This window comes from Devosia sp. A369, assembly GCF_054489345.1.
The window spans coordinates 1-211,439 of sequence record NZ_JBTMWV010000007.1; the positions used below are offsets into that span (position 1 = coordinate 1).

Annotated in this window: 197 protein-coding genes and 3 pseudogenes; 73 read left to right on the top strand and 127 right to left on the bottom strand. The window is 63.2% G+C overall.

Annotation, left to right across the window (positions count from 1 at the left end):
• From tnpB to ACX3OZ_RS10710, 13 genes and pseudogenes are all read right to left on the bottom strand, one after another.
• A partial coding sequence (tnpB, locus tag ACX3OZ_RS10650) for an IS66 family insertion sequence element accessory protein TnpB (RefSeq protein ID WP_459104488.1) occupies positions 1-184 on the bottom strand: 184 nt, incomplete at its 3' end.
• Positions 181-522: a transposase gene (locus ACX3OZ_RS10655; protein WP_459104489.1), complete on the bottom strand. Its 342-nt coding sequence runs from the start codon at positions 520-522 to the stop codon at positions 181-183. The genes tnpB and ACX3OZ_RS10655, both read right to left, overlap by 4 nt.
• An 898-nt stretch (positions 523-1,420) precedes the next feature.
• Positions 1,421-2,176 (bottom strand): SDR family NAD(P)-dependent oxidoreductase, encoded by a 756-nt coding sequence (locus tag ACX3OZ_RS10660; RefSeq protein WP_459094708.1) that lies wholly within the window; start codon positions 2,174-2,176, stop codon positions 1,421-1,423.
• A 35-nt stretch (positions 2,177-2,211) separates the two neighbouring features.
• The gene (locus ACX3OZ_RS10665) at positions 2,212-3,021 is read right to left on the bottom strand and encodes an amidohydrolase family protein (protein ID WP_459104490.1); all 810 of its coding nucleotides are present in this window, start codon (positions 3,019-3,021) and stop codon (positions 2,212-2,214) included.
• A 13-nt stretch (positions 3,022-3,034) separates the two neighbouring features.
• A complete protein-coding gene (locus ACX3OZ_RS10670) occupies positions 3,035-4,924 on the bottom strand; it encodes a bifunctional sugar phosphate isomerase/epimerase/4-hydroxyphenylpyruvate dioxygenase family protein (RefSeq protein WP_459104491.1) in 1,890 nt (629 codons plus the stop codon).
• 3 nt (positions 4,925-4,927) lie between these two features.
• Positions 4,928-5,761: an SDR family NAD(P)-dependent oxidoreductase gene (locus tag ACX3OZ_RS10675; RefSeq protein WP_459104492.1), complete on the bottom strand. Its 834-nt coding sequence runs from the start codon at positions 5,759-5,761 to the stop codon at positions 4,928-4,930.
• Between the two features lie 15 nt (positions 5,762-5,776).
• A complete protein-coding gene (locus ACX3OZ_RS10680) occupies positions 5,777-6,763 on the bottom strand; it encodes a C-terminal binding protein (RefSeq protein ID WP_459104493.1) in 987 nt (328 codons plus the stop codon).
• Between the two features lie 7 nt (positions 6,764-6,770).
• Entirely contained in the window at positions 6,771-7,631 is an 861-nt protein-coding gene (locus ACX3OZ_RS10685) for an isocitrate lyase/PEP mutase family protein (RefSeq protein WP_459094713.1), read from the bottom strand.
• Positions 7,632-7,710: 79 nt separating this feature from the next.
• Entirely contained in the window at positions 7,711-8,394 is a 684-nt protein-coding gene (locus ACX3OZ_RS10690) for a GntR family transcriptional regulator (RefSeq protein ID WP_459104494.1), read from the bottom strand.
• Positions 8,391-9,893: a tripartite tricarboxylate transporter permease gene (locus ACX3OZ_RS10695; RefSeq protein WP_459104495.1), complete on the bottom strand. Its 1,503-nt coding sequence runs from the start codon at positions 9,891-9,893 to the stop codon at positions 8,391-8,393. Before ACX3OZ_RS10695 ends, ACX3OZ_RS10690 begins: the two co-directional genes overlap by 4 nt.
• Positions 9,894-9,902: 9 nt before the next feature.
• The gene (locus tag ACX3OZ_RS10700) at positions 9,903-10,361 is read right to left on the bottom strand and encodes a tripartite tricarboxylate transporter TctB family protein (protein WP_459104496.1); all 459 of its coding nucleotides are present in this window, start codon (positions 10,359-10,361) and stop codon (positions 9,903-9,905) included.
• A 53-nt stretch (positions 10,362-10,414) separates the two neighbouring features.
• The gene (locus ACX3OZ_RS10705; protein ID WP_459104497.1) at positions 10,415-11,401 is read right to left on the bottom strand and encodes a Bug family tripartite tricarboxylate transporter substrate binding protein; all 987 of its coding nucleotides are present in this window, start codon (positions 11,399-11,401) and stop codon (positions 10,415-10,417) included.
• Between the two features lie 678 nt (positions 11,402-12,079).
• Positions 12,080-12,270 (bottom strand): annotated as a pseudogene (locus tag ACX3OZ_RS10710) (IS21 family transposase); the annotation flags it as partial.
• Between the two features lie 69 nt (positions 12,271-12,339).
• Here ACX3OZ_RS10710 and ACX3OZ_RS10715 point away from each other — a divergent pair.
• Entirely contained in the window at positions 12,340-12,639 is a 300-nt protein-coding gene (locus ACX3OZ_RS10715) for a LysR substrate-binding domain-containing protein (protein ID WP_459104498.1), read from the top strand.
• A 293-nt stretch (positions 12,640-12,932) separates the two neighbouring features.
• Here ACX3OZ_RS10715 and ACX3OZ_RS10720 read toward each other — a convergent pair whose 3' ends face one another.
• The 11 genes and pseudogenes from ACX3OZ_RS10720 to uraH form a co-directional block, all read right to left on the bottom strand.
• The gene (locus tag ACX3OZ_RS10720; protein WP_459095974.1) at positions 12,933-15,092 is read right to left on the bottom strand and encodes a malate synthase G; all 2,160 of its coding nucleotides are present in this window, start codon (positions 15,090-15,092) and stop codon (positions 12,933-12,935) included.
• 134 nt (positions 15,093-15,226) lie between these two features.
• Positions 15,227-16,522, bottom strand: a complete 1,296-nt coding sequence (gene guaD / locus ACX3OZ_RS10725) for a guanine deaminase (RefSeq protein ID WP_459104499.1) — start codon at positions 16,520-16,522, stop codon at positions 15,227-15,229.
• Between the two features lie 313 nt (positions 16,523-16,835).
• A pseudogene (locus ACX3OZ_RS10730) lies at positions 16,836-17,745 on the bottom strand (urate hydroxylase PuuD); the annotation flags it as partial.
• Positions 17,746-17,989: 244 nt separating this feature from the next.
• The gene (locus ACX3OZ_RS10735; protein ID WP_459095972.1) at positions 17,990-19,072 is read right to left on the bottom strand and encodes a BMP family ABC transporter substrate-binding protein; all 1,083 of its coding nucleotides are present in this window, start codon (positions 19,070-19,072) and stop codon (positions 17,990-17,992) included.
• Positions 19,073-19,097: 25 nt separating this feature from the next.
• Positions 19,098-20,018 carry an ABC transporter permease gene (locus ACX3OZ_RS10740; RefSeq protein ID WP_459096105.1) on the bottom strand — a complete coding sequence of 307 codons (921 nt, stop codon included), beginning with the start codon at positions 20,016-20,018 and terminating at the stop codon, positions 19,098-19,100.
• A 2-nt stretch (positions 20,019-20,020) separates the two neighbouring features.
• Positions 20,021-21,103 carry an ABC transporter permease gene (locus ACX3OZ_RS10745; protein WP_459095971.1) on the bottom strand — a complete coding sequence of 361 codons (1,083 nt, stop codon included), beginning with the start codon at positions 21,101-21,103 and terminating at the stop codon, positions 20,021-20,023.
• Positions 21,087-22,619: an ABC transporter ATP-binding protein gene (locus ACX3OZ_RS10750; RefSeq protein WP_459095970.1), complete on the bottom strand. Its 1,533-nt coding sequence runs from the start codon at positions 22,617-22,619 to the stop codon at positions 21,087-21,089. The genes ACX3OZ_RS10745 and ACX3OZ_RS10750 overlap by 17 nt, the downstream gene beginning before the upstream one ends.
• Before the next feature lies 1 nt (position 22,620).
• Positions 22,621-23,484, bottom strand: a complete 864-nt coding sequence (gene xdhC / locus ACX3OZ_RS10755) for a xanthine dehydrogenase accessory protein XdhC (protein WP_459104500.1) — start codon at positions 23,482-23,484, stop codon at positions 22,621-22,623.
• Positions 23,485-23,524: 40 nt separating this feature from the next.
• Positions 23,525-25,855 (bottom strand): xanthine dehydrogenase molybdopterin binding subunit, encoded by a 2,331-nt coding sequence (gene xdhB, locus ACX3OZ_RS10760; protein WP_459104501.1) that lies wholly within the window; start codon positions 25,853-25,855, stop codon positions 23,525-23,527.
• Positions 25,855-27,321, bottom strand: a complete 1,467-nt coding sequence (gene xdhA, locus ACX3OZ_RS10765) for a xanthine dehydrogenase small subunit (protein ID WP_459104502.1) — start codon at positions 27,319-27,321, stop codon at positions 25,855-25,857. The genes xdhB and xdhA overlap by 1 nt, the downstream gene beginning before the upstream one ends.
• 3 nt (positions 27,322-27,324) lie before the next feature.
• Positions 27,325-27,681 carry a hydroxyisourate hydrolase gene (uraH, locus tag ACX3OZ_RS10770; protein WP_459095966.1) on the bottom strand — a complete coding sequence of 119 codons (357 nt, stop codon included), beginning with the start codon at positions 27,679-27,681 and terminating at the stop codon, positions 27,325-27,327.
• A gap of 152 nt (positions 27,682-27,833) precedes the next feature.
• Here uraH and puuE point away from each other — a divergent pair, with 152 nt between their 5' ends.
• Positions 27,834-29,249: an allantoinase PuuE gene (gene puuE, locus ACX3OZ_RS10775; RefSeq protein WP_459104503.1), complete on the top strand. Its 1,416-nt coding sequence runs from the start codon at positions 27,834-27,836 to the stop codon at positions 29,247-29,249.
• A 6-nt stretch (positions 29,250-29,255) separates the two neighbouring features.
• Here puuE and ACX3OZ_RS10780 read toward each other — a convergent pair whose 3' ends face one another.
• Both ACX3OZ_RS10780 and ACX3OZ_RS10785 read right to left on the bottom strand, forming a co-directional pair.
• A complete protein-coding gene (locus tag ACX3OZ_RS10780; RefSeq protein WP_459095964.1) occupies positions 29,256-29,402 on the bottom strand; it encodes a hypothetical protein in 147 nt (48 codons plus the stop codon).
• A gap of 75 nt (positions 29,403-29,477) precedes the next feature.
• Positions 29,478-29,930, bottom strand: a complete 453-nt coding sequence (locus ACX3OZ_RS10785; RefSeq protein WP_459095963.1) for an SRPBCC family protein — start codon at positions 29,928-29,930, stop codon at positions 29,478-29,480.
• Between the two features lie 49 nt (positions 29,931-29,979).
• Between ACX3OZ_RS10785 and ACX3OZ_RS10790 the strand changes: the two genes are divergently transcribed.
• The 8 genes from ACX3OZ_RS10790 (at position 29,980) to ACX3OZ_RS10825 (ending at position 36,581) form a co-directional block, all read left to right on the top strand.
• Positions 29,980-30,315 (top strand): ArsR/SmtB family transcription factor, encoded by a 336-nt coding sequence (locus tag ACX3OZ_RS10790; protein WP_459095962.1) that lies wholly within the window; start codon positions 29,980-29,982, stop codon positions 30,313-30,315.
• Positions 30,316-30,366: 51 nt separating this feature from the next.
• Complete coding sequence (locus tag ACX3OZ_RS10795; protein WP_459104504.1) at positions 30,367-31,050, top strand: glutathione S-transferase family protein; 684 nt, start codon at positions 30,367-30,369, stop codon at positions 31,048-31,050.
• Between the two features lie 36 nt (positions 31,051-31,086).
• On the top strand, positions 31,087-31,908 hold the full coding sequence (locus tag ACX3OZ_RS10800) for a bifunctional allantoicase/(S)-ureidoglycine aminohydrolase (protein WP_459104505.1): 822 nt from the start codon (positions 31,087-31,089) through the stop codon (positions 31,906-31,908).
• 2 nt (positions 31,909-31,910) lie between these two features.
• Positions 31,911-32,411, top strand: a complete 501-nt coding sequence (locus ACX3OZ_RS10805) for an ureidoglycolate lyase (RefSeq protein WP_459095959.1) — start codon at positions 31,911-31,913, stop codon at positions 32,409-32,411.
• Between the two features lie 78 nt (positions 32,412-32,489).
• A complete protein-coding gene (locus ACX3OZ_RS10810; RefSeq protein ID WP_459095958.1) occupies positions 32,490-33,266 on the top strand; it encodes an META domain-containing protein in 777 nt (258 codons plus the stop codon).
• A 57-nt stretch (positions 33,267-33,323) separates the two neighbouring features.
• The gene (locus ACX3OZ_RS10815; RefSeq protein WP_459104506.1) at positions 33,324-33,947 is read left to right on the top strand and encodes a nucleoside deaminase; all 624 of its coding nucleotides are present in this window, start codon (positions 33,324-33,326) and stop codon (positions 33,945-33,947) included.
• Positions 33,948-34,346: 399 nt separating this feature from the next.
• Positions 34,347-35,141 (top strand): trehalose-phosphatase, encoded by a 795-nt coding sequence (gene otsB / locus ACX3OZ_RS10820; protein ID WP_459095956.1) that lies wholly within the window; start codon positions 34,347-34,349, stop codon positions 35,139-35,141.
• A 24-nt stretch (positions 35,142-35,165) separates the two neighbouring features.
• Positions 35,166-36,581, top strand: a complete 1,416-nt coding sequence (locus ACX3OZ_RS10825; protein ID WP_459095955.1) for an alpha,alpha-trehalose-phosphate synthase (UDP-forming) — start codon at positions 35,166-35,168, stop codon at positions 36,579-36,581.
• Positions 36,582-36,604: 23 nt separating this feature from the next.
• Here the strand turns inward: ACX3OZ_RS10825 and ACX3OZ_RS10830 are convergent, their stop codons facing one another.
• The 7 genes from ACX3OZ_RS10830 to ACX3OZ_RS10860 all read right to left on the bottom strand — a co-directional run bounded on the left by ACX3OZ_RS10830 (position 36,605) and on the right by ACX3OZ_RS10860 (position 42,978).
• Positions 36,605-37,483, bottom strand: coding sequence for a 2-dehydropantoate 2-reductase (locus ACX3OZ_RS10830; RefSeq protein ID WP_459104507.1), 879 nt, complete (start codon positions 37,481-37,483; stop codon positions 36,605-36,607).
• Positions 37,484-37,546: 63 nt separating this feature from the next.
• Positions 37,547-39,082 carry a DEAD/DEAH box helicase gene (locus ACX3OZ_RS10835; RefSeq protein ID WP_459095953.1) on the bottom strand — a complete coding sequence of 512 codons (1,536 nt, stop codon included), beginning with the start codon at positions 39,080-39,082 and terminating at the stop codon, positions 37,547-37,549.
• Between the two features lie 341 nt (positions 39,083-39,423).
• On the bottom strand, positions 39,424-40,212 hold the full coding sequence (locus tag ACX3OZ_RS10840) for a molybdopterin-dependent oxidoreductase (protein ID WP_459095952.1): 789 nt from the start codon (positions 40,210-40,212) through the stop codon (positions 39,424-39,426).
• A complete protein-coding gene (locus ACX3OZ_RS10845; protein WP_459095951.1) occupies positions 40,209-41,075 on the bottom strand; it encodes a cytochrome b/b6 domain-containing protein in 867 nt (288 codons plus the stop codon). Before ACX3OZ_RS10845 ends, ACX3OZ_RS10840 begins: the two co-directional genes overlap by 4 nt.
• Before the next feature lie 107 nt (positions 41,076-41,182).
• On the bottom strand, positions 41,183-41,830 hold the full coding sequence (locus ACX3OZ_RS10850) for a ThuA domain-containing protein (protein ID WP_459095950.1): 648 nt from the start codon (positions 41,828-41,830) through the stop codon (positions 41,183-41,185).
• A gap of 66 nt (positions 41,831-41,896) precedes the next feature.
• Complete coding sequence (locus ACX3OZ_RS10855) at positions 41,897-42,523, bottom strand: class I SAM-dependent methyltransferase (protein ID WP_459095949.1); 627 nt, start codon at positions 42,521-42,523, stop codon at positions 41,897-41,899.
• Positions 42,520-42,978, bottom strand: a complete 459-nt coding sequence (locus ACX3OZ_RS10860; RefSeq protein ID WP_459095948.1) for a GtrA family protein — start codon at positions 42,976-42,978, stop codon at positions 42,520-42,522. Before ACX3OZ_RS10860 ends, ACX3OZ_RS10855 begins: the two co-directional genes overlap by 4 nt.
• 330 nt (positions 42,979-43,308) lie before the next feature.
• On the opposite strand from ACX3OZ_RS10860, the gene ACX3OZ_RS10865 reads away from it, so the two are divergent.
• Entirely contained in the window at positions 43,309-44,916 is a 1,608-nt protein-coding gene (locus tag ACX3OZ_RS10865) for a bifunctional metallophosphatase/5'-nucleotidase (protein ID WP_459095947.1), read from the top strand.
• 71 nt (positions 44,917-44,987) lie between these two features.
• On the opposite strand, the gene ACX3OZ_RS10870 is transcribed toward ACX3OZ_RS10865, so the two are convergent.
• The 8 genes from ACX3OZ_RS10870 to ACX3OZ_RS10905 all read right to left on the bottom strand — a co-directional run bounded on the left by ACX3OZ_RS10870 (position 44,988) and on the right by ACX3OZ_RS10905 (position 51,943).
• Positions 44,988-45,239, bottom strand: a complete 252-nt coding sequence (locus ACX3OZ_RS10870) for a GlsB/YeaQ/YmgE family stress response membrane protein (RefSeq protein ID WP_459095946.1) — start codon at positions 45,237-45,239, stop codon at positions 44,988-44,990.
• Positions 45,240-45,334: 95 nt separating this feature from the next.
• A complete protein-coding gene (locus ACX3OZ_RS10875; RefSeq protein ID WP_459104508.1) occupies positions 45,335-45,586 on the bottom strand; it encodes a GlsB/YeaQ/YmgE family stress response membrane protein in 252 nt (83 codons plus the stop codon).
• Between the two features lie 133 nt (positions 45,587-45,719).
• Positions 45,720-46,763: a Gfo/Idh/MocA family protein gene (locus ACX3OZ_RS10880; RefSeq protein ID WP_459095944.1), complete on the bottom strand. Its 1,044-nt coding sequence runs from the start codon at positions 46,761-46,763 to the stop codon at positions 45,720-45,722.
• Between the two features lie 82 nt (positions 46,764-46,845).
• A complete protein-coding gene (locus ACX3OZ_RS10885) occupies positions 46,846-47,628 on the bottom strand; it encodes a ThuA domain-containing protein (protein ID WP_459095943.1) in 783 nt (260 codons plus the stop codon).
• A gap of 111 nt (positions 47,629-47,739) precedes the next feature.
• Positions 47,740-48,747 carry an ABC transporter ATP-binding protein gene (locus tag ACX3OZ_RS10890; RefSeq protein ID WP_459104509.1) on the bottom strand — a complete coding sequence of 336 codons (1,008 nt, stop codon included), beginning with the start codon at positions 48,745-48,747 and terminating at the stop codon, positions 47,740-47,742.
• A gap of 11 nt (positions 48,748-48,758) precedes the next feature.
• Positions 48,759-49,604 (bottom strand): carbohydrate ABC transporter permease, encoded by an 846-nt coding sequence (locus ACX3OZ_RS10895; RefSeq protein WP_459095941.1) that lies wholly within the window; start codon positions 49,602-49,604, stop codon positions 48,759-48,761.
• Complete coding sequence (locus ACX3OZ_RS10900; protein ID WP_459095940.1) at positions 49,604-50,584, bottom strand: carbohydrate ABC transporter permease; 981 nt, start codon at positions 50,582-50,584, stop codon at positions 49,604-49,606. Before ACX3OZ_RS10900 ends, ACX3OZ_RS10895 begins: the two co-directional genes overlap by 1 nt.
• Positions 50,585-50,674: 90 nt before the next feature.
• The gene (locus tag ACX3OZ_RS10905) at positions 50,675-51,943 is read right to left on the bottom strand and encodes an ABC transporter substrate-binding protein (protein ID WP_459095939.1); all 1,269 of its coding nucleotides are present in this window, start codon (positions 51,941-51,943) and stop codon (positions 50,675-50,677) included.
• A 496-nt stretch (positions 51,944-52,439) separates the two neighbouring features.
• Between ACX3OZ_RS10905 and ACX3OZ_RS10910 the strand changes: the two genes are divergently transcribed.
• Positions 52,440-53,456, top strand: a complete 1,017-nt coding sequence (locus ACX3OZ_RS10910; RefSeq protein ID WP_459095938.1) for a LacI family DNA-binding transcriptional regulator — start codon at positions 52,440-52,442, stop codon at positions 53,454-53,456.
• An 80-nt stretch (positions 53,457-53,536) separates the two neighbouring features.
• Here the strand turns inward: ACX3OZ_RS10910 and ACX3OZ_RS10915 are convergent, their stop codons facing one another.
• The 4 genes from ACX3OZ_RS10915 to ACX3OZ_RS10930 all read right to left on the bottom strand — a co-directional run bounded on the left by ACX3OZ_RS10915 (position 53,537) and on the right by ACX3OZ_RS10930 (position 58,594).
• Positions 53,537-54,628: a DUF1513 domain-containing protein gene (locus ACX3OZ_RS10915; RefSeq protein ID WP_459095937.1), complete on the bottom strand. Its 1,092-nt coding sequence runs from the start codon at positions 54,626-54,628 to the stop codon at positions 53,537-53,539.
• A gap of 1 nt (position 54,629) precedes the next feature.
• Entirely contained in the window at positions 54,630-55,700 is a 1,071-nt protein-coding gene (locus ACX3OZ_RS10920; RefSeq protein WP_459095936.1) for an imelysin family protein, read from the bottom strand.
• On the bottom strand, positions 55,700-57,166 hold the full coding sequence (locus ACX3OZ_RS10925; RefSeq protein ID WP_459095935.1) for a di-heme oxidoreductase family protein: 1,467 nt from the start codon (positions 57,164-57,166) through the stop codon (positions 55,700-55,702). Before ACX3OZ_RS10925 ends, ACX3OZ_RS10920 begins: the two co-directional genes overlap by 1 nt.
• Before the next feature lie 165 nt (positions 57,167-57,331).
• Positions 57,332-58,594: an imelysin family protein gene (locus tag ACX3OZ_RS10930; protein ID WP_459095934.1), complete on the bottom strand. Its 1,263-nt coding sequence runs from the start codon at positions 58,592-58,594 to the stop codon at positions 57,332-57,334.
• Between the two features lie 545 nt (positions 58,595-59,139).
• Between ACX3OZ_RS10930 and ACX3OZ_RS10935 the strand changes: the two genes are divergently transcribed.
• The 5 genes from ACX3OZ_RS10935 to sseA all read left to right on the top strand — a co-directional run bounded on the left by ACX3OZ_RS10935 (position 59,140) and on the right by sseA (position 63,993).
• Positions 59,140-60,213, top strand: a complete 1,074-nt coding sequence (locus ACX3OZ_RS10935) for an ABC transporter substrate-binding protein (RefSeq protein ID WP_459096104.1) — start codon at positions 59,140-59,142, stop codon at positions 60,211-60,213.
• Between the two features lie 218 nt (positions 60,214-60,431).
• The gene (locus ACX3OZ_RS10940) at positions 60,432-61,301 is read left to right on the top strand and encodes an ABC transporter permease (RefSeq protein WP_459104510.1); all 870 of its coding nucleotides are present in this window, start codon (positions 60,432-60,434) and stop codon (positions 61,299-61,301) included.
• On the top strand, positions 61,298-62,089 hold the full coding sequence (locus tag ACX3OZ_RS10945; RefSeq protein ID WP_459095932.1) for an ABC transporter permease: 792 nt from the start codon (positions 61,298-61,300) through the stop codon (positions 62,087-62,089). The genes ACX3OZ_RS10940 and ACX3OZ_RS10945 overlap by 4 nt, the downstream gene beginning before the upstream one ends.
• 3 nt (positions 62,090-62,092) lie before the next feature.
• On the top strand, positions 62,093-63,157 hold the full coding sequence (locus ACX3OZ_RS10950) for an ABC transporter ATP-binding protein (RefSeq protein ID WP_459095931.1): 1,065 nt from the start codon (positions 62,093-62,095) through the stop codon (positions 63,155-63,157).
• Positions 63,158-63,159: 2 nt separating this feature from the next.
• Positions 63,160-63,993, top strand: coding sequence for a 3-mercaptopyruvate sulfurtransferase (gene sseA, locus ACX3OZ_RS10955; RefSeq protein ID WP_459095930.1), 834 nt, complete (start codon positions 63,160-63,162; stop codon positions 63,991-63,993).
• Between the two features lie 250 nt (positions 63,994-64,243).
• On the opposite strand, the gene mmsB is transcribed toward sseA, so the two are convergent.
• The 3 genes from mmsB to chvE all read right to left on the bottom strand — a co-directional run bounded on the left by mmsB (position 64,244) and on the right by chvE (position 68,238).
• Entirely contained in the window at positions 64,244-65,524 is a 1,281-nt protein-coding gene (mmsB, locus tag ACX3OZ_RS10960; protein WP_459095929.1) for a multiple monosaccharide ABC transporter permease, read from the bottom strand.
• Entirely contained in the window at positions 65,521-67,053 is a 1,533-nt protein-coding gene (mmsA, locus tag ACX3OZ_RS10965) for a multiple monosaccharide ABC transporter ATP-binding protein (protein WP_459095928.1), read from the bottom strand. Before mmsA ends, mmsB begins: the two co-directional genes overlap by 4 nt.
• 108 nt (positions 67,054-67,161) lie before the next feature.
• The gene (chvE, locus tag ACX3OZ_RS10970) at positions 67,162-68,238 is read right to left on the bottom strand and encodes a multiple monosaccharide ABC transporter substrate-binding protein (protein ID WP_459095927.1); all 1,077 of its coding nucleotides are present in this window, start codon (positions 68,236-68,238) and stop codon (positions 67,162-67,164) included.
• A 446-nt stretch (positions 68,239-68,684) separates the two neighbouring features.
• On the opposite strand from chvE, the gene ACX3OZ_RS10975 reads away from it, so the two are divergent.
• The 12 genes from ACX3OZ_RS10975 to ACX3OZ_RS11030 all read left to right on the top strand — a co-directional run bounded on the left by ACX3OZ_RS10975 (position 68,685) and on the right by ACX3OZ_RS11030 (position 79,670).
• Positions 68,685-69,458: a FadR/GntR family transcriptional regulator gene (locus tag ACX3OZ_RS10975; RefSeq protein WP_459104511.1), complete on the top strand. Its 774-nt coding sequence runs from the start codon at positions 68,685-68,687 to the stop codon at positions 69,456-69,458.
• Between the two features lie 68 nt (positions 69,459-69,526).
• Positions 69,527-70,486: a sugar-binding transcriptional regulator gene (locus ACX3OZ_RS10980; protein ID WP_459095925.1), complete on the top strand. Its 960-nt coding sequence runs from the start codon at positions 69,527-69,529 to the stop codon at positions 70,484-70,486.
• Positions 70,487-70,643: 157 nt separating this feature from the next.
• Complete coding sequence (locus ACX3OZ_RS10985) at positions 70,644-71,951, top strand: ABC transporter substrate-binding protein (protein WP_459095924.1); 1,308 nt, start codon at positions 70,644-70,646, stop codon at positions 71,949-71,951.
• A gap of 260 nt (positions 71,952-72,211) precedes the next feature.
• Entirely contained in the window at positions 72,212-73,084 is an 873-nt protein-coding gene (locus ACX3OZ_RS10990) for a carbohydrate ABC transporter permease (RefSeq protein WP_459095923.1), read from the top strand.
• A 9-nt stretch (positions 73,085-73,093) separates the two neighbouring features.
• On the top strand, positions 73,094-73,924 hold the full coding sequence (locus tag ACX3OZ_RS10995) for a carbohydrate ABC transporter permease (RefSeq protein WP_459095922.1): 831 nt from the start codon (positions 73,094-73,096) through the stop codon (positions 73,922-73,924).
• A 12-nt stretch (positions 73,925-73,936) separates the two neighbouring features.
• Complete coding sequence (locus ACX3OZ_RS11000) at positions 73,937-74,941, top strand: ABC transporter ATP-binding protein (protein WP_459095921.1); 1,005 nt, start codon at positions 73,937-73,939, stop codon at positions 74,939-74,941.
• 30 nt (positions 74,942-74,971) lie between these two features.
• A complete protein-coding gene (locus ACX3OZ_RS11005) occupies positions 74,972-76,447 on the top strand; it encodes a mannitol dehydrogenase family protein (protein WP_459104512.1) in 1,476 nt (491 codons plus the stop codon).
• A gap of 273 nt (positions 76,448-76,720) precedes the next feature.
• Positions 76,721-78,307, top strand: a complete 1,587-nt coding sequence (locus ACX3OZ_RS11010) for an FGGY-family carbohydrate kinase (RefSeq protein WP_459104513.1) — start codon at positions 76,721-76,723, stop codon at positions 78,305-78,307.
• Positions 78,308-78,424: 117 nt separating this feature from the next.
• Positions 78,425-78,589 carry a hypothetical protein gene (locus tag ACX3OZ_RS11015; RefSeq protein WP_459095918.1) on the top strand — a complete coding sequence of 55 codons (165 nt, stop codon included), beginning with the start codon at positions 78,425-78,427 and terminating at the stop codon, positions 78,587-78,589.
• Between the two features lie 42 nt (positions 78,590-78,631).
• A complete protein-coding gene (locus ACX3OZ_RS11020; protein ID WP_459095917.1) occupies positions 78,632-78,790 on the top strand; it encodes a DUF3309 family protein in 159 nt (52 codons plus the stop codon).
• 83 nt (positions 78,791-78,873) lie between these two features.
• On the top strand, positions 78,874-79,227 hold the full coding sequence (locus tag ACX3OZ_RS11025; RefSeq protein ID WP_459095916.1) for a DUF883 family protein: 354 nt from the start codon (positions 78,874-78,876) through the stop codon (positions 79,225-79,227).
• Positions 79,228-79,232: 5 nt separating this feature from the next.
• A complete protein-coding gene (locus ACX3OZ_RS11030) occupies positions 79,233-79,670 on the top strand; it encodes a hypothetical protein (protein WP_459095915.1) in 438 nt (145 codons plus the stop codon).
• Positions 79,671-79,697: 27 nt separating this feature from the next.
• On the opposite strand, the gene ACX3OZ_RS11035 is transcribed toward ACX3OZ_RS11030, so the two are convergent.
• The 5 genes from ACX3OZ_RS11035 to ACX3OZ_RS11055 all read right to left on the bottom strand — a co-directional run bounded on the left by ACX3OZ_RS11035 (position 79,698) and on the right by ACX3OZ_RS11055 (position 84,635).
• On the bottom strand, positions 79,698-81,176 hold the full coding sequence (locus ACX3OZ_RS11035) for a sensor histidine kinase (RefSeq protein ID WP_459095914.1): 1,479 nt from the start codon (positions 81,174-81,176) through the stop codon (positions 79,698-79,700).
• A gap of 133 nt (positions 81,177-81,309) precedes the next feature.
• On the bottom strand, positions 81,310-82,227 hold the full coding sequence (locus ACX3OZ_RS11040; RefSeq protein WP_459095913.1) for a diacylglycerol/lipid kinase family protein: 918 nt from the start codon (positions 82,225-82,227) through the stop codon (positions 81,310-81,312).
• A gap of 19 nt (positions 82,228-82,246) precedes the next feature.
• Entirely contained in the window at positions 82,247-83,665 is a 1,419-nt protein-coding gene (locus ACX3OZ_RS11045; protein ID WP_459095912.1) for a sensor histidine kinase, read from the bottom strand.
• 186 nt (positions 83,666-83,851) lie between these two features.
• On the bottom strand, positions 83,852-84,406 hold the full coding sequence (locus tag ACX3OZ_RS11050; RefSeq protein WP_459095911.1) for an RNA polymerase sigma factor: 555 nt from the start codon (positions 84,404-84,406) through the stop codon (positions 83,852-83,854).
• Between the two features lie 4 nt (positions 84,407-84,410).
• Positions 84,411-84,635 (bottom strand): NepR family anti-sigma factor, encoded by a 225-nt coding sequence (locus ACX3OZ_RS11055; RefSeq protein ID WP_459095910.1) that lies wholly within the window; start codon positions 84,633-84,635, stop codon positions 84,411-84,413.
• A 171-nt stretch (positions 84,636-84,806) separates the two neighbouring features.
• On the opposite strand from ACX3OZ_RS11055, the gene ACX3OZ_RS11060 reads away from it, so the two are divergent.
• Together ACX3OZ_RS11060 and ACX3OZ_RS11065 are read left to right on the top strand one after the other, a co-directional pair.
• A complete protein-coding gene (locus tag ACX3OZ_RS11060) occupies positions 84,807-85,601 on the top strand; it encodes a response regulator (RefSeq protein WP_459095909.1) in 795 nt (264 codons plus the stop codon).
• Between the two features lie 165 nt (positions 85,602-85,766).
• Positions 85,767-86,743: pseudogene (locus tag ACX3OZ_RS11065) on the top strand (sensor histidine kinase).
• Here the strand turns inward: ACX3OZ_RS11065 and ACX3OZ_RS11070 are convergent.
• Positions 86,728-87,528, bottom strand: coding sequence for a YdcF family protein (locus ACX3OZ_RS11070; RefSeq protein ID WP_459095907.1), 801 nt, complete (start codon positions 87,526-87,528; stop codon positions 86,728-86,730). The pseudogene ACX3OZ_RS11065 and the gene ACX3OZ_RS11070 sit on opposite strands and share 16 nt — an antisense overlap.
• A 166-nt stretch (positions 87,529-87,694) precedes the next feature.
• Between ACX3OZ_RS11070 and ACX3OZ_RS11075 the strand changes: the two genes are divergently transcribed.
• The 6 genes from ACX3OZ_RS11075 to ACX3OZ_RS11100 all read left to right on the top strand — a co-directional run bounded on the left by ACX3OZ_RS11075 (position 87,695) and on the right by ACX3OZ_RS11100 (position 92,492).
• Positions 87,695-88,495, top strand: coding sequence for an ABC transporter ATP-binding protein (locus tag ACX3OZ_RS11075; RefSeq protein WP_459104514.1), 801 nt, complete (start codon positions 87,695-87,697; stop codon positions 88,493-88,495).
• Between the two features lie 72 nt (positions 88,496-88,567).
• The gene (locus tag ACX3OZ_RS11080; RefSeq protein ID WP_459095906.1) at positions 88,568-89,320 is read left to right on the top strand and encodes a transporter substrate-binding domain-containing protein; all 753 of its coding nucleotides are present in this window, start codon (positions 88,568-88,570) and stop codon (positions 89,318-89,320) included.
• A gap of 179 nt (positions 89,321-89,499) precedes the next feature.
• Positions 89,500-90,312 (top strand): ABC transporter permease subunit, encoded by an 813-nt coding sequence (locus ACX3OZ_RS11085; RefSeq protein ID WP_459095905.1) that lies wholly within the window; start codon positions 89,500-89,502, stop codon positions 90,310-90,312.
• A complete protein-coding gene (locus ACX3OZ_RS11090) occupies positions 90,309-91,043 on the top strand; it encodes an ABC transporter permease (protein ID WP_459095904.1) in 735 nt (244 codons plus the stop codon). Before ACX3OZ_RS11085 ends, ACX3OZ_RS11090 begins: the two co-directional genes overlap by 4 nt.
• A gap of 9 nt (positions 91,044-91,052) precedes the next feature.
• The gene (locus tag ACX3OZ_RS11095) at positions 91,053-91,340 is read left to right on the top strand and encodes an MTH1187 family thiamine-binding protein (RefSeq protein ID WP_459095903.1); all 288 of its coding nucleotides are present in this window, start codon (positions 91,053-91,055) and stop codon (positions 91,338-91,340) included.
• A 9-nt stretch (positions 91,341-91,349) separates the two neighbouring features.
• Positions 91,350-92,492 (top strand): succinylglutamate desuccinylase/aspartoacylase family protein, encoded by a 1,143-nt coding sequence (locus ACX3OZ_RS11100; protein WP_459095902.1) that lies wholly within the window; start codon positions 91,350-91,352, stop codon positions 92,490-92,492.
• Between the two features lie 5 nt (positions 92,493-92,497).
• Here ACX3OZ_RS11100 and ACX3OZ_RS11105 read toward each other — a convergent pair whose 3' ends face one another.
• Positions 92,498-94,897, bottom strand: coding sequence for a putative bifunctional diguanylate cyclase/phosphodiesterase (locus ACX3OZ_RS11105; protein ID WP_459095901.1), 2,400 nt, complete (start codon positions 94,895-94,897; stop codon positions 92,498-92,500).
• 208 nt (positions 94,898-95,105) lie between these two features.
• Here ACX3OZ_RS11105 and ACX3OZ_RS11110 point away from each other — a divergent pair, with 208 nt between their 5' ends.
• Together ACX3OZ_RS11110 and ACX3OZ_RS11115 are read left to right on the top strand one after the other, a co-directional pair.
• Complete coding sequence (locus tag ACX3OZ_RS11110) at positions 95,106-96,452, top strand: aminotransferase class I/II-fold pyridoxal phosphate-dependent enzyme (RefSeq protein ID WP_459095900.1); 1,347 nt, start codon at positions 95,106-95,108, stop codon at positions 96,450-96,452.
• 10 nt (positions 96,453-96,462) lie between these two features.
• Positions 96,463-96,852 (top strand): response regulator, encoded by a 390-nt coding sequence (locus ACX3OZ_RS11115; protein ID WP_459095899.1) that lies wholly within the window; start codon positions 96,463-96,465, stop codon positions 96,850-96,852.
• A 5-nt stretch (positions 96,853-96,857) separates the two neighbouring features.
• On the opposite strand, the gene ACX3OZ_RS11120 is transcribed toward ACX3OZ_RS11115, so the two are convergent.
• From ACX3OZ_RS11120 to ACX3OZ_RS11135, 4 genes are all read right to left on the bottom strand, one after another.
• Complete coding sequence (locus tag ACX3OZ_RS11120) at positions 96,858-97,253, bottom strand: response regulator (protein WP_459095898.1); 396 nt, start codon at positions 97,251-97,253, stop codon at positions 96,858-96,860.
• A 13-nt stretch (positions 97,254-97,266) separates the two neighbouring features.
• Positions 97,267-99,162, bottom strand: a complete 1,896-nt coding sequence (locus ACX3OZ_RS11125; RefSeq protein WP_459104515.1) for an ATP-binding response regulator — start codon at positions 99,160-99,162, stop codon at positions 97,267-97,269.
• A 208-nt stretch (positions 99,163-99,370) separates the two neighbouring features.
• Positions 99,371-100,588, bottom strand: coding sequence for a mannonate dehydratase (gene uxuA / locus ACX3OZ_RS11130; RefSeq protein WP_459095896.1), 1,218 nt, complete (start codon positions 100,586-100,588; stop codon positions 99,371-99,373).
• Between the two features lie 105 nt (positions 100,589-100,693).
• Positions 100,694-101,308, bottom strand: coding sequence for a trimeric intracellular cation channel family protein (locus ACX3OZ_RS11135; RefSeq protein WP_459095895.1), 615 nt, complete (start codon positions 101,306-101,308; stop codon positions 100,694-100,696).
• A gap of 78 nt (positions 101,309-101,386) precedes the next feature.
• On the opposite strand from ACX3OZ_RS11135, the gene ACX3OZ_RS11140 reads away from it, so the two are divergent.
• Entirely contained in the window at positions 101,387-102,025 is a 639-nt protein-coding gene (locus ACX3OZ_RS11140) for a hypothetical protein (RefSeq protein WP_459095894.1), read from the top strand.
• On the opposite strand, the gene ACX3OZ_RS11145 is transcribed toward ACX3OZ_RS11140, so the two are convergent.
• The 25 genes from ACX3OZ_RS11145 to epmA all read right to left on the bottom strand — a co-directional run bounded on the left by ACX3OZ_RS11145 (position 101,997) and on the right by epmA (position 135,363).
• Positions 101,997-102,332 carry a cupin domain-containing protein gene (locus ACX3OZ_RS11145; protein WP_459095893.1) on the bottom strand — a complete coding sequence of 112 codons (336 nt, stop codon included), beginning with the start codon at positions 102,330-102,332 and terminating at the stop codon, positions 101,997-101,999. The genes ACX3OZ_RS11140 and ACX3OZ_RS11145 overlap by 29 nt on opposite strands.
• Positions 102,333-102,336: 4 nt before the next feature.
• Positions 102,337-103,101 carry a 2-dehydro-3-deoxy-D-gluconate 5-dehydrogenase KduD gene (gene kduD, locus ACX3OZ_RS11150; protein ID WP_459095892.1) on the bottom strand — a complete coding sequence of 255 codons (765 nt, stop codon included), beginning with the start codon at positions 103,099-103,101 and terminating at the stop codon, positions 102,337-102,339.
• A complete protein-coding gene (gene kduI, locus ACX3OZ_RS11155) occupies positions 103,098-103,928 on the bottom strand; it encodes a 5-dehydro-4-deoxy-D-glucuronate isomerase (protein ID WP_459095891.1) in 831 nt (276 codons plus the stop codon). The genes kduD and kduI overlap by 4 nt, the downstream gene beginning before the upstream one ends.
• Positions 103,929-103,942: 14 nt before the next feature.
• The gene (locus tag ACX3OZ_RS11160) at positions 103,943-104,683 is read right to left on the bottom strand and encodes a FadR/GntR family transcriptional regulator (protein ID WP_459095890.1); all 741 of its coding nucleotides are present in this window, start codon (positions 104,681-104,683) and stop codon (positions 103,943-103,945) included.
• Positions 104,684-104,685: 2 nt separating this feature from the next.
• Positions 104,686-105,969 (bottom strand): TRAP transporter large permease, encoded by a 1,284-nt coding sequence (locus tag ACX3OZ_RS11165; protein WP_459095889.1) that lies wholly within the window; start codon positions 105,967-105,969, stop codon positions 104,686-104,688.
• A gap of 5 nt (positions 105,970-105,974) precedes the next feature.
• Positions 105,975-106,502 carry a TRAP transporter small permease gene (locus tag ACX3OZ_RS11170; RefSeq protein ID WP_459095888.1) on the bottom strand — a complete coding sequence of 176 codons (528 nt, stop codon included), beginning with the start codon at positions 106,500-106,502 and terminating at the stop codon, positions 105,975-105,977.
• Positions 106,503-106,563: 61 nt separating this feature from the next.
• Positions 106,564-107,541, bottom strand: coding sequence for a TRAP transporter substrate-binding protein (locus tag ACX3OZ_RS11175; protein ID WP_459095887.1), 978 nt, complete (start codon positions 107,539-107,541; stop codon positions 106,564-106,566).
• 282 nt (positions 107,542-107,823) lie between these two features.
• Positions 107,824-109,233, bottom strand: a complete 1,410-nt coding sequence (lpdA, locus tag ACX3OZ_RS11180; RefSeq protein WP_459095886.1) for a dihydrolipoyl dehydrogenase — start codon at positions 109,231-109,233, stop codon at positions 107,824-107,826.
• Positions 109,234-109,414: 181 nt separating this feature from the next.
• On the bottom strand, positions 109,415-109,861 hold the full coding sequence (locus ACX3OZ_RS11185) for a hypothetical protein (RefSeq protein WP_459095885.1): 447 nt from the start codon (positions 109,859-109,861) through the stop codon (positions 109,415-109,417).
• Positions 109,862-110,022: 161 nt separating this feature from the next.
• On the bottom strand, positions 110,023-111,288 hold the full coding sequence (gene odhB / locus ACX3OZ_RS11190; protein ID WP_459104516.1) for a 2-oxoglutarate dehydrogenase complex dihydrolipoyllysine-residue succinyltransferase: 1,266 nt from the start codon (positions 111,286-111,288) through the stop codon (positions 110,023-110,025).
• 12 nt (positions 111,289-111,300) lie between these two features.
• Positions 111,301-114,303: a 2-oxoglutarate dehydrogenase E1 component gene (locus ACX3OZ_RS11195; RefSeq protein WP_459095883.1), complete on the bottom strand. Its 3,003-nt coding sequence runs from the start codon at positions 114,301-114,303 to the stop codon at positions 111,301-111,303.
• Between the two features lie 200 nt (positions 114,304-114,503).
• The gene (sucD, locus tag ACX3OZ_RS11200) at positions 114,504-115,409 is read right to left on the bottom strand and encodes a succinate--CoA ligase subunit alpha (protein ID WP_459095882.1); all 906 of its coding nucleotides are present in this window, start codon (positions 115,407-115,409) and stop codon (positions 114,504-114,506) included.
• Between the two features lie 24 nt (positions 115,410-115,433).
• Positions 115,434-116,633: an ADP-forming succinate--CoA ligase subunit beta gene (sucC, locus tag ACX3OZ_RS11205; protein ID WP_459095881.1), complete on the bottom strand. Its 1,200-nt coding sequence runs from the start codon at positions 116,631-116,633 to the stop codon at positions 115,434-115,436.
• A 113-nt stretch (positions 116,634-116,746) separates the two neighbouring features.
• The gene (gene mdh / locus ACX3OZ_RS11210) at positions 116,747-117,709 is read right to left on the bottom strand and encodes a malate dehydrogenase (protein ID WP_459095880.1); all 963 of its coding nucleotides are present in this window, start codon (positions 117,707-117,709) and stop codon (positions 116,747-116,749) included.
• A gap of 251 nt (positions 117,710-117,960) precedes the next feature.
• Positions 117,961-119,109 carry a cell division protein ZapE gene (gene zapE, locus ACX3OZ_RS11215; protein ID WP_459095879.1) on the bottom strand — a complete coding sequence of 383 codons (1,149 nt, stop codon included), beginning with the start codon at positions 119,107-119,109 and terminating at the stop codon, positions 117,961-117,963.
• 159 nt (positions 119,110-119,268) lie between these two features.
• The gene (locus tag ACX3OZ_RS11220) at positions 119,269-119,877 is read right to left on the bottom strand and encodes an AprI/Inh family metalloprotease inhibitor (RefSeq protein ID WP_459095878.1); all 609 of its coding nucleotides are present in this window, start codon (positions 119,875-119,877) and stop codon (positions 119,269-119,271) included.
• Between the two features lie 115 nt (positions 119,878-119,992).
• A complete protein-coding gene (locus ACX3OZ_RS11225) occupies positions 119,993-120,226 on the bottom strand; it encodes a hypothetical protein (protein ID WP_459095877.1) in 234 nt (77 codons plus the stop codon).
• Between the two features lie 147 nt (positions 120,227-120,373).
• Entirely contained in the window at positions 120,374-124,720 is a 4,347-nt protein-coding gene (locus ACX3OZ_RS11230; RefSeq protein ID WP_459095876.1) for a translocation/assembly module TamB domain-containing protein, read from the bottom strand.
• On the bottom strand, positions 124,720-126,600 hold the full coding sequence (locus ACX3OZ_RS11235) for an autotransporter assembly complex protein TamA (RefSeq protein WP_459104517.1): 1,881 nt from the start codon (positions 126,598-126,600) through the stop codon (positions 124,720-124,722). Before ACX3OZ_RS11235 ends, ACX3OZ_RS11230 begins: the two co-directional genes overlap by 1 nt.
• Positions 126,601-127,221: 621 nt before the next feature.
• The gene (locus tag ACX3OZ_RS11240) at positions 127,222-129,171 is read right to left on the bottom strand and encodes a MacB family efflux pump subunit (protein WP_459104518.1); all 1,950 of its coding nucleotides are present in this window, start codon (positions 129,169-129,171) and stop codon (positions 127,222-127,224) included.
• Between the two features lie 2 nt (positions 129,172-129,173).
• Positions 129,174-130,370 carry an efflux RND transporter periplasmic adaptor subunit gene (locus tag ACX3OZ_RS11245; RefSeq protein ID WP_459104519.1) on the bottom strand — a complete coding sequence of 399 codons (1,197 nt, stop codon included), beginning with the start codon at positions 130,368-130,370 and terminating at the stop codon, positions 129,174-129,176.
• A 97-nt stretch (positions 130,371-130,467) separates the two neighbouring features.
• On the bottom strand, positions 130,468-131,502 hold the full coding sequence (locus ACX3OZ_RS11250; RefSeq protein ID WP_459095872.1) for an Ldh family oxidoreductase: 1,035 nt from the start codon (positions 131,500-131,502) through the stop codon (positions 130,468-130,470).
• A 12-nt stretch (positions 131,503-131,514) separates the two neighbouring features.
• Positions 131,515-132,822, bottom strand: coding sequence for a hemolysin family protein (locus tag ACX3OZ_RS11255; RefSeq protein ID WP_459095871.1), 1,308 nt, complete (start codon positions 132,820-132,822; stop codon positions 131,515-131,517).
• A 367-nt stretch (positions 132,823-133,189) separates the two neighbouring features.
• Positions 133,190-134,224 carry a lysine-2,3-aminomutase-like protein gene (locus ACX3OZ_RS11260; protein WP_459095870.1) on the bottom strand — a complete coding sequence of 345 codons (1,035 nt, stop codon included), beginning with the start codon at positions 134,222-134,224 and terminating at the stop codon, positions 133,190-133,192.
• Positions 134,225-134,304: 80 nt separating this feature from the next.
• Positions 134,305-135,363: an EF-P lysine aminoacylase EpmA gene (gene epmA / locus ACX3OZ_RS11265; protein ID WP_459104520.1), complete on the bottom strand. Its 1,059-nt coding sequence runs from the start codon at positions 135,361-135,363 to the stop codon at positions 134,305-134,307.
• Between the two features lie 127 nt (positions 135,364-135,490).
• On the opposite strand from epmA, the gene efp reads away from it, so the two are divergent.
• Positions 135,491-136,060, top strand: a complete 570-nt coding sequence (efp, locus tag ACX3OZ_RS11270) for an elongation factor P (protein WP_459095868.1) — start codon at positions 135,491-135,493, stop codon at positions 136,058-136,060.
• A gap of 45 nt (positions 136,061-136,105) precedes the next feature.
• Here efp and ACX3OZ_RS11275 read toward each other — a convergent pair whose 3' ends face one another.
• Positions 136,106-136,330, bottom strand: a complete 225-nt coding sequence (locus tag ACX3OZ_RS11275; RefSeq protein ID WP_459095867.1) for a DUF2934 domain-containing protein — start codon at positions 136,328-136,330, stop codon at positions 136,106-136,108.
• Positions 136,331-136,543: 213 nt separating this feature from the next.
• On the opposite strand from ACX3OZ_RS11275, the gene ACX3OZ_RS11280 reads away from it, so the two are divergent.
• A complete protein-coding gene (locus ACX3OZ_RS11280) occupies positions 136,544-137,254 on the top strand; it encodes a class I SAM-dependent methyltransferase (RefSeq protein ID WP_459095866.1) in 711 nt (236 codons plus the stop codon).
• A 3-nt stretch (positions 137,255-137,257) separates the two neighbouring features.
• Here ACX3OZ_RS11280 and ACX3OZ_RS11285 read toward each other — a convergent pair whose 3' ends face one another.
• From ACX3OZ_RS11285 to ACX3OZ_RS11330, 10 genes are all read right to left on the bottom strand, one after another.
• A complete protein-coding gene (locus ACX3OZ_RS11285) occupies positions 137,258-137,908 on the bottom strand; it encodes a ThuA domain-containing protein (RefSeq protein WP_459095865.1) in 651 nt (216 codons plus the stop codon).
• Positions 137,909-137,917: 9 nt separating this feature from the next.
• On the bottom strand, positions 137,918-139,549 hold the full coding sequence (locus ACX3OZ_RS11290) for an acyltransferase (protein WP_459095864.1): 1,632 nt from the start codon (positions 139,547-139,549) through the stop codon (positions 137,918-137,920).
• Between the two features lie 201 nt (positions 139,550-139,750).
• A complete protein-coding gene (locus ACX3OZ_RS11295) occupies positions 139,751-140,761 on the bottom strand; it encodes a hydroxyacid dehydrogenase (RefSeq protein ID WP_459104521.1) in 1,011 nt (336 codons plus the stop codon).
• Entirely contained in the window at positions 140,758-142,629 is a 1,872-nt protein-coding gene (locus ACX3OZ_RS11300; RefSeq protein WP_459104522.1) for a DUF2264 domain-containing protein, read from the bottom strand. Before ACX3OZ_RS11300 ends, ACX3OZ_RS11295 begins: the two co-directional genes overlap by 4 nt.
• Positions 142,630-143,688 carry an ABC transporter ATP-binding protein gene (locus ACX3OZ_RS11305; RefSeq protein ID WP_459104523.1) on the bottom strand — a complete coding sequence of 353 codons (1,059 nt, stop codon included), beginning with the start codon at positions 143,686-143,688 and terminating at the stop codon, positions 142,630-142,632. It abuts the gene before it with no gap.
• The gene (locus tag ACX3OZ_RS11310) at positions 143,685-144,722 is read right to left on the bottom strand and encodes an ABC transporter ATP-binding protein (RefSeq protein ID WP_459104550.1); all 1,038 of its coding nucleotides are present in this window, start codon (positions 144,720-144,722) and stop codon (positions 143,685-143,687) included. The genes ACX3OZ_RS11305 and ACX3OZ_RS11310 overlap by 4 nt, the downstream gene beginning before the upstream one ends.
• Positions 144,697-145,821: an ABC transporter permease gene (locus ACX3OZ_RS11315; RefSeq protein ID WP_459104551.1), complete on the bottom strand. Its 1,125-nt coding sequence runs from the start codon at positions 145,819-145,821 to the stop codon at positions 144,697-144,699. The genes ACX3OZ_RS11310 and ACX3OZ_RS11315 overlap by 26 nt, the downstream gene beginning before the upstream one ends.
• Before the next feature lie 19 nt (positions 145,822-145,840).
• A complete protein-coding gene (locus ACX3OZ_RS11320; protein ID WP_459104524.1) occupies positions 145,841-146,833 on the bottom strand; it encodes an ABC transporter permease in 993 nt (330 codons plus the stop codon).
• A gap of 160 nt (positions 146,834-146,993) precedes the next feature.
• Positions 146,994-148,922 carry an ABC transporter substrate-binding protein gene (locus tag ACX3OZ_RS11325; protein ID WP_459104525.1) on the bottom strand — a complete coding sequence of 643 codons (1,929 nt, stop codon included), beginning with the start codon at positions 148,920-148,922 and terminating at the stop codon, positions 146,994-146,996.
• Between the two features lie 237 nt (positions 148,923-149,159).
• Entirely contained in the window at positions 149,160-150,164 is a 1,005-nt protein-coding gene (locus tag ACX3OZ_RS11330) for a LacI family DNA-binding transcriptional regulator (RefSeq protein ID WP_459095858.1), read from the bottom strand.
• A 306-nt stretch (positions 150,165-150,470) separates the two neighbouring features.
• Between ACX3OZ_RS11330 and ACX3OZ_RS11335 the strand changes: the two genes are divergently transcribed.
• Both ACX3OZ_RS11335 and ACX3OZ_RS11340 read left to right on the top strand, forming a co-directional pair.
• Positions 150,471-152,021 (top strand): flavin monoamine oxidase family protein, encoded by a 1,551-nt coding sequence (locus ACX3OZ_RS11335; protein WP_459095857.1) that lies wholly within the window; start codon positions 150,471-150,473, stop codon positions 152,019-152,021.
• Between the two features lie 3 nt (positions 152,022-152,024).
• Complete coding sequence (locus tag ACX3OZ_RS11340; protein ID WP_459104526.1) at positions 152,025-152,441, top strand: c-type cytochrome; 417 nt, start codon at positions 152,025-152,027, stop codon at positions 152,439-152,441.
• A 41-nt stretch (positions 152,442-152,482) separates the two neighbouring features.
• Here ACX3OZ_RS11340 and ACX3OZ_RS11345 read toward each other — a convergent pair whose 3' ends face one another.
• From ACX3OZ_RS11345 to ACX3OZ_RS11370, 6 genes are all read right to left on the bottom strand, one after another.
• On the bottom strand, positions 152,483-153,403 hold the full coding sequence (locus ACX3OZ_RS11345) for a flagellar motor protein MotB (protein WP_459095855.1): 921 nt from the start codon (positions 153,401-153,403) through the stop codon (positions 152,483-152,485).
• A 21-nt stretch (positions 153,404-153,424) separates the two neighbouring features.
• Complete coding sequence (gene motA / locus ACX3OZ_RS11350; protein WP_459095854.1) at positions 153,425-154,288, bottom strand: flagellar motor stator protein MotA; 864 nt, start codon at positions 154,286-154,288, stop codon at positions 153,425-153,427.
• Between the two features lie 234 nt (positions 154,289-154,522).
• A complete protein-coding gene (locus ACX3OZ_RS11355; RefSeq protein ID WP_459095853.1) occupies positions 154,523-154,705 on the bottom strand; it encodes a hypothetical protein in 183 nt (60 codons plus the stop codon).
• 141 nt (positions 154,706-154,846) lie between these two features.
• Entirely contained in the window at positions 154,847-156,712 is a 1,866-nt protein-coding gene (locus ACX3OZ_RS11360) for an ABC transporter ATP-binding protein (RefSeq protein WP_459095852.1), read from the bottom strand.
• A 97-nt stretch (positions 156,713-156,809) separates the two neighbouring features.
• On the bottom strand, positions 156,810-157,124 hold the full coding sequence (locus ACX3OZ_RS11365; RefSeq protein ID WP_459095851.1) for a hypothetical protein: 315 nt from the start codon (positions 157,122-157,124) through the stop codon (positions 156,810-156,812).
• 17 nt (positions 157,125-157,141) lie between these two features.
• The gene (locus tag ACX3OZ_RS11370; RefSeq protein ID WP_459104527.1) at positions 157,142-157,819 is read right to left on the bottom strand and encodes a helix-turn-helix domain-containing protein; all 678 of its coding nucleotides are present in this window, start codon (positions 157,817-157,819) and stop codon (positions 157,142-157,144) included.
• A gap of 128 nt (positions 157,820-157,947) precedes the next feature.
• Here ACX3OZ_RS11370 and ACX3OZ_RS11375 point away from each other — a divergent pair, with 128 nt between their 5' ends.
• Positions 157,948-158,655: a response regulator gene (locus ACX3OZ_RS11375; protein WP_459095849.1), complete on the top strand. Its 708-nt coding sequence runs from the start codon at positions 157,948-157,950 to the stop codon at positions 158,653-158,655.
• Positions 158,656-158,658: 3 nt separating this feature from the next.
• Here ACX3OZ_RS11375 and ACX3OZ_RS11380 read toward each other — a convergent pair whose 3' ends face one another.
• Positions 158,659-160,206, bottom strand: coding sequence for a PAS domain S-box protein (locus ACX3OZ_RS11380; protein ID WP_459104528.1), 1,548 nt, complete (start codon positions 160,204-160,206; stop codon positions 158,659-158,661).
• Between the two features lie 177 nt (positions 160,207-160,383).
• Here ACX3OZ_RS11380 and ACX3OZ_RS11385 point away from each other — a divergent pair, with 177 nt between their 5' ends.
• The 9 genes from ACX3OZ_RS11385 (at position 160,384) to ccoS (ending at position 168,567) form a co-directional block, all read left to right on the top strand.
• Positions 160,384-161,595 carry an NnrS family protein gene (locus ACX3OZ_RS11385; RefSeq protein ID WP_459095847.1) on the top strand — a complete coding sequence of 404 codons (1,212 nt, stop codon included), beginning with the start codon at positions 160,384-160,386 and terminating at the stop codon, positions 161,593-161,595.
• Between the two features lie 125 nt (positions 161,596-161,720).
• Entirely contained in the window at positions 161,721-163,364 is a 1,644-nt protein-coding gene (ccoN, locus tag ACX3OZ_RS11390; RefSeq protein WP_459095846.1) for a cytochrome-c oxidase, cbb3-type subunit I, read from the top strand.
• A 5-nt stretch (positions 163,365-163,369) separates the two neighbouring features.
• Positions 163,370-164,101, top strand: coding sequence for a cytochrome-c oxidase, cbb3-type subunit II (gene ccoO / locus ACX3OZ_RS11395; protein ID WP_459095845.1), 732 nt, complete (start codon positions 163,370-163,372; stop codon positions 164,099-164,101).
• Positions 164,102-164,278 (top strand): cbb3-type cytochrome c oxidase subunit 3, encoded by a 177-nt coding sequence (locus ACX3OZ_RS11400; protein ID WP_459095844.1) that lies wholly within the window; start codon positions 164,102-164,104, stop codon positions 164,276-164,278.
• Positions 164,266-165,144, top strand: coding sequence for a cytochrome-c oxidase, cbb3-type subunit III (gene ccoP / locus ACX3OZ_RS11405; RefSeq protein ID WP_459095843.1), 879 nt, complete (start codon positions 164,266-164,268; stop codon positions 165,142-165,144). The genes ACX3OZ_RS11400 and ccoP overlap by 13 nt, the downstream gene beginning before the upstream one ends.
• Positions 165,141-165,353, top strand: coding sequence for a hypothetical protein (locus ACX3OZ_RS11410; RefSeq protein WP_459095842.1), 213 nt, complete (start codon positions 165,141-165,143; stop codon positions 165,351-165,353). The genes ccoP and ACX3OZ_RS11410 overlap by 4 nt, the downstream gene beginning before the upstream one ends.
• Before the next feature lie 23 nt (positions 165,354-165,376).
• Entirely contained in the window at positions 165,377-166,174 is a 798-nt protein-coding gene (locus tag ACX3OZ_RS11415) for a DUF2189 domain-containing protein (RefSeq protein ID WP_459104529.1), read from the top strand.
• Between the two features lie 3 nt (positions 166,175-166,177).
• Positions 166,178-168,406 carry a cation-translocating P-type ATPase gene (locus ACX3OZ_RS11420; RefSeq protein WP_459104530.1) on the top strand — a complete coding sequence of 743 codons (2,229 nt, stop codon included), beginning with the start codon at positions 166,178-166,180 and terminating at the stop codon, positions 168,404-168,406.
• A 2-nt stretch (positions 168,407-168,408) separates the two neighbouring features.
• Complete coding sequence (gene ccoS / locus ACX3OZ_RS11425) at positions 168,409-168,567, top strand: cbb3-type cytochrome oxidase assembly protein CcoS (RefSeq protein ID WP_459104531.1); 159 nt, start codon at positions 168,409-168,411, stop codon at positions 168,565-168,567.
• On the opposite strand, the gene ACX3OZ_RS11430 is transcribed toward ccoS, so the two are convergent.
• A complete protein-coding gene (locus tag ACX3OZ_RS11430) occupies positions 168,564-169,019 on the bottom strand; it encodes a globin family protein (protein WP_459104532.1) in 456 nt (151 codons plus the stop codon). The two genes, ccoS and ACX3OZ_RS11430, sit on opposite strands and share 4 nt — an antisense overlap.
• A gap of 171 nt (positions 169,020-169,190) precedes the next feature.
• Here ACX3OZ_RS11430 and ACX3OZ_RS11435 point away from each other — a divergent pair, with 171 nt between their 5' ends.
• Both ACX3OZ_RS11435 and ACX3OZ_RS11440 read left to right on the top strand, forming a co-directional pair.
• Positions 169,191-169,877, top strand: a complete 687-nt coding sequence (locus ACX3OZ_RS11435; RefSeq protein ID WP_459104533.1) for an NnrU family protein — start codon at positions 169,191-169,193, stop codon at positions 169,875-169,877.
• A complete protein-coding gene (locus tag ACX3OZ_RS11440; protein ID WP_459104534.1) occupies positions 169,874-170,245 on the top strand; it encodes a YbaN family protein in 372 nt (123 codons plus the stop codon). The genes ACX3OZ_RS11435 and ACX3OZ_RS11440 overlap by 4 nt, the downstream gene beginning before the upstream one ends.
• Here the strand turns inward: ACX3OZ_RS11440 and ACX3OZ_RS11445 are convergent.
• The 9 genes from ACX3OZ_RS11445 to ACX3OZ_RS11485 all read right to left on the bottom strand — a co-directional run bounded on the left by ACX3OZ_RS11445 (position 170,242) and on the right by ACX3OZ_RS11485 (position 179,476).
• Positions 170,242-170,775, bottom strand: coding sequence for a hypothetical protein (locus tag ACX3OZ_RS11445; protein WP_459104535.1), 534 nt, complete (start codon positions 170,773-170,775; stop codon positions 170,242-170,244). The genes ACX3OZ_RS11440 and ACX3OZ_RS11445 overlap by 4 nt on opposite strands.
• A 120-nt stretch (positions 170,776-170,895) precedes the next feature.
• The gene (rnk, locus tag ACX3OZ_RS11450) at positions 170,896-171,309 is read right to left on the bottom strand and encodes a nucleoside diphosphate kinase regulator (protein WP_459104536.1); all 414 of its coding nucleotides are present in this window, start codon (positions 171,307-171,309) and stop codon (positions 170,896-170,898) included.
• A gap of 303 nt (positions 171,310-171,612) precedes the next feature.
• Entirely contained in the window at positions 171,613-172,314 is a 702-nt protein-coding gene (locus ACX3OZ_RS11455) for an RNA polymerase sigma factor (protein WP_459095833.1), read from the bottom strand.
• Positions 172,315-172,329: 15 nt separating this feature from the next.
• Entirely contained in the window at positions 172,330-172,857 is a 528-nt protein-coding gene (locus tag ACX3OZ_RS11460) for a plastocyanin/azurin family copper-binding protein (protein WP_459104537.1), read from the bottom strand.
• Entirely contained in the window at positions 172,858-173,250 is a 393-nt protein-coding gene (locus ACX3OZ_RS11465) for a DUF5602 domain-containing protein (protein WP_459104552.1), read from the bottom strand.
• A 405-nt stretch (positions 173,251-173,655) separates the two neighbouring features.
• Positions 173,656-174,927: an O-acetylhomoserine aminocarboxypropyltransferase/cysteine synthase family protein gene (locus tag ACX3OZ_RS11470; protein ID WP_459095831.1), complete on the bottom strand. Its 1,272-nt coding sequence runs from the start codon at positions 174,925-174,927 to the stop codon at positions 173,656-173,658.
• 184 nt (positions 174,928-175,111) lie between these two features.
• The gene (locus tag ACX3OZ_RS11475) at positions 175,112-175,978 is read right to left on the bottom strand and encodes a sulfurtransferase (RefSeq protein ID WP_459104538.1); all 867 of its coding nucleotides are present in this window, start codon (positions 175,976-175,978) and stop codon (positions 175,112-175,114) included.
• Positions 175,971-177,668, bottom strand: a complete 1,698-nt coding sequence (gene cysI, locus ACX3OZ_RS11480; protein WP_459104539.1) for an assimilatory sulfite reductase (NADPH) hemoprotein subunit — start codon at positions 177,666-177,668, stop codon at positions 175,971-175,973. The genes ACX3OZ_RS11475 and cysI overlap by 8 nt, the downstream gene beginning before the upstream one ends.
• Positions 177,668-179,476, bottom strand: a complete 1,809-nt coding sequence (locus ACX3OZ_RS11485; protein WP_459095828.1) for an assimilatory sulfite reductase (NADPH) flavoprotein subunit — start codon at positions 179,474-179,476, stop codon at positions 177,668-177,670. Before ACX3OZ_RS11485 ends, cysI begins: the two co-directional genes overlap by 1 nt.
• Positions 179,477-179,627: 151 nt before the next feature.
• On the opposite strand from ACX3OZ_RS11485, the gene ACX3OZ_RS11490 reads away from it, so the two are divergent.
• Positions 179,628-180,473 carry a LysR family transcriptional regulator gene (locus ACX3OZ_RS11490; RefSeq protein WP_459095827.1) on the top strand — a complete coding sequence of 282 codons (846 nt, stop codon included), beginning with the start codon at positions 179,628-179,630 and terminating at the stop codon, positions 180,471-180,473.
• 103 nt (positions 180,474-180,576) lie between these two features.
• Here ACX3OZ_RS11490 and ACX3OZ_RS11495 read toward each other — a convergent pair whose 3' ends face one another.
• The 5 genes from ACX3OZ_RS11495 to ACX3OZ_RS11515 all read right to left on the bottom strand — a co-directional run bounded on the left by ACX3OZ_RS11495 (position 180,577) and on the right by ACX3OZ_RS11515 (position 185,333).
• Entirely contained in the window at positions 180,577-182,016 is a 1,440-nt protein-coding gene (locus ACX3OZ_RS11495; protein ID WP_459095826.1) for an NAD(P)H-dependent flavin oxidoreductase, read from the bottom strand.
• The gene (locus ACX3OZ_RS11500) at positions 182,013-182,375 is read right to left on the bottom strand and encodes a DUF488 domain-containing protein (RefSeq protein ID WP_459095825.1); all 363 of its coding nucleotides are present in this window, start codon (positions 182,373-182,375) and stop codon (positions 182,013-182,015) included. The genes ACX3OZ_RS11495 and ACX3OZ_RS11500 overlap by 4 nt, the downstream gene beginning before the upstream one ends.
• A gap of 1 nt (position 182,376) precedes the next feature.
• Positions 182,377-183,000: a Tim44/TimA family putative adaptor protein gene (locus ACX3OZ_RS11505; protein WP_459095824.1), complete on the bottom strand. Its 624-nt coding sequence runs from the start codon at positions 182,998-183,000 to the stop codon at positions 182,377-182,379.
• A 26-nt stretch (positions 183,001-183,026) separates the two neighbouring features.
• A complete protein-coding gene (gene ctaD, locus ACX3OZ_RS11510; RefSeq protein ID WP_459095823.1) occupies positions 183,027-184,619 on the bottom strand; it encodes a cytochrome c oxidase subunit I in 1,593 nt (530 codons plus the stop codon).
• Between the two features lie 132 nt (positions 184,620-184,751).
• Positions 184,752-185,333: a helix-turn-helix transcriptional regulator gene (locus ACX3OZ_RS11515; RefSeq protein WP_459095822.1), complete on the bottom strand. Its 582-nt coding sequence runs from the start codon at positions 185,331-185,333 to the stop codon at positions 184,752-184,754.
• A 75-nt stretch (positions 185,334-185,408) separates the two neighbouring features.
• On the opposite strand from ACX3OZ_RS11515, the gene ACX3OZ_RS11520 reads away from it, so the two are divergent.
• From ACX3OZ_RS11520 to ACX3OZ_RS11530, 3 genes are read left to right on the top strand one after another with little or no spacing between them, the layout of a single operon-like run.
• Positions 185,409-186,122, top strand: a complete 714-nt coding sequence (locus ACX3OZ_RS11520; RefSeq protein ID WP_459095821.1) for a CoA transferase subunit A — start codon at positions 185,409-185,411, stop codon at positions 186,120-186,122.
• On the top strand, positions 186,122-186,769 hold the full coding sequence (locus ACX3OZ_RS11525) for a 3-oxoacid CoA-transferase subunit B (protein ID WP_459095820.1): 648 nt from the start codon (positions 186,122-186,124) through the stop codon (positions 186,767-186,769). The genes ACX3OZ_RS11520 and ACX3OZ_RS11525 overlap by 1 nt, the downstream gene beginning before the upstream one ends.
• Positions 186,766-187,941, top strand: coding sequence for an acetyl-CoA C-acetyltransferase (locus ACX3OZ_RS11530; RefSeq protein ID WP_459104540.1), 1,176 nt, complete (start codon positions 186,766-186,768; stop codon positions 187,939-187,941). The genes ACX3OZ_RS11525 and ACX3OZ_RS11530 overlap by 4 nt, the downstream gene beginning before the upstream one ends.
• 55 nt (positions 187,942-187,996) lie before the next feature.
• Here the strand turns inward: ACX3OZ_RS11530 and ACX3OZ_RS11535 are convergent, their stop codons facing one another.
• Positions 187,997-189,448 carry an aspartate ammonia-lyase gene (locus ACX3OZ_RS11535; RefSeq protein WP_459095818.1) on the bottom strand — a complete coding sequence of 484 codons (1,452 nt, stop codon included), beginning with the start codon at positions 189,446-189,448 and terminating at the stop codon, positions 187,997-187,999.
• Positions 189,449-189,711: 263 nt separating this feature from the next.
• Entirely contained in the window at positions 189,712-190,530 is an 819-nt protein-coding gene (locus tag ACX3OZ_RS11540; RefSeq protein ID WP_459095817.1) for an IclR family transcriptional regulator, read from the bottom strand.
• A 152-nt stretch (positions 190,531-190,682) separates the two neighbouring features.
• Here ACX3OZ_RS11540 and ACX3OZ_RS11545 point away from each other — a divergent pair, with 152 nt between their 5' ends.
• From ACX3OZ_RS11545 to ACX3OZ_RS11555, 3 genes are read left to right on the top strand one after another with little or no spacing between them, the layout of a single operon-like run.
• A complete protein-coding gene (locus tag ACX3OZ_RS11545; protein WP_459104541.1) occupies positions 190,683-192,848 on the top strand; it encodes a malate synthase G in 2,166 nt (721 codons plus the stop codon).
• A gap of 20 nt (positions 192,849-192,868) precedes the next feature.
• The gene (locus ACX3OZ_RS11550) at positions 192,869-193,294 is read left to right on the top strand and encodes a GlcG/HbpS family heme-binding protein (RefSeq protein WP_459095815.1); all 426 of its coding nucleotides are present in this window, start codon (positions 192,869-192,871) and stop codon (positions 193,292-193,294) included.
• Positions 193,295-193,330: 36 nt separating this feature from the next.
• The gene (locus ACX3OZ_RS11555) at positions 193,331-195,598 is read left to right on the top strand and encodes an NADP-dependent malic enzyme (protein ID WP_459104542.1); all 2,268 of its coding nucleotides are present in this window, start codon (positions 193,331-193,333) and stop codon (positions 195,596-195,598) included.
• Positions 195,599-195,674: 76 nt separating this feature from the next.
• Here the strand turns inward: ACX3OZ_RS11555 and ACX3OZ_RS11560 are convergent, their stop codons facing one another.
• Together ACX3OZ_RS11560 and ACX3OZ_RS11565 are read right to left on the bottom strand one after the other, a co-directional pair.
• Complete coding sequence (locus tag ACX3OZ_RS11560; RefSeq protein WP_459104543.1) at positions 195,675-196,397, bottom strand: FadR/GntR family transcriptional regulator; 723 nt, start codon at positions 196,395-196,397, stop codon at positions 195,675-195,677.
• Positions 196,398-196,408: 11 nt separating this feature from the next.
• The gene (locus tag ACX3OZ_RS11565; RefSeq protein WP_459104544.1) at positions 196,409-197,056 is read right to left on the bottom strand and encodes an RraA family protein; all 648 of its coding nucleotides are present in this window, start codon (positions 197,054-197,056) and stop codon (positions 196,409-196,411) included.
• A gap of 317 nt (positions 197,057-197,373) precedes the next feature.
• Between ACX3OZ_RS11565 and ACX3OZ_RS11570 the strand changes: the two genes are divergently transcribed.
• From ACX3OZ_RS11570 to ACX3OZ_RS11610, 9 genes are all read left to right on the top strand, one after another.
• Positions 197,374-198,084, top strand: coding sequence for a FadR/GntR family transcriptional regulator (locus tag ACX3OZ_RS11570; protein ID WP_459095811.1), 711 nt, complete (start codon positions 197,374-197,376; stop codon positions 198,082-198,084).
• Positions 198,081-199,094: a zinc-binding alcohol dehydrogenase family protein gene (locus ACX3OZ_RS11575; protein WP_459104545.1), complete on the top strand. Its 1,014-nt coding sequence runs from the start codon at positions 198,081-198,083 to the stop codon at positions 199,092-199,094. The genes ACX3OZ_RS11570 and ACX3OZ_RS11575 overlap by 4 nt, the downstream gene beginning before the upstream one ends.
• A 9-nt stretch (positions 199,095-199,103) precedes the next feature.
• Positions 199,104-199,877, top strand: coding sequence for an SDR family NAD(P)-dependent oxidoreductase (locus ACX3OZ_RS11580; RefSeq protein WP_459104546.1), 774 nt, complete (start codon positions 199,104-199,106; stop codon positions 199,875-199,877).
• 43 nt (positions 199,878-199,920) lie between these two features.
• Positions 199,921-200,895, top strand: a complete 975-nt coding sequence (locus ACX3OZ_RS11585) for a C4-dicarboxylate TRAP transporter substrate-binding protein (RefSeq protein ID WP_459104547.1) — start codon at positions 199,921-199,923, stop codon at positions 200,893-200,895.
• Positions 200,896-200,982: 87 nt separating this feature from the next.
• A complete protein-coding gene (locus ACX3OZ_RS11590) occupies positions 200,983-201,453 on the top strand; it encodes a TRAP transporter small permease (RefSeq protein ID WP_459095807.1) in 471 nt (156 codons plus the stop codon).
• Positions 201,450-202,730, top strand: coding sequence for a TRAP transporter large permease (locus ACX3OZ_RS11595; RefSeq protein WP_459095806.1), 1,281 nt, complete (start codon positions 201,450-201,452; stop codon positions 202,728-202,730). The genes ACX3OZ_RS11590 and ACX3OZ_RS11595 overlap by 4 nt, the downstream gene beginning before the upstream one ends.
• Before the next feature lie 21 nt (positions 202,731-202,751).
• The gene (locus ACX3OZ_RS11600; RefSeq protein WP_459095805.1) at positions 202,752-203,441 is read left to right on the top strand and encodes an RraA family protein; all 690 of its coding nucleotides are present in this window, start codon (positions 202,752-202,754) and stop codon (positions 203,439-203,441) included.
• A 9-nt stretch (positions 203,442-203,450) separates the two neighbouring features.
• On the top strand, positions 203,451-203,759 hold the full coding sequence (locus ACX3OZ_RS11605; protein WP_459095804.1) for a UxaA family hydrolase: 309 nt from the start codon (positions 203,451-203,453) through the stop codon (positions 203,757-203,759).
• Positions 203,756-204,955 (top strand): UxaA family hydrolase, encoded by a 1,200-nt coding sequence (locus tag ACX3OZ_RS11610; RefSeq protein ID WP_459095803.1) that lies wholly within the window; start codon positions 203,756-203,758, stop codon positions 204,953-204,955. The genes ACX3OZ_RS11605 and ACX3OZ_RS11610 overlap by 4 nt, the downstream gene beginning before the upstream one ends.
• A gap of 45 nt (positions 204,956-205,000) precedes the next feature.
• Here ACX3OZ_RS11610 and ACX3OZ_RS11615 read toward each other — a convergent pair whose 3' ends face one another.
• The 6 genes from ACX3OZ_RS11615 to ACX3OZ_RS11640 all read right to left on the bottom strand — a co-directional run bounded on the left by ACX3OZ_RS11615 (position 205,001) and on the right by ACX3OZ_RS11640 (position 210,950).
• Positions 205,001-206,143 carry an extracellular solute-binding protein gene (locus ACX3OZ_RS11615; RefSeq protein WP_459095802.1) on the bottom strand — a complete coding sequence of 381 codons (1,143 nt, stop codon included), beginning with the start codon at positions 206,141-206,143 and terminating at the stop codon, positions 205,001-205,003.
• Positions 206,144-206,157: 14 nt separating this feature from the next.
• A complete protein-coding gene (locus ACX3OZ_RS11620; RefSeq protein WP_459096099.1) occupies positions 206,158-207,243 on the bottom strand; it encodes a carbohydrate ABC transporter substrate-binding protein in 1,086 nt (361 codons plus the stop codon).
• A gap of 102 nt (positions 207,244-207,345) precedes the next feature.
• Entirely contained in the window at positions 207,346-208,134 is a 789-nt protein-coding gene (locus tag ACX3OZ_RS11625) for an IclR family transcriptional regulator (protein WP_459104548.1), read from the bottom strand.
• Positions 208,135-208,146: 12 nt separating this feature from the next.
• Complete coding sequence (locus ACX3OZ_RS11630) at positions 208,147-209,418, bottom strand: TRAP transporter large permease (protein ID WP_459095800.1); 1,272 nt, start codon at positions 209,416-209,418, stop codon at positions 208,147-208,149.
• A 2-nt stretch (positions 209,419-209,420) separates the two neighbouring features.
• Positions 209,421-209,909: a TRAP transporter small permease gene (locus ACX3OZ_RS11635; RefSeq protein WP_459095799.1), complete on the bottom strand. Its 489-nt coding sequence runs from the start codon at positions 209,907-209,909 to the stop codon at positions 209,421-209,423.
• A 57-nt stretch (positions 209,910-209,966) separates the two neighbouring features.
• Positions 209,967-210,950 carry a TRAP transporter substrate-binding protein gene (locus ACX3OZ_RS11640; RefSeq protein ID WP_459095798.1) on the bottom strand — a complete coding sequence of 328 codons (984 nt, stop codon included), beginning with the start codon at positions 210,948-210,950 and terminating at the stop codon, positions 209,967-209,969.
• A gap of 115 nt (positions 210,951-211,065) precedes the next feature.
• Here ACX3OZ_RS11640 and ACX3OZ_RS11645 point away from each other — a divergent pair, with 115 nt between their 5' ends.
• Entirely contained in the window at positions 211,066-211,401 is a 336-nt protein-coding gene (locus ACX3OZ_RS11645; RefSeq protein WP_459104549.1) for an SDR family NAD(P)-dependent oxidoreductase, read from the top strand.
• The last annotated feature ends 38 nt before the right edge of the window (positions 211,402-211,439 follow it).

Genomic DNA, 211,439 nt, shown 5'->3' on the forward strand with positions numbered 1-211,439 from the left:
ACAGCCCGGTGCCATCCCACCACACGATCTTGATGCGATCCGCCCGTTTCGCGCGGAACACGTACAGCGAGCCGTTGAACGGATCGGCCCCCGCATCCCGAACCAGGCCGACCAGCCCGTCAGGCCCCCTCCTGAAGTCCACCGGCTGGCTGGCCAGGAACACCTTCACACCCGAGGGGATCATGCCGACCGAAGGGTTCGGATCACGCGGCGCAGATGCTCTTCGCTCACCTCATGCCCGACGCGCAGCGTGGCACCTGCGATGGCCACCTCGATCACGCCGCCCACAGCCTCGCCATCTCCGGTAGGCGCTTCACGCCGCCCAACCTGGCCATTGGCAATGGCTTTGCGGCGCCAGCCGAACACTTGAGAGGGCGCCATCCCATAGCGGCGCGCAATTGCCGACACGTTGGCATCCGGGGCAAGCGTTTCTTCCACGATCCGGGTCTTGGTCTCGTCCGGCCACCGCCGCCGCCCAACCGCAGGGCTGTGCTCCAATCGATCCGGCACAACCTCGAGCAACTGGAAACTTCTATCACTGGGCATAGGCGCAGACATAGGAACTCACATCGTCAGCAAAAGCTGCGGTGCCTATACCCCCCTGGGTAAGCCAATGTCAGACGGGATCGGCTTCGCGCTTACGATTGAACCGCTTCTACCGAAGAACAGCCCGGAGCGGGGGCGGGTGGATGATTGCAGGGTGACCAGCGTGCTTTGTCAACGGCGGAGCAAAAGTCGGCCATTGTGGCGGCGTAAAACCGGCCAGTGCTGGTGGTGAACGGATAGGTTAGCCGTTATGCGCCGATTTCGCCGGTGTCGGGGTCGTTGATCTCGGTGGCCTGGTTTTTCTCCGCCGCGGTTTCGGCGTCGGTGCGGTGCCGGCGGGCGGCGGATTGCTTAAGCCGGTAGACCGATCGATAGTGGTTACGCTGCTAATACGACCCTGCTCATTGGCTCGATTCGCAACGCCAGTCCTCTAGATGGGTGGTCAAACCGCCGGAATCGAACGGTTTTGAACCTGATGGTGAGCAAAATCACTCTCAGTGCGTGAGGTGTGGTGGCCCTAAAGTACTGGTACTTACTGGTATCCACTGGGACCTTGTGGGATCTCCACCAAAGCGGGGCAAGTCCAGGAAGTTACTTCCCCGGACTCCCGGAGCCGCGGCGGCTGGCCGAGAAGGCCTGAAGGCGGGATCCAAGAGGCGGCGAGGCCGGCACTCAAGTACGGCTTACGAGACAATTTGTATAGCTCGGATCATGTTGTGGCTGACGGGAAGCGAACCAGCACTTGGCAGATGCACGTTCAGCGCGGCAGGAGCATTTTTTGGTCGTGCGCTCGCTTCCTCAGACGGGGCTGCACGCCGTGCCGAACCAGTTAGGGAGCATCCCGCGGGGTTACCTGGCAGGTTTTCATCGCTTGCTAGGGCAAGTACATACCGCCGTTCACGTGCAAGATTTGGCCTGTCATATAACTGGCGGCAGAGGAGGCGAGAAAAAGCACTGGCCCGACGCAGTCATCAGGCGTGCCGAGGCGGCCCAACGGAATGGTGGCCTGCATTGCGTGCATGCGCTCTGGAGGAGTCGCGGCGTGAAAGGCTGTTTGTACTACGCCGGGAGAGATGGCATTGACGCGAATGTTGAGGCGCGCCAGGTCACGTGCCATGTGACGAGTCAGGTTGTGCACATAGGCCTTAGCGCTGCCATAGTGGCCCGAACCGCTGCCGCCGCCATCGACACCGGCGATCGAGCCGACATTGATGATGGAACCGCCGCCACGCTTGTCCATATGTGAAACGGCCGCCTGCGATGCAGCAATCACCGGGCGGACATTGAGATCGAGCGCTTCCTCATAGAGTGCGTCATCGAGGTCAAGAAACGGCATGCGACGGATCATGGCTCCAGCGTTGTTAAATAGGATGTCCAGTCCACCCAGGAGCTCAGCTGCCTGGTGAACGACCTTGGCCGGCACGCCGCGCTCGGAGATATCACCTTGAATCAGAAAGGCCTTTCCGCCACTGGCGATGATGGCGTCGGCGGCGGCCTGAGCAGCCGCTTCGCCGCGATTGTAGTGGAGCGCAACATGGGCGCCCTGCGCCGCAAAGGCCGTTGCCACGGCAGCGCCGATCCCACCGCTGGCGCCCATGACAAGAGCGAGCTTGCCGTCAAAATTCATCATGATTGGTTGTCCTCGATAGGTTGGGTGCGCCGGGCTCAAAAGCCGAACAGACGCTGTGGGTTGTCGGTCAAAATCTTGTTACGCTGGCCGGAGTTGGTCGTTGCGGTCCCGAGCCAGTGCAGGCCATGCTGGGGGCTTGGGGTCGGCGACACGTTGAGGTGTGGCCAGTTGCTCGACCAGAGGCACCGGTTGGGCGCCTGGGCGACGAGGCGGCGCGCCAGAAACGGCGGCTCGGCGCATTCCTCTGGCGTATTGGGTGCGGTGAGCGACACCCAGAAGTTGTCGCGTTCCACGAGCTCGAGCAGGGTGGCGATTTCGGGGCCATCAGGGTCGAGCGTTGCTGGGAAGGTGGTGGGATAGACATCCATCAGTACCTCGACCGGCAAAGAAGCCAGAAGCGGCGCATAGTCGACGATCTGACGACCATCCATCTGCACCTTGAGGTGCCAGCCGAGACTGGCAACGCGTTCGGCGACAGGAAGCATGTCATCCCAGCCCAGCACGCCAGCAAACATCATGAAGCGAACACCCCGCGCGCCGCGCCGGTGCATATCGGTGAGGGACTGCTCGTCGATATCTGCGGGAATGACGACGGTGCCGCGTCCGCTACCCCCCAGGGCATCAAGGCTGGCCAGCAGCAAACTATTGTCAAAGCCATAGCCGCTAGCCTGGGAGATCATGACGCGCGCTAGACCCAGTTCGACCTGTAGGGCGCGATAGGCGGGGAGCGGAGCATCGGGCAGCGTACCGGTGAAGCCGGGGCGAGGTGCCCAACCGGGTTCAAAGACATGGATGGCGCTATCGCAGGCGCCTGGGGGCAAGGCGAGCAGGGTGGTTATGGGCATAGGGTCTCTGGTTCTAACGACGCGGTAAATCGGCTTGCCGGATGAACTGGTGCTGGGCGGCGATGCGAAAGATGGCGTTGGGTGCGCCATAGCCCTGATAGAGGCGGCGTTCTACGATCTCGAAGAAGAAGGCGCCGCCGATCAACGGGCTATAGAGCTGGAGATAGCTGCCCTTGTCATCCTCGTCGTAGAGGATTTGGTATTGACGCAGCGCCGCCACGAAATCTGGTGCGAGCCCGAAACGGGCTTCCACATCGTCGTAGTAGTTGGGGGAGATGGTGAGCGGGGTAAAGCCATTGCTGGCCATGGCTGCTGCGGTGGCAAAGATATCGTTGGTGCTGAAGGCTAGATGCTGGATACCCGCGCCAAAGCTCTCGGAGACGAAATAGCCGGCAAGCGTCGAGCGGTTTTCCGCCCCATTCATGGTGATGCGCAGGCTGCGCGCGTCATTCTCGATGACCTGGCTGCGCACCAGCCCGGCGGGGTCGATAATATCGACGGGCGGCGTTTTGTGTGCGTCAAGAATTGAGGTGTAGAAGAGCTGCCAGGCGGCCAGCTCGTCATAAGGCATGGACTGGGCGACGTGGTCGATGCCGACCATGCCAGCGGCCCTGGCCGCAGGATCGGGCGCAACGGTGGCGAACTCCCGCTGCCAGAGCTCGGCCTGCTCACCCTTGCCGTCAAAGAAATACACCAGCCCGCCGCCGACACCGCGCACCGCAGGCAGGCCGATATTGCCGTGCCCCGCCGGCTGAAAGAAGGGCTCGGCGCCCATGACTTTGGCCCGGACAACGGCTGCGTCCGCGCTATCGACCTTGAGGCCTAGGGCGTAGGCCGAAAGGCCGCGGCTCAAAAATGTCGTACGGGCGAAGCCCGCGCGATCGGTATTGACCACGATGTTGATGCCGCCCTGGCAATAGTGGGCGACCTGCTTGCTGCGATGTTGGCCGGCATGCTGGAAACCCATGGCCTTGAGCAGGACCGTCAGCTGGGCGGAAGCCGCTTCATCGGCGGTGAATTCGACGAACTCGACCTTTTCTACGGCAACCGGCGGCGGCATGGCCGTAACGCGCATCGCCGAGGTTGGTTCGGCGCGCTTGACCACATCCATCAGGTTCATCAGCGAGCGCTGGCCGTCGACGGCAATGGTCTTGTTATTGGCGGCGCGGTACTGATCGTTGAAGATCTCGAGCGAGATCACCCCATCATAGCCGGTGGCCGCGACCGCCCGCATGAAGTCGACCACTGGCAGGTCGCCCTCGCCAGGCATGTTGCGGTAGTGGCGACTCCAATAAAGCAGGTCCATGTCGAATTTGGGCGCATCGGCCAGCTGCACGATGAAGATCTTGTCGGCAGGAATGGAGCGGATCGAATTGACATCAATGCCGCGCGACAGCGTGTGAAAGCTGTCGAGGATGATCCCAATATTTGGGTGGTTGGCTCGGCGCACCACTTCCCAGGCATCGCGATGATCGTTGATATGGCGGCCCCAGGCCAGGGCCTCATAACCGACGCGCAAATTGCGCCGGGCGGCGCGCTCACCCAGTTCGGCGAAATCCGCGGCGATCCGGTCGATACCGCCAAGGGCGACAGGAGAGGTACTGGAGCAAACCAGCATCAGCTCGGCGCCCAGCTCTTCCATCACATCGAACTTGCGTTCGGCGCGATCCAGTGCGCGGCTGCGATAGGGTTCGGGCATGCCCTCGAAATCGCGGAATGGCTGGAACAGGGTGAGTTCGAGTCCAGCATCGCGCACCATCTGGCCCACCTCGCGCGGCGAGGCATCGAACACCAGAAAGTCGTTCTCGAATATCTCGACACCATCGAATCCGGCGCGGGCAATGGCGTCGAGTTTGGTGGCCATATCGCCGCTAATTGACACGGTCGCGATTGACGTTCTCATCTGTCAGACCTGTGGGCCGGTCGCGGAAAAGGGAACAATCGGACCGACGTCTTCCCCGGGATTGCCGTTGATCGAATAGCCCCCATCGACGGCCCAATCAGCGCCGGTGACAAAACCCGAGCCGGGCTCGGCGAGGAAGCGGATGACCCGGGCGATTTCATGAGCCTCGGCCCAACGGCCGACTGCCGATCGGCCGGCAAACATGGCGTAATCGAGCGTGCCGAGCCGGATTTTCTCGCGCAGCACCTCGGTGAGTACATAGCCGGGCGACACCGAATTGACGGTGATGCCGCTACGTGCATTCTCCATGGCGAGGCCCCGCGTCAGGCCAGCAATAGCGGCCTTGGCGGTGGAATAGGCGGTGCGGCGGGCCAGGCCGACATGGCCGATGACCGAAGAGAGATTGATGATCCGGCCGAACCCTTGCTCGCGCATATCCGGAATGCACGCGGCCGACACGATGGCCGGGCCGCTGACATGGACCGACAGCATGCGATCGAAATCGTTTTGCGGCAGGGTGTGGTGATCGGCTGACACGCGCTGCATGATGCCGGCATTGTTGACGAGGATGGTGATCCTGCCCAGCGCCGCAACGGCCTGGTCGCGGGCGGCGCTGACCGAGGTCTCGCTGGTCACGTCCATGGCGACACCCATGGCGCGGACGCCATAGGTGGTGATGAGATGCTCGACTAGAGCATCGGGGCTCAACAGGTCTGCCAGCACAATGTCGGCCCCATGTGCCGCCATCTCTTCGGCCGTTGCCCGGCCAATACCGCCAGATGCTCCGGTAATGAGCGCAATCTGATTGCAGAGAGTGCCTTGTGCTGGTTGGGTCACCTGTCTGTGCTCCGCTTACTTCAGGTCGCTGATGCTGTCGCGGACAGCGGGATTGGCGAGATAGGTCGGGAACCGGCCCTGGAGCACGTCGACGACGTTCTGCGCGGTCTTGGTGCGGATCTCGAGCTCGGAATCCTCGGAATACCAAGCGGCGTGCGAGGACATGATCACGTTGTCCATGGTCTTGAACGGGTGGTCAGCCCGAATAGGCTCCTGCTCGAACACATCAAGGCCGGCGCCGCCGATCTTGCCGGCCTGGAGCGCGGCGATCAGCGCCGGCTCGTCGATCACCGGGCCGCGCGCAGTGTTGATGACGATGGTCGATGGCTTCATCAGCTCGAAATGGCGGGTGGTCAGCAGGTGCTGGGTTTGGGGCAGCAGCGGCACGTGGACCGACACGAAGTCGGAGCGGGCGCAGAGCGTGTCGAGGTCGACCAGATCAACGCCCATCTCGCGGGCCTTGTCCTTGTTGGCGTAGGGGTCGAACGCGATGACCTGAACGCCGAAGCCCGCCATCTTGGCAGCAACGCGCTGGGCGATATTGCCAAAGCTGACGAGGCCAAGGGTGCGGCCGCGCACGCGGTAGAGCGGCTTGACCAGCGTATAGTCCCAGACACCCTTCTTGACGGCATCGTTGAACTTGGTGATGCCCCGCGCTAGCGATAGCAGCAGCGCGATGGCGTGGTCGGACACTTCTTCGAGCGAACCATCGGGCACGTTTCCGATGCAGATGCCGCGCGCCGTAGCGGCGGCCACGTCGATGGTATTGAGGCCGATGCCGTAACGCGAGATGACACGGCACTTGTCGAGCGAGGCGATCACGCGCGGGGTCAGCTGGGCATACTGGTTGAGCAGGCCGTCAGCATCGGCGCAGGCCGCGATCAGTTCGTCCTCGGTTCTGGCCTGGTGTGGTGTCAGCGTGAAGCCGGCCTTGGCCATGACCGCGATCTCGGGCGCGAGATTGGAAAATTCGCTGTCGGTAACAACAATCTTGAAAGTCATCGAAAAATCAGGCTCCGAAACGGTCGTCGAGGGACTTGTGGAAGTCGAGGCCCACGATCTCGCTGAACTCGGCATAGCTGTGCTGGCTGCCGACCTTGGCAGGCGTGCCCTCAGCCTTGAGGCTGCTGAGGGCCTGGGCGACGGCGTGCGTGGCGGTGAACAGGGCGGTAACGGCGTAGAATACGACCGAGAAGCCCATTTCTTGCAGGTCTGCGGCGGTCAGCGCCGTGGTCTCGTTGCCATCCACGATCGAGACGACCTTGGGGCCCTTGACCGCCTTTGCGACGGCTTCGACTTCGGCGATCTTCTTGATGCCGTCCACGAACACCAGATCGACACCGGCGTCCTGATACATGTGGGCGCGGCGGATGGCTTCTTCGGCACCTACGGCGGGCATGGCGTCAGTGCGGCCAATAATCACCAGATCATCATTGCCGCGCGCCTCGATGGCAGCCTTGAGGCGCAGCACGTTCTCGTCGGCGTCCATCAGCTTGACGCCGGCCATCTGACCGCAGCGCTTGGGGGCGACCTGATCTTCCAAATGGATCGCGGCGACGCCGGCCTGGATATATTCGCGCACCGTACGGTGGATATTGGAGGGTCCGCCATAGCCGGTATCGGCGTCGGCAATGATCGGGATGTCGACGGCGCGCACCATGTTGCGGGCGTGCTCAGTCATTTCCGTCTGCGAGAGCAGGCCGATATCGGGCATGCCCAGACGGCTGGCGGTGGCGCCGAACCCGGTCATGTAGATAGCATCAAAGCCGGCCCGCTCAACGAGCTTGGCGGTGATGGAATCGGGGGCGCCGGGGGCCATGATGATCTGCGGTCGGGCCAGCAGGTTCTTCAGCTTTTGTGCTTGGTTCATCTTTGGTATCCTTGGGGTACAGGCGTGACAAGGGGAGCACGCGTCAGTCGCGCGCAATCATCTATTTGAATTTTCTAGGTTATTTCTGTGATGTGGGGCTCGTTGCCTCCAAGGCGCTCACATAAATTGCACCGGTGCGGTCCACGTGCAGATCCATCACTTCGCGGAAACCCTTCACATCGCCCTGTTCGACCAGATCGACGAACTGGTTGTGTTCGGCAAAGGAAATCTCGCGCAGGGATTCAATGGGGCGGGTCAGATGGTGGCGCAGTGCCGCGATCTGTCCGGCAACCAAAGCGTAGGCATCGGCGATGAAGGGATTACCCGAGAAATCGACGAAGGCCTGATGGAAGTTGGTGTCCAACTTGCCATACAGGATGGCGTCATCGTTCTCGCGCGCCTGGCCCATGGCGGCAACAGTCGTGCGGAGGCTCGCGACAAGACTGGCCTTATTGCGCTGGATGGCGAGTTCCATCGCGTTGACCTCGGTCAATTTGCGAAATTCGCACATCAGCACAACGTCTTCGACGGTCGGAATGAAGACCTGGCTCCCGCGCTTGGGCTGAACCGTGACCAGCCCCTGCATCTGCAGGATTACCAGGGCGTCTCGGACGGGGGTGCGGCTAACGCCGAAACTCTCCGCCAGCTTCTCCTCTGCTATGCTCTCACCCAGTCCGATCTCGCCATCGATGATGGCGCTGCGCAGGCGCACGGCAACCATCTCGGCGAGTGAGCGCGGCTGCTCAAGCTTCATGTCCTTCATGCTGCTGCCTCCTTGCGGCGGGCCTTCTTGTACAGCTTGAAGAGCACAGGGGTGAACCACAGCGCCAAAGTCAAAACACCAAGGCCGGCGGCAATCGGACGCTCGAAGAAAGGAGCGAGGGAGTTGTCGCCCTTGATCAGGGAGGTAATCATGTTGCGCTCGACCAGCGTCCCCATGACCAGGCCGAGTACGGCCGGGGCGACGGGTATCTCGTTTTCTTCCATCAGGTAGGCGAGCACGCCGACGACCAGCATGACGATAATCGAGGTGACCGACAGGTCGATGGCAAACGAGCCGACGATGGCAAAGCCCAAGATCAATGGCGCGAGGGCCGTCTTGGAGATCTTGAGGACTGGAGCGGCCACGATGATCGCGAGGATCCCGAGGGGCACCATCATCAGATTGGCGAGCATGAACACCATGAAAATGGCATTCACTTCGACGGCGTTGTTGATGAACACCATCGGGCCGGGATTGAGCCCTTTGACATAGAGCACGCCGATAACGATGGCGGTGATCGAGTCGCCGGGAATGCCGAAGACCATGGCCGGCACATAGGCACCGCTGAGAGCCGAGTTATTGGCAGCCCCGGAATCGACCAGGCCTTCTTCATAGCCGGTGCCGAATTTTTCCGGGTTCTTGGAGAATTTCTTGGAGACCGCGTAGGTGATCCACGCGGCAATGTCAGACCCGGCGCCCGGCAGGATGCCGATCAGCGTGCCGAGCACAGATCCGCGGGCGAGATTGCCTTTGAACTTCCACAGCGTCGAGCCCAGGCCCTGAAACAGCTCGGACACTTTGCTGATCGACTTTGCCTGCTCGACATTATCGCGATGGACGAGCGCCCGAATGACTTCGGGTATGGCGAAAAAGCCAATCAGCGCGGGCACGAACGAGATGCCGCTGAGCAGCGATTCCTGGCCATAGGTGAAGCGCGGATAGCCCGAGCTGCCGTCGAGGCCGACCGATGCGATCAGCAGGCCCACACAGAGCGACATGACGCTTTTGACGATGGAGCCGGTGCCCAGCATGATGGCGGCGCTCAACCCGAGCAGGGCCAGCCAGAAATATTCGAACGAGGTGAAATTCAGCGAGACTTCTGCCAGCTGGGGCGCCGCAATCATCAGCACCAGCGTGCCGAATACGCCGCCAATTGCCGAGGTGATCACGCAGAGGCCAAGCCCGAGGCCGGCTTTGCCCTTCTGGGACATTTTGTAGAGATCATCGACATAGGCCGCAGACGCGGCCGTACCCGGAATGCGGATCAGCGCGGTGGGAATGTCGGATGCGAAAATGGCCATGGCCGACATGGTCACGATGGCGCCGATGGCGGGAACGGGATCCATGTAGAAGGTGACAGGCACCAGCATGGCGGTGGCCATGGTTGCCGAAAGGCCGGGAACAGCGCCGATGAACAGGCCGAACAGCGCGCAAACCAGCATGACCGTCAGGTTGAACGGGTCAAAGACCAGCGGCAGGGCGTTGATAATGTTTTCCATGCCGCTCTCCTAGAACAAGGGGCCAGTGGGGAGCGGGACCAGCAGCAGCTTGGCCATGGCGTAATAAACGACACCGACAAAGCCGAGCGAAACCGCGATCCACACCGGCGAACGATAGCCCTGCACCCAGTAGAGTGCGAGCAGGATGACCGAGGCGCCGATGATGAAGCCGATCTGCTCGAAAAAGATCGCCAGCAGCAGCGAACCGAAGATCGCAATAGCCGCGGCGATGGTGCGCAAGGGGTGGCGCCAGCCTTCGTCGAACTGAACCAGGCGGCCGACGCCGGCCATGACACCCTTGCCGCTGATGATCAGCCCTCCAACGATGAACATTCCGCCGAAAACCATCGGAAAGGTACCCGGTCCGATGGCCTGTCCGGGCATGCCCGGGAAACTCGCAGCCTGCCAGACCGTTGCAATGCCAAGCGCGATAAAAACCAGCCCCAGAAGGCCATCATGAATACGCATCGTATCCCTCCCGTTTGGACGCGGAGGCCGCCAGGGGCGGCCTCCGCCAAGACTTACTTCGCCAGGCCAACGGCCTTGAGGGTCGTGCCCATCTGGGCATCGGACTGCGCCATGAAGGCTTCGAAGTCAGCGCCGGCAGTCCAGCGCATGTCATAGCCGCGGGCCGCCATGAAATCGGTATATTCGGTCTGCTGCAGCACCTTGCCGATGGCGGCCTGAAGCTTTTCGACGATTGCCGCGTCCACGCCTGCCGGGGCGACGATGCCGCGCCAAGACCCCAGCGCGAAATCAACGCCGGTCGCTTCGGTGAAGGTCGGCACGTCTGGAGCATCGACGCTGCGCTCGACGCCGAAGATAGCGATCGGCCTGATGCGGCCGGCATCCATTAGGGCCTGACCTTCGGGGAGCGACGCGGTGACGAAGTGCACGCCGCCGGCTGCCAGATCCTGCAGGCCTGGCGCTGCGCCTTCCGACGGCACCCAGGCAACGCGGGTCACCGGGATTTCCAGCGCGTTGAGCATGCCGGCGACAGCTAGGTGGTTGACGCCGCCCTGGGCGGAGCCGGAAGCCTTGAGCTCGCGATCCCCGCTGGACTTGATGGCTTCGACTAGTGCGTTGGTGTCGGCATAGGGACCATCGACGCGCACGAAGATAGCGGCCGGATCGGCATTGTAGAGCCCGATCGGGGTGAAGTTCTGATAGGTGATTTCGGTCAGGCCCTGATAGTGCATGCCGCCGATTTCGAGCGTCGCGATGCCGAGGGTGTAACCATCAGCCTTTGCATTGGCGATGGCCGAGTGGCCAACCACGCCCGAACCGCCGGTGCGGTTTTCTACGGGAACGGGGACGCCTAGTTCCTTTTCCAGCAGGGTCGCGATGATGCGGGCCGTGGCGTCCGTTCCGCCGCCTGCGCCCCACGGTACGATCATGGTTACCGGCTTGGTAGGAAAATCCTGCGCCAAGACAGCAAACGACGATGAGAAAATGGCGGCTGCAGCGAGCCCGGCTACAAATGTGCGACGCTTCGAGAACAGGGTCATGTATTCCTCCCGGAAATATTTTTCCGCGATTGCTTCGTTCGCAATCACGCTTGCATTCAGGATACTGCATACATAAACAAGAAATGTCAACGCAGGTATGCGCTGCACGCATCGCAGCGAGGTGACTGGGCGTCGAGCTTAAACTGGTGGTGCTGACGGGCGCCAACCGGGTGTTCCCGTCAGCACCCATGGCCGCCAGTTCTGGGCGGCCCTAGTTGGGCGCAAACGTGACATCTCGCCCATCCTGTCAATCGGCGCCGGATAAGGCCCCTCATCGGCGCCGAAAAGGCTCAAAGCCGCCCGACACGTTCTGGCCCCCATCCGGTTATCCCCGGCACTCACCCAGCCCGTTGCGGCCGACGAGGTTGCCGAGACGCTCGGCCCAGATCACCATGCGCCCGCCTGTCAATGGCATCATCGAACTGGCGGGGCCGGAGCCTTTCTGACTGAGCGATATTGTGGGTCGCGTTCTGGCGGTCAACCGCCCCGACCGCCGCGTCGCCGCCGCGCGACCGGGATTCGACGCGGTGATGCAGATCGCATCGAGCGGCACGGATTTTCAAGCGCCCTGGATCGCGTGGCGCTGCCTGGGTTGTCCCGAGGCCGATTATGGCGCTCGACGCACCGGCCAGCGAGCGCTGGCTGGTGGGCGCCTTCGTCGCCTTCTTGGACGGTTGGCTCAAGGATCGCGTCCAGCTTCGGCCGCGCCACCGGCTTGCTCCGCGATTGCCCCCGGGGGCAGCGAGAACCGTCACATCCTCAGCACACTATCCTGGGCTCAGCCCAAATACCCGAGCCACTTTCCGCCGGCTGCGTCCTTCAGCGAACACAAACCGCCGAACCGCTGCATAAACCTCCACTGCAAACATCTCCGACGGGCCCCGCAAAGAAGACGGTCTAGCCACTGGAGGGCTTTTGCGCCGCCCGCATCAGCACAAATGCCGAGGCTCCGTGGCCTAACTTCTCACCGCCCTGCACGCCCGCGACTTCTGTGCAGCAATTTCGACCTTCTGCATGCGGCCGCGTTGGACGGCGTCGGCGTAGCGATGTTGCCGGACTACATCGTGCGACGATCCCTTGCCAGCGGGAGCCTGCTCCATATTCTGCCTGATTGGAGCTCACAGCCTGGCACGATACAGGCGGTTTTTTCCTCGCGAAAAGGCTTAGTGCCGGCTGTTCGCGCGCTCATTGACTACCTCGCCATAGAGGTTCCCAGGAAAGTCGCCAGTGAGGCGTAATTTCGGATCGTCGCGCGCGACCTGCCAGAACTCGTATTGCGCACCGATACGACGCCGGCGGGCGTCACGACCGATCACATCGGTTTCTACGTCCACTGGCTTGCAATGTGCGTATCTCTGTATATCCCCGCTCTTCTGCTGCGCTGCACCCCGCCATGAAGCCCTTCCATGCCCGATGCATCCTTCACTTGTGCATAACAAGGTGCAGTGTTATGACTTTCTATAGCAGCGTAACCCATTGATATTGCTACGGTGAACGACTGAGTTTCTCCCTCAAGGGGAGAAGGGAAGAATTACTTGCTGTCGCGCGCCTTCACCTTGCGGCGGGCGGCGTGCAGCAGTGGCTCGGTGTAGCCGCTGGGCTGGTCGGCGCCGTGCAGGGCCAGATCGAGGGCGGCCTGGAAGGCGACGGACTGGAAGTTTTCGGCCATAGGGCGGTAGAGCGGATCGCCTTCGTTCTGGGTGTCGACCACGGCGGCCATGCGTTCGAAAGTGGCGGTGACCTCGTCGCGGCTGACGAGGCCATGACGCAGCCAGTTGGCGACGGCCTGCGAGGAAATGCGGCAGGTGGCGCGGTCTTCCATCAACCCGACATCGTTGATGTCGGGCACCTTGGAACAGCCGACGCCCTGCTGCACCCAGCGCACCACATAGCCGAGAATGCCCTGGGCGTTGTTTTCCAGCTCGCGGGTGATCTCGTCGCGGCTGAGCGCGAAGGGCGCCTGCACCGGCATGGAGAATAGCTCGCTGAGCGGCGGCACGGCCTGATTGTGGCGGCGCTGCTGGGCTTCGAACACGTCGATCTGGTGGTAATGCAGTGCATGCAGCGTGGCAGCGGTGGGCGACGGCACCCAGGCGGTGTTGGCGCCGGCATTGGGGTGGCCGGACTTGGCTTCCATCATCGCCGCCATATCGTCGGGACGGGCCCACATGCCCTTGCCGATCTGCGCCTTGCCGGACAGGCCGCAAGCCAGCCCGATCAGCACGTTGCGATCTTCATACGAGGCCAGCCAGCGCTCGGACTTGATCTCGTCCTTGCGCAGCACTGGGCCGGCTTCCATCGAGGTATGGATTTCGTCGCCGGTGCGGTCGAGGAAGCCGGTATTGATGAAGAAGACGCGGGCGCGGGCTTCGTAAATCGCAGCCTTGAGGTTGGCCGAGGTGCGGCGCTCCTCATCCATGATGCCGATCTTGACGGTGTTGGGGGCCAACCCCAGCATGGCTTCCACCGAGGCGAAAATAGCGCAGGCGAAGGCGACTTCTTCGGGGCCGTGCATCTTGGGCTTGACGATATAGACCGCGCCGGTGGTGCTGTTGACCTTGTCCTGCATGGCGCAGAGCACGGTGACGGCGGCGTCCATCAGGCCTTCGCCGATCGGCTTGCCGTTGAACAGCACAGCATCAGTCGTCATCAGATGGCCGACATTGCGCACCAGCAGCAGGCTGCGGCCCTTGAGGGTCAGCGGCGCGCCATTGATGTCCTTATAGGTCCGGTCGGCATTGAGCTTGCGGGTGACCGAACGGCCGCCCTTGTCAAAAGTGTCTTCCAGCGTGCCATTCATCAGGCCGAGCCAGTTGCGATAGACGCCGACCTTGTCTTCGGCATCGACGGCGGCGACGGAATCTTCGCAGTCCTGAATGGTGGTCAGGGCGGCTTCAACGATGATGTCGCTCAGGCCCGCCTTGTGCGAACCACCAATGACGCTGCCGGGCTCGATGACGAGGATGACATGGATGCCATGATGGACCAGCACCAGCTCGCCCTTGGCCTCGGTGCCGCCATAGCCAACAAAGGCGGCCGGATCGCGCAGGCCGGTACGGCCCGCCGTGGTATCCACCTCAAGGCGGCGCGTCTCGCCATCCTTGACCACGTGGTAGCCGGTGACGTCGCGGTGGCTGCCGGCGGCGAGCGGGAAGGTTTCGTCGAGGAAGCTGGCGGCCTTGTCGACCACGGCGGCGCCACGGGCGGCGTTATAACCCTTGCCCGGCGCCAGATCGCCATCGCGAGCGATGACATCGGTGCCGTAAAGCGCGTCATAGAGGCTGCCCCAGCGCGCATTGGCGGCGTTGAGGGCGTAGCGGGCATTAGAGACCGGGACGACCAGCTGCGGACCGCAGAGCGTGGTGATTTCGGGATCGAGGCCGGTGGTCTCGATGGAGAAATCGGCCGGCTCGGGAACGAGATAGCCGATATCCTTGAGGAAGAACTCATAGCCCTGCGGGTTATTGCCGACCGGGCCATATTTGCGGTGCCAGTCGTCGATCTTGCCCTGGATGTCGTCGCGCTTGGCGAGCAGACGCGCATTGGTCGGCGCGTGCTCGGCCACCAAGGCGGCAAAGCCGGTCCAGAACTGGTCTGCCGTTACCGACAGCCCGGCGAGCGCTTCTTTCTCAACAAAATCGACCAGCAGGGGATGAACCGAAAGGTCGGATTTCGTCAGATAGGCGCTCATTTTTGTTCCTTTTCAATTCTGGTCCGAACGCAATGTGGCCCCTCGCCCGCCGAGCGGGAGGTGCCGGATCACATTCGCAGCGGAGGCAGGGCCAACAGCAAAACTGGGGGCAGCCTAGGCCAAGCGCAAGTCGGTCACAACCCGCCCAAAGTCGACTTCACCCTTGCGCCAGCCACATAGACTTCAGCGATCGAACGATCGTCACCCAACGTCTGTAGCAGGAACAGTTCTTCAGCCAGGCCCGTCACAGTTGCGTGGCGCAAGGCCATGGCTGGGGTGGCGGCGGCGTCGAGCACCACCAGGTCGGCGGCATTGCCCGGCGCGATGGCGCCGATGGTGCCCTCGAGTGAGAGGGCGCGGGCATTGCCCAGGGTCGCCATGTAGAAGGAGGCGAAGGGATTGAGGCGCTGGCCGCGCAATTGCAGCACCTTGTAGCCCTCATCCAGCGTGCGCAGCATGGAATAGCTGGTGCCGCCGCCGATATCGGTGGCGATGCCGATGCGCACCCCGGCCTGGCGCAACCGCTCGCGGTCGAACAGGCCGGAACCGAGAAACAGGTTGGAGGTGGGGCAGAACACCGCGACCGCACCGGTTTCGGCCAGCACTTTGGTTTCGCGGTGATTGAGATGGATGGAGTGCCCGAGCAGGGTCTTGCGGCCGAGCAGGCCGTAATCCTCATAGATGCCGGTGTAATCCGGCGAGTCCGGATAGAGCTCCATCGAATAGGTGATTTCGTCGGCGTTTTCGCTGAGATGGGTCTGCACGTAGCAATAGGGATGCTCGGCGACCAGCGCGCGCGAGGCGTCGAGCTGTTCCGGGGTGGAGGTGATGGCGAAGCGCGGCGAGATGGCGTAGAGGCCCCTGCCCCTGCCATGCCAGCGTTCGATCAGCATTTTGGTGTCGTCGTAACCGGACTGGGCAGTGTCGCAGAGCGCTTCGGGCGCGTTGCGATCCATCATCACCTTGCCGCCGATCATCAGCATGTTGCGCTTTTCCGCCTCGGCGAAATAGGCATCGACCGATTGCGGGGCGCTGGAGCAATAGGCGGCGGCGGTGGTGGTGCCGTGGCGGATCAGCTCATCATAAAACGCGGTGGCGATGGCGGCGGCATGGCCCTGCTCGCTGAATTTCTGTTCGGCGATGAAGGTGTAGGTATTGAGCCATTCCAGCAGCGAGCCGGCATAGGAGGCGATGATCTGGCTCTGCACATAATGCAGATGGGTATCGATGAAGCCGGGCAGGATCAGATGCGGGCGGTGGTCGATCACTTCGGCCGACGCATCAAGGACGAAGTCCCCGACGGCGATGATCTTGCCGTCTTCGATGGTGATGGCACCGTCTTCGAGATAGCGGTAGCTGGCCGCATCATCGATCGCCTGCGGCTCGCTGATAAAGCTCAGCACCCGGCCGCGCAGAATGGTCCGGCTCATTGTCCCGATCCTTCGCGGAACCACTCGACCAGCAAAGTGCGCTCGGCAGTGGTCATCTCGCTGACATTGCCCGGCGGCATGGCATGGGCGTAGCCGGCCTGCATGACGATATCGCGGGCATGATTGGCGATGGCGATGTCATTGTCGAGAATGACGTTTTTGGGAGCCTCATAGAGACCCTCCCATGCGGGCTCGGCAGTGTGGCACATGGCGCAGCGAGTCTGCACGGTCAGGCTGGCCTGGGCAAAATTGCTTGCACTGAGAAAGGGTTCGGCCGCACGCGACGCCACCTCCTCTCCAGCCGAGCCGGCCAGTTTGGGGCCGGAGGACAGCCAGGCGATGACGATGAACAGGATGACCGCGACCGCCCAGGTCCAGTGCGGATTGCCCTTGCGGGCGTGGCGGGTGTTGAAATAGTGCCGGATCACCACGCCGACGAGGAAGATCAGCGAGGCGATGATCCAGTTCCACTGCGTCGCGAAAGCCAGCGGATAGTGGCTCGACAGCATGAAGAAAATGACCGGCAGCGTCAGGTAGTTGTTATGCAGGCTGCGCTGCTTGGCGATCTTGCCATATTTGGCGTCGGGCACCCGGCCGGCCTTCAGATCGCCGACGACGATCTTCTGGTTGGGGATGATGATCATGATCACATTGGCCGCCATGATGGTGGCGGTGAAGGCCCCCATATGCAGCATCGCGGCGCGGCCGGTGAACAGCTGGGTATAGCCCCAGCTCATCGCCACCAGAATGGCGAACAGCACCAGCATCAGCCCGGTGGTGGACTGACCGATGGGCGATTTGCACAGCGTGTCATACAGCACCCAGCCGAGCACGATGGAGCCCATCGACAGCCCGATGGCCTGCCACTGGGGAATATCGAGCACGTTGCGGTCGATGAGATAGAGATCGGCGCCGACATAATAGATCAGCGCCATCAGCATGAAGCCGGAAATCCAGGTCCAGTAGCTTTCCCATTTGAACCAGGTCAGGTGCTCGGGCAGGAACTCGGGCGCCACCAGATATTTCTGGATGTGATAAAACCCGCCGCCATGCACCTGCCACTCTTCGCCATGCGCCAGTGGCGGCAGACTGGGCGTCTTGCGCAGGCCAAGGTCGAGCGCGATGAAATAGAACGACGAGCCGATCCAGGCGATAGCGGTGATGACATGCAGCCAGCGCACGGCAAACATCGCCCATTCGTAGAAGATCGCATAATCGGGCATCGCTCAGTTCCTTTCTTCCCCTCGCACGCAAAGAGGCCTGTGGCATAATTCAGCATTGGCTTGATGAGACATGACCACCCACGATGTCACCCCGGCCCTGAGCCGGGGCCCATCTCGAGATCACGCCGGTGAAACCATCTCAGGATGGGTCCCGGCTCAAGGCCGGGATGACATCGAGTTTTTGGATGCCGAAAAGATGCAGAGGCGGGCCTTGGCCCGCCTCTGACAATAATTGACGCTACGCTTAGGCGTTGACGCCTTCGACGTACCAGTCCATCGCCCACAGGCCGGCGTCATCGACGACGGCGCCAGCGGGGACGCGCTCGGCGCCGGTGTTGTCAACGATCGGGCCGGTGAACGGGTTGATCGAGCCATCAGCAATGCCGTTCTTGACCGCATCGGCAGCCGCAACGACGTCGGCGGGGATCTTCTCGTTATAGGGCCCAATCACCACTTCGCCGCCGGCAATGCCCGGCCAGCTGTCGCCGGAGACCCAGGTACCGGCAACCACGTCATTGACGACCTGGATGTAATGCGGTGCCCAGACGTCGATGATGGCGCTGAGGTGTGACTTGGGCGCAAAGGCGCTCATGTCGGCGCCCTGGCCGAAGCCACCCACAATGCCACGCTCTTCGGCAACCTGCAGGGCCGCCGGACCGTCGGTGTGCTGGACGATGATGTCAGCACCCTGATCGATCAGCGCACGGGCCGCGTCAGCTTCCTTGGCCGGATCGTGCCAGCTCGAGAGCATGACGACATTGACCTTGATCTCCGGGTTGATCTTGCGAGCCGCCAGGGTGAAGGCATTGATGCCCATCACCACTTCGGGGATCGGGAACGAACCGATATAACCGATGGTGTTGGTCTTGGAGAGGTGACCTGCCAGCGTGCCCATGACGGCGCGGCCTTCATGGAAGCGGGCGTTGTAGGTCGCCACGTTGTCGGCGCGCTGATAGCCGGTGGCGTGCTCGAAGATCACGTCGGGGAATTCGCGGGCGACCTTGATCACATAGTCGCCGAAGCCGAAGCTGGTGGCGAAAATGATCTTGTTGCCCTGCTGGGCCAGTTCACGCAGCACGCGTTCGCAGTCCGGGCCTTCCGGCACGCTTTCCACGAAGGTGATTTCGATCTTGTCGCCGAATTCGGCCTCCAGCGCCTTGGCGCCGGTCCAGTGACCGAAGGTCCAGCCATTGTCGTCCTTGGGACCGACATTGACGAAGCCGATCTTGAGCGGGCCGTCCTGGCCGAGAGCGACACCGCCGAGCAGCGGCAGAGCCAGGCTGGCGCCGCCGATCTTGAGCACGGAACGACGAGTGAAGATTGCCATGCGTAGTTTCTCCTTCTGACGTCTTCTAGTTGGTTGGTAGAAAGGGTTTGCCGAGACAAGCCGGGGCCGCCGAATGACCCGAACGGCGCAGCGAAATCAACACCAGAACAGCGATTGTCGCCAGATAAGGCAGCGCCGCCCAGAATTCGGAGGGAATGCCGCCGGTGCTGCCCGAGGCCTTGGTGTACAGCTCGATGGTCATCACCAGCCCGAACAGATACGCCCCGCCCAGCAGGCGGAATGGCCGCCAGGCGGCGAACACCACCAGCGCCAGCGCGATCCAGCCGCGCCCCGCCGTCAGCTTTTCCGCCCATTGCGGGGTGAGCAGCAGCGGAAAGCAGCTGCCGCCAATGCCGGCCATCGCGCCACCAAAGGCCACGGCGGCGTAGCGCACGCCAATCACCGAATAGCCGATGGAATGGGCCGACAGATCATTCTCGCCGACGGCGCGCAGGATCAGCCCGGCGCGGGTCTTTTTGAGGAACCACCAGACGGCGAACACCAAAAACAGCGACAAATACACCAGCGGACTATGGCCGAAGACCAGACGCCAGAACGGGTGGGTTGCCAGCTCGGTTGGAAACACCGAGCGGAAAATCTCGATGGGCCGGCCGGTATAGGCCTGGCCGAACAGCGCCGAAAAGCCGGTGCCGAAAATGGTCAGCGCCAGCCCGGTCGCCACCTGATTGGCCGACAGCGACAAAGTGAGAAAGGCAAAGATCATCGAGGCGGCGGCACTGGCGGCAGCGGCCAGCAGAATGCCCAGCCACGGATTGCCGGTGGTATAGGTGACGGCAAAAGCGACGACCGCGCCGATCAGCATCATGCCTTCGACGCCCAGATTGAGCACGCCGCTTTTTTCCACCACCAGCTCGCCCAGAGCGGCGATCAGGATCGGAGTCGAGGCGCCGACCAGCGTGATGATGATGGGAACGAGCAGATCCATATTCATGGTGTGACCTCCACGGCGCGTTTGCCCACCACACGCACCCGGTAGCGGACCAGCAAGTCACTCGCCAACAGGAAGAACAGCATCATCGACTGGAAAATGCCCACGGCTGCCGCCGGCAGCTGAATGGTGGTCTGCGCCACCTCGCCGCCCACCACGACAATCGCCATGGCCAGCCCGGCAAAGATGATGCCGATGGGATGCAGCCGCCCGAGAAAGGCAACGATGATGGCGGTGAAGCCGTAATTGGTCGGGAAGGACGGCACCATGCGCCCGAACGGCCCGGCCGCTTCGAGCACGCCGGCCAGCCCCGCCAATGCGCCACTGGTCAGCAGCGCCAGCCAGATGGTGCGATTGACCGAAAAGCCGCCATAGCGCGCCGCATTGGGCGCGGCGCCCACCACTTTGACCTGATAGCCGAACACCGACCGGCTCATGACGAACCAGGCGATGATCGCCACCACCACCGCAATCGGAACGCCCAGATGCACGATGGTGCGCGGAATGATATGCGGCAGCAGCTGATCGGCGGTGAACATGCGGGTCTGCGGGAAGCCGAAGCCCATCGGGTCTTTCCACGGCCCGATCACCAGATAATTGAGCAGCTGGATCGCCACATAGGTGAGCATCAGGCTGGTGAGAATTTCATTGACCTGCAGCCGCGTGCGCAACAGCGCCGGCAACAGCGCCCAGCTCATGCCGCCAATCATGCCGGCGCCGATCATCAGCGGCAAAATCCACGGCCCGGAGAAGTCGCGCGTCAGCAGCGCGACGCCGGTACCGGCCAGCCCGCCCAGAATATACTGCCCCTCGGCGCCGATATTCCACACATTGGCGCGATAGCCGATGGCCAGGCCGACCGCGATGATGATCAGCGGCGCGGACTTGACCGCCAGATCCTGCCATTTCAGCGGATTGAGAATGGGGGTGACGAAAATCTCGCGCACGGCGCGAATGCCGTCATAGCCGATCATCGAAAAAATGATGGCGCCGACCAGGGCCGTGGCCAGCACGGCTCCAATCGGGGTCAGATAGAGCATGGCCCTGCTGGGCTCAGCCCGTTTCTCAAGCCGGAACTGCATCGCTCACCTCTTCTGCCCCGTGAACGCCGCCCATCAGCAGCCCGATTTCTTCCACTGTACATTCGCCGGTCGGCCGGGCTGGGCTGAGCCGACCCATATTGATCACCGCCAGCGTATCGCTCAGCACCCGCAACTCGTCGAGGTCCTGGCTGATAACGACAATGGCCGAGCCCGCCGCCGCCAGATCGACCAGCGCCTGATGGATCGCCGCTGCCGCGCCGGCATCGACGCCCCAGGTCGGCTGGCTGACCACCAGCACGCTGGGCTTTTGCAGGATTTCGCGGCCCATGATGTATTTCTGCAGATTCCCGCCCGACAGCGAGCCAGCGGTCGAGCCCGGGCCCAGCGCCTTGACGGCGAAATCGGCGATCACCTTGCCGGTATAGCTATTGGCAGCGCCGGAATTGATCAGGCCCATCACCACCATGCCGAGCCGGTTGCGCGCCGTCAGCACCGAATTATCGGCGAGGGTAAAATCGCCCACTGCGGCGTGGCCATTGCGCTCTTCGGGCACGGCACAGAGGCCGCGCTTGCGGCGGCCGGTGGTGTCGAGCAGGCCGAGTGCATGCCCGTCAATGCTCAGCGCATCCTTGTGGCCGCCAGCGACTTCGCCGCTGAGCGCGTCGAGCAGCGCATTCTGGCCATTGCCGGCGACGCCGGCGATGCCGAAGATTTCCCCGGCCCGCACGGAAAAGCTCACATCATTGACCGGCACATCGAAATGGCCGCTTTTGGGGGTCGACAGATGCGACACCACCAGCTTGGGCCCGCCCATCACCCGGCCTTCGGCGCGCACGATGTCCTTGAGGCCCTTGCCGATCATTTTCTCGGCCATCGAGCGGCTGGTTTCCACCTTCGGATCGCAGGTGTCGACCAGCTTGCCGCCGCGCAAAATGGTGGCGGTGTCGCACAAGGCTTTGATTTCATAGAGCTTGTGGGAAATGTAGAGAATCGAACAGCCCTGCGCCGCCAATTGGCTCAGCACGGTGAACAATTGCTCGACTTCCTGCGGCGTGAGCACCGAAGTCGGCTCATCCATGATCAGCAGCTTGGGATCAAGCAGCAACGCCCGGACGATTTCGATGCGCTGGCGCTCGCCCACCGACAGGGTGGCGACGGTGCGATGCGGATCGAGCAGCAACCCGTATTTGCGCATCACCTCGCGGATGCGCGCCTCCAGTTCCCGCGACGGAATCTTGGCGTCCATGCCCAGCGCGATGTTTTCCAGCACGGTGAGCGCCTCGAACAGGCTGAAATGCTGGAACACCATGCCGATGCCCAGCTTGCGGGCGGCCTTGGGGTTGGTCATCACCACGGGCTGGCCATCCCAGCGGATTTCACCGCTATCGGGCTGCATGATGCCGTAGATCATTTTGACCAAAGTGGATTTGCCGGCGCCGTTTTCGCCCAGCAGCGCGTGGATCTCGCCCGGTCTGACGGCAAAGGAGACGTCGTCATTGGCGAGCACGCCGGGGAAGCTTTTGGTAATACCGGTCAATTCGAGCCGAAAGGGCATACTAGCGTCCAATCACCGTCCCCAGTTGGTTGGAGGCACGTGCCCGCACGCTGTCGGCTTCCCGGTGCCCAATGTGAACCATAATCTCAGCGGCTGCCAGTACCGCAATGACTTCGGGCCTCTTATCCCCAAGGCCCTGCTGGCCGATGGGTAAAATGAGGCGGCTGAGAGCTTTGGCGTCGCCCCCTTCGGTTTTGAACCAGCTGGCGAACCTGGCGCGTTTGGTCCGGCTGCCGACCATGCCGACATAAGGACTGTCGGTGCGGGCCAACGCCTCTTGGGCGATGAGAAAATCTAGCGCATGGTCATGGGTGACGATGACGTAGCTGCTGCCGACGGGGGCGGAGCGCACCACGGCCTCGGGCATGGCGACGGCGTGGCCGGCAATTTCGGGCGGCAGCAGCGCAAGTTCCTCGCGCCGCGTGTCGATGACGTCCAATTGCACCGGCAGCTGCGCCAGCATGCGCGCCAGCGCCCGCCCGACATGGCCAGCACCGAAGACGAATACATGCGGCAGCGCGGAATCCTCGGCGATCACCTGCTCCGCCAGCATTTCGCGGCGTTCGGCGTCGACATAATACAGGCTGACATCGACGCGGCCGCCGCAGCATTGGCCGATTTCGGGGCCGAGCGGCACATCCATCACCTCGGTGGCGCGACCGGAAATGATCAGCCGGCGGGCATGTTCGATAACCATATATTCCAGCGCGCCGCCACCAATGGTGCCGAACAGGGTGGTGGGGCCGACCAGCATGAAGGTGCCCTGGGCGCGCGGGCTGGAACCACGCACGGAGGTCAGTTCGCAAACGATAGCGTCAGGCGTCGCAGCAAAAAAGCGGGCGAGGTCGGCGCTGCGGGAGGTCATGGAGGCGTTCCACCGCCCGAGATTGCTACACGCAGCGTGCTCATCCCCGTGCCTCACGCTTCAATCGCTCGCAGCCCATCAGCACGCGTTCGGGGGTGACCGGCGTATCGAGGCGGGGGGCGATGGTGTAATCGGCGACGCTGGCCACGGCCATCGACAGTGCTTCCACCACGCACATCGCCAGCATCAGCGGCGGCTCGCCCACGGCCTTGGAGCGACCGATGGTCGGCTCCTTGTTGACCGACCATTCGGCCAGCTTGACGTTGAAGATCGGCGGCACGTCGGAGGCGAGCGGGATTTTGTAGGTCGACGGCGCCTTGGTACGCAGCTGGCCCTTGGCGTCCCACACCAGCTCTTCGGTTGTGAGCCACCCCATGCCCTGGATAAAGCCGCCTTCGATCTGGCCGATATCGATGGCCGGATTAAGCGAGCGGCCCACGTCGTGCAGGATATCGACGCGATCGACGGTATATTCGCCGGTCAGCGTGTCGATGGTGACTTCGCTGGCGGCAGCGCCATAGGCGAAATAATAGAAGGGATGGCCGCGCCCGGTGGCGCGATCCCAATGGATTTTCGGGGTTTCGTAGAAGCCGGCGGCAGAGAGCTGCACCCGGTTGAGATAGGCCGAGGCCACCAGTTCGGCGAAGGGCTCGAATTTGGCGCCGGCCTGCACCCCGCCCTGCACCCAGCTGACATCGGCTTCGCTGACGTCATGCAGCTTGGCCGCATGCTTGACCAGCCGCTCCTTGATCTGTCTTGCGCCATCCCAGGCGGCCATGCCGTTGAGATCGGAGCCCGAGGAGGCGGCAGTGGCCGAGGTGTTGGGCACCTTGCCGGTAGTGGTCGCCATGATCTTGACGCTGTCGAGCCCGACGCCAAAGGCATCGGCCACCACCTGCGCCACCTTGATATGCAGCCCCTGCCCCATCTCGGTGCCGCCATGGCTGAGATGAATGGAGCCATCCTTATAGACATGCACCAGCGCGCCGGCCTGATTGTACCAAGTGGCGGTGAAGGAGATGCCGAATTTGACCGGGGTCAGCGCGATGCCCTTTTTGAGGACCGGGCTGCCTGCGTTATAGTTCAGGACCGCGGCGCGACGGGCCTGATAATCGGACGAGGTTTCCAGCTCATCGACAATGCGGTGGACGATATTGTCTTCCACCGTCTGGTGGTAGGGCGTCACATTGTCGGTGTCGGTGCCGTAGAAATTGGCCTTGCGAATGTCGAGCGGGTCCTTGCCCAGCGCATAGGCGATGTCTTCGATCCAGCGCTCGGCCGCCAGCATGCCCTGCGGGCCGCCAAAGCCACGAAACGCAGTGTTGGAGACGGTGTTGGTGTAAAGCGGCTCGCTGCGCACCCGCACCGCCGGATACCAATAGGCATTGTCGGCGTGGAACAGCGCGCGGTCGGTGACCGGGCCGGACAGGTCCGCATTAACGCCGGCGCGCGCGCCATAAACGGCGTCGACGGCGTGGATCTTGCCGCTATCGTCATAGCCGACATCGTAATCGACCACGAAATCGTGGCGCTTGCCGGTGGCGGTCATGTCGTCGTCGCGGTCGGGACGAATCTTGCAGGCGCGATTCCATTTCTTGGCAGCCAAGGCGGCGACCACGGCGAACAGATTGCCCTGGCTTTCCTTGCCACCGAAACCACCGCCCATGCGGCGGATATTGACCGTAACCGCGTGGTGGCGAATGCCGAGCACGGCGGCGACCATCAACTGCACCTCGCTGGGATGCTGGGTCGAGGAATAAAGGGTGACATCCTCATCCTCGCCCGGCACGGCCATGGAAATCTGGCCTTCGAGATAGAAATGGTCCTGACCGCCGATTTCGATGGAGCCCTTGACCCGGCGCGGCGCGCCAGCCAGCCCGGCAGCAACGTCGCCGCGCTCTAGCTTCAGCGGGTCGGTGACCAGCTTGCCGCCCGCTGCCTGCGCTGCGCGCACGTCGAGGGCAAAGGGCAATTCCTTATATTCGACCTTGACCAGATGAGCCGCGCGCCGCGCCTGATCGCGGGTTTCGGCGACCACCGCAAACAGCGGCTGGCCCCAGAAATGCACCTTGTCGACCGGAAACACCGGCTCGTCATGCTTATGACTGGAGCTGATCTCGTTTTCGCCGGGAATATCGTCGGCGGTGAGCACGCCGATGACGCCGGGCGCGGCTTTCACCGCGCTGTAGTCGATGGAGACGATCTCGGCATGGGCGCTGGTGGAGAGCGCCAGATAGGCATGCATGGTGCCAGCCGGCTCGATGATGTCGTCGATATATTCGGCAGTGCCGGTGGCATGCTTGGGGCCGCTATCGTGGCGGCTGGAGCTGTGCAGCGGCGTCACCGGAATCGCGATTTCGAGCTTGTTCATCACGCCACCTCCCGCTTGAGCCGCTGGCCCTGGCCAGTGGTTTCGAGGAAAAACCGCTTGAGCAGGTTTTGGCCGCTCAGCAGGCGATACTCGGCGCTGGCGCGCATGTCCGAGATCGGCTGATAGTCCTCAGCGAATAACGGGGTGACCGCCTCGATGGTTTCCAGAGTCCACGGCTTGCCGACCAAAGCCGCCTCGACCGCCTTGGCCCGTTTGGGCGTGGCGGCCATGCCGCCAAAGGCGATGCGCGCCATGCCGACCACGCCAACATCGTTGACGAAGACGCGGAATGCCCCGCACAGCGCCGAAATATCTTCCTCGCGACGCTTGGAAATCTTGTAGACGGCGAATTTCTCGCCCGCGGGCAGCAGCGGCAGCGTGACGCTTTCAACGAACTCGCCCGGCTGGCGATCCTGCTTGCCATAGGCGATGAAGTAATCTTCGAGCTTGATCTCGCGGCGATGGCTCCCCTTGCGCAAATGCAGCTTGGCGCCGAGCACGATGAAGGGCGGCGGCGTATCGCCGATCGGCGAGCCATTGGCGATATTGCCGCCGATGGTGCCCATATTGCGGATTTGCTCACCGGCAATGCGGTTCCACAATTCGCTCATCTCGGGGAAAGCCGCGGCAATGACCGGCAGCGCCTCGGAATAGCTCACCCCGGCATAAAACCGGATTTCGCTGGCATTCTCGGCGATGCGCTTCAATTCCTGCAGGTGATTGATGAAAATCACCGGGCCGATGGCGCGCATGAATTTGGTGACCCACAGCCCGACATCGGTCGAGCCGTTGACGATGGTAGCGGTCGGGTTGGCTTCGTAGATGGCGGCGAAATCATCGAGATTGGCCGGCACGATAATGCGGTCGGCATCGTCGCCCAACTCGACCCGCGACCCGTCATGGATCGCCTTGATCTTGCCCTTGAGCGCAATGCGCTCGGCCAGCAGCGGATCGCCCTGCGGCTGGCCATAGCTGGAGATCGCCTGCGCCGCGCGGATGATCGGCGCATAGCCGGTGCAACGGCAGAGATTGCCCTGTAGCGCGTGTTCGATGGCGCTCTGGCTCGGGTCTGGATTGCGCATCCACAGCCCATAAAGGCTCATGACGAAGCCGGGCGTGCAGAAGCCGCATTGGCTGCCATGGAAATCGGCAATCGCCTGCTGCACCGGGTGCAACTGGCCATCCTTGCCGCGCAGATGCTCGATGGTGACCACGTGGCTACCATGCAGGCTACCAACGAAGCGGATGCAGGCGGTGACCGAGTCATAAATGATATCGTCGTCATGCAGGCGCCCGACCAGCACGGTGCAGGCCCCGCAATCGCCCTCGGCGCAGCCTTCCTTGGAGCCGCGCAAACGGCGCTCCAGCCGCAGCCAATCGAGCAAAGTGGTATCCGGCTTCACATCAGTAAGGCTGACTTCCTCGTCATTGAGGATGAAGCGGATCACATGGGATATTTCAGTCATGTCCTAACTCCCCCGATAGGTGGAATAGGCAAACGGGCTTACCAGCAACGGCACATGATAATGCCTGTCTTCCGAGATGGTGAAGCGAACTGGCACCACATCAAGAAATGGTGTTTCCAGTTCAACGCCCAGCCGCTCGAAATATTGCCCCACATGGAAATGGATTTCAAACTCGCCATGCTGGAACTGCTCGCCATCCAGCAGCGGCTGATCCACCCGACCATCTTCATTGGTATAGCTGTCGGTGATGTGATGGGTGTGGTCCCCATGCACATAAAGCAATTCAATCCGCATGCCCCGCGCCGGCTTGCCGTGCGTCGTATCCAGTACATGCGTGGTGAGGCGTCCACTTCCCGCCATGAATTGCTCCCTTTCGTCTTCCCCTGAGCATGAGACTATCGCATCGGCACCGTTGCGCAATGCTCATTTTTTACCAACTGGTCCATTTTTGTGCATCTTGTTCCGCACCAGCAGACACGTAATATCGCACTACCACCAATCGAGGCAGATCAATGCGCTATCCCCGCGACATGCACGGCTACGGCCCTACGCCACCACACGCCAATTGGCCCGGGGGCGCCCATGTGGCGGTGCAATTCGTGCTGAATTACGAGGAAGGCGGGGAAAATTGCGTGTTGCATGGCGATGCCGCCTCGGAAGCCTTTCTCGCCGACGTGGTGGGGGCCACGCCTTGGCCGGGGCTGCGCCATTGGAATATCGAATCGATGTATGAATATGGCGCGCGCGCCGGCTTCTGGCGGCTGCACAAGCTGTTCACCGAAGCCGATTTGCCGCTCACCATTTATGGCGTCGCCACCGCCTTGATGCGCGCCCCGGCCCAGCTTGCCGCCATGCAGGACGCCGGCTGGGAAATCGCCAGCCACGGCTATAAATGGGTCGAGCACAAGGACATGCCGGCCGAGCAGGAGCGGGAACAGATCGCCGAAGCGGTGCGGCTGCACACCATCGCCACCGGCGAACGTCCGCGCGGCTGGTACACCGGGCGCTGCTCGCTCAACACCGTCGATCTTGTGTCCGAAGAAGGCGGCTTTGCCTATGTCTCGGACACCTATGACGACGACTTGCCCTATTGGCGCGTGCATCAGAACCGCCCGCAGCTGATCATCCCCTATACGCTGAGCGCCAACGACATGCGCTTCGTCACCGCCTCGGGCTTTGCCAATGGCGAGGAATATTTCCAGTTCCTCAAGGACAGTTTTGACTGCCTCTATGCCGAGGGCGAGGCCGGATCGCCCAAGATGATGTCGATCGGGCTGCATTGTCGGCTGGTCGGCCAGCCGGGCCGCTATCAGGGGCTGAAGAAATTCATCGACTACATCAAGAGCTTCGACAAGGTCTGGCTGCCGACGCGGCTGGCCATCGCCGAGCATTGGGCGCGCGAGCATCCCTATGTCGCGCCGGAGGTGGTGCCGTCCCAGCTCGACCAGACGGATTTTGTCGCTCGCTATGGCTCGATCTTCGAGCACTCGCCCTGGATCGCCGAACGCGCCTGGGCGGGGGAATTGGGGCCAGCCAATGATACGGCGGTGGGCCTGCAATTTGCACTGCGCACCCAGTTCCGGCTGGCGACGCCTGAAGAACGCCTCGCCGTGCTGCGTGCCCACCCCGATCTCGCCGGCAAACTCGCCGCCGCCAAGCGCCTGACCGAAGCCTCCACCGCCGAACAGGCCTCGGCCGGGCTCGATGCGCTGACCGATGCCGAGCGCGAGCGCTTCACCATCCTCAACGCCGCCTATGTCGATAAATTCGGTTTCCCCTTCATCATCGCCGTGCGCGACAACACCAAGGCCAGCATTCTCGTGGCCTTCGAGACGCGCATCGACAATGATGCGGCGACGGAGTTTGCCACGGCGTGCCGGCAAGTGGAGCGGATCGCGATGCTAAGGCTGGAGGGGTTGCTGGGGTAGCGGACCCTACCCGTTCAGCTCATCGGGGGCAATGTGGCTGGCGGGTTCGTCCTGCAGCAAGTTGAGCACCAGCGCCAGTAGGCTGAGCCACGGCAAATGATGCTGCAGCCAGGAATGGGGCACGACGCCGAGTTGGGCAGGATGCTGGTTCATTCCCTCAGCATCCGCCCAATGTTTGAAGATTTGGTAACCCTAACGGGCGGTTAGGCATGCTGGGCGTGCCACGCCCTACTTATAAAACCCCTCGCGCAGATTGATGCTGTGCTCGAGATAGACCTTGAGCGCGCACAGCATGCCGGTCCAGCCCTGGCAATTGCCGAAGGCCGCCTTGAGGCCCGGCTCGCCTTCGCGCCAGCCTTTTTCGGTGATCGACACCAGCGTGCGGCCATCCTCGAGCGCCTCGAAACTCATGATCACGTCGGTATCGTAATCCGGCCCGCCATCGGGCGCCGCCTGCCAGTGCAGCACGATTTCCTTATTGGCCACGACGCGCTCGACGCGCACCGGAAAAGCGCCGGGGAAATCGGCAAAATCCCAGGTCACCACTGCTCCGGTTTCCAGCCGGCCCACCGCGCCGCCGGTGGTGAAATAGCCGGACAGCTTGGCCGGGTCAGCCACGGCCTCGAACACTTCGTGCACCGGCTTGGCGATGCGCCCGCTCACTGTGAAATCATATGCCATGGGATACTCCTTGCTTGACCGAAGTCAACATATGTTATAAAAACATAACATGTCAATCGAAGACGAAAATGATCTGATTTTCAAGGCCTTGGGCCACCGCACCCGGCGGCAGATCTGCGACGTGCTGAAAAGCGAGCCCCACACCACCGGCCAGCTCTGCGAGCTGCTGCCCGAGCTGGACCGCTGCACGGTGATGCAGCATTTGCGGGTGCTGGAAGAGGCTGGGCTGGTGATTGCCGAGCGCCGTGGCCGCGAGCGCTGGAACCATCTCGACGCCCTGCCGATCCAGGCCATTCATGAGCGCTGGATCGGCCCTTATGCCGCCTATGCCAGCAGCATGCTGAACCGCCTCAAGCGCGAGCTGGAAGTCCCCGCTGACGCCTGACTTGCCGCGCGCCTGCCAAGGGTTTATCGCCAGATAAACGGAGGCTCGCTTATGTTCACGCTCTATGTCGCCAACAAGAATTATTCGTCCTGGTCGCTGCGCCCCTGGGTGCTGCTGCGGGAATTGGGGATTGGCTTCACCGAGCAGTTGCGCCCGTTCAATGACGGCCCGGCACTGGCCTTTGGTGACGTCTCGCCCAGCGGCCGCTTCCCGTGCCTGGTCGATGGCGACATCGTGGTCTGGGATTCCCTCGCCATCGCCGAATATGTCGCCGAGAGCCATCCCCAGGTTTGGCCCGCCGACAAGGCGGCACGCGCCTTTGCCCGCTCGGCCGCAGCCGAAATGCATTCCAGCTTTGGCCAGTTGCGCGACATCTGCAGCATGAATATCGGCATACGTGTTGAGTTGGCCGAGATCTCCCCGGGCCTTGCCGCCGACATTGCCCGGCTCGATGCGCTGTGGTGCGACGGGCTGAGCCGTTTCGGCGGTCCCTTCCTCGCCGGCAACAAATTCACCGCCGTTGACGCCTTCTACACCGCCGTCGCCTTCCGCGTGCAGACCTATGGCCTACAATTGAGCGCCCCGGCGGCCGCCTATGCACAGCGCCTGCTCGAACTGCCCTCGATGCGCGACTGGTACGCCGCGTCACTGAGCGAAACCTGGCGCAAGGCAGTCTATGAAGACGCAGCCCTTGCCGTCGGCCGCATCGTCGCCGATGATCGCCACACTGCCTAAGGTCGCGCCACCGCCGCGCCAGCTACAGGAATACTGATGTCCACCACGACCTACGCCACCCCGCCCGGTGGCATGCCCACGCAGGCCGCTTTGCACACCGGCCGCGCCGTGTTCACCGAGGCCTATGCCCTCATTCCTCATGGCGTGATGCGCGATATCGTCACCAGCCACCTGCCCCATTGGGAGCAGGCCCGGCTCTGGGTTATCGCACGCCCGCTCTCGGGTTTTGCCGAGACGTTTTCGCAATATATCGTCGAAGTGCTGCCCGGTGGCGGCAGCGCCCAGCCCGAGCCCAATACCGAAGCTGAGGGCATAATCTTCGTGGTCGAGGGCGAACTCAGCCTCACCATCGAAGGCGCGGCGCACCAACTGACCGAGGGCGGCTATGCCTTCCTGCCGCCCGGCTGCAACTGGACCCTGTTCAACCGCAGCGCCGCCCCGGCCCGTTTCCATTGGGTGCGCAAGCGCTATGAGCGCGTCACCGGCATCGATATGCCCACCGCCTTCGTCGCCAATGAACAGGCCAAGCCGATCCGCTGGATGGTCGACACCAAGGAACGCTGGGGCACCACGCGCTTTGTCGAACCCACCGATCTGCGCCACGACATGCATGTCAATATCGTCACGCTCGAACCCGGCGCGGTCATTCCCTTCGAGGAAACCCACGTCATGGAGCACGGGCTTTACGTGCTCGAAGGCAAGGCGGTCTATCGGCTCAATCGCGATTGGGTCGAAGTGGAAGCCGGCGATTTCATGTGGCTGCGCGCCTTCTGCCCGCAGGCTTGCTACGCAGGCCCGAGCCGCTTCCGCTATCTGCTCTACAAGGACGTCAACCGCCACGCCAAGTTGCCGTTCTAGCCATGAGCAACACCATCATCCATGTCGAGAAGCTGACCGCCGAGGCCTTTGCTCCCTTCGGGCAGGTCATCGAGACCGAGGGCGCGCAGCATTATCCGATCAATAACGGCATGACCGAGCGCTATCACGATCTGGCGCGGGTCGAGCTGGGCGGGGTGCATCCCCGCCCGCTGATCTCGGTGTTTCGCGGCCAGCCCTACAGCCTGCCGCTGGCGCTCAAGCTGGTCGAGCGCCACCCGCTGGGCAGCCAGGCGTTTTATCCGCTGGCCGCCGCATCCTGGCTGGTTGTCGTCGCTGAAGACGAGAGCGGCCGGCCGGTGCGGCTGCGGGCTTTCCTGCCCGAGCCGGGCCAGGGGGTGAACATCGCCATGAACACCTGGCATGGCGTCCTCACCCCGCTCGACGAGCCTGCCGATTTCCTGGTGGTGGACCGCGGCGGCGATGGCATCAACCTCGAAGAGCATCATTTTGACATGCCGTGGACTATTGTCCGAGCTGATTGATTCACCCCAAGCTGCACCTCCCCTCGAAACCGTCGCACTGCTGCGCTAGTTTGTCGGGGACGCGACAAGGAGATCACCATGTTTTTCAAAACAGCGGTCCGCGCTGCCATTGCCTTGATCGCCTTGCTGATGCTCGCCCTCCCCGGCTTCGCCAATGACCTCACCTTTACCGGCGATGTCAGCTATCGCGAGCGTATCGCCCTGCCGCCGGATGCAAGGCTGACCATCATGCTGGTGGCCCTGCCCGCCGGCACGCCGATTGTCGGGGCCGAAGGCGCCATTGCCGGTTCGGTGCCGCTGCAGTTCACCCTCAACGTGCGCAGTACGGTGATCAAGCCGGGCGGCGATTATGGCCTGCTCGCTGAAATCAGCAGTGCCGGGCGCACCCTGTTCCGCAATGCCGAGCCGGTCCCGGTCGATGCTGCCGCGCCAATGCCGGTGCGGATCGTCGTCACCGCCGTCCCCGCCTCGCCCCATGAAGCCCCGGAGGCCGCCTTGCCCCCCGTCGAACCACCCAATCCCCTGCTCGATATGGTCTGGACGGTCACCAGCATTGGCGGCGATCCGGTGCTGGGCGGCAGCAAGCTCACCTTCTCCGTCGCCGCCGATCTGCGGGCCGGTGGCAATGGCGGCTGCAACAATTACTTCACTGAAGCCAGTTTTGAGACTGACTCGCCGCTTGCCTTCGGTCCTATTGCCGGCACCCGCATGGCTTGCGAACCGACGGTCATGGCGCAGGAGGCCCGCTTCTTTGCCGCGCTCGGCGCCACCGCCGGCTACCTGCTGGAGGGCGACACGCTCAAGCTGGTCGATGCCGCCGGCGTACCGCTGCTCGGACTGATCCGCGCACCCTGAGCCTTCCCATTCGGACCATCCATGGCTAGGCTTGGGCCTCTCTTATCTGGGGCCGACATGGATACCGCCGATCTCATCTCCCGCCTGCTCGACGTCATCGAACACGAAATCGCGCCGGTCACGCGCAGTGGCGTGGCCCGCGGCAACAAGCTGTTCGGCGCCGCCATCCTGCGCAAATCCGATCTGTCGGTGGTGGTTGCCGAAACCAATAATGAAATCGAGAACCCGCTCTGGCATGGCGAAATGCACGCCATCAAGCGCTTTTTCGAAATCCCCGCCGACCAGCGCCCCGATCCGAAAGACTGCATCTTCGTCGCCACCCACGAGCCCTGCTCGCTCTGCCTGTCGGGCATCACCTGGTCGGGTTTCGACAATTTCTATTATCTGTTCAGCCATCAGGACAGCGCCGACAACTTTGCCATTCCCTACGACATCCAGATTCTGAAGGGCGTCTATGCCGTTCCCGACCCGGATCGCAGCGAAGCCAGCCCGGATCGCCCGCTCTACAATCGCAGCAATGCCTATTGGACCAGCCACAACATCGCCCAGATGATTGCCGGGCTCGACCGCGGCCACAAGGAATTGCTGCTGGCGCGCTTCGATGACCTCAACGGCCTCTATGCTGATCTCTCGGCCATCTACCAGGCCGACAAGGGCAACAAGGGCATCCCGCTGGCCTAGCCTCGGGCTTGACCTGAGGGCCCGCCCCCAATCGCAAACGCCCTCGGGTCAGGCCCGAGGGTGACGATCTGGGGGAGTGGAATTTCCGTGACTGAGTAAATCAGTCCTGCACCAGCACCGGCACGATCTCACTGCGCGGCACTTCGGCAAACGAAGCGGCAAAGGTGAGAAAGCTCAGGGCAATGGCAAACAGCGCGGTGAGAAGCAGCTGGGACATTCGGAATGATCCGGACATGGATGAAGCTGTCTCTCGTATAAAATCGCGGGGTTGAACGGCGCAGCAATGCCGCGTTTAGCTGCCATTCACAATCACGACTGCCGCATGCCTGCCATGCGAGCGAACCAAACCCCCGCCCCGCGCGTTCTTCCTCCAGAGATTTTCCGTGGAAGGGCCGAGCGATGTCGCAGATTGATGCAATTCCCCCGCAAGCCGTGCCCCAATTGGCCATTTTCACCGATTTCGACGGGACCCTGGTCGAGCTGGCCGAAACCCCTGACAGTATCGAGGTCCCGGCCTCGCTGGCGCCGCAGCTGGAGCGCGCGGCGCGCGAACTGGACAGCGCCTTCGCCGTGCTGACCGGGCGCGAAATCGCCGATATCGACAAATATCTGGCGCCGCTGCATCTGCCGATTGCCGGCGCGCATGGCACCCAGCGCCGTCGTGCCGATGGCTTCATTGAGGCCGTCGATCCGGCCAGCGCTTTGGCCGCCGAAGAAATCGCCCATATGCTGGCGCCACTCCTCGAATCTCACCCGACGCTGCTGCTGGAAACCAAGGAGGGCGCGGTCGCCCTGCATTTCCGGCAAGCGCCCGAACTCGAAACCACCGTGCGCATCGCCATGGAAGAGGCCATCCACAGCGTCACCGATTTCACCCTGGTGCCCGGCAAGATGGTGCTTGAGGCAAGATCGCGCGGCGTCAGCAAGGGTCAGGCGCTACGCGCCTTCATGCGCGAAGCACCGTTTCTCGGCCGCACCCCGATCTTTATCGGCGACGACACCAGCGACGAAGACGCCTTCATTGCTGCGCAGGAACTGGGTGGCGTCGGCATCAAGCTGGGCGAAGGCCAGACGGCGGCCCGCATGCGCATTGCCAATGTGGCTTCGGTGCATGCCCTGATCCAGGGGCTTGGCGACATCGCCGCGCGCGACCGCGAAGCCGGCCTGCTCCATGACGCCGGCCTGCCCCATTAAGACAAGACCGCCGAGGGGCGCCACATGAGCCGATTGATCGTTGTTTCAAACCGCACCCCGGGCAAGGGGCCGGCGGCAGGCGGCCTTGCTGTCGCCTTGCGCAAGACACTGTCCGAACGCGCGGGCTTCTGGTTCGGCTGGTCCGGCAAGCTGGTCGACACGCCTGGTGATGCTGCACGCTTCGAGGATATCGACGGCCTGTCGGTGGCGCAGATCGATCTCAACCGCGCCGACCACGACGCCTATTATGCCGGATTTTCCAACTCGATCCTGTGGCCCAGCTTCCACCTGCGGCTCGATCTCGCCACCATCGAGGGGCATTGGTATGAGGGCTATCGCCGCGTCAACCAGCAGTTCGCCCGCGCCCTGCTGCCCCTGCTGAAGCCCGACGATGTGATCTGGGTGCATGATTACCACCTGATCCCGCTCGCCAGCGAATTACGCCGGCTCGGCGCCCGCAATCGCATCGGCTTTTACCTGCATATCCCGTTTCCGTCTCCCGATGCGCTCTACGCCATTCCGCACAATCAGGAACTGATGCGCGACCTCTCGCGATACGATCTGGTCGGCCTGCAGGCCAATCGGGACGTCGCCGCCTTCACCGAATTCGCCGAGCATCAATCGCCGTCGAGCCTGTCTGGCAGCCCACTCAGATCGGTGGATTTCAGCCGCACCGAGATCGCCGCTTTCCCCATCGGCTCCGATCCGGATGCTTTCGCGCGCCTCTCCGTCAGCGCCGCCGCGACCAAGATGGTCAAGCGCATGGAGCGCGCGCTTTACGGTCAAAAACTGATCCTGGGCGTCGACCGGCTCGACTATTCCAAAGGCTTGCCGCAGCGTGTGGAAGCCTATGAAAAGCTTCTCACGCGCGAGGCGCGGTTTCGCCGTCAGGTCCATCTGCTGCAGGTGGCGCCGCCCTCACGCGACACGATCAAGGAATATCAGGATACCAGCGACACGCTCGATGCGATCTGCGGCCGGGTGATGGGACGTTTCGCCGAGCCTGACTGGCAGCCCCTGACCTATGTCAAGCGCGCCTATGGCCAGCCCAGCCTCGCCGGTCTCTACCGGCTATCTCGCGTGGCTCTGGTGACGCCACTGCGCGATGGGATGAACCTGGTGGCCCATGAATTCATCGGCTCGCAAAACCCCGAAGACCCCGGTGTGCTGGTGCTATCCCGCTTTGCCGGCGCTGCCGAAATCTTCGAGGACGCTATCCAGGTCAATCCGTTCGATACCGATGAGACCGCCGAGGCTCTGCGCATGGCGCTGGACATGCCGCTCGACGAACGCCGTGCCCGCTGGACCACCCTGATGGCCGCCGCCCGCAAGCACAATGTGGACGACTGGTCGATCAGCTTTCTCGAACGCCTCGCCCCCGCCTCCACTGCCAAGGATGGCACCGCGCGCGATATCCTGTATCTCGCGTCGGTGGCCTGATCCCCTTCTGTGCTAGTTGCTGGTCACCCACGGCGTTCCCGACGCGGCCAATAGCGCGACGAACAGGGCATTGAGCGGGGTGGCGATGCCGTGTTTCTGGCCCAGCCGCACGATGACGCATTGCGCGTATCCAGCTCCAGCGGTCGGCCGGCCAGCCGGTCGGCATACATTGAGTTGCTGGCGCCTTCCCGCGCCTTGCGCGCGCCGTCCACCACCGCCTCGATCACCGCTGGATCGATCACCGCGCCCTCGGCCCGCGCCACGGCGGCGCATTCCTCGACCAGGCCCCGCACCATGGTCTCGATCTCGGGTGACCATACCGGCCCGGTCGAGCGCATGGTCAGCGTCGTCACCGCCCCGGCGCAGTTGAGGCATAATTTGCCCCAGGCCCGCGAGGTCCAGTCCGGCACGGTCGACACATCGATCTTGCTGCCGGCGAACAGCGCCACGAAATCATCCCCGTCGGCGCCCTCAGGCACCACGATCCAGCCGAGCTTCAGTTGCACCATATGGCCGGGTCCCGGCCGCAGCGCCGGAATATCCACTATCGCCGGCACGATGGCACGCCCCGGCAGGAGTTCGGCAAAGCGCGCCACATGCTCGACGCCATTCTGCAGCACCGCCACGCGTGTGCCTGTACCGACCAGCCGGTCGAGCCACTTCGCGGTGGAAGCCACATCATAGGCCTTGGTGACCACCAGCACCCAATCCACCGGCTGCGCCAGGCTGGGATCGGTGATGACCTCCGGCGTTGCTGTCAGCACCCCCACCGGCGTCTCGACGCGCAGCGAGGCGAAGGGCGTGCGGGCGCAGACGGTGATGTCGTGGTCGGGGTTTTGCGCCAGCCAGGCGGCAAAGGTGCCGCCCAAGGCGCCCGGCCCGATAATCGCGATGGATGCCATATCGTGTCCCCCCAACGAAAAAGGGCGGCCACCGGGCCGCCCTTTGCAGTCTATTGCTCTTGCTTAGGCCACGCGACCGCGCGAGCGATCGGCATTGGAACGGCCATTGGTCTTGAGCGAATCTTTCTGCGCCTTGCCCCAGCGCTGCTTCTTCTCGCCGGCAGGCTTGGCGCCAGCTGGCTTGGCCGCGATCGGCTTGCCGGTTTCCATGTCGCGACGCACACCACGCGCGGGCTGGGTGCCCTCGGGACGGGTGCGCGGGGTATCGGACGGCTGGTGATGCGGCTGGCTCTTGTTGTTGCCCTCTTTGCTGAATTCAGCAAAGGGACGACGCTCGGCCGGCGAGCGGCGATCCGCCTGCGGCTGGCGCGGGTTCTTGGCCGTGCGCGGGCCCGGCTGACGACCACCGGATGGCTTCTTGTAAGCCGAGCGGGGCGCTTCCACCACGCCGGTGTCATTGGCCAGATGCAGGTCGCCGGTATAGGGCAAGGTGCGACGGATCAGGCGTTCCACGTCGCGCAGCTTGCCGCGCTCGGTGCCATCGCACAGAGTGATGGCGAAACCCGAAGCGCCGTTACGACCGGTGCGGCCGATGCGGTGAACATAGTTCTCCGGATCATCGGGCAGCTCGTAATTGACCACATGGGTGATGCCGGGCACGTCAATGCCGCGCGCTGCGATATCGGTGGCGACCAGGATGCGGACATTGCCGCTGGAGAAGCCCTTGAGGGCCGCCTGGCGGGCATTCTGGCTCTTATTGCCATGGATGGCGGCAGCCTTGTGGCCGTCGATTTCCAGATTCTTGGCGACGCGGTCGGCGCCATGCTTGGTGCGCGCGAAAATGATCACGCGATCCATCTTCTCTTCGTCGCTGGTCAGCAGCTCGTTGAGCACGCCGCGCTTGGCCTTGGCGCCGGAGAGAATGACGCGCTGGTCGATCTTGACCACGGTGGAACCGGCAACCGACGCATCGACGCGCACCGGATCCTGCAGCAGGGTCTTGGCGAGATCGGCGACTTCGGGGGCCATGGTGGCCGAGAACATCATGGTGTGGCGCTTGATGCCGATAGCCTTGACCACGGCACGCACCGGGGCAATGAAGCCCATGTCGAGCATCCGGTCGGCTTCGTCGAGCACCAGCCAACGGGTTTCGTTGAGCTTGATCTTGCCGTCGTCCATCAAATCCTTGAGGCGACCCGGAGTGGCGACAACGATGTCGACGCCGCGCTCGAGGCGCTTGACCTGATGGTAGCGCGATACGCCGCCCAGCAGCAGCACGGTATCCAGCTTCATCTTGGAGCCGGCATATTTGCGGATGCTCTCGTCGATCTGCACCGCCAGTTCACGCGTCGGCACCAGAATGAGGGCGCGCGTGGTCAGCGGCCGCGGACGGCCGGTCAGGGTCAGCAGGCCAGCCAGGATCGGCAGGCCGAAAGCGGCGGTCTTGCCCGAACCGGTCTGGGCAATGCCCATCACGTCCTTGCCTTCCAGCAGCTTGGGGATGGCCAGGGATTGAATTTTGGTGGGCTCGGTGAAGCCGTGGGCCGTCAGGCTGTCGGTCAGAACGGCGGGCAGGCCGAGGGAAATAAAGTCGTTCAACTGAACAAATCTTTCTGCGCCGATGCGGCGCTGCGAGCGCGCAGGACAATCCAGCGCACATATCGCCAGACGCAAAGCGTCGGCGGGTCAACAGATGCAATCGGGCGATAAATTTGGGATATCGCGCGGGTGCTGGCTCGAACCCGGACAAAAGAGTTTCCGGGCTGACTTCGCCGCTCACCGCAGGGGATAAGAAGATGAAGTCCGTCGCTATGAATGGGTGCGGGCATACAAGCCCGGCTGCGACGATGCTGGTCATATGGAGCAAACCTGCCGAAATGGCAAGGAGAATCGGGTTCGTGCCGCGCATGGCGGGGTTGTCCTGACCGCTCGGTCGAGCCTCAAATCCCGCCATACCAGTCGTAGCCATTGTCTTCCCAATAGCCGCCCTTGCCCTGACCGAAGGGGGACAGATCATCGACCAGCTCGATGGTGTGCAGATATTTCGGCTGCTTGTAGCCCAGCGCCCGTTCGATGCGCAGGCGGATCGGCGCGCCATTGGCCACCGGCAGCACCTGATCGTTCAGCCCATAGCTGAGGATGGTTTGCGGGTGGTAGGCGTCGATCAGGTCGCTGCTCTCATAGTAGAGAATATCGCCGCTCAGCGTGCGCTGGATATTGTCGAAGCAGTGATAGACGCAGAAGCGCGCCTCCGGCTTCACCCCCGCCTCATCCAACAGCGGGCCAAGCGCCGTGCCGGTCCATTTGGCAATACAGCTCCAACCCTCGACGCAATCATGCCGGGTAATCTGGCTGCGCGCCGGCATGTTGCGCAGCTGATCGAGCGAAAAGCTCACTTCGCGCTCCACCATGCCCTTGATGGTCAGCTTGTAACTGGCGAAGTCCTGCATCTGCAGGAACAGATATTCCGGCGTGCTGGGCGCTACCGAGCCATTCGGTTTCATGCCCTGGCGGATTTCGCTGGCGGCGTATTCGCGCGCCAGCGTCTGCTCGCCGATCAACGCCCGCTGCGCCTTGTAGGTCAGCACATTGGCCTGCTCGAGCATCTGGCGCACGCTGTTGTCGCGCTGTCCGAGGAAATCGAACTGATCGCAACCGGCCAGCGCCAGCCCCGACCCGGCCAGCACGGAACTGCGCAGGAAATTGCGGCGCGTGATCAACCCGCTCATGGTCTGTCTCCCTTGCCATCCGGCGTGCCGGGGCTGGTGCGATACCAGCCGGTCAGCATCGAGCGCAGCTCGTTGAGCGGCCCGGCCGCCAGCACCATGATCAGGTGAATGATGAAAAATGCCACCAGCAGCAGCATGACGGTGAAATGGATGGTCCGCGCCGTCTGCCGCCCGCCGAACAGATCGAGCATGAATGGCGCGGCGCTATTGAGCCCCGGGCTCATGGTCAGGCCGGTGGCGATGATCAGCGGGAACAGGATGAAGAACACGGTGAAATAGCTGAGTTTCTGCAGCGGCCCATAGCTGCGCCGATGCTTGAAGCGCAGCCGCGCATGGTCGGCCACATCGCCCGGCAGGCCCTTGAGGTCAGCCGGCATCGGCACGATGTCGCGCCGCATATGCCCATTGATGAAGCTGGCGAGAAACCACACGAACAGGGTGGCGACCAACACCCAGCCGAAGAAGAAATGCACCACCCGTCCGGTGCCCAGATCGCGATAGGACGGGATCGTCACCGCGCCCGGAAAAGCGGTGAACACCGGCCGCTCGGCGCTGCCGCTCATCCCCAATACGCCGGTGGTATCAAACGAGCGCCCGAAAACAGTCGTCCGCCCGCGCGGGCCTTCGGGGGTATTGATCGCATCGATCTGCAGAATGGCGTTGTTGAACTCGAAGCCCGATTGCTGGCCGATATAGAGCGCCGGATGGGCATTGAAAATCTGCAGCCCGGTCAGCAGCAGGAAGAACAGGCACAGCGCCCACACCCAATGGGTCACCCGCGTCCAGATCGACTGGCGATAGATCAGCGGGCCTTTGCTGGTCGGCAATGCAACAGGTTGCCCGCTCTGCGAAATCACACTCATGCGCCCCTCCGGCATCTACTCCATCAGATACGGTCCGGCGTGGCGACAAGTTTCCAATCAAGACTTGGAGAGAGGCAACCCCGCGCGGGGTCAGGGTTGCGAAAACCCTATTCCTCCCGAGCGGCCCAGTTCATGCCGCGGCGCATGATCGTCGCCATCTCGCGGTTTTCGAATTCCTTGGCCTGATGGCCCAGCGTCGAATGGAACACCCTGCCCTTGCCGTGGTGGCGCTTCCACACCACCGGCATTTTCACGCCTTCGATCCAGGGCGCGTGTTCGCCGCTGAAGGTGGTCGTCGCCAGCACCTTATTGGAGGGGTCGACATGCATGTAATATTGCTCGGAGGTGTAGGGGAACGCCTTGATCCCCGCCATCACCGGATCGAGCGGATCGGCCACGTCGACTGTGTAGTCGATAATGTTGCCGGGATGGGCCACCCACTGGCCGCCCACCATGAATTGATAATCCACCGAATCGCGGAAAGCGTCGCTCATGCCGCCGTGATGGCCGGCCAGCCCCACCCCGTTCTGCACGGCCTTGGTGAGGTTCTCTACCTCTTCCTTGGCAATCTTGCTCATGGTGAAGATGGGAATGATCAGGGACAGGTCGTGAATGGCCGGATCAGCGAAAGCACTGGTTTCCGTGGCCATACGCACCGAAAATCCATCCTCATGCAGCCATCGGCGATAGATGGCGGCGCATTCCTCAGGGTCGTGCCCGGACCAGCCGCCATAGACGATCAATGCACTCTTCATGCTGCTATTCCCCGCAAATCAACGGCGCGGAGAATACCCGACTGGTTCAGTATTGAAACCCCAGCATCACGCAGCGCTGGATTCCAGCCGCGTCACGAAGTGCAGTTTGCGCTCAAACAGCCAGTTGAGCGGCGCGCCATAAAGGCCCAATTCGTCGCGCCAATTGCTTTTGGTGAGCTGCGCCGCCCTGAAGGCCGCGTCCCATTGGGCGCTATCGAGATAGTTGTAGGGCAGCCGCACATCATGGCCGCGATTGCCCACCCAATCCATCAGCCGCAGCGTCGGGCCGGCCAGCAGCCCCTCGCGCAGATGATCCTTGACCACCACACCCACAGCCGCAACGCGCGCCGCTTCGGCAAGCACCGCCGCCGGGTCGTCGGTGTGATGCAGCACGTCGACAATGGTCACATAGTCAAAACTACCAGTGGCGAAGGGCAGCGTCGCCCCGTCATAAACCGTGACCGGAATATGGCTGTGCTTGCGCTCCATGACATCGACGCCCTCGACCGCCAGATCGGGGCGCAGCCTCATCAGGCCGAGCGCCACCTGCCCATCGCCGCAGCCCAGATCGAGCACCCGCCCGCCGGTCGGTATCGCGGCGGCCAGCGCCTGCGCCAGCACCTGGACACGGCGGCCGAAAATAACCTTGTCATGCACCTGATTGAGCAAATTCTTGGCACTATTGGCGATCATGCCAGAGCTTCCTCCAGCCGGGGCTGCGCAAACGCCCAGCGGCGCAACACCACATAATTGACGCTAACGGTCATCCCCACCACCAGGGTTGCGGCCACTATGGTGGGCAGTCCCAACAGCTCGTGGAAAATAAACGCAAACAGCGCGGTCAGCACCAGGGCCATGGCCTGCACCGCAACATAGCGCGGCAGCGCCTGCCGGTGGGACGCCTGCGTACTGAACGAAAACCGCCGGTGCAGCAGATAGACCGGCACCACGAACCCGCCATAGCAGAGCGTATTGACCACCCAATTGGGCAGGCCGCTATCGAGCCAGATCAGCAGCGTCGACAGCAGCACGAAGGCGATGGCGCTGGTCGCGCCGATGGCGAGAAACGCCACCGGGTCACTGGCGCCCGGCGGGTCCGGTCGCCGGCGGGGCATTTCGCGCATCAGGCTTTGCAGAGCAGCGCTCATGGCCGGTGGTCATCCTTATCGTCAGCTGGGCGGGATTTGCCAGATAGCCTAGCGCACCCGCCTTTCCCGCTGGTTTACTCACCGCGCCTCGCCGCATTGTTTTGCGCCATGGTCAACAGTTGTTGAACCCCCATCACAGCATGGTGCGCATGAGCATTGGAGATGTGTGGAGGAAATTGACCAAAAGGTCCACTTTTCACCGTCATCAAAGACTGGTTAACTCATGTTTCGCCGTGGCCGGGATGACAGGTCTATTGGGCAAACGCCAATTGGGGGACACCCACCGGCTGCGGGGACTGGACTGCCGTCAAGCAATCAAAGGATACAGGGATGAAAAGACTACTTCTCGGCGCTACGGCGCTCACCCTCTGCGCTGGTTTTTCCACCGCAGCCCAAGCTGACTTCACGCTCAACATCCTGCACATCAACGACTTCCATTCCCGCTTCGATCCCATCACCAGCTCGGATTCCAACTGCGATATCGAGACTGACGCCAAGGGCGAATGCTTTGGCGGCATTGCCCGCCTCAAGACCATCATCGACGATACCCGCACCAAGCATGCCGACGGCAATTCGCTGCTGCTCTCGGCCGGCGACAATTTCCAGGGCTCGCTCTATTACACCACCTATAAATCCAAGGTGGTCTCGGACTTCTTCAACCAGATGGGCTTTGACGTGGTCGCCACCGGCAACCACGAATTCGACGACGGTCCCGAAGAATTCATGAAGTTCATCGACACCGCCGAATTCCCCATCATCGGCGGCAATTTCGACGTCACCCGCGACCCCAACCTCGCCGGCAAGATCAAGGGCTCCATCGTTGTCGAGGTCGGCGGCGAAAAGATCGGCATCATCGGCGCCACCACCGAAGACACCCCCGACATTGCCGCGCCGGGCGACAATGTCGAATTCACCGATGTCATCCAGTATGTCCGCGGCGCCTCCGAAGCGCTCGATGCGGCAGGCGTCAACAAGATCATCCTGCTCAGCCATATCGGCTACACCATCGACATGCAGGTGGCCGCTGCGCTGCCACTGGTCGACGTGATCGTTGGTGGCCACAGCCACACCCTGCTGTCCAACACCGCAGAAGGTGCGGCCGGCCCCTACCCCACCATGGTGAAAAACCCCGATGGGGTAGAAGTGCCGGTGGTCCAGGCCAATCAATATGGCAAATATCTCGGCGATATCGCCATCACCTGGGATGACAATGGCGTTGTCACCAAGGCCGAAGGCGAACCCTATCTGATCGACGCCTCGGTCAAGGCCGACGAGGCCTTCAAGACCGAACTGGCGACGCTGCTCGGGCCAATCGAAGAGATGACCAGCACCGTCATCGGCACTGCCACCGACAAGCTCGAAGGCTCGCGCGAAATCTGCCGCGCCATGGAATGCTCGATGGGCAATCTGCTCGCCGACGCCATTCTTGATCGCGTGGCGTCTCAGGGGGCCAGCATCGCCTTCCAGAATGGCGGCGGCATCCGCGCCTCCATCGATGCCGGCGAAGTCACTGTCGGCGACGTGCTGACCGTGCTGCCCTTCTCCAATACCCTGGCCACCGTGCAGATCAGCGGTGCCGATGTCATCGAAGCGCTCGAAAACGGCGTCAGCGATGTCGAGAACGGCGCCGGGCGCTTCGCCCAGGTCGCGGGCCTGAAATACAGCTTCAACCTGGCCGAACCGGCCGGTAGCCGCGTCAGCGACGTGCTGGTCAAGGGCGAAGGCGACAGCTGGGTGCCGATTGACGAAGACGCCACCTACACCATCGTCACCAACAACTATGTGCGTGGCGGCGGTGACGGTTATGGCACCTTTGCTGAAGGCGCCGCGCCCTACGACTTCGGCCCGCCGCTGGAAGAAGTGGTGGCTGACTACATCGCCAAGCAGGGTGGCACCTACACCGCCTATACCGATGGCCGCATCACCGAGATCAAGTAATTCTTGGTTGTTGACCAGACAAAAAGAAGGGCGCCCGCGGGGCGCCCTTTGAATTTGGTTCTTGCTGTGGATCAGGCGCGCTTGGCGACCATGCCCCAAACCACCAGGATAATCACCGCGCCGACAATGGCACCGATGAAGCCTGCGCCTTCGCCGGCCTGATACCAGCCAATGGCCTGTCCCAGCCAGCTGGCCAGAACGGCGCCAACGATACCCAGCACTGCCGTCAGGATGAAGCCGCTCGGGCCCCGGTCACCGGGAACCAGAAAGCGGGCAACCAGCCCGGCTACGAAACCAATGATGATAGTCCAGATAATACCCATTCGACGCTCCATCCGTTAGGACTTGATCAATTCCTGGCGGATGGTTTGGTTGCGTCTGCACTATAAAAATCGGCAATACTGTCGTTTGGCTCTGATCAGGCCCGGCGCACCAACTGGTTCCAGGCCAGCAGGATGATGATCGCCCCGACAATGGCGCCGATGAAATTGGCCCCGTCAGTTGGCCCGTACCAGCCGATGGCCTGCCCCAGCCACGTCGCCAGCACCGAGCCGACAATGCCCAGCACCGTGGTCAAAATGAAGCCGCCCGGCTTCTTGTCGCCGGGGGTCAGCCACTTGGCGATCACGCCCGCCACAAACCCCACAATGACAGCACAGATGATACCCATAAGAACGCTCCCGAATTGCACAGTCCGATAAATTGGCGATATCGGCGCCGGTTACAAGGGCGGATGATTACATGGCCGCCCAACAAAAAAGGGCCCGCGTCGCCGCGAGCCCTCATGGTTTTCTTCCCGATCCTCAGACCCGGTGTTCGGTCCGGTCGCGATCGGTCACCGTCGCCAGATCCAGCACCTTCTGGATATTGGTGGCATGGCGGAAGCTCGGCTCGCTGTTCTGGCCGGCCCGCACCGCGTCGACGAAGCGCATGTAGTTGGTCGGAACGGCATCGACCTCGACCTCGGTCCAGGTGCCAGTTTCGATATCAGGCCCCAGGCAGGTAACGAGCTTGGACCAATCATGGCGGTGCTGCACTTCCACCGACCCCAGTTCGCCATAGACGCGCAGGCGCAATTCGTTGAAATGCCCGGTGGCCCAGCGCGTGGCGTGGATCACCCCCAGCGCCCCGTTTTCCAGCTGCGCCGTCATGGCAAAGCTGTCATTGGCGTCGAGGTCATATTCCCCGATCCGGTTATTCTCGGCCTTCTCGAAGGTTTCCAGCCGGCAGAACACACGCGAGAAATCGCTGCCCGCGCCATAGGTGGCAAAGTCGAGAATATGCACGCCGATATCGCCGAGCACGCCGTTGGAGCCGTGCTTCTTGCTCAGGCGCCACAGCCACTGGCTCTCGGTGCGCCAATCGCCCCAGGCCTTGCTGACCAGCCAGCTCTGCAGATAGCTCGCCTCGAAATGCTTGACCTTGCCGATGGCGCCCGACTGAACGATTTCGCGCATTTTCTGCAGCTGGCTGACATTGCGATAGGTCAGATTGACCATGTTGATCAGCCCGCTGGCCTCGGCCAGTTCGGTCATTTCCATGGCCTTGGCGTGGTCGGTCGCCAGCGGCTTTTCACAGAACACATGCTTGCCGGCCCGCAGCGCCGCCATGGTGGTCGGATGGTGCACGCTATCGGGCGTTACGTTGGCGATGGCGTCGAACTCGCCCCAGGCCAAAGCCGCATCGAGCGAGCCGAAGCCGCGCTCGATATTATGGGTGGCGCAAAACGCCTCCACCCGCGCCGGATCGACGTCGACGCCGCCGGCCAGGGTTACCCCCTCGATGGCGGCAAAATGCTTGGCATGCTGATTGGCCATGCCGCCGGTTCCCAGAATGAGGATCCGCATATTCTTTAATCCCTAAGCGGCGTCCTTGACGGCCCGCATTGTTACAACGCTCTCGGTGACCCTGTGGGTGTGGCGGCCGATGCTACCGGAAGCCTTCCTCGCGCCCGTGATGCAGCTTGGGGCCGCGCTCGACGAGCGGTTCGATAGACTCATCCACCGGGGTATTGGGCGCATCGAGCAGCTGCGGGAACTGGTTGGAATTATAGGCCCAGTTGACCGCATTGCGCAGCACCAGCCCGACCGTATCATCGTGATAGGTCGGATAGGTTTCGTGGCCGGGGCGGAAGTAGAAAATATTGCCGGCGCCACGGCGATAGGTCAGGCCCGAGCGGAACACTTCGCCGCCCTGGAACCAGCTCACGAACACCGTTTCCAGCGGCTCGGGCACCGAGAAGGGCTCGCCATACATCTCTTCCATTTCCAGCTCGAAATAAGCCGGCAGGCCCTTGGCGATGGGATGGCCCGGATTGGTCACCCAGAGCCGCTCGCGCTCACCGGCTTCGCGCCAGTGCAACGCGCAGGGCGAACCCATCAAGCGCTTGAAAATCTTGGAGAAGTGTCCCGAATGCAGCACGATCAGGCCCATGCCTTCCCAGACCCGCTTGGCGATGCGCTCGACGATCTCGTCGGCGACGTCACCATGCGCGGCGTGGCCCCACCAGATCAGCACATCGGTATTGGCCAGCGCCTCGACGGTGCAGCCGTGCTCGGGCTCCTGCAGCGTCGTGGTCTTGGTCACGATATTGCTGTCGCTGGCCAGCAGCGAGGCGATCTGGTTGTGCATGCCGGTGGGATAATTATCGGCAACGATCTTGTTCTTCTGCTCGTGAACATTTTCGCCCCAGATCAGGGTACGGATAGGCATGAATAGGCTCCTGCATTGACTGGCTCGGTGGGGAGGCACCGGCCATTCGTGGTTGTTTGCTTGGTTGATCGCGGTGACGGCAACAAGGCCGTCAGCGCAAATGTGATCGCCTCACAGGATCGGCTTGCCGGCCCCGTCAAAGCGGTGGATCTTGTCGGCCATCGGCGCGATATGCACCACATCGCCGCTCTTGTAGTTGTTGACGCCCTCGAGGCGCACCACCACTGGCTCCTCGGTGCCCATCTCCAGATAGACATAGGAATCGGCGCCCAGATTTTCGGTATGGATCACCGTGCCGTTCCAGGTGCCATTATCCGGCACGATGGTCAGGTGTTCGCCGCGAATGCCCACCGTATGCGCGCCAAATGGCTTGGCCTTGTCGCCGGCGATGAAGTTCATCTTGGGCGAGCCGATAAAGCCGGCCACGAACACCGAATTGGGGCTTTCATAGAGCTCCATCGGCGTGCCCACCTGCTCCACCAAGCCATCGCGCAGCACGCAGATGCGGTCGGCCAGGGTCATGGCTTCGACCTGATCATGGGTCACATAGATCATCGTTACATGGTCCATGCTCTCATGCAGCTTGGCGATCTCGATACGGGTGGCCACGCGCAAGGCGGCGTCGAGGTTGGAGAGCGGCTCGTCGAACAGGAACACCTTTGGATCGCGGGTGATGGCGCGGCCGATGGCGACGCGCTGGCGCTGCCCGCCCGAGAGCTGCTTGGGCAGGCGGCCGAGATAGTCGCCGATCTGCAGCATGTCGGCTGCCTTTTCCACGCGCTGGCGGATTTCTTCCTTGTCGTGACCCTTTTCCAGAGTCAGCCCGAAGGCCATGTTTTCGTAAACCGTCATATGCGGATAAAGCGCATAGGACTGGAACACCATGGCGATGCCGCGCTTGGACGGCGCCAGGGCATTAACCACCTTGCCGTCAAACAGCATCTCGCCCGAGGTGATATCCTCCAGCCCCGAGATCAGCCGCAGCAGGGTGGACTTGCCGCAGCCCGAGGGCCCGACAAACACCATGAACTCGCCCTTGCGGACCTCTAGGTCCACCCCCTTGATGACTTCGACGGCGCCGAAAGACTTGCGAATGTTGCGAAGCTCGATGCTTGCCATTGTTTTGCTCCTTAACCCTTCACGCCGCCGGCCGTCAGGCCACTGACAATCTTGCGCTGGAAGATCAGCACCAGCACCACCAGCGGCACGGTCACGATCACCGAAGCCGCCATGATATTGCCCCACGGAATTTCATATTGCGTGCTGCCCGAAAGCAGCGCGATGGCCACCGGCACGGTGCGGGTGTCGTTATTGGCGGTAAAGGTCAACGCGAACAGGAATTCATTCCACGCGCCGATAAACGCCAGCAGGCCAGTGGTCACCAGCGCCGGCCACATCAGCGGCATGAACACGCGGGTGATGATGACCCAGGGCGTCGCGCCGTCGACAATCGCCGCTTCCTCGATTTCCACCGGCAGGTCACGCATGAAGGTGGTCAGCACCCACACGGTGAATGGCAGGGTGAAGATGGTGTAGGAGAAAATTAGCGCCCAGGGCGTGTTGTAGATGCCGAGGAACCGGATCACCTCGAACAGCCCGGCCAGCACCGCCATTTGCGGGAACATCGACACGCCCAGAATGGTCATCAGCAGCAGCCCGCGCCCACGGAACCGCACGCGGCTGAGCGCAAAGGCTGCCGTGACTGCCAGGAACAGGGCCAGGATGACCGTCACCGAGGCGACAAAGATCGAGTTCAGCAGATTGCGCGGGAAGCTGCCCGTGCCCAGCACCTTGTAGTAATTATCGAGGCTGAACGAGGTCGGCCAATAATTGATGCGGAACAGGTCGGTGCCCGATTTGAAGCTGGTCAGGATGGCGTAGTAGAACGGGAATACGCTCACCACGACGATGACCACCACCAGCGCATAGAACAGCACCGTTTTGGTGAGTTTCCAGAGATCGAATGTCGCGCCCATCAGCGGTCTCCCCCATCAAAGCGGACTTGGCCCAGCCAGATATAAAGGATAGTCAGCAGGGCGATGATCAGGAACAGCAGCGTCGACATGGCCGAGCCATAGGCGAATTTGTCGAAGTCGAACAAATTTTCCCGCGCCAGCACGCTCATGGTCTTGGTCGCCGCGCTATTGGGCGTCAGCACATAGATCAGGTCGAAAATGCGCAGTGCATCGAGCAGGCGGAAAATGATCGCCACCATCAGCGCCGGCCGCGCCAGCGGCAGGGTGATGCGGAAGAACTGCTTGATCGGATGCACGCCGTCGATTTCGGCGGCCTCATAGATGTCCTTGGGGATCATCTGCAGGCCGGCCAGGATCAGCAGCGCCATGAAGGGGGTGGTCTTCCAGATATCGACCACCAGCACAGCGGTCATCGCCGTATCGGCCTGCGCGGTCCAGGCCACTTTCTGGCTCAGCAGGCCCAGCCGCATGCCCAGATCGTTGAGAATGCCGAACTGGTCGTTCAGCATCCAGGCCCACATCTTGGCCGACACCACGGTGGGAATGGCCCAGGGAATAAGAATGGCGGCGCGCACGAGGCCGCGCCCCCGGAATTCGGCATTGAGCACCAGCGCCACGATCATGCCCAGCACGGCCTCGAAGGACACTGACACGAAGGCAAAGCGCAGCGTGTTCCAGACGGCATTCCACCAGGCCGGATCGGCGAGCAGGCCGCGATAGCGGACCGTGCCGCTCTCCAGCGTCTGCCAGCGCAGATAATTGCCCAAGCCATACCACTCCGCGGCGTCCAGATTGCTCAGCGAGGCATCGGTGAAGGAGAAATAGATCGACCGCAGCAACGGCCATCCGGCCACCACGGCCAGGGCCAGCAACATCGGGATCAGGAACCAGCGCGCGGCGCGAGCCCGCTGCAGCATCAGTTCCGATTTGATCTTGGGGCCGGTTATCGCCGCCGGCCGGGCCAGAATATCGGTCGTCATCAGGTCCTCCTCCTGGGTTCAGTCTGTTGGGCGCAAGGCGGGCGGCAGGAAAATCTGCCGTCCGCCTTGCTTGGCTTCGCTGGGGAGGACTTACCAGGCGTCGCCCTTGAGTTCGGTCAGGTCGGCTTCGAGGCCTTCAAGGTTCTCGGCGGCCGTACCATTGCCCGACAGCGTGGAGTGGACCGCGCTCCAGAACAGCGAGGAGACCTCGTTGTACTTCACCTTGGTCGGTGCGGACGGACGCGGCACGGCGTTCTGGAAGATCGGCTTCCAGGCCGGGATGATCGGCTGGGCTGCGGCGACATCGGCGTCGTCATACAGCGCTTCGATCGTCGGCAGGTTGGACTGCATGATCGCGCGGTTCTTCTGCACATCGGCCGAGCTCAGATAGAGCGCCAGAGCGATGGCGGCTTCCGGATCAGGCGAGTACTTGGACACAGCGACGTTCCAGCCACCAAGCGTTGCGGCCGAGCGGGCTTCCGGGCCTTCACCGGCGGGCAGCGGCGCGACGTCGAACTTGCCGGCAATCGGGGAATCCGCGCCATTGCCGAGCGAATAGGCATAGGGCCAGTTGCGGTGGAACACCGAATTGCCCAGCTGCCACACGCCGCGGCTTTCTTCTTCCATATAGGCGAGGTTGCCTTCCGGCGAGATGGTGCCGATCCAGCTGGCAGCCATTTCGATGGCAGCAGCGGCCTGCGGGTTGTTGATCGAGATCGAGCCATCGGCTTCGACGATCTGCCCGCCGCCATAGGATTTGACCCATTCCAGCGCGTCGCAGGTCAGGCCTTCATAGGCGTTGCCCTGGAACACGAAGCCCCACATTTCGGGGTTACCGTCAGCGCGTTCGCCATCCATGATTTCCTGCGCCGTGGCGGTCATTTCCGCCCAGGTGGTCGGCACTGGCTTGCTGTACTTCTCCAGCAGATCCTTGCGGTAGAACAGCGCCGGAGCGTCGGTAAAGGCCGGCAGTGCGACGAGTTTTCCGTCCACGGTCTGCGACTCGATGATCGAGGGGAAGTGCTGACCCACCACGTCCTTGGCCGCATCGGTCAGGTCGAGGAACTGGTCGGCGAGCTGCGGCGCCCAGATCACGTCGGTCTGGTACACGTCGATATCGGTGTTGCCGGCGGCGAGCCACAGCTTGTACTGGCCGAACTGGTCCGAGGTCGAGGATGGCATCGGCACCACGGTCACCTTGTGACCGGTGTCAGCCTCGAACTTGTCGAGCTGGCCGCGCAGAAATTCCAGACCATTGCCCGTGTCGCCCGACACGATCGACAGTTCCGCTGCCTGGACCGAACCAGCAATCAGCGTCACGCTCGTCAGCAGGCCGATGAGCAACTTGTTGATTTTCATTAGATATCCTCCCGAATGAACCAACGATCAGGGAGACACGCCAGTTCGGCCCTGCGCGAATGCGCCGGCCTCGAACAGGTTTCTCCTCCCAAAAGCACCTGGCTCAGCGGCTGTTCCGCTTGCCTTTCCAAAGCGCTTTGAATGAAAAAGAACCAGAGTGCAGAATTTCTGTCAAGCGCCTCGTATCCGCAATTTTAACGAAACCTCGCCACATCTATAAATTCATGTGCGATTACAGAGGCTTATAAACCGCCATATCTGGACTTCGTAAACATTGGCGCCATTTTTCTTGAGGTACGCACCTCAAGAAAACCCCCTCAAATTCCGCTCTTGCAAGAAAATTTGAAATCGCTTTGAATGATCGACGAAGGAGGAGGCAGGAACCGCTGTTCAAGGCGTCCTGTGTGCCCTATGGGCTTGGCGTGACCGGGTTAGGCGAGTCTTGCACGCCCCCCATTTGCGTTGATCATGCCACGCTTGGGGCCAGTTTGCAGCCATGAGACTGAAAGATCTGGCCAACCATCTCGGCCTGTCGCAAACCACTGTCAGTCGCGCGCTCAATGGCTATCCCGAAGTCAATGAGGCGACCCGCCTGCGCGTGGCCGAAACGGCGGAGCGGCTGGGCTATCGGCCCAATGCCAGCGCCCTGCGCCTGGCCACCGGCCGCTCCGGTGCGGTGGGTCTGGTGCTGCGCGGCGCTGATGAGCTGGGGCCGCATATGAGCGAATTTCTCGCCGGCATGGGGGGCCGCATGGCCGCCGAGGAAGTCGATATTCTGGTGACGACGGTGGGCTCCTATCAGGAAGAGATGGCGGCCTATCGCCGGATTGCCGCCAGCCAGAAGGTCGACGCCATGGTGCTGCATTCGCCCACTTTGCGCGACGAGCGGGCCGAGCTGCTGATGGACCTGAAAATCCCCTTCGTGCTGCATGGCCGCACCAGTATCGGCAAGCCGGTGGCCTGGCTCGATATCGACAATACCGGCGCCGTCGAACGGGCGACCGGCCATCTGCTTGACCTGGGCCATCGCCGCATTGCCCTGCTCAACGGCGTCAAGGGCCGCACCTTTGCCGACCACCGCGAAATCGGTTATCTCGCGGCATTGTCGGCGCGTGGCGTGCCGTTTGACCCGGCGTTGATGGGCAACTCGGCCTTTACCGACGAAGTGGCATTCCGCCTGGCCCAGGCCATGTTGGAGCTGCGCCCCCGCCCCACCGCCTTCCTCGCCGGCTCGATGATGACGGCCTTGGGCGTGTTCCGCGCCATCCGCCAGGCCGGCTTGGTGCTGGGCAAGGACGTGTCGATGATCGCCCATGACGACGTGTTTTCCTACCTCAACGCCGACAATATGTACCCGTCAATGTCGACCACCCGCTCCTCGATCCGCCAGGCCGGCACCCGCATTGCCGAGCTGATCCTGCAACTGCTCGCCGGCAAGCCCGCCGCAGATATCCACGAATTATGGCCGGTCGAACTGGTGCTGCGCGAAAGCTCGGGACCCGCCCCAAGCTAGGCAGCATGCCGCAAGAAAGCGGGTGGTTTTCTGGTGGTTTTCTTGCAGCATGCTGGTGGTTTTCTGCTGCTTTTCTTGGCTCAGCCGACCCGCAACAGATGATTGTCGAACTGAAAGCCGAATTTCTGCTTTTCCCGCGCCGCGCCGGCGAGGCCGATCATCGTGCCGTCGCCACTGGTGGCGACGAAGCCGGCGGTGTCGGCGGCGAGGCCGCAGCCATTGCGCAGCGTCTCAACCAAAATCGGTCGCCGGCCCTCGGCGTCGATGGCGACCAGCAGATCCCCCTCCGGCGAGGACACCGCCACGGTCGCGCCATCGGCCGAGACGGCGACCGAGCCGACATAGTTGCGCAGGTCGGATAGGGTGCCGGGCGGCAGTTCGATCAGTTCAATTTCGCCATCCAGCGTGGCATAGCCGATCAGTTGCGGACGGTCGGCCGGCGCGCCTTTGTATTGGCAGCCGAACCAGACGCGACTGCGCGCATCGATGGCCATGTGGCGGATGGAGAGTTGGTGCAACCCGGCGTCGAGGCGCAACTGACCGACCAGTTTTCCGTCACGCCGGTCGATGAACACCACGGACGGGTCCATGGATTCGATATTCAGCTCGGCGCGGCCATAATCGGGATGGGTCTCGATGCCGCCATTGGCGACGACGAAGGTGACGCCGTCCGGCAGCAGCAGCATTTCATGCGGTCCGGTGCCATAGGTGGGGAATTCGCCGATGCGGCGGTAAGTGTCGGTGGCGTCATAAATGCCGATCACGCCCTGCGCCGCCTCGAAATCGCTCTCGGTGGCGTAGAGCAGTGTTCCATCGGGCGAAAACACGCCATGGCCGAAAAAGTGTCGGCCCTCGATGCTGGTCAGCGTCACCGGCGCTTCCCTGCCCGCCGGATCGAACACCAAAGCAAAAGTGCCCGGCTGCCGGGCGAATACCACACCGCGCCCGGCTTCCCGGCTGATGGTGATGTCATGGCCCCGGTCGGGCAGTGCGATGGTGCTGATCACACTGCCCTGCTCGCCGAGCAACACCGCGCCATAGCCGCCCGTGGCGGTCTGCACCGCGCTGGCGAACACCAATTCGCTCCGTTCCAGCGCCAGCGCCTGCCGCGGCAACAGGCTGGCGGCAAATCCCGCGCCGGCTGCCTTGAGGAATGCCCGGCGCTGCCACATCTCAGTCGCCATCCAGCGAAGAGAAGCCGACGCTGAGCCCCAAAGCCGCCGACAATTGCTCGCCGATCATGCTTTGCAGCGAACTGGTGACGATCACCAGATAGGCCAGTGCCTGCGCCTGTTTCGGATCGGCCACCGCCTGCTCGACCGGCAGGGTGATCAGGCTGATGGCGCGGCTGGCATTGCGGAATTCAAACTCGATGCTGTTGGCCAGCCCCTGCCCTTGCGGGTCCACCGCCAGAGCCACGCCCGACACCGTGAACAGGTCGTGCAGCGAGCGCAGATTGGCGCGCAGCATCGGCACGGTCAGCCCGGAGCGCCAGAACAGCGCCTGTTTCGGCTTGGCCGCAACGCCATCGCGGGCGATGAAGGGGTTGATGCGCGTATCGCGCACCGCTTCGAGCTCATGCGACAGCAGGCCGACCAGTTCCTCGGTCGCCTCGGCGGGAGTGCGGTAATCCACATTGTCGGCGCTGGGCCGCAGCAGATGGCGGGCCACGCCATCGGGCCGATACCAGGCCGTGGCCAATTCGCGCCCCAACTGAGCGACATTTTCGGCAATGGCCAGGCCAAACCGGCAGCGATAGGCCCCGTCGCTATCCTCCAGCGTCGCCGCGTCGGTGCCAAACAGCAGATATTCCAGCGCCCCCAACCCCTGCAACGCCACGCTTTTCTGGCGCAGGCTGGCGGGGTCGGTCGCCGTTTCGTCCGGCTCGGCCAACAGGGCCTGCACCTGCTTCAAGGCAATGCCGCGCCGGTCGGGCCAGAACAGCAGCCGCTCGGCCCGGTTTTCCTCGAGCAGCGGCCCCAGTCGGAACAGTTCGATCCGGCCATAGGCCAAAGCCGTCTCGCGAAACTGGCCGGTGGCGATGCTCAGCGCCTCGGCCGATGGCGCGGCACAGAGCAGGTCCAGCGAACGGACCAGCCCGCTGGCCTCGCGGGCGAAGCCGATGACATTGGGCCGAATGACGCCATCAATGGCGCCCTGCATGACCGGGTCGGGCACTGCTGCGTCCTGCGCCACAGCGGGGAGGCACAGGCAGGCAAAAATCAAGGCAAGGACAAGACGCATCACAGCGATTCCAGGAAGGCGACGAGATCGTCGCGCGTGGCCTGAGACATTTGCGCGAAGGCATCGCGCGCTGCCTGCGCCTCGCCGCCATGCCACAGAATGGCTTCGACGAGATCGCGGGCGCGGCCATCATGCAGGAAAAAATTGTGGCCCGATACCGTCTTAGTGAGCCCGATGCCCCAGAGCGGCGGCGTGCGCCATTCATAGCCATCGGCCTCGGCTTCCGGGCGGTGATCGGCCAGCCCTTCGCCCATGTCGTGCAGCAGAAAATCGGCATAGGGCCAGATCAGCTGGAAGCGCAAAGCCGGATTTTCGGCATCGCGGCTGGTGACGAATTTGGGCGTGTGACAGCTGGCGCAGCCGGCGCCATAAAACGCCGCCTTGCCGGCCAGAACTTTTGCGTCGGCCACGTCGCGCCGCTCGGGCACGCCCAGGGTCTGGGAATAGAAGGTCACCAGATCGAGCACCGGATCGGGCGCTTCCGAGACGCCCAGCCGCGCCTGTTCGCCGGTGGGCATAGCGAGGCATTCGCGCTGGTTTTGGGTGCAATCGCCATGCGGCGTATTCACCAGCGGGGTCGACATGCCGATATCGCCGGCGAAGGCCGATGCCGACTGGCTGCGCACGCTGGCCGCGCCGGCCTTCCAGCCAAAACGCCCCAGCGTCCGTTCGCCGGTTTCGGGAGCGATGACCCAATTGGCCCGGCCGGAAATGCCGTCGCCATCGGCATCGTCCGGGTCGGCCAGCGCCAGAATGTCCTCGGGCGGAATTTGCTCGACCAGCCCCAGCCCGATCATCGGCGGGGCGATACGCGGCGACAGCATCACGCCATCGGCCAGCGGGCCGTAATTGAGGTCGGCAATGCTGTAGCTGGGGGCGCGCAGCGTCACGATGGTCCCGTCGCCTAATGTTACCGGCCGGTCGGCGTAGTCGATCACCATGCGGCCTTCGGCCTTGAGGCCGGGCACGGCGAAATCCCCCAACTGGGTGCCATAGGTCGGGTCGCCCGTTCCATCGGCCACCGACAGGCGCAGGAACATCGAGACATTTTCGGCCTGCCCCTCAAATGGGGGATGGCCGCGCCCGTCCTTGAGGTGGCAGCTCTGGCAGCCGCGCGCGTTGAACAGCGGCCCCAGCCCGTCGGATGCCTGGGTGGAACTGGGCGAGCTAACCCAGATTTTGCGGAACAACGCGTTGCCGAGCTTGAACTGCTCTTCCTGCTCGAAACTCAGATTATCGAGGAAGTGGGAAAAGGCATCGGCATTGACGGCCTTGGTGGTGGTGCCCTTGCCGGCGGGTTTGCTTTCGAAATTTTCGGGGGCGGAGAAGTCGGTGGTGGGGGCGGTGACGGCTTGGACGCGGGTGAGGTCGGCTGGGGTGAGATCACCGCGCACGGCCCCGTCCTGCGCGAACGCCAGGCCGGAGGCCAGCAGAGCGATCAGGGCTAGGGTGAGCGGGGTTTTCATGATGGGATTCCAGCTTGGGCGGGGATTACCCCCACCCTACCCTCCCCGCAAGGGGGAGGGTGACATCCAGTTCGTTGCTCGTTTTTGTCACACCCACCGGCTTCACCCTCCCCCTTGCGGGGAGGGCCAGGGAGGGGGTGTTCCTCCACACGCGCCAAGCTTCGCCTATTCGAACACCGCGTCCGGGTTGCTCAGCGAGTCGCTGTCTTCGATGGTGACGGCGTCCTGCAACTCCAGCAGCGCCACGGCGCGTTCGATGCCGCGGGTCTGGGCGATCAGCCCGTCAATCGCCGCCTGCACCACGGCGTTGCCCTCGGCATTGCCCTCGCCGATCTGCTGATCATAGGCTTCGCCGCCTTCGGCGCGGGCCACCATGACCTCCATCTTGGCGATGGTGTCGTCGAGCAGCGCCTTGATCTCGCCGTCGAGCGCCGCGTCCTTGGCGGCGATCACTGCCGATAGCGACGGGCCTTCGACCATACTGCCGTCAACGCGGACATAGTGGCCGAGATAGACATTGCGCACGCCAATCGCGTCGTTGAGGTGAGAGGCGTGGGTGTTGTCGGAGAAGCAGTCATGCTCTTCCTCGGGATCATGCAGCAGCAGGCCCAGCTTCATCCGCTCGCCGGCCACTTCGCCGAACGACAGCGAGCCCATGCCGGTGAGAATGGCCGAGATGCCCAGCTCGGGCAGTGCCGCGCGGGCGGCGCCGTCGGCGGTCCAATTGCCCACCATTTCCTCGAGATCGCTGACCAGCAGGCTCGAGGCCGCCTTGAGATAGGCAGCGCGGCGATCGGCATGTTCGGCGGTGGAATAATCGGTGAAGGCGCGCGCCCCGGCGCCCGGGCCGGTGCCGTTCAAATCCTGGCCCCAGAGCAGGAATTCGATGGCGTGATAGCCGGTGGCGACATTGGATTCGACGCCGGCGGCTTCCTGCAGACTGTCCTGCAACAGCGCCGGAGTGATGGTGGACGCGTCCAGTTCGACGCCGTCGATGATGATCTTGGGATTGGCGATGACATTGGCGACATAGAGCCCGTTGCTGTCGCTCTCGCTGCCATAGCTGGCATCGACATAGTCGATCAGCCCTTCATCCAGCGGCCAGGCATTCACCCGGCCTTCCCACTCATCGACAATCGGATTGCCGAAACGGAAGGCCTCGGTCTGCTGATAGGGCACGCGGGCGGCGATCCAGGCGGTTTTGGCGGCGGCCAGCGTGGCCTCGCTCGGCGTGGCGATCAGCGCATCAATCGCCGCATCCAGCGCCTTTGCCGTGGCCAGCGCATCCTCGTAACCGGCCAGCGCGATATCGGCATAGCTGGTCAGCACATCGGCCTCGGCCGGAACCTGCGCATAGGCGGCAATCGGAGCGACCGACAGGGTCAGGGCAAAGGCAAAATTGCGCAGCAGGCGCGGAACCGAGATCATGGGCGTCTCTCCAGTGGTTTTGCAAAGCGGAGTACGCCTGTCATCTTAAAAACGCAATTGGAATTCAATAGTTTAGAAGATGTCTAAAGTAGAGAGGAGGAGGTTGCTTGGGGCTTTCTGGTTCGCACTTGGTGCCAGTTCAAAACGCGGGGTCATCCCGGCCTTGAGCCGGGACCCATCTTGAGATGGCTCTACCGGGCATGATCGGGGGATGGGCCCCGGCTCGAGGCCGGGGTGACACGGTGGGTGGGGTGACGCGTGATGCAAATTCTCCGAATTTTGACCGTCTGGACGAAACTGTCACAAACGGGCACTGTCACATTGCAACTGGGGAGGCTGCATCGATGCGGAGGATCGCGCACAAACCGTTGAGCTGACGGATGTTCGGTCCGTTGCGGACCACCGTCTTCCCGGCGTCATCGCGCTGTCATCCCACCGTTCTACTGCCCTCCCAGTTCGCCGCGACACCTGTCTCGGGCGCCGTCGAACGCATCACAGGGAGACTGAACATGTCCATCAAGAAAACTCTCGGCGCCTCGGTGTCGATGCTTGCCGTGCTTGCCGTTGCTGCCCCGGTTTTTGCCCAGAGTGATCTGGCGGCGCTCTATGACGCCGCCAAGGCCGAAGGCGAATTGACCGTGATCGCCCTGCCCCATTCCTGGTGCGGCTATGGCGGCGTCATCGACAGCTTCAAGGCCAAATATCCCGGCATCACCATCAACGAACTGAACCCCGACGCCGGCTCCGCCGACGAGCTGGAAGCCATCCGCGCCAATAAGGACAATAAGGGTCCCCAGGCGCCGGACGTGCTCGATGTCGGTCTCGCCTTCGGCCCGCAGGCCAAGGATGAGGGCCTGTTGCAGGCCTATAAGGTCTCCACCTGGGACGAAATCCCGGCCGACGCCAAGGATGCCGATGGCTTCTGGTATGGCGACTATTATGGCGTGCTGGCCTTCGGCATCAACAAGGACGTCATCACCGGCGACAATCCAGCCGATTGGGCCGATCTGCTGAAGGACGAGTTCGCCAATTCGGTTGCTCTGGCCGGCGATCCGCGCACCGCCAACAACGCCATCCTGTCGGTTTACGCCGCGGGTCTGTCGACCGGCGCCGATGACGCCACAGCCGCCCAGGCTGGCCTCGACTACTTCAAGGCGCTGAACGACAAGGGCAATTTCGTGCCGGTCGACGCCGAAGCCGCCCCGATTGCGCAGGGCACCACGCCCATCGCCATCAACTGGGACTACAATCTGCTGGCCGTCCGCGACAGCCTCAACGGCAACCCGCCGATTGATATCGTCGTGCCGTCGACCGGCGTCGTCGCCGGCGTCTATGTGCAGGCCATCTCGGCCTATGCGCCCCACCCCAATGCGGCCAAGCTCTGGATGGAATATCTCTATTCCGACGAAGGCCAGCTCGGCTGGCTGGCCGGCTATTGCCACCCGATCCGCTTCAACGCCATGACCGATGCTGGCGTGATCCCGGCTGAGCTGATGGAAAAGCTCCCCGCCGCCGATAACTACGCCAAGGCGGTGTTCCCCACCATCGAGCAGCAGAACGCCAACAAGGCCACCATCACCAGCGGCTGGGACACCACCGTCGGCGCCAGCGTGCAGTAAGGGCTAAAGCCCCTCATTGCCCGGCTCGTCCGGGCAATCCAGGCGATGCCAGGATGGACCACCGGGACAAGCCCGGTGGTGACGAAGGATGTGGGATTGGGGGCAGGGGCGGCGATATCGCGGCTCTCGCCCCCTCCTAGCCTCCCCCTTCGAGGGGGAGGTACAGCGCGGTGGGGTGGGTGGTATCCAGCTAACCCGAAAACGCCCCGGAGAACGCCATGGCAATTGCACCATCAACCCGTATCCGCATCCGCTGGGACTGGCTCGCCATTGCGCCGTTTGTCGTCTTTGCGGTGATGTTTCTGTTTCTGCCGACGCTGTCGCTGGTGGGGGCGGCGTTTACCGACCGGGCGGGCAATTTTACGTTCGACAATATCATTGGCCTCGGGGCCGATCAGATCGTGGCGGCCTATTGGATTTCGATCCGCATTTCCGGGGCCTCGGCCATTCTGGGCTCGATCATTGGCCTCGCCATCACCTTGGCCATCATTCGCGGGCGGCTGCCATCGGGGTTGCGCTCGGCGGTGATGACGTTTTCCGGCGTCGCCTCCAATTTCGCCGGCGTGCCGCTGGCTTTTGCCTTTATCGCCACGCTGGGCCGGCTGGGGCTGGTGACCATCGTGTTCAAAACCGTGTTCGGCTTTGATCTCTATCGCGCCGGGTTCAACCTGCTCAGCTTCTGGGGGCTGACGCTGACCTATCTCTATTTCCAGATTCCGCTGATGATCCTGATCATCGCCCCGGCGGTGGACGGGCTGAAGAAAGAGTGGAACGAGGCGGCGCAGATGCTGGGCGCCAGCCAGTGGCAGTTCTGGCGCTATATCGGCATGCCGATCCTATGGCCGAGTTTTCTCGGCACGCTGAGCCTGCTGTTTGCCAATGCCTTTGGCGCCATCGCCACCGCCTGGGCGTTGACCGGCTCCAACCTCAATATCGTGACTGTGCTGCTCTACAATCAGATCCGCGGCGACGCGCTGCAAAATCCCGGGCTGGGAGCGGCGCTGGCGCTGGGCATGATCGTCGTCACCTCGGTGGCCAATGTCATCTATCTGGTGATCGCCAACCGCGCCGAGAGGTGGATGAAATGAAGTCCAACCGCTTCTGGTCCTGGCTGGTGTTCGGGCTTGGCGCCGCCTATTTCATCATCCCGCTGATCGCCACCTTCGAGTTTTCGCTGCGCATGCGTCGCGGCGAATACAGCTTTGACGCCTATGCCTCGGTGTTCGCCGATCCGCGCTTTCACGCCACTTTTGGCTATTCGGTGGTGATCGGGCTGGTGACCATCGTGGTCGGCGTTTTGGTCATCGTCCCCGCCGTCTATTACGTGCGGCTGCGCATGCCGTGGCTGCGGCCTTTCGTGGAATTCGTCACCCTGCTGCCGCTGGTGATCCCGGCGCTGATCCTGGTCTATGGCTATATCCGCCTCTACAATTCCAGCTCGATCATCCCCTTTACCGGCAGCGCCATCGGCACCGATATCCTGCTGACCGGGGCCTATGTGACGCTGGCGCTGCCCTATATGTATCGCGCCGTCGATACCGGCATGCGCACCATCGATATCGGCACGCTGACCGAAGCGGCGCAGATCATGGGGGCCAATCAAATCCAAATCATCTGGCAGATCATCCTGCCCAATATTGTGGTGGCGATTCTCTCCGGGGCGTTCCTGACCTTCGCCATCGTCATCGGCGAATTCACCATTGCCAGCCTGCTCAACCGCCCGGCCTTTGGCCCCTATCTCGTCGGCATCGGCACCAACCGTGCCTATGAGCCGGCGGCACTGGCCATTATTTCCTTCATTATCACCTGGGGTGCCATGGGCATGATCAACGTGCTCGGCCGCTTCGCCCCCCGCACTTCTGCCCGGACGGATTGACCCATGGCCGCTTTTCTCGACGTCCAGAACCTCAGCAAGGCCTTCGGCCAGACCACCGTGGTCAAAGGTGTCAGCTTTGCCTTCAACAAGGGCGAGTTCATCTCCCTGCTCGGCCCCTCGGGCTGCGGCAAGACCACCATCCTGCGCATGATCGCCGGCTTTGAAAGCGTCACCGCCGGCACCATCCAGGTCGAAGGGCAGGACATCACCCATCTCAAGCCCAACCAGCGCCAGCTCGGCATGGTGTTTCAGGCCTATGCGCTGTTTCCCAACCTCAATGTCGGCGACAATATCGGCTTTGGCCTCAAAATCGCCGGCATGCCCACCGAGGAGCGTCGCGCCCGCGTCGATGAAATGCTCAAGCTGATCGGCCTGCCCGGCTATGAAAAGCGCTTTCCCTATGAGCTGAGCGGCGGCCAGCAGCAGCGTGTGGCGCTGGCCCGCGCCATCGCCCCGCGCCCGCGCATGCTGCTGCTCGATGAACCGCTCTCGGCACTCGACGCCAAAATCCGCGTCTCGCTGCGCGAGGAAATCCGCGCCATCCAGCTCGAGCTGGGCATCACCACTTTGTTCGTCACCCATGATCAGGAAGAGGCGCTGTCGATCTCGGACCGCGTGGTGGTGATGAATGAAGGCCATATCGAACAGCTCGGCGCACCGCATGAAATCTACAACCGCCCCGCCACCAGCTTCGTCGCCGGCTTTGTCGGGCAGCTCAACAATATCGCGGTGACAGTGCTCGATCCCTTGGCCAAGACCGTGTCGATCGACGGCCAGACCGTCACCGTGCAGCATTTGCCCGCCGGCGCGACCGCCAATGCCGGCACGGTGCTGACCTTGCGGCCCGAAGTGGTCACCCTGGGCGCGCGCGACGACCATGACATCACCCTTAGCGGCAGTATCGCCGATGTGACTTTTCTCGGCTCGGTCATCCGCCTGCGCGTGGCTCTGGGCCGCAATATCATCAGCCTCGACACCTTCAACGACCAGCGCACGGCGCCGCCGATGCGGGGCGAAACGGTCACCATCAGCCTCGCCAGCAAGGACCTGTTGATGCTAAACGACTAGCCATGGAAAACCCTTTCGTCACCACTGAATGGCTTGCCGCCCATCTCCACGATCCAGATGTGATCGTGCTTGATGGCAGCTGGCATATGCCCAATGCCGCCCGCAACGCCCAGGCCGAATATCTTGCCGGGCATATTCCCGGCGCGGTGTTCTTCGACATTGATGGCGTCGCCGATACCAGCACCGACCTGCCGCATATGCTGCCGGCGCCGGCTGACTTTGCCCACATGGTCGGCGCGCTCGGCATTGCCGACACCATGACCATCGTCATCTATGACGAGCTGGGGCTATTCTCGGCACCGCGCGTATGGTGGACGTTCAAGGCCATGGGCGCAGCCGACGTGCGCATTCTGGCTGGCGGTGGCCCGCAATGGCGCGCCGAGCGCCGCGCCACCGAAACCGGCCTCGTCACCCAGCCGCCGCAGGTTTTTCACACCAGCTTTGACGCCAACCGCGTCGCGGCATTCGAGACGGTGCGCGACCGCAGCATCGATCAGGCCGCCCAGATTGCCGACGCCCGCCCGGCCCCGCGCTTTCACGGCGAAGTCGCCGAGCCGCGCGCCGGCCTGCGCGGCGGCCATATTCCCAATAGCCGCAACGTGCCGGTGAATTTGCTGACCGAGAATGGCCAGATGAAGCCGCCGGCTGAACTGGCGCAATTGTTTACCGACCGGGGCCTGGAACTGGACCGGCCGATCATCACCTCGTGTGGCTCGGGCATTACCGCGTCGACGCTGGCGCTGGCGCTGCAATTGGCGGGGGCGAGGGATGTGGCGCTGTATGATGGGTCGTGGGCCGAATGGGGCGCGCGGGATGATGCTGAGGTTGAGGTTTAGGGGGCTGAGCTTACGGCTCTTGCGCTCCCCTCCCCCTTGAGGGGAGGGGCCGGGGGTGGGGGTCGTTCAGTAGCCCACAAAGCCACCCCCTCCCCAGCCCTCCCCTCAAGGGGGAGGGGGCGATGATGGCTGCTTCCGTGGCACATGAAACGCTCAAGGCCGGGATGACACCGCATTTTTTGATGAAATTCGGGATACAAAAAAGCTGCCGAGGTTTCCCCCGGCGGCTTTTGCATTTCCGGCCCGAAACTCAGGCGCGGTTTTTGTTGTAGAGGTCGAAGAACACGGCGGCGAGTAGCACCACGCCCTTGATCATCTGCTGCCAATCGATGTTGACGCCCATGATCGACATGCCGTTATTCATCACGCCCATGATGAAGGCGCCGATCACTGCGCCGGCCACCGCGCCGACACCGCCCAGCGCCGAGGCGCCGCCGATGAACACCGCGGCGATGACGTCGAGTTCGAGCCCCTGCCCGGCTTTCGGCGTCGCCGAATTGAGGCGGGCGGCATAGATCATGCCGGCCAAGGCGGCCAGTGCGCCCATGATGGCGAAGACATAAAAGGTCATCCGCTCGGTCTTGATGCCCGACAGAGCGGCGGCCTTGAGATTGCCGCCCAGGGCGTAGATGCGGCGACCAAAGGTCATGCGCTTGGTGACGAAGACGAACAGCGCGATCAGCACCGCCATCACCACCAGAACGTTGGGCAGGCCGCGATAGGAAGCGAGCATGTAGCAGAAGAACAGCACCAGCGCCGAGATCACCAGATTCTTGGCGACGAACAGGCCGAAGGGCTCGCTCTCATAGCCGCGCGCCTTGCGGCGGGCCCGGCCGCGAATGGCCATCAGCACCATGGTGACGATGCCGACCAAAGCGATGACCAGCGTCGTGGTGTGCAGCACCAGCGGCTGTACGCCTTCGCTGGCGGCGACCAGCGTGGTCGGCCCGATCAGGTCGGGGATGAAACCGGCCGACAGCAGCTGGAATTCGGCGGGGAACGGACCGACCGACTTGCCGGCCAGAATGGCCAGCGACAGGCCCTTGAAGATCAGCATGCCGGCCAGCGTCACGATGAAGGACGGGATGCGATGATAGGCGATCAGATAGCCCTGCGCCGCGCCGATGGCCGCGCCGACCACGAGACAGATGGCGCCGGCGACAATCGGATTGGCGAGAAAGGCCAACTCGGGCGGGAATTTCCAGCCCACCATCAGCATCGCCGCCAAGGCGCCGACAAAGCCACTGACCGAGCCGACCGACAGGTCGATATGGCCGGCGACGATGACCAGCAGCATGCCCAGCGCCATCACGATGATATAGCTGTTCTGCAGGATGATGTTGGTCAGGTTGACCGGCTTGAACAGCACGCCGGCGGTGAAATACTGGAAGAACAGCATGATCAGGATCAGGGCCAGCAGCAGGCCGTAATCGCGCATATTGGTCTTGAGGGCGCCCCAGACGGTAAGTTCCTGGGATGTGACCTGTTCGCCGGTCGCAACAATGCCCGGCTGGGCGGTTTCGGTGGTCATGATGCCTTCCCTTCGGCGCGCACGATGGAGCGCATGATTTTTTCCTGGCTGGCTTCGCTGGTCGGCATTTCGCCCACGATGCGGCCTTCGTTCATTACATAGAGGCGGTCGGTGATGCCGAGCAGTTCCGGCATCTCCGAAGAGATCACCAGGATGGCTTTGCCCTGCGCCGCCAGATTATTGATGATGGTGTAGATTTCATATTTGGCACCGACATCGATGCCGCGTGTCGGCTCGTCGAGGATCAGCACATCCGGATTGGCGAACAGCCACTTGCTGAGCACCACTTTCTGCTGATTGCCGCCGCTGAGATTGCCGGTGACCTGATAGACGCTCGAGGAGCGGATATTGGTCTTCTGGCGATACTCATTGGCGACGTCCATCTCATGCAGGTCGTCGATGACACCCACATTGGAGATGCCGCGCAGATTGGCGATGGTGGTGTTGTGCTTGATATGGTCGATCAGGTTGAGGCCGTAGGTCTTGCGGTCCTCGGTGGCATAGGCCAGGCCGTGGGCCACGGCCCGTTCCACCGTCGAGGTGTCGATCTTTTTGCCGTGCAGATAGACCTCGCCGGAAATGCGCTGGCCATAGGATTTGCCGAACACGCTCATGGCAAATTCGGTGCGGCCCGAGCCCATCAGCCCGGCAATGCCGACGACTTCGCCCTTGCGGATATTGACGTCGATATTGCGGATCACCTGCCGGTCGCGGTGCAACTGGTGATAGACGCTCCAGTTTTTAACCTCGAACACCACTTCGCCGATCTGCGGCGTGCGGGCCGGGTAGCGATCGTCAAGCGAACGCCCCACCATCAGGGTGATGATGCGGTCTTCGCTGATATCCTGCTTGTCGAGGGTCTCGATGCTGCGCCCGTCGCGGATCACGGTGATGCGGTCGGCGACCTTGGAGACTTCGTTCAGCTTGTGGCTGATCAGAATGGAAGTGATGCCCTGCTTGCGGAACTCCACCAGCAGTTCGAGCAGCGCCGCGCTGTCCTTCTCGGAGAGGCTGGCGGTTGGCTCGTCGAGAATGAGGAGCTTGACCTCCTTGCTGAGCGCCTTGGCGATTTCCACCAATTGCTGCTTGCCGACGCCGATATTGGTCACCAGCGTATCGGGGTCTTCGCTCAGACCCACCATACCCAGCAGCTTGCGCGCGCCGTCACGGGTTTCATCCCAGTCGATCACGCCGCCCTTGGCCTGCTCATTGCCGAGAAAGATATTCTCGGCAATCGACAGCAACGGCACCAGCGCCAGCTCCTGATGGATGATGACGATGCCCTTGTGCTCGCTATCGCGGATGGATTTGAACTGCTGTTCCTCACCCTTGTAGATGATCTGGCCGTCATAGGTGCCGGAGGGATAAACCCCGCTCAGCACCTTCATCAGGGTGGATTTTCCCGCGCCGTTTTCACCCACGATGGCGTGGATTTCGGCTTCCCTGATGCTGAGATTGACATCCGACAGCGCCTTCACGCCGGGGAAGGTCTTGGTGATGCTGCGCATCTCCAGAATGGTGTTGCTCATTCGTCGCCTTCTCGTATCCACGCGGGCGTCGCATCATAGCGCCTCGTCCCGGTGACAGGAAAGGGCTCCGCGTTACCGCGAAGCCCCGTGTTTCTGGCAAGCCGAGGCTTACTGGATGTCTTCGGCCTTGAGGTAACCCGAGTCGATGACGAGCGCCTGGTAGTTGGTGGCGTCGACTTCATAGGGGGTCAGCAGGATCGACGGCACGATCTTGACACCATTGTCATAGGTCGTGGTGTCGAGGCCTTCAGGCGTGCCGCCCGAAACCAGCGTGTCGACCAGACCAGCAGTGGTCTTGGCCAGTTCGCGGGTGTCCTTGTAAACGGTCGAGTACTGCTCGCCGGCGACGATGGCCTTCACCGAAGGCGCCTCGGCGTCCTGACCGGTGACGATCGGCCAAGCCTGATCGGCTGCGCCATAACCAACGCCGCGGAGCGACGAGATGATGCCGCGCGACAGGCCATCATAGGGAGCCAGCACGCCATCGACGCGCGAACCGTCCGAGTAGTTAGCCGACAGGATGTTGTCCATGCGGGCCTGAGCCACAGCACCGTCCCAACGCAGCGTACCGACCGTGTCCATGCCCTGCTGGCCGGACTTGATCACCACGTCGCCCGAGTCGATCAGCGGCTGGATCACGCTCATCGCGCCGTCATAGAAGAAGAACGCGTTGTTATCGTCCGGCGAGCCGCCAAACAGCTCAACGTTCCATGGCTTGGTCTCGGGGAAGCGTTCCTTGAGGCCCTTCACCAGCGAATTGGCCTGCAGCACACCGACCTGGAAGTTGTCGAAGGTGGTGTAGAGGTCAACATTGGCGGTTTCGCGGATCAGGCGGTCATAAGCGACAACCTTGATGCCGGCGTCAGCGGCCTGCTGCAGCACGGCCGACAGCGTGGTGCCGTCGATCGAACCGATGACCAGAGCCTTGACGCCCTTGGTGACCATGTTTTCGATCTGGGCGAGCTGGTTCGGGATATCGTCTTCCGCGAACTGCAGATCGACCGAATAGCCCATGCCTTCCAGCGCCGACTTCAGCTCATTGCCGTCCGAGATCCAGCGCAGCGAGGACTGCGTCGGCATGGCAATGCCGATGGCGCCCTTGTCCTGAGCATAGGCTGCAGTGGAAGCGGTCAGCGCCATGGCGCCAACGGCCAGCACAGTGGCAAGCGTCTTGATAATCTTCACGTCTCGACTCCCTTTTGTATTTTCGAGGTCAGAAGTTTTTGGATGGTCGTCAGGGGAGATACCTTGGCGCAGAGCATGCGCCGCGTCGGACTATAGATCGCGCGCGATCCTCAACCCCATGCGGACAATTAAAATACCGTACGAGCACCCCAAGGTGAGCGGCCAGTCTGTCGTGCATGAAGTCCTCCTGCATGGCGGCTGTTGCCGCCCAGGACCCTCCCAAGCCCACGGGCCGGAACCTAGGATAATCAGATACCCTTGTAAAGTCGCTTCCCACACGGGTTGAATTTTTTCGATTGTCGAATATTAACGATATTGCATGTTTCACGGCAGTTGCAGACAAAGCCCTCTCCCGCTAAATTGACTCTGTCGAACAAGACACCAGCCCCAAACGGATCGCCAAGCGATAGGGGTATGGCGAAGGTATCAGATACCTTGGAGGAATCGTGACGACTTCGGATGGGGCAATTCCCCCCGGCCAGCCTACCGCCGCCAACAGTGTGGCCGACGCTTTGGCGCGCGTTATTCTCGGCGAGATGGCGCCCGGCACCAGCCTGCCCAGCGAGGCCGACCTGGCCAGCCAATATGATGTCAGCCGGCTGACCATCCGCGAGGCGGTGAAGTTGCTGGAGGGGCGCGGCCTGCTCGCCATTGCCCGTGGCCGCAAGGCCGTGGTGCGCGAACCCGACGGCGCCGCCTTCGCTGACTTTCTAACCTCGGTGATCCGCTATGATTCCAAGGGGCTGTTCGACCTGATCGAAGTGCGCCAGTCGCTGGAGGTGCAGTCAGCGACGCTGGCGGCCAAGCGCGCCACCCGCGCCGGCATCGCCGCTATCGAAACCGGCCTGCAAGGCATGCGCGACACGGTCGGCGTGCAGGGCGAGCCGATGACGCATGACATGGAAATGGCGTTTCACACCCACGACGTCGGCTTCCACGAGGCGGTGGCGCTGGCCAGCGGCAACCGCGTGCTGGGCTTTTTGTTCGAAGCCATGGCGCAACCGCTGCGCGAAGGCTTTTTCATCAGTCGCCGCGGCCGCGAGCAGCGAGGCCACACCCTGCATGACACCATCGAGGCGCATCAGCGCATTCTCGACTGCATCAAGCAAGGCAATGGCCGGGCCGCCGGCGAGGCCATGCGCTTCCATCTCAAGGACACCGAACGCGACATCCGCGCCGCCCTGACCCAGCTCTCCCGTCGCCCCGGCGCACGCAGCTGACACATAAACGTCTTGCAGCCCGGCGCCGCATGGCCGAATAATCCGCCCGAATTTGGCGGGACGGCTTAATGGCGCAGCGCATGGACACGTCGAGCAATCGCCTGGATGACGCGGCACGCGCCGGCTGGCTGTACTATGTCGCCGGCAATACCCAGGAAGAAATTGCCAGCAAGCTGGGGATTTCGCGCCAGTCGGCGCAGCGCCTGGTGTCGCTCTCGGTCAGCGAGGGGCTGATCAAGGTGCGGCTCGATCACCCGATCGGTCGCTGCATGGATCTGGCCGCCCGGCTCAAAAGCCGTTTCGCGCTGGAGCTGGTGGAAGTGGTGCCGTCCGATCCGAGCAGCGAATCCACCACGATCGGCGTTGCCGAAGCCACCGCCGCCGAGATCGAGCGCTGGCTCAAGCGCGCTGACCCCATCGTCATGGCCATCGGCACCGGCCGCACGCTCAAAGCCGCTGTCGAGCAATTGATGCCGATGGATTGCCCGCACCACAAAGTGGTCTCGCTCACCGGCAATATCGCCCCCGATGGCTCGGCCGCCTATTACAACGTCATCTTCAACGTCGCCGATACGGTGAAGGCCCGCAGCTTTCCCATGCCGCTGCCGGTGATCGCCTCCTCGGCCCGCGAACGCGAGCTGCTGCATGCCCAGCCGATGATTCGCGAAACCCTGGCGCTGGCCGCCAAGGCCGATGTGACCTTTGTCGGCATCGGCGATATCGGCCCCGAGGCGCCGCTCTATGTCGATGGCTTCATCACCGACGCCGAACTCAAGGCCCTGCAAAAGGCTGGTGCCATTGGCGAAATCTGCGGCTGGAGCTTTGACGCCGAGGGCAAGCTGATCGAGGGACTGACCAATGAGCGCGTCGCCTCGGCCCCGATGCCGTCGCGTGAACACTCGCTGGTCGTGGCAATCGCCATGGGCAAGCGAAAATTGCCCGGCATCAAGGCCACGCTTAATCGCCGTCTGGTCAATGGTTTGATCACTGACGAACGCACCGCCCAAGGCCTACTCGACCTCTCTTAATCCACTGAAATCGCTAGAATATCGCGCTTTTCCGGGCCTGTGCTGCTGCACATGCGCCAGTCACCCGGCGCATAGCCCGCTTGACTCTGCCGCATATGTTGTGAGTATTTGCCCATTGCCGGAACAATTGCTCGTTTCGGTTTCTGGGAGGAAAATAATGAAACTGACACCCATTCTCGTGGGCGCGTTCACCCTTGCGCTGGCGGCCTCCGCCTCGGCGCAGACGCTCACCATCGCCACCGTCAACAATGACGACATGATCCGCATGCAGGCCCTGTCGCCCGCTTTCACCGAGGCGACCGGCATCGAACTCAACTGGGTCGTGCTTGAGGAAAACACCCTGCGCCAGAACGTCACCACCGACATCGCCACCAATGGCGGGCAATATGACGTGATGACCATCGGCACCTACGAAGCCCCGATCTGGGCCAAGCAGAACTGGCTGGTGCCGCTCGACGGCCTGAGCGCCGACGCCGATTATGACGTCGACGATCTGCTGCCCGCCATCCGCGATGGCCTCAGCGTCGACGGCAAGCTCTATGCCGCGCCCTTCTATGGCGAAAGCTCGATGGTGATGTATCGCAAGGACCTGATGGAAAAGGCCGGGCTGACCATGCCCGACGCCCCGACCTGGGAATTCATCGGCGAGGCCGCCCGCGCCATGACCGACCGCGCCAATGACATCAACGGCATCTGCCTGCGCGGCAAGGCCGGCTGGGGCGAGAACATGGCCTTCCTCACCGCCATGTCCAACTCCTTCGGCGCGCGCTGGTTCGACGAGAGCTGGGTGCCCCAGTTCAACACGCCCGAGTGGAAGAACACACTCGACACCTATCTGTCGCTGATGGCCGATGCCGGCCCGGCTGGCGCGTCGTCCAACGGCTTCAACGAAAACCTGACTTTGTTCCAGCAGGGCAAATGCGGCATGTGGATCGACGCCACCGTCGCCGCCGGCGCCCTGGTCGGCCCTGACTCTACCGTCGCCGACCAGGTCGGCTTCGCTCTGGCCCCGGATAACGGCCTGGGCAAGCGCGGCAACTGGCTCTGGGCCTGGTCGCTGGCCATCCCGGCCAGTTCGCAGAATGCCGCGGCCGCCGAACAGTTCATCAAATGGGCCACTGACAAAGAGTATCTGGCCACTGTCGCCGCCAAGGATGGCTGGGCCAGCGTGCCCCCGGGCACCCGCACCTCGCTCTATGAGAACCCCGAATATCAGGCCGCCGCACCCTTCGCCAAGATGACGCTGGACTCGATCAATTCGGCCAATCCGAGCGAGCCCACGGTTCAGCCGGTGCCTTATGTCGGCGTGCAATTCGTCGCCATTCCCGAGTTCGCCGGTATCGCCACCAATGTCGGCCAGCTGTTCTCGGCGGCGCTGGCCGGCCAGATGTCGGCTGACGACGCGCTGGCTCAGGCGCAGGATGCCGCCACCCGCGACATGACCCGCGCGGGCTACATCAAGTAGTCTTCTCCCTGAAGACGACGACCCGCCCGGTCAAAGGTCCCCTCTGGAGACCGGGCCGTTTTTAGACGAAGCACGCGGACTGGGCCCTGATCGCCTCTCCCCTGAGGGGAGAGGTCGGCGCGCAGCGCCGGGCGAGGGGTTCAGAGCTGGATGCGACCGCCGTGGGTCAGCACAAGCTCTGAACCCCTCACCCTAGCCCTCTCCCCTCAGGGGCGAGGGGACGACAGACCCACGCTCGGTTTCAATGACGGATCATCTTCATGGCCACCGCACAGACCCGTACCCTCTCCCGCATCATGATGGCGCCGGCCGTTATCGTGCTGCTGATCTGGATGATCGTGCCGCTGGTGATGACCCTGTGGTTCAGCTTCCAGAATTACAGCCTGATCAACCCGATGATGACCGGCTTTGCCGGCTGGGCGAATTATCTCTACGTCATCGGCGATCCCAGCTTCACCCAGACCCTGGTCAATACGCTGATCCTGGTCGGCGGCGTGCTGGCGATCACCGTTATCGGCGGTATCTTTCTCGCCATGCTGCTCGACCAGCCGATCTGGGGTCAGGGCATCCTGCGCATCATCGTCATCTCGCCCTTCTTCGTCATGCCGCCGGTGGCAGCGCTGATCTGGAAAAACGGCTTCATGCATCCCGGCTACGGCATGCTGGGGCATGTGTGGAAATTCTTCGGCCTGCAGCCGGTCGACTGGTTCAACCAGTATCCGCTGTTCTCGGTCATCGTCATCGTCGCCTGGCAATGGCTGCCCTTTGCGACGCTGATACTGCTGACCGCCTTGCAGTCGCTCTCCGAGGAGCAGCGCGAGGCCGCCGAGATGGATGGCGCCAACGCCATCAACCGCTTCTACTATATTATCCTGCCGCATATGGCCCGCTCGATCACCATTGTGATCCTGATCCAGACCATTTTCTTGCTCGGTATTTTCGCAGAAATCCGCGTCACCACCGGCGGCGGTCCCGGCTATGCCTCGACCAATCTGACCTTCCTGGTGTTCCGCACCGGCATCCTCAGTAACGACATCGGCGCCGGCTCGGCCGGTGGTGTCGTCGCCGTCATCATCGCCAACATCGTCGCCATCTTCCTGATGCGCGCGGTGGGCAAGAACCTCGACGCGTAGGAGCGAAAGATGGCCCGTAACGTCCCCGTTCAGACCCGCATCGGCTTTACCCTGCTCGCCTGGGGCATCGCCCTGCTGCTGTTCTCGCCAATCCTGTGGGTGGTGCTGACCGCCTTCAAGACCGAGGCCGAGGCCATCGCCAGCACGCCGACCTTCCTGCCGGAAAATTTCACGCTGGAAAATTTCGCCGCGGTGCAGGATCGCTCGGACTATATCAAGCACGCCACCAATTCGATCCTGGTGTCGGTCGGCTCGACCCTGTTGGGGCTGATCATCGGCATTCCCGCCGCCTGGGCCATGGCCTTTGCGCCGACCAAGCGCACCAAGGACGTGCTGATGTGGATGCTGTCCACCAAGATGATGCCGGCGGTGGGCGTGCTGATCCCGATCTATCTGATCTTCCGCGATCTGCGCCTGCTCGACACCGTGCATGGCCTGACCATCATCATGACGCTGATCAACCTGCCGATCATCATCTGGATGCTCTACACTTATTTCAAGGAAATCCCGGTCGATATCCTGGAAGCCGCACGCATGGATGGGGCCGAATTGTGGAATGAAATCGTCCACGTCCTCGTCCCCATGGCCGTCCCCGGCATCGCCTCGACGCTGCTGCTCAACGTCATCCTGGCCTGGAACGAAGCCTTCTGGACCATCACCCTGACCTCGGGCCGCGCCGGCACGCTGACCGCGTTTATCTCGTCATTCTCGTCTCCACAGGGCCTGTTCCTCGCCAAGCTGTCGGCGGCCTCGCTGCTCGCCATCGCGCCGATCCTGCTCATGGGCTGGTTCAGCCAGAAACAACTCGTCCGCGGCCTCACCTTCGGCGCTGTGAAATAAGGACTGCAACCAATGGGTTCGATCTCCCTCAAAAACGTCAACAAGTCCTTCGGCGAAATCCAGGTGATCCCGGACATCTCGCTCGAGATCAAGGATGGCGAATTCGTAGTGTTCGTCGGGCCGTCCGGCTGCGGCAAGTCCACTTTGCTGCGGCTGATCGCCGGGCTGGAAGACACCACCAGCGGCACCATATTGCTCGATGGCGAGGACATGACCAAGGCACCGCCGGCCCGCAGGGGCCTGGCCATGGTGTTCCAGTCCTATGCGCTTTATCCGCATATGAGCGTGCGCGACAACATCGCTTTCCCGCTCAAAATGGCGAAAGTGCCCAAGGAGATCATCGCGCAAAAGGTCGACTATGCCGCCCGCACGCTCAATCTCTCCTCCTATCTCGACCGCCGTCCGCGCGCCCTGTCCGGCGGCCAGCGCCAGCGCGTTGCCATTGGCCGCGCCATCGTGCGCGAACCCAAGGCGTTTCTGTTCGACGAGCCGCTGAGCAATCTCGACGCTGCTTTACGCGTCAATATGCGGCTCGAAATTACCGAGCTGCACCAGCAGCTCAAGACCACCATGGTCTATGTGACTCATGATCAGGTGGAAGCCATGACCATGGCTGACCGCATCGTGGTGCTCAATGCCGGTAAGGTGGAGCAGTTCGGCTCCCCGCTCGATCTCTATAAAAAGCCCGCCAACCGCTTCGTCGCCGGCTTCATCGGCAGCCCGCGCATGAATTTTGTCGATGGCCCCGAAGCGGCCCGGCACAATGCCCATTCCATCGGCGTGCGCCCCGAGCATTTCAAGCTCGCCACTACCGCCACGCGCGGCGCCTGGAAGGGCAAGGTCGGCGTCGCCGAACAGCTCGGCAGCGACACTTTCCTCCACGTCCACGTCGAGGGCCTCGGCCTGATGACCATCCGCACCGATGGCGACCAGACCTTCAACCATGGCGACGACGTCTATCTGACGCCCGACCCCTCCCGCATCTACCGCTTCGACGCCGACGGACTGGGACTCTAATCCGGGCCGCCGGACCAAGGACTAAACATCATGACCACCAAGCTTTCGGCTCAGGCCCTCCCCTCCCTGAGCACGGCCAGCATCCCTGCCTATCAGCGGAGCGACCTCACGGCGGGGATCGTGCATTTCGGCGTGGGTAATTTCCACCGCGCCCATCAGGCCGTCTATCTCGATGATCTGTTCGCCACCGGCGCCGACCATGACTGGGCACTGATTGGCGCCGGGGTGCGCGACGCCGACGAAGCGATGCGGCAGAAGCTCAAGGCGCAGGATTGGCTGACCACCGTGGTCGAACAGGAAGCCGATACCAGCAGCGCCCGCGTCACCGGCGCGATGATCGATTATCTGCAGCCCGGCGCGACCGAGGCCATCATCGCCACGCTGGCCGATCCCGCCATTCGCATCGTCTCGCTGACCATCACCGAGGGCGGCTATTATATCGACCCGGCCAGCCAGAAATTTGATCCGACCCATACCGATATCGCCTATGACGCGGCCCATGCTGACGCGCCGCGCACGGCGTTTGGGCTGATCCTCGCCGGCCTCATCCGCCGCCGCGACGCTGGCATCCAGCCCTTCACGGTGATGAGCTGTGACAATATTCCGGGCAATGGCCACGTCACCGAAAACGCCGTGGTCGGGCTGGCGCAATTGATCGATCCGATGCTGGCGCAGTGGGTCAAGGCCAATGTCGCCTTCCCCAATGGCATGGTGGATCGCATTACCCCGGCCACCTCGGACCGGGAGAAGACCCTGCTCGCCGAGCAGTTCGGCATTGACGACAACTGGCCGGTGTTCTGCGAGAGCTTCAAGCAATGGGTGCTGGAGGACAATTTCCCTGCCGGCCGTCCGGCGCTGGAAAGGGTCGGCGTGCAGTTCGTCGCCGATGTCGCGCCCTATGAACACATGAAAATCCGTATCCTTAATGGCGGCCACGCCACCATCGCCTATCCGGCCGGGCTGCTGGATATCCATTTCGTGCATGAGGCGATGCAGCATCCGCTGGTGGCGGCGTTCCTCGCCAAGGTGGAGCGCGACGAAATCATCCCGGTGGTGCCGCCGGTGCCCGATACCGATCTCAACGAGTATTTTGCGCTGTGTCAGCGGCGTTTTGCCAATCCGAAAATTGGCGACACCATTCGCCGGCTGGCGCTGGATGGCTCCAATCGGCAGCCCAAATTCATTATTCCCTCGGCTTTGGACCGGGTGACGGCCGGCGAGTCGGTGACCGGGCTGGCTTTGGTGTCGGCGCTGTGGTGCCGCTATTGCTATGGCACGACGGATAGCGGTGCGGTGATCGAGGCCAATGATCCGAGCTGGGCGCGGCTGACCACGCAGGCGAAATTGACGAAAGACGATCCCAAGGCGTGGCTGGCGATGGGGGATATTTATGGGGCGCTGGCTGGGGAGCCGGCGTTTGTCGCGGCGTTCAGCCATGCGCTGGAGACGTTGTGGGCCATTGGCACCAAGGCGACGCTGGAGCGGTATTTGGCTGACGGGCTTTAATGCCCTGATGTCTCAGTCGACACCCTCCCCCTTGCGGGGAGGGATCAAGGGTGGGGGGGCGGCTAGCCCGGATATCGGGGCTCCCGTCACCCCCTCCTAGCCTCCCCCTTCAAGGGGGAGGTACAGTCCGGTGGACGTCAAACACCCGCGATGTCACCGCGTTTTTGAGGGCCGCACGGGCTAAGCCCCAGCCATCGTCCTTTATCTGCCCCCGTAGCCAATTCACTCCCCGTCAGCTACCGTCGCCCCAAATCTATTAAAGGGCGCCATAGCGTGACGCAAAGCCTCCTGGTGGCAGTGGATGTGGGGACAGGGAGCGCCCGGGCCGGCGTGCTCACTGCGCATGGCGGCTTGCTCGCCCGCGCCGAGCATCCCATCGACATGAACCGCACCGACGCCAATCATGCCGAGCATGACAGCGAGCAAATCTGGCTCGCGGTCTGCACCGCTGTGCGCGAGGCGATGCGCGAAGCCGGAGCCAATCCGGCCCAGGTGGTCGGCCTCAGTTTTGATGCCACCTGCTCGCTGGTGGTGCGCGACGTAGCAGGTCAACCGGTCACCGTCTCTACCAAGGGCGAGGACAATTGGGACACCATTGTCTGGCTCGATCACCGCGCTTTGGCCGAGGCCGAGGAATGCACCGCCACCGGCCATCTGGTGCTCGACTATGCCGGCGGCGTCATGTCGCCGGAGATGGAAGCGCCCAAGCTGATGTGGCTCAAGCGGCGCATGCCCAAAAGCTGGGCCCGCGCCGGGATGATGTTCGATCTGGCCGATTTCCTGTCGTGGAAAGCCACCGGCTCGCTGGCCCGCTCGCAATCCACCCTCACCTGCAAATGGACTTTTCTGGCCCATACCGAAGGCGGCTGGCAGCCCGATTTCCTGGCCCAGATCGGCCTGTCTGATCTGCTCGACAAAGCCGCTTTGCCCGCCAATGCCAGCCCGGTGGGCAGCGATCTCGGTCCGCTGACCGCGCTGGCCGCGAGTGAACTGGGGCTCAGCACGTCCTGCCGGGTCGGCGCCGGCTTGATCGATGCCCATGCCGGCGCGCTCGGCGTGCTCGGCGCCTTTGCCCATGATGTCGGCACCATTGACCACCATCTGGCGCTGATCGCCGGCACCTCGAGCTGCGTCATGGCGCTGTCGGCCGAGGCCCGCCCCACCACAGGGGTCTGGGGCCCGTATTTCGGTGCGGTATTGCCCGGCGTCTGGCTCAATGAGGGCGGCCAATCGGCCACCGGCGCGCTGCTCGATCATTTGATCCGCTGGCATGGCGCGGGCGGCGAGCCTAGCCCGGAGATGCACCGCGCCATTGCACGCCGCATCATGGAACTGCGGCTGCGCGAGGGGCTGTCGCTGGCCGAGCGGCTGCATGTGCTGCCCGATTTCCACGGCAATCGCTCCCCGCTGGGCGATCCGTTTGCGCTCGGCGTCATCTCCGGGCTGACGCTCGACAGCGATTTCGACTCGCTGTGCCGGCTGTATTGGCGCAGCTGCGTCTCCATCGCGCTGGGGGTGCGGCATATCCTCGAAACCCTCAACACCCGCGGCTATGCCATCGACACGCTGCACATCACCGGCGGCCACACCAAGAATGCCGTGCTGATGGAGCTTTATGCCGACGCCACCGGCTGCGCCGTGGTCGAATCCTCGGCCAAGGACGCCACCCTGCTCGGCACCGCCATGGTCGCCGCCACCGCCGCCGGGCTCTATCCCAGCCTCGACGCGGCCTGTGTCGCCATGCAGCAAGGTGGTCGCGAGCGCGCGCCCGACGCCACCGCCCGCGCTCATTTCGACAAGGACTACAAGATTTTCCTCGAAATGCTGCGCCAGCGCCAGGTGATCGACGCCATGGTGTGAGGGCGCCTCCCCTCACCCCGCCTGCCCGAATCCAGCGCCACTACGGAACCAAAGCCGATCCCATCCCGTTCTTTGGGCACGCGCAACATTGCGCATTGGATCGAGGCGGAGGCCGTCATGACCAGCATGGAAATCAGAGCGCTTGAAGACGCAGGGCGCGCGACGCCGGTATGGACCGAAGGCTATGATGGGCAGACCCATTATGGCGCCGTGTTCAAGGCGCTGATCCCTGCCCTGTTCATCCTGGCTACCGCGACGATCCTGATGCTGGCGATCCTCTAGCGATAGCCGGCCAAGCGTCACAAAAACAACAGGAGAGCTACCATGGGTCTCGGTACAATTCTCATCATCGTCCTCATTCTACTGCTGATCGGCGCATTGCCCAGTTGGGGCTATTCGCGCGGTTTCGGCTACTTCCCCTCCGGCATCCTGGGTGTCGTGTTGGTCGTCATCCTCATCCTGGTGTTGATGGGCCGCATCTAGCCACCAGAGCAATTTCCGCCTGACTCTCATCCCGGCCAATAGGCAATTTTCGCCCCTGGCCCGTCAAAACAGGAACGTCAAATATGGCTACCACGTCCGATCTCGCCCCGACCCGCAAGCCCCGCAACAGCCGCGCTTCGAGCAAGGCTCGCGAGGCCCAGCTGGAAGACCAGGTCGCCCAGCTGCAGAGCGATCTGAAATCCATCGGCGCTACGCTGGCCCGGCTCAGCAATGAGAAGGTCAGCGAAGTCCGCGACGCCGCCAAGGGCGAGGCGCGCAATCTGCAGCGCCAGGGCCAGCAGGTCGTCGAAGAGGTGCAGGACCAGGCCAGCGCCATGGAAAAGCAGCTCAAGGACACCATCCGCGAAAAGCCGCTGACCGCCGTGGCCAGTGCCGTCGGCATCGGCTTCCTGCTCGCCGTGCTGATGCGGCACTAGTCGCCATGAACCTGCTCATACCGCTTGCCGGGCTGCTTGGCATTGAGGTCGAATCCATCACCGAGCGGGTTCGGAACGCCGTCATCGTCAATGCGGTGATGATCGTTCTGGGCGTGGCGGGAATTGGCTTCCTGCTGGCCGCAGGGGTGATGGCGCTGGCCGACATCGTGGGCGGCATCTACGCCGCGCTGATCTTTGCGGCCGCCTTCCTGGTGATCACCCTGGCGGTTTATCTCGGCACCCGTGTCGGCGAAAGCCGGCGCCGCCGCGAAGTGGCCACCAAGCGGCGCTCCAGCGAAACCGGCGCCTTCGTCACCACGGCGGCACTGACCGCGCTGCCGGTACTGCTAAAATCGCCCATGCTGCGGACCCTCGGCCTGCCCGCCGCCGCCATTGCCGCCTATCTGCTGCTGCGCGGCGAGCACGACCAGACCGACGACTGAGAGCGGGCCGCCATCGGGGCGGCCCGGCTAATCCTGCTCTTCCGGCAACGGCATCCAGATTTTGGCGGCAACCCCGCCCGGATGGAACTGCAGCGAGACTTCGCTGTCGAGCACCTTGGCGAGGCTCCGCTCGATCAACCGGGCGCCCAGCCCATATTCGTCCGGCTTATCCACCTCCGGGCCGCCGGTTTCGCGCCAATTGAGCGACAGTCCGCGCACCGGCGTCTGCCTGACCTCCCAATCAATATTGACCACGCCCCGATCATCCGACCAGGCGCCATGGCGATGCGCGTTGGTGGTCAGCTCATGCAGGATCAGCCCCAGCCCCAGCGCATGATCGGCCGGCAAGGTGACATCTTCGCCGCGCACCGTGGCCCGGTCGGGATGGCTGCGAAAGCCGGGTCCAAATTGGGAGGCGATCACTTCGTAAAGCTGCACCCCGGACCAGTCCCGATCCGCCAGCAGCACATGCGCATCCGAAATGGTGCGCAGCCGCCCGGAAAAGGCGTCGATGAAATCCTTGGGATTGGGGTTTTGCCGTATGGTCTGGCGCGCCACCGACTGGATCATCGCCAGCGTGTTCTTGACCCGGTGGTTCAGCTCCCGCAGCAGCACCCGGGTGTGTTCGGCGCTCTGCTTGCTGTCGGAAATATCGATGCTGACGCCCATCATCACCAGCGGCTTGCCCTCGGCATCGCGCTGATAGACCCGACCGCGCAGGGTGACCCAACGCCCCGACGCGGCGATCCGCGCCTCGGCGCCATAGTCCTCGCCCTTGCGGAAACTGGCCGTCAGACCCTCCTGCACAGCAGCCCGATCACTGACGTGGATCGCCGCCAGCACATCCTCGACCTGGGTGGCGTCGATCTCGGGCAGGCCAAACATGCGGCGGAACATGTCGTTGCAGGCGACCTCGCCGGTGCGCACATCCCACACCCAGCTGCCGACCTTGCCGGCTTCCAGCGTCAGCGCATGGCGCCATTCTTCCTTGACCAGGGCAGCGGCCATGCGGGCGCGCACCCGCGCTTCGTCCTTGAGCGCAAACAGGCTGGAGGCCAGCCCGGCCAGTCCCACCAGTTGCTCGACCAGCCCGGGATCGGGCGCGGCCTGCGGCGTCGTGCCGATGACGCAGAGCGAGCCCACCTTGTGCCCGCCGACCATCACCGGCGCGCCGGCGTAAAAGCGGATATGGGGCCAGCCGGTCACCAGCGGATTGTCCTGAAAGCGCGGGTCGGCCGCCGCATCGGGCACCACCAGCGCCTCCGCGTCGCCGGGCAGCGCAATGGCATGGGCGCAGAACGAGGTCTCGGTGAGCGCCTCGGTTATGTTGTCCACGCCAAAGCACCCGCTGAACCATTGCCGCTCCTTGTCGAGCAGCGTCACCAGGCCAATCTCAGTCTTGAAAAGATACGCTGCTGTCCGGCTTAACCGCTCGAAATCGGCGTCAGGACGCTCGTCCAGCATATCCAGCGCCGCCAACGCGTTGAGTCGCGTTGGATCAAGCACAACCTTCCGCACGTCGTCCGGAAGGTAGCCCCCCTTGTTTGTCACTTCCAGTCCTGACGCTGCTACAATTGACTAAAAACCTGCCGACCAATTTTTCCTAACGCGAATTTTTGGCTTTGGTTCCAGAAAAATTTCAAGAAATTTGATCGGTGGCGGCGGGCCTGGGCAAAATCACTTTGAGCCCGCCCGGATGCAGCTTGAGCGTCACCGAGCGGTCGAGCTTGATCAGCTCGCCATCGATCACCGCATGCGAGCTGCGCTTGCGCTTGGGGAAATGCAGCGTCACCTCCTCAACCTCGATCTCGGAAACCATCGGACTGTCGCGCCAGCTGCCCACGAACAGATCCACCGCCAGTTTGAGCAGAGCCGCGGTGGACATCGGCGCGGCCACATAGACCCCGAGCACCCCCGCATCGAGCCCATCGGCGTGAATATGGCCATCGCCCAGCGGGTTATTCGAGACGGCGATGCCGCTGACGCGCTGTTTTTCGATCCCCTCATGCGTGCGGATTTCAGCCTCGAACTGCGGCGGATTGATCGCGGCGGCGGCAATCGCCCGCAGGCTGGCCAGCATTTTGCCGATGCGGCTGCGGTAGCTCATATTGTCGCGAATCCGCACTAGCCGGGCATGAATGCCGACGCCGAACTGATGCACGAAGGCCCGGTCATTGGCGGTGGCGATATCGACCGCGCCGATCTCGCCACCCGCCAGCGCTTCGAGGGCCTCGGTCAGCACCAGCGGCACTTTGAGCGCCCGCGCGAACAGGTTCATCGTGCCCACCGGCAGCACCGCCAGCGGCATGCCGGTTTCATAGGCGATCCCGGCCGCTGTCGAGATCGTGCCATCGCCACCCCCGGCCAGCACCGCATCCACGCCCTTGGTATTTGCCGCCTGGCGCAGCGTCTTTTCTACTGCACTGCCCGCCACCACACGGCAGTCGAGCTGATGCCCATACCGCGCAAAAATCGCGACGGCGGTGGCGCAGAAGGCATCGAGATCCATCGTGCGCAAGGTCCCGCCATCGCGGTTGAGAACGGCAATGATGTGCAAGTCGGCTCTCCGGTTCGCGTCAGGTCGCGCTGGTCGCCGCAATGTTGTCGATGCCGGGCAGCGGCACGCTCACACATAGTCCGCCTTCGGCCCGTCGCTGATATTGCGGCTGACCGCCGAACTGCGTCGCCAATTGCTTGACGATGACTGAACCCAATCCACCCTCACCGGGTTCCTGATCATCGGCAATTCCGGCGCCGTCATCGACCACGCTCAGCGTCGGCACCCCGGCCTCGTCACGCTTCAGCGTCACCGTGATGGTGCCGTTTCGCCCATTGGGAAAGCCGTGCTTGATGGCGTTGGTCACCAATTCGCCGAGCAATATCCCAACGGTGGTGGCGTCCCGCGCGCCGATGACGATCGGGTCGATATGCCCGACCAGCGTGATGGCCTTGGCATCGCTGGCGGTCGCCGCGATATCTTCGAGCACCGCATCGAGAAAGTCATTGGCGCTGGCGGTTTCCAGATCGTCGCCCAGCCGCAGGCGGCGATGCGCCGAGGCGATGGCATGCACGCGCGAGCGCGCCGCCTCCAGCGCCGCCTTCACCTCACTAGAGGTGCTGCGCATCAATTGCAGGCCCAGCAGCGAGGACACCGTCGCCAGCGAATTGCCGATCCGGTGATTGGTATCCTGCAACAGCGCTTCGACCCGCTGCCGCTCGCGCTCGGCATGGGCGCGCGCCTCTTCCAGCGCCTCGGTGCGGTCCAGCACATGGGCCTCCAGCACTTCATTTTCGCTGAGCAGCAAATCCTGGCTGCGGGCCAGTGCGCTCACCTGCCGCTGCGTGCGCATGAACAGCACATAGGCCAGCAGCACCGCACCGGCCAGAGCGGCAATAATGGCGCCAACCAGCCAGCGCCGCGATTGGTCGATCTGCTGGTTACGCTCCAGCAGGGTCTGGTTTTCCTCGGCGATGAATTGTTCAAGCGTGTTGCGCACGCTGTCCAGCAGCGGCTCGCCCATGCCGGTCTCGATCAGATTGCGCGCCTCGCCGGTGCGCTGGGCTTCGACCAGTTTGATGGTCTCGGCCATTTCGGCCGTTTTGGCGACGATCTCGCTGGCGATGCTCTTCACCCGCCTTGCCTGGCGCGCATTGTCGCTGGTCATGGCGGTCAGCGACAGCAATTGCGCGTCGACGGATTCGGCCGCGCGCCGGAACGGGATGAGATAATTCTCGTCGCCGGTCAGCAGATAACCGCGCTGGCCGCTTTCGGCCTCGCTCAGGGCGATGGTGAGTTCACGCGCCTGATTGCGCACTTCATTGGTATGCAGCACATCGCCGATCTGGCGATTAATGCCCTGCACCAGCACCAGCGCCGCCACGGCCGCCAGCATGACCAGCGCCAGCGAAACCACCACGGCCAGACGCTGGGCGACACGACGTTTCAACGCCGCTCGCCGCTCTTGGCTGCTCAGTCCGCTCGCCGTATCCATCATGACTGCTATCCGCCCGACGCTAGCCGCCGCTTGCAGCTCCGACCCCAGCCTTTCCAGGTGACCCAGGCCGATGGCGGATTTGAGGCCACATCCCGCCTCATGGCAAGGGCGCTCGCGCCATTAGCATGACGCAGAACCTGTTAACGGCAGCGGCGAGCGCTCTGAGAGCACTCGCCGACACCGCGCTTAAAATGTGTGATTGGTCGTGGTCACCTGCGCAGATACCGCATCAGGACCATAATCGGCTTCGCCGCTGATCTTGAGGATATCCTGCAACCGCGTCCGGGCCCGGCTGACCCGGCTCTTCATCGTGCCGACGGCACAGGAGCAGATTTCGGCGGCCTCTTCATAGGAGAAACCGGAAGCGCCGATGAGGATCACCGCCTCGCGCTGGTCATCGGGGAGCTGCGACAGCGCCTTCTTGAAGTCCTGCAGATCCATCGAGCCATATTGCGAGGGATGCACCGACAGTCGCTCGGTAAACGCACCATCGCTGTCCTGCACTTCGCGGCCACGCTTGCGCATCTGGCTGTAGAACTCATTGCGCAGGATGGTGAACAGCCACGCCTTGATATTGGTGCCCATCTCGAAGCTGGTCTGCTTGGCCCAGGCCTTCATCACCGTGTCCTGCACCAGGTCATCGGCCTTGTCATGCTTGCCGGTCAGCGACACGGCAAACGCCCGCAGGCTCGGCAAAGTGGCAAGCATCTCGCGCTTGAACGTCGTCGGTTCAGCGGTCATGCCGTCACTCCCCGTCACGAGGGGCGGTCTTGCCATCACGAGGGGCAGCCTTGGCTTTCTGCGACTGCTCGGCATTGTCGAGCTTCTCCAGCAGGTCGAGCAATTGCTCGGGAACGCCCTCATCCTGCACAGCCCCGTAAAGTGCGCGCAGCCGTGCGCCGATATCCGTATTCGGACCCAGCCCATCATCTGCCCGCCCCGCCTGCGTCCGCATACGTTGCTGGGTCACCAGTTTGTCCTTAATCATGCAATGTTTAGACCGTCAGATATGTTGTTGAATTTTCCCACACTTGGCGAGCACAATGCGTCGTTGCAAAAAAAGTTCCTTATTGCCGGAACTTTCTTTGCGGAAGTCACGTTGTCCGATCTCGTGCCTCAAGCGTCACTGGGAGTTCACTTTATGACTTTGTCCACGCGGATTGCTCCGCATCTGCCGTATCTGCGGCGGTTTTCGCGCGCAGTTACTGGATCGCAGACCTCCGGCGATGCCTATGTCGCTGCGACGTTGGAAGCTCTCATCGCCGACATCTCGCTATTCCCCGAAGCGTCCAATGATCGGATCGCGCTCTACAAGCTGTTTTCGGCGCTGTTCTCGAACTCATCTGTGAAGGTGCCGCAGCCGACCTCCAGCTATGTCTGGGAGCAGCGCGCCGCCACCAATCTGGGCAGTCTGTCGGCCCGCCCGCGCCAGGCCTTCCTGCTGGTCGCCGTCGAAGGCTTCACCCACAGCCAGGCCGCCGAAATCCTCTCGGTTGCCGATAGCGACTTTGGCGCCCTGCTCGACGAAGCCTCGGTCGAGATTTCCCGCCAGGTGGCGACCGAAATCATGATCATCGAGGATGAGCCGCTGATCGCCATGGATATCGAGCAGTTGGTGGAGAGCCTCGGCCACAAGGTGGTGAGCGTTGCCCGCACCCACAAGGAAGCGGTCAATCTGTTCGCCCAGACCCATCCGCGCATGATCCTCGCCGATATCCAGCTCGCCGATGGCAGCTCGGGCATCGATGCGGTCAACGATATTCTCAACCATCACTCGGTGCCGGTGATCTTCATCACCGCCTTCCCCGAACGCCTGCTGACCGGCGAACGCCCCGAGCCGACCTTCCTCGTCACCAAGCCGTTCAACCCCGAAATGGTGAAGGCGCTGATCAGCCAGGCGCTGTTTTTCGATGAGGGATCGCGCGCCGCCGCGTGATCGGCTTGTGCTTGGAGAACACCATGCCCGATGCCAGCCTGGTCATTGGTTTGCTGGGAGGAGTCTGATCCAAGCGCTCTGGCTCCAGCCAAATTCTGCTCCGGCTTCGCCATCGGCGGAGCCGGCGTTGACTCTCGACCTGCCCCACTCCCCGAGTGTCTTGTGATGGCCGCTCCATCCTCAGCGCGACAGCTGCAAACCCGGTTGACCGCCTTGTCGGCCGGGCTGCGCCAGCGCGACGTGGGCATCCTGCATCTGGACGATGAGCGGCGTTTTGACCTGGTCGAGAACCCGCCGCCCAGCTGGCCGAAATATGATTTCATCGGCAAGCGCGCCGCCGAAGTGTTGCCGCCCGACATTGCCGCCGAACTGACCGCTGCCGCCGAGCGCAGCCGGGCCAGCGGTGCCGAGCAAAGCGTCAATTTCGACATGGGCACCGGCCTGCGCCGGCGCTATTTCGAGGCGCGCCTGCTGCCCGATGACAACGGCGTCACCATCATCGTCACTGACATGACCAATGAGCGCAGCCGTGACCTCGCCGTCGCCTCGCTGTTGCGCGAGGTCAGTCATCGCTCCAAGAACCTGCTGGCCATCGTGCAGTCGGTGGCGATGCAAACCGCCCATCACAGCGACGACATTCAGGATTTTCTCGACAAATTCCGGGCCGGCTGCACGCGCTGTCCAGCACCCAGGATCTGGTGACGGAAAGCGACTGGCGCGGAACCTATCTGCGCTCGCTGGTGTCCTCCCAGCTCAGCCGCGTCGGCTCGGCGGCACTGATCAATGTTAGGGTGACCGGGGCCGATCCCCTGCTCGGGCCCAACGCGTCACTGCATATCGGGTTGGCCATCCACGAGCTGGGCGCCAATGCGGTGATGCATGGCGCGCTGGCCGACGGCAAGGAAGGGCATATCTGGATCGACGCCCGCGTGGTCGAGCATGCCGACCGGCCGAGCGAACTGGTCATCGAATGGCAGGAAACCGGCATTGATACCGAGCGGATCCGGAACGAGCCCCGCTTCGGCACGCTGGTGCTGGAGCGTATCGTGCCGCTCTCGGTTGGTGGCAGCGCCGAATTTCATATCGCGCCTGACGGCGTCCACTACCGCCTCGTCGTGCCCGCCGATCAGTTCGAAAGCTGAGCCGGGAAGATCGTGTCGATCCGACCCGTCCAGTGATACACCGCCAACCCGATCCACTCTTTCATGGCGATAGTGGTGGTGTTCAGATTATGCACCGGATTGGCGACGTCAAAGCCGAAGCTCTCCTGCCCGGTGCCGCGATAGTCCGTCGGCCACGGCACGACCTCGACGCCAACGCGTCGGAACAGTCCCACCGAACGCGGCATATGGAAGGCCGAGGTCACCAGCAGGATGGTGCCGCCGCTATGGCCGAGCAAAGCTGCGGTGAGGTCGGCATTCTCGTCGGTATTGCGCGCCTGATCTTCCAGCACCAGCCGTTCCGGCGCCACACCCAGCGCCAGCAGCAACCGTTCGGCCGTCGCCGCTTCGGCCTCGCCGCCAGGCTCTAGCACACCGGCGCCGCCGGAAAATACCACCCGCGCCTGCGGGTAGCGCCGCGCCAGAATGGCCGCCTCGACCAGCCGGTCGCCGCCCTCATTGAGTTCGGCAATGCCGCGCACGGTGCTGACCCGCGCCAGGGTGGAGCCGCCCAGCACCACGATGGCATCGACCTGGGTCGGCGCCACCGCCGGCCGGACAAAGCGCGCCTCCAATGGTGCGATCAGCAGGAATCCCAAGGAGGTGAAGCCGCAGAGCACTATCAGCATCAGGCCAACCCCGCTCGCCGCCATCCCCCAGCGGCGGCGTCCGAAGCCTGCCAGCACGATCCCGGCCAGAACCAGCAGCGCAATGATGCTAAGCGGCTGAGCCGCAACCCAGAAAATCTTCGAAAGCAGGTAAAACATGGCCCCTCCGCCCGGCGCGACCGGGGCCGACAGCGGTGTGCCGCCAGCATTTCCGCTTGCTATCTCGTCCGCTTTTGCTTTTCTAGTGTCCGGTCAAGATTGCCAGCCTCAAAAAAGGCAATCGCCGGTTGGGAAGGCGCCTGTTTCGGCAGGCTTTTGGGTGAATATGGCGCAAGCTGCCGCCGCGGCCATCGCGGAAACATGGCCTGTCGTGTCGATCCGCGACCTGCACAAATCATTCGGCGCGCTCGAAGTGCTCAAGGGCATTTCCTTCTCGGCCCGCGAAGGCGAGGTGGTCTCGCTGATCGGCTCGTCCGGTTCCGGAAAATCCACCCTGCTACGCTGCATCAACATGCTCGAAGTGCCCGATAGCGGCAATGTCGCCATCGATGGCGAAGAGATCAAGCTGCGCGGCACCGGGCAGCATCGCCACATCGCCGACGAAAACCAGATCCGCCGCATCCGCTCCGAACTGGGCATGGTGTTCCAGAGCTTCAACCTGTGGGCCCATCTGACCATTCTCGAAAACGTCATGGAAGCGCCGCTGATCGTACAGCGCCGCGCTCGTGGCGAGGTCGAAGAGGAAGCGCTGGCCATGTTGGCCAAGGTCGGCATCCGCGAAAAGGCCGACGCCTATCCCAACCAGTTGTCCGGCGGCCAGCAGCAGCGCGCCGCCATTGCCCGCTCCCTCTGCATCAATCCACGCGTCATGCTGTTCGACGAGCCGACTTCGGCGCTCGATCCTGAGCTGGAAGTGGAAGTGCTGCGCGTCATCAAGGTGCTGGCCGATGAAGGCCGCACCATGATCCTGGTCACCCATGACATGGAATTCGCCCGCTCGGTCAGCGATCGGGTGATCTTCCTGCATCAGGGGCTCATCGAGGAGGAAGGCACGCCTGAAGAGGTGTTCGGCGCCACCAAATCGAGCCGCCTCAAGCAATTCCTCAACGCCGCCAACCACGCTTAGACGGCGTTGACGACAAAGCCCGGGCAACGGGCAAACCAAGAACAACAAGACGACCCAATGGAGAGAACACAGATGAAGAAGCTCATCATCGCGGCAGCGGCCATCCTGGCCCTTGGCTCCGCGGCCCAGGCGCAGGAAACCGTGCGCATCGCCACCGAGGGCGCCTATGCCCCGTGGAACTTCCTCAACGACGCCGGCGAGCCGGCCGGCTACGAAATCGACCTCGGCAACGCCATCTGCGCCCAAGCTGAGCTGACCTGCGAGTTCATCATCAACGATTGGGACTCGATCATCCCCAACCTGCTCGCCGGCAACTACGACGTGATCATGGCCGGCATGTCCATCACCGATGAGCGCCGCGAATCCATCGACTTCACCCAGAACTATTTCCCGCCCGATCCGTCGCGTTTTGCTGCGGCAGCCGGCGCTTCGCTCGATTTCGCCGCCCTGTCGGGCGTGCGCATCGGCGTGCAGAGCGGCACCATCCAGGCCGCCTATGCCGAACAGAACCTGGCCGATGGCAACACCATCGTCTCGTTCAGCACCGCCGATCAGGCCATGGCTGACCTGGCCGCCGGCAATCTCGACACCATCCTGGCCGACGGCGCCTATCTCGAGCCCGTGGTTGCGGCCTCCGGCGGTGGCCTCGAAATGGTTGGCGAGGAAATCATGATTGGTGACGGCGTTGGCCCCGGCTTCCGCAAGGACGAGGCCGAGCTCAAGGGTAAGTTTGACGACGCGCTAACCGCCCTCAAGAAGGATGGCACCGTCGACAAGCTGATCGCCCAGTGGTTCGACGGCCACGGCCCCTATTTCGCTGAGTAAACCCAACAAGTGCGGTCTTCCCTCTCCCCTGGTGGGAGAGGGTGGATCGGCCGCAGGCCGAGACGGGTGAGGGGGTTGCCTCCACAAATGGTGACGCCTCTGACATCCCTGCCCCCTCATCCGGCGCTGCGCGCCACCTTCTCCCAGCAGGGGAGAAGGAAAACCGGTGCCTACCAACCATGAGCGACGACCTCGCCTTCTGGCTGAGCTACTTCACCAACGGCAAGCATCTCACCTGGTATGCGAGCTTCCAGTTCACCATTTTTGCTGCCGTGTTCGGCGGCACGCTGGCCGTTGTCTTCGGACTGATCGGCGCGACGCTCAAGAATTCCCGCTATTTGCCGCTGCGGCTGATCGGCTCGACCTATTCCTCGATCGTGCGCGGCGTGCCCGACGTGCTGTTCTTCCTGTTCTTCCCGCTGGCCTTCGAGCAGGCGGTGGAATGGTTCATGGCCAGCCAGGCCTGCACGCCCGACATGCTGGCGGCCCAATCCGCCGCCTGGCCGCCCTGCAAGGAAGCCAACTGGTTCCTGGGGACGCCGGAATATCTCATCCTGGCCTCGGTTTCGCTCGGGCTGGTCTATGGCGCCTTTGCCACCAATGTCATTCACGGCGCACTGCGCTCGGTGCCGCATGGGCAGCTTGAAGCCGCGCGCGCCTATGGCATGAGCGCCCGCCAATTGCTGTGGCGCGTGCATATCCGCCAGATGTGGGTCTATGCCCTGCCCGGCCTGTCCAATGTGTGGATGCTGATCGTCAAGGCAACCTCGCTGCTGTCGCTGCTGCAGATCGCCGATATCGTGCTGTGGGCTGACCGGCTCGGTGCGCCCAATTTCCTGCCGGCGGTGGGAATGGTGCATGAGGACTGGCGCTGGCGCTATTATCTGGTGCTGTTCGTCTTCTATATCCTCGTCACCCTGCTGTCGGAAAAAGGCTTCGAGGCGCTGATGCGCCGGGCCGGGCGCGGCATTCTGAGCGAGGCCCGCTCATGACCCGCTTCCTTGAAGAAATCGCCCTGTTCGCGCCGGCCGTGGTGTTCAACATCTATTTCGCCGCCGCCTCGATCCCGATCGGCTTCGTCTTCGCGGTCTTTTTGGCGCTGGGCAAAGCCTCGCCCAATCCGCTGATTTCCCGACTGAGCCGCGGCTATATCTACGCCTTCCGTGGCTCGCCGCTCTTCATCCAGTTCTTCATGGTCTATTCGCTGGCGCTGTCCTTCAATGTCAGCGTGTGGAAGCCGATGGGCATGTCCTGGTTCATCCTGCACCCGCTGTTTATCGGCCCGCTGGTGCTGGTGCTCAACACTGCCGCCTATACCGCTGAAATCTTCTATGGCGCGTTGCGCGCCGTGCCCCGCGGCGAGGTCGAAGCGGCGCGGGCCTATGGCATGAGCCGGGCCCAGCAGTTCCGGCAGGTGATCTGGCCCAATCTGATCCGCCTCGCCTGGCCGGCCTATACCAATGAGGTGGTGTTCCTGTTCCACGCCACCGCCATCGTCTATTTCGCCCTGCCGGTGATCGGCCAACAGAAGGACCTGATGATCACCGCCAAGGAAATGTTCGAGCGCGACTATAATGCCTTCCTGCATTTCTCTGTCGCGGCGCTGTATTTCCTCGCTGTATCGCTGGTGGTGTTCTTCCTGTTCGGGTTGATCTATCGCCGGCTGATGCGCCACATGCCGGCCGCGCCCGGCCTGCGCTTCGCGCCCAAATGGCTGCGCTAAAGGACCAAAATGAAGATCATTGCTGACCTGTGCATCGTCCCGATGGGGGTGGGCCCATCCGTTTCCAGCTATATCCGCCAGGTGCGCGAGATCATCGACGCCTCCGGGTTGAGCTATGACATGCATGCCAACGGCACCAATATCGAAGGTGAAATGGCCGAGGTCACGGCGGTGGTGGAAGCCTGCTGCGAGCACCTGCATGCCGAAGGTGTGGCGCGCGTCTTCTGCACCATGATTTTTTCGACCCGCAACGACAAGACGCAGACCATGGCCGACAAGCTGGCCAGCATCGCCTGAGGAACCGACATGAGTTTTGAGCTGCATCGCCATGTGCTGGCGGGCGATACCCCCGGCGCTGCCACCGAACTCTATTGGTACACAATCGGCCCGGCCGATGCGCCAACCCGCGTGCATCTGCAGGCGGCGCTGCACGCCGATGAGCAGCCCGGCACCATGGCGCTGCATCATCTGCTGCCGCGCCTGCGCGACGCCGATGCCGCCGGCCAGCTCAAGGCGCAGTTCACGGTGTTTCCCTCGGTCAATCCGCTGGGTTTCGCCAACCGCTCGCTGCGCCACCATATCGGGCGTTACGACGTGCAGACCGGCGTCAACTACAACCGGCGCTGGCCCGACCTCTATCCGCAGATTGCCGAAGCCATCGCCGGCCGGCTGAGCGATGATCCGGCGACCAATATCGCCAGCATCCGCGCGGCGGTGACCGAATGGATCGACAGCCAGCGCCCCGGCTCGGCCGCCCAGCAATTGCGCCTGCTGGTGCTGCGCTCGGCGGTGGCGTCCGATATCGTGCTCGACCTGCATTGCGACGACGATAGCCTGAAACACATCTTCACCTCGCCCGAGCTGATGCCCGGCCTGCAGGACCTCGCCGACTGGATGGGCGTTGCCGCCACCCTGACCGCCGAGGACAGCGGCGGTGGCTCCTTCGATGAGGTGCTGCCCTCGCTCTATCGCAAGGCGCGGCTGGCTCATCCCGACCGTCCCATTCCCAATGGCGCCGAAACGGCGACGCTGGAATATCGCGGTCAGGCCGATAGCTTTGACGCTCTGGGCAAAGCCGATGCCGCCGGCCTGTTCGGCTTCTTTGCCGGCCGGGGCCTCATCGCGGCCGATCCGGGGCCCAAGCCGGTTCCGGCGCCGGCGCCAACGCCGTTTGAGGCCACCGAGGTGCTGCGCGTCGATGCGCCGGGCCTATTGGCCTATCGGGTGGAGCTGGGTGAGCGCGTCAGCAAGGGCCAGCCGATTGCCGACCTCATCGCCATGGATGGCCCAGAGGCCTTCATGGCCCGCCGCCCGATCCTGTCCGGCACGGATGGCTTCGTGCTGTCGCGGGTGATGGCAAAATTCGTGATGCGGGGCGGCAATGTCGCCAAGATCGTCGGCGCCGACGTGCTGCCCACGCGGGCCGGTGGCTATCTGCTGGAGGACTGAGGCCCCTACCCCACCAGCCCGGCCAGCTTCGCCTCGGCTTCGGCCTTGAGCGCCGGCGCCCGGGGGATGACATGGGTCAGCAGATAATGCGGCAGGTCGATATGGTCCAGCGGCCGGGCGAAATAGAAACCCTGCAATTGGTGACAGGCGATCTCCGAGAGGAAGTCGGCCTGCGCCTTGGTCTCGACGCCCTCGGCGGTGATCTTGAGCTTGAGGGTTTTGCCCAGTGAGGCGATCGCCTTGAGGATATCGCGCGCCACCTCGTCATCGCTGGAGGCGTCGACGAAGGAGCGGTCGATCTTGATCTTGTCGAAGGGAAATTTCAGCAGATAGCTCAGGCTGGAATAGCCGGTGCCGAAATCATCCATGGCGATGGTGACGCCGAGCGCGCGAATTTCGCCGAGCTTTTCCACCACCTCGTCGGGATTCTCCATCAGCAGGCCTTCGGTGATTTCGATCTCGAGGCGATGCGCCGCCAGCCCTGAAATCGCCAGCGCTCGCTTGACCACCACCGAGATGTCCGAACGGCGGAAATGCTTGGCTGACAGGTTCACCGCTACAGTGAGGTGTTCCGGCCAGGTCGCCGCCGCCGCGCAGGCCTGCACAATGGTCCAGTCGCCGATATCGACGATGAGGTTGGATTGTTCGGCGATGGGGATGAACTCGGCCGGCGGCACCAGCCCGCGAATCGGGTGGTTCCAGCGGATCAGCGCCTCGAAGCCGGTGGGCATTTCGTCGCTCGCCGATACCAGTGGCTGGTAATACAGCACCAGCTCGTCCTTGGTGATGGCGTCGCGCAATTCGACTTCCAGCAGCCGCCGTTCGCGCGCCTCCGAATCCATCTGGCTTTCAAAGAAGCGATAGACCGCCCGGCCATCGGCCTTGGCGCGATACAGCGCCAGATCGGCATTGCGCAGGATCTGGTCGGGCCGCGTGCCGTTCATCGGCGCCATGGCGATGCCGATGCTGACGCCGACGCTCACCTGATCATCATCGATCAGATAGGGCTGCCTGATCTCCTCGATCAGCCGCATCGCCAGCCGGCCGACACTATCCACATTGCAATCATTGGGCAGGATGATGGCGAACTCGTCGCCCCCCAGCCGCGCCGCCAGATCGGTTTCCCGCACCATCGCCTGCACGCGCTTGGCCACCATCACCAGCAGCTTGTCGCCAGCCATATGGCCACGGCTGTCATTGACCGATTTGAACTGGTCCAGATCAAGGAACATCACCGAAAACGGCGTGCCATAGCGCTCCAGCCGCGCCACGCAGCTATTGAGCTGGTCGGTGAATTTGGTGCGATTGAGCAGCCCGGTCATCGAGTCGTGATGTGCCAGCATGGTGATGCGGCGCTCGGCCAGCTTGCGCTCGGTCACATCCGAGCCAGTGCCGATATAGCCCAGATAATTGCCGCTTTCGTCAAAGGCCGGCTTGCCGGTCAGGCTCCACCAGCATTCGCGCCCATCGGCGGTCACGCGCAACTCGATATCCTGAAACGTATTTTGGGCCACCACGTCCTGCTCGAGATGCAGCACCAGCGGATCATTGGGCGGGGTGATGCAGCGCAGAAAATGCACGAAGTCAGCGCCGACCAACGCCTCTTCGCCCACGCCGGTCGCCGTGGTGAAGCCCGCCGACATGCGGTTGATGGCGCCATCCTCGTCAAAGCCCCAAATCCAGTCCGAGGTGCTTTCCTCAAATTCCCGCAGCAGCAGGCTGATGATTTCGCGCTTCTCGTCGACCAGGGTTTCCGAGGCTCGATAGGCCACGAAGGCCGCCGCGTGGTTGAGCGCCACCACCACCATGATGGTGGTAAAGCCCATCAGCAGCGCGCCATAGGCCCAGATATCGGGGCCCGATTGCAGCACCCGCACGCTGCCCAATGCCCCAATCAGCAACGGAATGCAGAACGCCGCCAGCGCCTGTGGATAATTCACCAGCGCCATCATCGAAATGCATAGAAGGCCGCCGGCGCCGATGGCCACCGCGCCGCGCAGGGTCAGGTCCTCATAGACCGGCAGCACATTGAGCACGAAACCCCAGAGCAGCCCCATCAGCAGCGCGTGGGTCACCGTGCTGGTGACCGACCGGTGCGATGCCCGCTCCGCCCGCGCCGGCCGCCGCCCGAAGGCGACGTAGATGCCGTGCAAGGCGATCAGATTGATGATGGTCAGGGCAACGAGGACCGGCCAGAAGCCCGGCGTCTGCCAGCTCAACACCAGGAACACGACGGACACCACCAGCGACGCCGCCAGCATGGCCGGGGTCATCCGGCTCACCGAACCCAATTGCTGGCGCAACAGCTTGTTGCGCACAGGCGGCGCCAACCCGTCCGCGCCGATGGCGCGATCGACGAAGCCGTTGATCAGGGATATCAGGCCCACACCGGGAATGACGCTCATCCCGCTAACATGGGGGGTGAGCACTTAATTTTACGTATGTTGTCGCCACGGGCCGGAAGCAGGTATTTTAACAATACCATTCGTTAAGCTCAAACCAAGTCACCACTGGGGTTACGCAAAATAAACCGCGTAGCTTAAGCCGTTTTTCAAGCGCCCCTTGTAGTTTTTTGTAAAGCGAGGGCAGCAACGTCCCCACTGGAGAGCGTCAATGACAGGCAAGACCAATGCGGTCCCCGAGGCTGCCCTGACGGGCAGCCTGCGTGATTTCCGGGCCCCCGAAGGGCCCGATCTGATCAACCGCGTTGCCGGCTTCTATGCCTGGCAGAATGTGCGCCGTGAGCATGATATGTGGCCCTATGCCCGCTCCACCTCCACTGCGCCCCAGGCCCGCTGCGAGGCCAGGAGCGATACTGGCGAAAGCTTCTCCGGGATCAACTTTGCCAGCCAGGATTATCTGAGCCTGTCCTCGCACCCGGCCATCAAGGAAGCCGCGATCCAGGCCATCACCGATTATGGTGTGCATAGCGCAGGCTCGGCCGCGCTGCTCGGCAACACCGCCAATTCCCTGCTGCTCGAACAGGGCCTGTCCGAATTTCTCGGCGGCCGCGAAATCGTACTCTACCCCACCGGCTGGGCCGCCGGCTACGGTTCGGTGCAGGGTTTCGTGCGCGCCAATGATCATGTGGTGATGGATATCCTGGCCCATTCGTGCCTCCAGGAAGGCGCCAAATCCGCCACCCAGAACATCCATTATCACGGCCACCTCAACCTTGACGCCCTCGCCCGCAAGCTGGAGCGCATCCGCGCCAGCGACCAGGAAAACGGCATCATGGTGGTGACCGAGAGCTTGTTCTCGATGCATTCCGACACGCCAGACTTGTTGGCGATGCGTGCACTTTGCGACCAGCATGCTGCCACTTTGCTGGTGGATTGCGCGCATGATCTGGGCTCCATCGGCGATGACGGGCTCGGCCATCTCGGCCTGCAGAATGCGATGGATGCCGCCGACATCATCATCGGCAGCTTTTCCAAGACGTTTGGCTCCAATGGCGGCTTCATCGCCGTCAAGGACAAGGCCAGTGCTGAATATCTGAAATATTACAGCGCCACCCACACCTTCTCCAACGCCCTCTCCCCGGTGCAGGCGGCCACGGTGCTCTGCGCGCTCAATATCGTGCGCTCCGAGGAAGGCCGCATGCTGCGCCGCAAGCTGATGGACAATATTCTCTATCTGCGCGCCGAAATGGCTCGTGCCGGTCTCGAAACGCTGGGCGACCCTTCGCCGATCGTGCCGGTGCGGCTGGGCCTCGAAGGCGTCGGCCGCTTTGCCAGCCGCCATCTGATGGCGATGGGTGGCATTGCCAATCTGGTCGAATATCCGGCAGTGCCGCAGGGCGGCGCGCGGTTCCGCTTCCAGGTCATGGCCTCGCATAGCAAGGACGATATCGATCAGGTGGTTGCCATCCTCGCCAAGGCGATGCGAGATGCCGATCTGGAATACCGCCTCGGCCATGAGGGCCAGCAAGCCCGCGCCGCCGCCAGCGCGGCGGCATAAAGGCGGGACGATGCGCCACGCTCCCACACTCCTTGCGGTCGACGACGATGCGGCGTCGGCCGAACTGATTGTCCGGGTGGCAGAGCGTTGCGGCTATGACGCCTTTGCCACCTCGGATTCGCGTGGTGTGATCAATCTCGTCGCCGCGTTGCGTCCCGACGTGATGAGCGTGGATATCTCCATGCCCCATGTCGACGCCATCGAACTGTTCCGCCTGCTGGCAGAGGCCAATTATGGCGGCGAGATCATCATCGTCAGCGGCCAGGATGAGCAGACGCTGCGGATGACGCAAAGCGCCGCCGAACTGATGGGGCTGCGGCTCCCCTATGTGCATCAAAAGCCGCTGGACATCGCCCGCCTGCGCGAAACGCTGACCATCCGGCTGTCCAAGGCGGGCTGAACGTCTTAGCCGTAGTTCATCGCGGCTGCGGGGGTCTTGGGCCCCAGCACGGCCTGCATCTTGCCGAGCAGGCGCGGCAGATCCACCGGCTTGGTGTCGAAGTCGATGCAGCCCGCCGCCAGCGCATTGGCGCGGTCGCTCTCAAAGGCGCTCGCCGTCAGGGCGATGATCGGCAGGGCCGCCGTTTCCGGGTCGGCGCGAATACGGCGGGTGGCCTCGCAGCCATCCATTTCTCCCAAGCCGATATCCATCAGGATGACGTCCGGCATCAGTGCCTTGGCGGCGGCGATGCCGCTGGGACCATCCTCGGCAAAGCGGATGGAAAAGCCACGCCGCTCCAGCCGGCGGCCGAGCACGTCGCGGTTGATCGGGTTGTCTTCGACGATGAGGACCAGGGCCATTTCGTGGGGCTCCCTATGATGCACTGGCGGCCTTGGCGCGCGAACCGCGCGTAGCCTTGAGCCCGGCCAGCGCCGCCTTGACCTTGCTGGTGTCGAGCGGCTTCATCACGATGCCGTCGGCCCCGGCCGCCAGCGCCTTGCTGCGCTCGGCCAGGATCGAGATCATGAAGACCGGGATGTCCGTGGTCACCGGATCGGCCTTGAGCGCCGCCAGCACATCCCAGCCATCAAAACCGGGCATCAGAATATCGAGGAAGATCGCCGCCGGCTTGACCGTGCGGGCGATCTGCAGCGCCGATTGCGGCGCATCGGTGCAGATCGGGGTGTAGTCTTCCTTGATCAGCAGGCGTTCCGCCAGTTCGAGGAAGTTGCGGTCGTCATCCACCACCAGAATGCGCGGCCGCTTGTCGTGATTGCCGGCGTGTCCGCTCATGCCGACAAAGCCGGACCGGCGCTGGCCGATCTCGGCTTCGCCTTCGGCCAGGAACGCCTCGTCCTGCAGCCGCTCCTTCTGCGACGACACGATCGGCGACTGTGCGGGCTCTGCCTGCACGCTCTGCACCGGCAGACAAATGGTGAAGCGACTGCCCTTGCCCAGTTCGCTCTCGATCTCGATCTGCCCGCCCATCAGCCGGCACAGATTCTGGCTCAGCGACAGTCCCAGCCCGGTGCCGCCATAGACGGCGGCGATTCTAGAACTGGCCTGGGTGAAATTGGCGAACAGCACCTTTTGCTGTTCCAGCGAAATGCCGATGCCGGTGTCGATCACCGCAATTTCCACCATCTCGTTGCGCCGCTGCACCGACAGGGTGATCTGTCCGTTCTGGGTGAATTTGGCGGCGTTGGACAGCAGGTTGAAAATCGCCTGACGCAGCTTGGTAGCGTCGGCGCGCATACTGCCAAGATCGGCACCGCGCGCGACGACGAAGCTATTGGTATTTTTGGCCGCCAAGGGCCGCGCCGTGGCCTCGACCTCGTCAATCAACGCGTCGATATCGAGATTTTCCAGATGCAGGGCCATTTTGCCGGCCTCGATCTTGGAGATATCCAGAATGTCATTGACCATGGCCAGCAGATGCTTGCCGGCGGCGCTGATCTTCTGCAGGTCGGCAATCTGCTCGCCGCGCCCGTCAAGTTCGGCGTCTTCGAGCAGGATTTCCGAATAGCCCAGCACTGCATTGAGCGGGGTGCGCAGCTCGTGGCTCATCTTGGCCAGGAATTCCGACTTGGCGCCATTGGCGCGCTCGGCCTCATCCTTGGCGCTGGTCAGTGCCTTGAGGGTGGATTGGTGGCGGTCGATTTCCTTGATCAGCTCGGACTGGCTGTCCACCACGCTGGAGTAATAGGCCGCCATCATGAAGACGTAGATATTGGCGCCCAGTGCCGACAGCATGCCGGGCACCGCCATGTCTTCGAGCGGGATATGCTGGGGGAAATTGCTGAACAGGTAGAAGCCATAAAGCGCGGCAATGCCCAGCGTGATCTGGCCGAAAACGAAGATACGCGCCGTCCAGGTCGAGCCCAGATACATGAAGGCCAGCAGCGGCGTCAGCACGAACCAGAGCAGGAAGGGCGAGCTGGTGCCGCCGTAATTATAGGTGCCCCACAGAATGGCGAAGGTCAGGTTCAGCACCGAGGCCATGGCCAGCGGCGTGTAAGCGCGCGGGAACAGCTTCACCAGCGCCAGAAACGGCCAGAAGCCATAGATCGACGCCGCCAAGATCGGCACATGCGGCAAGGGTTGAGGGTCGGCGAACCAGAGAAACACCGGGATCGGCGTGGCGATGATCGGCCCGAACAGATGGCTGATGATGAACATCTGCAGGCGTTTGCGCGTGTGCAAATCCCCTTTCAGGTGTTCGGGGATAAACCAGTTCATCAGCCGTTGGAACGCCGTCAGAAGTGCCACGGAGCCGCCTCGCGCAGGATATGCCGCCAGACTGTGGTCCCAACTCTTTGAAAAAGTCGTAAACTATTGTTCCGATTATGGACGTAAGCGCCGGGGGAGGCGTTTCGCCACCCAATCGGTGCCATCCTGGGGTGGCCCAACTGGACGATCCCAGGAGGGACCCCGGCCCAAGGCCGGGGTGACATCCCTGGGTGGGATGGAGCGGGCGTTAGCGGCCCAGCCCCAGTTTTGGGTGCTCCAGCGCGGTCATCACGCCGCGCAGTTCGGCCAGGCCCTTCATCCGGCCGATGGTCGGATAGCCCGGCTGCGAGCGCCGGCCCAGATCGTCGAGGATATCCTGGCCGTGGTCGGGGCGCATCGGGATGGCGTGGTCCTTGCGTCCGGCCGCGCGGCGCTTGGCCTCTTCGCGCAGGATGGCAGCGATCAACGCCACCATGTCGGTATCGCCGCCCAGATGCTCGGCCTCGTAGAACGAGCCGACAATGTCATCATTGTCGCGCTTGACGTTGCGCAGATGCAGGAAATGCACCTTGTCGCCGAGCCGCTCCATCATCCCCGGCAGATCATTGTCGGGCCGCGCGCCGAGCGAGCCGGAGCACAAGGTCATGCCATTGGCCGGGCTGTCCACCGCGTCGAGCATGTATTTATAATCCGCCTCGGTCGACATCACCCGCGGCAGGCCGAGTAGGGCGAACGGGGGATCGTCCGGGTGGCAGCAGAGGCGCAGCCCCAGATCTTCGGCGGTCGGCACTACGGCATCGAGGAAATCGACGAAATTGGCGCGCAAGCGGTCGCGGGTGATGGCGCCATATTCATCGAGATGGGCCTGCACATCTTCCAGCGACATCGACTCGGTCGAGCCGGGCAGGCCCATGGTGACATTGCGGGCCAGCTGCTTGCGCGCATTGTCATCCATCGCGGAAATGCGGCGTTCGGCCTGATCGGCGATGGCGTTGGTATAGTCCGCCGTGGCGCCCTGGCGCTTGAGCACATGAATGTCGAAGGCGGCGAAATCATTGATGTCGAAGCGCATGCAGGACGCGCCATTGGGCACGGTCCAGCGCAGATCGGTACGGGTCCAATCCAGCACCGGCATGAAATTGTAGCAGATCACTTCCATGCCGCTGGCGGCCAGATTGCGCAGCGAAACCTTGTAGGCCTCGATATGCTCGCGCCAGTCGTTCTTCTGCTTCTTGATGTCTTCGCTGACCGGCAGGCTTTCCACCACATCCCAGGTCAGCCCCGAGGCCGTGCCATCCTTGCGGGAGGCGATCTCGGTGTGGCGCTGAGCGATTTCCTCGGGCGTCCACACCTGGCCATTGGGCACATGATGCAGGGCGCTCACCACGCCGGCAGCGCCCACCTGGGTGATATCGTCGATGCTGCACTGGTCCTTGGGACCGAACCACCGCCAAGTCTGTCGCAAATCAGGCACTCCAAAAACGTCAGCGTAAAAGCGCGCTACCGCACTCTAGTATGGTAGAGCCTTGCCATAAGCCGGCCGGCCCGCAAAGCCCTATTGCCGGCCCACTCACGACAAATCCTTGTCGTAGACGAATTTGGGCATTTCCCATTTGTAGATGATGGCCAGCACGCGCAGCGGGAAGCCCACGGCCAGCGCCGCCAGCATCACCAGCTCGGGGTTCAGATTGGCGGCCAGGCCGAAATAATAGATCGCCCCGGTGACAATGGAGACGGTGGCGTAAAGCTCGGCGCGAAACACCAGCGGCACGTCATTGCACAACACGTCGCGCAGGATGCCGCCAAAAATCCCGGTGACCATGCCGGCGACCAGCACGATCAGCGGATGGGCGCCCACCTCGAGCGCGACATTGCAGCCGATGATGGTGAACACCACCAGCCCCAGCCCGTCGAGCAGCAGGAACGGCCAGCGCAGCCTGTCCACCACCCGCGCCAGCGCAATGGTCAGCAGCGCCGCGCCGCAGACCAGCAGCAGCACATAGGGGTTCTTCACCCAGAACAGCGGGTAATGGCCGAGAAAAATGTCGCGGATGGTGCCGCCGCCCAGCGCCGTGACGCAGGCCAGCAGGCACACGCCGAACCAGTCCATCTTGCGCCGCCCCGCCGCCAGCGCCGCCGTCATCGCCTCGGCGGCGACGGCGATGTAAAACATCACTTCCAGCATGCTTGTTCCTGTGCCCGCCAAAACCGGGTTGCGACCGTCCATTTATGGCATGAAACTGTCGCCTCCAGCGAGGGTCCCATGCGCCAACCTAAATCCGTCAAGGCCCTCGAAGAACTGGGCCGCGTGCAGCTCTCGGAAAACTTCTTTTTCCGCGATTTTCTCTATTCCGAAATTGCGGGGCTGCATGGCTTCGCCAATATCCCCGACGACCCCGATCTGGCCATCGCTGCCGGCAGCATGCTGTGCAAATCCCTGCTCGAACCGCTCCAGGCCCGCTTCGGCAAGATCTCCATCCGCTCGGCGTTTCGCTCGGCAGAGGTCAACCAGTTCGGCAATGCCAACAAACTCAATTGCGGGCGCAACGAAACCAATTATGCCGGCCATATCTGGGACCGCCGCGACGCCGCAGGCCGCATGGGCGCCACCGCCTGCATCGTCGTCAATCGCTTCGTGCCCTATTACCAGCGCACCGGCGACTGGGAGGCGATGGCCTGGTGGGTGCATGACCACCTGCCCTATCACGACATGGAATTCTTCCCCAAGCTGGCGGCTTTCAACCTGCAATGGCGCGAGCAACCGGTGCGCAGCATCTACAGCTTCATCCCGCCCCGGCGCGGGCGTTTGACCGCACCGGGAAAGGATAATTGGGGTGGCACGCATGAAAATGCCTATGCCGCGATGCTGGCGGCTACAGGAAATCCTGCCGCAGCGGATTGAACACGTCGATCAACCGGCCTTTTTCCAGCGCCACCACGCCATGCACCAGCCCGCTCGGCACGATGAAGCTGCCGCCGGTGCCGACAACCTGGGTCTGGCCGTCAATGGTCACCTCGAACGCGCCTTCGGCGACATAGCTGACCTGGATATGGGGGTGGCTATGCAGCGCGCCGACGGCGCCCTTGTCGAAGCAGAATTCCACCTGCATCATCTCGGGCGTGTGGATCAAAACGCGGCGGGTATTGCCCGGCGCCATGACGACGATTTCGCCCGCGTCCGGCTGCGCGAACAGCTGTTGTTCAGTCATAGTGTTACCTCGCGAGCCAGCCGCCATCCACGGGGATGACCGCGCCATGCATGTAGTTGGAAGCACGCGACAGCAGGAAGACTGCCGCGTCGCCAATGTCGGAGGGCGCGCCCCAGCGCCCGGCCGGAATACGGCCCAGGATCGAGGCCGAGCGGTCGGGATCGGCCCGCAAAGCTTCGGTATTGTTGGTCTCGATATAGCCGGGGGCGATGGAATTGACGTTGATGCCCTGCGCTGCCCACTCATTGGCCAGCAGGCGGGTGATGCCCAGCACGCCGCTTTTGGAGGCGGTGTAACTCGCCACTCGGATGCCGCCCTGAAAGCTGAGCATCGAGGAGATGTTGACGATCTTGCCGGTGCGGCCCTCGGCCAGGGCTTTCTTGCCCAGCGACTGGCAGAGAAAGAACATCGTCTTGAGGTTGATGTCCATCACGCTGTCCCAGTCGGCCTCGGTGAGGTCTACCGCGTCGGCCCGCTTGATGATGCCGGCATTATTGACCAGCCCATCGATCGGGCCATAGGCGTCCCAGGCGGCGTCAAACATCGCCTGGGCGGCACTGGCGGATCCGAGATCGGCCTGCACGGCCGTGAAGGGCGCGCCGATGGCGTCCATCATGCCCGTGGTTTGCTCCATGCTGGACCGCCCGACGCCGATCACCGTACCACCGGCCCGGCCAATGCTGAGCGCAATGCCCTGGCCGATGCCGGTATTGGCGCCGGTGACCATCACGGTTTTACCGGTCAGATTGAAGGCGCTGAGATCGGTCACAGCAACTCGTCCATGCCGATCTTTTCGGCGTCGGTATAGTCGACATTGTCGCCGGCCATGGCCCAGATGAAGGTGTAGGAGCCGGTGCCGGCGCCCGCATGGATCGACCAGGGCGGCGAGATCACCGCCTCTTCATTGCGCACGATCAGATGGCGGGTTTCGTCCGGCTCGCCCATCAGATGCAGCACGAAGGCGTCGGGCTGCAGGTCGAAATAGAGATAGGCCTCCATGCGGCGGTCATGCACATGGGCCGGCATGGTGTTCCACACCGAGCCGGGCGCAAAGCTGGTCAGCCCCACCACCAACTGGCAGGTCTTGACGCTGTCGGCGTTGACGAACTGGTAGATGGTGCGCTCGTTGGCCGTCTGCTGGCTGCCCATTTCGAGGCGCTTGGCGTCGGACTGGCGGATCAGCGTCGTCGGATGGCTGGCATGGGCCGGCGCGCTGAGCAGGTAGAACTTGGCGCCGGCGCCGGCAAAGCGCACATCCTTGGCGCCCATGCCGACATAGAGCATGTCGCGCGGGCCGACGGCGTAATCCTTGCCATCAACGGTGATGGTGCCAGCTTCGCCGATATTGGCGGCGATCAGCTCGCGCCGATCAAGGAAGTTGGCGGTGCCGGTCGGCTTGATGGTTTCGAGCACCAGCGGCTTGGCGCCCGGCACCGCGCCACCCACGGCCATGCGGTCATAATGGGTATAGGTCCAGTTGACGGCGCCATCGGCGAACAGGTCTTCGATGAGGAAATGCTCGCGCAGCTCTTCGGTGTTCATGGTGGCAGTGCTCACCGGGTCAACGGCGAAGCGAATGTCGTAATCGGTGGTCATGATTATTCCTGTAGCTATTGGCTTGAGTTCGAAGACGGCCCGCCTTCGAGAAGGCGTTGCCGATAAAGTTCCTGGCTGCGCAACAGGTGCTGGCGCATTGCTTTGCGCGCGGCTTCGCTGTCCTGTTCGGTGATTGCAGCGACGATCAACCAGTGCTCGGCCTGCACGGCCCGCTGGTACTCGCGTGTCAGGACAGTTTCAATGCGCCATGGCGACGTGACATCGCAGGGAATGGCGCGCGGCCCCAAGGCGTTGAGCACCTCGACATAGAAGGGATTGCTGGTGGCCGCAGCGATGGCATGGTGAAGGTAGAAGTCGGCCTTGCCGGTCGGCTCGTCGCGCTCCAGCAATCTGTCGAACTCATGGAACGCCTCGTGGATCGCGGCATCCTGCGAGTTGGTCCGCCGTTGCGCGGCCAGGCCAGCGCTCTCGATCTCGATACCCATGCGCACTTCGAGTACGTTAATCGCATCAGAGATGCGGTTGCCGCTGTCGATAGCCCGCAGACCGGCGCGTGCTATCACGAACACGCCCGCGCCCTGACGCGCCTCGACGATCCCATCGGCCGCCAGCGCCGCAATGGCCTCGCGCACCACCGTGCGGCTGACCCCGAATATTTTGGTCATCTGGCTTTCGGTGGGCAGCTTGCTGCCGGTGCCATAGTCACCGGCAGCAATGCGCTGGCGCATGGTGTCGATGACCAGTTCGGCCAGTTTGGGCTTGCGGCTGGGCGCGATGATCTCGTTCAGGGCCACAGCTAACCCCGGAACATGGCCGGCAGCCACAGCGACAGGGCTGGAATATAGGTCACCAGACCCAGCACGATTATGCCGGCCAGATAGAATGGCCAGATGCTCTTCATCGCTTCCATGACGGTAATTTTACCCACCGCCGCAGCGACGAACTGCACGGGCCCGAGTGGCGGTGTATTGAGCCCAATGCCGAGATTGAGGATCATGATAACGCCGAAATGCACCGGGTCCACCCCAAAGGTCTTCACCATGGGCAGGAAGATCGGTGTTGTGATGATGATCAGTGGCCCCATATCCATGAAGGTGCCGAGCAGCAGCAGCACGATATTGATCATGATCAGCACCAGCAGCGGGTCGCTGGAGATCGCCGCCATGCCGGCGGTGAGGATGGTGGCGACCTTGAGATAGGCCATCAGCCAGCCGAACGAGGCCGCCGCGCCGATGATGAACAGCACCATGGCCGTGGTCCGCACCGCGCCGAGCACCGAATGGATGAACTCGCTCCAGCTCAGCGAGCGATAGACCAGCAGCGTCACCAGCAGCGCATAGATCACGGCGATGCAGGAGCTTTCCGTGGCGGTGAAAATGCCCGAGCGCACGCCGCCGAAGATGATAGCGATCAGCATCAGGCCGGGAATCGAGACGACGAGGAAATAGCCGGCTTTGCGGAAGCCGGGGAATTTCTCGGTGGGATAGCCGCGTTTCACCGCCACCACATAGGCGGTGACGCTGAGCGCTGCGGCCAGCAACAGGCCGGGAATGATGCCGGCGGTGAACAGGTCGGCAATGGAAATATTGCCCCCGCCGGCCAGCGAATAGATGATCATATTGTGGCTGGGCGGCAGCAGCAGCGCGATCAGCGCCGCCATCGAAGTCACATTGACCGCATAGTCGGCGCCATAGCCGCGCGCCTTCATCTGCGGGATCATGATGCCGCCAACAGCGGCTGCCTCGGCCACGGCCGAGCCGGAAATGCCGCCGAACAGCGTAGAAGCGGCGATATTGACCTGCCCCAGCCCGCCCCGCACATGGCCGATCAATGAGCCGGCAAAGGCAATGATCCGCGAGGCAATACCGCCGCGCATCATCAGATCGCCGGCAAAAATGAAGAAGGGAATGGCCAGCAGGGTGAAGGCGGAGACGCCCGAATTGAGCTGCTGGAACACCACGATGGCCGGGCGGCCGAGATAGATGATAGTGGCGAAGCTGGCGATGCCGAGGCAATAGGCGATCGGCGTGCCGATGACCATCAGCACGGAGAAGACGCCAAAGAGAATCCAATATTCCATAAGTCTCAGGCCTCGGTGATCGTGGGATCGACAGGGATGTCGTCAATCGGCTCGCCGGCAGCCCGCAGCAGCAGGCGCTCCAGCGAGAACAGGCACATCAGGACGCCCGAGATCACGATGGGGAAATAGGTAAAGGCGGTGGGCAGGCCGAGCACGGGGATGCGCGTCGACCAGAAGCGAATGGCCAGCTCGCCACCGTAAAACACCATGCCGGCGGCAAAGCCGAAAACGCAGATATCGCTGATGGCGCGCAGCCAGGGCTTGGCGCCGGGCGGCAGCACATAGATCAGCACGTCGAACCCCATGTGGAAGTTCTCGCGCACGCCCACGGCAGCGCCGAGGAAAATGAACCAGGTCATGATCATGATCGAGCCGGACTCGGTCCAGGCCGGCGAGGCATTGATCACGAAGCGCATGAACACCTGATAGGCGACAATGCCGGTCATGGCGACGAGGCCGATACCGGCCAGCCACAATGCGGCGTTCGAGAGTTTTCCCAGCCCGTGGCTGATCGACAGCAGCCTGTCTCGCATGACTTATCCCTCCAGCAAGCAGAACCGGGCCGGCGCTGAGCGCCGACCCGGATAGCGTGGACTATTCAGTCGCCTGAATGCGGGCGACCAGGTCCTTGAGGGCCGGATCGGTCACGTATTTGTCGTAAACCGGACCCATGGCATCGATGAAGGGCTGCTTGTCGACTTCGTTGATCTTGGCGCCGAGCGCTTCGACCGCTGCCTTGGATTCAACTTCCTTGGCGGCCCACAGCTCGCGCTGCTTGGCCACCGATTCCTGGGCGGCTTCGCGGAACAGCGCCTGGTCTTCTGGCGTCAGGGCGTCCCAGATGATTTTGGAGATGACCAGCACTTCGGGCACCATCAGATGCTCGTCCAGCGAATAGAACTTGGCGACTTCGGCATGGCCGGCGGTGTCATAGCTGGGGTAGTTATTCTCGGCACCGTCGATAACGCCGGTCTGAATGCCCGAATAGACTTCGCCATAGGGCATCGGGGTGGCATTGCCGCCAAAAGCCGCGACCATGTCGACGAAGATATCCGACTGCATGACGCGCAGCTTCATCCCCGCCATATCGGCTGGCGTGGTGATGGGCTTGCTGCTGTTGTAGAACGAGCGGGCGCCGCCGTCGTAATAGGCCAGAGCGATCACATCCACCGCGTCGAAGGCGGCCAGGATTTCCGCGCCGATCGGACCATCGAGCACATGATGCATATGGTCGGCCGAGCGGAAAATATAGGGCAGCTGGGTGACGGTGGCCTCAGGCACCTGGGTACCAAAGGCGCCGATGGAAATGCGGTTGAGGTCGATAACGCCGAACTGGGTCTGTTCGATGGTGTCCTTTTCTTCGCCGAGCTGGGCGGAGTGGAACACTTCAACCGAATAGCGGCCATCGGTCTTGGCGCTCAGCAATTCACCGAAATGCTTGACCGCTTCGACGGTCGGATAGCCATCGGGGTGGGTATCGGACGAGCGCAGCACCGTCTGGGCGCTGGCCGTCGATACCATCAGGGATGCAGCGACGAGTACGCTCGCCGCCAGTTTAGGCAGATGCAACATTGAAGTCCTCCCAAAGGTGACATCGGTCCGGCCCGTTCTCGCGCCGTTTATGCGATGCCGTTTCGCTTCGCGGCGGATCTCCCTCCCGCCGCATCAAGCCACCTGACGCCCCATCTGGACTCCAAATATGCTTGGTGGAAAACTGGTATGGAAGGACGAAAAAGAAGTCAACATACAATAATCCGCAACTTGTATGACGACTCCGCGCGCGCGTGTGGCGCATAAACAAAAACGCCGCCGGCGGGAGCCAGCGGCGTTGAGAGTATCGGGCTGGATCAGCCGTCAGATATGGATGGCGCCATCGCCCAGCGACAGCGCGGCTTCGCGCACCGCTTCCGACAGGGTCGGATGGGCGTGGGTCGAGCGGGCCAGATCTTCGGCGGCGCCGGAAAATTCCATCAGCACCACCAGTTCGTGGATCATTTCGCCGGCATTCTTGCCGACGATATGGGCGCCCAGCACGCGGTCGGTTTCGACATCGGCGAGGATTTTGACAAAACCCTGCGTCGCCAGCATCGCCTTGGCGCGGCCATTGGCGGTGAAGGGGAATTTGCCGATCTTGTAGTCGATACCTTCGGCCTTCAGCTCGTCCTCGGTCTTGCCCACCGTGGCGATTTCCGGATTGGTGTAAACCACCGCCGGCATGACGGCGTAGTTCACATGGCCGGCTTGGCCATTGAGGATTTCGGCGACGGCAATGCCCTCATCCTCGGCCTTGTGCGCCAGCATCGGGCCGGTGATCACGTCGCCAATGGCATAGATGCCATCCACCGAGGTCTTATATTGTGCATCGACGCGGACGCGGCCGCGCTCGTCCAGCGCCACGCCGACAATGTCGAGGCCCAGCCCTTCGGTGAACGGCTTGCGGCCGATGGCGACCAGCGCCACGTCAGCGTCGAGCAGTTCCATGTCGCCGCCCTTGGCCGGTTCGACCCGGACCTTGAGCGAGCCGTCGTCCTGCTTGTCGATGCCGGCAACCTTGCTGGAGAGCTTGAACTCCATGCCCTGCTTCTGCAGCATGCGCTGGAACTGGCGGGCCACTTCGCTATCCATGCCCGGCAGGATGCGGTCGAGATATTCGACCACGGTGACCTGGCTGCCCAGCCGGGCCCAGACCGAACCCAGCTCGAGCCCGATCACGCCGGCGCCGATCACCAGCAGCCTGGCCGGCACCTTGTCCAGCGTCAGCGCGCCGGTCGAGGAGACGACGGTCTTTTCATCGATATCGATGCCCGGCAGGCCGGCCGAGACCGAGCCGGTGGCAATGACGATGTTCTTGGTTTCATATTCGCTGGCTGCGCCGGTCTGCGGCGTCACCAGCACCTTGCCGGGCGACACGATGGTGCCGATGCCGCGCAGCGTGGTGATCTTGTTCTTCTTGAACAGATAATCCACCCCGCCGACATTGGCGGCGACCGTTTCGGTCTTGTGGTTCATCATCTGCGGCAGGTTCAGCACCGGCGTCGGGATATCGATGCCCAGCGCCTTGAAGCCATGTCCGGCCTCTTCGAACAGCTCGGAAGCATGCAGCAGGGCCTTGGAGGGGATGCAGCCGACATTGAGGCAGGTGCCGCCCAGCGTTGGCCACTTCTCCACAACGGCAACCTTCATCCCAAGCTGCGCTGCCCGGATCGCCGCGACATAGCCGCCCGGACCCGAGCCGATGATGATGAGGTCGAACGCGTCTGCCATGGAAAGCCCCGAAACTGGTTAGTGTTGCTGCGCCAGTGCCACGCGCACGGCAAGCGGAATGACTGTAATGCCAGTGCTCGGAATAAACCACCAGCCATGGCAGGAAAAGCCCCGCCACCGGAAGCATATCTAATCAATCGCGCGGCAAAAGCGAAGCCGGCCAAAAGCATGAGGCGGCGTATTACTCCGAGGCGATGGCCTGGGCCTTGCCAAGCGCCGTCGGCAGCTGCTTGTCGATATCGAGCGCCCCATTGTCGATCTGCTCGAGCAGGCCCCGGCAGAACAGATTCTTGTCCGGCGCTTGATTGTAGGCACTCATGATCTGGGTGCCGCCATAGGTTTCGGCGGCCTGCTGCTGGCCCTCGGCGGCGCCGCCCAGCCGGGCGATCACCCGGTCGGCCAGATCGAGAAAGCCGATATTGCGCAGATACCAATTGTCGTTGGCGCTCTTATAGGCGGGGTCGAGCCCGGTGGTCTCGTAGCAATGGGTGGTCATGGCCGAGACGATGGCCTGCGAGCCATGAAATGCCATCAATTCGCCGATCAACTCGGCGTCGCCCGCGCCCTGTGCGGCGGCGGGGATCAGTGCGGCGAGCCAGATGACAGCGGGAAAAACCAGGGATCGCAACAGGCGCACTACTCTTTAAAAAACGCGATAACAGAGGGTGTGATGTGCGGCACGCGCGTTAACAGACTGTTAGCATCGCACTTAACCCACATCACGATCCTGCTAACAAAAAGGGGCCCGCCGTAGCGGACCCCAATTCATGTCACCGCAATGCGGCAAAACTAGAGGTCGAGCACCAGACGCTCGGGTGCTTCAAGGCTTTCCTTGACGCGCACCAGGAAGGTCACGGCTTCCTTGCCGTCGACGATCCGGTGGTCGTAGCTCAGTGCCAGATACATCATCGGACGGATGACGATCTGACCGCCGACCACTACGGGCCGCTCCTGGATCTTGTGCATGCCCAGAATACCCGACTGCGGGGCATTGAGGATCGGCGTCGACATCAGCGAGCCATAAACGCCACCATTGGAGATGGTGAAGGTGCCGCCCTGCATGTCGGCCATCGACAGCTGACCGTCGCGGGCCTTCTTGCCGAGCGCGTTGATCGACTTCTCGATATCGGCAATCGACATCTGGTCAGCATCGCGCACCACCGGCACGACGAGGCCCTTTTCGGTGCCCACAGCCACGCCGATATGGGCGTAGTTCTTGTAGATCAGGTCATCGCCATCGATCTCGGCATTGACCGAGGGGATTTCCTTGAGGGCGTGCACCACGGCCTTGGTGAAAAAGCCCATGAAGCCGAGCTTGACGCCGTGCTTCTTCTCGAACAGTTCCTTGTAGGACGCGCGCAGGTCCATCACCGGCTTCATGTCCACCTCGTTGAAGGTGGTCAGCATGGCGGCGGTGTTCTGGGCATCCTTGAGGCGGCGGGCGATGGTCAGGCGCAGGCGGGTCATGCGGACCCGCTCTTCGCGGCTCGCATCATCGGCAGCAACCGGACCACGCGGAGCCGGCGCCTTGGGGGCTTCGGCCTTGGCCACCGGAGCGGTAGCAGCAGCCGGCGCGGCGACAGGCTTGGCCAGGGTCGACAGCACGTCTTCCTTGAGCACCTGACCGCGCTTGCCCGAACCAGCGACATCGCCAGCGGCAAGGCCGCTTTCATTGATCAGCTTCTGCGCCGACGGGGCCGGCGCCATGGTGGTGGTGGCAGGCTTGACCGGCTCGGGACCGGCAGCATTGGCAGCGGGAACCTCGGCCTTGGCCGGGGTCGGCGCGGCAGCAGCCGGAGCCGCAGCAAAGACGGCACCAGCCCCACCGATGGCGCCGAGCAGCGCGCCGACATCCACCGTCTCGCCCGGCTGGACGGCGATGGCTTCGAGCACGCCGGAAGCCGGCGCAGGAACTTCGATGGTCACCTTGTCGGTTTCCAGTTCGACGATGGGCTCATCGGCGGTGACAGTGTCACCCACCTTCTTGAACCACTGACCAATCGTTGCCTCGGTGACGCTTTCGCCAAGAGTGGGGACGCGGATTTCAGTCGACATTGTTTGGTCCTTTTAGCTGCCGAGGGCTTCGTCGAGGAAGGCCTGCAGTTGGGCGAGATGGGTCCGCATCAGACCCGTGGCAGTGGAGGCCGAAGCCGGACGACCGGTATAGCGCACGCGCTGGCCGGTACGGCCCATCTGGTCGAAGACCCACTCAACATAGGGCTGAATGAAGGCCCAGGCACCCATATTCTTGGGCTCTTCCTGACACCAGATGATCTCGGCATTCTGGAAGCGGCTCAATTCGTCCAGCAGCGCCTTGGCCGGGAACGGATAGAGCTGCTCGATGCGCAGCAGATAGACATCGTTGATGCCCTTCTTCTCGCGATCTTCCAGCAGGTCGTAATAGACCTTGCCGGTGCACAGCACGACGCGACGGATCTTGTCGTCGCCCACCAGCTTGGTGGTCGTCTTGGGCACGCCCGGCGCTTCGGCATCGTCCCACAGCAGACGATGGAAGCAGGAATCCGGCCCCAGTTCGACCAGCCCCGAGGTGGCACGCTTGTGGCGCAGCAGGCTCTTGGGCGTCATCAGGATCAGCGGCTTGCGGAAGTCGCGGGTCACCTGCCGGCGCAGGATGTGGAAATAGTTGGCCGGCGTGGTGCAGTTGGCGACCTGCATATTGTCTTCGGCGCAGAGCTGCAGGAACCGCTCGGGACGCGCCGAGGAATGCTCCGGGCCCTGCCCTTCATAGCCATGCGGCAACAGCATCACGAGGCCCGACATGCGGAACCACTTGCGCTCGCCCGAGCTGATGAACTGGTCGATCACCACCTGGGCGCCGTTGACGAAGTCACCGAACTGGGCTTCCCAGATGGTCAGCGCCTTGGGCTCCGCCAGCGAGTAGCCATATTCGAACCCGAGCACCGCCTCTTCGGACAGCATCGAGTTGATGACCTCATAGCGGCTCTGGTCCGGCGCGAGGTTGTTGAGCGGGGTATAGCTCTTGTTGTCGACGAGCTGATCATTCAGCACCGAATGGCGCTGGCTGAAGGTCCCGCGTTCCACGTCCTGACCGCTGAGGCGCACCGGATGACCATCGGTCACCAGCGTGCCAAGGGCCAAGGCCTCCGCCGTCGCCCAATCAATGCCTTCGCCGGACTGGATCGCCGCCAGGCGGTTATCCATGAAGCGCTTGACCGTACGGTGGACGTTGAAGCCTTCCGGCACGCGGGTCAGCGCGGTGCCGATCGCGGTCAGACGGTCCATCTCGACCCCGGAAGTGCCGCGACGCGGCCCTTCCTGATCGGCCTGACGGAAATCCTTCCAGGCGCCATCAAGCCAGTCGGCCTTGTTCGGACGATAGTCCTGCCCGGCCTCGAACTCGCGTTCGAGCGTGGCGCGCCAATCGGCCTTGAGCTTGTCGACCTCGGCCGCCGTCAGCAGGCCTTCGCCCACCAGCTTGTCCGAATACAGCTCCAGCGTCGTCTTGTGCGAGCGGATCTTGGAGTACATCAGCGGCTGGGTGAAGCTGGGCTCGTCGCCTTCGTTGTGGCCGAAGCGGCGATAGCAGAACATGTCGATGACGACCGGCTTGCCGAACTTCTGGCGATATTCCACCGCCACCTTGGCGGCGAACACCACGGCTTCCGGGTCATCCCCGTTGACGTGGAACACCGGCGCTTCGATCATCTTGGCGACGTCGGTCGGATAGGGCGACGAACGCGAATACATCGGCGAAGTGGTGAAGCCGATCTGGTTGTTGATCACGAAGTGGATCGAACCACCCGTGCGGTGCCCTTTGAGGCCCGACAGGCCCAGGCACTCGGCGATCACGCCCTGCCCGGCAAAGGCGGCATCGCCATGGATCAGCAGTGGCAGCACCATGGAGCGGTCGGGACGACCGTCCTGGTCCATGTTGACCAGCTTGCCATCGGGCGAAATATGCTGGTCCTGTTTGGCGCGGGACTTGCCCAGCACCACCGGATCAACGATTTCGAGATGGCTCGGATTGGCGGTCAGCGACAGGTGAACCTTGTTGCCGTCGAACTCGCGGTCAGACGAGGCACCCAGGTGGTACTTCACGTCGCCCGAACCCTCGACGTCGTCGGGGTAGAAGGCGCCGCCCTTGAATTCGTGGAACAGCGCGCGGTGCGGCTTGGCCATCACCTGAGTCAGCACGTTGAGACGCCCGCGGTGAGCCATGCCCAGCACGATGTCCTTGATGCCCAGGGCACCGCCGCGCTTGATGATCTGCTCAAGCGCCGGAATGGTGGATTCGCTGCCATCAAGGCCGAAGCGCTTGGTGCCGGTATATTTGACGTCGATGAACTTCTCGAAGCCTTCGGCCTCGATCAGCTTGGACAGGATCGCCTTCTTGCCCTCGGGCGTGAAGGTGATTTCCTTGTCCGGGCCTTCGATGCGTTCCTGAATCCACTGCTTGGCCTCAGGATCGGACATGTGCATGAATTCGATGCCGACGGTGCCGCAATAGGTGCGGCGCAGGATCGCCAGCATCTCGGGAAGGGTCGCGTATTCAAGACCGAGATAGTTGTCGATGAAGATCTTGCGGCTGTAATCGGCCTCGGTGAAGCCGTAGCTGCCCGGATCGAGTTCCGGCGCCGGCTCTTCTTCCATCATCTTGAGCGGATCGAGATCGGCATGCAGATGCCCGCGCATGCGGTAGGCGCGGATCATCATGATGGCGCGGATCGAGTCGCGGGTCGCCTGCATCACGTCGGCGACGCTGGTCTTGGCGACGCCGAGCGCCTCGGCCTTTTTGGCGATGGCCTTCTCGGCCTTGACGGCAATGTCGCCCCAGTCACCATCCAGCGCGCTGATCAGCTCGCCCTTGGCGCTCTGCGGCCAGTCCGCCCGGCCCCAGCTGGGACCTTCGGCGTTCTGCTCGGCAACGCCGTCGCCGTCGCCGAGTTTGGAGAAGAAGCTCTGCCAGGTCTCATCCACGCTGGACGGATCGGTCCGGTAGCGGGCATAGAGCTGCTCGATGTAGTCGGCGTTCCCACCATAGAGGAACGAGGTCAGCAAGAACGTGTCGTTCTTTTCCTGTCGTGTCATCGCGTTTTTATGCGAGGCCCACGCCCCGCCATCCTTCTCAATGAACCGGCCTGCGGCCTGATCTCAACAGTCACAATTTTCGGGGATAGTGACTGCATATCCTTTGTATCTTGTTAAGACTTGCGGCGCCGCCACCCGGCGCCGCCGCTCATCTAATCGTGATCTGCGCAGCATCGCCGGGAGGCGAAAGCACGGCAGACTTAGCCCTTGAGCAGTTCGCTCAGGGTGCGGCCGATTCGGGCCGGCGACTTCGACATGCGGATGCCCGCAGCTTCCATCGCGGCAATCTTGTCTTCCGCCCCGCCCTTACCGCCTGAAATTACGGCGCCAGCATGACCCATGGTGCGACCCGGAGGTGCAGTGAGGCCAGCGATGAAGCCAGCCATCGGCTTGCTGCGGCCGCGCTTGGCTTCATCGATCAGGAACTGGGCGGCGTCTTCTTCAGCCGAACCACCGATTTCGCCGATCATGATGATCGACTTGGTGGCTTCGTCAGCGAGGAACATTTCCAGCATGTCGATGAATTCGGTGCCCTTGACCGGGTCGCCGCCGATACCGACAGCGGTGGTCTGGCCCAGGCCTTCATTGGTGGTCTGGAACACGGCTTCATAGGTAAGAGTGCCGGAGCGCGAAACAATGCCCACCGAACCCTTGGAGAAGATCGAGCCCGGCATGATGCCGATCTTGCATTCTTCCGGCGTCAGCACGCCCGGGCAGTTCGGGCCAAGCAGGCGCGACTTGGACTTGGCCAGCTTGGCCTTGACCCGCACCATATCGAGCACCGGAATACCTTCGGTGATGCAGACGATCAGCGGGATTTCCGCGTCGATGGCTTCTTCGATGGCAGCGGCAGCGCCCGGAGGCGGCACATAGATCACCGAAGCATTGGCGCCAGTGCGTTCCTTGCCCTCGGCTACCGAGGCAAAGATCGGCAGCTGGGTGCCATCAACGCCCGACGACCAGGACTCGCCGCCCTTCTTAGGATGGGTGCCACCGACCATCTTGGTGCCGTAATAGGCCAGTGCCTGCTCGGTATGGAAGGTGCCGGTCTTGCCGGTCAGGCCCTGAACGAGAACCTTGGTGTCTTTATTGACGAGAATCGACATTGGTTTGGTCTCTCTTGCAGGGCGTTAGGCAGCGGACTTGACGGCAGCGACGATTTTCTGCGCCGCGTCATCGAGGTCATCAGCGGAGATGACGTTGAGGCCGGACTGATTGAGGATGGCCTTGCCTTCCTTGACGTTGGTGCCTTCGAGACGCACCACCAGCGGCACCTGCAGGCCGACTTCCTTGACCGCAGCGATCACGCCTTCGGCAATGACGTCGCAGCGCATGATGCCGCCGAAGATGTTGACCAGGATGCCCTTCACCGCCGGATCGGCCGTGATGATCTTGAACGCCGCCGTCACCTTCTCCTTGGAGGCACCGCCACCAACGTCGAGAAAGTTTGCCGGCTCGGCGCCGTAGAGCTTGATGATGTCCATGGTGGACATGGCCAGACCGGCGCCATTGACCATGCAGCCGATATTGCCGTCGAGGGCGACATAGGCGAGATCATACTTCGAGGCTTCGATTTCCTTGGCGTCTTCCTCGGAGAGGTCACGCAGGGGCTTCAGCTCGTCGTGGCGGAAGGCGGCATTGTTGTCGAAGCTGACCTTGGCGTCGAGCACGCGCAGGTGACCATCGGTCAGCACGATCAGCGGGTTCACTTCCAACAGGCTCATGTCGGTTTCGGTGAACGCCTTGTAGAGGATCGGGAACAGCGTGGTGGCATCGGCCTTGGCATCGCCATCGAGCGCCAGCGCGCCAACGATGGTGGCCACATCGGCTGCGGTCACGCCGGTGTCCGGATCGATATCGACGGTGATGATCTTTTCCGGCGTGTGCTCGGCCACGGCCTCGATGTCCATGCCGCCTTCGGTGGAAACCACGAAGGAGACCCGGCCGCTCTCACGATTGACCAGCAGCGAGCAATACAGCTCGCGGGCAATGTCGGCGCCGTCTTCGATATAGAGGCGATTGACCTGCTTGCCGGCGTCGCCGGTCTGCTTGGTCACCAGCGTGTTGCCCAGCATTTCCTTGGAGAAGGCCACGACCTCGTCGATGGTCTTGGCGAGACGCACGCCGCCCTTGGAATCGGGGCCGAGCTCCTTGAACTTGCCCTTGCCGCGCCCACCGGCGTGGATCTGGCTCTTGACCACATAGAGCGGACCCGGCAGCGACTGGGCAGCCGCAGCAGCGTCGTCGGCCGAGAAGATCGCCACGCCCGCCGCAACCGGCGCGCCATACGACTTCAGCAGCTCTTTGGCCTGATGTTCATGGATGTTCATTCAAAGTCCCCTTTATGGGTGAAATTCTGCTGCCCGACTGGTAGCCCGGGCCATTCAGTCTGCCGCCCCTCCCCCTACGGGGAGGAGACGACAATCCGACGTAAAATGTGCGGTTACGCCAGCTTGGGCGCGATTTTCTTGCAGGCGTCGATCAGGCCTTCGACCGAGGCAACCGACTTGTCGAATGCCTTCTGCTCCGCCGAGTTCAGCGAAATCTCGATGACCTTCTCGGCGCCACCGGCGCCGATGACCACCGGCACGCCGACATAGGTGCCCTTCACGCCATACTGGCCATCCAGATAGGCGGCAGCGGGCAGCACGCGCTTCTTGTCCTTGAGGTAGCTCTCGGCCATGGCGATGGCCGAAGTGGCAGGAGCGTAGAAGGCCGAACCGGTCTTGAGCAGGCCGACGATCTCGGCGCCGCCATCGCGGGTGCGCTGGATGATTTCTTCGAGGCGCTCCTTGCTCATCCAGCCCATCTTGACGATGTCGGTGAGCGGGATGCCGGCGACGGTCGAGTAGCGGGCCAGCGGCACCATGGTGTCGCCATGGCCGCCCATCACGAAGGCATTGACGTCCTGAACGGACACGCCAAGCTCGTCGGCGATGAAATGGCAGAAACGCGAGCTGTCCAGCACGCCGGCCATGCCGATCACCTTGTTGGTGGGCAGGCCAGAGAACTTCTGCAGCGCCCAGACCATCGCGTCGAGCGGGTTAGTGATGCAGATGACGAAGGCGTCCTTGGCATATTTGGCAATGCCTGCGCCTACCTGCTCCATCACCTTGAGGTTGATTTCGAGCAGGTCGTCGCGGCTCATGCCCGGCTTGCGCGGCACGCCGGCGGTGACGATGACCACGTCAGCGCCCGCCAGATCTTCGTATTTGGAGGTGCCGGTGATGCGGGCGTCATAGCCCTCTACCGGAGCCGACTGGGAGATATCGAGCGCCTTGCCCTGGGGCACCCCGTCAACGATATCGAACAATACGATGTCGCCGAGGTCCTTGAGAGCGGCGAGATGGGCGAGCGTACCGCCAATCTGACCCGAGCCGATAAGAGCGATCTTCTTGCGCGCCATAAGTCTTCATCCCAGACTGCGTTGAATTGGCGCACCTCTTAGCCCCCCACGTCATGAGGGGCAAGTGAACCGTTCGTCTAAAGGGCGGATTGGGCCTTGCTGATGGGCGAAGGGGTGGTGCCGATTGGGCAAGCTTCGAGCCCTCCCAAAGGGAAAATCGCTCCAGTGGAGCGATTTTAGGCGAGAAGGCCATGCGGGCTACGCCCGAATGGCGGTCCCTTTGATGCCACAGCCGCCGCGTCGGGGTTGGGTCAGTTCACCGCGTCGCTCGGGGTGTCGCGCAGGGCTTTTTCCAGATATTCCTCGGACTGCATCTCGGTCAGCCGGGAGATTGTGCGCTGGAATTCAAAGGCGGTGCGCTGGTCGTGCCCCAGTTGTTCCAGCGGCACGGCAAAGCTGGCGCCCAGCTTGACGCCGCGATCATAGAGATTGTCGATCAGCAGGATGAAGCGCTTGGCCGCATCCGATTTGGTGCGATCCATCTGCGGCACGCCATCGATGATGATCGAATCGAACTGATGGGCGATGCGGACGAAATCGCGCGAGCCGAGCGGCTTTTCGCAGAGATCGGCAAAGTTGAAGCGCGCTGCGCCCATGGCGACCAGCGGCACGACGATTTTCCGTCCGATGCTGTCCACAACGCCGGGCGCCCCAGGCTCGCCGCCGGTGATGCGCAGCCACAGCCGGTCCATTTCGGCGCGGGCGTCAGGTCCTGTCCCGAAGGCATAGACATGCTGACCGGCAAATTTCATCCGCCGATAGTCCCGCTCTGCCGGCAGCGCCGCGATCACGGTATATTGCTTGAGCAGCGCGATGAACGGCAGGAAAAGCTGCCGGTTGAGGCCATCGCGGTAGAGATCGTCGGGCAGCACATTGGACGTCGCCACAAGCGTCACGCCATGGGCGAACAGCTTGTCGAACAGCCGATACAGCAGCATGGCATTGGTGATGTCATGCACGTGAAATTCATCGAGGCACAGCAGGCGCAGGCCCGACCTGAGCAACGGTTTGACCACGGCTTCCACCGGATCGGCATCCTTGCCCTTGGCGCTCTTGCGGAACGCCGCCATGCCGGCATGGATGGAGTCCATGAATTCGTGGAAATGCACCCGCCGCTTCTGTTTGATCGGCACTGCGGCAAAGAACAGGTCCATCAGCATGGTCTTGCCGCGCCCCACCTCGCCATGGAGATAGAGCCCGCGCACTGGCTCGGGCTTGAAGAACTTGCCCAACAGCCGCCGGGGCCGTTCGGCGACAAGCCCGGCCAGCACAGTATCGAGCAGCGCCGCGGCGTCGCGCTGCGCCGGATCGGCCTGCAAGACGCCACGCGCCGCCAAATCCGCATAGGCGGCGCTGACGGGGGCGGTGCTACCGGCCGGAATGGAAGCCTGGGAGTTCAAGGATGCGAATTCTCAAAGTGGACCTCATCGCGAGCGGACGAGGTCGGGGCACAATTGTGGCGTGACCGCGTGGTGGCTCACCATGAGGTCGGCTGCACATGTGCGGAAAGCGGCGGCAAAAAGCAAGAAGCCGGCCTGTCGGCCGGCTTCCGCAATGACTTAGCGCGACATGGAGATGGCCTGGCCACCGCCCATGGTGCCGATATAGCGGCCGCCGCTGGGGGCGAGGAAGGCCGCGATATTGCCGTTCTCATCATAAAGCTGGAGCTGGCTGCCGACCTGCTGCCAGCCGGCGACCGAAGCGATCTGCGGCACGGTGCAGCCCGGGGCCGACGCGCGGTAGTAGCTGGTGCCGGTTTTGGAGGTCATCGGCAGGTTGATGCGGCAGGTGGCGGCGCCAGCCACCACGTTCCAGGTGCCTTCAGGGCCGGCACTCATGCCGCCCGCGACGGGCTGGGCCAGCGGATCGAGCGAGACGATGGAGCTGCCCGGATTGGCGCTGGGCAGGCTGGCAATACCGGTCGAGTTGGCCGGAACGCCGCCCAGAATAGGCTGGCCCGACAGGCCCGGTGCCGGAGTGCCGGTGGCGCCAATGGCCGGCAGGGTACCCTGCTGCACCGTCGAACTCTGCACCGGCTGCAACTGCGATGGCGCGCCGATCGTGTTGAGGTTGGCTGTATTGGAACCGGTGGACTGGCACGCTGCCAGCACGACGGCGATTGCCACCACGCCTACCGCGGACAACGATCCGCGCATCCAATCCATCATGAGAGAGCTCCTGCCCTAAGGCTTAATTTTTGTTAACAGCTTGGCTGGCTTATAGCTAAGGACCGCGCTGCGTTCAACCGCACCAGTACAGCAAGCCTGACCAATGTGGCAGTTTTTAGGGGGTAGAATCGGCCATTTCCTTGAGCAACTCTACCACCAGAACAGTTGCATCCGCCGCTTCGTCTTCCGGCACCTGCACCGGAACCCCTTCGGGACCGAACAGATTCGACACCCCGGGCAAGCCGCCATCGCCCTGTTCGAGCGGGTGGAACCCATAGGCCCGCAACGCCACGGCCAATGCCATGGCCTGCGGAACGTTCTTGGCTTGCGCGATGATCTGGTAGTCCATGCCGGCCTCCATGTTGGCTTGATCCTGACGGTCAATGGGGCGTGGCGCAAGGGCTAGCCCGTTGCATAATTCCCGCATCTAAACGCGGTGTCATCCCGGCCTTGAGTGGGGCAAGCTCCCAAGACGAAGCCCAAAACTCACCAGACCCTAATAATCCCGCTCATAAAACACCCCGAGGCTGGAATTGCCGTCCTGTCCGGCCGCGCCGGTGACCTTGAGGTCGTTGGTCACGTCGAGGTTGATCGTCACCTTGTTCTGGCCATTGGCGCCAGCGGTGACGCCCAGATAGATATTGTCATCGAGATAGGTGCCTGCCTGCACAGCGGCATTGCCCTTGTCGTCGGTGACCAGATCGAGATCGGCGAGGCCCGCCGCGCCGCGAATACTGTCCATCAGCGAGCTATTGCCGCCACCGCCCACCAGCTCGGCTGCTGCGCCGGCCAGCTTGGCCAACTGCATCGGCGACAGCTCGCCCATCGAGCGATTGAATAGCAGCCGCGCCAGCACTTCATCCTGCGGCATTTGCGGGCTGGAGCCGAATTCGATGCGCAGATCGGAGACGCGGCCCTGCACGATCACATTGACCGTGATGTCCTGCCCCTCGGTGGTGGCAAGGAAATCGATGAATGGATCGAGATCGCCGACCAAGGTCACCGTGCCCGACTGGAAATTGATCCGCTGCCCCAAAATCGACAGCCGCCCGCGATTGAGCGAGAAGCCGCCCACCGGCTGGATATTGTTGACTGGCCCCTTGAGCACCACCGAGCCGCCCACTTCGGCGTCGAGCCCCATGCCGCGAATGAAAATCTGGTTGGGCGCATTGACCGTCAGGTCGAGCAGCAACCCGCTCGGACGCGTCTGTGGAGTCGGCGCGTTGGTGAATTGATCCACCTTGGCGCGCGCCAGGGTCTGGTTGACGCTGGCTGGGGCGTTGCGATGGCGCACATCAACCAGCTCGGCCCCACCGCCGAGATTATCGGGAATGGTGATATCGGCTTTTTCGACATTGAGCGTGCCGGCCAGCAAGGGTGAACCGGTGAGGTTGCCGGTCAGCGCCAGCCCACCGGACACCGTGGCGACGAACATCGTGCCATCGGCATAACGCGCCGAATTGGCCACCACGCGAATGTCTGCCGGGAAACCGCCGGTGAGACCCACGCTGCCGGAAGCCGAGACGCTGCCACCGGTGGAGAGGCCGGCGTTGAGGCTGTTGATCACCAGGCTGGTGCCACTCAGGCTCGCCGAGCCGGTGATGTTCTGCAGGCGCAGATTGAGTTCGGGATCGGTATAGCCCGAACCACTGGTCGTCACCGTACCGGCAAATTGCGGGCTGGCGATACTGCCGCTGACGCGGGCGTCGAGATTGGCCGTACCGCTGAACTGGCCGCCGCGCTCGGCGACGAAGCGATTGGCCAGCACCAGCGGCGCCGAACCCTTGACAGCAACGGCCAGACCGCCGCCGCTGAGCGGCACTGTGCCGGATCCGGTGATGGTCAACCCGCCGGCCCCATTGGCGCTGAGCGCCGACAGCGTCACCGCATTGTCCCTGAAGCTGCCGCTGGCCGTGGCGCCGATGGGTGCGATGCCGAATTCCTTGATGGCAGCGGCGTTGACGCCATCGGCGCGCGCCTCGAAGGCAACGCGCGGATCGGCGCCAGTGCCCGAGACGGTGGCGCGGCCATTGATGGTGCCGGCCAGCCCCAATTCGGGCATGATGGTATTGGCGATATTGAGCGGCAGCGCCGTAATATCGAGTGCAATATCAAGCACATCGCCGGCCGAGCCAGAGGCGGTGATCGAGCCCGAGCCCACATCGAAGCGCACATTGTCGATGGCGACATTGCTGCCGGCCACCTGCAAAACGGTGGGCTGCGCCAGCCGGGCGGACAACTGCCCCTGCTGCAATTGCGCCCGATCCAGCCCCAGCCGATAGCCATTGGCAATCGGGGTCAGCGAACCGGCCACGTCGATATTGGTGCCCAGCGTTAGCGCGGCCTGCGCATCGAAAGCCGTGGTATCGCCACTCTGATTGGCCTTGGCGGTGAGGGTGGCAATCTCGACGCCGGCGGCAGCGACATTGCGCGCATTGGCGGTGCCATCGACCATCGGCACGCCGAACAGATCGCCGACCGCCGCCTGGATGTCAGCCGAACCAACACGAATATTGTCGTTGACCACCAAGCCCTTAACGTCGGCACGGACGCTGGCGCCCTGCTTGTCTTCGACGCCGGCCAGAATGATTTCGGCATTGATCGCGCCGCGCGCATCGAGCAGCGCCAGCGCGGCGGCCACAGCGATATCGGGCGACACGGCGGTGAGATTGCCGTTCAGCAGGCCGGTGTCGCCGGTGCGGGTTACCCCACCGCGAATGCTGGTGCCGGCGACGGCGAAATCGAGATTGCGCAGCGCCTGTCCGGTGACATCAACGGTGACGTCGCCGCCCAGGCTGGCGCGATGGCCGTCGAGATCGGCGGCGCCGCTGAGCTTGCCGTCGAGGCGATCAATATTGTAGCGGCCGGCGAAACCCAGCGCCGCATTGCGCAGGCTGCGGTCGGCCAAAGTGCCGGTAGGGACAGTGGCGTCGAGCTTGAGATCGATGACACTGTCGGCGCCTTTGGCGGTGCCGATGATGGAGAGTTTACCGCTGGCTTCGTCAGAGAGCAGCGCCAGATCGGCGAGGTCGACGCTGAACAGGAAATCGGCTAACGCGTTGGAATAGCTGCCATTTGCGTTGAGTTGAACCTGATCATTGGCGATGCGGAAGGCGTCGGCGCTGAGGCCAACTTCGGTGCGCGCGATCCGGCCGGAGACGGCGACGTCGCCGGTCAGCAGGCGGTCCACGACGTCGTCGGCAATGGCCAGATCGGTGCCGGTGCCATCCAAAGTCAGGTCGAAGCCACCGCTCAGCGGCATGATCCGGCCATTGGCCTTGAGCGCCAATTGGCCTGTCAGATCGCGGCCAGCCAGCGACGAAAACGGCGCGATGCTGGCGGTCTGCAGGTCAATATCGCCTGCAAAATCAAGACCATCGAGCAGGCCCGACAGCGAAGCCGAGAGCACGCCGCCGGCTACGCGCAACTGCGCCAGCTCGATGGGCGAACCGGCATTCCACAGCCCGGCAACGCCCAAACCGATGCTGTCGCCCAGCGCGGCTTCGACCGCTTCGTCGGCGTCGATACCAGTCAGCGCGCCGTCGCCATTGAAGGTTACGCGGCGGCTGGAAGGGTCAGCAAGATTGGCAGCAATGCCGCCAATGCTGAAATCGAGTTTTTGGGCGGCAAAGCCCGGCATGGCGAAGCCATTGACCGCGACCGTGGAGGTCCAGTTCTCCGAACCGTCACTGCCAAAATCGATATGCAGCTGACCATCGGCTAGCTTTGTCGCGCTACCGGGAACCGGCAAGATCACCGGATTGCCAGCCGTATCGGCGATCACGGCATCGAGTTTGAGCGCCTTGAGGAAGTTGTCCGGGGTGATTTCGGCGGCGGCGTCGAGTGCCAATTGCCCGCCGGTCAGCTTGAGCTGATTGAGGGTGATGCCACCGCCAGTGCGGAGCAAGCCATTGGCGGACAAGGCGGTTTCGGCGCCGAAGAAGGGGCGATAGGGCTCGGCGATCAGCGTCGCTAGCGGCCCACGCAGATCGGCGGCGACAGCGATGCCAGCGGATTGCTGGTTGATCGTCGCCACGCCGGAGAGCGCGGTCTGGCCATTGGCGGCGAGCGCCAGCTCGGTGCGCAGCTCGGTGACCGGGCCGCTACCGTTCAGCGTCAGCGTCACCGCCGGGCGATTTTCGATGTTGAGCAGATTGGCGATGACGCCATTTTCCGGCTCCACCAGGGCCAGATCCAGCAAGATCGTGCTTGCAGCATGCTGGTAGTTTGCTGCCAGTTTGAGCGTACCGCCCGGCCCATCGAGCCGCTCGATATCGAGACTGGTATCGAGGTTGCCACCGTCCAGCGTCAGCGCACCGACAAGCGAGACTTCCGCCGCCAGTCCGAACACCGAAGCGCCGAAACTCACCGAGGGAATGCTCAGCTCTTCGAGAATGACCGCGACCGGAAATTCGGGGATGGCAAAACCGCCACCGGCTTCGGGCGCCGGCAGGTCGACGCCGGTTTCGGCCGGCATCGCGTTGCGGAGGTAGTCGATGGAGTCGGCCTTGAGCGATTTGACTTCGAGCCGGCCGAAAAACAGCGCTGCCTGATTCCAGTTCAGCGTCGCGTTATTGACCTGCAGCCACACCCCTTCGGTGTCCGAAATGGTGATCTGGCGCACCGACACGTCGGAGCCGAGAATACCGTCGATATTGGAGAGCCGGATCTGCCGCTCGGGGGTCGACAGGCGTTCCTCGACAAAGCTGGTCAGCCAGTCTTTCTGTTCCTGGTTGTCCATCGTCAGCACATCCTGCGCGACGATAACGGCCGGCACGGCCAGCCCCAATAGTACCAGACCGGCGATCAGCAGCCGCCGTGGCTTTGCGGATAAACGCATCATCAGAATGCCTGCCCTATGCCGACATAAATGGCATAATCGGGGTCGCCGGCCCGCTTGTTGAGCGGCAATGCCAGATCGAGCCGCAGCGGCCCCAACCCGGTGAAATAGCGCACGCCGACGCCCGCGCCGATGCGCAGGTCGTCAATGCTCGGGAACACGTCGGCCGCCACATAGCCGCCATCGACGAAGCCGACCACGCCGATATCATTGGTGACCTTGGCGCGGGCTTCGAGCGAGGCTTCGAGCAGATAGCGCCCGCCGGTCACCTTGCCCATGCCGTCATCGACGCCGATGGATTTAAAGCCATAGCCGCGCACCGAGCCGCCACCGCCGGCAAAGAACAGCTTGTCGGGCGGGATTTCGGCCAGGTCCGGCCCCACCAGCACGCCCGCCTTGAAGCGCGCCGCCAGCACATAGGGATCGTCTTCGCCAAAGCCGAAATAGGTACGGCCCTCGACGGTCGCCTGCACCCCGGCATTGCCGAAATGGAATTCGTAGAACGGGTCCAGCGTGCCGGCCAGATACCAGCCCTGGGTGGCATTGACCTTGTCGTTGCGGAAATCCAGCACCGCGCCGGAATAGAGCCCGGCCGTCTTGAAGTCGCGCGTGCCAAAGGCGTCGTCGAAGCGGTTGATTTCGAACTGCGCCCCGCCCTCGAAGCTGATCTCATCGGAAAAAATATGGGTCAGCCCGGCCCGGCCCGCAGCCGAGGTTTCGGTATAGGTCGGATAGATGGTGCGCTCGGCCGAGACCGACGCGACGAAATCGGTGTCGGGGGTGAAGACGCCCGGCTTGGTGAAGGTGCCACCGAAGAAATAGTCGAACTGCGTCGTGTCGATTGGCCAGGCAATGCTGGCCACCTTGGCGTCGAGCCGCAGTCGCTCGGCCTGGCCGAACAGATTGCGCCACAGATGATAGGCCTCAAGCCCCAGCCCATCGATGCTGGAATAGGTGGCGCCAACGCCGAAGCGCCGTCCGGCCAGTTCCTGCACGATCAGATTATACGGCAGCAGCCCGTCAGCCCCGATGTCGTCGGCAGCTTCAAGCCGCGCCGCCCGGAACACTTCCAAGCGGTCGAGGCGCTTTTGCGCCAGCTTCAGCTCATCGGGATCATATTCCTCGCCCTCGGTCAGGCCGGTCTGCCGGCGCACGAAGTCGGGGTCCATATTCTCGGTGCCGGTCACCGTCACCGCGCCAAACGCGGCGCGCGGGCCGGGATTGACCGTGATGGTGACGTCGACGGTGTTGGTGGCGTGATCGGCCACCACGTCACGGCTGAGGATCACCGCCTTGGCGTGGCCCTGCTGGCGCCAGGCTTCGAGCGTCAACTGTTCGGCGGCGAGGATCACCGACGAGCGGGCGACTTCACCACTGCCGAAACCGCGGCTCAAGGGCGGATCGACCTGATCGTCGGGGTCGGAAGTCGGCAGCGCCTGATTGACGATATTGACGCTATTGAAATGGAATAGCGGACCCGGATCGACCACGATGGCCACATCCACCGGATCGGGCAGATCGATATCGGGCGGCAGATTGGCCGCTTCGACGCCACCGACGCGAATGCTGGCGGTGCCGCCGTAATGGCCTTCATTGTAGAGCGCCGCGATGATGCGGCGATAATCGCCCCGCGCCTTGGCCAGCAAACCCGCCGCGCCCGAGGCCGGCTCGGCCTCGTCGGCGAGCAGCGCCGAAGCGTTGCGCACGGCGGTTTCGACCGTGCCGGTGGCGTTGACGGTGATGCTGACTGTGTAGGGCTGCGGATCGGTAATCACCGCCTCCGCATCGATCTCGCTCTGGTCCTCGAACAGCTTGAGGCCAAAAATTTCAAACGCGAGCGCCGGCATCGTCGCCAGGCCCAGACCGGCCGTGGCAACGCACAAAGCGCCAATACTCGTTACTAACCGCGCGATATGCAGTGGACTAATTCCCGCCCGTTACGCTTCAACCATCTGAGGCAGAAGCATAAATTATTCCATCAGAATAGAAGATTTGGTTAAACACCTTCCGCCCCGACTGCGCCGACATGGCTCGCTCGATCACAAAGCGATCACATCATGTCGAGTTTAGGGTGGGGGCGCAGGTGGCACAAGTTTGGCGAGGGTGGCGGGGGACGATGCGGCGGGCGGAGTGGCGGATGGGCAACGCTGGGGGCGTTCGACGGAAGAATGGGGTGAGGGGCGGCGGGTGCCCATGCTTTGAGGCCAATTAAAGCGACCCCTCATCCGCCCTTCGGGCACCTTCTCCCTCAAGGGGAGAAGGGAAGAAAGAGGAGCCACAGCCACGGTGTCACCCTCCCCCTTGCGGGGAGGGAGAGCGAGATAGGAGTTAGCCCTTGCTAACTCCGTCATCGAGCCGGGAGGGGGTGCGAGAGCCCCGATGATCGAGGCTAGCCGACCCCCACCCTTGATCCCTCCCCGCAAGGGGGAGGGTGTCGACTGGAAACTCAGCGGATGATCAGGACGAAAGAAGATCTCATCCCAACCACCCTGTAGGCCCCCAGATTACTCCCGCGCCAATGCTTCCACCGGGTCCATCCGTGCTGCCGACCGGGCTGGCATGAAGCCGAAGACCACGCCGATCAGGCTGGCGGAGGCGATGGCGAGCAGGATCGATTCGGTGGAGTAGCTGAGCCGAGCGCCCTCGACCAGCAGGGTGAGCGCGTGGCCGAGGCCGAAGCTCAGACCGACGCCGGCGGCGCCGCCGACAAAGCACACCAGCACCGCCTCGGTGAGGAATTGCCGCATGATGTCGCCGCGGCGGGCACCGACGGCCATACGGATGCCGATCTCCTTGGTGCGCTCGGAGACACTGACCAGCATGATGTTCATCACCCCGATGCCGCCCACCACCAGCGAGATCACGGCGATGGTGGAAATCAGCAGCGTCAGCGTGGCCGAGGTCGACTGGATGGTGTCGCGGATGGTGGCGGTGTTCTGCAGGAAGAAATCGGTCTTGCCGCCATGCAGCCGGGTCAGCAATTCGGTGATTTCGGCCTCGGCCTGGGCCATGTCGAAATCATCGCTCACCCGCAAGGCGATGGAGCCGAGATAGGACACGCCCAGAATGCGATCCATCGCCGTGGTATAGGGCACATAGACATTGGCGCTGTTGCCGCCGGGCCCGAAGCCGGTGACATTTTCCACCACGCCAATCACCCGAACCGGCACCTTGCCCAGCATGATGACCTGCCCGATCGGGTCCTCGCCATTGATGAAAATGGCGTCGCGCGCATTGCCGTCGATCACCGCTTCCTGTGTGCGCTGGGTGATGCTGGTGTCGTTGAAGCCGACGCCCTGCGCGAAGGTCCGGCCATTGACCTGGAAATAGCCTTCGCCGACCCCCGTGATGGAGGCATTGGACGAGGTGCTGCGATACAGCACCGTGGCATTGGCGGAGACCTGCGGCGAGACGCTGTCGGCATAGGGCTGGCTGGCCAGCGCCTCGGCGTCGGAGGGCAACAGGGTCTGGATGCGATTGCTGCGCCGGTCGCCAAAGCCGCTGCCCGGATAGATATTGATGGTGTTGGTGCCGATGGAGGCGATGTTTTCCAGCACGGTCTGCTGACTGCCCTGCCCCAGCGCCACGACGCTGACCACCGAGGCGATGCCGATGATGATGCCGAGCATGGTGAGGAAGGTGCGCAGCTTGTGCGCCACCATGGCCCGCAGCGCCATGCGCAAGGCTTCGGCGCCGCGATCAAAGCCTTCGCGCCAGCGGGCGATGCGGCGGATGGGGTCGTTGGTGCGGTCGGATCGGGTAGCGTCGCTATTGCGCCGGTCGGCGATGATCTGGCCGTCGGAAATCTCGATGACGCGCTGGGTCTGCGCCGCGATCAGCGGATCATGGGTGACGATGATGATGGTGTGGCCGTCGCGATGCAATTCGCCGAGCAGCGCCATCAGCTCCTTGCCGCTGCGCGAATCCAGCGCCCCGGTGGGCTCATCGGCGAGGATCACCTCGCCGCCATTCATCAGCGCCCGCGCCACGCTGACGCGCTGTTGCTGACCACCCGAGAGGGCATTGGGCCGGTGGGTCAGGCGATCACCCAGCCCCAGCCTTGTCAGCAGATCGATCGCCCGCTGCCGCCGCGCCGCGCCATCGACCCCGGCATAGATCGCCGGCATTTCCACATTGCCCACCGCATCGAGATCGGCGAGCAGCTGATAGCGCTGGAAGATGAAGCCGAAATGCTCGCGGCGCAGCTCGGCCAGCGCATCGGGGCCGAGCTTGCTGACCTCCTGGCCGGCAAATTTATAGGTGCCGGAGGTGGCCCGGTCGAGACAGCCGAGGATATTCATCAGCGTCGACTTGCCCGAGCCGGACTGACCGATAATGGCGACCAGCTCGCCCTGATGGATATCGAGATCGACATCCTTGAGCACGGTCACCGCCTCGGCGCCGGTCTGGAAACTGCGGCTCAAGCCACGCAGCGAGATGATGGGGTCTGTCACGGTCAGCCGCCGATGCGCAGGCCGGGGCCGCCAAAGCGCGCACCGCCGCCACCCGCCTGGCCGCCCTGGCGCAGGGCCGGGGCGCCCCCGCTGACCACCTGCTCGCCCTCGCTGAGCCCGCTTTTGATTTCGGCCATGACATTGTTGTTGAGGCCGATTTCGATTTTGCGTGGTTCGATCTGTTCGGTCGCCGGATCATAGACCGCCACCATGGCATTGCCCTGGGGGTCCCTGCGCGTCACCAGACCGGAGGACAGCACCAGCGCATCCTCGACCTCGTCGAGCACGATGGTCACCTGCGCTGTCATCGAAATGCGCAGCCGGTGATCGGGATTGGGCACGTCGAACAACCCGTTGTAATAGACCGCGCTGTCGGTCGACGCCGTGTCCGAGCTGATCGAGGTCGGGGCTGGCTCGACCTCGCGCAGAGTGGCGTCGATCTTGCGATCGGGCTCGCCCAGAATGGTGAAATACACCCGCTGCCCGGCCGCGACGCGCACCACATCGGCCTCGGAAATTTCGGCCTTGATCACCATGGTGTCGAGATCGGCGATCTTGACGATGGTGGGAATGGCGGAACTGGCATTGACGGTCTGGCCCTCATCGACCAGCAGCGCCACGATGGTGCCGGCGCTGGGGGCGACGATGCGGGTGCGGGCGAGGTTGAGCTCGGCCGATTCAACGCTGAGCTGGGACTGGGCGATCTGCGCATCAAGCTGGTCGATCTGCGCCTGCGCCGAATCCACCGCCGCCTGCGCGGTTTCGAGATCGGTTTGCGAAACGAGGCTATTGGCGCTGAGCTGGGTGCTGCGCGCCAGCGCCGCTTGCGCCTTGAGCAGGCTGGCCTGCTGATTGCGCTGCTGCGCCTGGATGCCGGCCAGCACGGCCTGCGCCGTCTTGATGGCGTTTTCCTGATCGAGGCTGTCGATCTCGACGATCAGATCGCCTTTCTTGACGTCCTGCCCCAGCACCACATGCACGGCCTCGATGCGGCCCGACACTTCGGCGCCGACGCTGACCAGCGAATTGGCCTCCAGCACGCCCGAGGCCAGCACCGTCTGCTCGATATTGCCGCGCCCGACCACCACCGTGCTGGGCAACGTCGCCGCCTTGGGCGCGGCGAGGAAATACCACCACGCGCCAAGCCCGACGCCCCCCAGCACGAGCAACGCCACCAGCCATTTTGCCAAACTCTTCAAGCCGTCCGCACTCCGCATTTCCGTTCGTCGCACGATAATACGTTGCGACGCTGCGTTCACGTTAGGACTTGGTAAGGTTGGGAACGGATGCGTGAGGCTAGAGCCCCAGAAAGCGGATCGTATCGGGGTCGACCGGCACGCCTTCGGCCTGTCGGCGGGCTTTTTCTTCCCATTCGCGATCGCCCGGGGCCATGACGCGCTCGGCGCCGGGGCGCACGGCGGCGCTGCGCAGGCTGGCCAGATAGCGAGTGATCATCAGGCCGAACAGCTCGCGGCCAACGAATTTGCCGGGATCGATGACCAGCACGAAATGGCCCATATTGCGCGGCGTGGACACGTCGTCGCCGCCATACATCGGGATGAAATCGCTATCCAGCGTGGTGCCGGTCAGCAGCGCCGAGAACAAAGTCGCCACCCCGGCCAGAGCCGCGCCCTTATAGCCATAATCGGCCCCGCCCAGCGGCAGCAGCATATCCACCACATTGGGGTCCGTGGCCGGATGCCCATCCTTGTCGGCGGCAATGCCGGCCGGCAGTTCGAGCCCGAGCGAGCGGTGCAGCAGCACCCGGTTCATCGGAATCGACGAGGTCGCCATGTCGAGTAGCCAGGGCGCGCTATCAGGCACCGGCGCGGCAAAGGCCAGCGGATTGGTGCCGTGGAAGCGCTGCGCGCCATCGAACAGCGCCACCATGGAATCGGTATTGGTGGTGGCGAAGGTGACAAAGCCCCGCTCGGCCCCGGCCAGCGCATAGGCCCCCGCCGCGCCCAGATGGGAGGAATGGGCAATGCCCACCGCGCCGACGCCGGCCTGTTGGGCGAGTTCGATGCCGACTTCGACGGCTTTATAGGCCGCATAATGGCCCAGCCCGTCATCGCCATCGACCATGGCACTGCCCGCGGCGGTGATATTGACCTTGAGCTGCGGGTCTTTGTTGAGCCGGCCACCGGCCAGCATGTTGCAATAATGCTCGGTCAGCCGCACGCCATGGCTGTCCACCCCCACCAGCGAGGCATGCAGCATCGCCCGGGTCGCCGCCATCAGCGACGCCTCGCTGGCCCCGGCCTGCCGCAGCGCCGCCGCGACTTTGGTTTCCAGCAATTGTACCGGAAATAGCTTCGCCGAACTGTCCAAAACCTATCCTCCTTAGGGGGCGACCCGGCGCTCGGCGCCGCCGCGCAGCTTGCTCGAGGCCTTGGTCACCAGCAGCTGATTGAGCCGCATCTTGTCGGCGTCGACCACCTCGAAGACATAGCCGGCGGCTTCCACCTTGTCGCCCTTGCGCGCCGCGCGGCGCAGCCGATGCACGATGAAGCCGCCAATGGTTTCATAGGCGGCTTCGGGGGCCAGCTTCTTGATATTGAGCGTCCGCGTCACATCGACAAACGGCGCCATGCCGTCGATCAGCCAGCTCTGGTCGTCGCGCTTGAGAATGGACTGCTCCTCGAACGGATTGGCCAGCCCCAGCATCAGCGCGCCCATCAAATCCTTGAAGGTGACGACGCCCACCACCAGCGCATATTCGCTGACCACCAGGGCAAAGCCGGTGCTCTGCGCCTGGAATTCGGCCAGCACTTCCCAGACGTTGAGCGTATCGGGCACCGACAGCACATCGCGCCGCGCCTTGAGGAAATCCACCTGCTCGGGCCGCTCCATGACGGTGGCCAGCACGTCCTCGGCCCGCACGCAGCCGATCACGCTATCGATGCCGCCATCGCAGATCGGGTAGTGCGAAAACGGCCGCCGCCGCACCTTGTCCTGCTGCACTTCCAGCGAGTCGGTCAGGTCGAGATAGACGATATCCTCGCGGATGGTCATCACCGAGGTGACGCTGCGCAGCTCCAGCGCCAGCACGTTTTCGATCAGCCGATATTCGTTTTTCATCAGCACGCCCGAGGCGGCGCCGCCGGCCAGGATCATGCGGAAATCCTCGGCCGTCACCTCATCCTCATGCGACTTGGGCTCGAGATGCAGCATGTTGATCAGCACATCGGACAGCTTGCCGAACAGCCAGACCAGGGGTTTCAGCAGTTTGACCGCCAGTTCGGGGAACCAGACGATGGACAGCGCCACCTTTTCCGGCACCAGCATCGCCACCCGCTTCGGCGTCAGATCGGCAAACAGCACAAAGGCGCCGGTGACGAGGCAGAAGGCCAGCACCGAGCCGATAATGCGAGCCAGGCCGGCCTCGACGCCAATGGCCATCAGCCCGGCGCGGAACATCGGCCCCAATGCATCCTCGCCCAGTGTACCGGCCAGGATCGACACCGCGTTGGTGGCAATCTGCAGCGCCGTCAGCACATCGCCAGCATTGGCGCGCAGCGCCACGAAACGCAGCGCCTTCTTGTTACCGGCTTCGGCCAGGGCGCGAATGCGGACCTCGCGCGCCGCAGCAAAGGCAATTTCAGACAGGGCGATGATGACACTGATCCCGATCAGGGCCAGCAGCAGCAAGATTGCAATCGGGGCATTCATGGCAAGGGTGACGCAGCTTTTGAGACGGGCGTTCTCTCTAGCACGGGGCTGGGGGCAAACGGAAATGGTGTGGGGAGTGAGCGCGGATGCCATTCCCGCGTCAAGTTTGGACTTGCCCAACGTTTCGGTTTCTTCGCCTCCCTCCCCCTTGAGGGGAGGGATTGAGGGTGGGGGTCCATCGGGGGCCACCAAGCCGACCCCCACCCCGGCCCTCCCCTCAAGGGGGAGGGAGGGCAAGAACCGATAGCTTCATGCCACCAGCGCAGCGGTTTGTGAGCCGCGGTCTAGATAAACACCCCTCCCCTCAAGGGGGAGGGACCAGATCGGGCTCGCGGAGGGCAGCACTTTATTTCGGTGGGTAGGCGTGTTCCTGGCCCTGCCAGTCGCGCACGGTAAAGCACCCGTCGCTGCCGGCAATCGGGCTGGCGCCGATATCGGCTTTGCCGTAGCCGCCGGGGATGTCGAGGATGTAGGTCGGCTGGGCGAGGCCGGAAATGCGCCCACGCAAGGCGGTGACCAGCGCCTGGCCCTCTTCGATGCTGAGGCGGAAATGGCTGGTGCCGGGGGCCAGATCGGGGTGGTGCAGATAATACGGGCGAGCGCGATTTTCGACGAAGGCCTGCATCAGCGCGGCGAGCGTTTCGACACTATCGTTGATGCCCTTGAGCAGCACCGACTGGCTGAGCAGCACGATGCCATTGTCGACCAGCAGCGCCATCGCCGCCTTGGCAGCTTGCGTGAATTCGCGCGGATGATTGGCATGGACCGCCAGATAGGTGGTCTTGCCGCTGGAGCGCAGCGCCGCGACCATTTCGGCATCGACCCGCTCGGGCTGCACCACCGGCACGCGGGTGTGGAAGCGGATGATTTTGACGTGGTCGATGCCGGCCAGCCGCGCCATGATCTCGCGCAGCCGGCGCGCCGACAGCACCAGCGGATCGCCGCCGGTGAGGATCACTTCCCAGATTTCGCTGTGATCGGAGATATAGGCGATGGCCGCGTCCAGCTCGGCGGCGGTCAGCGTGCCCAGCCCCTGCGGGCCGACCATTTCGCGGCGGAAACAGAAGCGGCAATAGACCGGGCAGACATGCACGGCTTTCAGCAGCACCCGGTCGGGATAGCGATGCACAATGCCTTCCACCGGCGAATGGGTCAGGTCGCCGATGGGGTCGATGCGCTCGTCCGGCGTGGTGATCAGTTCGCGCGGGTCGGGGACGAATTGGCGGGCGATGGGGTCATCGGGGTCGGTGGGGTCGATCAGCGCGGTGATCGCCGGGGTGATGGCGATGGCGTATTTTTGGGCGACGGCTTCGAGGTTTTCGCCATTGCTCAGGCCGGCGGCGACGAGATCGGCGACGGTTTTGAGCGCGGCACTCCTCACCCCAACCCTCTCCCCTGAGGGGCGAGGGGGTTCGATCGCGTTCGGGAAAGCATCTGCGATGTCTGCGCTGTCCAAAATGCTCATTCCGCTACCGGTGCCCACAGCACCGCCTCGATCCGGGGCGCACCCGTCGCCAGCATGACCAGGCGATCAAAGCCCAGCGCCACGCCGCTGGCTTCCGGCATCAGCTCTAGCGCCGCCAGAAAATCCTCGTCCAGCGGGTATTGCTCGCCATAGATGCGCTGCTTTTCGGCCATTTCTGCGGCGAAGCGTCGGCGCTGCTCGGCGGCGTCGGTCAATTCGCCAAAGCCATTGGCCAGCTCGACGCCGCAGGCATAAAGCTCGAAGCGCTCGGAGACGCGGCGATCATCGGCGGCCCGCCGCGCCAAGGCGGCTTCGGCGGCCGGATAGCGGTCCAGCACGGTGATGCGGCCATTGCCGAGTTGCGGCTCGACCTTTTCAAAGAGGATCAGGCTGAACAGATAGCTCCAGCTGCGATCCTCGGGCACCGCCAGCCCCTGCGCCAGCATCTGGGCGGCCAGCGCCTCGCCATCGGTGACGCCGTCGCTGTCCATGCTGGCCAGCAGATCGATGCCGGCATAGCGCATAAAGGCGTCGACCACGCTCAGGCGTTCTGGGGTGACGAAGGGATCGCATTCCCAGTCGCGATAGCGCAGGGTTCTTGCCCCGGTGGTTTCGGCGGCGAGGCGCAGCAGGGCCATGCAGTCTCCAATCACCGCATCATAGGCTTCGCCCACCCGATACCATTCCAGCATGGTAAATTCGGGGTGATGCAGCGCGCTGCGCTCGCGATTGCGCCAGACATGGCCGAGGCTGGCGATGCGTTGCTCGCCGGCGGCCAGCAGCTTTTTCATGGTGAATTCGGGGGAGGTGTGCAGATACATCGCTTGGCCCGCCCCGTCATTGCCGATCATCTCGGTCTTGAAGGCGTGCAGATGGGTCTCATTGCCCGGCGAGCGCTGCAGCGCCGGCGGATCGACCAGCAAAAACTCCTGCTCGGCCAGATAGAGCCGAATGCGCGCCTCGATGCGGGCGCGCGCCAGCAGGATCGGGCGGCGATCGGCATGGACCGAAGGCGTCCACCAGGGCGATGCGGAATGAGACGGGGTGCTGCTCATGTGACCTTATATGACGGCCGGGCTGGCGATTTTCGCCGAGATAGGATAGTTGGCGCACGAAAGCCTATTTCGCGCGCGGGACGGCCCTGCCTCTACGACGCGCCACCGATACGAACAAGGAAGAATAATGGTCAAGGTCATCGCCTCGTCGCTGCGCAAGGGCAATGTCGTCGAACAGGACGGCAATCTGCACATCATCCTGACCGCAGAAAACGTCCACCCCGGCAAGGGCAACTCCATCACCAACGTCAACATGCGCCGCATGTCGGATGGCGTGAAGGTGGTCGGCCGCTGGCGCACCGTCGAAATGGTCGAAAAGGCCGATGTCGACGAGCGCGAATATGATTATCTCTATTCGGACGGCGAAGGCCACCACTTCATGGAGCCGGTGAGCTACGAGCAGATCACCGTGCCGGAAGACGTGGTCGGCGACCAGAAGGCCTATCTGACCGATGGCATGAAGGTGTCGCTCAAGACCTTTGAAGGCAACGCCATTGCCATGGAACTGCCGCAGCGCCTGAGCTTCGAGATTGTCGAGACCGAGCCGGTGGTCAAGGGCCAGACGGCGTCGTCCTCCTACAAGCCTGCCGTGCTCAATAACGGCCTGCGCGTCATGGTCCCGCCCCATATCGGCGCCGGCACCCGCATCGTGATCCTGACCGAAGACAATTCCTATGTGGAACGCGCCAAGGACTGAGGCTTAGCCTCAGCGATCAAAAAACGGGCCCTGCGGGGCCCGTTGCTATTTCGGCTCGTCAATTTCCCCGGCCGCATCGTGCCAATGCTCGTCGGCGCGCCCAATCGGGGTGCCGTCGGCCAGCCATTTGTCATAGGCCAGCTCGCGCAGCAGCATCTCCTTGGCGCGCAGCCAATAGTGGAACGAGCGGTCTTGGGGCCGTCCATCCTGCTCCCATAAAAAATAGGCTGTCTGCCGCAGCCTCTCGGCCACTTCGCTGTTTTTACGCATCGCCCCGACCGGTCAAAACGCGGCAGCAGAGCCGGGCGGCCCATTTGGCGGGCCACGCCGGGCAAGCCATATCGGCAGCACCCCAGGCTCCGCCGCTCGGCACCGGGGCACCCTCAGCAACGACTGCTTGCCCTGCATGGTTCCCCCGAATTGATCTGGCCTGCCGCATCCGCCCGGCATAGGCTCAGCCGGCAATCACCGAGTGGCCTGCCGATGTCCGCCTCGCTCTACCCCGCCAATTTCTACGAAAACCGCCGCCTGCACACCGCTCACGCCGCCAGCCGCATCCTCGGCGCGCTGCCGCCGGGCCTGCCGCGCCGCCATGTCGCCGATATCGGCTGCGGCACTGGCACCTGGCTGGCCGCAGCCTTGGCCGACGGGGCGGCCACCGGTTTCGGCATCGAGGGCGATTGGGTCACCCCGGCCATGCTCGACAATCCGGCGATCGAGTTTGTGGCGCAGGATCTGGAGCAGCGCTTTGCCGGCCCGCGCGTCGAGCTGGTGCTATCGCTGGAGGTGGGCGAGCACTTGACGCCCGGCCGAGCCGACAGCTTTGTCGCCGATCTGGTGGCGCTGGCGCCGGCCATTCTGTTCAGCGCCGCCATTCCCGGCCAGGGCGGCGTCGGCCATCTCAACGAGCAATGGCCGAGCTGGTGGGCCGCGCGCTTCGCCGGCCATGGCTACACCGCCCACGATGTGGTGCGCCCGGCCATCTGGACCGACGAGGCCATTCCGGCCTGGTATCGGCAGAATGCGGTGCTGTATCTGGATGCGGCGACGCGCGGGCGGCTGGGGTTGCTGCCTGATGATCCCAGCCTGCTCGACCGGGTGCATCCCAGCTTCTGGGCCCGGGCCAATCGGGAATTGGGCTATGCCAATGCGCTGCCGGAGTCCGAAGTGTTGCGGCAGCGAGGGGCGCAGTAGCGCTCAGCGCGCTGCCCAGAGCAACCCGCGCCGCAGGATTTCGCGGACGGGGCCGCTGCGCAGCTCGTCGGCTGTATGCCCGAGCGAGGAGTAAAACACCCGGCCCTGATCATGCATGGTGGTGAACACCACCGGCATCACTACGTCCTTGCGCCAGGGGTGGAATTCGCCGGAAAATACCGTGGTCGCCAGCACGTCCACCGCCGGGTCGTAGTTCAGATAATATTGCTCGGAGGTGTGCTCGAAGCTGTCGATGCCGGCCATGATCGGGTGGCTGCTGTCGGTCACGTCGACCCGATAGGTGATGATATTGCCCGGATGCTGTACCCAGTAGCAGCTCGCCGCATAGCGGAACGGCACGCTGGAACGGAAGCTGGTGGCCAAGCCCATGTGATAGCCGGCCAGCCCGGTGCCAGCGCGGATCGCAGTGATCAGCTTGGCCATTTTTTCTGGCGCCAGCACCCCGTCGGTGATGACCGGCACCACCAGGTCATTGCTGCCGACATCGTCGGCACCGAGCGCGTCATAATCCGGCGTCACGGTGACAGCAAAGCCTTCGGCTTCCAACAGTTCGCGCACCACCTGCGCCCCGCGTTCGGGCGTGTGCAGTTCCATGCCGCCCCAGACCACCAGGGCTTTTTTTGTACTATTCATCGTCAATCCTCACAGCCCCAAGCCCACGGCGCGCGTCCGATGCACGCCCTTGGGTACGAAGGCGAATTTGTCGGCCAGGCCAAGCAGGTCAGCGGCCAGATGCACCACCGACAGCCACATTTCGGTGCCTTGCAGGCTCGGCGCCTGCCCATCGGCAAAGGCGAAGCCTTGGTCGGTGATCCAGCGCTGCTCGGCCCGCTGGATGATGGCGCGGGCGATGGCGTCGGCCTCGGCGCGGCGATGGTCGGTCTGCTTGAGACAGAGCAGCAGCGGGTGGATGGTGTCGAGCAGATTGCACGCAGTATAGGTCGGGCCGGCAAAGCCGCCATAATTGCGATAATTCAGAAGCACTGAGTCAATGGCCCGCTCGGCATTGGGCACCGGCAGGCCGAACTGGGCATAGGTGCCGCGGGTCAGCCGATAGAAGCCGTTGACTGGCTGTAGCAGCCCTTCGGCTAGGGTTGGTGAGCCCCAGAGGCCGGTCGCCCGGTCCTGATGCAAGGCCAGCCAGCCGAACAGGATTTCCCGCGCCCGGCCGGTGGTAAAATAGCGGGCGTTGAAATAGAGCGCCGTGCCGATGGCATCGACGGCCGCGCCAGCGCCCCAGGCGCGGCTGCGCCAGGTCAGCCCTTCCAGCCAGTCGCAGAGCGCGTTGGCGCCGAGTTCGACGGCAGCAATCTTGTGCAGAGGCTGGCCGCCCAGCAGCTCGATGGCGTAGCCGACCGAGAGCACATTGTAGAGCGCCAAGCCATTGTCGCGCACCGCTTCGCCCGGTGCTGGGGGCTGTTTGGGATCGGGGAACAGCCCGGTGATGGGGTCCTGCAGCGCCTGCAATTCGGCAAGGGTGGCGGCCACATCCAGCCCTTCGGGCAGCGCGCCAAAGCCCGCAGCGATCTCGATGGCGTCATTGCGATGCCGGGCACTGCGCCGGACGGTGCCATCGGCTTCGCGCGACACGTAGTCGTTGCCCTGGCGATGGCTTGCCAAAATCGCTGGCCATTGCGCGGCTGCTGCGTCGCCGAGCCGGACCAAGGCCCCGGTGACGTCGCTGGTGGCGGATTGACCGCGATAGCGTACGAGTTTGGCCGGCACGCCGCCGACGATGGCCAGTGGCGGCACATTCTTGCTCACCACCGCCCCGGCGGCGACCACTGCGCCCTTGCCGATGGTGACCCCGTCGAGCACCACCGCGTTGGCGCCGATCCACACATCGTCTTCGATGGTGATGCCGAGCGTCTCGTGCTTTTGCGTGTGGATCGGCACGCTGGGATCATCAAAGCCGTGATTGAAGCCGACGATGGAGACATGACTGGCAATGCGCACGCCGTCGCCGCAGCGCACTCGGCCCGAAATCATCGCATAGGGATTGATCGTGGTATGGGCGCCGAACTCCACGTCGCCGCGCACCAGCGCATGGCCGGCAATCCAGCTTTGTTCGCCCAGCACCAGATGGGTGGTGAAAATCGCGGCCTCGGCTGCGACGTAAGCGGTGGGGTGGAACTGTGCGCCGGCGACCCGGGACAGATGGGCTTGCCGGGCGCGATGTTCGGGGCTGTCGATGTCGGCCTGGGTGCGGTCCCAGGTGAGGAATTGTAGCCGGGCGGTGTGCTCGGGGTCGTCTGATAGTCGAAAACTGTCCACTAGTCTCTCCGCACCCACCGGCTTCACCCTCCCCCTTGCGGGGAAAGCAGCGAGATAGGACTTAGCCTTGGCTAAGTCCGTGATCGAGCCGGGAGGGGGTATACGTCCGCACGCTCGGCGTTTGGGACTCACCCCCACCCTACCCTCCCCGCAAGGGGGAGGGTGACATCCAGTACGAGGCGCCCTCGCGCCACATCCCCCTCACGCCAAGCGCTCCAGCAGGGCTGGTTCGATTTCGAATTCCATGTGCTGCCCTCCGACAAAACGCTCGATTTCGGCGATGACCAGTTCTCCCAGCCGCAGTCTTTCGGTGCCGGCGGCGCCGGCGATATGCGGGGTCAGGAAGACATTGGGCAGACTATAGAGCGGCGAACTGGCTTCGGGTATCTCCGGGTCGGTGACGTCGATCACCGCGTGAATGCGGCCGGTCTGCAATTCGGCGATCAGCGCCGCTTCATCGACCAGCGAGCCGCGCGCCGTATTGATAAACCCAGCCCCGTCCTGCATCAGCTTGAGCTGTTTGGCTCCGATCATGCCCTGCGTAGACGGCAGCGCCGGCGCGTGGACCGACACCACATCCGAGCGGGCCATCAGCGTATCGAGGTCGACCAGTTCGGCCCGCGCCAGCAGCGGATCATCTGCCGCCATGAACGGGTCATTGATCAGCACGGTGACGTCGAGCCCCTGCAGCATGCGCGCCACCCTGCGGCCGATGCGCGACGCGCCGACCAGCCCGATGGTGCGGTGATAATTGCCGATGCGCTCATCCATCAGCGCATAGGTGGTGCGCCGCGCCGGATCGGCGCGATAGCGGTCGCGTAGTTCGAACACTCGTTTATTGGCGAAGATGATCGCCGCCAGGGTGAATTCGGCGACCGGCACCGCATTGGCGTCGGCGGCATGGGTCACCCTGATCCCGGCCTCATAGACCGCCGGGTCGACGGTGAATTTTACCGTGCCCGCCGCATGGGCAACCAGCTTGAGGTTGTTGGCGTTGGCGATCACCTCGGGCGTCAGCATCGGGCAGCCCCAGCCGGTCACCAGAATGTCGATTTCGCCCAGCACGGCGCGGGCTTCGGCGCTGGAAAATTCTTCCAGCGGCGTGGCCCGCACGATATCGCAACTCCGCGCCAGCCGGGCCAGCGCCGCCGCGTCAAACACATGTCGGGTCTTGTCCGCCGCCATGGCGAAGGCGAGTTTTGGTCGCATCAATCGCGCTCCGGCACCAGAATGGCGCTGACATCAATGCCCTCGCGGGCAAACATGGCTTCCAGCGCCACCATGTCCGGTGCATGGGGCACTTGCCCTAGCGCCGCCTCGGCCTCGGCACCGGCCGGCAGCGCCATCGCCGCCGTCACCAGCAGCGTCTCCCCAGGTGGGATTGCCCCGCGCAATTGCGGCACGATGGATTTGGAGGTGATGAGATTGGTATTGGGCAGCGCCCGATGCGCCCGCCCGGCCCGCTGCCCGACCAGATCGACAATGGCGCTGACATCGGTTGCGCTCTTGGCGATGGCCCGGCCGGCTTCGTCGATATAGCTGTCGGCGTTGAGGTCCGCCCGGCCGATGGCGAAGCCGCCTTCGGTGGCATGCAGCGCGCGCGGCGTGGTGATGCGGTGAACGCGGATATGCCAGAGATTGGCCGGGATCAGCCAGGTTTCGACGGTGACGTCGCTCCACGGCTTCCAGCGCCCGAACAGCGTATTCTCGGCGATCTGGGCGACTTCATTGCCCTCGCGGACGCGGTAGTGAATGCCGTCGTCGGAAAAGGCCAGCGCCCCGTCAAAGGCGCCATTATCGTAATCGCGGTCATCGGACTCGACAGAAAAGCCGTAGCGCGAGGAATAGACGAATTTGCAGTATTTCTCCGCCCCCTGCCGCATATGCCAGGTGCCGCGCCCGAACCGCACCTGCTGGCCGCTTGACAGCGCCACCACATTGCCCGGGGTATGCATCATCACCATGCCCGGATGCTTGAGCGGCACCGGCTTCTTGCTGACTTCGGCCGGCGTCTCTTCGGCCGCCCAGAAGGGGTGGTCGTCCGGCAGCGCCAGTGGCAGGAAGGCTTTCAGCGCCCAATAGGGCGAGCCGGCCGAGTTATAGCTCTCCGACATGAACAGGTTGGGATAACCGAAGCCGATCGACAGCACGCCATCGCGATCGGCGATCGGCTTGTCGGCCCACCAGCGCAGATGGCGCATATACTGGCCCTTGATCTCGCCCCAAGGCAGCACATCGAGATCGGCAAAGGCCAGTGCGCCCCAGATGCCGCCGCAGGCAAAACGATAGGTCAGGCTCCGCCCGAAGGCCAGCGCACCGCCATCTTCGTCAAACCAGTGGCGGATATCCTTGGCGAACAGTTTGGCCCGCTCCTTGTAGGCCGCGACGCGCTTCTCATCGCCCTTGGCCAGCTTGGCGTAGATCAACCCATAAAAATGCATGGCGAAGGGAATGTAGTGGTCGACGCGCCGCACATTGCCGTCGCGATACCAGCCATCGCCGAGATAGAAGCCATCCAGCTCCTCGAGATATTTCTCGGTCAGCGAACGGTCGAAATCGACGCCGCACTCCTCCAGCCCCAGATCGACCAGGATGCGGAAGAACTTCCAGTTATTGTCGGCATAATCGAACTGGCGCGCATGCTTGAGATAAGCGGCCAGATTGTCCTTGGCCTGTTGCGGCAGCGGCTCCCACACCAGATGCGGCAGCAGCCGCAGGGTGAAGCCGATGGCCGCCAGTTCGACCATGCGCTGATCGGTGGCATTCACCGTGCCCCAATATTCCGGATGCTCGGGATCGGTGCCATTGGCGAGACCTTGCCGATAGAGTTCCCAATGGTCGAATTTTCCGCCGCCGGCCGCCAGCGGGGTCAGCCCCCAGAGCGGGCGGGCAAAGCCTTCAAGGTCGGCCGCCGCGCGGTCGAAATGCGCCCCGGCGCCGTCGAGCCGCACGCGCGCTGCGCCTTCCGAAAAGAAGGGCAGCAGCGGGTTGAACAAATCGTGCAACGCCTTTTCGACATCGGCGCGGGTCTTGAGCGGATTGCCATGCAACGGATTAGCGCTCACCGGATCATAAGTCATTCAGGCGATATCCTCGTTTTCACGCGTCATCTGTGGGGCGACGGCGGGCGCGGCATAGGCGCCCTTCAGGTCAAGCTTTTCAGCAAAATGGCAGGCCGCCTGCTGGGCAGTGCCGTTGATCGGGCGCAGTTCCGGCCGCTCGCTGCGGCAGCGGTCCTCGGCATATTTGCAGCGGGTGTGGAATGGGCAGCCGACCGGGCGATTGCCCAGATAGGGGATTTCGCCCCGGACTTCCTTTTTGCGGCCCTTGCGCCGCAGCGGATCGGCGATCGGCAGGGCTTCGAGCAGCAGCTCGGTGTAGGGGTGACGCGGGCGTTCAAACAGCATCTCGGTGGGCGCGTTTTCCACCACATGGCCGAGATACATCACCACCACCCGGTCGGCGATGTAGTTCACCACGCCCAGATCATGGCTGATGAAAATATAGGTCAGGCCGAATTCGGCCTTGAGGTCTTCCAGCAGGTTAAGTACCTGCGCCTGAATCGACACGTCGAGCGCCGACACCGCCTCGTCGGCGATCACCAGCTTGGGGTCGAGCACCAGCGCCCGGGCGATGCCGATGCGCTGCCGCTGCCCGCCGGAAAACGCGTGTGGATAGCGCCCCACCGCCTCGGCGGGGATGCCCACCTTTTCCAGCGTCGACAGCACCAGCTCCTCCAGCGCCTTGCCCTTGCAGATCTTGTGGATGCGCAGCGGCTCGGCGACGATATCGAACACCCGCATATTGGGATTGAGCGAGCTCATCGGGTCCTGGAAGATCATGCGGATATCCTGCCGCCAGGGTTTTAGCTCCCGCTTTTTGAGCGCGGTCAGTTCCACGTCCCCGCCGGATTTGGGGTGATAGACCACCCGCCCGCCATCGGAGGATTGCGCCTGAATGATGCAGCGGCCCAGCGTGGTCTTGCCGCAGCCGCTTTCGCCGACAATGGCGAGGGTTTCTCCGGCTTCCACCGTCAGATTGATATCGGTCAGCGCATCGAGCCGGCGTTCGGGGCCGAACCAGCCGCCGCTGAGCACGTAATGCTTGGAGAGGTTTTCGACGGTCAGCAACGGGCTCATGCCACCGCCTCCGCATTTTGCCGCGTCAGCAAATGGCAGCGCGCGTGGTGGCCTGTCCCGATTTCGGTGCGTTCTGGTCGGACAGTGGCGCAGGGCTCGAAGGCATAGGGGCAGCGACTGGTGAAGGCGCAGCCAGTCGGCCGATCCTTGGGCGCGGGCACCGTGCCGTGGATCGGCGACAGCCGCACCCGCTCGGCCTTGCGCGCCATTTTGGGAATCGAGGCCAGCAGCGCCTGGGTATAGGGATGTTTGGGGGCAGCGAAGACGTCGAACACGCTCCCCTGCTCCACCACATCGCCCAGATACATCACCGCCACTTCGTCGGCGATTTCGGCCACCACACCGAGATCATGGGTGATGAACAGCATCGCCATGCCGAAATTCGCCTGCAATTGGGCCAAGAGGTCGAGAATTTGTGCCTGCGTGGTCACGTCCAGCGCCGTGGTCGGCTCGTCGGCAATCAGCACTTTTGGCGTGCAGGCCAGCGCCATGGCGATCATGGCGCGCTGCCGCAGCCCGCCCGAGAGCTGAAACGGATAGGCATCGGCCCGCTCGCGGGCGCCGGGAATGCCCACCTGTTCGAGTAGCGCCACGGTGCGTTCGCGCGCCTCCTTGGGCTTGAGCCCTTCATGGATCACCATCATCTCGTCGATCTGGTCGCCAATGGTGTGCACCGGCGATAGCGAGCTCATCGGCTCCTGAAAGATCATCGCGATCTGATTGCCCCGAATGGCCCGCAGCGGCAGGCTGTCCTGCTTGAGCTGGACGATATCGGTGGGCTTGGCATCAGCCGGCGCGTAAACGATGGAGCCGCGCTGGATATTGGCATTCTTGTCGAGCAGCCGCAGCACGGCGCGGGCGGTAACGGATTTCCCGCAGCCGCTTTCGCCCACCAGCGCCAGCGTCTTGCCCGGCGTCAGCGTCAGATCGACCTGCCGCACCGCCTCGATATCGGGCTCGTCGGGCGAGGTGAAGACGATGGACATATCAGCGATGGTGAGGATGGGACTAGCGGCCATGGGGATCAGCGGCATCACGGAGGCCGTCTCCAAAAAAGTTCATGGACAGGATGATGATGACCACACAGATGCCGGGGGTCAGCAGCCAGGGTGCGGTGGCCAGGGTGCGGATATTCTGCGCGTCCTGCAGCAGCGTGCCCCAGCTGACGATGGGGGCCTGTAGCCCGAGGCCGAGGAAGCTCAGCGCCGTTTCCGCCAGGATCATGCCGGGAATGGCCAGAGTCGCCGCCGCGATGATGTGGCTCATGAAGCTGGGCACCATATGCCTTGTGATTATGCGCCAGTCGCTGGCGCCATCAAGCTGCGCCGCGGTGACGAAATCCTCGGTGCGCAGGCTCAGGAAGCGCCCGCGCACCACGCGCGCCAACTCGGTCCAGCCGATCAGGCTGAGAATGATGGTGATGGCGAAATAGGTTTGCAGCGCACTCCAGTCCTTGGGTAGGGCCGCCGCCAGCCCCAGCCACAGCGGGATCGTCGGCATCGAGCGGATGAACTCCACCACCCGCATCACCGCGCTGTCGAACCAGCCGCCGTAATAGCCGGCAAAGCCGCCGATGATGATGCCGAAGAACAGGCTGAGCGTGACGCCGGCGAGACCAATGGACAGCGAAATGCGGGTGCCATGGATCAGACGGCTCAGCAGATCGCGGCCCAGCCGGTCGGCGCCCAGCACATAGAAGGGCGTTTTCGGGTCGGCGACGCCGATGAGTTTGACCGTCATCGGAATGAGGCCGGCCAGCAGATAGGGCTTGCTCGGGGCAAAGAACTGCACCGGGATTTCGACCTCGGGATCGATGACGAAAATCCGCCGCATCGCCTTGGGGTCGATCTCGGTGGCATAGCCATTCACATGCGGGGCAAACCGCCACGAGCCGTCTTCGGCGGTGGAAATCAGCTGGATGCCCTGTGGCGGCGCATAGGTATAGCGCGCGCTATAGGCACCCGGATCGGTGGGGGCCACAAATTCGGCCAGCAGCGCCACCAGATAAAACGCGATCACGATCCACAGGCTCACCAGCGCCAGCCGGTGCCGTTTGAAGCGCCGCCACATCAGCCCGAGCTGGCTTTCGCGCTTGGCGCGAATGACCGGGGTCGGCAGCACGTTATCCGTCATGGTTTTGATAGCCATTGGTCTATTTGCTCCCGTAGCGAATGCGGGGATCGATCCAGGCGAGCAGCAGATCGCTGATCAGCGTGCCGATCACCGTCAGCATGCCCAGCAGCATGATGATGGCGCCGGCGAGGAACATGTCCTGGCTGGTCAGCGAGCGCAGCAGCAGCGGCCCGGTGGTCGGCAGATTGAGCACCACCGACACCAGCACCGAACTCGACACCAGTGCCGGCAGCAGCCAGCCAATGGTCGAGATCAGCGGATTGAGCGCCACCCGCACCGGATATTTCAGGATGGTGCGGAACTCGCTCAGGCCCTTGGCCCGCGCCGTGGTCACATAGGGCTTTTTCAGCTCATCGAGCAGATTGGCGCGCAGGATGCGGATCAGCTCGGCGGTGCCGGCCAGCGACAGCACCAGGATCGGCGCCCAGGCATGGCTGAGGAAATCCCAGACCCGGGCCGGGCTCCAGCGCGCCGTCTCAAATTCGGGGGAGAACAGCCCGCCAATGGTTTGGCCGAACCAGGTGAAGCTGAGATACATCAGGATCAGCGCGAAGAAGAAATTGGGAATGGCGAGGCCGAGAAAGCCACCAATGGTGGCGAGATAATCGCCGAGGGAATATTTGCGCACGGCGGCATAGATGCCGATCGGCAGGGCGACCAGCCACATCACGATGACGGCCAGCCCTTCGAGCAGGATGGAATTGCCCAGCCGGCCCCAGATCAGCGTCGTCACCGGCGCTTTCCATTCAAAGCTCTGCCCGAAATCGCCGCGCAGCAGAATGCCGCTGATCCATTTCCAATATTGGATGATGTACGGCTCGCCGAAGCCGTATTGCTGGCGCAGCGCCTCGATCTGGGCCGGATCGACCTGATCGCCATTGGCCGCCAGCATCGCCATATAGGTGGTCAGATAATCGCCCGGCGGCAGCTGGATGATGGCGAAAGCCACAAAGCTCACCGCCCACATCGTCAGCACCATCGCGATCATCCGGCTGGTAATGAAACGCAGCATCGGCGTCTCCTGTTCGTCAGAACTTGGTGAGCATGGGGGCGCCCCAAGCATCGGGGCTCGCCGTCACCCCCTCCTAGCCTCCCCCGTCAAGGGGGAGGTACAGATCGGTGGGCGATATTCCCCTCGCGGCGCGGGGAGCGCCGCGAGGGGCGGGAGGCCGTTACTCAGCGGCGAAGTACCACTGGAACGGATCGTAGGGGCCGGGGGTGGGGAACAGATAGGCGTGCAGCATCGGTTCAGCGATGTTCCGCATATTGTTCTTGGCGATGTAATAGCCATTGCCGGGCAGGCTGATGCCGATCACCGGGAAGTTCTCCTTGGCCAGGGCCAGGATTTCCTTCATCAGCGTATCGCGCTTGGCCGGGTCACCCTCGCCACGCAGCAGCTTCATCTTGTCCATCTGCTGCTTGGCCCAATCGGCGGGCTCTTCGGCGATTTCCGGACGCGAGCCGTTAAACCACTGGGCCCAGCGATAGGCCCAGACGGATTCGTCACCCGAAGCCATGTAGTAGCGTGGCTCCTGCACCACATCGAGGCCGCCGTCGCCCTGCCAGATCTGGGCGTCATAGTCGCCGAGCGGGCGCTTGTCGTAATAGAGGGTGCGGTCGATATTGTTCAGCTCGATATCGATGCCACCGGCTTCGATCTGCAGCTGGATCAGCTCCATCATGTCGGTCCATTCGGTGCGGAAGGCAGCGATGGTGTCGATGGTGACGACCAGCGGCGAACCGTCCGGCATGGTGTAGAAGCCATCGGCATTCTTGGGGCCAAGGCCGGCGGCCTGGAACGCGGCATCGGCCGCTTCGAGGTCCAGCTCGGTATATTGCTTGGCCATTTCCTCGTCATAGAACGGCGATTCAGGGCGCGGCGCGGCCTGGAAGGGTTCGCCCTGCCCGGTAAACACCACATCGATGATTTCCTGCCGGTCGATCAGATGGCTGACGCCGATGCGGAAGTCCTTGTTGCCGAACACGGCGCGGCGCGCCGGATCGACGTGGTTCATGTTGAACTGCAGCGTCATGGTATTCATGCTCGCCGGGATGTTGGCGCCGAGCCGATAGTCACCGGTTTCCTGTCCGTCGAAGAACAGCGGCTGGTTGGCCACGGTGGCGATATGACGATCCTGGAAGTCGATTTCGCCATTCAGCGCCATCAGCGTCAGCTCTTCCAGCGAGTCCGAGACGCGCATATCGAGCCGGTCGATATAGGGCAGCTGATTGCCGGCGGTGTCGACCTTCCAGTAATAGGGATTGCGCACGAAGGTGGTGCGGCTCGCGTCGCCGGTCAGCGGCACGTCGATCATCCACGCATTCATGAAGGGCAGCTCGGGATTGGCAAAGCGGATGGTTTCCGTCGCCCATGAGCAGCGATTGCCAATCCACAACTCCCACGTCTCGAAGCCGGCGGCCTTGGCCTGCGCGACAGCGTCCGGGTTGTATTTGGGGTGGAATTGGCCGCAATAGTCCTTGCTCAGCGACACCACGGTCAGTCCGTTGATGCTGGCCAGCTCGTCCATGATCACGCCATTGGGATCACGGAAGACGAATTTGAACGTGGTCTGATCGACCACTTCGACGCTGACAGGGTTTTTCGGATCCTTGATGAAGCCGCCCACGCCGTAGCTGGGCTCGCTGAAGAGTTCGACCGCGAAGGCGATGTCGGCACTGGTGAACGGGGTGCCGTTATTCCACTTCAGCCCCTCGCGCAGCTTGAAGGTATAGACGCGGGAGTCTTCACTGACTTCCCAGCTCTCTGCCAGATTGGGGATGATCTGCTTCCATTTGCGATCGTAGCGCACCAGGCCGTCATAGGCCACGGTGCGGCCGATCCAGGCATTGTCGAGGCCGCCGCGCAACGCCGAGCGCCAGGTGCCACCATAGACGCCGACACTTTCCACCGGATCGATGACCAGCGGATTGGTCGGCAGGCGCTCGGCGACCGGCGGCAGTTCGCCACTGGCCACAGCCGCATCAAGCATCGGCGATTGCTGCTGGGCGATGGCGGCACTGCCCAGCATCAATACGGCGGTGAGCGCGCCGCTAACGACACGGCCGGCATGCACGCCCGACCTGCGTAAAGTTCTGTTCATGGATGTTCCTCCCTTGCGGCCGTCTGCTTCCGGCCCGGCGCCTCGTGACGCAGACGCAAGTTAGGTCAGGTTTTGCGCAATCGCAAGTATTTTGCGTAAATCACGCAAATAACGCAAATTTGCTCATTTTGCATTGTCGGGCCAATGGCCTATGGCGGGGAAAGGCGCTCTTTCACCGGGTCGAGGCGCGCCGTCCGCTAACATTTTTGCGGTGAATACGGTGGCTTCTCGCCCCGCTCAGACGGTAAAGACCGTCTCGCCTTCGACCATGCTGACGCCGATTTCGAGCTGCTGCACGGCGCGTTCGCCATCCATATGCTCGGCCAGCAACCGCACCGCGCCGCGCCCGATCGCCTCACGCTCGACCCGCACCGTGCTCAGCCGTGGCGTCGCCATTCCAGCCAGCGGCAAATCATCGAAGCCGATGATGGAAAAGTTCGGCGGCAAGGGGCTTTGCGGATCATAAATGCCTTCCAGCATCTCCACCGCCGCGATGTCGTTCCAGATGAAAGCCGCGGTGATATCGTGCCGCAGGGCCAGCATATCGGCCAGCAATTCCCCGGTATGGCGCTCATCGGTATTGACGATGGTGCCGACCGCCCCCGGCGTCATGGCGATGGCCTGTTCGAAGCCGCGCTGGCGCTGGCGAATGGTCGGCCGGTAGCGGTGGGTATAATGCAAAATCTTGCGGTGCCCGGCGTCCAGCAGCCGCTGCGTCGCCATGAAGGCGCCGTAGTAATTGGCTGGCGACACCGAGCTCACCCGCATTTTCGGGTCGCTGCCATTGACCAGCACCACCGGCGTTCCGGCTTCCGCCGACCACGCCGCCAGCTCGTCCCAGGCGTCGATCCCGGCCAGCAGCAAGCCACCGGCATCGGCCTGCTCGATCTGCTTCTGGATCAGTTCCAGCGTTACCGCCGCTTCATTGACCAGCCGCAGATCCAGCGTCATTCCGGCTTCGGCCGCCTGGGTCCGCATGCCCTCGACAATGCCGAAGTAAAACCCCGACAGCCCACTGGTCGCGCCCCCGAGCGGAACCAGCGCCACGGCGCGCTTATCGCCGCCCGCCGGCAGCGTATTGTGTTTGGATTTGTAGCCCAGCGTCCGCGCCATGCGCTGCACATCGCGCCGCACCGCATCGCTGATGCCGATCTCATTGGCCAAAGCGCGCGACACGGTGCTCACCGAAACGCCAAGGCGCTCCGCGATATCGGTCTGGTTCGCGCGTCTCTGTTTGGCCACGGCAGCTCCTTGCTTCTCCTTTACGCAATATTTGCGTTTTTTGAGCAGCGCAAGCCCCGCGTGAAATTATCCCCCTCGCCCCTTCCCCCGCCAAGGCGTCCAAGGGGCTGGCGCATTGCCGGCCACCGGCTGCGGCCCAGCCAGTGCAAAACCCAATGTGATCAGCCTCTTACCTGTGGCTGAACCGTTCGGTGACATTGACCTTTTTGCCCCTCCGGCCGATAACCGGTCAAGCCACACGTTTGGAGAACAAAGGCAATGGAAGACAAAAACACTATAATTCCGACCAGGAGAGAATTTCTTTCCATGATCGGCGCAGTTGGTGGCGCAGCAGTAATGTATCAGGCGATGGGCGCTATGGGTCTGGCCCAGGCCTCGCCATATGAAGGCGCGATCAAGCTTGGTCAGGCGCCCGCTGGTGCCAAGGTGCTGGTTCTCGGCGCCGGCATTGCCGGCATGGTTGCGGCAATGGAATTGCGCGACGCCGGCTATGAAGTCGAAATTCTTGAATTCCGCGACGTTGCGGGCGGCCGTTGCTGGACCCTGCGGGCCGGCGACACCTTCGAGGAACTGGGTGGCGAAACCCAGACCGTCGATTTTGCCGAAGGCAATTATTTCAATCCCGGCCCATGGCGCGTGCCCTACAACCACTACGGCATCATGGACTACTGCCGCCGCCTCGGCGTCGAGCTGGAGCCGCTGATCCAGATCAACAACTTCTCCTATGTGCACTCCAGCAAAGCCCTCGACGGCAAGCCGGTGCGCTACCGCGAAATCAACACCGATTTCCGCGGCCACATCTCCGATCTGCTGTCGAAGGTCACCAATCAGGGTGCACTGGACGAAGTGCTGTCGGACACCGACAAGACCCAGTTGCTCGCCGCACTGCGCACCTTCGGCGCGCTCAACAGCGACAACGAATACGTCTCGGGCAACACGGCCAGCGCGCGTCGCGGCTATGAGCGTGCACCGGGCGGCGGCGTCGATGGCGCACCAATCGCCAACGACATCATGGATCTGACCACGCTGCTGGATTCGGGTCTGTGGAGCCGTCTGGCCACCAGCGAAGGCCTCAATGGCTCGATGCCGATTTTCCAGCCCAAGGGCGGCATGGACATGATCGCGCGCGCAATGGCTGAAAACCTTGGCGACCTGGTCAGCTACAACAAGAAGATCACCGCCATTCGTCAGGACGAAACCGGCGTCACCGTCACCTATGAAGACCGCGCCAATGGCGGGGCCGAGGCGACTTCGACGGCGGATTACTGCGTTTGCACCATCCCCTTCTCGGTGCTCAGCCAGATCGACCACGACTTCTCCGGTCCGCTCTCGGACGTCATCAACACGATGTCCTACGCGACCGCCATCAAGGTCGGCCTCGAGTTCAATCGCCGGTTCTGGGAAGAAGACGAGCATATCTACGGCGGCTCGACCTATACCGACCTGCCGATCTCGCAGATTTCTTACCCGTCCAACGACTACCTCTCCAGCAAGCCCGGCGTTCTGCTCGGGGCCTATTCCTGGGGCGCAACGGCCTATCAGTTCTCGTCGATGACGCCGGCTGATCGTATCCAGCACACCCTCGAATATGGCAGCCAGATTCATCCGCAGATGCAGGAAGAGTTCAAGGCTGGTGTGGCTGTCGCCTGGCACCGCGTGCCGTGGACGCTGGGTTGCAACGGCACCTGGCAGGACAAGGAAGCCCAGTATCAGGACGGCGTGTCCATGGACCGCCGCATCGTCTGCGCCGGCGAGCACCTGTCCTATCTGCCGGCTTGGATGGAAGGTGCCGTGCTCTCGTCGCTCGACGCGATCACCCGCCTGCACGCCGAAGCCACCACCGCAGCAGGAGCATAATCGATGAACTTCACTAAAATCGCCGCCGCTGCCGCTTTGGTCAGCATGCTGGCAACCGGCGCCGCCCTGGCGCAGGACGCCGCCGCCGATGACAGCAAGGCCTGGTTCGGCAGCTCGTCGGTGCTGACCCAGCAGACGGGCAAGGGGCTTTACGAAGCCGTTTGCGCCAGCTGCCACATGTCCAAGGGTGAAGGCGCTGTCGGCGCCGGGGCCTATCCGGCACTGGCCGATAACGAGACGCTCGAATTCGCTGACTACCCGATCTACATGATCGTCAAGGGGCAGAAGGCCATGCCACCGCTGGGCGGGATCATGAATGACGAGCAGATCGCCGCCGTGGTGAACTATATCCGCACCAACTTCGGCAACAACTACGCCGACGAGCCGGCTACGGCCGAAATGGTCGCAGCTGCGCGTTAAGCCAAATTGCCCGGCGTGGTTTCGACCACGCCGGGTGTTTTTTAGGGCTTTAGCCCCGCCGGCACCGGCGACGATTCATGCAATAGGGTAATTTCTATCCGCTCATTGGCCGCCATATAGGGATCATTGGGAAAGAACGGTTCCGCCGTCGAGCGACCGACCACCGAATTGATCCGGTCGTCCTTGAGCCCGAATTCACCCAAAATCTGCCGCACGATATTGGCGCGGTCGGCCGACAGCTCCCACGAGCCGTAGCGCGGATTGGCATAGACCCCGCCCGCCGCCGTATGGCCCGAAATGCGCACCTGATTGGACAGCTTCTGCAGGATCGGGGCGATCGCGGCGATCGCCTGCCGCGTCGGTTCATTGGGATATTTCGATCCCTCTGGAAACATCGGGCTGCCTTCCTGATCGATGATCCGGATATTGAGGCCCTCTTCGGTCTCCTCGATCAGCAGATTATCCGACATTTCGGTGATGTCAGGCATGGCCTGCCAGGCCTGGCGAATGCTGGCCGCCGCACTGTGGAACGCCATATCCTCGGTCGCCTTGAGGTCGGATTGCGAGGCCTTGGCGGTGTCGAATGGATTGCCCGCCGACTGGTCGCGGCCGCTCATCGCGCCCTCGACCGTGCCGAATTCCTGGCCCTTGGGCGTAACCGAGGCATCCACCGTTTCGGCCGGCGTCGAGCCCGCCATCAGCGAATCCGAATCATCAAGCGCCGTGCCGCCCATCAAGCCGCCCGATCCGCTGGTGGTCGGGCTGATATTGGGGGGCGCGAAATAGGAGGCGAGGCCTTCCTTCTGCTCGGGCGTGGTCATGCTGATCAGCCAGAGCAGCAGGAAGAACGCCATCATCGCCGTCACGAAGTCGGCATAGGCGATCTTCCAGGCGCCGCCGTGATGGGGATGCTTGCGCCGCTTGGCGCGCTTGATGATGATCGGCTGGTCGTAATTCGCCATTCTGGCTTTCCTGAACCCGGCTTAGGTGGCTGCCGGCAGATTAGAGGTGGCCTCGTCGATTTCCGCAAAGGTCGGCCGGTCTTCTGACATCAGCGCCTTGCGGGCAAATTCGATGGCCATCACCGGGACCTGGCCCGAGATATGGGCCAGCAGGCCCACCTTGAGCGACAGGAAATACTTGGATTCGGCCTCATAGGTGTTGCGCAGCGACTGCGCGAAGGGCGCGAAAAAGCCATAGGCCACGAACACGCCGAAGAAGGTACCGACCAGTGCGCCACCGATCATGTGGCCGAGCACTTCGGGCGGCTGGGCAATGGCGCCCATGGTGTGGATGATGCCGAGCACGGCGGCGACGATGCCGAGAGCGGGCGTGCCATCGGCGAGCGCCTGAATGGCGCTCACCAGCCGATCCTGCTCCTGATGATGGGTTTCCAACTCCTCATCCATCAACGCTTCCATTTCATGGACGTTGTTGGACCCCAGCGTCACCATGCGCAGATAATCGCAAACGAACTCCACCGCATGATGGTTATTGGCAAAGGTGGGGAAGCGGGCGAACAGCGTCGATTCGCTGGGGTTTTCGATATGCTGCTCGAGCGCCAGAATACCCTTGGACTGCACCAGCTTGTAGAGGCTGAACTGCATGCCCAGCAGTTCGACATAGGCCGCCTTGTTATATTTGGGGCCTTTGAACAGCGTGCCGAACACGCCCAGCGTCTGCTTCAGCACCGCGCCGGTATTGCCGATGATATAGGCGCCCATGGCGGCGCCCAGAATAATGATGAATTCGTAGGGCTGCCACAGCACTGCCAGATGGCCACCCACCCCGATATAGCCGCCAATAACGCAGGCGACGACCATGATGACCCCGATGATAAGACGCATTAGACCTGAAACTCACCTTGAGGACGACAACGTTCCCAGGCGGGCATTATCGGTCGGTTTACCTTAACAGTGGGTTATCCCCGGGGTCTGGTCCTCCCCGGCGCACGCATGGCAGCGATCACCTTGCGGTGTGCGCCTGCCAAAAGTGGTAAGATTGGTGCCGAAAGTTGAATCGAATGCGCCGGCGCGGCGAAATCGCGGCACGCCGGGTGGCAGTTTCGATGAAGAGAAAGACTAGTTCCGCCAGATGCCGCGCTGGCTGCGGGCGTGGATAACCTGGCGCATGAAAACCTCGGCCGGACGATAGTACCAGGCCAGCTCAGCCGGCGTGGTCACCGGCCCCAGCGCGGGATGCACGAAATCCACGGCCAGCGCGGCTCGTGTCGCACATTCCAGATAATAGGCGCCGGCGGTCACCAGAAATATCCCGCCAGCCAAAAGTTCAAGATTGATCAGAGCCCTCTCCTGTCGCTGTTGGCGCTCATATAGTCACAAGCCGATCAGCCGACTAAGCGAAAGGATTTGTTAAGCCTAACCCGTCCAATTGCGTAGAACTGCCTAGGGGGTTTCGGGATCGAGAAACCCGCCCGACTGGCGCTGCCAGAGCTGGGCATAATGCCCGCCTAGCACCAGCAATTCGGCATGCGTCCCCTGCTCGACAATCTGGCCGTGGTCCAGCACCACCAGCCGGTCCATCGCGGCGATGGTGGACAGGCGATGGGCGATGGCGATCACCGTCTTGCCCTGCATCAGCCGTTCCAGCTGGCTTTGAATGGCCGCCTCCACTTCGCTGTCCAGCGCCGACGTAGCCTCATCCAGCACCAGGATCGGCGCATTCTTGAGCAGCACCCGGGCAATCGCCACCCGCTGGCGCTGACCACCGGAGAGCTTGACGCCCCGCTCGCCCACCTGGGCGTCGTAGCCTTTGCGGCCCTTGAAGTCGACGAGGTTGTCGATGAACTCATCGGCCTCGGCCATCTCGGCGGCACTGACCATTTCCGCGTCGCTGGCGTCGGGCCGGCCGAACACGATATTGGCGCGCACAGAACGATGGAGCAGTGCCGTATCCTGCGTCACCACGCCGATATTGGCGCGTAGCGACGCCTGGGTGACTTGGGAGATATCCTGCCCATCAATGGTGATGCGACCGCTTTGCAAATCGTAAAAGCGCAGCAGCAGATTGACCAGGGTGGACTTGCCGGCCCCGGAGCGCCCGATCAGCCCGACCCGCTCGCCCGGCGCGATATCGAGATCGAATTGCTCGATGATCCCACCCGGCCGGCCATAGTGGAAACCGACAGCTTCAAAGTGAATCCGGCCCGCCGTGACATGCAGCGGCACCGCGTTCGGTGCATCGACCAGCCCGAGCGGACGGGCGATCAACTCGGCCGAATTCTGAGCCGTGCCATAATTGCGCATCAGCCCGTTGAGCTGGTTCATCATCCGGCCCAGCAGATTGTAGAGTCGCAGCACCAGCCCGAGGGTAAAGGCCACGCCGCCGACCGAGATCAGCCCCTGGGTCCACAAATGCACACTCAGCGCGCCGATGCCGGCGATGGCCAGGCCCGACAGCATGCCCATGGCCGAACGCACGCCAACCAGCGTGCGCGCCAGTCCGGTCAGCGCGCCGAGAAAATTCTCGAAGCCGCGCCGCACGAAGCGGTCATCGGCCTCGCTGGGGCCGAACAGCTTGAGCGTCTGGATATTGGAAAAGCTGTCCACCACCCGCCCGGTGAGCGCCGACGCCGTTTCCGCCACCACAGTCGAGCGTTGGCGCATGCGCGGCACATAATACCAGGCCAGACCGGAAAAGGCGGCAATCCACAGGGCAACCGCTGCCCCAAGCCGCCAGTCGAGCTGCCCCACCAGCACCAGCGTGGCGATGGCATAGACGGCGATGAACCAGACCACCTGCAGCAGCGCCACCATGAAATCGCCCACGGCGCTGCCGCTCTGCCAGACCTTGCTGGCGATGGCGCCGGAGAAATCATTCTGGAAAAAGCTCAGGCTCTGGCGAATGACATGGGCATAGGCCTGCCAGCGCACCAGATTGTAAAAGCCCAGATTGACCGTCTGCTCTTCCACCGCCGCCGACAGCCAGGTCACGAAAAACCGCACGCCGAGCACGACGAACAGCATGAGCGCCAATTCGGTGCCATTGGCCGCGAGCAGCCCGTTCCAGCCGGCGCCCTGATTGGCCGCGTCGAGCATATCGACCAGCCGCCCGACATAATAAAACAACGCCGCCTCGATCAGCGCCACCGCGCCACCCAGAATCAGCAGCGCCAAAAAGGCCAGCTTGGCCTGGCGAATATAGTGCCAGAAAAAGCGTGGCCCCGAGGCTGGCGGCTCAAGGCTGACGGGCTGGCGGAAGGGGTCGATCCAGGACTCGAAAGCCCGATGCAGAACGCTGAAAACGGTCATCGGAAACCAAAAATGGCGGCAATGGCTATCTGTATAGGGCCATTCGCCCCGGCGCGACCACCCGCCGCGTGCATTCGGCACCCGAACCGTCAGCCGCTCAGTGCAGGATGGGGATTGGCGGATTGATATCGTGCAGCTGGACGCTGAGGGCCGGGCTGTCCAGCAGAATTTTGGCGACGCGCTGCTCGTCGGCCAGGGTATCGAGATAGATCCGCAGCACCAGATGCCTCTCGGCGCGCAGCGCCACATCGTCAAGCGCGATACTGCCCGGCTCGGCCAGCGCCGCATCGTCGGTCAACTCAAAGCATTCGCACCCGGTAATGCCGAGCGCGCCCAGCTGCGCCATGATCGTCTCGACGGCTCCGATATTGTCAAAAATGCCGATCGCCAGACGTCGACGTAGCCGATCCATGGGCCTGCCCTACCCGCTTAATGCAGATCGCCTTCGCACTGCGCGAGCAGGCGAAGCCGGTCCATATCGCGCACCACGAAGCTGCCGCGATTGGGCAGATCGATGACCCGCATGGCGCGCAGCCGCGTCATGTTGCGGCTGACCGTTTCGATGGTGAGGCCGAGATAATCGGCAATATCGGCGCGGCACATCGGCAGCGGCAGAGCGCGGCCAACCATTGGCGCGCTGGCCCGACCGGCCATGCTCAGCAGAAAGCTGGCGATCCGCTCGACCGCCGTCTTGCGGCACAGCAGGATCGACAGATCCTGCATGCTGGCCACTTCATCGCCGGCCACCTTGAGCAGTTTTTCCGCTAGCTCAGGGCGCTCGCGCATGGCGCGCAACAGCGAGGATTTGGGGATGGCGCGAACCCGCGTTGTGGTCAGCGCATCGCAATCGAAACGGTAGGTATCGCCATGGCCGAAGCCGACAATGTCGCCGGCGAAGGCGAAGGTGACGATCTGGCGGCGGCCATCGGGAAAAATCTTGTAGGCCCGCACCGCGCCGCTGAGAATCTCGTAAAATCCAGTGGTTTCATCGCCCTCACGAAACAATGGATCATAAGCTGCCAGCAACCTGACGCCATTGGCGTTAGCCGCGCCGCCCATCCAGGGCGTTTGAGTCTCAACACCCAATGCGATAGTGGAAAGCTGCATGTTCTATCCCCGGACCCGCACAATATTCGCGTCGCTGGAGACATATAGACTGCGCTATGTAAGACCCTTGCGGACCCTGCGTACTGATTTGTAACTGAATGTAACGGAACCGGAGCCAGACAGCGCCGATGGCGGATCAGCAGCACCACATTCTGGTCGTGGACGATGACGATCAGGTCCGTCGCATGCTGCGGCGCTGTTTTGAGGGCGAGGGCTTCCGCGTCAGCGAGGCGGTGGATCAGGCCGGGGTCGACACAGCGCTGGATGGCGGCGTCGACCTGATCACGCTCGATCTCAATCTGGGCCGCACCGATGGGCTCTCGATCGCTCGCACAGTGCGGCAGAACTGGGACCTGCCCATCATCATGATCACCGGCAAGGGCGACATGATCGACCGCATTGTCGGGCTGGAAATCGGCGCCGACGACTATATCGCCAAGCCGTTCCACCTGCGCGAGGTGTTGGCCCGCGTCCGCTCGGTGCTGCGTCGGACCGCCCCACGCGATGCGGCCTCCCCTAGCGCCCAAATCGGTTTCGATGGCTTTGTACTCGATCTGGACCGCCGCGAATTGAGTGGGCCGGATGGCGATATCCGCATCACCAGCGGTGAATTTGACCTGCTGGCGCTCTTCTCCCAACACCCGCATCGGGTGCTGAGCCGCGACCAGATCATGGACCTGCTCAAGGGCCATGACTGGACCCCCAATGATCGCAGCATCGACAATCAGATCGCCCGGCTGCGCAAGCTCATCGAGACCGATAGCCAGCAGCCGAGGCTGCTGAAAACCGTGCGCGGCGCCGGCTACAGCTTCACTCCGAAGACGCTGCGGAGCTGAGCCTTAGCGCGCCAATGCGTCGCCGATGGCGGCCGCCAGTTCGGCCAGCCGATAGGGTTTGCGCAGAATTTTGAGGCCCTTATCGGCTTTGGTCAGGTCGCCGGCCAGTTCCTCGGCATAGCCCGAGGTCAGTAATACCGGCATCTGCGGATAGAGTTCCCGCACCTGCAGGCGCAATTCATAGCCCGACATGCCGCCCGGCATCACCACATCGGTAAACAGCAGATCGACCGCTGGATTAGCCGCCAACACAGCCAGGGCCTCGGCGCCGCTGGCCGCCGACAGCACCGTGTAGCCCAGCTGCGTCAGGCGCGAGACCGTGAGCTTGCGGACGCGATCATCATCCTCCACCGCCAGGATCACCTGACCATTGCCGGAGGCGGCATCACTACCCTCCCCGGCCACGCCTTCCACTGGCTCCACCCGGTAGCGCGGCAGGTAAATGGTGACCGTGGTGCCCTTGCCCTCAAGGCTCTCAATGGTGGCCAAGCCGCTCGATTGCTTGGCAAAGCCATAGATCATCGACAGGCCCAGCCCGGTGCCGCGCCCCTGCTCCTTGGTGGTGAAAAACGGCTCGAACGCACGCTCGCGCACCGCATCGGGCATGCCGGCGCCGGTATCGGACACTGACAGGCGCACATAGTCGCCCGGCGGCAGACCATCGAGCTGGCTCGACCTGGCCGCATCAATGGCGACATTGCCGGTCTCGATCAGCAGGCGCCCGCCATCAGGCATCGCATCGCGCGCATTGACCGCCAGATTGACGATGGCGCTTTCCACCTGCGAGGCATCGACCCGCGCCGACCACAGATTGGGCGTCAGCGCATTGGACAGATAGATGGTCGCGCCCAGCGTGCGGTGCAGCATGTCGGTCAGGCCGACCACGAAACTGTTGAGATTGATGCTTTCCGGCTCAAGCTGCGAGCGGCGGGCAAAGGCCAGCAGCCGCGCGGTGAGCCGCGCCCCCAGATCGGCCGCCTCAAGCGCCTCGGTGGTCAACTCGCGCTGCTGGGGCGTCGTGAGCTTGCCCTCCAGCATCTCCAGATTGCCGATGATCACGGTTAGCAGATTGTTGAAATCATGGGCAATGCCGCCGGTCAGCTGGCCCATGGCCTCCATCTTCTGCGCCTGGCGCAGCGCCAGTTCGGTGGCCTTGTGGGCCGACAGATCGTGAATGATGCCGGTGAAATGAATCCGACCGTCGATCTCGAATTCACTCACCGCCAGATGCATCGGAAATAGCGTGCCGTCGCGCCGGCGACCGCTGACCTCGCGCCCGATGCCGATGATCTTGCGCCGTCCGGTGGAGCGGTAATTATGCAGATAGCCGTCATGCTCGGAATGGTAGGGCTCGGGCATCAGGAAATGCACATTGCGCCCGAAAAATTCATCCTGCTCATAGCCGAACAGTCGGGCCGCCGCCGGATTGACCGTGGTGATGAGGCCCTTGCCATCGATGGTGATGATGGCGTCGACCGCCGATTCCAGAATGGCCTGCAGCTTGCGCGCCTGTCCCACGAGCGACAGGTTGGATTCAAAATCGTCGGACACGTCAGGCTCACTTTCAACACGGCACCGCGCAAAGCCTAGCGATGGGGCATGCGCGGCACAAACAAAAACCAGCCAAGGCAACGCCGAATAAATTCAGCGTATTTGCGCTGGAACAAAGACCCTCGCCAAGCCCTGCGCTAGAGGGCGGGCTGAGCACGGCTGCTCAAGGCGAGCCCGATGAGCGACATTCCGACCGTCAAGCGCACCCCCGTCCCGCGCGGCATTGCCCGCAGCGGCCCGGTGATTTTCTCCTATGGTTTCCGGCCGTTTTTCCTCGCCGCCGGGCTGTGGGCTATCCTCGCCATGGCGCTGTGGATCGGGGCAATTGCCGTTGGCTGGGACATTGGCGGCAGCTATGGCGGGGCCTATTGGCACGCCCATGAAATGCTGTTCGGCTATAGCTCGGCGGCGCTGGCCGGCTTTCTGCTCACCGCCATTCCCAACTGGACCGGTCGCCTGCCGGTATCGGGCGCGCCGCTGATCGGGCTATTTGCGCTGTGGTGTGCCGGGCGGCTGGCCCTGCTGGCGCCCGACCTGCTGGGCCTGCCGCTCTCTGTCGCCATCGACGCCGCCTTCCTGCCGGTGCTGTTCGCCATCTGCCTGCGCGAGATTGCCGCTGGCCGCAAATGGAAGGACCTCAAGATATTGGCCGGCATTCTGGCGCTGGCACTGGCCAATCTCGGCTTCCACCTGCTGGTCGCCTGGGGCGGCGAGGCGGCGCTGGCCAACCGGCTCGGCGTCAGCGCCTTCGTCATGCTGATCACGATCATGGGCGGCAGGGTGGTGCCCAGCTTCACCCGCAACTGGCTGGCCAAGCGCTTCAGCACCAAACTGCCGACACCCTATGGCCGCTTCGACACCGTGGCATTGCTGACCGGACTGGCCGCATTGGCGCTTTGGGTGATGCTGCCGGACACGCTTTGGGCGGCCATTGGATGCGCTATCGCCGGCGGTCTGCATCTACTGAGGCTGGCCCGCTGGCGCGGCTGGCAGTGCTGGGACGAAAAACTGGTGCTCGTGCTGCATCTTGGCTACGCCTTCGTGCCGGCGGGGTTTTTCGCCGTGGCCGCCGCCCAACTAGGCTGGGTCGAGCCGATAGCGGCGCTGCATATGTTCACCGTTGGCGCCATCGGCGTCATGACGCTGGCCATCATGACCCGGGCGACACGCGGCCATACCGGCCTGCCGCTCATGGCCTCCCGCACCACTACGGCCAGCTATGCCGCATTGCTCGCCACTGCGCTGTTGCGACCATTCGCCAGCGTCTGGCCCGATTTTGCCACCGAGCTGCTATCGGCCAGCGGCCTGTGCTGGATCATCGCCTTCGGGCTCTACAGCCTTGAATACGGCCCGGTGCTGCTGCGCCGTCGCCGTGAGCGGGGCGATTGAGCCGGGCGCGGCACGATGGCCAATGCGCCCGATAATTGCGCCAGATCAAAGACTGTGCGGGGTTTTCCATTAGGCCTCGGTCGGAATGCGGGCCTCTGCCCGACGCCGGAACAGGACGACCGATAATGATTGCAGATTTGACACGGGCCGAGCGGCTCTGGGCCATGCTGATCCTTGGGGCACTCGGCCTTGTCGGCCTCGCCATGGCCATCGGCGGCCGCAATGACCTGCTGGGCGCGCACGGCTGGATCGTGCTGGCGTCCGGGCTGGGCGGCTTCATGCTGGTGCTACGCGGCAAGGATGCGCCCGAGCCCAGCCCCGAGCGGCTCAGCGAATATTACGACGAACCCACCAAGGTCGGCATCATCCTCACCCTGCTCTGGGCCATCGCCGGCATGGGCGCCGGCTTTTGGGTCGCCGCCCTGCTGGCCTGGCCCGATATGACCTTTGACGCGGCCTGGGCCAGCTTTGGCCGTCTCCGTCCGGTCCATACCAGCGGCGTGATTTTCGGCTTCGGCGGCAATGCGCTGATCGCCACCTCATTCCACGTGCTGCAGCGCACCACCCGCGCCCGCCTGCCCGACCAGATCAGCCCCTGGTTCGTGCTGCTGGGCTACAATCTGTTCTGCGTCATCGCCGCCACCGGCTATCTGATGGGCATTACCCAGTCCAAGGAATATGCCGAGCCGGAATGGTATGCTGATATCTGGCTGGTCGTCGTCTGGGTGGTGTATTTCGCCATCTATATGCGCACTTTGGCCCGCCGCAAGGAGCCGCATATCTATGTGGCCAACTGGTATTACATGGCCTTCATCCTGGTCGTGGCCATCCTGCATATCGTCAACAATCTGGCTATTCCCATCGACTGGGGCAGCGCCAAATCCTACTCGCTGTTCTCCGGCGTGCAGGATGCCATGACGCAATGGTGGTACGGCCATAACGCCGTGGCCTTCTTCCTCACCTCCGGCTTCCTGGGCATGATGTATTACTATCTGCCCAAGCGCGCCGGCCGGCCGATCTTCTCCTACCGGATGTCGATCATCAGCTTCTGGGGCATCACCTTCATGTATATGTGGGCCGGTTCTCACCACCTGCACTACACCGCCCTGCCCCATTGGGTGCAGACGTTGGGCATGGCCTTCTCGGTCGTGCTGCTGGTGCCGAGCTGGGCCTCGGCGGGCAACGCCCTGCTGACCCTCAACGGCGCGTGGCACAAGGTACGCGACGACGCCGTATTGCGCTTCATGGCACTGGCCGCGATCTTTTACGGCATCACCACCTTTGAAGGCTCGTTCATGGCCATCCGCGCCGTGAACTCGCTCAGCCACTACACCGACTGGACCATCGGCCACGTCCATGCCGGCGCGCTAGGCTGGGTCGCCATGATCACCTTCGGTTCGCTCTATGCGCTAGTGCCCTCGATGTGGAAACGCCCGGGGCTCTACTCCAACAAGCTGGTCGAGCTACATTTCTGGCTCGCCCTGTCGGGGACCGTTATCTACGTCTTCGCCATGTGGAATTCGGGCGTCATCCAGGGCCTGATGTGGCGCACCTACACCGAGAGCGGTGGCCTCGCCTACTCGTTCATCGACAGCGTCGTGCCGATGCATCCCTACTATATCGCCCGCGCCTTTGGCGGCCTGCTGTTCCTGCTCGGCGCGCTGGTTGCCACCTATAATGTCGTCATGACCATCCGCATGCCGGCCACCGCCCCGGACGATGTCGCCCTCGACATTCCCGTCCAGCCCGTCCTGCAAGCCGGAGAATAAGCGCCATGTTCGGCCTTCATTATAACCTCGAACGCAGCGCCATCGGCCTTGTCGTGTTCATCATCTTCGTCGCCTCGATCGGCGGGCTGATCGAGATCGCTCCCCTGTTCACCATAGACGAAACGGTGGAACAGGCCCCCGACATGCGGGTCTATACCCCGCTCGAAGTGGCCGGGCGCGACATCTATATGCGGGAGGGGTGCTACGCCTGCCACAGCCAGATGATCCGCACCCTGCGCGACGAGGTGGAACGCTACGGCCCCTATTCGCTGGCGGTGGAAAGCAGCTACGACCATCCCCAGCTCTGGGGCTCCAAGCGCACCGGGCCGGATCTGGCCCGGCTCGGCAACAAATACTCGGACGAGTGGCACACTATGCACCTCTACAATCCGCGTGACGTCGTGCCCGAGTCCAAAATGCCCGCCTATCGCTGGCTGCTGCGCGACGAGTTGCGCACCGACAAGATGAGCAATCATCTCAAGGCGCTGCGGGCGGTTGGCGTGCCCTATACCGACGAGCAGATCGCCAATGCCGCGCTCGACGCCTATGGCCAGGCCAATCCGGACTCGCCCCAGGTGAGCGGCGTCGCCGAGCGCTATGGCGACGCCACCAATATCCGCATGTTCGACGGCGTTTCCAACCGCCTGACCGACATGGATGCGCTGGTCGCCTATCTGCAGGTGCTCGGCAATCTGACCAATGCCGCCCATGAACCCAACCAGCCGGAGGCCGAATAAATGCCCTTCGATCATGACGCCGTTGTCGGCTTCGCTAAGTCCTTCGGCCTGTTTTACATGCTGGCCATGACCGTCATCGCACTGGTCTGGACCTATTGGCCCTCCAACAAAAAGGGCTTTGACGCCGCCGCCCAATTGCCGGTTCGTGAAGAGGAGGACCGGCCATGGCAGGGCTAGGCGAACGCGACGAAATCTCCGGTCAGGTCACCACCGGCCATGAGTGGAATGGCATCAAGGAACTCAACACGCCGGTGCCGCGCGTGCTGTATTTCTTCCTCATCCTGCTGGCGGGCTTTGCCGTCTTGTGGACCGTGCTGATGCCAAGCTGGCCGGGGATCAATGGCTATTTCCGGGGTCTGCTGGGCGCTGATCAGCACGCCGCAGTTACCCAGAGCGTGCAGGAAGGGCGACTGGAACGGGCAGACTGGACCAGCCGCATCGAGAGCGAGGATTTCGCCGCCATCCAGGCCGATCCGGCGCTGATGAATATCGTGCGAGAAACCGGCGGGGCGCTATTCGGCGACAATTGCGCCGCCTGCCACGGCACCTCGGCCACCGGCAGCACCGGCTTCCCCAATCTGGCCGCCGCGGCGCTGATGTGGGGCGATGAGGCTGAACTGGTGGAAGAGACCATCCGCGTCGGCATCAACGGCTCCAGTCCCGAGACGCGCTATGCCGAAATGCTGGCCTTTGGCCGCGACCAGATGCTGGCCCGTGCCGAAATCGACACAGTGGTGGCCTATGTGCAGACCCTGTCCGATCCAACCCTTGCCGTCGATCCAGCAACCCTGGCCGCAGGCGCCGAAATCTTCGCCAACAATTGCGCCGGCTGCCATGGCGAGGACGCCATGGGGATGAGCGAGAGTGGCGCACCGAACCTGACTGACGCCTACTGGCTCTATGGCGGTGACCACGCCAGCATCCGCCAGTCGGTCTATGGCGGCCGCGCCGGCACCATGCCCTCCTGGGAGGGCCGACTGTCGGCTGCCGATATTCGGCTGCTGACGCTCTATGTGCTCGATTTGCGGGCCAGCCAACCATGAGCGTCGAGGCCGGCAGCCGGGACAATGACGCGCGGCGGCGCAGCACGTTCCGGCTGCTGATCATTGCCGCCGTGGTGATTATCGGCGTGCTGCTGGTCGCCAATGCCCACCTTGTCTATGTCGCCTTCTCGTCGCAGCCCGATTGCGTCACCCACCTCAAGGGCGCCGGCACGGATGGCGCCTACCGCGCCGCCAAATCGGCCTGCTGACCTTCAACCCAACGGATCGCCCCATGGCCAAGACCCTGATACCCATTCCCGATACCGTCCCCGCTTTGCCCCCGGCGATCGACCACAACCGCAATCTGCCGGCCAGCGCCGCGTTCAAATGGCTGGCGCTGGGCTGGCGCGATCTTTGGGTCCGTCCGATGCCGAGCCTGCTTTATGGTCTGGGCATCGCGCTGCTGTCGCTGCTGGTGATCGCCGGCATGCTGACCTTCGGTTGGGACCACATTTTATTCCCGGCGCTGGCCGGGTTTCTCGTGGTCGGGCCGCTGCTGGCCACTGGCCTCTATGAGAAGAGCCGCCGGCTGGAAGCGGGCGAGAAGATCACGCTGTGTCGCATGATTTTTCCGCAGCGCGGCGGCGGCACCCATCTGTTTTTCGTTGGCGCCATCCTGATGATGCTGATGCTGCTGTGGATGCGGGCCGCTGTGCTGCTCTACGCGCTGTTCTTCGGCTGGCGGCCGTTTCCCGGCTTCGATCACATCGTGGAAATGCTGTTCACCACCCCGACGGGTCTGGCCATGCTGGTCAGCGGCACCGCCGTGGGCGGCTTGTTCGCCGCCTTCGCCTTCGCCATCAGCGCCTTCTCGATTCCGATGATGCTGGACCGCCGGCTCGATGCCTTCTCGGCCATGGGCATGTCGATGTCGCTGGTGTGGAACAATCTGCCGTCGGTGCTGCTCTGGGGTGTCATCGTGCTGGCGCTGACCGCGCTGAGCCTGGGCACGGCGCTGATCGGGCTGATCGTGATTTTCCCGCTGCTCGGCCATGCCACCTGGCACGCCTATGCCGCCGTGCGGGACTAACCCATGAGCTGCTGCCTGCCGCCGCCTGAGTTCATCGAGGCCGTCGCTGGACCGATCCAGCGCGGCCCCTCGGCTGATGAAGTGCGGCTCGCCAGCCGCGCCGTGGGCGGCGGCGTGCAGCAGACCGATCTGTCGGTGCCCTCGATCCATTGCGGCGGCTGCATCCAGACCATCGAAAAGGCACTGGGCAAGCTCGACGGTATCCAGTCGGCGCGGGTCAATCTGTCCACAAAGCGGGTCGCCGTGCGCTGGCTTGGCGACACCCCGCCGCCCCTGATGGAGACGTTATTCGACCTCGGCTATCCGCCCCATCTCTACGAGGTCGAGGACGAGCAGAAGGACCGCACCCTGCCCGGCCTGATCCGGGCGCTGGCGGTGTCGGCCTTTGCCTCGATGAATATCATGATGTTGTCGGGCTCGGTGTGGTCGGGCGCCGATGGGATCACCCGCGATATCCTGCACTGGATCTGCGCCGGTCTGGCCGTCCCGGCGGTGCTCTATTCGGGTCGGGTGTTCTATGTCTCGGCCTGGAACGCCATCCGCCATCGCCGCACCAATATGGACGTGCCGATCACCATCGGCATCGCGCTGGCCGTGGCACTGAGCCTTTACGACACCGTAAATTCCGGCGCCGAGGTGTATTTCGACGCCGCCATCTCGCTGATTTTCTTCCTGCTGATCGGGCGCACGCTCGACCATGTGATGCGCGAACGCGCCCGCACCGCCGTCAAGGGGCTGGCCCGGCTTGCACCGCGCGGCGCGCTGGTGTTGCAAGCCGATGGCCATCCCGAATATTTGCCGTTGCGCGATGTCACCCCCGGCATGACAATTCTGCTCGCCGCCGGCGAGCGTGTGCCGGTCGACGCTTTGGTGCTGATTGGCACTTCCGACCTCGACCGCAGCCTGATCAGCGGCGAAAGCCTGCCCGTCGCCGCTGAACCCGGCGCGCGCCTGGAGGCCGGCACGCTCAACCTCACCGGCCCGCTGACCATTCGCGCCACAGCCGGTGAACAGGATTCGACGCTGGCGCAGATGCTGCGGCTGATGGAGGTCGCCGAGAGCGGCCGCAACCGCTATCGCCGCATCGCCGACCGTGCCGCCGCGCTGTATTCGCCCATCGTCCACCTCGCCGCCTTCGCCGCCTTCCTGTTCTGGATGGCGTTCAATGGTGACATGCACAATGCCGTCACCGTCGCCATCGCCGTGCTGATCATCACCTGCCCCTGCGCGCTCGGGCTGGCGGTGCCGATGGTGCAGGTGGTGGCGGCGCGTCGGCTGTTCGACGCCGGCATCATGGTCAAGGACGGCTCGGCGCTGGAACGGCTGGCTGAAATCGACAGCGTGGTCTTCGACAAGACTGGCACGCTGACCCTGGGCAGCCCGCAACTGCTGGGCCTCGACGCCATCGCGCCGCAAGTTCTCGCGCAAGCGGCCTCGCTGGCCGCCTATTCGCGGCACCCCTATTCGCGCGCCATCACCCGCGCCGGCACCGGCGATGGCGTGGCCTTCAGTGCGGTGCGCGAACTGCCCGGCTTTGGCGTCGAGGGCCTGCTGAATGGTGTCACCTATCGACTGGGCCGCGCCGATTGGGCGCTCACCAATAACGCCGACGCCAGCGGCACCATCCTTAGCGCCGATGGCGTTGAGCTGGCGCGTTTCAGCTTCCGCGATGGGCTACGGCCCGGCGCGCAGGACGCCGTTGCGGCGCTGCGCGACGCCGGGCTGGGCGTGGAAATCATCTCCGGCGACACAAGCGCAGCCGTCGCCGCCGTGGCCAGTGATTTGAACATCGCAACCAGCGCCGGCGGCGTGTTGCCTGGCGGCAAGACCGAGCGCATCGCTGCGCTGACGGCCGCTGGCCACAAGGTGCTGATGGTGGGCGACGGGCTTAATGATGCCCCGGCCCTGCTCGCCGCCCATGTCTCGATGGCGCCGTCCAGCGCTGTCGATGTCGGGCGCAGCGCCGCCGATTTCGTGTTCCTGCATGATGATCTGTCGGCGGTGCCGCTGGCGCTGGCCGTGGCCCGCGATGCCGGGCGGCTGGTGCGGCAGAATTTCGCGCTGTCGATCCTCTACAATGTCATCGCCCTGCCCATCGCCGTGGCCGGCTATGTCAATCCGTTCCTCGCCGCCATCGCCATGTCGCTGTCCTCGATTGTGGTGGTGTTGAACGCCTTGCGGTTGGGCTGGGGCGGCTATCGCTGGTCGGCGAAGCAGCGGCTAAGGGCTTAGCCATGCATGATTTTTTCTATCTAATCCCCATCTCGGTCCTGCTCGGCGCCGCCGGTTTAGTGATCTTTCTATGGACGCTGCGCGACGGGCAATATGAGGATCTCGACGGCGCTGCGGAGCGTATTCTCTATGAGGACGACGAGCCGCGGCCCGACAATTAGAGCCGGCTCATCAAGGCTCCGGCCGCGAGGCGTGAGCGCGCTTTGAGCAGCAGGCGCTGGCGGGCCATGCCGTCATGGACCACCACGCCCTTGAGCAATCGCGCCAATTCCTCGCCGATCTCGGCCACCACCGCAGCGCTGTGCAGCGGCAGTGCCACCAGGGCGCAATCGAGCAGGATGTCAGCGAGTTCATCGATGGCCTTGGCGTCGAGCAGGCGCAGCAATTGTAGCAGCCAATCGCCGTTAACTATCGGGCGCGCCTCAAGAAACATCGTGGCGCGCAGGAAGGATCCGGCGGCTTGCTCGGCCTCTTCCCATTGATTGCCCACCAGCCGATCCAGCGCCGGGCGCAGCGAGGGGCTGCGGCGGATGCGCTCGCTGAACTCGGCGACCAGCGCGTCAATGTCCGCTTCGTCGAAGAAAACAGACGGGGCGAAAGGGGAAAAAGGCATGGGCTTATCGCGTCTCAACAGGCCGGTAAGCCCTTACTTTAGCGCACTAATCGGCGTTGCAGTTGATCGATATCAAAGACCGAACGCCTATTCCTGGGCATGCGACGGCATGGTCGTGGCGAGGGTGCGCCCATTGCGCTATTTTGGCCAGATCGAGATCGGAAGCCTTTTTTGACCCAGTTTTTCGCCGCCCTGGCGGTATTTTTATTGCTGCATATGGTGCCAGCCATCCCGGCGCTGCGGGCCAAACTTGTCAGCATAATGGGCAGAAAGACCTATCTTTTCTGCTATTCTGCTGCCTCTTTGCTGGCAGTTTTCTGGCTGTTTGCTGCTAGTTTTCTTCTGGATTTCTTGCCGCTGTGGGACCCGGCGCCATGGCAGGCCTGGGTGCCGCTGATTTTGACCCCGATCGGGCTGGTTTTCCTGTTGGCGGGTTTGACCAGTCCCAACCCGGCCTCGATCACTTTGCGCCGTCCCGGCAGTGACGCCGGCGCGATTACCACCATCACCCGCCATCCGGTGCTGTGGGGTTTTGCGCTGTGGGCCGGTAGTCATCTGGTGCCCAATGGCGATCTGCGCAGCCTGTTGCTGTTCGGCGCGCTGCTCGCCTTCGCTATGCTCGGCATGGTGATCGGCGACCGACGCGCCCGTCGCAGTCTGGGCGATGGATGGACGGCAGTCGCCGCCACCACCTCCGTGCTGCCTTTCGCCGCCATTGTGGCAGGTCGGGCCAAATTGCGGATGGATGCGCCACTGTTGATCGCCGTACTGATCAGCGCGGCGCTGACGGCGTGGCTGTTGCTGGGTGGGCACGCCATGTTGGTCGGGGCCGATCCGCTGGCGATGGTGACAGCATGACGGGATTGCGCGCCGTCTATCTGGTACTGGGCTGGATCATGCTGGCGCTGGGCGCGGCTGGAGCGGTGTTGCCGCTGCTGCCGACCACGCCATTTGTGCTGGCGGCACTGTGGTTTTTCTATCGCTCGTCGCCGCGCATGGCGGCCTGGCTATTGGCGCATCCGGTCTTAGGCACGCCGCTGCGCAACTGGCAGCGCGAAGGCGCGATTGCCACCCGCACCAAAGCCATCGCGCTGGTGACCATGGCGGCAGGCTATGGTGCAGCGCTGTATTTCTACGGGCTTGGCCTGATGATCGCCGTGCCGCTGGCGATGACGCTGCTGGCAGTCGCCAGTTTCATCGCCACGCGTCCCGCGCCGTCGCGCTAGGCGGCGCTCGGGCCGGGATCGTCGTCATCGCCGTCAAAGTCGCGCGGCGGGCTGTTGCGCCGGTGGCGAAAGGCGCTGAACTGGCTGACGGTGCCGGAGCGGACCGGTTCGGGCGCAACTCCGGTATCGACCTCGCCATGTGCCTCGGGCTGATACAGCACCGCTTCGACATGCAGGGTTTCAAAAGTCCCGTCCTGACGCGGCACTTCCAATGACTGCCCGACGCTCGCCCCGAGCAGGGCGACGCCACGGGCGCAGTCCAGCCCCAGCGTTGGCCATGCCACGGCTTCGCCCGCGCTGGCAACGATGACCCGCTCCTCGGTCGCGCCGCCATCGATGCGATAGCGCACCCGGCTGCTGAGGGTGATCACATTGGCGTCGATATCGGTCGGGAATACCAGCGTGGCGCTGCGCAGCTTGCGGCGGATGAACATGGTCGAGCCGCTGAACGCATCGCCCGGTGCCGCCAGCAGCGTTTCGAGAACGGCATAGTCCTTGGAGGTCAGGCTGACGGCTTGAGGGTCGGACATGGCAATTCCCACTGCAGACGAAAACAGGCCTCGCAGAGGCCAGGACAACTCCCTGACCGATTTTGCGCGGTCAGGGAGCAACGCTTGCGGCGCGGAGGCATGACGCCGCCGACGCGCGGCTCATTCGGCCGCCTCGCCCTCCGCTTCAGGCACCGGCGGGCGCACATCCAGCACGGTGAGGACGTTCTTGCGCCCTTCCCGTGTCACCCAGGTGATGGCCTGACCGGTCTTGAGGCCAACCAGCGCCGCGCCGATCGGCGTCATCACCGAAATGCGGCCGCGCGAAATATCGGCATGCGCCGGATAGACCAGCGTCACTTCCTGCTCAGCGCCGGCATTGGTGCGATAGCGCGCCGTCGAGCCCATGCGGACAATGTCTTCGGGCAGCGCAGTGTCGGGCACGACCCGCGCCCGCTCCATTTCGGCCAGCAGATCATCGGCCACGTCGGTCGAGCCGCCGGTGGCCAGCAAGGTCAACTGCCGATGTTCCTGTTCACCCACGGTGATCCGGGGCCGCAGCGTTTGTGTTTTCATGTCTTCGTCTCCAAGGCGATCGTATATCGGTGCCGGCCAGTAGGCCGCGTTCGCTGAGCAGAAAATTGTGGGGGACATGCCATGGCCCCGGTGCGATGGCACCGGCTGCGCTTTGACAATGTCATAGATGTGATGAACCCCTAAACCCGACCGATACCGAAGTATGCGAGTTTAGGGCAACTATCCCTCGACCGGATGTTCCCGGCGGGTTGCCGTCGTCAGAAATGTGCAAAGCGGGTTCATGTATAGATAGGTAGCCCGTCGGCGGAAATTGTCAAGATGACGCCCCCGACGGGCTAGCAGTCAGGAGGCAGAAGCCAGCGCCGCGATGACCTTGTCGGCCATACTGTCACACCTTGCCCCGTCGAACGGGAACACATCGGCAAACGAGCCGGCAATCTGCTGTTCAATGGTGGTGCGCAGCAGCTGGCGCGCCCGGTGCAGGCGGGTCTTGACCGTCTCGGGCTTGATGCCGAGCTGGCTGGCCGCCTCGGCAATGGACAGGCCCTCGACGTCGCGCAGGATGAACACCAGACGGAAGGCCTCGGGCAATTGGTCGATGGCGTGTTCGAGCAGTTTACGCATTTCGGTTCGATCGGCCTCGCTATCGGCAGAAAGGGGTACCAGAGAGAGCGGAAACAGCGATCCGAGGCCACTATCACTTTCGACAGCGGCGTCCAGCGCCGTCAGATCGGTGGTGACCCGGCGTTTGCGCACCCGGCCCAGCGCATCATTGAGGGCAATGCGGGTCAGCCAGGTGGAAAACTGCGACTCGCCGCGAAAAGTGTCGAGATGGGTGAAGGCCTTCACATAGGTCGCCTGCACCACGTCCTCGGCCTCGCCATCATTGCGCATGACGCTGCGCGCCACCCGGAACAGGCGCTGGTTATTGGCCTTGATCAGCCGGCGAATGGCGCTTTCGCTGCCCTGCCGCGCCTGCGCAACCAGAGCCTGTTCGCTATCGGCGGCGGGAGTGCCCGCCGCCCCCAGGGTCGTTAGATCCATCCGATCAATCCCCACTCATTTGCGCTGCACCGCACCCGCCGCCACGATATCGGCAATCGACGGGAACGCGGCCAGCGCCACATCAGGCAGAGCCATCAGCTTGGCATCGGCGCTGGTGGCGGGATAGTCCGCCGCCGGCGCATCGCCGACCACGATGCGGCCGACCATGCCGGCATGCTCATGCGGCACGCAGTAGTAATCATAGACCCCCGGCACGGTCAGCGTCACCGAGAAGCTGTCGCCGGGGAGCAGATAGTCCGAATCCCAGGGCTCGGCGCCTTCGGGGATGCGCTGCTGACGATCAAACAGCGACGGGTGATAGGCCGTCGCGGTGTGGGAATTGCCCGCATCGCGATTGGTCCAGCGTATGGTCTGGCCCGGCTGGATATGCAGACCAATCGGATCGAACCACACCTCGGACCCATCCGGCTTGCCGGTCATCTCGATATCGACAATCTCCGCACCCCGCACCAGAGCGGGGCGGAGCGCGAAGGCGGCGAGGGTGACCCCGCCGACCTCCAATATGCGCCGACGCGTCAGCATTTACTGGGCGACCCGAGCTTCGTCGGCCACCGGCACATGCCAGAGCACGACGTGGATATGGGGCTCTTCGACGCCGGGATGGCCGGCATTGTAGTAAACATCGACGTGATCGACATTGCCGCCGGGAGCCGCCAGGTCTTCAAAGCGGTTGTCGGGATTGAGGTCCTTCATCGGCAACATATAGATGGTGCTGACCAGCGCGCCGTCATGATCATAGGCGAGGAACGGGCCGGCCGGCAGCGTCGCCGGATCGACAAACAGCTGGCCCATGCCGGGCAGGAAATCGGGCAGCGGCACCAGACCACTCACCGCCGCAAAGGCACCAGCCGGCGGGGCCTTGGCGATATCGGCGGGAACATCATGGGCCATGGCCGGCAGGGAGCCGGCCAGCATGAGGGCGGCAGCGGCAAGGGCAAGAAGTTTCACTTTTCCATCTCCAGGATATGACGGCGGCCCATGCCGCTGTTCTGCACCATTGGATGAGGGAGGAGGGGAAAGGTTCCCGGGGATTTTTGGGTTTTCGGGAGCCCCGATGCACTCCCTCCCCTCAAGGGGGAGGGGACGGATCGCGGTTGGGGGAGGCATTGGGATTTCAAAACTCTCGTCCACCGTCATTGCCGGGCTTGTCCCCGCAATCCAGCGATGGCACCGCGTCCCCTGGACCACCCGAACAAGTCGGGTGGTGACGGTGGGAGCATCTCGGGATGGGTCCCGGCTCAAGGCCGGGATGACATCGGGGGTGTGGAAGACACGCGGCAACAGACAAAAAAGGCGGCCACTGGGGCCGCCTTCGTTGCATCAGGCCTTGGCGAGGGCCTGGTCGATGTCGGCGATGATGTCGTCGATATGCTCGATGCCGACCGACAGGCGCACCAGATCTTCCGAGACGCCGGCGCGGGCCAGTTCTTCGGGGTTGAGCTGGCGATGGGTGGTCGAGGCCGGGTGGCAGGCCAGCGACTTGGCGTCGCCGATATTGACCAGACGCAGGATCATATCGAGCGCGTCGATGAACTTGCCGCCGGCTTCCTGGCCGCCCTTGATGCCGAAGCTGACAATGCCCGAGGCCTGGCCCTTGGTGATGCGCTTGGCGACGTCATGATATTTGTTGGTCGGCAGCGCGCCGTAATTGACCCAGCTCACCTTGGGGTGGTTTTCCAGAAACTGCGCCACCTTGAGCGCGTTTTCGTTGTGGCGCTCCATGCGCAGGCCCAGCGTTTCCAGCCCCATCAGGATGAGGAAGGCGCTGTGCGGCGACAGAGCCGCGCCGGTATTGCGCAGCGGCACCACGCGGCAGCGGCCGATATAGGCGGCAGCACCCAGAGCGGCGGTATAGACCACGCCGTGATAGGACGGATCGGGCTCGTTGAGCACGGCGAAGCGCTTCTTGTTGGCCACCCAATCGAACTTGCCGCTATCGACGATGATGCCGCCGATAGAATTGCCGTGGCCGCCAATATATTTGGTCATGGCGTGGACGACGATGTCGGCGCCGAAATCAAACGGGCGGCAGAGATACGGCGTCGCCACGGTGTTGTCGACGATCAGCGGCACGCCATGTTTGTGCGCGATCTGCGCCAGGCGCTCGATATCGACGATATTGCCGGCCGGATTGCCGATGGACTCGCAGAACACCGCCTTGGTGTTGTCGTCGATCAGCGCCTCGATCGCGGCGAAATCGTCGCCGGCAGCCATGCGCACTTCGATGCCCTGGCGGGGGAAGCTGTGCATGAACAGATTATAGGTGCCGCCATAGACCTGGCTGGTCGAGACGATGTTGTCGCCGACGCCGGCAATGGCCTGGATGGCATAGGTGATGGCCGACATGCCGGAGGCAACGGCGAGGCCGCCAATGCCGCCTTCCATCTCGGCCACGCGCTGCTCCAGCACCGCCGTGGTGGGGTTCATGATGCGGGTATAGATATTGCCGGGCACGGCCAGATTGAACAGGTCAGCGCCATGCTGGGTGTCGTCAAACGTGTAGGAGGTGGTCTGGTAGATCGGCACGGCGGCGGACTTGGTGGTCGGATCGGACTTGTAGGCGTGGTGCAGCGCCAGCGTTTCGAGCTTCATGAAAAATCTCCCTGTAATTAGCCAATAAATTCCGGCGCTACCATAACGGTTTACGGCCGCGCGCCAAGCGCACGGCCGGTAATGTCAGTGCGAATCCGCCTCGGTTTCCGCCATAATGTGCTGCGCGCTGGCGCTTTGGCACAAACGGGTTTCTTCGCAACCGGCCTGCACGCAAAATCGTCGGCTATTTGCCCAGCCAGATGGTGCCGGCGGTGTTTTCCACCGGGACGCCGACGGCATTGCCATATTCAGTCCACGAGCCGTCATAATTGCGCACGTCGTAGCCGAGGATGCGCTTGAGGGCGAACCAGGAATGGCTCGAGCGCTCGCCGATGCGGCAATAGGTGATCACGGGCTTGGAGCCATCAACGCCCTTGGCGGCATAGATGGCGCGGATGTCATCCACCGGCTTGAAGGTGCCGTCCTCGTTGACGATGGTGCCCCAAGGCACATTCTCGGCGCCGGGGACGTGGCCGGCGCGGATGGACAATTCCTTGACCCCCTCGGGGGCAAAAATCTTGCCGCTATATTCGTCGGGCGAGCGGATATCGACCAGCTTGCCGTCGATCCGGCCCTGCGCAATATCCAGCACATTGGGGAGGCGGGCACGCAGGGCTTCGTTGCGTTCGGCCAGGATCAGGTTTGAGGCGGTAAAGCTAGGGACTTCGGCGGTCACGGGGAGCTTGCTTGCCTCCCAGAGCTTGCGGCCGCCATCGAGCAGCTTGACCTTGGCGCCGAGCCCATAGATTTCGAGCACCCAGGCGCCCCAGGCGGCGAACCAGTTATTGTGATCGCCGTAAATCACAATCGTGGTGTCAGCGTCGACGCCCGCCGCGCGGAGCTTGCCCTCAAGCTTTTCGCGCGAGGCTATGTCGCGGTTGACGGTATCGACCAGATCGACGTGCCAATCGAGATTGACGGCACCAGGGATATGGCCGGCGGCATAAACGCCGGGATCGACGCTGACTTCGAAAATTCGGATGTTGGGATTGGCCAGATTGGCCTCGACCCAGGCGGCGGTGACCAATGGGCCTGCGGGAATATCAACCATTTTGCATTGCCTTTTCTGTTGCGGTGCGGTGGTAGAAATCGCCGAAATGCTCGCCCGGCAGGCGCTGCGCGGCGTAGTTGCCGAACAGGGGGTCGAGGGTGGCGAGGATTTGCGCCTCGCCGATATTTTCCGCGATCAGGGAATTGAGGCGTTCGCCGTGAAAACCGCCGCCGAGATAGAGATTGTATTTGCCGGGCGCACGACCGGTCAGGGCGATTTCGGCGATATAGGGGCGCGAGCAGCCATTGGGGCAGCCGCTCATGCGCAGAGTGATCGGGGTATCGGCCAGACCGTGACCGGCGAGGATCGGTTCTAGCTTGTCGAGCAGGCTGGGCAGATAACGCTCGCTTTCGGCCATCGCCAGACCGCAGGTGGGGAAGGCGACGCAGGCCATGGCGTTGAGCCGGATCAGGCTGTGGTTTTCGGTGAGGCAATAATCGGCCAGGAGCTTTTCGATGGCAGGGCGGGCTTTGGGCGCGATACCGGCGATGACGACATTCTGGTTGGGGGTGACGCGGAACTGGCCGGTGTGGATTTGTGCGATGGCGCGCAAGCCATCCATGGCGCGGGTTTTGGAGCCGGCACCGAGGCGGCCGTTTTCCACAAACAGCGTGTAATGAAACTTGCCATTGTCGCCCTCGGTCCAGCCCAGCTCGTCGCCATTGCTGGTGAAGGCGAAGGGGCGGGCAGGGGCAAAGGGGAAGCCGAGGCGGGCTTCGATCTCGGCTTTGACCCAGGCGAGGCCCTTGTCGTCGATGGTGTATTTGAAGCGGGCGCGGGCCCGGTCGGCACGATTGCCGAAATCGCGCTGCACCGCCATGACGGCCGTGCTGGTGGCGAATACCTGATGCTTGGGGATGAAGCCGATGACATCACCCAGCCGCGGATAGGTGGTGGGCACCCGGTCGGTGCGGCCCATGCCGCCGCCAATGGCGACGTTGAAGCCGACCAGTTCGCCGCCTTCGACAATGGCGATGTAACCCAAATCCTGGGAGTAGACGTCGATATCGTTGCTCGGCGGCAGCACGAAGCCGATCTTGAATTTGCGCGGCATATAGGTGCGGCCGTAAAACGGTTCCTCGGGTTCCGAGGTGGCCACGCGCTCATCGCCATACCAGATTTCGTGATAGGCGCGCATCTTGGGCACGGCGCGGTCGCTCGACTGCTGGGCCAGTGTCGCGAGTTCGGCATGCAGCGCCGAGAGCTGCGGATTGACCGAGCACATCACCCCGCGCGAGTCATCGCCGCAGGCGGCCACGGTGTCGAGCAGCACCTCGTGCAGGCCCTGAATGGTGGGGCGCAGACTATCCTTGAGCAGCCAGTGGAACTGGAAGGTCTGGCGCGTGGTCATGCGCAAAGTGTCGCCGCCATGCTGGCGGGCCAGCGCGTCGATCTTGAGCCATTGCTCGGGGGTGGCGACGCCGCCCGGCAGGCGAACCCGGGCCATGAACTGATAGGCCGGCTCCAGCTTCTGTTTGCGGCGCTCGTCGCGTACATCGCGGTCATCCTGCTGATAGATGCCCTGGAATTTCAGCAGCTTGGTATCGTCGCCGCTGACCGCCCCGGTGATGCGGTCGAGCAGACTGAGGGCAATGCTGCCGCGCAGCTGATCGCTATTGGCCTTAAGGCTTTCGTCCGGCCCCAGTTGCGCCAAAGGCTGCGACAGGTCGGTGCTGCGATCCATGCTCATCAATATACATCCCGCTGGTAACGGCCGGCGCGCTGCAACGCCCGGACATAATCTTCGGCCTGCTCCAGCGATTTGCCGCCGGCTTCGGCGATGACAGCGAGCAGGGCCGCATGCAGATCGGGCGCCATGCCCTTGGCATCGCCACAGACGTAGAAATGCGCCCCCTGCTCCAGCCAGGCGAAGATGTCGCGCGCCTGTTCGCGCAGGCGGTGCTGCACATAGGCTTTGCTGGCGCCATCGCGGGAAAACGCGACATCCATGCGGCTGAGCGCGCCGGATTTGAGCTGGGCCTGCCATTCGGCCTGATAGAGAAAATCGGAGCGGAAATTGCGGTCGCCAAACACCAGCCAGGAGCGGCCGGTCGCTCCGCGCAACTCACGCTCCTGCATGAAGGCGCGATAGGGCGCGACGCCGGTTCCGGCCCCGACCATGATGATCGGCACATCGTCAGCCGGCAGGCGGAAATGCGGATTGGGCTTGATATAGACCGGCAGGGTGGCGTCGTCGGGCAGTCGGGCCAGACCGCCGCTGACCACGCCAAAGCGCTCCGAACCATGCAATTGATAGCGCACCGTCGATACCGTCAGATGCACATCGCCATCCTGCGCAGTCTGGCTTGAGGCGATGGAATAGAGGCGCGGTTGCAGGGCCCGCAGCCCGGCAAAGAAGCTGTCGGCGGTGATGCCGACGATGGGATAAAGCCGGATGATATCGGCGACATGATGGGCTTCGAGGAAGGCGAAGCGTTCGGCCGACTTGTCGGGGCCGGCTAAATTGGCCAAGGCGGCAGCGCCACTGAGCTCGGCCCAATGAGAGAGAAATTTCGGCGTGGCGGTGGCAATCTCGAAACCGCTTTGCAGGGCTTCACCAAGTCGGGTCGCCCCATCGCCAAGCGCCTGCTCGGGATCGAGCTGGAGCAAGTCCAGCAGCTCGGCAACGACGCGCGGATCATTCTGCCCGACAATGCCCAACGCATCGCCCGGCTCGTAGCGCAGGCCGGAGCCCTGCAAATTGAGTTCGAGATGGCGGGTCTGCTTGCTCGATCCGCGCCCGGTGATGATGAGATTTTCCAGCACCTCGGCGATAAACGGATTGGCCTGATCGACGCTGGGTGCGGTCGTAGAAGTCGATGGCGCGACTGTAGCGGACACCGATGGGTGATCTTGGGCCAGCGCCTGCAGCACCGTTTTGGCCCAGTCGCGCCCCTGCCCCAGTTGGTCGACGTCGCAATCGATCCGCGCCTCCAGCCGTTCGGCGCCCAACTCTTCCAATCGCCGGTCCAGCCGCTTGCCGGTCTCGCAGAAGAATTCATAGGTGCTGTCGCCCAGCGCCATAACGGCGAAGCGCACACCCTCCAGGCGCGGGGCCTTGCGGCCAGCGATAAACTCGAAGAACGCCAGCGCCGGCTGGGGCGGCTCGCCTTCGCCATGGGTGCTGGTGATCAGCAGCAGGTCCTGCTCCTGCTTGAGCGATGCCGGACGGTAGTCTGCCATATCAACGGCGCTGGCACTGAGCCCCAGCGCGACGGCCGCCACTGCCAGTTCCTCGCCCAGCGCGAGCGCATTGCCGGTTTCGCTGCCGTAAAGGATGGTCAGACTGCGTTGCGCTGGCGCGGCGTTGGCAGTCGGCACACCGAGCGGCGGCTGGATGGTGGCAATGTCGCCGTTCGACCGCGCGGCGTCGGCATAGCCGGTGAAATAGCCACCAACCCAATTGGCCTGTTCGGCGCTGAGGCTGGTTGCCAGGCCCTTGAGGCGGCCCCACTGGTCCTCGCTCAGCCCTGGGCCGGCAAAGTCGGTTTTGGTCATGACGACAGGTCACCCGCGGTCGCGGCCGACCACGCGCTTCGCTGGTCAACCGGCAGAAATTCTGCAGTTGGCCGGAGTGTTGACAGCGGTTATTATACCAGTCAAATGAATGATATTGTCCGATAACACCAACAATATTGGTCTTTCTAGCATGGACATCGCTTTAGCAAAGACGTTCCTCGAGATCGCCGAGACGGGCAGTTTTGTTGCGGCGGCGGGCCGTTTAAACGTAACACAAACCGCGGTCAGTGCGCGGGTTCACGCGCTTGAAGAGCAGCTTGGACGGCGACTTTTCATCCGCAACAAGTCCGGCGCGCGACTGACCCCGGCCGGCGAGCGCTTCGTGCGCCATGCCACGACGCTGGTTCAGGTGTGGGATCGGGCGCGCCAGCAGGTCGGCTTGCCGCAGGGCCGGGTCGATATCGCCAGCGTCGGCTCCGAGATCAGCCTGTGGAATCCGATCCTCGCCGACTGGCTGGTGTGGATGAAACAGGAGGCCCCCGATATCGCACTGCGGGCCGAGGTCGATATCCCCTCGCGGCTGTTGGAGGCGGTGCATAATGGCGCGCTGGATATGGCCGTGCTGTATGATCCACCGCCGCAGGGCGGCAATACCGTGGTCGAACTGCTGACGGCGGAAAAACTGGTGATGGTGACCACCGCCAGCGATGGCGGGCGCGGCCTGCCCGAGGATTATGTGCATGTCGATTGGGGGCCGTCGTTTCAGGCCAGCCATCAGGCGGCGTTTCCCGAAATTGCCAGCCCCGGCGTGATGATCTCGCATGGGCCGCTGGCGCTGCTCTATCTGACGCGGGTCGGCGGCGCCGGCTATTTCCGGCTCAGCGCCGTGCGGCCACATCTGGACGCCGGCCGACTGCATCGCGTGGCCGACGCGCCGGAATTCTCCTACTCGGTGCATATGGTCTATTCGAGCCGCGCCGAACCGGGGATCATCGACCGCATGCGGCGTGGGTTTCGGTCGAGTGCGGTGGGGTAGGTTTGGCCCCGATGGGCTCCCTCCCCCTTGAGGGGAGGGCGGGGGTGGGGGTGTCGTGATCCCCGCTGGCCCGGTGTGTGTGGAGGCCACGACACCCCCACCCCTAACCCCTCCCCTCAAGGGGGAGGGGGATCGCATTGGGGCTCGCAACCGGAGCGCCCGGCTGCCGCCCCTCAAGGAGGCCGCGCAGCGCGATCAATCGCGCCCGGATATCGGCCTCGGCAATCTGGGGGATCAGGGCGATCAGGCCCGATAGCAGCGCAGGCTCACCGGCGTTGGAGGGCGGATGACGGTCGGGCGTATCCCCTGCCCGTTTGGCCCATTGCTGCACGGCTAGCGTCCAGCCGGCCAGTTCGGCTGCAGCGTCGGCAAAAGGCGGCTGGCTCGGGGCGGCGGGATCGACATATTGCGCCAGGGTGGCGCGGAGGGCGGCATGGAGTTGGGCGGCCAATTGCCATAGTTCGCTGGTCAGTTCCTCCGGGCTCAGCTGGCCCATATAGGCGCCTGAGATTTCGCCGGCATAGCAGACCGGCGAGCTGGATTCGATGATCTCCACCACTTGGGGCTCATCGGGTAGCAGAGCTACAGCGGCGGTCAGAATGCTGGACAGTCGCTCGGCGGCCGGGACAATTTCACCGATACGGCCAACGCCGGTGCCGGCATAGAGTGCCATGGATTCAAAATCACCGCTCATCGAGCGCAAGGGCGAATCCGTGCTGAACAGATAGATCGGCCGGCCCTCCTCCTCGCCGATAATGATCTGGCGCGGCAGCTGCGGATCGCCGCGCGCGCCAGCAGTCACCGCGCTTTTGAGCACCCGCACCGGGGCATTGATCGGCCAATTGATGTGAAAACTGCTGGTGAGCACCGTGTCGTCGGCCTTGGCCGCCAGCAGGCGCTGCTTGTGATAGGCATGGGCAAAGGATTCCTCGGTGGCCATCAATGCCGTGCCCAACACGATGCCAGCGGCGCCCAGCGCCATGGCGGTCACCAGATCGCCGCCACCGCCCAGCCCGCCGGCCGCCAGCACCGGGATGTTGACCGCGCCCACAACCTCGGGCAGCAGATCGCGCAGCGGCCGCACGCCGCGCACATGGCCGCCCGCCTCACGCCCTTGCGCGATGATGATTTGCACCCCGGCGCGTTCCGCTTCGATGGCTTCATCGACCGAGCCCACCTGATGCACCACCAAAATGCCCGCATCGCGCAGCCGCGCCGTCACCTGCGTATCGAGATCCCAAAAGGTGCAAACCACCGGCACGGCCAGCCTTATGCAGGTCGCCACCTGCTGGTCCAGCAGCGCCGGATCGGTAGCGGCGGGAATGATATTGACGCCGAAGCGCTGGTGGCCGCGCCGGCGCAATTGCACCACCTCGCGCTCGATCAGTTCGGGCGGCTCGCGCACCATGCCGAGAAAGCCGAAGCCGCCGGCCTCGGTGACCGCCGCCACCAATTCGGAGCGGGCTACCCCGCCCATGCCGGCCAGCACGATGGGAATGCGGCTCCCCAGCAAGTCGCAGACGGGGCTATGCGGCAGCTTCATGACGCGCCTTTCCTTGGTGATTGCAGCAGTTCGAGCAGCACCACCGCCTGATTATGCGCCTCGTCATGCGCGCCATATAGCAGGGTGACCTTGCCGGTGAGTTGGCGCAGTTCATCGAGGGCGGCGTTATTGTCGTGCAGTTCGGCGCGATAGCGGCGGCGGAACTCGTCCCAACGCACTGGCTCATGGCCGAACCAGGTGCGCAGCTCTGAACTGGGGGCCACGTCCTTGAGCCAATGATCAATTTTGGCCTCGTCCTTGCTCACGCCGCGCGGCCACAGCCGGTCGACCAGCACGCGCACCCCGTCCTCGGACGCGGCCGGCTCGTAGATGCGCTTGATGGCGTAATGGGCGCCCATCTCAGGCATCCGCATCCGTCATCACCAGCAGCCAGTCTGGGCCGGGTGCTTTCAGCTCGCGTTCGAAGGTCCAGACTTCCGAGGTGGTCGCCACCAGGCCGGGACTGCCCGCGATCACCCTGCCATCGCTGTTGCGGGTGACTGAGACCAGCTCGGCGACGAAGCGGATGGCGATCCAGGCGCGCTCCTGATCCAGGCCGGCATCGGCAATGCGCGCCTCCTTAAACCCAATGAACACTAGCTCGGCCGTTTCGCCACGCGCCAGGCGCTCGGCAATGGCCTGGGCAAAGCTGTCGCGCACCGGCTCGGCCAGCAGATAGCTGCAGGCCTCGATATCGCCGGCGGCAAAGGCTGCGATCACCGTCTCATAGACGCTCTTGGCGCCGGTGATGAAGGTGTCGATGCTGGCATAGTGGCAGGCGGTCGCGATCCGCCGCAGGGTTTCGTCGAGCGAGGATTTGGGCAGGCCAGGCGCGGCCTGTGCCGCATTGCCCGAGGCGGCCAGGGGCTGGAAGGCCGGGTTATCGACCTCGGCCGGCGGTGGCTGGGCCGAATGATACATCCGCCAGGAGAAGGCGAGGGAAAAGGCAATCAGCAGATAATCAAGAAGGCCGAGCTCATTCATAACAAACTCCTTCAATCATGCGCCGCTCAGGCGATCTGCGGCAGGGTGCTGAACTGGTGCTCCGGCGGTGGTGACGACAGGGTCCATTCCAGCGTGGTAGCGCCGACGCCCCACGGATTGTCGGGGGCCGGCCGCCTGGCCATGAAGGCTTCGGCGACGGTGACGAGGAACACCAGAAAACCCGCCGTCGAGAGATAAGCGCCGATGGACGACACCAGGTTCCATAAGGCGAAGGCATCGGGGTAATCGACATAGCGGCGCGGCATGCCGGCGAGGCCGAGGAAATGCTGGGGGAAGAACACGATATTGACCCCGACAAACATCAGCCCGAAGTGAATCCGCCCCAACGTCTCATTGTAGAGATAGCCGCTCATTTTGGGGAACCAGTAGTAGAAGCCGGCAAAGATGGCGAAGGCCGAGCCCAGCGACAGCACATAGTGGAAATGGGCGATGACATAATAGGTGTCGTGCAGGGTGTGATCGAGCCCGGCGCTGGCCAGCAGGACGCCGGTAACGCCGCCAATGGTGAATAGCAGGATGAAGCCGATGGCCCACAGCATCGGCACGCGAAACGTGATCGAGCCGCCCCACATGGTGGCGAGCCAGGAGAACACCTTGATGCCGGTCGGCACGGCGATGACCATCGACGCAGTCATGAAGAAGGCCTGCACATTCAGCGACAGGCCGGTGGTGAACATGTGGTGGGCCCACACCAGAAAGCCGATAAAGCCGATCGCCACCATGGCGTAAACCATGGCCAGATAGCCAAAGATCGGCTTCTGCGAAAAGGTCGAGACCACATGGCTGACAATGCCGAAGGCCGGCACGATCATGATGTAAACTTCGGGGTGGCCGAAGAACCAGAACAGATGCTGATACAGCACCGGATCGCCCCCGCCCTGCGGGAAGAAGAAGGTGGTGCCGAAATTGCGGTCGGTCAGCACCATGGTAATGGCGCCAGCCAGGACCGGCAGTGACAGCAGCAGCATGAAGGCGGTCACCAGCATGGCCCAGCCAAACAGTGGCATCTTGTGCAAAGTCATGCCCGGCGCGCGCATGTTGAAGATGGTGGTGATCAGATTGATGGCGCCCAGAATCGACGACACGCCGGCCAGATGGATCGACAGGATGACGAAATCCACCGCCGGCCCCGGCTGCCCCGAGGTCGAGAGCGGCGGATAGAGGGTCCAGCCACCGCTATGGCCATTGGAGCCCGACGGACCTTCGACAAACAGCGAAATCAGGAACAGGATGAAGGAGGCGACCAGCAGCCAGAACGACACGTTGTTCAGGCGCGGAAACGCCATATCCGGTGCGCCGATCAGCAGCGGCACGAACCAGTTGCCGAAGCCGCCGATCAGCGCCGGCATCAGCACGAAGAAGATCATCACCAGCCCATGGGCCGAGACCACAGCGTTGTAGAGATCGGTATTGTGGAACATTTGCAGCCCCGGTTGCTGCAATTCGAGGCGAATGGCGAATGACAGGCCGGTGCCGAGCACCCCGGCCAGGATCGAGAACACCAGATAGAGGGTGCCGATATCCTTGTGATTGGTCGACAGCACCCAGCGCCTGAACAGGCTCCGATTGGGAGCGGCGATTGGGGCGGCGATATCCATCTGGTCCTCCGGCAAAAATCCGCAGGAGGCGCTGGGTTCCAGATCAAGGAGGAGTGAGCGTCTCGATGCTCACCACCACCCTATGGGCGAATTCAAGATCAGACCAACGAATATTATTGGCCGTTCATATGATTATTTTTGCACTGATATGCGATCGTCCAATCCCTCCACCGACAGGAACCAGGCCACGAGCTGCGCCGTATTACTGACACCGGCAGAGCGCGCGAGGCGCAGGCGATGCGCCTCGATGGTGCGTTTGGACAGTCCCAGTTCGACGGCGATAGCGGCGTTGGTTTTGCCCTGCGCTACCAGCGTCAAAATCTGCCGCTGCCGCCCGGTCAGGGTCATCGTCGGGTCGCCCAGCGGCCGGCTGAAGGCTTCAAAGCAATAGAGGGCTGCCGCAAACGGATCAGTGCGCTCCTGCGAGCGGCCATTGACCCGGCACCAGAAACGCTGCCCATCGGCCCGCGCCATGATGCGCTCGTCGTAATAGACCGAGCCGCCCGGCAGATGCACCCGCCAGCTCTCGCCGGTGCGAACGAAATCGGCCAGCGCCGGATAGAGCCGGACGAAACTGGTGTCGATCAGCTCGGCCCTTACATAGCCGAACTGTCTGGCGAATTCCTCATTGCAGTCGCGAATGATGCGGTGCGTGGCGAACACCATTGGCACCGGAATATCGGCGAGCGCGAAGGATAAGGGGGCAAGGGGCATGTCGTATAAATACGACTAACTCCCTCCCCTGCGCAAGAACTAGCCTCTGGCCATTATGTCTTGAGGAGGCAAGGGATGCGCAAAATCTTTGCGAGTGCGGCCGAAGCGTTGGCTGGCCAATTACGCGACGGCATGGTGGTCATGTCGGGCGGCTTTGGCCTATGCGGCATTCCCGAGACACTGATCGACGCGGTCAAACTCTCCGGCGCCAAAGAGCTGACGGTGATTTCCAACAATGCCGGCGTCGACGGCATTGGCCTCGGCCAGTTGCTGGCGACCAAGCAGATCCGCAAGATGATCTCGTCCTATGTCGGCGAGAACAAGCTGTTCGCCCAGCAATATCTGTCGGGCGAGCTTGAGCTGGAATTCAACCCGCAGGGCACGCTGGCCGAGCGCATTCGCGCCGGTGGGGCGGGCATCCCGGCCTTTTACACCAAGACCGGCGTCGGCACGCTGATTGCCGAAGGCAAGGAAGTGCGCAGCTTCGACGGCGAAGACTATGTGATGGAAACTGGCCTCGTGGCCGATGTGTCGCTGGTCCATGCCTGGAAGGGCGATCACGAAGGCAATCTGGTCTATCGCAAGACCGCGCGGAACTTCAATCCGATGATGGCCACCGCCGGCAAGCTCACCATTGCCGAGGTGGAGCATCTGGTGCCCAGCGGCGAGATCGAGCCCGATAGCGTCCATACGCCCGGCATTTTCGTGTCGCGCCTCGTGCATGTGCCGAACGCCACCAAACATATCGAACAGCGCACACTGCGCCAGCGCGAAGGGGAGATCGTCTGATGGCCTGGACCCGCGATCAAATGGCGGCCCGCGCCGCTCAGGAACTCGAAGACGGCTTTTACGTCAATCTCGGCATCGGCATCCCGACGCTGGTGGCCAACTACATCCCCGCCGGGATGGATGTGCGGCTGCAAAGCGAAAACGGCATGCTGGGCATGGGCCCCTTCCCCTATGAAGGTGACGAAGACGCTGACCTGATCAATGCCGGCAAGCAGACCATCACCGAACTGCCGCTGACCAGCTATTTTTCCAGCGCCGACAGCTTTGGCATGATCCGGGGTGGCCATATCGACCTGTCGATTCTGGGCGCCATGCAGGTGGCCGAGAATGGCGATCTGGCCAATTGGATGATCCCCGGCAAGATGGTCAAGGGCATGGGCGGCGCCATGGATCTGGTGGCCGGCGTCAAGCGCGTGGTGGTGGTGATGGAGCATGAGGCCAAGGGCGAGCCCAAGCTGCTCAAGGCCTGCACCCTGCCCCTCACTGGCAAGCGCGTCGCCGATGTGGTGATCACCGATCTGGGCGTGTTCACCCTGACCCGGCGCGGCGAAGCGAACATGACCCTGATCGAGCTGGCGGATGGCGTGTCCGTCGATGAAATCACGGCCAAGACCGAGGCCAGTTTTGTGATCGGGCTGAAATCATGAGCGACATTGTCATTGTCAGCGCCGCTCGCACCCCGGTCGGCAGCTTTCTCGGTAGTCTGGGCACCGTACCGGCCCACGAGCTGGGCGCTGCGGCCATCACGGCGGCCCTCGCCCGCGCCAAGGTCGAGGCTGGTGAAATTGACGAGGCCATTCTCGGTCAGGTTCTCCCTGCCGGCGCCGGGCAAAACCCGGCGCGTCAGGCCGCCATGCTGGCCGGCATGCCGGCTTCGGCCACCGCCTTCGGCATCAATCAGGTCTGCGGCTCGGGCCTGCGTGCCGTGGCGCTGGGCATGCAGCAGATTTTGACCGGCGATGCCCGCATCGTCGTGGCCGGTGGTCAGGAATCGATGTCGCTGTCGCCGCACTGCCAGGCCTTGCGCGCCGGCACGAAGATGGGGCCGATCAGTCTGGTCGATACCATGGTGGTGGACGGACTGATGGATGCTTTCGGCGGCTATCACATGGGGATCACGGCGGAAAACGTCGCCCGCCAGTTTACCATCAGCCGCGACCAGCAGGACGCTTTTGCGCTCGCCTCCCAGCAGAAGGCGGCCGCCGCGCAAGCCGCCGGCCGGTTCAGCGCCGAGATCACCCCGGTTACGGTCAAGACCCGCAAGGGCGAGGTGATTGTCGATCAGGACGAATATATTCGCGCCGATACCAGCGCCGAGGGCCTGGCCAAGCTGCGCCCTGCCTTTGACCGCGAAGGATCGGTGACGGCTGGCAATGCCTCGGGCCTCAATGATGGCGCGGCGGCGCTGGTGCTGATGCATGCGGATGAAGCCGCGCGACGCGGCTTGCAGCCGCTGGCGCGAATCGCCTCCTGGGCCACGGCGGGTGTCAGCCCGGACGTGATGGGCACCGGGCCGATCCCGGCGTCGCAGAAGGCGCTGGCCAAGGCCGGCTGGACCATTGCCGATCTCGACGTGATTGAGGCCAATGAGGCCTTTGCGGCACAGGCCTGCGCCGTCAACGCCGCAATGGGCTGGGATAGTGACAAGGTCAACGTCAATGGCGGCGCCATCGCCATCGGCCACCCCATCGGCGCCTCGGGCGCGCGTATTCTGGTGACCCTGCTGCATGAGCTGCAACGCGGCAATAATCGTCGCGGCATTGCCACTTTGTGCATCGGCGGCGGCATGGGCGTGGCGCTCTGCGTCGAGCGCCTCTAGCGCTGCGCATAGTTGGCTCGCCGACCGCCTTGGCGGCCGGCGAGCCGGTAATCAATTAGCCCGGAACGGCGACACGCGCCTTGGCGCGGATGCGCGACGGACGCGTCAGGGCCTGGATATCGAGGGCCTGCTCGATCAGTTCATCGGAGATCAGCTGGTCCTCTTCGAGCAGCTGCCGCATCGTCTTGCCGGTTGCCAGGATCTGGTGGGCCAGCTCGGCGGAGCGCTCATAGCCGATCAGCGAGGTCAGCGCGGTGGCCAGCGCCGCCCCGGCTTCCAGATGGCGCTGGCACTGCTCGACATTGGCGGTGATACCGACCACGCATTTGTCGGTCAGCGTATCGACGGCATTGGTCAGCAGGCTCAACGACTGCAGGATGTTGAACGCGATCACCGGCTCCATGGCATTGAGCTGAAGCTGGCCGGCCTCTGCGGCCATGGTGACAGCCACATCGGCGCCGATCACCTGGAATGCCACCTGGCTGACCACCTCGGGGATCACCGGATTGACCTTGCCGGGCATGATCGACGAACCCGGCTGCATTGGCGGCAGATTGATCTCGCCAATCCCACCGCGCGGGCCGCTGGACAGCAGGCGCAAATCGTTGGAAATTTTGGACAGTTTCACGGCGATGCTTTTAAGCATGCCCGAGAACAGCACGAACCCGCCGGTGTCCCAGCTGGCTTCGATCAGGTTGGCCGCCGCAATGACGGGCAGGCCGGTGACGCGGCCCAGCTCTTCGACCACGATGCCGGCATAGGCCGGGTCGGCGGTGATGCCGGTGCCGATGGCGGTGCCGCCCAGATTGACCTCGAGCATCAACGCGGCGGTCGCGTCGAGCCGCGCCACATCTGCGTCAAGCGTATCGGCGAAAGCCATGAATTCCTGGCCCAGGGTCATCGGCACGGCGTCCTGCAACTGGGTGCGCCCCAGCTTCACCACATCGCGGAATTCCCCGGCCTTGGCCTCGAAGGCCCGCGCCAGACGCGTCAGCGACTTGGACAGGTCCAGATAGCTGAAGCGGATCGCCAGCCTTATGGCCGTCGGATAGACGTCATTGGTGGACTGGGAGAGGTTCACATCGTTGTTGGGATGCAGATGGGCGTACTCGCCCTTGGCCTTGCCCAGATATTCGAGGGCGCGGTTGGCGATGACCTCGTTCATGTTCATGTTGGTCGAGGTGCCGGCGCCGCCCTGAATGGCATCGAGCGTGAACTGGTCGGCCAGCCCGCCATCGATGACATCCTGACAGGCCCGGACGATGACCTCGCATTTTTCGTCGCTCAGATCGCCGAGCCGCTTATTGGCCCGCGCGGCGGCCAGCTTGATCATCGCCAGCGAGCGGATCAGCGCCGGGTAGTGACCGATGGTCATGCCGGAAATTTGGAAATTGGCGAGCGCCCGTGCGGTCTGCGCGCCGTAATAGGCATCAAGGGGAACATCCACCGGCCCGAGGGAATCATATTCGCGGCGGACAGGGGGAGGGATCGAGGAATGTTGCATCATTGGCGTAAGTCACAGGTTGGAGAAATTGCAAAAGAGCCGCGCATCCGAAGCAGGATCACGCGGCTCGCCGGCGCCAGTCTGAGGAGCGGCAGGGTAAGGACCTGGTCGAAATTACTGGTCCATAGCCCGATTATCAGACCATAGATCGGATCGTTTACCAAGCCCATGGCCGCGTTCAAGTCTTAAGACGCGTGCTCGGACCGGCAGGCTCTCGGGCCGGCAATCAGAGTTCGCCACTTTGCCGCCATGTGAAAATCAGCGCGTCACGGCTCATTGTGCCCCGGCAGCCTGCCCCCCAGCGCCAGGGTCATTTCCCGCGCGGTATCGGCCAGCAATTGCCCGATGGCCGGGATGCGGTCCGTGGTCAGCCGCTGCGCCAGGCCCGACACGGAAATCGCGCACAGCGCCTCGCCCTGATGGTTATAAACCACGGCGGCGATGCAGCGGAGCCCGGTGACGAATTCCTGATCGTCCACCGAATAGCCCTGCTGCCGGATGGTGGTGAGTTCAGTGCGCAAATCCGAGGCCCGCGTGATCGAGTTGGCGGTCGATTTGCGCATGCCCTGGCTGCTGACGATGGCCGAGACATCCGCCGGGCTGTAGGTCGCGAGGATGGCCTTGCCCATGCCCGAGGTGATCATCGGCGCCCGGCCGCCCACCCGCGTGATCGCGCGCATGATCTCGCGGCTTTCGATCTGCGTCAGCACCACCAGCTCGCCCTCGTCCACCACGCCGAGATTGGCGGTCTCGCGGGTCTGGTCGCGCAGCCGCCGCAGGAACGGCAAGGCCGGCGCCACAAAATTGCGCTGGCGCACAAAGGCCGAACCGACGGAAAACGCCATCCGGCCGACATGCCACATGCCGTCGGACTGGTCGAACTGCACGAATTTGCGCTTCTCGAGGCTGGTGAGCAGGCGATGCACGGTCGATGGCGACAGCCCGGTCCGATGCGCCAGATCGGTCAGGCGATAGCCTTCCTCGTCCTCGCCGAGCACTTCCAGCAGCGACATGGCGCGCTCGACGGATTGAACGCCGCTCGAACGGACTGGCCCCTTTGGCTTAGGTGATGCTGTGTCTGTCATCCGGCGTTTCTACCAGCCTGGGGCCATCGCCGTCAGCCCGTCGGACGCTTGAGCGCAAGACTTTTCCGCATGGTGAAATTTATTGGCTGCCCGGTCGCTCGCGCCACCGGAACATCCTAGGTCCGTCAGCAGGTAATAATGCGGAGATTTCCATGACTAGCTATGTTCCAAAGCACGGCCTGCAGATCGCGAGCGAACTCGCTGCGTTTGTGGAAGTGGAAGCGCTGCCCGGGACCGGCGTCAGCCAGGATGTTTTCTGGCAGGGCTATGCCGACCTGCTGGCTGACCTGGGGCCGGTCAATACGGCGGTGCTGGCCGAGCGCGCCCAGCTCCAGGCGCAGATCGACACCTGGCATCAGGCGCGGCGCGGACAGGTTTTCGCGCTGGAAGACTACAAGGCCTTCCTGCACGACATCGGCTACCTTGTTCCCGAAGGCGATGACTTCAAAATCGAGACCACCGGTGTCGATCCCGAAATCGCCACGCTGGCCGGTCCCCAGCTCGTGGTGCCGGTGATGAATGCCCGCTTTGCCCTCAATGCGGCCAATGCCCGTTGGGGTAGCCTCTACGACGCGCTCTATGGCACTGACGCGATTGATGTCAGCGGCGAACTGGCCCCCGGCAAGCAGTATAACGCGCAGCGCGGCGCGGCCGTCGTCGCCTGGGCAATGGCGTTTCTGGATCAAGCCATCCCGCTCGCCCAGGGTAGCCACGCCGACGTCGCCAGCTATGCATCCGGGTCGAATGGCTTGCAGATTGCCCTCAAGGATGGCGCGGCGTCCGGCCTCGCTGATCCGAGCCAGTTTGTCGGTTCCTCGGCGGCGGGCGACAAGCAGGTGCTGCTGTTCAAGAACAATGGCCTGCATCTCGAAATTCACCTCGATAAGACGAGCCCGGTGGGCCAGCAAAGCGCCGCCGGCGTCAGCGACGTCGTCGTGGAATCGGCGCTGACCACCATTCAGGACTGCGAAGACTCGGTTGCCGCGGTCGATGCCGCGGACAAGGTCGCGGTTTATCGCAACTGGTTGGGCCTGATGCGGGGCGACCTCGCCGAGACCTTTACCAAGGGCGGCAAGGACCATACCCGCACACTGGCCGCCGACCGGCACTATACCGCCCCTGATGGCAGCGAAATCTCGCTGACCGGCCGCAGCCTGATGCTGGTGCGCAATGTCGGGCATCTGATGACCACCGATGCCGTGCTCGATGCTGATGGCAACGAGACGCCCGAGGGTTTTCTTGACGCCATGGTGACCTCGCTGGCTGCGATGCACGATCTGGCCAAGCAAACCGGGCTGCGCAATAGCCGGACCGGCAGCGTCTATATCGTCAAGCCGAAGATGCATGGCCCCAAGGAAGTGGCGCTCACCAATACGCTGTTCGACCGCGTCGAGGACATTCTCGGGCTGGCGCGCAACACGCTCAAAGTGGGCGTCATGGACGAAGAGCGCCGCACCAGCGTCAACCTCAAGGAATGCATCCGGGCGGTGCGCCAGCGGCTGGTGTTCATCAATACCGGTTTTCTCGATCGCACCGGCGACGAAATCCACACCAGCAAGCTGGCCGGGCCGGTGCTGCCCAAGGGCGAGATCAAGGATGCGATCTGGCTCGGCGCCTATGAAAACAACAATGTCGACCAGGGGCTGAAGGCCGGCCTCGACGGCCACGCCCAAATCGGCAAGGGCATGTGGGCCAAACCCGACGATATGGGTGAAATGCTCACCGCCAAGCTGGGCCATGTCAAATCCGGCGCCAACACCGCCTGGGTCCCCTCGCCCACCGCTGCGGTGCTGCACGCCACCCATTATCATCAGGTCAATGTCGCGCAGGTCCGGCAGGTCATTGCCGCCCGCCCAACTGCCTCGCTCGATGCGATCCTCACCCCGCCTCTGCTCGACGGCCGCAATCTGTCCGACGATGCGGTGCGGCTGGAGCTGGACAATAATTGCCAGAGCATTCTCGGCTATGTGGTGCGCTGGATCGATCAGGGCATTGGCTGCTCCAAGGTGCTGGACATCAACGATGTGGCGCTGATGGAAGACCGGGCCACGTTGCGGATTTCGTCCCAGCACATCGCCAATTGGCTGCAGCACGGCCTCGTCACCGAGGCCCAGGTAACCGAGTCGATGCAGCGCATGGCGCTGGTAGTGGACAGCCAGAACCAGGCCGATTCAAACTATCGGTCCATGGCGCCGGGTTTTGCGGATAACGTCGCTTTCCAGGCCGCGCTGGAACTGGTGCTTGAGGGCGCAAAACAGCCCAATGGCTACACCGAACCGGTGCTGCATCGCCGTCGCCGCCAGGCCAAGGCCACTTAAATTCTATCAGGAGAAACAATATGTTGACGATTACCCGCCTCGACCTCGCCGACGCCGGACTTTTGCTGGAGGGCGCGCGCGCCCGCGCTGACGCCATCGGCGTTCCCATGTGCATCGCCATCACCGACGAAAGTGGCAATCTCATTGCTTTCGAGAGGATGGACGGCGGCAAAATTACCAGTTCTACTATTGCCATCGACAAGTCCTACACGGCCTCTGCGGCCAAGCGCGCGACACACGAATATGGTGCTTCCAGCCAGCCTGGCAGCCCGGCCTATGGCATCAACAGCGCCATTGGCGGGCGGCTGATGGTGGTGGGTGGTGGCCTGCCCGTATCCGTGGATGGACAGGTCGTCGGCGGCATCGGCGTCAGCTCGGGAACCCCGGCGCAGGACCAGGATGTCGCCCAGGCCGGCATAGATCATTTCCTGGCAACCAGGACCTAACCCAGAACGCTGACGGCGGCGCAACGAGGACACGTCATGACTGAAAACAAGACCACCGACCTGCGCGACGCCGCGCTGCATTTCCACGAATATCCCAGACCCGGCAAGCTGGAGATCGTTTCGACCAAGCCACTGGCCAACACGCGCGATCTCGCGCTGGCCTATTCGCCGGGGGTGGCCATTCCCTGCGAGAAAATCGCGGCCGATCCCGAGGCGGTGTATAAATACACCTCCAAGGGCAATCTGGTCGCGGTGATCTCCAACGGCACCGCCGTGCTCGGCCTCGGCAATATCGGCGCGCTGGCCTCCAAGCCGGTGATGGAAGGCAAGGCGGTGCTGTTCAAGAAGTTCGCCGGCATCGACTCCATCGATATCGAGGTGAACGAGCAGGACCCGCAGCGCTTCATCGACATCGTGGCGCCGCTCGAGCCCAGCTTCGGTGGCATCAATCTCGAGGACATCAAGGCCCCCGAATGCTTCGAGATCGAGGAAGCTTTGCGCGAGCGCATGAACATCCCGGTGTTCCATGACGATCAGCACGGCACGGCCATCATCGTGGCTGCGGCAGTGCTCAACGCCATGGAGTTGACGGGCAAGGATATCGCCAAGGTCAAGATCGTGACCTCCGGGGCCGGCGCCGCCGCCATCGCCTGCATGAACATGCTGATTGCCGTGGGCGCCACCCGTGAAAACATCTGGATCGCCGATTCCAAGGGGCTGGTGACCAAGGCGCGCGATAACACCGTCGACCGCTGGCGCGGCGCCTTCGCGCAGCAGACCGACAAGACCGAGCTCAGCGAAGTCATGGCCGGCGCCGACATCTATGTCGGCCTGTCAAAGGCCGGGGCGCTGAAACCCGAGATGATGAAGGACATGGCGGCCAATCCGCTGATCCTGGCCCTCTCCAATCCGACCCCCGAAATCATGCCCGAACTGGCGCGCGAAGCTCGCCCCGATGCGATGATCTGCACCGGCCGGTCGGACTATCCCAACCAGGTCAACAACGTCCTGTGTTTCCCCTTTCTGTTCCGGGGGGCGCTCGATTGCGGCGCCACCGTCATCAACGAGGAGATGAAGGCGGCCGCAGCCCATGCCATTGCCAAGCTGGCGCATGAGCCGGGGCTGGAGGCCAGCACCCATGGTGTGCCGGCCATTTTCGGGCCGGAATATCTGATCCCCAATCCCTTCGACCAGCGCCTGATCCTGCGCATTGCGCCGGCCGTGGCCAAGGCGGCGATGGAGTCGGGTGTGGCCAAGCGGCCGATCGCCGACTTTGCCGCCTATCGCGACCAGCTCAACCGTTTCGTGTTCCGGTCGGGCCTCGTCATGAAGCCAATGATCGAGCGGGCCCAGGGGCAGAACAAGCGCATCGCCTTTGCCGATGGCGAGGACGAGCGCGTGCTGCGCGCCACCCAGGTAATGCTGGAAGACGGTATCGGCCGGGCTATCCTGATCGGCCGCCCCTCGGTGATCGAGCAGCGCATTGCCCGCTTCGGCCTGACCCTAAAGGCCGGGCGCGACTTCGATATCGTCAATCCCGAGGACGATCCGCGCTATCGCGACTATGTCGCCGACTTCCTGGAGCTGGTGGGTCGCCAGGGCGTAACGCCCGATACCGCACGCACCATCGTGCGCACCAATACCACCGTCATCGGCTCTCTGGCGGTGCGCCGGGGCGAGGCCGATGCGCTGATCTGCGGTTTGCAGGGTCGCTTCATCAAGCATGCCCGCGACATCCAGTCGGTCATCGGGCTGGCGCCCGAAGCCAGCCAGCTTTCGGCGCTGTCGATGCTGGTGATGAACCGTGGCGTGTTCTTCCTGGCCGATACCTATGTCAATATCGACCCTTCGGCCGAAGAGATCATTGCCATCACCCTGCAGGCACGCAACCACCTCAAGCGCTTCAATATCGAGGCCAAGGCGGCGCTGCTGAGCTATTCCAACTTCGGCTCACGCGATGGGGCGACCAGCGAGAAGATGCGCACGGTCTATGCAACACTCAAGGATGTGGCGCCAGACCTCGTGGTCGATGGCGAAATGCAGGGCGATCTGGCGATCAATGAAAGCCTGCGCGAACGCTATGTCCCCAATTCGGTGCTCAAGGGCGAAGCCAATTTGCTGATCTTCCCCAATCTGGAATCGGCCAACCTGTCGATGACCCTGCTCAAGGAACTCAACAACGCCCTGCCCGTCGGCCCCATTCTGATGGGCACCCGCCAGCCGGCGCATATCCTGGCCCCCTCGGTCAGCAGCCGCGGCATCGTCAACATGGCCGCCATCGCTGCCAATGAGGCGATTCACTAGCGCCAACGCCACGCAAAGCCAAAAAGGGTCGCCCTTCGCACGAGGGGCGACCCTTTTTTGTTCAGTCCATTGAGGGTTAGAGCTTCAGCCGCTTGACCAGATCGGCTTCGGTGGTCGCGAGCACGGCGTGCATGGCCTGGTACGCCCCAGCCGGGTTGTTGGCGGCAATCTGGTTGGCCAAGTCGCCATGCGCCCCGAGGTTGCTGGCGAAAATGTCGGGGTTCTGGATGCTGATCCGGAAAAAAGCGTCCAAAATCACCGTAATCGCCGGTGCGAAGGCCTGCAGGATCAAATTATGCGAGGCGTCCAGAATGGCGGTATGGAGCCGTATATCGGCGGCCACCGAAGCGACGGGGTCGGCTGCGGCGGCAACCATGTCCTGATACGCTCCGAGGATCGCCTGCCGGTCGGCGTCATTGGCATGAGTTGCCGCCAGCCGCGCCGCTTCCGGCTCGATGATTTTGCGCGCGGCGACAATGTCGGCAACCAGCTTGGGCGTGACGGCATCGGGTCGCAACAACCAATGCAGCACATCCTGATCAAACAGGTTCCACTGCTCGCGCGGCAGGATGACCGTGCCGTGGCGTGGCCGGGCCGAGACCATGCCCTTGCCGGCCAGCACTTTGATCGCTTCGCGCAGCACGCTGCGCCCGACCTGTATTTCGCGGGCCAGATCGGCCTCGACCGGCAGCGGGGTATCGGGCGGGAAATGCCCCGCCACGATCTTTTCGCCGAGCACCGCAACCGCAGTGGCGATCTTGCCCTTGCCCAGATTATGGGCGGCGGCTGGTCTCGCCACTGCGCCGGGCATCAGAACTTGCCGTGCTTGATATAGGCGGTCTGCGGGTCTTCGCCGGCCAGAATCGCCTTGCGCACCAGGCTCTCGGTATTGACGGCCACTTCGCAGCGCTCGATGACCTCTTCGGCATGCGCCGCCGGGATCACCACCACCCCGTCTTCATCGCCCAGAATATAGTCGCCCGGATAGATCACGATATTGCCGATGGTCACCGGCTCGTCAAACGCCTCCGGCCGCCAATTGGCCACCACGTCGACCGGCGAGGTGTAGCTGCAGAACACCGGGAAACCGATCTTCTTGATGAAGCTCACGTCGCGCGCGCCGCCATCCACCAGATAGCCCAGCACGCCGCGCAGCTTGAGCGCCTCGGCTGACAATTCACCCATCAGGGCCCGCGAGGTGTCCTGCGGCTGGCATACCAACACGTGACCCGACGGCGCCTTGGACAGGAAGCTGGTCCATTCCAGCAGCGACTCATGCGCGCCAATCGAATTGTCCGGCCGGCCACGCATGGTGAATACCGGACCGGCGATCTTAACGCCGGCTTCAAGCGAGCGGATGGTGTTCGGCAACACCGCCGGCGGCAGCCCCATGTCGCGCATGATGTCGTAAACGACACCAGAATAGCAGGCGGCAAGGCGCTCGGTCAGACTAGGCATGCAATCTCCTCTGTAGCCGCCCATTGCGGCAGTGACGACAAATCGTGCCACAGCTTCTTTGCTTTGACAATCATTCATCAGATGAATCAAAAATCTGGTTTTGCGCCAAGGGTTAACACAGCGGCAGCAGCGATCTATCGGCGGGCTGCGAGGGCATTACCGGGCGCCAGGTCGCCGCGCATGGCAGCGGCAGAGGCATCCCGTTCGGCTGCATTTTTCCGTTTAAAGGCCAGCCAAGGAACATCGCCCCCCCATTGACTCAACCAAATATCTTCCATACCAGCGCATGGTCCCATTGTTGGACCATGGAGTGAGGAATGGTTCGCGTATCGGCGGTTCAGAGCGTTTTGGAGGCGCTCAAGACCGAGATCCAGACGCTGCATCAGCCGGGCGACTACCTTCCCAACGAACGGCTTTACGCCGAGCGTTTCGGGGTGGGGCGCAATACCGTGCGCGAAGCCCTGATCGTGCTGGAGGCCTATGGCTATGTCGAAAAGACCCAGCGTGGACCCCGGGTCTGCACGCCCGATATCTCCGTGGCCTTTAACGTTTTCGCGCAATATTTCGACCGCAGCCTCAATACCTGCAAGGACCTGCTGGAATTCCGCCGCTTCATCGAGCTGGGGATTTTGCCGGCGGTCGTGGAGAATATTGCCGACGCCGATATCGATAAGCTCGAAGGCTATGTGGTGCTGATGGAACGGGCGCTGACCGCCCGGCAGGCCGCTGAGGCCGACTATGCCTTCCACAATCTGATGGTCGAGGCGTCGGGCAATGGCGTGATCCGCAAGCTCTATCGCGTGCTGGCCCAAAGCATCGTGTTCTACATGGAAATCGGCAAGCACGTGCCGCGCCACGATATTGCCTCCGCCGACAATCATCGCGGCATCGTCGCGGCGCTGCGCCGCCGCTCCTATCCAGATCTGCTCGCCACCTGCACCGACCACTATCGCTATAGCGAGGGCGTGCTGGAGGAAACCATGCTGCGCGATCTGGCCCTACCCACCACAACGGAACCACTGGCATGAAAGCCCTGATGATCGAAGCCGAAGGCCGTACTGCGTTGCACGACATTGCCGCGGCCACGCCGGGACCGGGCGAAGTGCTGGTCGCGGTGCGCCATGTCGGGCTCTGCGGCAGCGACCTCAATACCTTTCGCGGCCTCAATCCGCTGGTGACTTTGCCCCGGATTCCCGGCCATGAGATCGGTGGCGAAATCGCTGCGCTCGGCCCGGACGTTCCGGCCGACTACGCCATGGGTCAGCGCGTAGTGGTGCTGCCCTATACCAGTTGCGGCGCCTGCTCGGCCTGCCGCAAGGGCCGCACCAATGCCTGCCGCTACAACAAGACGCTGGGTGTGCAGCAGGATGGCGGGCTGGCCGATTCCATCGTGCTCCCCTACGCCAAGCTGATCCGCAACGACACCCTGGCCGCCCGCCATCTGGCGCTGGTCGAGCCGCTCTCCGTGGGCTTCCACGCCGTGGCGCGCGGTGCCGTGACGGCAGGCGAGGTGGTGGTAGTGATCGGCTGCGGCATGATCGGCATGGGGGCCATTGTGGCCGCCGCCGCCCGCGGCGCCGAAGTCATCGCCATTGATGTGAATGCCGACAAGGCCGCCTATGCCAAGACCTATGGCGCGGCCCACGCGGTGGATGCGTCCAGCGAGGACGTGGCCGCCCGCATCGAAGCCCTGACCAAGGGCGATGGCGCCGATATGGTGATCGAGGCCGTGGGCCTGCCGATCACCTTCACCCAAGCCATCGACTTTGCCGGCTTTGCCGGGCGGGTGGTTTATGTGGGCTATTCCAAGGCCCCGGTCACCTATGAGACGCGGTTTTTCAACCTCAAGGAACTCGACATCATGGGCTCGCGCAATGCGACCCTGGCCGATTTCGAGGCGGTGATCGCCTATCTCGAGACGCTGGGCGAGGCTGCCGATGGCCTGATCACTCGCATTTTCCCCTTCGCCGAAGCCGATCAGGCGCTGCCCTATTGGGCCAGCCACCCCGACGCGCTCAAGATCGTCATCGAAGTTTAGGACCCCACCATGTCGCAAGCTGATTGGGCGCAGGCCTTTGGCCTGGCAGGCAAAACCGCTTTGGTCACCGGTGGTGGCTCGGGGCTTGGCCTCGCCATTGCCCGCTGCATGGCCAGCGCCGGCGCACGCGTCATCGTCGCGGGCCGCCGCCGTGAGGTGCTCGACGCAGCCGTGGCCGAACTCGGCGGCAATGCTGCTGCCGAAACCCTCGACCTGGCCGATGTGGATGGCGTTGCCGCCGCCGCGGCCGGCATTCTCGAGCGCCAGGGCCCGATCGATATTCTGGTCAACAATGCCGGCAACACCGTCAAGAAGCCGTTCGAGCAGTCGACCATGGCCGACTTCGATCAGGTCTTCGACGTGCATGTGCGCGGCGCGCTCGAACTGACGCGCTCGGTGCTCGGCCCGCAGCTGGAACGCGGCGCCGGTTCGGTGATCTTCACCGCCTCGATGACCTCGTTTATCGGCCAGCCTTTGGTGCTGAGCTACACCGCATCCAAAACCGCCATCACCGGCGTCGTGCGCGGCCTGTCGGCCGAATTCGCCGGGCGCGGCATCCGCGTCAACGCCGTCGCGCCGGGCTGGATCGACACCGATCTGTTCCGCGCCGCCACTGCCGCCGATCCGGCGCGCAAAGCAAAAATTCTTGGCCGCATCCAGACCAACACCCTGGGTCGGCCGGAAGACATAGGTTGGGCCTGCGTCTATCTGGCGTCGCCTGCCGCAGCCTACGTAACCGGACAAACCCTCGTCGTCGACGGTGGGGGAGTCATTGGATTTTAAAGCCGCGGCACCCTGCCGTGGTTCGTTGGAGGAAACGACTACTATGTTGAAGAAACTTGTTGGCGGCGTCGCGCTCTGCGTGCTTGCCCTGGGTGTAACCGGCATTGCCGCACAGGACGTCAAGCTGCGCGTCGCCTATGAAAACAATCCTGGCGAGCCGGTCGATATCGTCGCCAATTACTGGAAAGATCTGGTTGCCGAGAAGAGCGGCGGCCGCATCGCCCTCGAACTCTATCCCAGCTCGCAGATGGGCTCCAAGGCTGACGTGACCGAGCAGGCCATTGCCGGCCTCAACGTCGTGCAGATCAGCGACGTCGGCTTCCTGGCCGACTATGAGCCCGATCTGGGCGTGCTGTTCGGGCCCTACCTGGTCGAAGATCCGGCCAAGCTGTTCGCCATCTATGATGGCGAGTGGTTCAAGGCCCATGACGAAGCGCTGCGCGCCAAGGGCATCCGCATCGTCATGCCAAACCTGCTTTATGGCGTGCGTCAGCTGATCACCACCAAGCCGGTTCGTACCCCGGCTGACCTGGCCGGCATGAAGATCCGCGTGCCGAACAACATCATGCAGATCAAGATCCTCGAGGCCATGGGCGCAACCGCGACCCCGCTGCCGCTGGGCGAGACCTTCGGCGCATTGGCGCAGGGCGTGATCGACGGCGTGGAAAACCCGATTGCCGTGCTCTACGGCCAGAAGTTCCACGAAGAGGCCAAGTACCTCTCGATGATCAACTACCTGACCAACACCGCCATGTTCATTGGCGGCGAGGCCTATTTCTCCACCCTCGCTCCCGAGGACGCTGCCCTGATCCAGGAAACGGCTTATGAAGCTGGCCTCTATAGCCAGCAGCTCATCACCGACCTGGACGCCAAGATGGTCGAAGAAATGAAGGCCGCCGGCGTCGAAGTCATCGAAGTCGACACCGCTCCGTTCAAGGAGCTGAGCATGAAGGTTTACTCCGAGTTCCCGGAATGGACCCCAGGCCTTTACGACCTGATCCAGGCTGAAATTCAGTAATCGTGTGCGGCGGGCGCCCTGCCCGCCGCATCCCTTGTCTTGCAAGCTGCGCGCCATGGCGGGTCGGTTGCTGTTCCGGAGACGACAATGAAGTTCCTTGAAAAGCCGATCAACTGGCTGGCGGCCGTGCCGCTGCTGGTGCTGGTCGGCATCGCCAACTACGCCGTGGTCATGCGCTATGCCGTGGGACAGCCCGTGCACTGGTCCGAAGAAGTCAGCGGCCTGCTGATGATCTGGATCGTGATGTTCGGCGCCATCGCCGCCGAGCGCGACGGCCAGCATCTGACCATCTCACTGCTCACCGACGCCATGCCCAAGCGCGCGCGCCTGCTGGTCAACGCCATCGTCGCGTCCGCATCCGTCGCCGTCATTCTTTATGTGGGCTGGATTGGCCTGCAGCTGGCGCTGTCGGTGCAGTTCAAGGTCACGTCCATCCTGCGCATTTCCTGGCTCTGGATCGACATCGCCATTCCAGTCGGAGCGGTCGGAATCGCGCTCTACATGCTGATCGACGCCATCAAGGGTTTCCGTGCCCTCGCCGAGGACGATGCTGAATGACCCTTACCACCGTAATTCTCGTAATGCTGGCGCTTATTGCTCTCAATATGCGCCTCTACATCGCCATCCTCGTGGCCGTGCTGGTCTATTTCCTGTTCTTCAATCAGGTGCCGATCACCATCGCCATCCAGCGCGTGATCAGCCCGACGCAGAACGTGTCGCTGCTCGCCATCCCGTTCTTCATCCTGCTCGGCACCCTGATGGGCCATACCGGCATTGCCCGACGCATGCTCAGCGTCGCTGACCTGCTGGTCGGCCGCTTTCGCGGCGGCATGGCCATGGCCAACGTCATGCTCTCGACCTTGATGGGCGGCCTCAGCGCCTCCAACCTCGCCGATGCCGCCATGACCGCGCGCATGATGGTGCCGGAAATGGAAAAGCAGGGCTATAATCGTGGCTTCGCCGCGGCGGTCACTGCCTTTGGCTCGCTGATCACCCCGATCATTCCGCCCGGCATTGCGCTCATCATCTACGCCCTGCTCGCCAACGTCTCGGTGGGCCGCATGTTCATGGCCGGCATTCTGCCAGGCCTGCTGCTGGCCCTGCTGCTGCTAATCACGGTTTACATCATCTCGGTGCGCCGCGGTTACAAGCCGACCCGGACCACCTGGCCCAAGCGCACCGAAGTTGGTGCAACCCTCATCTCGGCGTGGCCGGCCGTGCTGCTGGTGGTGGCCGTTATCGGCGGCATCCGCGCCAACATCTTCACCCCCACCGAAGCCGGCGCCTTTGCCGTGGCCTTCGTCATCTTCATCGGTTTCATCGTCTATCGCGAAATGCGCCTGTCCCATGTCGGCGACGCGCTGGTCGAAACCGCCAAGTCGACGGCCTCTGTCATGCTGATCATCATGGCCAGCTCGGCGCTGGCCTGGGTGTTCTCGCTCGAGCAGGTCGGTCAGACGCTGGCTGCCAGCATTGTCGCCATCAGCGACAACAAATACCTGTTCCTGCTGCTGCTCAACGTGCTGTTCCTCGGGCTCGGCTGCCTGCTCGAAGGCACCGCGCTGATGATCGTGCTCGTGCCGCTGCTGATGCCGACCGTTCTGGCGATGGGCATTGACCCGATCCATTTCGGCATCATCCTGATCGTCAACCTCTCGGTGGGCACGCTCACGCCGCCGATCGGCACCGTGATGCTGGTGGTGTGCAACATCACGAAGGTCAATGTGGCGGAATTCACCCGCCAGTCGCTTGGCCTCTATGCGGCGCTGCTCCTCGGCCTGCTGCTGATCACCTACATTCCTGCAATCTCGCTGCTCCTCTCGAGCGGCAGTTAGTTAGTGACGAAAGACTTTTCCATGACCAAGCGCACTGAGGCGGAAACTATCCGCATTCTCAAAGAGGACCTGTTCACCGCCGTGGTGGGCGATATCCTCGACGTGATGGGCTACCGCAAGCAGTTCCTGCCAGCCGGCCTGGCGCCGCTGGCGCCGGGCACCCGCATTGCCGGCCGTGCCATGCCGGTGCTGGAAGCCGACGTGTTCGGCAATGGCCTCGACAGCTCCGCCGGTCCGCTGGCGCACAAGCCGTTCGGGCTGATGCTCGAAGCGCTGGACGACCTCAAGGAAGGCGAGATCTACATCGCCACCGGCGCGTCGCTCAACTACGCCATCTGGGGCGGGTTGATGTCGACCCGCGCCACCCATCTCAAGGCCGGCGGCGCCGTGCTGGATGGTTATGTGCGTGACGTGGGCGAAATCCAGGCGCTGGGTTTCCCGACCTTCTGCCGGGGCATCTATGCCCAGGATCAGGGCCCGCGCGGCAAGGTGATCGACTATCGCACCACCATCGAGATCGGTGGCATCACCATCAATCCCGGCGATATGGTGTATGGCGATGACGAAGGCGTGCTGATCATCCCGACCGCCATTGTCGATGAGGTCGTGACCCAGGCGCTGGAAAAGACCCGCACCGAAAATCAGGTGGCCGAGGCCATCAAGCAGGGCATGAGCGCCACCGAGGCCTTTAGCACCTTCGGCGTGATGTAAGGATTGGCCATGACTGATCCGCGTCTGCTGCTGCTCTCGCCCCAGGACAATATCCTGGTGGCCCGCGAACCGATCCCGGCCGGTGAGGCCGTGATCGTCGAGGACGACAAGGTGGTGCTCGGCGCCTTGCTCGACCGCGGCCACAAGATCGCCCGCCAGGCGATCGCGGCCGGGGACAAGATCCTCAAATACGGTGCTCCGATCGGCTCGGCGACCCAGGCGATCCGGGTCGGCGAGTCCGTGCATATCCACAACATCAAGAGCGATTACACGGCCACCCATGTGATCGCCAAACCGACCAGCGAGGCAACCCCATGAGCACGGCAATGCGCGGCTATCCGCGTGCGGACGGACGCAAGGGCATCCGCAACGTGATGGCGGTCGCCTATCTGGTGGAATGCGCCCACCATGTCGGCCGCCAGATCGTTTCCTCGTCGCCCGATGGCGATGTGCATCTGATCGGCTTTCCCGGCTGCTACCCCAATGCCTATGCCCAGCAGATGATGGAAAAGCTCTGCACCCACCCCAATATCGGGGCGGTGCTGCTGCTGTCGCTCGGCTGCGAAAGCTTCAACAAGTTCTCGCTGGCCGATATCGTGGAAAAAAGCGGTCGTCCGGTGCATACGCTGACCATCCAGAATGATGGCGGCTCGCTCAAGACCATCAAGGCCGGCAAGGACTGGGTGCAGTCCCAGCTCGCGGCCCTGCGCAACGCCCCCACTGTGCCAATGGCCGTTGAAGAACTGATCATCGGCACCGTCTGTGGCGGCTCGGATGGCACCAGTGGGCTGACCGGCAATCCGGCAGTTGGCCGGGCCTTCGACACGCTGGTGTCGGCCGGCGCGACCTGCATCTTCGAGGAAACCGGCGAGTTGATCGGCTGCGAAGAGATCATGGCCAGCCGCGCCATCACCCCGGCGCTCGGGGATGAATTGCGCGCCTCGGTCGCCAAGGCCGCGACCTATTACGCAACCCTGGGCTATGGCAGCTTTGCTCCCGGCAATGCTGATGGCGGCCTTTCCACCATCGAGGAGAAGTCGATGGGCGCCTATGCCAAATCCGGTTCCTCGCCGATTTCGGGCATCGTCAAGCCAGGCACCGTGCCGCCGCGCGGCGGGCTGTATCTGATGGACGTCGTCCCGGATGGTGAAGTGCGCTACGGCTTCCCCAATATCTCGGACACCGCCGAAATCGTCGAACTGATCGCTTCGGGCAGCCATATGACGCTGTTCGTCACCGGGCGCGGTTCGGTCGTCGGCTCGGCCATTGCCCCGGTGATCAAGGTCTGCGCCAACCCCGACACCTATCGCAAGATGGAAGACGACATGGACGTCGACGCGGGCCGCATCCTCGAGGGCGCGGCCAGCCTCGACGACGTTGGCGCCGAAATCTTCGCGCTGATCCAGGAAGTCGCTGCCGGCGCCCAGACCAAGTCCGAAGCGCTAGGCCACCGCGAATTCATCCTGACCTACAAGTCGTTCGAGCCGGCGGGCCCAGCCTGCCTGCCCAGCTGATCCAGACCAAAAAGGGGCATCGGGTGACCGGTGCCCCTTATCTATTCAGGCAGCAAAGCTGTCGGCATAGGCCGCGTTGATGGCGGCGGCACAATCCGCCGGCGTCATGGTCCCGACGAGGCAAGCATGCACCAGATCGCCGCCAATATCCTGGAACGCCATATAGCCATGGTGACGGGGCCGCAGATAAGACTGCTCCAGCGTCGGCAGCGTCGCGGCAAAGAAATTGCCGGAAGCCGCATTGCAGTCCGCATCACGCCAAGCCACGATATTGGCTGGTTGCCCACCGGCCGCAAAATACAGCCCGCGCTGACACTCCGCCGAGGCGATCCAGAACGCATATTCAGCCGCCAGCGCCGCATGGCGCGTATGGGCCGAAATCGCGATGCCAGTGCCGCCAATCGGCGACCCCAGCGGCCCGGCATCGCCCAGCGCCGGAATATTGGCCGCCTGCACGTAATGCGGACGGAAGCCGGGGCGCGAATAATTGGTGTAGCCGTAAAGATAGGGCACATAGCTGTGGCTTGAGCGCGCCGACAGCCATTCGTACGCCTCGATCGGGTCCATGGCGAAACAGGGCTCGGGCACATGCCGCGCCACGGCGCGCATGGTTTCCAGCACGGCGATAGCGATGGCCGGATCGGCCCCAATGCCATTGGCGCCGAACGGCGCACGCTGATTGGCCAGCAGATTGAAAAAGCTCATCAGCGCATTGATCGGCTTAAGCGGCCAGATCACCTGGCCCTGTTCGGCCAGCGCCACGACCTCGGCCCAACTGGTCGGCGCCGCCGCCAGCAGGTCGGGCCGGTAGATGGAAATGGGAGTGGCCGCGTCGATGGCCAGCGCCCATTGCCGACCGCCGAATTCATAGGAGGCGTGCGACACGCCCACCGACTCCGCCGCCAGCAGCGCCAGTTCGGCATCGCGCCCCAGCCCGTCCAGCGTCAGTAAATGGCCACCTGCCGCCGCTTCCCCGACATGGGGATGATCGATCACCATCAGGTCATATTCGAGGCTCATCGCCCCGAGCGGCCGATCGGCGAAAGCCTGCAGCGGGCGCTGCTCCCAGACAATCTCGACGCCGGGATGGCGCTCGGCAAACACCTGCGACGTCACCACCATCGGATCGTAACCGCGGGTATGGCCCCACGTCATGCCGCGCAACCGCACCTTGTCAATCCCAGCCATATCGTCCCCGTTGTCTATGCCGTCGGCAGCGATGCAGCATAGGCCGCGTTGAGGGCGGCGATGATGGCCGCGCCGGACTCATTGTTGCGCAACCCGTTTTCGAGGATCGCCGAGCCGGCTTTCTGAAACGCCATGTAGCCATCGTGACGCGGCCGCACCCAGGCGCCTTCGAGAGTGGCGCGGGTCTGGCGATAGAAGCCAAGAACCGGTGCATTGACCGCTTCGTCATCCCAGGCCGCCGCATGGCCCGCCTGACCGCCGGCCTGGGTATAGGTGGTCTTTTGTACGGCCTCGCCGGCCACCCAGAACGCATAGTCGAGCGCCTGCTCGATGGCCGCCGAATGGTTGGACACGGCAATGCCGGTGCCGCCCAGTGCCGATCCGATCGGACCGGAAACGCCAGCCGCAGGAATATCGGCAAAGCCGGCCCGCTGCGGGCGGAAACCGTCGGTGGCGTAGCTGAGATAGCCATAGGTCAGCGGCAGCAGGGCCGTATCGGTGTCGTCGCTGGCCAGCAGTTCCAGCGCGGCGATGGGATCAAGCTCCCAGCAATCGTCGCGGACCAGGCCCATCAATTCGGCCAGCAGTTCCAGCACCCGCACGCCGGCGGCTTCCTCGATCAGCTTGCCACCCGGCGCCGCCGCGCAGGGCGTGCCCAGATTGGCCGCTAGCGTATAAAAGCTCATCAGCGCATGCGGCGACCGCATCGGAATCAGCACGCGCCCCTGTTCGGCCAGCTCAACGACCTGTTCCCAGCGCGTCACCGGCCCGCCCAGCAGATCAGGACGATAGGCCTGCACCTGCGCGGCCGCATCGATGGGCAGCGCCCACTGGTGCCCCTGCCAGTGATAGCTGGCAAATGACTGACCCACCGAATGGGCAGCCAGCCCGGCCAGCGCCTCGGCCCGGTCGGCACGATCCAGCGGCACCAGGCAATTCTCGCGCGCAATCTGGCCAACATGGGGATGATCGATCACCAGCAGATCGTAGCGCCGCGCCAGCTCATCGACCGGGAAGCTCTCGAAATCCTGCAGGCTCCGCTGCTCCCATTCAATGGTCACGCCGGTCAGCGCCTGCCATTGGCTGGAGGTTGCCACCATCGGGTCAAAGCCGCGCGGATGACGCCAGGTAATACCTTTGAGCGTTGTCAAATCAGTCTCCGAAATAAACTATCGCCGAGGGCGCCGCAGCAGTGGCGGCGCTCAGGCGTTCTGCATGATGGTGTTGAGCTGCTGGCCGGCTTCGACGACCTTTTCCAGCACTGTGTCCAGCGTGGCGCGCATCCGCCGCTGCGGCAGGAACAGGCAGGTGATCGCGCCCAGCGAGCGCCCCTGCGCGTCCAAAATCGGCGTACTGAGATTGACCACCCCAGCAGTCACCTCGCTCTCGCGCCGTTCGAAGCCATTGGCCACGAGCTCGGCAAAGCGGCTGCGGAATGCCGCCTGTTCGCTGGCAGAAAAACCGTCCAGCAAGCTCTGCTGGCGGGCGGCAGACTGATGCGCCGCAATGGCCACGCCCGAGCTGGTTTCCATGACCGGAAAGCGCGAGCCCAGCCGGATGGTATAATGCATCGCCATAGGGCTATCGGCCTGCGCCAGAATGACCAGCGAGGCGCCACTGATGGCGGCCAGATGACAAGACTGGTCGGTCTCTTCGGCCAGCCGTTCCAGAATGGGCGTCGCATGGCCGATCAGCCGTTGCAGCGGCGGGTGCCGGCTGGCTATCTCGAACAGCTTGAGCGTGAGGGCATAGCGGTCGCTCTCCTCATCGCGATGCAACAGGCCCAGCCGGTGCAGCGAGACCACCACCCGGTAGATCTGGCTGGTCGACCGCCCCAGCCGCACCGCCATGTCGGTCACGGTCAGCCCGGCGATTTCACCGGCCACCAGGTCGATGATCTCGAAGGCCTTGTCGACCGCCGGCGCCGAATAGCTCGGCTGGCCGGCATCCCCGTTCTGGGTGTTGTCCTCGCTCATCATGTCCTCGCTCATCATGTCCTCGCGCTAGAGATGGGCCAAGCCGGTACTGAGCACCGGAACCGCGATCAGCACCATGGCAAACACCAGATAGGCGGCAATCATCGGCAGCACGGCGCGGGTGAACGCCATCAGCGGCGTCTTGGTGATGGTGCAGGTGGTGAACATGATCGTGCCCACCGGCGGAGTAACACCGCCCAGATGCGCCATCAGCACGAAGACCACGCCGTAATGCACCGGATCGATGCCCAGAGCATTGGTCACCGGCAGAAAGATCGGCCCCAGGATCAGGATCAGCGCCGTGCCCTCGATAAAGGCCCCAGCTATCAGCAGCACCCCGGCAATCAGCGTCAGCAGCAGCGTGCTGTTGTCGGTCACCTGCAACAGGCCTTCGGCAATGGTCTGCGGCACCCGTTCAAAGGTCAGCACCCAGCTGAAGGCCGTCGAGGCCGCCAGCACCAGAATGATCGCCGCCGTGGTCGATACCGTCGAGCGCATCGCCAGCCAGACCGACTTCCAGTCGGCCTCGCGATAGGCAATGACGCAGATCAGGGTATAAACCACCGCTACACCCGCCGCTTCGGCCGGGGTGAAGATACCACCGCGAATGCCCAGGATGATCAGCACCGGCAGCAAAATCGCCGGCAGCGCCATCAGGAAGGCCCGGAACAATGCGGGGTCGCTCGGCTTGGCCTCGGTCGGCGGATCCCAGCGGTTCCTGCGGGTAATGACATAGGTCTGGCCCATCATCATCACCGCCAGCAGCAGGCCGGGCAGCACGGCGCCCGCAAACAGCGCGCCGATGGAGGTGTTGGTGACGAAGCCGAACAGGATCAAGCCGATCCCGGGTGGGATCATCGGCGCAATCAGCGACGACATGGCGGTCAGGGCGCTGGAATAGGCCAGCGGATAGCCGCGCTTGGTCATCTCGGGCACGAGAATTTTGGCCTGCATGGCCGCATCGCCATTGGCCGAACCCGACATACCGGCCAGCAGCGTCGACAGCAGCACGTTGGTCTGCGCCAACCCGCCCCACATGCGACGGGTCAGCACCCCGGCAAAATCCATGACGCGGCGGCTGATGCCCGAAATATTCATCAGCTCGCCGGTGAGGATGAACAACGGCACCGCCAGCAGCGGAAAGCTCTGGGTGCCCTGCACGATGCGCTGCGCCAGCACCACATCCATCACCGCCGGCTCGAACACCACATAGGCGACCGACAGCGACAACAGGATGAGCCCGACGGGCATGCCCAACAACAGCAGGACAGGAAAAAGAACTGCAATAAGCCACAACATGATCAGCGCACTCCGCCGGCAGCCAGCCGCGCCAGGCGGCCAAGATAAGACAGCGCCAACAGCCCGAAGCCGATCGGCATGCTGGCATAGAGCCAGCGCGCCGAAATGCGCAGCGAGGGAATCTGGGCGCCGGTACGGATAAAGAGCTGGTAACCGGTCCAGGCGAGATAGCCGCATAGCGCGGTGACCAGCACGATCCGCAGCGCGGTGAGCGCATTGCGGATGCCGGGAGCCTTGATCCCGGAAATCAGGTCGAGCCCCATATGGGCATCATCGCGATCCGCCACGGCCAGCCCGACAAAAACCACCCAGGCAAACAGCAGCGTGGACAGGTCGAACGAGAAAATCAGCGGTGCATTGAACGCGTAGCGCATGACCACCGCCCCAAACACCACGCCGACCAGCACCACCATGACGGCGACGCCGAAAACTATCAGGACCCTGTCGATGCCGCGCAAGACAGCATCAAAGGCATTGAAAAATGCGCGCATCCTTCCCTCCACTTCGTGACGATGCCGGCCCGGGCAAAACCCAGGCCGGCATGAGGCTTACTTGCTGTCGACGATGGCCTTGGCGCGGGCATAGAGGCCCTCGCTCCATTCCGGGAAGGCATCGGCGATACCGGCGGCCCGATCGGCAAAGGCGGCGCGATCAATGTCGGCGATGATGGTCATGCCATGGGCGGCCAGCTCGGCAATGCCAGCTTCGTAGCTCGCAATCGAGGCTTCCGACATGCGGTCACAGGCGGCGTCGGCTTCTTCCTGGAAAATCGCCTGATTGGGTTCCGAGAGCGCATTGAACCAGGAGCCGCTGACGGTGATCGGGATGATGTCCAGCATGTGGTTGGTCTGGCTGAGGAACTTGGCGCTCTCATAGTGCTTCTGGTCGATGATCGACGATGGCGGCGCTTCGGCCGCGTCGATCACGCCCTGCGCCAGCGCGCTATAGACGTCGGGCCACGGCATCGGCGTCGCCGCGCCGCCGAACACCAGGCGCACCATCTCCGTATAGATGGTCACCGGCTGCACGCGGATGCTCAGGCCCTCGGAATCAGCGGGGGAGCGCACTTCCCTGGACTGGGTATAGAGATCGCGCACGCCAAAATGGGCGTAGCACATCACCTTGATATTGCTTTCGGCGACCTTGGCCTCAAGCTCCTTGATCAGCTCGCTGGCGAGCAGACGCTTGGCGCCATCGAAATCGGGATAGAGGAACGGGTACAGCACGATGGAATAGTCGGGGGCGTAGTCGGCCAGCATGCCGATACCCACCTGCCCCATCAGGTCCGCGCCGAACGACATCTGTTCGGTGACGGCGCCATTTTCGCCCAGCTGACCGCTCGGAAACAGCTCGATCTTGATCTCGCCATTGCTGCGCGCGGCAATGGTCTCAGCCATCTGCGCGGCGGCCACATGCACAAAATGTTCAGGCGAATTCATGTGGGCGAAGCGCAGCACGGATTCGGCCTGGGCCGCGCCAGAGAACAGGACAGCCGTCAGCGCGGCCACGGAAATGGTGGACATAAATTTCATGGAGAACTCCCAGATTGCTGCCGTGGCTCTTCCCTGCAGCATTTTCGTATATGACAATTGTTTTTCATATATCGATGAACTACCAAACGTCAACCGAAGCCATGGAAGGATGGAAATGACCAAGCTCGACGGGAAAACCGTGCTCATCACCGCAGCGGCACAGGGGATTGGTAAGGCCAGCGCCTTGGCTTTCGCGGCTGCCGGCGCCAGGGTGATCGCCACCGACATCAATGCCGCCCAGCTTGGCGAGATGGACCAGCATCCTGCGATCGAGACACATCTGCTCAATGTGCTCGATACCGAAGCGGTGCGTCAGTTAGTGGCGCAGCTTGGCCCCATCGACGTGCTGTTCAACTGTGCCGGCTGTCAACGGCGGAGTAAAATCCGGCCATTAGGCGGAGCAAGACCAGGCCACCTTTGGCGCGCACATGAGACCGCCGGGAGGGCATAGCCCGAGCGGGGGTCTCATGTGCGCGTGCGATTTTTGAG

Bases quoted from the DNA above. Each gene is read 5' to 3' on its own strand.
- ACX3OZ_RS10745 (WP_459095971.1), bottom strand. From the start codon at position 21,103: ATGCAGTTCCGGCTTGAGAAACGGGCTGAGCCCAGCAGGGCCATGCTC.
- ACX3OZ_RS11320 (WP_459104524.1), bottom strand. From the start codon at position 146,833: ATGCTGCGTTTCATTACCAGCCGGATGATCGCGATGGTGCTGACGATG.
- ctaD (WP_459095823.1), bottom strand. From the start codon at position 184,619: ATGGATATCGCCGCCCCAATCGCCGCTCCCAATCGGAGCCTGTTCAGG.
- ACX3OZ_RS11195 (WP_459095883.1), bottom strand. From the start codon at position 114,303: ATGACACGACAGGAAAAGAACGACACGTTCTTGCTGACCTCGTTCCTC.
- cysI (WP_459104539.1), bottom strand. From the start codon at position 177,668: ATGAGCATGGATCGCAGCACCGACCTGTCGCAGCCTTTGGCGCAACTG.
- ACX3OZ_RS11360 (WP_459095852.1), bottom strand. From the start codon at position 156,712: ATGACCGTTTTCAGCGTTCTGCATCGGGCTTTCGAGTCCTGGATCGAC.
- ACX3OZ_RS11175 (WP_459095887.1), bottom strand. From the start codon at position 107,541: ATGTTGCATCTGCCTAAACTGGCGGCGAGCGTACTCGTCGCTGCATCC.
- ACX3OZ_RS11470 (WP_459095831.1), bottom strand. From the start codon at position 174,927: ATGAAGCTCGAAACGCTGGCGCTGCACCACGCCTACAAGTCCGATCCG.
- ACX3OZ_RS11085 (WP_459095905.1), top strand. From the start codon at position 89,500: ATGAGCGACGACCTCGCCTTCTGGCTGAGCTACTTCACCAACGGCAAG.
- ACX3OZ_RS11110 (WP_459095900.1), top strand. From the start codon at position 95,106: ATGACAGGCAAGACCAATGCGGTCCCCGAGGCTGCCCTGACGGGCAGC.
- efp (WP_459095868.1), top strand. From the start codon at position 135,491: ATGGTCAAGGTCATCGCCTCGTCGCTGCGCAAGGGCAATGTCGTCGAA.
- ACX3OZ_RS11555 (WP_459104542.1), top strand. From the start codon at position 193,331: ATGACTGAAAACAAGACCACCGACCTGCGCGACGCCGCGCTGCATTTC.
- ACX3OZ_RS11565 (WP_459104544.1), bottom strand. From the start codon at position 197,056: ATGCCTAGTCTGACCGAGCGCCTTGCCGCCTGCTATTCTGGTGTCGTT.
- ACX3OZ_RS11545 (WP_459104541.1), top strand. From the start codon at position 190,683: ATGACTAGCTATGTTCCAAAGCACGGCCTGCAGATCGCGAGCGAACTC.
- ACX3OZ_RS11630 (WP_459095800.1), bottom strand. From the start codon at position 209,418: ATGTTGTGGCTTATTGCAGTTCTTTTTCCTGTCCTGCTGTTGTTGGGC.
- ACX3OZ_RS10915 (WP_459095937.1), bottom strand. From the start codon at position 54,628: ATGTGGCAGCGCCGGGCATTCCTCAAGGCAGCCGGCGCGGGATTTGCC.
- ACX3OZ_RS11600 (WP_459095805.1), top strand. From the start codon at position 202,752: ATGACCAAGCGCACTGAGGCGGAAACTATCCGCATTCTCAAAGAGGAC.
- ACX3OZ_RS11070 (WP_459095907.1), bottom strand. From the start codon at position 87,528: ATGTTTTACCTGCTTTCGAAGATTTTCTGGGTTGCGGCTCAGCCGCTT.
- lpdA (WP_459095886.1), bottom strand. From the start codon at position 109,233: ATGGCAGACGCGTTCGACCTCATCATCATCGGCTCGGGTCCGGGCGGC.
- ACX3OZ_RS11120 (WP_459095898.1), bottom strand. From the start codon at position 97,253: ATGGCCCTGGTCCTCATCGTCGAAGACAACCCGATCAACCGCGACGTG.
- ACX3OZ_RS10910 (WP_459095938.1), top strand. From the start codon at position 52,440: ATGAGACTGAAAGATCTGGCCAACCATCTCGGCCTGTCGCAAACCACT.
- ACX3OZ_RS11300 (WP_459104522.1), bottom strand. From the start codon at position 142,629: ATGACTTATGATCCGGTGAGCGCTAATCCGTTGCATGGCAATCCGCTC.
- ACX3OZ_RS11230 (WP_459095876.1), bottom strand. From the start codon at position 124,720: ATGATGCGTTTATCCGCAAAGCCACGGCGGCTGCTGATCGCCGGTCTG.
- ACX3OZ_RS10990 (WP_459095923.1), top strand. From the start codon at position 72,212: ATGGCCACCGCACAGACCCGTACCCTCTCCCGCATCATGATGGCGCCG.
- ACX3OZ_RS11475 (WP_459104538.1), bottom strand. From the start codon at position 175,978: ATGGTTGATATTCCCGCAGGCCCATTGGTCACCGCCGCCTGGGTCGAG.
- ccoN (WP_459095846.1), top strand. From the start codon at position 161,721: ATGATTGCAGATTTGACACGGGCCGAGCGGCTCTGGGCCATGCTGATC.
- ACX3OZ_RS11500 (WP_459095825.1), bottom strand. From the start codon at position 182,375: ATGGGCGCCCATTACGCCATCAAGCGCATCTACGAGCCGGCCGCGTCC.
- ACX3OZ_RS11075 (WP_459104514.1), top strand. From the start codon at position 87,695: ATGGCGCAAGCTGCCGCCGCGGCCATCGCGGAAACATGGCCTGTCGTG.
- ACX3OZ_RS11335 (WP_459095857.1), top strand. From the start codon at position 150,471: ATGATCGGCGCAGTTGGTGGCGCAGCAGTAATGTATCAGGCGATGGGC.
- ACX3OZ_RS11540 (WP_459095817.1), bottom strand. From the start codon at position 190,530: ATGACAGACACAGCATCACCTAAGCCAAAGGGGCCAGTCCGTTCGAGC.
- ACX3OZ_RS11030 (WP_459095915.1), top strand. From the start codon at position 79,233: ATGAACCTGCTCATACCGCTTGCCGGGCTGCTTGGCATTGAGGTCGAA.
- ACX3OZ_RS11310 (WP_459104550.1), bottom strand. From the start codon at position 144,722: ATGCCGCTGATCCCCATGGCCGCTAGTCCCATCCTCACCATCGCTGAT.
- ACX3OZ_RS11080 (WP_459095906.1), top strand. From the start codon at position 88,568: ATGAAGAAGCTCATCATCGCGGCAGCGGCCATCCTGGCCCTTGGCTCC.
- ACX3OZ_RS11280 (WP_459095866.1), top strand. From the start codon at position 136,544: ATGTCCGCCTCGCTCTACCCCGCCAATTTCTACGAAAACCGCCGCCTG.
- ACX3OZ_RS11305 (WP_459104523.1), bottom strand. From the start codon at position 143,688: ATGAGCCCGTTGCTGACCGTCGAAAACCTCTCCAAGCATTACGTGCTC.
- uraH (WP_459095966.1), bottom strand. From the start codon at position 27,681: ATGGCGGGAAGTGGACGCCTCACCACGCATGTACTGGATACGACGCAC.
- ACX3OZ_RS10680 (WP_459104493.1), bottom strand. From the start codon at position 6,763: ATGACTTTCAAGATTGTTGTTACCGACAGCGAATTTTCCAATCTCGCG.
- ACX3OZ_RS10825 (WP_459095955.1), top strand. From the start codon at position 35,166: ATGAGCCGATTGATCGTTGTTTCAAACCGCACCCCGGGCAAGGGGCCG.
- ACX3OZ_RS11365 (WP_459095851.1), bottom strand. From the start codon at position 157,124: ATGGATCGGCTACGTCGACGTCTGGCGATCGGCATTTTTGACAATATC.
- motA (WP_459095854.1), bottom strand. From the start codon at position 154,288: ATGCGTCTTATCATCGGGGTCATCATGGTCGTCGCCTGCGTTATTGGC.
- ACX3OZ_RS10800 (WP_459104505.1), top strand. From the start codon at position 31,087: ATGTCCACCACGACCTACGCCACCCCGCCCGGTGGCATGCCCACGCAG.
- ACX3OZ_RS11325 (WP_459104525.1), bottom strand. From the start codon at position 148,922: ATGAACAGAACTTTACGCAGGTCGGGCGTGCATGCCGGCCGTGTCGTT.
- ACX3OZ_RS11170 (WP_459095888.1), bottom strand. From the start codon at position 106,502: ATGCGAGACAGGCTGCTGTCGATCAGCCACGGGCTGGGAAAACTCTCG.
- ACX3OZ_RS11225 (WP_459095877.1), bottom strand. From the start codon at position 120,226: ATGGACTACCAGATCATCGCGCAAGCCAAGAACGTTCCGCAGGCCATG.
- ACX3OZ_RS10940 (WP_459104510.1), top strand. From the start codon at position 60,432: ATGGCAATTGCACCATCAACCCGTATCCGCATCCGCTGGGACTGGCTC.
- ACX3OZ_RS10670 (WP_459104491.1), bottom strand. From the start codon at position 4,924: ATGAGAACGTCAATCGCGACCGTGTCAATTAGCGGCGATATGGCCACC.
- xdhA (WP_459104502.1), bottom strand. From the start codon at position 27,321: ATGACTGAAATATCCCATGTGATCCGCTTCATCCTCAATGACGAGGAA.
- ACX3OZ_RS11345 (WP_459095855.1), bottom strand. From the start codon at position 153,403: ATGGCGAATTACGACCAGCCGATCATCATCAAGCGCGCCAAGCGGCGC.
- ACX3OZ_RS11400 (WP_459095844.1), top strand. From the start codon at position 164,102: ATGCCCTTCGATCATGACGCCGTTGTCGGCTTCGCTAAGTCCTTCGGC.
- ACX3OZ_RS11090 (WP_459095904.1), top strand. From the start codon at position 90,309: ATGACCCGCTTCCTTGAAGAAATCGCCCTGTTCGCGCCGGCCGTGGTG.
- ACX3OZ_RS11140 (WP_459095894.1), top strand. From the start codon at position 101,387: ATGCGCCAACCTAAATCCGTCAAGGCCCTCGAAGAACTGGGCCGCGTG.
- ACX3OZ_RS11045 (WP_459095912.1), bottom strand. From the start codon at position 83,665: ATGATGGATACGGCGAGCGGACTGAGCAGCCAAGAGCGGCGAGCGGCG.
- ACX3OZ_RS10720 (WP_459095974.1), bottom strand. From the start codon at position 15,092: ATGAGCGCCTATCTGACGAAATCCGACCTTTCGGTTCATCCCCTGCTG.
- ccoS (WP_459104531.1), top strand. From the start codon at position 168,409: ATGCATGATTTTTTCTATCTAATCCCCATCTCGGTCCTGCTCGGCGCC.
- ACX3OZ_RS10855 (WP_459095949.1), bottom strand. From the start codon at position 42,523: ATGATCGCCAATAGTGCCAAGAATTTGCTCAATCAGGTGCATGACAAG.
- ACX3OZ_RS11370 (WP_459104527.1), bottom strand. From the start codon at position 157,819: ATGCAGCTTTCCACTATCGCATTGGGTGTTGAGACTCAAACGCCCTGG.
- sucD (WP_459095882.1), bottom strand. From the start codon at position 115,409: ATGTCGATTCTCGTCAATAAAGACACCAAGGTTCTCGTTCAGGGCCTG.
- ACX3OZ_RS10735 (WP_459095972.1), bottom strand. From the start codon at position 19,072: ATGGCAATCTTCACTCGTCGTTCCGTGCTCAAGATCGGCGGCGCCAGC.
- ccoP (WP_459095843.1), top strand. From the start codon at position 164,266: ATGGCAGGGCTAGGCGAACGCGACGAAATCTCCGGTCAGGTCACCACC.
- ACX3OZ_RS11625 (WP_459104548.1), bottom strand. From the start codon at position 208,134: ATGAGCGAGGACATGATGAGCGAGGACAACACCCAGAACGGGGATGCC.
- ACX3OZ_RS10900 (WP_459095940.1), bottom strand. From the start codon at position 50,584: ATGACGACCGATATTCTGGCCCGGCCGGCGGCGATAACCGGCCCCAAG.
- ACX3OZ_RS10875 (WP_459104508.1), bottom strand. From the start codon at position 45,586: ATGGGTATCATCTGTGCTGTCATTGTGGGGTTTGTGGCGGGCGTGATC.
- ACX3OZ_RS10995 (WP_459095922.1), top strand. From the start codon at position 73,094: ATGGCCCGTAACGTCCCCGTTCAGACCCGCATCGGCTTTACCCTGCTC.
- ACX3OZ_RS11535 (WP_459095818.1), bottom strand. From the start codon at position 189,448: ATGATGCAACATTCCTCGATCCCTCCCCCTGTCCGCCGCGAATATGAT.
- ACX3OZ_RS10945 (WP_459095932.1), top strand. From the start codon at position 61,298: ATGAAGTCCAACCGCTTCTGGTCCTGGCTGGTGTTCGGGCTTGGCGCC.
- kduI (WP_459095891.1), bottom strand. From the start codon at position 103,928: ATGACCACCGATTACGACATTCGCTTCGCCGTTGACCCGGTGAGCACT.
- ACX3OZ_RS11015 (WP_459095918.1), top strand. From the start codon at position 78,425: ATGACCAGCATGGAAATCAGAGCGCTTGAAGACGCAGGGCGCGCGACG.
- ACX3OZ_RS11465 (WP_459104552.1), bottom strand. From the start codon at position 173,250: ATGCTGGCCGGCTCCCTGCCGGCCATGGCCCATGATGTTCCCGCCGAT.
- ACX3OZ_RS11420 (WP_459104530.1), top strand. From the start codon at position 166,178: ATGAGCTGCTGCCTGCCGCCGCCTGAGTTCATCGAGGCCGTCGCTGGA.
- ACX3OZ_RS11575 (WP_459104545.1), top strand. From the start codon at position 198,081: ATGAAAGCCCTGATGATCGAAGCCGAAGGCCGTACTGCGTTGCACGAC.
- ACX3OZ_RS11550 (WP_459095815.1), top strand. From the start codon at position 192,869: ATGTTGACGATTACCCGCCTCGACCTCGCCGACGCCGGACTTTTGCTG.
- ACX3OZ_RS10845 (WP_459095951.1), bottom strand. From the start codon at position 41,075: ATGAGTGTGATTTCGCAGAGCGGGCAACCTGTTGCATTGCCGACCAGC.
- ACX3OZ_RS10850 (WP_459095950.1), bottom strand. From the start codon at position 41,830: ATGAAGAGTGCATTGATCGTCTATGGCGGCTGGTCCGGGCACGACCCT.
- ACX3OZ_RS10830 (WP_459104507.1), bottom strand. From the start codon at position 37,483: ATGGCATCCATCGCGATTATCGGGCCGGGCGCCTTGGGCGGCACCTTT.
- ACX3OZ_RS11570 (WP_459095811.1), top strand. From the start codon at position 197,374: ATGGTTCGCGTATCGGCGGTTCAGAGCGTTTTGGAGGCGCTCAAGACC.
- ACX3OZ_RS11605 (WP_459095804.1), top strand. From the start codon at position 203,451: ATGACTGATCCGCGTCTGCTGCTGCTCTCGCCCCAGGACAATATCCTG.
- ACX3OZ_RS10920 (WP_459095936.1), bottom strand. From the start codon at position 55,700: ATGCGTCTTGTCCTTGCCTTGATTTTTGCCTGCCTGTGCCTCCCCGCT.
- ACX3OZ_RS10925 (WP_459095935.1), bottom strand. From the start codon at position 57,166: ATGAAAACCCCGCTCACCCTAGCCCTGATCGCTCTGCTGGCCTCCGGC.
- ACX3OZ_RS11505 (WP_459095824.1), bottom strand. From the start codon at position 183,000: ATGAATGAGCTCGGCCTTCTTGATTATCTGCTGATTGCCTTTTCCCTC.
- ACX3OZ_RS10780 (WP_459095964.1), bottom strand. From the start codon at position 29,402: ATGAACCAGCATCCTGCCCAACTCGGCGTCGTGCCCCATTCCTGGCTG.
- ACX3OZ_RS11440 (WP_459104534.1), top strand. From the start codon at position 169,874: ATGACGGGATTGCGCGCCGTCTATCTGGTACTGGGCTGGATCATGCTG.
- ACX3OZ_RS10665 (WP_459104490.1), bottom strand. From the start codon at position 3,021: ATGCCCATAACCACCCTGCTCGCCTTGCCCCCAGGCGCCTGCGATAGC.
- ACX3OZ_RS11375 (WP_459095849.1), top strand. From the start codon at position 157,948: ATGGCGGATCAGCAGCACCACATTCTGGTCGTGGACGATGACGATCAG.
- xdhB (WP_459104501.1), bottom strand. From the start codon at position 25,855: ATGAACAAGCTCGAAATCGCGATTCCGGTGACGCCGCTGCACAGCTCC.
- guaD (WP_459104499.1), bottom strand. From the start codon at position 16,522: ATGAGCCGGACCATTCTGCGCGGCCGGGTGCTGAGCTTTATCAGCGAG.
- ACX3OZ_RS10805 (WP_459095959.1), top strand. From the start codon at position 31,911: ATGAGCAACACCATCATCCATGTCGAGAAGCTGACCGCCGAGGCCTTT.
- ACX3OZ_RS10685 (WP_459094713.1), bottom strand. From the start codon at position 7,631: ATGAACCAAGCACAAAAGCTGAAGAACCTGCTGGCCCGACCGCAGATC.
- mdh (WP_459095880.1), bottom strand. From the start codon at position 117,709: ATGGCGCGCAAGAAGATCGCTCTTATCGGCTCGGGTCAGATTGGCGGT.
- ACX3OZ_RS11060 (WP_459095909.1), top strand. From the start codon at position 84,807: ATGACTTTGTCCACGCGGATTGCTCCGCATCTGCCGTATCTGCGGCGG.
- ACX3OZ_RS11485 (WP_459095828.1), bottom strand. From the start codon at position 179,476: ATGACCAAAACCGACTTTGCCGGCCCAGGGCTGAGCGAGGACCAGTGG.
- ACX3OZ_RS11020 (WP_459095917.1), top strand. From the start codon at position 78,632: ATGGGTCTCGGTACAATTCTCATCATCGTCCTCATTCTACTGCTGATC.
- ACX3OZ_RS11640 (WP_459095798.1), bottom strand. From the start codon at position 210,950: ATGAAATTTATGTCCACCATTTCCGTGGCCGCGCTGACGGCTGTCCTG.
- ACX3OZ_RS11490 (WP_459095827.1), top strand. From the start codon at position 179,628: ATGGACATCGCTTTAGCAAAGACGTTCCTCGAGATCGCCGAGACGGGC.
- ACX3OZ_RS11595 (WP_459095806.1), top strand. From the start codon at position 201,450: ATGACCCTTACCACCGTAATTCTCGTAATGCTGGCGCTTATTGCTCTC.
- ACX3OZ_RS11525 (WP_459095820.1), top strand. From the start codon at position 186,122: ATGGCCTGGACCCGCGATCAAATGGCGGCCCGCGCCGCTCAGGAACTC.
- ACX3OZ_RS11415 (WP_459104529.1), top strand. From the start codon at position 165,377: ATGGCCAAGACCCTGATACCCATTCCCGATACCGTCCCCGCTTTGCCC.
- ACX3OZ_RS10885 (WP_459095943.1), bottom strand. From the start codon at position 47,628: ATGCCTATCCGTACCCTGATCTGGGGCGAAAATGTTCACGAGCAGAAG.
- ACX3OZ_RS10715 (WP_459104498.1), top strand. From the start codon at position 12,340: ATGCCGAGGCTCCGTGGCCTAACTTCTCACCGCCCTGCACGCCCGCGA.
- otsB (WP_459095956.1), top strand. From the start codon at position 34,347: ATGTCGCAGATTGATGCAATTCCCCCGCAAGCCGTGCCCCAATTGGCC.
- ACX3OZ_RS11455 (WP_459095833.1), bottom strand. From the start codon at position 172,314: ATGGATCTAACGACCCTGGGGGCGGCGGGCACTCCCGCCGCCGATAGC.
- ACX3OZ_RS10870 (WP_459095946.1), bottom strand. From the start codon at position 45,239: ATGGGTATTATCTGGACTATCATCATTGGTTTCGTAGCCGGGCTGGTT.
- ACX3OZ_RS11635 (WP_459095799.1), bottom strand. From the start codon at position 209,909: ATGCGCGCATTTTTCAATGCCTTTGATGCTGTCTTGCGCGGCATCGAC.
- ACX3OZ_RS10935 (WP_459096104.1), top strand. From the start codon at position 59,140: ATGCTTGCCGTGCTTGCCGTTGCTGCCCCGGTTTTTGCCCAGAGTGAT.
- ACX3OZ_RS11340 (WP_459104526.1), top strand. From the start codon at position 152,025: ATGAACTTCACTAAAATCGCCGCCGCTGCCGCTTTGGTCAGCATGCTG.
- ACX3OZ_RS11615 (WP_459095802.1), bottom strand. From the start codon at position 206,143: ATGGCTGGGATTGACAAGGTGCGGTTGCGCGGCATGACGTGGGGCCAT.
- ACX3OZ_RS10950 (WP_459095931.1), top strand. From the start codon at position 62,093: ATGGCCGCTTTTCTCGACGTCCAGAACCTCAGCAAGGCCTTCGGCCAG.
- ACX3OZ_RS11580 (WP_459104546.1), top strand. From the start codon at position 199,104: ATGTCGCAAGCTGATTGGGCGCAGGCCTTTGGCCTGGCAGGCAAAACC.
- ACX3OZ_RS11620 (WP_459096099.1), bottom strand. From the start codon at position 207,243: ATGGTGGCAACCTCCAGCCAATGGCAGGCGCTGACCGGCGTGACCATT.
- ACX3OZ_RS10930 (WP_459095934.1), bottom strand. From the start codon at position 58,594: ATGATCTCGGTTCCGCGCCTGCTGCGCAATTTTGCCTTTGCCCTGACC.
- ACX3OZ_RS11005 (WP_459104512.1), top strand. From the start codon at position 74,972: ATGACCACCAAGCTTTCGGCTCAGGCCCTCCCCTCCCTGAGCACGGCC.
- ACX3OZ_RS11275 (WP_459095867.1), bottom strand. From the start codon at position 136,330: ATGCGTAAAAACAGCGAAGTGGCCGAGAGGCTGCGGCAGACAGCCTAT.
- ACX3OZ_RS10890 (WP_459104509.1), bottom strand. From the start codon at position 48,747: ATGGCAAGCATCGAGCTTCGCAACATTCGCAAGTCTTTCGGCGCCGTC.
- ACX3OZ_RS10865 (WP_459095947.1), top strand. From the start codon at position 43,309: ATGAAAAGACTACTTCTCGGCGCTACGGCGCTCACCCTCTGCGCTGGT.
- ACX3OZ_RS11530 (WP_459104540.1), top strand. From the start codon at position 186,766: ATGAGCGACATTGTCATTGTCAGCGCCGCTCGCACCCCGGTCGGCAGC.
- ACX3OZ_RS11315 (WP_459104551.1), bottom strand. From the start codon at position 145,821: ATGACGGATAACGTGCTGCCGACCCCGGTCATTCGCGCCAAGCGCGAA.
- ACX3OZ_RS11220 (WP_459095878.1), bottom strand. From the start codon at position 119,877: ATGATGGATTGGATGCGCGGATCGTTGTCCGCGGTAGGCGTGGTGGCA.
- ACX3OZ_RS10700 (WP_459104496.1), bottom strand. From the start codon at position 10,361: ATGCGTATTCATGATGGCCTTCTGGGGCTGGTTTTTATCGCGCTTGGC.
- ACX3OZ_RS10980 (WP_459095925.1), top strand. From the start codon at position 69,527: ATGGCGCAGCGCATGGACACGTCGAGCAATCGCCTGGATGACGCGGCA.
- ACX3OZ_RS11165 (WP_459095889.1), bottom strand. From the start codon at position 105,969: ATGGAATATTGGATTCTCTTTGGCGTCTTCTCCGTGCTGATGGTCATC.
- ACX3OZ_RS11100 (WP_459095902.1), top strand. From the start codon at position 91,350: ATGAGTTTTGAGCTGCATCGCCATGTGCTGGCGGGCGATACCCCCGGC.
- ACX3OZ_RS10690 (WP_459104494.1), bottom strand. From the start codon at position 8,394: ATGAAGGACATGAAGCTTGAGCAGCCGCGCTCACTCGCCGAGATGGTT.
- ACX3OZ_RS11115 (WP_459095899.1), top strand. From the start codon at position 96,463: ATGCGCCACGCTCCCACACTCCTTGCGGTCGACGACGATGCGGCGTCG.
- ACX3OZ_RS11050 (WP_459095911.1), bottom strand. From the start codon at position 84,406: ATGACCGCTGAACCGACGACGTTCAAGCGCGAGATGCTTGCCACTTTG.
- ACX3OZ_RS11145 (WP_459095893.1), bottom strand. From the start codon at position 102,332: ATGACTGAACAACAGCTGTTCGCGCAGCCGGACGCGGGCGAAATCGTC.
- ACX3OZ_RS11495 (WP_459095826.1), bottom strand. From the start codon at position 182,016: ATGAAGCTGCCGCATAGCCCCGTCTGCGACTTGCTGGGGAGCCGCATT.
- xdhC (WP_459104500.1), bottom strand. From the start codon at position 23,484: ATGACCTCCCGCAGCGCCGACCTCGCCCGCTTTTTTGCTGCGACGCCT.
- ACX3OZ_RS11025 (WP_459095916.1), top strand. From the start codon at position 78,874: ATGGCTACCACGTCCGATCTCGCCCCGACCCGCAAGCCCCGCAACAGC.
- ACX3OZ_RS10905 (WP_459095939.1), bottom strand. From the start codon at position 51,943: ATGAAAATCAACAAGTTGCTCATCGGCCTGCTGACGAGCGTGACGCTG.
- ACX3OZ_RS11585 (WP_459104547.1), top strand. From the start codon at position 199,921: ATGTTGAAGAAACTTGTTGGCGGCGTCGCGCTCTGCGTGCTTGCCCTG.
- rnk (WP_459104536.1), bottom strand. From the start codon at position 171,309: ATGAAAACACAAACGCTGCGGCCCCGGATCACCGTGGGTGAACAGGAA.
- ACX3OZ_RS10895 (WP_459095941.1), bottom strand. From the start codon at position 49,604: ATGGGCGCGACATTCGATCTCTGGAAACTCACCAAAACGGTGCTGTTC.
- mmsB (WP_459095929.1), bottom strand. From the start codon at position 65,524: ATGACCACCGAAACCGCCCAGCCGGGCATTGTTGCGACCGGCGAACAG.
- ACX3OZ_RS10785 (WP_459095963.1), bottom strand. From the start codon at position 29,930: ATGGCATATGATTTCACAGTGAGCGGGCGCATCGCCAAGCCGGTGCAC.
- ACX3OZ_RS10840 (WP_459095952.1), bottom strand. From the start codon at position 40,212: ATGAGCGGGTTGATCACGCGCCGCAATTTCCTGCGCAGTTCCGTGCTG.
- ACX3OZ_RS11000 (WP_459095921.1), top strand. From the start codon at position 73,937: ATGGGTTCGATCTCCCTCAAAAACGTCAACAAGTCCTTCGGCGAAATC.
- ACX3OZ_RS10795 (WP_459104504.1), top strand. From the start codon at position 30,367: ATGTTCACGCTCTATGTCGCCAACAAGAATTATTCGTCCTGGTCGCTG.
- ACX3OZ_RS10810 (WP_459095958.1), top strand. From the start codon at position 32,490: ATGTTTTTCAAAACAGCGGTCCGCGCTGCCATTGCCTTGATCGCCTTG.
- ACX3OZ_RS10790 (WP_459095962.1), top strand. From the start codon at position 29,980: ATGTCAATCGAAGACGAAAATGATCTGATTTTCAAGGCCTTGGGCCAC.
- ACX3OZ_RS10705 (WP_459104497.1), bottom strand. From the start codon at position 11,401: ATGACCCTGTTCTCGAAGCGTCGCACATTTGTAGCCGGGCTCGCTGCA.
- ccoO (WP_459095845.1), top strand. From the start codon at position 163,370: ATGTTCGGCCTTCATTATAACCTCGAACGCAGCGCCATCGGCCTTGTC.
- ACX3OZ_RS10880 (WP_459095944.1), bottom strand. From the start codon at position 46,763: ATGCGGATCCTCATTCTGGGAACCGGCGGCATGGCCAATCAGCATGCC.
- ACX3OZ_RS10860 (WP_459095948.1), bottom strand. From the start codon at position 42,978: ATGAGCGCTGCTCTGCAAAGCCTGATGCGCGAAATGCCCCGCCGGCGA.
- ACX3OZ_RS11515 (WP_459095822.1), bottom strand. From the start codon at position 185,333: ATGCCCCTTGCCCCCTTATCCTTCGCGCTCGCCGATATTCCGGTGCCA.
- sseA (WP_459095930.1), top strand. From the start codon at position 63,160: ATGGAAAACCCTTTCGTCACCACTGAATGGCTTGCCGCCCATCTCCAC.
- ACX3OZ_RS10695 (WP_459104495.1), bottom strand. From the start codon at position 9,893: ATGGAAAACATTATCAACGCCCTGCCGCTGGTCTTTGACCCGTTCAAC.
- mmsA (WP_459095928.1), bottom strand. From the start codon at position 67,053: ATGAGCAACACCATTCTGGAGATGCGCAGCATCACCAAGACCTTCCCC.
- ACX3OZ_RS10740 (WP_459096105.1), bottom strand. From the start codon at position 20,018: ATGGATCTGCTCGTTCCCATCATCATCACGCTGGTCGGCGCCTCGACT.
- ACX3OZ_RS10815 (WP_459104506.1), top strand. From the start codon at position 33,324: ATGGATACCGCCGATCTCATCTCCCGCCTGCTCGACGTCATCGAACAC.
- ACX3OZ_RS11095 (WP_459095903.1), top strand. From the start codon at position 91,053: ATGAAGATCATTGCTGACCTGTGCATCGTCCCGATGGGGGTGGGCCCA.
- sucC (WP_459095881.1), bottom strand. From the start codon at position 116,633: ATGAACATCCATGAACATCAGGCCAAAGAGCTGCTGAAGTCGTATGGC.
- odhB (WP_459104516.1), bottom strand. From the start codon at position 111,288: ATGTCGACTGAAATCCGCGTCCCCACTCTTGGCGAAAGCGTCACCGAG.
- puuE (WP_459104503.1), top strand. From the start codon at position 27,834: ATGCGCTATCCCCGCGACATGCACGGCTACGGCCCTACGCCACCACAC.
- ACX3OZ_RS11445 (WP_459104535.1), bottom strand. From the start codon at position 170,775: ATGTCCGACCCTCAAGCCGTCAGCCTGACCTCCAAGGACTATGCCGTT.
- epmA (WP_459104520.1), bottom strand. From the start codon at position 135,363: ATGAGCAGCACCCCGTCTCATTCCGCATCGCCCTGGTGGACGCCTTCG.
- ACX3OZ_RS11410 (WP_459095842.1), top strand. From the start codon at position 165,141: ATGAGCGTCGAGGCCGGCAGCCGGGACAATGACGCGCGGCGGCGCAGC.
- ACX3OZ_RS11430 (WP_459104532.1), bottom strand. From the start codon at position 169,019: ATGCCTTTTTCCCCTTTCGCCCCGTCTGTTTTCTTCGACGAAGCGGAC.
- ACX3OZ_RS11590 (WP_459095807.1), top strand. From the start codon at position 200,983: ATGAAGTTCCTTGAAAAGCCGATCAACTGGCTGGCGGCCGTGCCGCTG.
- ACX3OZ_RS10750 (WP_459095970.1), bottom strand. From the start codon at position 22,619: ATGCCCTTTCGGCTCGAATTGACCGGTATTACCAAAAGCTTCCCCGGC.
- ACX3OZ_RS11645 (WP_459104549.1), top strand. From the start codon at position 211,066: ATGACCAAGCTCGACGGGAAAACCGTGCTCATCACCGCAGCGGCACAG.
- ACX3OZ_RS11135 (WP_459095895.1), bottom strand. From the start codon at position 101,308: ATGCTGGAAGTGATGTTTTACATCGCCGTCGCCGCCGAGGCGATGACG.
- ACX3OZ_RS11610 (WP_459095803.1), top strand. From the start codon at position 203,756: ATGAGCACGGCAATGCGCGGCTATCCGCGTGCGGACGGACGCAAGGGC.
- ACX3OZ_RS10660 (WP_459094708.1), bottom strand. From the start codon at position 2,176: ATGATGAATTTTGACGGCAAGCTCGCTCTTGTCATGGGCGCCAGCGGT.
- ACX3OZ_RS11460 (WP_459104537.1), bottom strand. From the start codon at position 172,857: ATGCTGACGCGTCGGCGCATATTGGAGGTCGGCGGGGTCACCCTCGCC.
- ACX3OZ_RS11520 (WP_459095821.1), top strand. From the start codon at position 185,409: ATGCGCAAAATCTTTGCGAGTGCGGCCGAAGCGTTGGCTGGCCAATTA.
- ACX3OZ_RS10985 (WP_459095924.1), top strand. From the start codon at position 70,644: ATGAAACTGACACCCATTCTCGTGGGCGCGTTCACCCTTGCGCTGGCG.
- ACX3OZ_RS11285 (WP_459095865.1), bottom strand. From the start codon at position 137,908: ATGAATAGTACAAAAAAAGCCCTGGTGGTCTGGGGCGGCATGGAACTG.
- ACX3OZ_RS11105 (WP_459095901.1), bottom strand. From the start codon at position 94,897: ATGAGCGTCATTCCCGGTGTGGGCCTGATATCCCTGATCAACGGCTTC.
- ACX3OZ_RS11385 (WP_459095847.1), top strand. From the start codon at position 160,384: ATGAGCGACATTCCGACCGTCAAGCGCACCCCCGTCCCGCGCGGCATT.